The organism is Citrobacter sp. TBCP-5362, from assembly GCF_005406305.1.
Taxonomy (GTDB): domain Bacteria; phylum Pseudomonadota; class Gammaproteobacteria; order Enterobacterales; family Enterobacteriaceae; genus Citrobacter_B; species Citrobacter_B koseri.
The window spans coordinates 4,323,098-4,553,783 of record NZ_CP040234.1 but is presented as its reverse complement, the minus strand read 5'-3'; the positions used below and the strand labels follow the sequence as shown (position 1 = coordinate 4,553,783).

201 protein-coding genes, 9 tRNA genes, 6 rRNA genes and 2 pseudogenes (2 of these 218 cut by a window edge) are annotated in these 230,686 nt (G+C 54.1%); 129 read left to right on the top strand and 89 right to left on the bottom strand.

Annotated features, from left to right (window positions below; genetic code table 11):
• The 15 genes from glmS to asnC form a co-directional block, all read right to left on the bottom strand.
• Positions 1 to 1,390 carry the 5' portion of a glutamine--fructose-6-phosphate transaminase (isomerizing) gene (gene glmS, locus FD428_RS21605; protein WP_012000825.1) on the bottom strand. 440 nt of this gene lie to the left of the window's left edge, so the window shows 1,390 of its 1,830 coding nt (coding positions 1–1,390); it begins with the start codon at positions 1,388 to 1,390; its stop codon lies beyond the left edge, outside the window.
• 240 nt (positions 1,391 to 1,630) lie between these two features.
• Positions 1,631 to 3,001, bottom strand: coding sequence for a bifunctional UDP-N-acetylglucosamine diphosphorylase/glucosamine-1-phosphate N-acetyltransferase GlmU (gene glmU, locus FD428_RS21600; RefSeq protein ID WP_114848144.1), 1,371 nt, complete (start codon positions 2,999 to 3,001; stop codon positions 1,631 to 1,633).
• A gap of 312 nt (positions 3,002 to 3,313) precedes the next feature.
• The gene (locus tag FD428_RS21595) at positions 3,314 to 3,733 is read right to left on the bottom strand and encodes a F0F1 ATP synthase subunit epsilon (RefSeq protein WP_012000828.1); all 420 of its coding nucleotides are present in this window, start codon (positions 3,731 to 3,733) and stop codon (positions 3,314 to 3,316) included.
• Positions 3,734 to 3,753: 20 nt separating this feature from the next.
• Positions 3,754 to 5,136: a F0F1 ATP synthase subunit beta gene (gene atpD / locus FD428_RS21590; protein WP_012000829.1), complete on the bottom strand. Its 1,383-nt coding sequence runs from the start codon at positions 5,134 to 5,136 to the stop codon at positions 3,754 to 3,756.
• 26 nt (positions 5,137 to 5,162) lie between these two features.
• A complete protein-coding gene (gene atpG / locus FD428_RS21585) occupies positions 5,163 to 6,026 on the bottom strand; it encodes a F0F1 ATP synthase subunit gamma (RefSeq protein WP_047460091.1) in 864 nt (287 codons plus the stop codon).
• Positions 6,027 to 6,076: 50 nt separating this feature from the next.
• Positions 6,077 to 7,618: a F0F1 ATP synthase subunit alpha gene (gene atpA, locus FD428_RS21580; protein ID WP_012000831.1), complete on the bottom strand. Its 1,542-nt coding sequence runs from the start codon at positions 7,616 to 7,618 to the stop codon at positions 6,077 to 6,079.
• A gap of 12 nt (positions 7,619 to 7,630) precedes the next feature.
• A complete protein-coding gene (gene atpH, locus FD428_RS21575; RefSeq protein ID WP_012000833.1) occupies positions 7,631 to 8,164 on the bottom strand; it encodes a F0F1 ATP synthase subunit delta in 534 nt (177 codons plus the stop codon).
• A gap of 14 nt (positions 8,165 to 8,178) precedes the next feature.
• The gene (gene atpF / locus FD428_RS21570) at positions 8,179 to 8,649 is read right to left on the bottom strand and encodes a F0F1 ATP synthase subunit B (protein ID WP_003827022.1); all 471 of its coding nucleotides are present in this window, start codon (positions 8,647 to 8,649) and stop codon (positions 8,179 to 8,181) included.
• A 59-nt stretch (positions 8,650 to 8,708) separates the two neighbouring features.
• A complete protein-coding gene (gene atpE, locus FD428_RS21565) occupies positions 8,709 to 8,948 on the bottom strand; it encodes a F0F1 ATP synthase subunit C (RefSeq protein ID WP_000429386.1) in 240 nt (79 codons plus the stop codon).
• Between the two features lie 47 nt (positions 8,949 to 8,995).
• Positions 8,996 to 9,811: a F0F1 ATP synthase subunit A gene (gene atpB / locus FD428_RS21560; protein ID WP_047460083.1), complete on the bottom strand. Its 816-nt coding sequence runs from the start codon at positions 9,809 to 9,811 to the stop codon at positions 8,996 to 8,998.
• Positions 9,812 to 9,819: 8 nt separating this feature from the next.
• Positions 9,820 to 10,200, bottom strand: coding sequence for a F0F1 ATP synthase subunit I (atpI, locus tag FD428_RS21555; protein ID WP_012131096.1), 381 nt, complete (start codon positions 10,198 to 10,200; stop codon positions 9,820 to 9,822).
• Positions 10,201 to 10,815: 615 nt separating this feature from the next.
• Positions 10,816 to 11,439 (bottom strand): 16S rRNA (guanine(527)-N(7))-methyltransferase RsmG, encoded by a 624-nt coding sequence (rsmG, locus tag FD428_RS21550; protein ID WP_114848145.1) that lies wholly within the window; start codon positions 11,437 to 11,439, stop codon positions 10,816 to 10,818.
• Between the two features lie 102 nt (positions 11,440 to 11,541).
• Positions 11,542 to 13,431: a tRNA uridine-5-carboxymethylaminomethyl(34) synthesis enzyme MnmG gene (gene mnmG / locus FD428_RS21545; protein ID WP_114848146.1), complete on the bottom strand. Its 1,890-nt coding sequence runs from the start codon at positions 13,429 to 13,431 to the stop codon at positions 11,542 to 11,544.
• Between the two features lie 372 nt (positions 13,432 to 13,803).
• Positions 13,804 to 14,253 (bottom strand): FMN-binding protein MioC, encoded by a 450-nt coding sequence (gene mioC, locus FD428_RS21540; RefSeq protein WP_114848147.1) that lies wholly within the window; start codon positions 14,251 to 14,253, stop codon positions 13,804 to 13,806.
• 88 nt (positions 14,254 to 14,341) lie between these two features.
• Entirely contained in the window at positions 14,342 to 14,800 is a 459-nt protein-coding gene (gene asnC, locus FD428_RS21535) for a transcriptional regulator AsnC (RefSeq protein WP_012131100.1), read from the bottom strand.
• A 151-nt stretch (positions 14,801 to 14,951) separates the two neighbouring features.
• Here asnC and asnA point away from each other — a divergent pair, with 151 nt between their 5' ends.
• Complete coding sequence (gene asnA, locus FD428_RS21530) at positions 14,952 to 15,944, top strand: aspartate--ammonia ligase (protein ID WP_024130086.1); 993 nt, start codon at positions 14,952 to 14,954, stop codon at positions 15,942 to 15,944.
• 4 nt (positions 15,945 to 15,948) lie between these two features.
• Here asnA and viaA read toward each other — a convergent pair whose 3' ends face one another.
• Both viaA and ravA read right to left on the bottom strand, forming a co-directional pair.
• The gene (viaA, locus tag FD428_RS21525; RefSeq protein WP_114848148.1) at positions 15,949 to 17,400 is read right to left on the bottom strand and encodes an ATPase RavA stimulator ViaA; all 1,452 of its coding nucleotides are present in this window, start codon (positions 17,398 to 17,400) and stop codon (positions 15,949 to 15,951) included.
• Positions 17,394 to 18,890 carry an ATPase RavA gene (ravA, locus tag FD428_RS21520; protein ID WP_024130087.1) on the bottom strand — a complete coding sequence of 499 codons (1,497 nt, stop codon included), beginning with the start codon at positions 18,888 to 18,890 and terminating at the stop codon, positions 17,394 to 17,396. The genes viaA and ravA overlap by 7 nt, the downstream gene beginning before the upstream one ends.
• A 304-nt stretch (positions 18,891 to 19,194) precedes the next feature.
• Between ravA and kup the strand changes: the two genes are divergently transcribed.
• The 7 genes from kup to rbsR all read left to right on the top strand — a co-directional run bounded on the left by kup (position 19,195) and on the right by rbsR (position 27,126).
• Positions 19,195 to 21,063, top strand: a complete 1,869-nt coding sequence (gene kup, locus FD428_RS21515; RefSeq protein ID WP_012131104.1) for a low affinity potassium transporter Kup — start codon at positions 19,195 to 19,197, stop codon at positions 21,061 to 21,063.
• Between the two features lie 172 nt (positions 21,064 to 21,235).
• On the top strand, positions 21,236 to 21,655 hold the full coding sequence (rbsD, locus tag FD428_RS21510; RefSeq protein ID WP_047460068.1) for a D-ribose pyranase: 420 nt from the start codon (positions 21,236 to 21,238) through the stop codon (positions 21,653 to 21,655).
• A gap of 7 nt (positions 21,656 to 21,662) precedes the next feature.
• Positions 21,663 to 23,168: a ribose ABC transporter ATP-binding protein RbsA gene (gene rbsA / locus FD428_RS21505; RefSeq protein ID WP_012131106.1), complete on the top strand. Its 1,506-nt coding sequence runs from the start codon at positions 21,663 to 21,665 to the stop codon at positions 23,166 to 23,168.
• A gap of 5 nt (positions 23,169 to 23,173) precedes the next feature.
• Positions 23,174 to 24,139: a ribose ABC transporter permease gene (gene rbsC, locus FD428_RS21500; RefSeq protein WP_012131107.1), complete on the top strand. Its 966-nt coding sequence runs from the start codon at positions 23,174 to 23,176 to the stop codon at positions 24,137 to 24,139.
• Between the two features lie 24 nt (positions 24,140 to 24,163).
• Complete coding sequence (rbsB, locus tag FD428_RS21495) at positions 24,164 to 25,054, top strand: ribose ABC transporter substrate-binding protein RbsB (RefSeq protein ID WP_012131108.1); 891 nt, start codon at positions 24,164 to 24,166, stop codon at positions 25,052 to 25,054.
• A 140-nt stretch (positions 25,055 to 25,194) separates the two neighbouring features.
• Positions 25,195 to 26,124, top strand: coding sequence for a ribokinase (rbsK, locus tag FD428_RS21490; RefSeq protein WP_049010850.1), 930 nt, complete (start codon positions 25,195 to 25,197; stop codon positions 26,122 to 26,124).
• 3 nt (positions 26,125 to 26,127) lie between these two features.
• Positions 26,128 to 27,126 (top strand): ribose operon transcriptional repressor RbsR, encoded by a 999-nt coding sequence (rbsR, locus tag FD428_RS21485; RefSeq protein WP_114848149.1) that lies wholly within the window; start codon positions 26,128 to 26,130, stop codon positions 27,124 to 27,126.
• Here the strand turns inward: rbsR and mdtD are convergent.
• The gene (gene mdtD, locus FD428_RS21480; protein WP_114848150.1) at positions 27,092 to 28,519 is read right to left on the bottom strand and encodes a multidrug transporter subunit MdtD; all 1,428 of its coding nucleotides are present in this window, start codon (positions 28,517 to 28,519) and stop codon (positions 27,092 to 27,094) included. The genes rbsR and mdtD overlap by 35 nt on opposite strands.
• An 11-nt stretch (positions 28,520 to 28,530) precedes the next feature.
• Entirely contained in the window at positions 28,531 to 29,235 is a 705-nt protein-coding gene (locus FD428_RS21475; RefSeq protein ID WP_012131112.1) for a FadR/GntR family transcriptional regulator, read from the bottom strand.
• 481 nt (positions 29,236 to 29,716) lie between these two features.
• On the opposite strand from FD428_RS21475, the gene FD428_RS21470 reads away from it, so the two are divergent.
• The 7 genes from FD428_RS21470 (at position 29,717) to FD428_RS21440 (ending at position 35,094) form a co-directional block, all read left to right on the top strand.
• Positions 29,717 to 31,258, top strand: a 16S ribosomal RNA gene (locus FD428_RS21470).
• A 70-nt stretch (positions 31,259 to 31,328) separates the two neighbouring features.
• Positions 31,329 to 31,405, top strand: a tRNA-Ile gene (locus FD428_RS21465).
• A 108-nt stretch (positions 31,406 to 31,513) separates the two neighbouring features.
• Positions 31,514 to 31,589 (top strand) — tRNA-Ala (locus tag FD428_RS21460).
• 175 nt (positions 31,590 to 31,764) lie between these two features.
• Positions 31,765 to 34,670, top strand: a 23S ribosomal RNA gene (locus FD428_RS21455).
• 94 nt (positions 34,671 to 34,764) lie between these two features.
• Positions 34,765 to 34,880: ribosomal RNA gene (rrf, locus tag FD428_RS21450) — 5S ribosomal RNA — on the top strand.
• The 16S, 23S and 5S rRNA genes sit together here with 4 tRNA genes alongside, the layout of an rRNA operon.
• Before the next feature lie 53 nt (positions 34,881 to 34,933).
• A tRNA-Asp gene (locus FD428_RS21445) sits at positions 34,934 to 35,010 on the top strand.
• A gap of 8 nt (positions 35,011 to 35,018) precedes the next feature.
• Positions 35,019 to 35,094: transfer RNA gene (locus FD428_RS21440), tRNA-Trp, on the top strand.
• Positions 35,095 to 35,197: 103 nt separating this feature from the next.
• Here FD428_RS21440 and hdfR read toward each other — a convergent pair.
• Positions 35,198 to 36,043, bottom strand: coding sequence for an HTH-type transcriptional regulator HdfR (gene hdfR / locus FD428_RS21435; protein ID WP_012131114.1), 846 nt, complete (start codon positions 36,041 to 36,043; stop codon positions 35,198 to 35,200).
• Between the two features lie 106 nt (positions 36,044 to 36,149).
• Here hdfR and maoP point away from each other — a divergent pair, with 106 nt between their 5' ends.
• On the top strand, positions 36,150 to 36,488 hold the full coding sequence (gene maoP, locus FD428_RS21430) for a macrodomain Ori organization protein MaoP (RefSeq protein WP_012131115.1): 339 nt from the start codon (positions 36,150 to 36,152) through the stop codon (positions 36,486 to 36,488).
• A gap of 26 nt (positions 36,489 to 36,514) precedes the next feature.
• Here maoP and FD428_RS21425 read toward each other — a convergent pair whose 3' ends face one another.
• Positions 36,515 to 38,035 (bottom strand): YifB family Mg chelatase-like AAA ATPase, encoded by a 1,521-nt coding sequence (locus FD428_RS21425; RefSeq protein WP_049011333.1) that lies wholly within the window; start codon positions 38,033 to 38,035, stop codon positions 36,515 to 36,517.
• 351 nt (positions 38,036 to 38,386) lie between these two features.
• On the opposite strand from FD428_RS21425, the gene ilvL reads away from it, so the two are divergent.
• The 7 genes from ilvL (at position 38,387) to ilvA (ending at position 44,942) form a co-directional block, all read left to right on the top strand.
• Entirely contained in the window at positions 38,387 to 38,485 is a 99-nt protein-coding gene (ilvL, locus tag FD428_RS21420) for an ilv operon leader peptide (protein ID WP_001311244.1), read from the top strand.
• A gap of 86 nt (positions 38,486 to 38,571) precedes the next feature.
• Positions 38,572 to 38,622 carry a peptide IlvX gene (gene ilvX / locus FD428_RS21975; protein ID WP_202401504.1) on the top strand — a complete coding sequence of 17 codons (51 nt, stop codon included), beginning with the start codon at positions 38,572 to 38,574 and terminating at the stop codon, positions 38,620 to 38,622.
• 2 nt (positions 38,623 to 38,624) lie between these two features.
• Positions 38,625 to 40,271, top strand: a complete 1,647-nt coding sequence (gene ilvG / locus FD428_RS21415) for an acetolactate synthase 2 catalytic subunit (RefSeq protein WP_049011329.1) — start codon at positions 38,625 to 38,627, stop codon at positions 40,269 to 40,271.
• Positions 40,268 to 40,531 carry an acetolactate synthase 2 small subunit gene (gene ilvM / locus FD428_RS21410; protein ID WP_012131119.1) on the top strand — a complete coding sequence of 88 codons (264 nt, stop codon included), beginning with the start codon at positions 40,268 to 40,270 and terminating at the stop codon, positions 40,529 to 40,531. Before ilvG ends, ilvM begins: the two co-directional genes overlap by 4 nt.
• Before the next feature lie 17 nt (positions 40,532 to 40,548).
• Complete coding sequence (gene ilvE / locus FD428_RS21405) at positions 40,549 to 41,478, top strand: branched-chain-amino-acid transaminase (protein WP_012131120.1); 930 nt, start codon at positions 40,549 to 40,551, stop codon at positions 41,476 to 41,478.
• Positions 41,479 to 41,544: 66 nt separating this feature from the next.
• Positions 41,545 to 43,395 (top strand): dihydroxy-acid dehydratase, encoded by a 1,851-nt coding sequence (ilvD, locus tag FD428_RS21400; RefSeq protein ID WP_024130091.1) that lies wholly within the window; start codon positions 41,545 to 41,547, stop codon positions 43,393 to 43,395.
• A 2-nt stretch (positions 43,396 to 43,397) separates the two neighbouring features.
• The gene (gene ilvA, locus FD428_RS21395) at positions 43,398 to 44,942 is read left to right on the top strand and encodes a threonine ammonia-lyase, biosynthetic (RefSeq protein ID WP_024130092.1); all 1,545 of its coding nucleotides are present in this window, start codon (positions 43,398 to 43,400) and stop codon (positions 44,940 to 44,942) included.
• 94 nt (positions 44,943 to 45,036) lie between these two features.
• Here the strand turns inward: ilvA and ilvY are convergent, their stop codons facing one another.
• On the bottom strand, positions 45,037 to 45,927 hold the full coding sequence (gene ilvY, locus FD428_RS21390) for an HTH-type transcriptional activator IlvY (protein WP_049009056.1): 891 nt from the start codon (positions 45,925 to 45,927) through the stop codon (positions 45,037 to 45,039).
• A 165-nt stretch (positions 45,928 to 46,092) separates the two neighbouring features.
• Between ilvY and ilvC the strand changes: the two genes are divergently transcribed.
• On the top strand, positions 46,093 to 47,568 hold the full coding sequence (gene ilvC, locus FD428_RS21385; protein ID WP_012131124.1) for a ketol-acid reductoisomerase: 1,476 nt from the start codon (positions 46,093 to 46,095) through the stop codon (positions 47,566 to 47,568).
• 121 nt (positions 47,569 to 47,689) lie between these two features.
• Here the strand turns inward: ilvC and ppiC are convergent, their stop codons facing one another.
• A complete protein-coding gene (gene ppiC, locus FD428_RS21380) occupies positions 47,690 to 47,971 on the bottom strand; it encodes a peptidylprolyl isomerase PpiC (RefSeq protein WP_001140251.1) in 282 nt (93 codons plus the stop codon).
• A 194-nt stretch (positions 47,972 to 48,165) separates the two neighbouring features.
• On the opposite strand from ppiC, the gene FD428_RS21375 reads away from it, so the two are divergent.
• The 4 genes from FD428_RS21375 to rep all read left to right on the top strand — a co-directional run bounded on the left by FD428_RS21375 (position 48,166) and on the right by rep (position 52,488).
• Positions 48,166 to 48,867: a Crp/Fnr family transcriptional regulator gene (locus tag FD428_RS21375; protein WP_114848765.1), complete on the top strand. Its 702-nt coding sequence runs from the start codon at positions 48,166 to 48,168 to the stop codon at positions 48,865 to 48,867.
• A gap of 28 nt (positions 48,868 to 48,895) precedes the next feature.
• On the top strand, positions 48,896 to 49,639 hold the full coding sequence (locus tag FD428_RS21370) for a nucleoside phosphorylase (RefSeq protein ID WP_114848764.1): 744 nt from the start codon (positions 48,896 to 48,898) through the stop codon (positions 49,637 to 49,639).
• A complete protein-coding gene (pnuC, locus tag FD428_RS21365) occupies positions 49,639 to 50,367 on the top strand; it encodes a nicotinamide riboside transporter PnuC (protein ID WP_114848763.1) in 729 nt (242 codons plus the stop codon). The genes FD428_RS21370 and pnuC overlap by 1 nt, the downstream gene beginning before the upstream one ends.
• A 99-nt stretch (positions 50,368 to 50,466) precedes the next feature.
• Positions 50,467 to 52,488: a DNA helicase Rep gene (rep, locus tag FD428_RS21360; RefSeq protein ID WP_104867967.1), complete on the top strand. Its 2,022-nt coding sequence runs from the start codon at positions 50,467 to 50,469 to the stop codon at positions 52,486 to 52,488.
• 47 nt (positions 52,489 to 52,535) lie between these two features.
• On the opposite strand, the gene gppA is transcribed toward rep, so the two are convergent.
• Both gppA and rhlB read right to left on the bottom strand, forming a co-directional pair.
• A complete protein-coding gene (gene gppA / locus FD428_RS21355; RefSeq protein WP_012131131.1) occupies positions 52,536 to 54,020 on the bottom strand; it encodes a guanosine-5'-triphosphate,3'-diphosphate diphosphatase in 1,485 nt (494 codons plus the stop codon).
• 8 nt (positions 54,021 to 54,028) lie between these two features.
• Positions 54,029 to 55,294, bottom strand: a complete 1,266-nt coding sequence (gene rhlB / locus FD428_RS21350) for an ATP-dependent RNA helicase RhlB (protein WP_114848762.1) — start codon at positions 55,292 to 55,294, stop codon at positions 54,029 to 54,031.
• Positions 55,295 to 55,437: 143 nt separating this feature from the next.
• Here rhlB and trxA point away from each other — a divergent pair, with 143 nt between their 5' ends.
• The 20 genes from trxA to FD428_RS21255 all read left to right on the top strand — a co-directional run bounded on the left by trxA (position 55,438) and on the right by FD428_RS21255 (position 72,507).
• The gene (gene trxA / locus FD428_RS21345) at positions 55,438 to 55,767 is read left to right on the top strand and encodes a thioredoxin TrxA (RefSeq protein ID WP_001280776.1); all 330 of its coding nucleotides are present in this window, start codon (positions 55,438 to 55,440) and stop codon (positions 55,765 to 55,767) included.
• A 169-nt stretch (positions 55,768 to 55,936) separates the two neighbouring features.
• Positions 55,937 to 56,029, top strand: a complete 93-nt coding sequence (locus FD428_RS21895; RefSeq protein WP_223849128.1) for a rho operon leader peptide — start codon at positions 55,937 to 55,939, stop codon at positions 56,027 to 56,029.
• A gap of 78 nt (positions 56,030 to 56,107) precedes the next feature.
• Entirely contained in the window at positions 56,108 to 57,367 is a 1,260-nt protein-coding gene (gene rho, locus FD428_RS21340) for a transcription termination factor Rho (protein WP_002437993.1), read from the top strand.
• 229 nt (positions 57,368 to 57,596) lie between these two features.
• Positions 57,597 to 58,700: a UDP-N-acetylglucosamine--undecaprenyl-phosphate N-acetylglucosaminephosphotransferase gene (gene wecA / locus FD428_RS21335; RefSeq protein WP_024130098.1), complete on the top strand. Its 1,104-nt coding sequence runs from the start codon at positions 57,597 to 57,599 to the stop codon at positions 58,698 to 58,700.
• Between the two features lie 12 nt (positions 58,701 to 58,712).
• Positions 58,713 to 59,759: an ECA polysaccharide chain length modulation protein gene (wzzE, locus tag FD428_RS21330; RefSeq protein ID WP_049009048.1), complete on the top strand. Its 1,047-nt coding sequence runs from the start codon at positions 58,713 to 58,715 to the stop codon at positions 59,757 to 59,759.
• 55 nt (positions 59,760 to 59,814) lie between these two features.
• Positions 59,815 to 60,945 carry a non-hydrolyzing UDP-N-acetylglucosamine 2-epimerase gene (wecB, locus tag FD428_RS21325; protein WP_012131136.1) on the top strand — a complete coding sequence of 377 codons (1,131 nt, stop codon included), beginning with the start codon at positions 59,815 to 59,817 and terminating at the stop codon, positions 60,943 to 60,945.
• Positions 60,942 to 62,204 (top strand): UDP-N-acetyl-D-mannosamine dehydrogenase, encoded by a 1,263-nt coding sequence (wecC, locus tag FD428_RS21320; RefSeq protein WP_114848761.1) that lies wholly within the window; start codon positions 60,942 to 60,944, stop codon positions 62,202 to 62,204. Before wecB ends, wecC begins: the two co-directional genes overlap by 4 nt.
• Entirely contained in the window at positions 62,204 to 63,271 is a 1,068-nt protein-coding gene (rffG, locus tag FD428_RS21315) for a dTDP-glucose 4,6-dehydratase (RefSeq protein WP_047460017.1), read from the top strand. Before wecC ends, rffG begins: the two co-directional genes overlap by 1 nt.
• Before the next feature lie 17 nt (positions 63,272 to 63,288).
• Entirely contained in the window at positions 63,289 to 64,170 is an 882-nt protein-coding gene (rfbA, locus tag FD428_RS21310) for a glucose-1-phosphate thymidylyltransferase RfbA (protein ID WP_012131139.1), read from the top strand.
• Complete coding sequence (gene rffC / locus FD428_RS21305; protein ID WP_114848760.1) at positions 64,148 to 64,825, top strand: dTDP-4-amino-4,6-dideoxy-D-galactose acyltransferase; 678 nt, start codon at positions 64,148 to 64,150, stop codon at positions 64,823 to 64,825. Before rfbA ends, rffC begins: the two co-directional genes overlap by 23 nt.
• A gap of 4 nt (positions 64,826 to 64,829) precedes the next feature.
• Positions 64,830 to 65,960, top strand: a complete 1,131-nt coding sequence (gene rffA, locus FD428_RS21300) for a dTDP-4-amino-4,6-dideoxygalactose transaminase (RefSeq protein WP_049009039.1) — start codon at positions 64,830 to 64,832, stop codon at positions 65,958 to 65,960.
• 1 nt (position 65,961) lies between these two features.
• Entirely contained in the window at positions 65,962 to 67,212 is a 1,251-nt protein-coding gene (gene wzxE / locus FD428_RS21295; RefSeq protein ID WP_114848759.1) for a lipid III flippase WzxE, read from the top strand.
• Positions 67,209 to 68,288, top strand: a complete 1,080-nt coding sequence (locus FD428_RS21290) for a TDP-N-acetylfucosamine:lipid II N-acetylfucosaminyltransferase (protein WP_114848758.1) — start codon at positions 67,209 to 67,211, stop codon at positions 68,286 to 68,288. Before wzxE ends, FD428_RS21290 begins: the two co-directional genes overlap by 4 nt.
• The gene (gene wzyE / locus FD428_RS21285) at positions 68,285 to 69,637 is read left to right on the top strand and encodes an ECA oligosaccharide polymerase (protein ID WP_012131144.1); all 1,353 of its coding nucleotides are present in this window, start codon (positions 68,285 to 68,287) and stop codon (positions 69,635 to 69,637) included. The genes FD428_RS21290 and wzyE overlap by 4 nt, the downstream gene beginning before the upstream one ends.
• A gap of 2 nt (positions 69,638 to 69,639) precedes the next feature.
• On the top strand, positions 69,640 to 70,380 hold the full coding sequence (gene wecG / locus FD428_RS21280) for a lipopolysaccharide N-acetylmannosaminouronosyltransferase (protein WP_012131145.1): 741 nt from the start codon (positions 69,640 to 69,642) through the stop codon (positions 70,378 to 70,380).
• A gap of 206 nt (positions 70,381 to 70,586) precedes the next feature.
• Positions 70,587 to 71,972: an amino acid permease gene (locus FD428_RS21275; RefSeq protein ID WP_114848757.1), complete on the top strand. Its 1,386-nt coding sequence runs from the start codon at positions 70,587 to 70,589 to the stop codon at positions 71,970 to 71,972.
• Between the two features lie 102 nt (positions 71,973 to 72,074).
• Positions 72,075 to 72,151 (top strand) — tRNA-Arg (locus FD428_RS21270).
• Between the two features lie 54 nt (positions 72,152 to 72,205).
• A tRNA-His gene (locus tag FD428_RS21265) sits at positions 72,206 to 72,281 on the top strand.
• A gap of 19 nt (positions 72,282 to 72,300) precedes the next feature.
• Positions 72,301 to 72,387: transfer RNA gene (locus tag FD428_RS21260), tRNA-Leu, on the top strand.
• A gap of 43 nt (positions 72,388 to 72,430) precedes the next feature.
• Positions 72,431 to 72,507 (top strand) — tRNA-Pro (locus FD428_RS21255).
• 625 nt (positions 72,508 to 73,132) lie between these two features.
• On the opposite strand, the gene hemY is transcribed toward FD428_RS21255, so the two are convergent.
• The 4 genes from hemY to hemC are packed head-to-tail and all read right to left on the bottom strand — an operon-like array spanning position 73,133 to position 77,213.
• Positions 73,133 to 74,329: a protoheme IX biogenesis protein HemY gene (hemY, locus tag FD428_RS21250; RefSeq protein ID WP_114848756.1), complete on the bottom strand. Its 1,197-nt coding sequence runs from the start codon at positions 74,327 to 74,329 to the stop codon at positions 73,133 to 73,135.
• A gap of 2 nt (positions 74,330 to 74,331) precedes the next feature.
• Complete coding sequence (gene hemX, locus FD428_RS21245) at positions 74,332 to 75,513, bottom strand: uroporphyrinogen-III C-methyltransferase (protein ID WP_012131148.1); 1,182 nt, start codon at positions 75,511 to 75,513, stop codon at positions 74,332 to 74,334.
• 21 nt (positions 75,514 to 75,534) lie between these two features.
• A complete protein-coding gene (gene hemD / locus FD428_RS21240) occupies positions 75,535 to 76,275 on the bottom strand; it encodes a uroporphyrinogen-III synthase (protein WP_114848755.1) in 741 nt (246 codons plus the stop codon).
• Positions 76,272 to 77,213 (bottom strand): hydroxymethylbilane synthase, encoded by a 942-nt coding sequence (hemC, locus tag FD428_RS21235; protein ID WP_058669135.1) that lies wholly within the window; start codon positions 77,211 to 77,213, stop codon positions 76,272 to 76,274. Before hemC ends, hemD begins: the two co-directional genes overlap by 4 nt.
• A gap of 387 nt (positions 77,214 to 77,600) precedes the next feature.
• On the opposite strand from hemC, the gene cyaA reads away from it, so the two are divergent.
• On the top strand, positions 77,601 to 80,147 hold the full coding sequence (gene cyaA, locus FD428_RS21230; RefSeq protein WP_114848754.1) for a class I adenylate cyclase: 2,547 nt from the start codon (positions 77,601 to 77,603) through the stop codon (positions 80,145 to 80,147).
• Positions 80,148 to 80,226: 79 nt separating this feature from the next.
• Here cyaA and cyaY read toward each other — a convergent pair whose 3' ends face one another.
• Entirely contained in the window at positions 80,227 to 80,547 is a 321-nt protein-coding gene (gene cyaY / locus FD428_RS21225; RefSeq protein WP_012131152.1) for an iron donor protein CyaY, read from the bottom strand.
• Between the two features lie 138 nt (positions 80,548 to 80,685).
• On the opposite strand from cyaY, the gene FD428_RS21220 reads away from it, so the two are divergent.
• The 8 genes from FD428_RS21220 to corA all read left to right on the top strand — a co-directional run bounded on the left by FD428_RS21220 (position 80,686) and on the right by corA (position 87,746).
• Complete coding sequence (locus tag FD428_RS21220) at positions 80,686 to 80,889, top strand: lipoprotein (protein WP_012131153.1); 204 nt, start codon at positions 80,686 to 80,688, stop codon at positions 80,887 to 80,889.
• A gap of 36 nt (positions 80,890 to 80,925) precedes the next feature.
• A complete protein-coding gene (dapF, locus tag FD428_RS21215; protein ID WP_024130100.1) occupies positions 80,926 to 81,750 on the top strand; it encodes a diaminopimelate epimerase in 825 nt (274 codons plus the stop codon).
• Positions 81,747 to 82,454, top strand: coding sequence for a DUF484 domain-containing protein (locus tag FD428_RS21210; protein ID WP_012131155.1), 708 nt, complete (start codon positions 81,747 to 81,749; stop codon positions 82,452 to 82,454). Before dapF ends, FD428_RS21210 begins: the two co-directional genes overlap by 4 nt.
• Complete coding sequence (xerC, locus tag FD428_RS21205; protein WP_114848753.1) at positions 82,451 to 83,353, top strand: tyrosine recombinase XerC; 903 nt, start codon at positions 82,451 to 82,453, stop codon at positions 83,351 to 83,353. Before FD428_RS21210 ends, xerC begins: the two co-directional genes overlap by 4 nt.
• A complete protein-coding gene (yigB, locus tag FD428_RS21200) occupies positions 83,353 to 84,069 on the top strand; it encodes a 5-amino-6-(5-phospho-D-ribitylamino)uracil phosphatase YigB (protein ID WP_110494857.1) in 717 nt (238 codons plus the stop codon). The genes xerC and yigB overlap by 1 nt, the downstream gene beginning before the upstream one ends.
• Positions 84,070 to 84,155: 86 nt before the next feature.
• On the top strand, positions 84,156 to 86,318 hold the full coding sequence (uvrD, locus tag FD428_RS21195) for a DNA helicase II (protein ID WP_110494856.1): 2,163 nt from the start codon (positions 84,156 to 84,158) through the stop codon (positions 86,316 to 86,318).
• 266 nt (positions 86,319 to 86,584) lie between these two features.
• Positions 86,585 to 86,641: a YsgD/CorL family protein gene (ysgD, locus tag FD428_RS21890; protein WP_213164972.1), complete on the top strand. Its 57-nt coding sequence runs from the start codon at positions 86,585 to 86,587 to the stop codon at positions 86,639 to 86,641.
• 154 nt (positions 86,642 to 86,795) lie between these two features.
• Positions 86,796 to 87,746, top strand: coding sequence for a magnesium/cobalt transporter CorA (corA, locus tag FD428_RS21190; RefSeq protein WP_012131160.1), 951 nt, complete (start codon positions 86,796 to 86,798; stop codon positions 87,744 to 87,746).
• 78 nt (positions 87,747 to 87,824) lie between these two features.
• Here corA and rarD read toward each other — a convergent pair whose 3' ends face one another.
• Together rarD and yigI are read right to left on the bottom strand one after the other, a co-directional pair.
• Positions 87,825 to 88,718 carry an EamA family transporter RarD gene (rarD, locus tag FD428_RS21185; RefSeq protein WP_012131161.1) on the bottom strand — a complete coding sequence of 298 codons (894 nt, stop codon included), beginning with the start codon at positions 88,716 to 88,718 and terminating at the stop codon, positions 87,825 to 87,827.
• A gap of 43 nt (positions 88,719 to 88,761) precedes the next feature.
• Positions 88,762 to 89,229, bottom strand: a complete 468-nt coding sequence (gene yigI, locus FD428_RS21180) for an acyl-CoA thioesterase YigI (protein ID WP_024130101.1) — start codon at positions 89,227 to 89,229, stop codon at positions 88,762 to 88,764.
• A 165-nt stretch (positions 89,230 to 89,394) separates the two neighbouring features.
• On the opposite strand from yigI, the gene pldA reads away from it, so the two are divergent.
• The 3 genes from pldA (at position 89,395) to rhtC (ending at position 92,868) form a co-directional block, all read left to right on the top strand.
• On the top strand, positions 89,395 to 90,264 hold the full coding sequence (pldA, locus tag FD428_RS21175; RefSeq protein WP_047459983.1) for a phospholipase A: 870 nt from the start codon (positions 89,395 to 89,397) through the stop codon (positions 90,262 to 90,264).
• A 90-nt stretch (positions 90,265 to 90,354) separates the two neighbouring features.
• Positions 90,355 to 92,184: an ATP-dependent DNA helicase RecQ gene (gene recQ / locus FD428_RS21170; protein WP_012131164.1), complete on the top strand. Its 1,830-nt coding sequence runs from the start codon at positions 90,355 to 90,357 to the stop codon at positions 92,182 to 92,184.
• A gap of 63 nt (positions 92,185 to 92,247) precedes the next feature.
• The gene (rhtC, locus tag FD428_RS21165) at positions 92,248 to 92,868 is read left to right on the top strand and encodes a threonine export protein RhtC (protein WP_012131165.1); all 621 of its coding nucleotides are present in this window, start codon (positions 92,248 to 92,250) and stop codon (positions 92,866 to 92,868) included.
• A gap of 40 nt (positions 92,869 to 92,908) precedes the next feature.
• On the opposite strand, the gene FD428_RS21160 is transcribed toward rhtC, so the two are convergent.
• Together FD428_RS21160 and rhtB are read right to left on the bottom strand one after the other, a co-directional pair.
• The gene (locus FD428_RS21160; RefSeq protein ID WP_047459979.1) at positions 92,909 to 93,781 is read right to left on the bottom strand and encodes an Rpn family recombination-promoting nuclease/putative transposase; all 873 of its coding nucleotides are present in this window, start codon (positions 93,779 to 93,781) and stop codon (positions 92,909 to 92,911) included.
• A gap of 163 nt (positions 93,782 to 93,944) precedes the next feature.
• Positions 93,945 to 94,565, bottom strand: a complete 621-nt coding sequence (gene rhtB, locus FD428_RS21155; RefSeq protein ID WP_114848752.1) for a homoserine/homoserine lactone efflux protein — start codon at positions 94,563 to 94,565, stop codon at positions 93,945 to 93,947.
• Between the two features lie 111 nt (positions 94,566 to 94,676).
• Here rhtB and pldB point away from each other — a divergent pair.
• The 3 genes and pseudogenes from pldB to FD428_RS21140 form a co-directional block, all read left to right on the top strand.
• Positions 94,677 to 95,666 (top strand): annotated as a pseudogene (gene pldB, locus FD428_RS21150) (lysophospholipase L2); the annotation flags it as partial.
• Between the two features lie 46 nt (positions 95,667 to 95,712).
• Positions 95,713 to 96,513 carry a sugar/pyridoxal phosphate phosphatase YigL gene (gene yigL, locus FD428_RS21145; RefSeq protein ID WP_114848751.1) on the top strand — a complete coding sequence of 267 codons (801 nt, stop codon included), beginning with the start codon at positions 95,713 to 95,715 and terminating at the stop codon, positions 96,511 to 96,513.
• An 80-nt stretch (positions 96,514 to 96,593) separates the two neighbouring features.
• Positions 96,594 to 97,493 carry a carboxylate/amino acid/amine transporter gene (locus FD428_RS21140; RefSeq protein WP_012131171.1) on the top strand — a complete coding sequence of 300 codons (900 nt, stop codon included), beginning with the start codon at positions 96,594 to 96,596 and terminating at the stop codon, positions 97,491 to 97,493.
• Here FD428_RS21140 and metR read toward each other — a convergent pair.
• Positions 97,381 to 98,334: an HTH-type transcriptional regulator MetR gene (metR, locus tag FD428_RS21135; protein ID WP_071258139.1), complete on the bottom strand. Its 954-nt coding sequence runs from the start codon at positions 98,332 to 98,334 to the stop codon at positions 97,381 to 97,383. The two genes, FD428_RS21140 and metR, sit on opposite strands and share 113 nt — an antisense overlap.
• A 248-nt stretch (positions 98,335 to 98,582) precedes the next feature.
• Here metR and metE point away from each other — a divergent pair, with 248 nt between their 5' ends.
• Entirely contained in the window at positions 98,583 to 100,844 is a 2,262-nt protein-coding gene (gene metE, locus FD428_RS21130) for a 5-methyltetrahydropteroyltriglutamate--homocysteine S-methyltransferase (RefSeq protein ID WP_012131174.1), read from the top strand.
• 96 nt (positions 100,845 to 100,940) lie between these two features.
• Here metE and FD428_RS21125 read toward each other — a convergent pair whose 3' ends face one another.
• A complete protein-coding gene (locus tag FD428_RS21125) occupies positions 100,941 to 101,750 on the bottom strand; it encodes a dienelactone hydrolase family protein (RefSeq protein ID WP_049009834.1) in 810 nt (269 codons plus the stop codon).
• A gap of 258 nt (positions 101,751 to 102,008) precedes the next feature.
• Between FD428_RS21125 and udp the strand changes: the two genes are divergently transcribed.
• The 9 genes from udp to tatD all read left to right on the top strand — a co-directional run bounded on the left by udp (position 102,009) and on the right by tatD (position 109,941).
• Positions 102,009 to 102,770 carry a uridine phosphorylase gene (udp, locus tag FD428_RS21120; RefSeq protein ID WP_012131176.1) on the top strand — a complete coding sequence of 254 codons (762 nt, stop codon included), beginning with the start codon at positions 102,009 to 102,011 and terminating at the stop codon, positions 102,768 to 102,770.
• A 139-nt stretch (positions 102,771 to 102,909) separates the two neighbouring features.
• Positions 102,910 to 104,337, top strand: a complete 1,428-nt coding sequence (rmuC, locus tag FD428_RS21115; RefSeq protein ID WP_024130102.1) for a DNA recombination protein RmuC — start codon at positions 102,910 to 102,912, stop codon at positions 104,335 to 104,337.
• A gap of 94 nt (positions 104,338 to 104,431) precedes the next feature.
• Positions 104,432 to 105,187, top strand: a complete 756-nt coding sequence (ubiE, locus tag FD428_RS21110) for a bifunctional demethylmenaquinone methyltransferase/2-methoxy-6-polyprenyl-1,4-benzoquinol methylase UbiE (protein ID WP_012131179.1) — start codon at positions 104,432 to 104,434, stop codon at positions 105,185 to 105,187.
• A 13-nt stretch (positions 105,188 to 105,200) separates the two neighbouring features.
• Positions 105,201 to 105,806, top strand: a complete 606-nt coding sequence (gene ubiJ / locus FD428_RS21105; protein WP_047459960.1) for a ubiquinone biosynthesis protein UbiJ — start codon at positions 105,201 to 105,203, stop codon at positions 105,804 to 105,806.
• On the top strand, positions 105,803 to 107,443 hold the full coding sequence (gene ubiB, locus FD428_RS21100) for a ubiquinone biosynthesis regulatory protein kinase UbiB (protein WP_012131181.1): 1,641 nt from the start codon (positions 105,803 to 105,805) through the stop codon (positions 107,441 to 107,443). The genes ubiJ and ubiB overlap by 4 nt, the downstream gene beginning before the upstream one ends.
• A 73-nt stretch (positions 107,444 to 107,516) precedes the next feature.
• Entirely contained in the window at positions 107,517 to 107,783 is a 267-nt protein-coding gene (gene tatA, locus FD428_RS21095) for a Sec-independent protein translocase subunit TatA (protein ID WP_012131182.1), read from the top strand.
• A gap of 3 nt (positions 107,784 to 107,786) precedes the next feature.
• A complete protein-coding gene (gene tatB / locus FD428_RS21090) occupies positions 107,787 to 108,335 on the top strand; it encodes a Sec-independent protein translocase protein TatB (RefSeq protein ID WP_012131183.1) in 549 nt (182 codons plus the stop codon).
• 2 nt (positions 108,336 to 108,337) lie between these two features.
• Positions 108,338 to 109,117, top strand: a complete 780-nt coding sequence (gene tatC, locus FD428_RS21085) for a Sec-independent protein translocase subunit TatC (protein ID WP_012131184.1) — start codon at positions 108,338 to 108,340, stop codon at positions 109,115 to 109,117.
• A gap of 41 nt (positions 109,118 to 109,158) precedes the next feature.
• Complete coding sequence (gene tatD / locus FD428_RS21080) at positions 109,159 to 109,941, top strand: 3'-5' ssDNA/RNA exonuclease TatD (RefSeq protein WP_104867954.1); 783 nt, start codon at positions 109,159 to 109,161, stop codon at positions 109,939 to 109,941.
• Positions 109,942 to 109,948: 7 nt separating this feature from the next.
• Here tatD and rfaH read toward each other — a convergent pair whose 3' ends face one another.
• Positions 109,949 to 110,437 (bottom strand): transcription/translation regulatory transformer protein RfaH, encoded by a 489-nt coding sequence (gene rfaH / locus FD428_RS21075; protein WP_104867953.1) that lies wholly within the window; start codon positions 110,435 to 110,437, stop codon positions 109,949 to 109,951.
• Positions 110,438 to 110,680: 243 nt separating this feature from the next.
• Between rfaH and ubiD the strand changes: the two genes are divergently transcribed.
• A complete protein-coding gene (gene ubiD, locus FD428_RS21070; protein ID WP_114848750.1) occupies positions 110,681 to 112,165 on the top strand; it encodes a 4-hydroxy-3-polyprenylbenzoate decarboxylase in 1,485 nt (494 codons plus the stop codon).
• Between the two features lie 41 nt (positions 112,166 to 112,206).
• On the top strand, positions 112,207 to 112,908 hold the full coding sequence (gene fre / locus FD428_RS21065) for an NAD(P)H-flavin reductase (RefSeq protein ID WP_012131188.1): 702 nt from the start codon (positions 112,207 to 112,209) through the stop codon (positions 112,906 to 112,908).
• Between the two features lie 155 nt (positions 112,909 to 113,063).
• Here fre and fadA read toward each other — a convergent pair whose 3' ends face one another.
• Together fadA and fadB are read right to left on the bottom strand one after the other, a co-directional pair.
• Positions 113,064 to 114,233, bottom strand: a complete 1,170-nt coding sequence (gene fadA / locus FD428_RS21060) for an acetyl-CoA C-acyltransferase FadA (protein ID WP_071258147.1) — start codon at positions 114,231 to 114,233, stop codon at positions 113,064 to 113,066.
• 9 nt (positions 114,234 to 114,242) lie between these two features.
• Positions 114,243 to 116,432 (bottom strand): fatty acid oxidation complex subunit alpha FadB, encoded by a 2,190-nt coding sequence (fadB, locus tag FD428_RS21055; protein WP_071258148.1) that lies wholly within the window; start codon positions 116,430 to 116,432, stop codon positions 114,243 to 114,245.
• 187 nt (positions 116,433 to 116,619) lie between these two features.
• Between fadB and pepQ the strand changes: the two genes are divergently transcribed.
• From pepQ to rrf (FD428_RS21015), 8 genes are all read left to right on the top strand, one after another.
• Positions 116,620 to 117,951, top strand: coding sequence for a Xaa-Pro dipeptidase (gene pepQ, locus FD428_RS21050; protein ID WP_049009825.1), 1,332 nt, complete (start codon positions 116,620 to 116,622; stop codon positions 117,949 to 117,951).
• Positions 117,951 to 118,565 carry an IMPACT family protein gene (locus tag FD428_RS21045; protein ID WP_012131194.1) on the top strand — a complete coding sequence of 205 codons (615 nt, stop codon included), beginning with the start codon at positions 117,951 to 117,953 and terminating at the stop codon, positions 118,563 to 118,565. Before pepQ ends, FD428_RS21045 begins: the two co-directional genes overlap by 1 nt.
• A 37-nt stretch (positions 118,566 to 118,602) precedes the next feature.
• Positions 118,603 to 120,054, top strand: a complete 1,452-nt coding sequence (gene trkH, locus FD428_RS21040) for a Trk system potassium transporter TrkH (RefSeq protein ID WP_012131195.1) — start codon at positions 118,603 to 118,605, stop codon at positions 120,052 to 120,054.
• A gap of 11 nt (positions 120,055 to 120,065) precedes the next feature.
• Positions 120,066 to 120,611 carry a menaquinone-dependent protoporphyrinogen IX dehydrogenase gene (hemG, locus tag FD428_RS21035; RefSeq protein WP_047459942.1) on the top strand — a complete coding sequence of 182 codons (546 nt, stop codon included), beginning with the start codon at positions 120,066 to 120,068 and terminating at the stop codon, positions 120,609 to 120,611.
• Between the two features lie 379 nt (positions 120,612 to 120,990).
• Positions 120,991 to 122,532: ribosomal RNA gene (locus FD428_RS21030) — 16S ribosomal RNA — on the top strand.
• 85 nt (positions 122,533 to 122,617) lie between these two features.
• Positions 122,618 to 122,693, top strand: a tRNA-Glu gene (locus FD428_RS21025).
• Between the two features lie 189 nt (positions 122,694 to 122,882).
• Positions 122,883 to 125,788: ribosomal RNA gene (locus tag FD428_RS21020) — 23S ribosomal RNA — on the top strand.
• A gap of 95 nt (positions 125,789 to 125,883) precedes the next feature.
• Positions 125,884 to 125,999 (top strand): 5S ribosomal RNA (gene rrf, locus FD428_RS21015).
• Positions 126,000 to 126,114: 115 nt separating this feature from the next.
• Here the strand turns inward: rrf (FD428_RS21015) and mobB are convergent.
• A complete protein-coding gene (gene mobB / locus FD428_RS21010) occupies positions 126,115 to 126,618 on the bottom strand; it encodes a molybdopterin-guanine dinucleotide biosynthesis protein MobB (RefSeq protein WP_012133954.1) in 504 nt (167 codons plus the stop codon).
• Positions 126,615 to 127,199: a molybdenum cofactor guanylyltransferase MobA gene (gene mobA, locus FD428_RS21005; protein ID WP_114848720.1), complete on the bottom strand. Its 585-nt coding sequence runs from the start codon at positions 127,197 to 127,199 to the stop codon at positions 126,615 to 126,617. Before mobA ends, mobB begins: the two co-directional genes overlap by 4 nt.
• Positions 127,200 to 127,267: 68 nt before the next feature.
• Here mobA and FD428_RS21000 point away from each other — a divergent pair, with 68 nt between their 5' ends.
• The 3 genes from FD428_RS21000 (at position 127,268) to dsbA (ending at position 129,250) form a co-directional block, all read left to right on the top strand.
• Positions 127,268 to 127,537, top strand: coding sequence for a YihD family protein (locus tag FD428_RS21000; RefSeq protein ID WP_012133952.1), 270 nt, complete (start codon positions 127,268 to 127,270; stop codon positions 127,535 to 127,537).
• 76 nt (positions 127,538 to 127,613) lie between these two features.
• Positions 127,614 to 128,600 (top strand): serine/threonine protein kinase, encoded by a 987-nt coding sequence (locus FD428_RS20995; RefSeq protein WP_114848721.1) that lies wholly within the window; start codon positions 127,614 to 127,616, stop codon positions 128,598 to 128,600.
• A 26-nt stretch (positions 128,601 to 128,626) separates the two neighbouring features.
• On the top strand, positions 128,627 to 129,250 hold the full coding sequence (dsbA, locus tag FD428_RS20990) for a thiol:disulfide interchange protein DsbA (RefSeq protein ID WP_012133950.1): 624 nt from the start codon (positions 128,627 to 128,629) through the stop codon (positions 129,248 to 129,250).
• Between the two features lie 12 nt (positions 129,251 to 129,262).
• Here the strand turns inward: dsbA and FD428_RS20985 are convergent, their stop codons facing one another.
• Positions 129,263 to 130,198, bottom strand: coding sequence for an acyltransferase (locus FD428_RS20985; protein WP_047459928.1), 936 nt, complete (start codon positions 130,196 to 130,198; stop codon positions 129,263 to 129,265).
• A 363-nt stretch (positions 130,199 to 130,561) separates the two neighbouring features.
• Between FD428_RS20985 and polA the strand changes: the two genes are divergently transcribed.
• Positions 130,562 to 133,348, top strand: a complete 2,787-nt coding sequence (gene polA, locus FD428_RS20980; protein ID WP_114848722.1) for a DNA polymerase I — start codon at positions 130,562 to 130,564, stop codon at positions 133,346 to 133,348.
• A gap of 501 nt (positions 133,349 to 133,849) precedes the next feature.
• Here polA and yihA read toward each other — a convergent pair.
• Positions 133,850 to 134,482: a ribosome biogenesis GTP-binding protein YihA/YsxC gene (yihA, locus tag FD428_RS20975; RefSeq protein ID WP_110494846.1), complete on the bottom strand. Its 633-nt coding sequence runs from the start codon at positions 134,480 to 134,482 to the stop codon at positions 133,850 to 133,852.
• A 240-nt stretch (positions 134,483 to 134,722) separates the two neighbouring features.
• Between yihA and FD428_RS20970 the strand changes: the two are divergent.
• From FD428_RS20970 to hemN, 3 genes and pseudogenes are all read left to right on the top strand, one after another.
• A pseudogene (locus FD428_RS20970) lies at positions 134,723 to 134,947 on the top strand (hypothetical protein).
• 178 nt (positions 134,948 to 135,125) lie between these two features.
• Positions 135,126 to 135,635: a Der GTPase-activating protein YihI gene (yihI, locus tag FD428_RS20965; RefSeq protein ID WP_114848723.1), complete on the top strand. Its 510-nt coding sequence runs from the start codon at positions 135,126 to 135,128 to the stop codon at positions 135,633 to 135,635.
• A 188-nt stretch (positions 135,636 to 135,823) separates the two neighbouring features.
• A complete protein-coding gene (gene hemN, locus FD428_RS20960) occupies positions 135,824 to 137,197 on the top strand; it encodes an oxygen-independent coproporphyrinogen III oxidase (protein ID WP_114848724.1) in 1,374 nt (457 codons plus the stop codon).
• Positions 137,198 to 137,287: 90 nt separating this feature from the next.
• Here hemN and FD428_RS20955 read toward each other — a convergent pair whose 3' ends face one another.
• From FD428_RS20955 to glnA, 4 genes are all read right to left on the bottom strand, one after another.
• Entirely contained in the window at positions 137,288 to 137,398 is a 111-nt protein-coding gene (locus FD428_RS20955) for a YshB family small membrane protein (RefSeq protein ID WP_096753919.1), read from the bottom strand.
• A gap of 111 nt (positions 137,399 to 137,509) precedes the next feature.
• The gene (gene glnG, locus FD428_RS20950; RefSeq protein ID WP_012133942.1) at positions 137,510 to 138,919 is read right to left on the bottom strand and encodes a nitrogen regulation protein NR(I); all 1,410 of its coding nucleotides are present in this window, start codon (positions 138,917 to 138,919) and stop codon (positions 137,510 to 137,512) included.
• Between the two features lie 11 nt (positions 138,920 to 138,930).
• Positions 138,931 to 139,980, bottom strand: coding sequence for a nitrogen regulation protein NR(II) (gene glnL, locus FD428_RS20945; protein ID WP_047459914.1), 1,050 nt, complete (start codon positions 139,978 to 139,980; stop codon positions 138,931 to 138,933).
• Positions 139,981 to 140,259: 279 nt separating this feature from the next.
• On the bottom strand, positions 140,260 to 141,669 hold the full coding sequence (gene glnA / locus FD428_RS20940) for a glutamate--ammonia ligase (RefSeq protein ID WP_024130676.1): 1,410 nt from the start codon (positions 141,667 to 141,669) through the stop codon (positions 140,260 to 140,262).
• A 377-nt stretch (positions 141,670 to 142,046) separates the two neighbouring features.
• On the opposite strand from glnA, the gene typA reads away from it, so the two are divergent.
• On the top strand, positions 142,047 to 143,870 hold the full coding sequence (gene typA / locus FD428_RS20935; protein ID WP_012133937.1) for a ribosome-dependent GTPase TypA: 1,824 nt from the start codon (positions 142,047 to 142,049) through the stop codon (positions 143,868 to 143,870).
• A gap of 153 nt (positions 143,871 to 144,023) precedes the next feature.
• Here typA and FD428_RS20930 read toward each other — a convergent pair whose 3' ends face one another.
• The 9 genes from FD428_RS20930 to yihU all read right to left on the bottom strand — a co-directional run bounded on the left by FD428_RS20930 (position 144,024) and on the right by yihU (position 153,941).
• A complete protein-coding gene (locus tag FD428_RS20930) occupies positions 144,024 to 144,485 on the bottom strand; it encodes a DUF3828 domain-containing protein (RefSeq protein ID WP_110494844.1) in 462 nt (153 codons plus the stop codon).
• 1 nt (position 144,486) lies between these two features.
• Positions 144,487 to 144,849: a CHAP domain-containing protein gene (locus tag FD428_RS20925; RefSeq protein WP_071259439.1), complete on the bottom strand. Its 363-nt coding sequence runs from the start codon at positions 144,847 to 144,849 to the stop codon at positions 144,487 to 144,489.
• Between the two features lie 253 nt (positions 144,850 to 145,102).
• Entirely contained in the window at positions 145,103 to 145,795 is a 693-nt protein-coding gene (ompL, locus tag FD428_RS20920; protein ID WP_024130675.1) for a porin OmpL, read from the bottom strand.
• 88 nt (positions 145,796 to 145,883) lie between these two features.
• Positions 145,884 to 147,278 (bottom strand): MFS transporter, encoded by a 1,395-nt coding sequence (locus FD428_RS20915; RefSeq protein WP_114848725.1) that lies wholly within the window; start codon positions 147,276 to 147,278, stop codon positions 145,884 to 145,886.
• 45 nt (positions 147,279 to 147,323) lie between these two features.
• Positions 147,324 to 148,706 (bottom strand): MFS transporter, encoded by a 1,383-nt coding sequence (locus FD428_RS20910; protein ID WP_012133934.1) that lies wholly within the window; start codon positions 148,704 to 148,706, stop codon positions 147,324 to 147,326.
• Positions 148,707 to 148,751: 45 nt separating this feature from the next.
• The gene (locus FD428_RS20905; RefSeq protein ID WP_114848726.1) at positions 148,752 to 150,776 is read right to left on the bottom strand and encodes an alpha-glucosidase; all 2,025 of its coding nucleotides are present in this window, start codon (positions 150,774 to 150,776) and stop codon (positions 148,752 to 148,754) included.
• 110 nt (positions 150,777 to 150,886) lie between these two features.
• A complete protein-coding gene (yihS, locus tag FD428_RS20900; RefSeq protein ID WP_047459905.1) occupies positions 150,887 to 152,128 on the bottom strand; it encodes a sulfoquinovose isomerase in 1,242 nt (413 codons plus the stop codon).
• A gap of 15 nt (positions 152,129 to 152,143) precedes the next feature.
• A complete protein-coding gene (gene yihT, locus FD428_RS20895) occupies positions 152,144 to 153,022 on the bottom strand; it encodes a sulfofructosephosphate aldolase (RefSeq protein WP_114848727.1) in 879 nt (292 codons plus the stop codon).
• A 22-nt stretch (positions 153,023 to 153,044) separates the two neighbouring features.
• On the bottom strand, positions 153,045 to 153,941 hold the full coding sequence (gene yihU, locus FD428_RS20890; RefSeq protein WP_024130674.1) for a sulfolactaldehyde 3-reductase: 897 nt from the start codon (positions 153,939 to 153,941) through the stop codon (positions 153,045 to 153,047).
• Between the two features lie 166 nt (positions 153,942 to 154,107).
• Between yihU and FD428_RS20885 the strand changes: the two genes are divergently transcribed.
• From FD428_RS20885 to FD428_RS20845, 9 genes are all read left to right on the top strand, one after another.
• Positions 154,108 to 155,004: a sugar kinase gene (locus FD428_RS20885; protein WP_114848728.1), complete on the top strand. Its 897-nt coding sequence runs from the start codon at positions 154,108 to 154,110 to the stop codon at positions 155,002 to 155,004.
• A 32-nt stretch (positions 155,005 to 155,036) separates the two neighbouring features.
• Positions 155,037 to 155,840, top strand: coding sequence for a DeoR/GlpR family DNA-binding transcription regulator (locus FD428_RS20880; protein ID WP_012133927.1), 804 nt, complete (start codon positions 155,037 to 155,039; stop codon positions 155,838 to 155,840).
• 436 nt (positions 155,841 to 156,276) lie between these two features.
• Positions 156,277 to 158,991 (top strand): autotransporter outer membrane beta-barrel domain-containing protein, encoded by a 2,715-nt coding sequence (locus FD428_RS20875; RefSeq protein WP_114848729.1) that lies wholly within the window; start codon positions 156,277 to 156,279, stop codon positions 158,989 to 158,991.
• Between the two features lie 206 nt (positions 158,992 to 159,197).
• Positions 159,198 to 159,797 (top strand): glucose-1-phosphatase, encoded by a 600-nt coding sequence (gene yihX / locus FD428_RS20870; RefSeq protein ID WP_047459890.1) that lies wholly within the window; start codon positions 159,198 to 159,200, stop codon positions 159,795 to 159,797.
• Complete coding sequence (locus tag FD428_RS20865; protein ID WP_012133924.1) at positions 159,791 to 160,663, top strand: virulence factor BrkB family protein; 873 nt, start codon at positions 159,791 to 159,793, stop codon at positions 160,661 to 160,663. Before yihX ends, FD428_RS20865 begins: the two co-directional genes overlap by 7 nt.
• Positions 160,660 to 161,097: a D-aminoacyl-tRNA deacylase gene (gene dtd / locus FD428_RS20860; protein ID WP_047459887.1), complete on the top strand. Its 438-nt coding sequence runs from the start codon at positions 160,660 to 160,662 to the stop codon at positions 161,095 to 161,097. The genes FD428_RS20865 and dtd overlap by 4 nt, the downstream gene beginning before the upstream one ends.
• Before the next feature lie 44 nt (positions 161,098 to 161,141).
• Entirely contained in the window at positions 161,142 to 162,083 is a 942-nt protein-coding gene (gene fabY / locus FD428_RS20855; protein WP_024130670.1) for a fatty acid biosynthesis protein FabY, read from the top strand.
• Between the two features lie 235 nt (positions 162,084 to 162,318).
• Positions 162,319 to 162,564: a CopG family transcriptional regulator gene (locus FD428_RS20850; protein ID WP_162790489.1), complete on the top strand. Its 246-nt coding sequence runs from the start codon at positions 162,319 to 162,321 to the stop codon at positions 162,562 to 162,564.
• Positions 162,561 to 162,935, top strand: coding sequence for a type II toxin-antitoxin system VapC family toxin (locus FD428_RS20845; protein ID WP_012133919.1), 375 nt, complete (start codon positions 162,561 to 162,563; stop codon positions 162,933 to 162,935). The genes FD428_RS20850 and FD428_RS20845 overlap by 4 nt, the downstream gene beginning before the upstream one ends.
• A gap of 36 nt (positions 162,936 to 162,971) precedes the next feature.
• Here the strand turns inward: FD428_RS20845 and fdhE are convergent, their stop codons facing one another.
• From fdhE to fdnG, 4 genes are read right to left on the bottom strand one after another with little or no spacing between them, the layout of a single operon-like run.
• Complete coding sequence (fdhE, locus tag FD428_RS20840; RefSeq protein ID WP_047459875.1) at positions 162,972 to 163,901, bottom strand: formate dehydrogenase accessory protein FdhE; 930 nt, start codon at positions 163,899 to 163,901, stop codon at positions 162,972 to 162,974.
• A complete protein-coding gene (gene fdoI / locus FD428_RS20835) occupies positions 163,898 to 164,533 on the bottom strand; it encodes a formate dehydrogenase cytochrome b556 subunit (protein ID WP_049011887.1) in 636 nt (211 codons plus the stop codon). Before fdoI ends, fdhE begins: the two co-directional genes overlap by 4 nt.
• Positions 164,530 to 165,432 (bottom strand): formate dehydrogenase O subunit beta, encoded by a 903-nt coding sequence (gene fdoH, locus FD428_RS20830; RefSeq protein ID WP_071259455.1) that lies wholly within the window; start codon positions 165,430 to 165,432, stop codon positions 164,530 to 164,532. The genes fdoI and fdoH overlap by 4 nt, the downstream gene beginning before the upstream one ends.
• Before the next feature lie 12 nt (positions 165,433 to 165,444).
• Entirely contained in the window at positions 165,445 to 168,495 is a 3,051-nt protein-coding gene (gene fdnG / locus FD428_RS20825; protein ID WP_114848730.1) for a formate dehydrogenase-N subunit alpha, read from the bottom strand.
• A 642-nt stretch (positions 168,496 to 169,137) separates the two neighbouring features.
• Here fdnG and FD428_RS20820 point away from each other — a divergent pair.
• The 6 genes from FD428_RS20820 (at position 169,138) to FD428_RS20795 (ending at position 174,983) form a co-directional block, all read left to right on the top strand.
• Positions 169,138 to 169,845, top strand: coding sequence for a DUF1120 domain-containing protein (locus FD428_RS20820; RefSeq protein ID WP_047459869.1), 708 nt, complete (start codon positions 169,138 to 169,140; stop codon positions 169,843 to 169,845).
• A gap of 73 nt (positions 169,846 to 169,918) precedes the next feature.
• Entirely contained in the window at positions 169,919 to 170,602 is a 684-nt protein-coding gene (locus FD428_RS20815) for a fimbria/pilus chaperone family protein (RefSeq protein ID WP_114848731.1), read from the top strand.
• A gap of 36 nt (positions 170,603 to 170,638) precedes the next feature.
• Positions 170,639 to 173,062, top strand: coding sequence for a fimbrial biogenesis outer membrane usher protein (locus FD428_RS20810; RefSeq protein ID WP_112001480.1), 2,424 nt, complete (start codon positions 170,639 to 170,641; stop codon positions 173,060 to 173,062).
• On the top strand, positions 173,062 to 173,673 hold the full coding sequence (locus FD428_RS20805) for a hypothetical protein (RefSeq protein WP_114848732.1): 612 nt from the start codon (positions 173,062 to 173,064) through the stop codon (positions 173,671 to 173,673). The genes FD428_RS20810 and FD428_RS20805 overlap by 1 nt, the downstream gene beginning before the upstream one ends.
• A gap of 216 nt (positions 173,674 to 173,889) precedes the next feature.
• Complete coding sequence (gene fdhD, locus FD428_RS20800; RefSeq protein WP_313851955.1) at positions 173,890 to 174,642, top strand: formate dehydrogenase accessory sulfurtransferase FdhD; 753 nt, start codon at positions 173,890 to 173,892, stop codon at positions 174,640 to 174,642.
• 128 nt (positions 174,643 to 174,770) lie between these two features.
• Positions 174,771 to 174,983: a YdgH/BhsA/McbA-like domain containing protein gene (locus tag FD428_RS20795; RefSeq protein WP_012133908.1), complete on the top strand. Its 213-nt coding sequence runs from the start codon at positions 174,771 to 174,773 to the stop codon at positions 174,981 to 174,983.
• Positions 174,984 to 175,071: 88 nt separating this feature from the next.
• On the opposite strand, the gene FD428_RS20790 is transcribed toward FD428_RS20795, so the two are convergent.
• The gene (locus FD428_RS20790) at positions 175,072 to 175,395 is read right to left on the bottom strand and encodes an AzlD domain-containing protein (RefSeq protein WP_012133907.1); all 324 of its coding nucleotides are present in this window, start codon (positions 175,393 to 175,395) and stop codon (positions 175,072 to 175,074) included.
• Positions 175,395 to 176,054 (bottom strand): AzlC family ABC transporter permease, encoded by a 660-nt coding sequence (locus tag FD428_RS20785; protein WP_047459858.1) that lies wholly within the window; start codon positions 176,052 to 176,054, stop codon positions 175,395 to 175,397. Before FD428_RS20785 ends, FD428_RS20790 begins: the two co-directional genes overlap by 1 nt.
• A 101-nt stretch (positions 176,055 to 176,155) precedes the next feature.
• Here FD428_RS20785 and FD428_RS20780 point away from each other — a divergent pair, with 101 nt between their 5' ends.
• Positions 176,156 to 176,704 carry a helix-turn-helix domain-containing protein gene (locus tag FD428_RS20780; protein WP_012133905.1) on the top strand — a complete coding sequence of 183 codons (549 nt, stop codon included), beginning with the start codon at positions 176,156 to 176,158 and terminating at the stop codon, positions 176,702 to 176,704.
• 138 nt (positions 176,705 to 176,842) lie between these two features.
• Here FD428_RS20780 and rhaM read toward each other — a convergent pair whose 3' ends face one another.
• The 5 genes from rhaM to rhaB all read right to left on the bottom strand — a co-directional run bounded on the left by rhaM (position 176,843) and on the right by rhaB (position 182,119).
• Positions 176,843 to 177,157 carry an L-rhamnose mutarotase gene (gene rhaM / locus FD428_RS20775; RefSeq protein WP_012133904.1) on the bottom strand — a complete coding sequence of 105 codons (315 nt, stop codon included), beginning with the start codon at positions 177,155 to 177,157 and terminating at the stop codon, positions 176,843 to 176,845.
• Positions 177,154 to 178,302, bottom strand: coding sequence for a lactaldehyde reductase (fucO, locus tag FD428_RS20770; RefSeq protein WP_114848734.1), 1,149 nt, complete (start codon positions 178,300 to 178,302; stop codon positions 177,154 to 177,156). Before fucO ends, rhaM begins: the two co-directional genes overlap by 4 nt.
• A 120-nt stretch (positions 178,303 to 178,422) precedes the next feature.
• Positions 178,423 to 179,250 carry a rhamnulose-1-phosphate aldolase gene (rhaD, locus tag FD428_RS20760; RefSeq protein WP_012133901.1) on the bottom strand — a complete coding sequence of 276 codons (828 nt, stop codon included), beginning with the start codon at positions 179,248 to 179,250 and terminating at the stop codon, positions 178,423 to 178,425.
• Between the two features lie 143 nt (positions 179,251 to 179,393).
• Entirely contained in the window at positions 179,394 to 180,653 is a 1,260-nt protein-coding gene (gene rhaA, locus FD428_RS20755; RefSeq protein WP_012133900.1) for an L-rhamnose isomerase, read from the bottom strand.
• The gene (gene rhaB / locus FD428_RS20750) at positions 180,650 to 182,119 is read right to left on the bottom strand and encodes a rhamnulokinase (RefSeq protein WP_060815951.1); all 1,470 of its coding nucleotides are present in this window, start codon (positions 182,117 to 182,119) and stop codon (positions 180,650 to 180,652) included. Before rhaB ends, rhaA begins: the two co-directional genes overlap by 4 nt.
• Positions 182,120 to 182,419: 300 nt before the next feature.
• On the opposite strand from rhaB, the gene rhaS reads away from it, so the two are divergent.
• The gene (rhaS, locus tag FD428_RS20745) at positions 182,420 to 183,256 is read left to right on the top strand and encodes an HTH-type transcriptional activator RhaS (protein ID WP_012133897.1); all 837 of its coding nucleotides are present in this window, start codon (positions 182,420 to 182,422) and stop codon (positions 183,254 to 183,256) included.
• Positions 183,257 to 183,409: 153 nt separating this feature from the next.
• Entirely contained in the window at positions 183,410 to 184,258 is an 849-nt protein-coding gene (gene rhaR / locus FD428_RS20740; RefSeq protein WP_047459845.1) for an HTH-type transcriptional activator RhaR, read from the top strand.
• Here the strand turns inward: rhaR and rhaT are convergent.
• The gene (gene rhaT / locus FD428_RS20735; RefSeq protein ID WP_049009553.1) at positions 184,255 to 185,289 is read right to left on the bottom strand and encodes an L-rhamnose/proton symporter RhaT; all 1,035 of its coding nucleotides are present in this window, start codon (positions 185,287 to 185,289) and stop codon (positions 184,255 to 184,257) included. The two genes, rhaR and rhaT, sit on opposite strands and share 4 nt — an antisense overlap.
• Before the next feature lie 288 nt (positions 185,290 to 185,577).
• On the opposite strand from rhaT, the gene sodA reads away from it, so the two are divergent.
• Both sodA and kdgT read left to right on the top strand, forming a co-directional pair.
• A complete protein-coding gene (gene sodA / locus FD428_RS20730; RefSeq protein ID WP_024130664.1) occupies positions 185,578 to 186,198 on the top strand; it encodes a superoxide dismutase [Mn] in 621 nt (206 codons plus the stop codon).
• Between the two features lie 341 nt (positions 186,199 to 186,539).
• A complete protein-coding gene (kdgT, locus tag FD428_RS20725; protein ID WP_012133890.1) occupies positions 186,540 to 187,523 on the top strand; it encodes a 2-keto-3-deoxygluconate transporter in 984 nt (327 codons plus the stop codon).
• Positions 187,524 to 187,575: 52 nt separating this feature from the next.
• Here kdgT and FD428_RS20720 read toward each other — a convergent pair whose 3' ends face one another.
• A complete protein-coding gene (locus FD428_RS20720) occupies positions 187,576 to 188,466 on the bottom strand; it encodes a dihydrodipicolinate synthase family protein (RefSeq protein WP_024130663.1) in 891 nt (296 codons plus the stop codon).
• Between the two features lie 153 nt (positions 188,467 to 188,619).
• Between FD428_RS20720 and yiiM the strand changes: the two genes are divergently transcribed.
• Positions 188,620 to 189,291 carry a 6-hydroxyaminopurine reductase gene (gene yiiM, locus FD428_RS20715; protein WP_058668378.1) on the top strand — a complete coding sequence of 224 codons (672 nt, stop codon included), beginning with the start codon at positions 188,620 to 188,622 and terminating at the stop codon, positions 189,289 to 189,291.
• Positions 189,292 to 189,389: 98 nt separating this feature from the next.
• Here the strand turns inward: yiiM and cpxA are convergent, their stop codons facing one another.
• Entirely contained in the window at positions 189,390 to 190,763 is a 1,374-nt protein-coding gene (gene cpxA / locus FD428_RS20710) for an envelope stress sensor histidine kinase CpxA (RefSeq protein ID WP_012133887.1), read from the bottom strand.
• A complete protein-coding gene (cpxR, locus tag FD428_RS20705; RefSeq protein ID WP_012133886.1) occupies positions 190,760 to 191,458 on the bottom strand; it encodes an envelope stress response regulator transcription factor CpxR in 699 nt (232 codons plus the stop codon). Before cpxR ends, cpxA begins: the two co-directional genes overlap by 4 nt.
• A 150-nt stretch (positions 191,459 to 191,608) precedes the next feature.
• Between cpxR and cpxP the strand changes: the two genes are divergently transcribed.
• From cpxP to FD428_RS20675, 6 genes are all read left to right on the top strand, one after another.
• On the top strand, positions 191,609 to 192,109 hold the full coding sequence (gene cpxP / locus FD428_RS20700; RefSeq protein WP_012133885.1) for a cell-envelope stress modulator CpxP: 501 nt from the start codon (positions 191,609 to 191,611) through the stop codon (positions 192,107 to 192,109).
• A gap of 148 nt (positions 192,110 to 192,257) precedes the next feature.
• Positions 192,258 to 193,160 carry a CDF family cation-efflux transporter FieF gene (fieF, locus tag FD428_RS20695; protein WP_049011792.1) on the top strand — a complete coding sequence of 301 codons (903 nt, stop codon included), beginning with the start codon at positions 192,258 to 192,260 and terminating at the stop codon, positions 193,158 to 193,160.
• A gap of 190 nt (positions 193,161 to 193,350) precedes the next feature.
• The gene (pfkA, locus tag FD428_RS20690; protein WP_012133883.1) at positions 193,351 to 194,313 is read left to right on the top strand and encodes a 6-phosphofructokinase; all 963 of its coding nucleotides are present in this window, start codon (positions 193,351 to 193,353) and stop codon (positions 194,311 to 194,313) included.
• Between the two features lie 207 nt (positions 194,314 to 194,520).
• Positions 194,521 to 195,510 (top strand): sulfate/thiosulfate ABC transporter substrate-binding protein Sbp, encoded by a 990-nt coding sequence (sbp, locus tag FD428_RS20685; RefSeq protein ID WP_012133881.1) that lies wholly within the window; start codon positions 194,521 to 194,523, stop codon positions 195,508 to 195,510.
• A gap of 103 nt (positions 195,511 to 195,613) precedes the next feature.
• On the top strand, positions 195,614 to 196,363 hold the full coding sequence (locus tag FD428_RS20680; RefSeq protein ID WP_012133879.1) for a CDP-diacylglycerol diphosphatase: 750 nt from the start codon (positions 195,614 to 195,616) through the stop codon (positions 196,361 to 196,363).
• Positions 196,364 to 196,436: 73 nt separating this feature from the next.
• Positions 196,437 to 197,741 carry an SLC13 family permease gene (locus FD428_RS20675; protein ID WP_012133878.1) on the top strand — a complete coding sequence of 435 codons (1,305 nt, stop codon included), beginning with the start codon at positions 196,437 to 196,439 and terminating at the stop codon, positions 197,739 to 197,741.
• Positions 197,742 to 197,823: 82 nt separating this feature from the next.
• Here FD428_RS20675 and tpiA read toward each other — a convergent pair whose 3' ends face one another.
• Together tpiA and FD428_RS20665 are read right to left on the bottom strand one after the other, a co-directional pair.
• Positions 197,824 to 198,591: a triose-phosphate isomerase gene (gene tpiA, locus FD428_RS20670; protein WP_024130662.1), complete on the bottom strand. Its 768-nt coding sequence runs from the start codon at positions 198,589 to 198,591 to the stop codon at positions 197,824 to 197,826.
• 114 nt (positions 198,592 to 198,705) lie between these two features.
• Positions 198,706 to 199,302 (bottom strand): YiiQ family protein, encoded by a 597-nt coding sequence (locus FD428_RS20665; RefSeq protein ID WP_115182253.1) that lies wholly within the window; start codon positions 199,300 to 199,302, stop codon positions 198,706 to 198,708.
• A gap of 100 nt (positions 199,303 to 199,402) precedes the next feature.
• On the opposite strand from FD428_RS20665, the gene FD428_RS20660 reads away from it, so the two are divergent.
• Positions 199,403 to 199,849 (top strand): DUF805 domain-containing protein, encoded by a 447-nt coding sequence (locus FD428_RS20660; RefSeq protein WP_104867937.1) that lies wholly within the window; start codon positions 199,403 to 199,405, stop codon positions 199,847 to 199,849.
• Positions 199,850 to 199,924: 75 nt separating this feature from the next.
• On the opposite strand, the gene fpr is transcribed toward FD428_RS20660, so the two are convergent.
• The 4 genes from fpr to FD428_RS20640 all read right to left on the bottom strand — a co-directional run bounded on the left by fpr (position 199,925) and on the right by FD428_RS20640 (position 204,338).
• Positions 199,925 to 200,671 carry a ferredoxin--NADP(+) reductase gene (fpr, locus tag FD428_RS20655; RefSeq protein ID WP_012133874.1) on the bottom strand — a complete coding sequence of 249 codons (747 nt, stop codon included), beginning with the start codon at positions 200,669 to 200,671 and terminating at the stop codon, positions 199,925 to 199,927.
• Positions 200,672 to 200,766: 95 nt separating this feature from the next.
• A complete protein-coding gene (glpX, locus tag FD428_RS20650) occupies positions 200,767 to 201,777 on the bottom strand; it encodes a class II fructose-bisphosphatase (RefSeq protein ID WP_114848735.1) in 1,011 nt (336 codons plus the stop codon).
• 183 nt (positions 201,778 to 201,960) lie between these two features.
• Positions 201,961 to 203,469 carry a glycerol kinase GlpK gene (glpK, locus tag FD428_RS20645; protein WP_012133870.1) on the bottom strand — a complete coding sequence of 503 codons (1,509 nt, stop codon included), beginning with the start codon at positions 203,467 to 203,469 and terminating at the stop codon, positions 201,961 to 201,963.
• Between the two features lie 23 nt (positions 203,470 to 203,492).
• Positions 203,493 to 204,338: an MIP/aquaporin family protein gene (locus FD428_RS20640; protein WP_012133869.1), complete on the bottom strand. Its 846-nt coding sequence runs from the start codon at positions 204,336 to 204,338 to the stop codon at positions 203,493 to 203,495.
• Between the two features lie 390 nt (positions 204,339 to 204,728).
• On the opposite strand from FD428_RS20640, the gene zapB reads away from it, so the two are divergent.
• The gene (gene zapB / locus FD428_RS20635) at positions 204,729 to 204,974 is read left to right on the top strand and encodes a septal ring assembly protein ZapB (protein ID WP_104867935.1); all 246 of its coding nucleotides are present in this window, start codon (positions 204,729 to 204,731) and stop codon (positions 204,972 to 204,974) included.
• A gap of 165 nt (positions 204,975 to 205,139) precedes the next feature.
• Here the strand turns inward: zapB and rraA are convergent, their stop codons facing one another.
• From rraA to priA, 7 genes are all read right to left on the bottom strand, one after another.
• On the bottom strand, positions 205,140 to 205,625 hold the full coding sequence (rraA, locus tag FD428_RS20630) for a ribonuclease E activity regulator RraA (protein ID WP_012133864.1): 486 nt from the start codon (positions 205,623 to 205,625) through the stop codon (positions 205,140 to 205,142).
• 92 nt (positions 205,626 to 205,717) lie between these two features.
• Positions 205,718 to 206,647, bottom strand: a complete 930-nt coding sequence (menA, locus tag FD428_RS20625; protein WP_047459819.1) for a 1,4-dihydroxy-2-naphthoate polyprenyltransferase — start codon at positions 206,645 to 206,647, stop codon at positions 205,718 to 205,720.
• A gap of 66 nt (positions 206,648 to 206,713) precedes the next feature.
• Positions 206,714 to 208,045, bottom strand: coding sequence for an HslU--HslV peptidase ATPase subunit (hslU, locus tag FD428_RS20620; RefSeq protein ID WP_012133861.1), 1,332 nt, complete (start codon positions 208,043 to 208,045; stop codon positions 206,714 to 206,716).
• Positions 208,046 to 208,054: 9 nt separating this feature from the next.
• Complete coding sequence (gene hslV / locus FD428_RS20615; RefSeq protein WP_012133860.1) at positions 208,055 to 208,585, bottom strand: ATP-dependent protease subunit HslV; 531 nt, start codon at positions 208,583 to 208,585, stop codon at positions 208,055 to 208,057.
• A gap of 91 nt (positions 208,586 to 208,676) precedes the next feature.
• On the bottom strand, positions 208,677 to 209,681 hold the full coding sequence (ftsN, locus tag FD428_RS20610) for a cell division protein FtsN (RefSeq protein ID WP_114848736.1): 1,005 nt from the start codon (positions 209,679 to 209,681) through the stop codon (positions 208,677 to 208,679).
• Between the two features lie 86 nt (positions 209,682 to 209,767).
• Entirely contained in the window at positions 209,768 to 210,793 is a 1,026-nt protein-coding gene (gene cytR / locus FD428_RS20605; RefSeq protein ID WP_012133858.1) for a DNA-binding transcriptional regulator CytR, read from the bottom strand.
• Between the two features lie 155 nt (positions 210,794 to 210,948).
• A complete protein-coding gene (priA, locus tag FD428_RS20600) occupies positions 210,949 to 213,147 on the bottom strand; it encodes a primosomal protein N' (protein WP_012133857.1) in 2,199 nt (732 codons plus the stop codon).
• Positions 213,148 to 213,353: 206 nt separating this feature from the next.
• Here priA and rpmE point away from each other — a divergent pair, with 206 nt between their 5' ends.
• On the top strand, positions 213,354 to 213,566 hold the full coding sequence (rpmE, locus tag FD428_RS20595; RefSeq protein ID WP_024130659.1) for a 50S ribosomal protein L31: 213 nt from the start codon (positions 213,354 to 213,356) through the stop codon (positions 213,564 to 213,566).
• 117 nt (positions 213,567 to 213,683) lie between these two features.
• Here the strand turns inward: rpmE and metJ are convergent, their stop codons facing one another.
• A complete protein-coding gene (metJ, locus tag FD428_RS20590) occupies positions 213,684 to 214,001 on the bottom strand; it encodes a met regulon transcriptional regulator MetJ (protein WP_012133855.1) in 318 nt (105 codons plus the stop codon).
• A 267-nt stretch (positions 214,002 to 214,268) separates the two neighbouring features.
• On the opposite strand from metJ, the gene metB reads away from it, so the two are divergent.
• Together metB and metL are read left to right on the top strand one after the other, a co-directional pair.
• On the top strand, positions 214,269 to 215,429 hold the full coding sequence (gene metB, locus FD428_RS20585) for a cystathionine gamma-synthase (RefSeq protein WP_047459810.1): 1,161 nt from the start codon (positions 214,269 to 214,271) through the stop codon (positions 215,427 to 215,429).
• A gap of 2 nt (positions 215,430 to 215,431) precedes the next feature.
• Positions 215,432 to 217,864 (top strand): bifunctional aspartate kinase/homoserine dehydrogenase II, encoded by a 2,433-nt coding sequence (gene metL, locus FD428_RS20580; RefSeq protein ID WP_047459806.1) that lies wholly within the window; start codon positions 215,432 to 215,434, stop codon positions 217,862 to 217,864.
• A gap of 80 nt (positions 217,865 to 217,944) precedes the next feature.
• Here metL and FD428_RS20575 read toward each other — a convergent pair whose 3' ends face one another.
• Positions 217,945 to 218,316, bottom strand: coding sequence for a carboxymuconolactone decarboxylase family protein (locus tag FD428_RS20575; RefSeq protein ID WP_012133851.1), 372 nt, complete (start codon positions 218,314 to 218,316; stop codon positions 217,945 to 217,947).
• Between the two features lie 91 nt (positions 218,317 to 218,407).
• Between FD428_RS20575 and FD428_RS20570 the strand changes: the two genes are divergently transcribed.
• The 3 genes from FD428_RS20570 (at position 218,408) to katG (ending at position 222,707) form a co-directional block, all read left to right on the top strand.
• Positions 218,408 to 219,316: a LysR family transcriptional regulator gene (locus FD428_RS20570; protein WP_058668383.1), complete on the top strand. Its 909-nt coding sequence runs from the start codon at positions 218,408 to 218,410 to the stop codon at positions 219,314 to 219,316.
• 157 nt (positions 219,317 to 219,473) lie between these two features.
• Positions 219,474 to 220,364: a methylenetetrahydrofolate reductase gene (metF, locus tag FD428_RS20565; RefSeq protein WP_012133849.1), complete on the top strand. Its 891-nt coding sequence runs from the start codon at positions 219,474 to 219,476 to the stop codon at positions 220,362 to 220,364.
• 162 nt (positions 220,365 to 220,526) lie between these two features.
• Positions 220,527 to 222,707, top strand: coding sequence for a catalase/peroxidase HPI (katG, locus tag FD428_RS20560; protein ID WP_114848737.1), 2,181 nt, complete (start codon positions 220,527 to 220,529; stop codon positions 222,705 to 222,707).
• Positions 222,708 to 222,805: 98 nt separating this feature from the next.
• Here the strand turns inward: katG and FD428_RS20555 are convergent, their stop codons facing one another.
• From FD428_RS20555 to ptsP, 3 genes are read right to left on the bottom strand one after another with little or no spacing between them, the layout of a single operon-like run.
• Positions 222,806 to 223,909 carry a glycerol dehydrogenase gene (locus tag FD428_RS20555; RefSeq protein ID WP_012133847.1) on the bottom strand — a complete coding sequence of 368 codons (1,104 nt, stop codon included), beginning with the start codon at positions 223,907 to 223,909 and terminating at the stop codon, positions 222,806 to 222,808.
• A 12-nt stretch (positions 223,910 to 223,921) separates the two neighbouring features.
• Positions 223,922 to 224,584 carry a fructose-6-phosphate aldolase gene (gene fsa, locus FD428_RS20550; protein WP_114848738.1) on the bottom strand — a complete coding sequence of 221 codons (663 nt, stop codon included), beginning with the start codon at positions 224,582 to 224,584 and terminating at the stop codon, positions 223,922 to 223,924.
• Between the two features lie 11 nt (positions 224,585 to 224,595).
• Entirely contained in the window at positions 224,596 to 227,097 is a 2,502-nt protein-coding gene (gene ptsP, locus FD428_RS20545; RefSeq protein ID WP_114848739.1) for a phosphoenolpyruvate--protein phosphotransferase, read from the bottom strand.
• A gap of 308 nt (positions 227,098 to 227,405) precedes the next feature.
• Between ptsP and FD428_RS20540 the strand changes: the two genes are divergently transcribed.
• From FD428_RS20540 to FD428_RS20530, 3 genes are all read left to right on the top strand, one after another.
• The gene (locus FD428_RS20540; protein WP_012133843.1) at positions 227,406 to 228,485 is read left to right on the top strand and encodes a PTS fructose transporter subunit EIIC; all 1,080 of its coding nucleotides are present in this window, start codon (positions 227,406 to 227,408) and stop codon (positions 228,483 to 228,485) included.
• A gap of 14 nt (positions 228,486 to 228,499) precedes the next feature.
• Positions 228,500 to 228,820: a PTS fructose-like transporter subunit IIB gene (locus tag FD428_RS20535; protein ID WP_024130658.1), complete on the top strand. Its 321-nt coding sequence runs from the start codon at positions 228,500 to 228,502 to the stop codon at positions 228,818 to 228,820.
• 112 nt (positions 228,821 to 228,932) lie between these two features.
• Positions 228,933 to 230,686, top strand: the 5' portion of a protein-coding gene (locus FD428_RS20530; protein ID WP_114848740.1) for a formate C-acetyltransferase. The gene runs 544 nt beyond the window's last position; the window shows 1,754 of its 2,298 coding nt (coding positions 1–1,754); it begins with the start codon at positions 228,933 to 228,935; its stop codon lies off the right edge, out of view.

Here is a 230,686-nt window from a genome sequence, read left to right as displayed (position 1 = left end):
CAGAGAAATCTTCCGCCAGCGCTTCGATACGCTTGTCCTGAGACAGCATCTGTTCGATACGGCTCGGCAGCGCCTGCAAACCGTGAACAATATCGTGCTCGATAGACGCATCCAGACCTTTCAGACGCGCCAGCTTCGCCACCAGCATCAGCAGAACGGTCAGCTGAGTGGTAAACGCTTTGGTGGAGGCCACGCCGATTTCCGTCCCGGCGTTGGTCATCATCGCCAGATCGGATTCACGCACCAGGGAAGAACCCGGAACGTTACAGATGGCGAGAGAACCCAGATAGCCCAGCTCTTTCGACAGGCGCAGACCGGCAAGGGTATCCGCCGTTTCGCCAGACTGAGACAGGGTGATCATCAGGCTGTTACGACGCACGGCGGATTTGCGATAGCGGAATTCAGAGGCGATTTCGACGTCGCACGGAATACCGGCCAGCGATTCAAACCAGTAGCGAGAGACCATACCGGAGTTATACGACGTGCCACAGGCGATAATCTGAATATGTTCAACCTGAGACAGCAGTTCGTTCGCTTTTGGCCCCAGCTCGCTTAAATCCACTTCTCCGTGGCTGATACGCCCGGTCAGCGTATTTTTAATCGCATTCGGCTGTTCGTAGATCTCTTTCTGCATGTAGTGGCGGTAAATACCTTTATCGCCCGCGTCATATTGCAGACTGGATTCGATATCCTGACGTTTCACTTCCGCGCCGGATTTATCGAAAATGGAGACCGAACGACGGGTCACTTCCGCAATATCGCCTTCTTCCAGGAAGATGAAGCGACGGGTTACCGGCAGCAGCGCCAGCTGGTCGGAAGCGATAAAGTTTTCGCCCATACCCAGACCGATAACCAGCGGGCTGCCAGAGCGCGCCGCCAGCAGCGTATCCGGGTGACGGGTATCCATGATTACCGTGCCGTACGCGCCGCGCAGTTGCGGAATCGCACGCATAACCGCTTCACGCAGCGTCCCGCCCTGTTCCAGCTCCCAGTGCACTAAGTGAGCAATCACTTCGGTGTCGGTCTCAGAAACGAAGGTATAACCACGCGCTTTCAGTTCTTCACGCAGTGGTTCATGGTTTTCGATGATGCCGTTATGCACCACCACAATGTGGTCAGAAACATGCGGATGCGCGTTTGCTTCCGAAGGTTCACCGTGGGTCGCCCAGCGGGTGTGAGCAATACCGGTGCCGCCAGACAGAGGATGGTCTTCCGCTGCCTGGGCCAGCATCTGTACTTTACCAAGGCGACGCAGACGGGTCATGTGACCTTCCGCATCAACCACGGCCAGACCGGCAGAGTCATAACCACGGTATTCCAGACGACGTAAACCTTCGAGAAGGATTTCAGCTACATCACGTTGCGCGATAGCGCCAACAATTCCACACATAGTATTTAATTCCGATTTTGGCATTATGCCTGTCGTTGTCGCCGACCTGTATACCCGTATTTTCGGGCGCCCCGAGCCTTGTAGAGAGTGGGGTTATTTTTATAGGTACTGCTTTTGGGCGAGCGATATATCTTTATCGCCTCATCCCTCATCTGCCGGATGGCGCTTACGCTTATCCGGCCTACAGAACGTCATCGAACGTAGGCCGGATAAGGCAAAGCCGCCATCCGGCAAAAAGACTTACTTCTTCTTCATCGGACGCTGCCAGCCCTGCTTATGCACCTGCGGCACGCGGCTTAACACCAGTTCGTTATCCGCGACATTGCGGGTAACGGTTGTGCCGGCAGCGATGGTCGCACCTTTACCCACGGTAACTGGCGCCACCAGCTGAGTATCAGAACCGACAAACACATCATCGCCAATAATCGTTTTGAATTTATTTGCGCCATCGTAGTTGCAGGTAATGGTGCCCGCGCCAATATTCACGTTGTCGCCAATTTCCGCATCACCCAGATAGCTCAGGTGGCCCGCTTTCGAACCTTTCCCCAGACGCGCTTTTTTCATTTCAACGAAGTTGCCGACATGAGCGCCTTCCCGCAGCTCCGCGCCGGGGCGCAGACGGGCAAACGGACCAATAGTACAGGCCGCTTCCAGGTGCGCATCTTCCACCACGCTGTACGGGCTGATGTCACAGTCATCGCCAATTACGCTGTTTTTAATAACGCAACCCGCGCCAATCTTCACGCGGTGACCCAGCGTGACGTTGCCTTCGATGATAACGTTAGTATCAATTTCAACATCGCGCCCGTGGGTGAGAGCGCCGCGCAGGTCAAAACGCGCGGGATCGCGCAGCATCACACCGGCCAGCAGCAGCTTTTCGGCCTGCTCGGACTGATAAACGCGTTCCAGACGAGAGAGTTGCAGACGGTTGTTTACGCCTTCCACTTCGCTTAAACGATCCGGGTGTACAGCAGCGATTTCGCGGCCTTCCTGATACGCCAGCGCAATGATGTCGGTAATGTAATATTCACCCTGAGCATTATTGTTGGTCAGTTTCGCCAGCCAGCGCTTCATGTCCGCACCATTAGCGATCAGGATACCGGTATTGATTTCCTGGATCTGACGCTGTTCGTCGGTGGCATCTTTATGCTCAACGATGCCGGTCACTTTACCGTTCTCACGCGTAATACGACCGTAACCGCTCGGATCGTCCAGCTTCACGGTTAACAAACCAATGCCGCCCTGCGGTTTGGCGTCACGCAGACGCTGTAAGGTTTCCACAGAGATCAGCGGCACATCGCCATAGAGCATTAAAATGTCTTCGTCATCGCTAAAGAACGGCGCCGCCTGCTGCATCGCATGACCCGTCCCCAGTTGTTCTGCCTGCAAAACCCAGTTCAGGTTGTCATTTTTAAGGGTGTTTTTAAGCAGATCGCCGCCGTGGCCATAGACCAGATGCACCTGAGATGCGCCTAATTCATTAGCGGCATCAATGACATGCTGAACCATCGCTTTTCCCGCAAGGGTATGCAGCACTTTAGGAAGATCGGAATACATACGCGTGCCTTTGCCTGCGGCAAGGATCACTACGCTCATAGCACTATTCAACATACGCGTCCTGACTGTAATTTGAGAACGAATTTATACCGTTTCACATTGAAAATACTACATTTTTTTCATCGTGAAATGGGCAGAAGAGAAAACGCTCAACGCGGGGTTTTCACCGCTTGTTAATGGGATATTTTCGTTCATCACCCTGCCTTTTGTCTTCAGAAAAGTCAGACTTACCTTTCATTAAAGGCTTAGGTTAATGTTTTTGCTATTTTTTTGACCCATGAATAAAGATGAGACAGCACGGAATAACATTCAGGCAAAAAAAAACCAGCCTGATTTCAGACTGGTTTTTATGCTTTCAAGCCGGTGTTACATCGCTTTTTTGGTCAACTCGATAACGCGCAGTTTGGCGATCGCTTTGGCCAGTTCCGCAGATGCCTGAGCGTAATCCACGTCACCATGAGAGCTCTTAATGCGCTCTTCAGCCTTACGTTTCGCTTCCAGAGCTCGCGCTTCGTCGAGATCCTGGCCGCGAATCGCGGTATCAGCCAGTACGGTCACGCTGCCAGGCTGCACTTCAAGAATGCCGCCAGACAGGTAGATAAACTCTTCATGACCGAACTGTTTAACGATGCGGATCATACCAGGCTTAATGGCGGTGAGCAGCGGCGCGTGGCCCGGGTAAATACCCAGTTCACCTTCACTACCCGTTACCTGGATTTTTTCGACCAGACCAGAGAACATTTGTTGCTCTGCGCTGACGACGTCCAGGTGGTAAGTCATTGCCATATCACCCTCCGATTAAGGCGTTAAAGTTTTTTGGCTTTTTCCACGGCTTCGTCGATGGAACCGACCATGTAGAACGCCTGCTCCGGCAGGTGATCGTATTCGCCTTCCATGATGCCTTTAAAGCCACGGATGGTGTCTTTCAGGGAGACGTATTTACCCGGAGAACCGGTAAATACTTCTGCCACGAAGAACGGCTGGGACAGGAAGCGCTGGATCTTACGTGCGCGAGCTACCACCAGTTTGTCTTCTTCAGACAGTTCATCCATACCCAGGATGGCGATGATGTCTTTCAGTTCCTGGTAACGTTGCAGGATAGACTGTACGCCACGCGCGGTGTCGTAGTGCTCCTGACCAACAACCAGCGGGTCCAGCTGACGGCTGGTGGAATCCAGCGGGTCAACGGCCGGGTAGATACCCAGAGACGCAATCTGACGGCTCAGTACCACGGTTGCGTCAAGGTGCGCAAAGGTGGTGGCTGGAGACGGGTCAGTCAGGTCATCCGCAGGTACGTATACCGCCTGTACGGAAGTGATAGAACCGGTTTTGGTGGAGGTGATACGTTCTTGCAGAACACCCATCTCTTCCGCCAGGGTCGGCTGGTAGCCTACCGCTGAAGGCATACGACCCAGCAGTGCGGATACTTCCGTACCGGCCAGGGTGTAACGGTAGATGTTGTCGACGAACAGCAGAACGTCACGACCTTCGTCACGGAATTTCTCCGCCATGGTCAGGCCGGTCAGCGCAACGCGCAGACGGTTTCCCGGCGGCTCGTTCATCTGGCCGTAAACCAGGGATACTTTGTCGATAACGTTGGAGTCGGTCATTTCGTGGTAGAAGTCGTTACCCTCACGAGTACGTTCACCTACGCCCGCAAACACGGAGTAACCGGAATGTTCGATCGCGATGTTACGGATCAGCTCCATCATGTTTACGGTTTTACCTACACCCGCACCACCGAACAGACCCACTTTACCGCCCTTCGCGAACGGACACATCAGGTCGATAACTTTGATACCGGTTTCCAGCAGTTCCTGAGAGTTTGACAACTCTTCGTAGGACGGTGCCGCACGGTGGATAGCCCAACGCTCTTCTTCACCGATCTCGCCTTTCATGTCTACTGGTTCGCCCAGTACGTTCATGATACGACCCAGCGTTGCTTTACCTACCGGGACTTCGATCGGGTGCTCAAGGTCTTTCACATCCAGACCACGACGCAGGCCGTCGGAAGAACCCATGGCGATGGTACGTACGATACCGCCACCGAGCTGCTGCTGAACTTCCAGCACCAGATGTTCATTACCATTCTGCACCTCAAGGGCGTCGTACACGCGCGGTACGGCATCCTGAGGGAACTCGACGTCAACTACGGCGCCGATTACCTGGACAATTTTTCCAGTAGCCATCTTGAATCCTCTACGAATTAACCTGGTTATACCGCGGATGCACCACCGACGATTTCGGTGAGTTCCTGAGTAATGCTGGCCTGACGAGCTTTGTTGTATACCAACTGCAACTCTTTAATCAGGCTGCCGCCATTGTCGGTCGCGGCTTTCATCGCCACCATACGTGCGGCCTGCTCGCTGGCCAGGTTTTCTACCACGCCCTGATAAACCTGAGATTCCACATAGCGACGCAGGAGGGTATCCAGCAGCGCTTTCGGATCGGGTTCGTACAGGTAATCCCAGGTTTTACGTTTCAGTTCATCATCTTCTGAAGCCGGTAACGGCAGCAGCTGAGTGATAGTCGGAACCTGAGACATGGTGTTAATAAATTTGTTGCTGACAATGTAAAGCTTGTCCAGACGGCCTTCATCATAGGCCTGCAACATCACTTTTACCGGGCCGATCAGTTCGGACAGGGATGGGTTATCCCCCATACCCGTCACCTGGGCGACAACATTGCCACCTACGGAACTAAAGAAAGACACGCCTTTAGAGCCGATCATTGCGAGGTCGCACTGAACGCCTTTATCGGACCATGCTTTCATATCCGCCAGCAGTTTCTTGAACAGGTTAATGTTCAAGCCACCGCACAGACCACGGTCGGTCGACACCACCAGGTAGCCCACGCGCTTAACGTCGCGTTCTTCCAGATAGGGGTGCTTATATTCCAGATTACCGTTCGCAAGGTGACCAATCACTTTGCGCATGGTATCTGCATAAGGACGGCTGGCCGCCATGCGATCCTGCGATTTACGCATTTTGGAAGCGGCGACCATCTCCATCGCTTTAGTGATCTTTTGCGTGTTCTGGACGCTTGCGATCTTACTACGTATCTCTTTTGCGCCGGCCATGAGCTTCTCCTCAATGCCTTGCGGCCTGCCTTAAGGCAGGCCACCAGACGTTACCAGGACTGGGTTGCTTTGAAGGAATCGAGGATGCCTTTCAGCTTGCCTTCGATTTCGTCGTTATAGCCACCGGACTGGTTGATCTCTTGCATCAACGGAGCGTGATCACGGTCGACGTAAGCCAGCAGAGCGGCTTCGAAGCTACCGATTTTCGCCAGTTCTACATCCGCCAGATAACCACGTTCTGCCGCGAACAGAACCAGAGACTGCTGCGCAACGGACATCGGCGCATACTGTTTCTGTTTCAGCAGTTCAGTCACTTTCTGACCGTGGTCAAGCTGTTTACGGGTTGCATCGTCAAGGTCAGATGCAAACTGGGAGAACGCCGCCAGTTCACGATACTGCGCCAGCGCGGTACGGATACCACCGGACAGTTTCTTCATGATCTTGGTCTGCGCTGCACCACCAACACGGGATACGGAGATACCCGGGTTAACCGCAGGACGAATACCAGAGTTAAACAGGTTGGTTTCCAGGAAGATCTGACCATCGGTAATAGAAATTACGTTGGTCGGAACGAACGCAGAAACGTCACCCGCCTGGGTTTCGATAATCGGCAGCGCAGTCAGAGAACCGGTTTTCCCTTTCACTTCACCTTTCGTGAAGGCTTCAACGTATTCAACGTTAACACGCGCAGCACGCTCCAGCAGACGAGAGTGGAGGTAGAATACGTCGCCCGGGAATGCTTCACGTCCTGGCGGACGACGGAGCAGCAGGGAGATCTGACGATAAGCAACAGCCTGTTTGGACAGGTCATCGTAGATGATCAGCGCATCTTCGCCGCGGTCGCGGAAGTATTCGCCCATTGCGCAACCGGCATACGGCGCCAGGTATTGCAGTGCGGCAGATTCAGATGCGGTAGCAACCACAACGATGGTATTTTGCAGTGCGCCGTGTTCTTCCAGCTTGCGAACCACGTTAGAGATGGTGGACGCTTTCTGGCCGATAGCCACGTAGACGCACTTGATGCCGGAATCACGCTGGTTGATGATGGCGTCGATTGCCAGAGCGGTTTTACCGGTCTGACGGTCACCGATGATCAATTCACGCTGGCCACGACCGATTGGGATCATGGAGTCAACGGCTTTATAACCCGTCTGAACAGGCTGATCAACGGACTGACGTTCGATTACGCCCGGCGCGATAGCTTCAACAGCAGAGAAGCCATCATGCTCAACCGGACCTTTACCGTCGATTGGCGCGCCCAGGGTGTTAACCACACGGCCCAGCAGGCCACGGCCAACCGGAACTTCCAGGATACGGCCAGTACATTTAACCTTCATGCCTTCGGCAAGGTCAGCGTACGGACCCATCACAACCGCACCTACAGAGTCGCGCTCCAGGTTCAGTGCGATAGCGTAACGGTTACCCGGCAGGGAGATCATTTCACCCTGCATACAATCGGCCAGGCCGTGAATGCGGATAACACCGTCACTTACAGAAACAATAGTACCTTCGTTGTGAGCTTCACTCACAACATTGAACTGAGCAATGCGCTGCTTGATCAGTTCGCTGATTTCGGTGGAATTCAGTTGCATGCTCCAGTCCCCTTAAGACTGCAAGACGTCTGCAAGGCGTTCAAGACGGCCGCGTACGCTGCCATCAATGACCATATCACCCGCTCGGATGATAACGCCTGCCATTACAGACTTATCGATTTTGCAATTCAGCTTAACTTTGCGTGACAGACGTTTTTCCATCGCAGCGCTAATTTTCGCAAGCTGTTCTTCACTCAATGCGGTGGCGGAAGTTACCTCAACTTCAGAGGTGGACTCACTCGCGGCGCGCAGGTGAATAAACTGCTCCAGAACATCCGGGAGCGCGTTCAGACGATTATTTTCAGCCATCACCCGAATCAGGTTCTGACCGTTTTCGTCCAGCTGCTCACCGCAGACTGCGATAAACGACTCAGCGAGCGTTTCCGGCGCCAGCGCGCCAGAGAGAAGCTCTGCCATTTGTTCGTTCTTGGTTACCTCGGCGGCAAACGCCAGCATGTCCTGCCAGCGCTCTACACTTTGGTGTTCGACGGCAAAGTCAAAAGCTGCTTTGGCGTAGGGGCGAGCTACCGTAACAAATTCAGACATCAGCCCCTCCCTCCTTACAGTTCAGCGACAAGTTTGTCCACGATGTCGCTGTTAGCAGCTTCATCCACGGAACGTTCGATGATCTTCTCGGCGCCAGCAACAGCCAGGATAGCAACTTGCTTACGCAGCTCTTCACGGGCACGTTTACGCTCGGCGTCAATTTCCGCCTGCGCCTGGGCCACGATTTTAGTACGTTCCTGCTCTGCTTCAGTTTTGGCTTCATCCAGGATCTGAGCGCGACGTTTGTTCGCCTGCTCAATGATTACCTGAGCTTCCGCCTTCGCTTTTTTCAGCTGGTCGGTCGCGCTGGCCTTTGCAAGGTCAAGGTCCTTATGTGCTCGTTCTGCGGAAGCAAGACCGTCAGCAATTTCTTTTTGACGTTTTTCGATGGCAGCCATTAACGGCGGCCATACGTACTTCATGCAGAACAGAACGAACAGGACAAACGCGATGGCCTGGCCGAGGATTGTTGCGTTAAGATTCACAGCACAATGCCTCTATCTAGTTAACGTTCTGATATTGCTCTTAATTCAAGCAACGCTTACTACGCGACAGCGAACATCACGTACAGACCCAGACCTACAGCGATCATCGGGATAGCATCCACCAGACCCATAACGATAAAGAACTGAGTACGCAGCAGAGGAATCAGATCAGGTTGACGCGCTGCGCCTTCCAGGAATTTACCCCCGAGGATGCCGATACCGATCGCAGCACCGATTGCCGCCAGACCCATCATCACAGCGGCAGCCATGTACAGCAGATCCATATTCAGGTTTTCCATGACAGTCTCCAGTTTGTTTCAGTTAAAACGTAGTAGTGTTGGTAAAATTAATGCTCTTCAGACGCCATCGACAGATAGACAATCGTCAGAACCATGAAGATGAAGGCTTGCAGCGTAATGATCAGGATGTGGAAAATGGCCCACGGCACATTCAGAATCCACTGTGACCACCACGGCAACAGACCAGCAATCAGAATGAAAATCAGCTCACCGGCATACATGTTGCCGAACAGTCGCAGACCGAGTGATACCGGTTTGGACAGCAGACTTACCCCTTCAAGGATTAAGTTGACAGGGATGAACGCCCAGTGATTGAACGGCTGTAGCGTCAACTCTTTCGTGAAGCCGCCGATGCCTTTCATTTTGATGCTGTAGAACAGAATGAGGATAAATACGCCCAGCGCCATCGACAGGGTGATGTTCACGTCAGCGGACGGAACGACACGCAGTGCCGGCAGACCGAAGATATGCTCGCCGATATACGGCAGCAGATCGATAGGCAGTAAGTCCATCAGGTTCATCAGGAATACCCAGACGAAGATCGTCAGGGCCAGCGGCGCAATCAGCTTGCTTTTGCCATGGTACATGTCTTTCACGCTACCATGCACAAAGCCGATGACCAGCTCAATCGCGGTCTGAAATTTACCTGGTACGCCGCTGGTCGCCTTTTTGGCTACGCTGCGGAACATAAGCAGGAACAACAGACCCAGCACCACCGAGAAGAACATGGAGTCAATATTGAGCGTCCAGAAGGTGGCTGGGGGGTTATGCGGATCCACCAGCGAGAATGTACGCAGGTCCAACTGAAGGTTGTTCAGATGGTGTCCTATGTAATCCTGCGGCGTCATATTTTCTGAAGCCATGATGCCTTTTACCCTTTGTTGTTAATTACAGCCGGCGCCAGTATCTGAACCACCAGCACCAAAACCCACGTAACGATCAGCGGCAAAAATACCGCCTTAAAAACCGCCAACGCCACCACCAGTAAAACCAGCATCGCTAACACCTTGAAGGCTTCGCCGAAAGCGAATGACCAGGCCACGCGGCCTTTCGCAGGTGTATGCGCCTGGTGACGCCAGGCAAATATCATAAACAACATGTTAGGCAGCAACACTGCCAGGCCTCCGCATAAGGCGGAAGCGCCCCAGAAGGGGTCTTTGAGGCTAAACAGCAATCCACTTGCTATTACCGCCAGAAGCTGAATGAACAGAAGCTTACGAGCAACGTTTCGACTCAAGAGCGACACAGACATCACGTTTTTACTCCTGCTCCCTTCGAGGTATGCCGCGTGTCGTATAAAACGTTCTTTAAGGCTTAGAGTCAAGCATCAAAAAGCGGTCAAATTATACGGTGCGCCCTCGTGATTTCAAACAATAAGTAGCTAAAAGGTGAATAAATGTTTAAATATTTTTCCCTGGTGCACATTTATCACTTTTCATCAAACTGTGAACGATCATGCAAAACTGCAAATGGCGCGTAAATACTGGTGATAAAGCGTGCTTCGGATCACATATTGAGCATATTCGCCCCGGCAGTATTTATTTACTTGGCAAATGATGCCTTTTCATCTTTCTGATATTTAAGCCTAAAATCACTCACTATTTAAAAAACACCCGGTTACAAGCTAAAAACCATTCATTGACATTTATAATAAAAATTCAACATACCTGAGTGATTCTTAGGTTCAATTTTTAGCAACCTGATATTTTCAATGTTGATTAATTCATTTTTTAATAAAAAGAGCTACGTTGTAGCAATGATACAAAACGGTGAACTCATGGTTAACGGTAACAAGGTATAACTATTCGTTACCTCGCGATTGTTAACACGCGAGCGCCCGTTTTTTTTCTATTTTTTTTGATAAAAATTAAATTTTGTTTGGCTTAATGACCACCAAATGACGTTCGCCTTCCAGCTGCGGGACACACAGTTTAACCACGGACTCGACGCTGAACGCCGCAGACAGCGAGGCGATTTCCTCTTCCGGCAGTTGACCCTTTAACGCATAAAAGCGGCCATTTTCCCCCGGCAGGTGGCGACACCAGCTCAACATGTCATCGAGAGAGGCGAATGCACGGCTGATCACGCCATCAAACGGCGGCTCAGAAGGGAACTCTTCGACGCGACTCTGCACTGGCGTAATATTTTCCAGCTTGAGTTCGTGCTGAACCTGGCGCAGAAAGCGTACCCGCTTGCCCAGGCTATCCAGCAGCGTGAAATGCGATTCAGGACGGACAATGGAGAGCGGGATCCCCGGCAGCCCCGGTCCCGTACCGACGTCAATAAAACGCTCCCCTTGCAGGTGCGGCGCCACAACGATGCTGTCCAGAATATGGCGTACCAGCATCTCGTTAGGATCCCGCACTGACGTCAGGTTGTAGGCTTTGTTCCATTTGTGCAGCATATCGACATACGCAATCAGCTGATTTTTCTGGTGATCGGTAAGCGAAATGCCTGCTTCATCCAGCAGACGGGAGAGTTTGTTAAGCACGGTCGTTACCTGTTAATAATCAAATGCCCGATGCGCTTTCGCTTATCGGGCCTACAAATTTGTAGGGCGGGCAAGCGAAGCGCCCCCGCCAAATTAGTGTTATCAAGCGCTGCGACGCAGCATTCCCTGTTTCTTCAGCCACACCAGCAAAATTGAAATCGCCGCGGGCGTAACGCCGGAAATGCGCGACGCCTGACCGATAGAGACCGGTTTGTGATCGTTCAGCTTGGCGATAACTTCATTTGACAGACCAGAAACCTGGCGATAATCCAGCGTTGCAGGCAGCAATGCGTTCTCGTTACGCAGCTGTTTTTCGATCTCATCCTGCTGACGGGCGATATAGCCTTCGTATTTTACCTGAATCTCAACCTGTTCAGCGGCCTGCGCATCATCAAGACCCGGAGCGAACGGCGTCAGCGAAGTCAGCTGCGCGTAGGTCATTTCCGGGCGACGCAGCAGGTCTTCACCGCTGGCTTCACGCGACAGCGGCGCAGTCAGGTGAGCGTTCACTTCACCGGCCGATTCCGCCGACGGCGTTACCCAGGTGGATTTCAGACGCTGACGTTCGCGTTCGATATTCTCCAGTTTCTCGTTGAAGCGCGCCCAGCGCTCATCATCCACCAGACCCAGCTCGCGGCCCATTTCGGTCAGACGCAGGTCGGCGTTATCTTCACGCAACATCAGGCGGTATTCCGCGCGGGAGGTAAACATGCGGTACGGTTCTTTGGTGCCCAGCGTGCAAAGATCGTCCACCAGCACGCCGAGGTAAGCCTGAGAACGCGCAGGCGCCCAGCCTTCTTTGTCCGCAGACAGACGGGCGGCGTTCAGACCGGCGAGCAAACCTTGCGCGGCCGCTTCTTCGTAACCTGTCGTCCCGTTGATTTGCCCGGCGAAGAACAATCCCTGGATAAATTTGCTCTCCAGCGTTGGTTTCAGGTCGCGCGGATCGAAGAAATCGTACTCAATGGCATAACCAGGACGCACGATTTTCGCGTTTTCCATCCCCTGCATTGAGCGGACGATCTGCATCTGCACATCGAACGGCAGGCTGGTGGAGATACCGTTCGGGTAAATTTCGTTAGAGGTCAGTCCTTCCGGTTCCAGGAAGATCTGATGTTGGTTGCGATCGGCAAAGCGCATGACTTTATCTTCGATCGACGGGCAGTAACGCGGGCCGATCCCTTCGATCACACCGGCATACATTGGGCTGCGATCGAGGTTGTTGCGGATCACATCATGGGTTTTTTCGTTGGTATGCGTGATGTAGCACGGCACCTGCTGCGGATGCTGGGACGCGTTGCCCATGAACGAGAACACTGGCATCGGGTTATCGCCGTGCTGCTGCGCCAGTACGCTGAAATCAATGGTGCGCGCATCAATACGCGGCGGCGTACCGGTTTTCAGGCGGCTGACGCGCAGCGGAAGTTCACGCAGGCGACGAGACAGTGGAATGGATGGCGGATCGCCAGCACGGCCGCCGCTGTAGTTATCCAGACCAATATGAATTTTGCCGTCAAGGAAAGTCCCGACGGTGAGAACCACCGCTTTAGCCCGGAATTTCAGGCCCATCTGGGTAACTGCGCCCACGACGCGATCGTTTTCAACAATCAGATCTTCAACCGCCTGCTGGAAGATCATCAGGTTCGGCTGATTCTCCAGCGCAGTACGCACCGCCTGGCGATATAGCACGCGATCCGCCTGTGCGCGAGTCGCACGAACGGCCGGACCTTTGCTTGCGTTTAGTATCCTAAACTGGATACCCGCCTGGTCGATCGCTTTCGCCATCAGCCCGCCGAGCGCATCCACTTCTTTTACCAGGTGTCCCTTCCCAATACCGCCAATGGCCGGGTTGCAGCTCATTTGCCCCAGCGTGTCGATATTGTGTGTCAAAAGCAGGGTCTGTTGCCCCATACGCGCTGCGGCCATTGCGGCCTCAGTGCCTGCATGACCCCCGCCAATGATGATGACGTCAAAAGGATCCGGATAAAACATGGTAATTGCCTCGCATACGGCGGTGTGAAAGTGGATTGAAGCCCGGGTCGTGGATTCTACTCAACTTTAGCCGCTGGAGAAAGTCCCGGGATCCTGGGTATTAAAAAGAAGATCTTTTTATTTAGAGATCTGTTTTATTGTGATCTCTTATTAGGATCGCGATTGTCTGTGGATAACCAGGATCCGCTGAATAAGATCAACAAGTTGTTGAGGATCATTAGCTGTGAATGATCGGTGATCCTGGCCCGTATAAGCTGGGATCAGAATGAAGGGTTATGCACAACTCAAAAACTGAACACCGGTTGTTCTTTGGATAACTACTGGTTGATCCAAGCTTCTTACCAGAGTTATCCACACTCGATCGCACGATCTTTACACTATTTTGAGTAAATTAATCCAGGATCCCAGCCAAACCTCTGCCGGATCTTCAGGAATATCGTGTTCAAGGATGTTGATCTTGAGGGTTTCCCCGAGCGATTTTGCGCCTGATGTCTTGAGCGCGGCCTCTATTTTATCGATGGCGCCGCAGAATGTGTCATATTCACGACTTCCGATGCCGATGGCGCCGAAACGAACCTGAGAAAGATCGGGGTTCTGCGACTGAAGCGCTTCATAGAAAGGAGCAAGGTTATCCGGGATATCGCCCGCGCCATGCGTGGAGCTGATAATCAGCCAGGTTCCTGACGCTGACAGATCCTCTAATAGCGGACCGTGCAAGGTTTCGGTTGAAAAACCTGCATCTTCCAGCTTTTCAGCCAGATGTTCTGCAACATATTCGGCACCGCCAAGGGTGCTGCCGCTGATAAGAGTAATGTCTGCCATACGAGCCCATCCTTATAAAGAGGGGCTATTGTACGCTGTGAGCGAGCTGGGATCTACCTGTGGAAAAATGTGGGATTAAAAAAGCCGATCACGGCCGGATAGTACGCATGATCGGGTTTTGCAGGGAGATCAATGTCTCGGTGGACTGAATTTCATCAATTGTTTGGATCTTGTTGATAAGTACCTGTTGCAGGGCGTCGATGGATCGACACATAACCTTAATAAAGATGCTGTAGTGGCCGGTGGTGTAATACGCTTCGGTCACTTCGTCCAGGCTTTCGAGCTTCGCCAGCGCGGATGGGTAGTCTTTCGCGCTTTTTAAAATAATGCCGATAAAGCAGCAGACGTCGTATCCGAGCTGTTTTGGACTGACGTCAATCCGCGCGCCGGTAATGATCCCCGCCTGCTTCATTTTTTCTACGCGAACGTGAATCGTCCCCGGGCTGACGCTAAATTGTTTGGCCAGTTCAGCGTATGCCGTACGCGCATTTGCCATTAACGCTTCCAGGATGCCGCGATCCAGATTGTCGATCTGATAATTTTCCATAGGTTTTTCTTATGTAGATTAGTGATTCACTCTATTTTAGCGTCTTATTTTATCGAATCAAAAGTGAAGTCGGCTTTTTGTTTGTGGATTATTGAATATCACCCTCAATCTGTTGCTTAATCATAGGCAACAGGACGCAGGAGTATACAAAATGAAAACCGCTTACATCGCCAAACAACGTCAAATTAGCTTCGTGAAATCTCACTTCTCTCGTCAACTGGAGGAGCGTCTGGGTCTGATTGAAGTTCAGGCGCCGATCCTTAGCCGCGTAGGAGATGGCACGCAGGATAACTTGTCGGGCTGTGAAAAAGCGGTACAGGTAAAAGTGAAAGCGTTGCCGGATGCCCAGTTTGAAGTGGTGCATTCACTGGCAAAGTGGAAACGCCAGACGCTGGGACAACACGACTTCAGCGCGGGTGAAGGGCTGTACACGCACATGAAAGCCCTTCGCCCTGACGAAGACCGCCTCTCCCCGCTCCACTCCGTCTATGTCGACCAGTGGGACTGGGAACGCGTTATGGGCGACGGTGAGCGTCAATTCGCCACCCTGAAAAGCACGGTAGAGGCTATCTGGGAAGGCATTAAGGCAACCGAAGCCGCGGTAAGCAAAGAATTTGGTCTGGCGCCGTTCCTGCCGGAGCAGATCCACTTTGTTCACAGCCAGGAGCTGCTGGCACGTTACCCGGATCTGGATGCGAAAGGGCGCGAACGCGCGATCGCGAAAGAGCTTGGCGCCGTTTTCCTGGTCGGTATCGGCGGGAAACTGAGTGACGGTAAACGTCACGACGTGCGTGCGCCGGATTATGATGACTGGAGCTCTGCTTCTGATCTGGGCCATGCTGGTCTGAACGGCGATATCCTGGTCTGGAACCCGGTACTGGAAGATGCGTTTGAGCTTTCCTCAATGGGGATCCGTGTCGACGCCGATGCGCTGAAACGCCAGCTTGCTCTGACCGGAGATGAAGATCGCCTGAGTCTGGAGTGGCACCAGGCGCTGCTGCGCGGCGAGATGCCGCAAACGATCGGCGGCGGTATTGGTCAGTCTCGCCTGACGATGCTGTTGCTGCAACTGCCGCACATTGGTCAGGTTCAGTGCGGCGTGTGGCCTGCGCAGGTTCGTGAAAGCGTCGCTTCCCTGCTGTAATTATCTAACGCCGCCAGCGTCGTAGCAGGCGGCTTCGCATCCCGGTATCAAAGCGCCAGATATGGTCGAAAATGCGCATGATGCCGGGTTTGCCATGTGCCGACATCGCCACTGCATGAAAACGGTGCTGGTGTACCCGCTGTAACTCCCCTACTTTATTCACAACATCGTCAGGTAAGCGCTGGGCGATAAAATCTGAAATGACTACCGCATCCGCATCAAACCACTCTCGCCCCTGCATCCGTTCAATAATGGCGCGAAAACAGCTGGCGATATCCGTGCCGCCGCGAAAGCGCTGGCTCAAAAAGCGGATGGCCTGCTCGATGCCTTCTGGGCCAGACAGTTCATAGCGTACGACCTCTGTGGAAAACAGCATGATGAAGCAGCGACGGTTATCCGCCAGCGCGACGCGCATCAGCGCCAGGCAAAAGGCTTTCGCGCACTGCTCGTTAAATCCGCCCATTGAGCCGGAGGTGTCCACGCAAACAATGAATGGCCCGCGCGGCTGTTCGTCAAAATCCTGATGAACGACCGGGCGCTCAGTCACTTTCTCACGCCACGCTTCGCCGTGCAGACGGTACGTGAGCAGCTGTTTTTCCACCAGCCGTCGGTAGAATTCATATTCCAGTTCGGTAATGCCGAGCGTTGCCAGTTCAGGCGGCAGCAGGCGCAGAATGTCGTCGCTTTGCTGAATGCCGTCAACCTGTTCTGGAACGGTCGCCGGTTCGCGCACCAGCGTACGAAACGTCTCCATCGGCGCATCTTTGCGCGGCACCGATTTGGCTTCCCGGGAGCGGCCTAACTGTTCCGCCAGGCGTTTCAGTTCGGGTTGTTCTGCCAGGAAGTCGCCATATTTTACGATCAGCTGATAATCGCCGCGTTTGAGCTGCCCTGCGCTCATGTCCCACAGGCGGCCGGCTGCATGGTCATTTTCCGCCAGGACCGGCTCCAGTTGCCCGCTGAGCGTCATGCGTTCCTGCACTTCACTCAGCAATTGCTCGCGCTCCTCTTCCAGCAACTGGTGATTTAAGGCCGTGGTTTGCACGATCAGGCTTAAACGCCAGCGTTGCAGAAAAAGCGTGTGCAGCGCTGGCGTAAAAGTGGCGTTACTGTCCACCAGTTGCTGGGCTTGCCCGGCATAGGGCGAATGTAGCCGGTGCAGCAACGCTAATATCTGCGGCAATTGCACAATAAACTGCGTTGTTCCAAGAAGCTGGCTTTGTTGATAGCACATCACCTCTTCCGTGAGTTCCGGCGGCACGCGCGCGTCTTTAAGACGGCTGCGCAGCGCTTCGCGCCAGCGGGGAAGATCGTCGGAAATGGCTCTCTTTAATCGGGGGAATTTCTCGAAGAAGATAGCCAGCTGCGGGGAGGCCAGCAAAGTGAGGATAATCTCTTCGATAATCCTCTCTTCACTGACCGCCAGCATGACATTCAGCGTGTCCAGTGTCAGCATTGCTGCGCCTGGCGGATCTGCGCACCAACATCCTGTAGGCTGGCTTCAATACGACCTAACCAGTCGCTATGGATAAACAGACATTTTTGCTGTTCGCTGAACCGGCTGTGCTGCTGGTGCCATTCGCTGTCCAGCGCCTCAAGCTGCTGTTTGATTTCGCCGGGCATTCCCTCTTCTGAACTGCCCGGTAGCGCCAGACGGCTGCCCTGTAGGCTGACGTCGCGCACCACCAGATGCTGAGCGCTATCAACTTCCATATTCAGCGTCTGGGCAAAACCGATCCCGTTGAGTTTGCCGCGGATCTCTCCGCCTTTTGCCAGCCACTGCTCAAGGGCGCTGCGTTCAAAAGCGATATGAATGACTTCCATATCATGCAGTTTAAGCGGTTGTTGCAAAAGCAAGGTTAGCACTGGCGCGCTCGCCTCTGGCGGCAGATCGTAATGGGGACGGCGGCTGAACATTCCTCCCTGACGAACAACGGTAAAGGCTGTTTTATCGCTTTGCTGTTGTTGCAACTGAAGGCGACGTTGCACAATGCCGCCGAGGCGCGTCAGCATTGCCTGTTGCTGCCAGGCGTGCCCGGTCATCAATATTTCAAGCTGTTGCTGCATCAGATTCAGGCTTTGCGCGTCATACCACAGGCAATCTTTCAGCAGGATAAGATCGATTGGCGCAACGGCGTCGCGTCCGCTAAAGAACGCGCTGGCCTGTAACAGACGAATGGCTTTTTTCCAGCGACGGTCGGAAACATAGGGGGCGTCCGGCAGCGCATCAAGCTGCTGGCGCAGCGTGAAAATCAGTTCAAATACATGATCGGGCAGCGTAATGGCGGAAATATCCTTCTGCCACTGATAATACTCTTCATCAGTCACCTGTAATGAGGCTGGCACCGGGTTGTCGCTTTCGTCCTGCTGGCTTACCAGCATGGAGCGGAAATTCGCCTTATCCTGTACTTTATCCAGCCACAGACGAATGAGCATACGGTCGTATAACGCCTCCAGACTGCTGTCTGCTTCGGGAAGCTCGTTTGAGGCCGCCACCAGCAGGCGCATCGGAATTTTTTCTTCGTGCGCGCCGTTACGGAAATGGCGTTCGTTAATGGCGGTCAGCAGAGTGTTCAGGATTGCCGGGCCCGCTTTCCAGATCTCATCCAGAAAGACGATTTCCGCTTCAGGAAGATAACCCGTGGTCAGACGCTCATAGCGACCTTCATCTTTTAGCGCCTGAATGGAGAGAGGACCAAAAACCTCCTCGGGCGTGGAAAAACGCGTCATCAGATACTCAAAGGCGCGGGCGTGCTGAAAGGCGAACTTCAGACGACGGGCTATCAGGCTTTTGGCAATGCCTGGCGGGCCAAGTAAAAAGACGCTCTCACCGCTCAACGCTGCCAGCAGGCAAAGGCGAATGGCGTGGCTACGTTCATAAAGTCCCTTTTCCAGGGCGCTGCTCAGACGGGAAATTCTTTCCGCTAATAAATGTGGGTGAGCCATAATAAGGTGGCGTCCTTCCGCCAGATGTATCATGTTAACAGCGAGTATAGACGTTTCGCCACGAAGCAATAATAGACTGAAGCATCGTTTCTTTTTCTTTGCGCCAGGTTAATCTGACGTCGATTAGGGGTACGATTTTGCGATTAATCGTGCATACTGTGCGCCTTTTTTGTGGGCCAAGGGACTACGCACACATTTCATATATATACACTAAATCATTCAAACTGCATCAAGGTGGCAAAGGAGTGGATCCCCGGGAGCCTTGTCGTTTGAAAGATGCCATGTATAAACGAAAGACGAGTCTATGAGCACTGATAATAAACAATCATTGTCTGCGATCACTCTCGCAGCGATTGGGGTTGTCTATGGTGATATTGGTACCAGCCCACTTTATACACTTCGTGAATGCTTGTCCGGTCAGTTTGGTTTTGGTGTTGAACGTGATGCCGTATTTGGCTTTCTGTCGCTGATTTTCTGGCTGCTGATCTTTGTTGTTTCCATCAAGTATCTGACTTTTGTCATGCGCGCAGATAACGCCGGCGAGGGCGGGATTCTGACCTTAATGTCGCTAGCCGGGCGTAATACATCGGCGAGAATGACGTCCACGCTGGTCATTATGGGGTTAATTGGCGGTAGCTTCTTCTACGGCGAAGTGGTGATTACACCCGCGATCTCAGTCATGTCGGCTATTGAAGGTCTGGAAATTGTGGCGCCGGAACTGGATACCTGGGTCGTCCCGCTTTCTATTATTGTGCTTACTCTGCTGTTTATGATTCAGAAACACGGGACGGGGATGGTCGGTAAGCTGTTTGCGCCGATTATGCTGACGTGGTTTTTGATTCTGGCCGGACTCGGCCTGCGCAGTATCATCGCTAACCCGGATGTGCTTCATGCCCTCAATCCCATGTGGGCGGCGAAATTCTTCCTTGAGTACAAAACGGTGTCGTTTATTGCGCTGGGCGCCGTGGTGCTTTCGATTACCGGGGTTGAGGCGCTGTATGCGGATATGGGGCATTTCGGCAAGCTGCCGATTCGTCTGGCCTGGTTCTCGGTTGTTCTTCCTTCATTAACGTTAAACTACTTTGGTCAGGGCGCATTGCTGCTCAAACACCCGGAAGCGATTAAGAACCCGTTCTTCCTGCTGGCGCCGGAGTGGGCGCTGATCCCGCTACTGATTCTTGCCGCGCTGGCGACGGTTATCGCCTCTCAGGCGGTGATTTCCGGCGTCTTCTCGCTGACGCGCCAGGCGGTGCGGCTGGGATATTTATCGCCCATGCGCATTATCCACACCTCCGAAATGGAGTCCGGGCAGATCTATATTCCGTTCGTGAACTGGATGCTCTATTTTGCGGTGGTTATTGTTATTGTCAGCTTTGAGCGTTCCAGCAACCTGGCGGCGGCATACGGTATTGCCGTTACCGGTACGATGGTGCTGACCTCGATTCTTTCTACCACCGTGGCGCGTAAAAACTGGCACTGGAATAAGTATTTTGTCGCGCTGATTCTGGTGGCGTTCTTGTGCGTTGATGTTCCGCTGTTCTCGGCAAACCTCGACAAGCTGCTGTCGGGCGGCTGGTTGCCGCTGACGCTGGGGATCGTGATGTTCATCATTATGACGACCTGGAAGAGCGAGCGTTTCCGTCTGCTGCGTCGTATGCATGAGCACGGTAACTCCCTGGAAGCCCTGATCGCCTCGCTGGAGAAATCGCCTCCGGTACGCGTCCCCGGTACGGCGGTGTATATGTCCCGCGCGCTGAACGTCATTCCGTTTGCGTTGCTGCATAACCTCAAGCACAACAAGGTGCTGCATGAACGCGTGATTCTGCTGACGCTACGCACGGAAGACGCGCCATACGTACACAATGTTCGCCGGGTGCAGATTGAGCAACTGTCGCCAACCTTCTGGCGCGTGGTGGCCAGCTACGGTTGGCGCGAAACGCCGAACGTTGAGGAAGTGTTCCACCGCTGCGGGCTGGAAGGGCTGAGCTGCCGGATGATGGAAACCTCTTTCTTTATGTCGCATGAATCGCTGATCCTCGGCAAACGTCCGTGGTATTTGCGTCTGCGCGGCAAACTCTATCTGCTGTTGCAGCGTAATGCGCTGCGTGCGCCGGATCAGTTTGAAATCCCGCCAAACCGGGTTATCGAACTGGGAACGCAGGTCGAGATTTAAGCCTTTTAAAATGCCGGGCGGCGTAGCGCCGCCGGGCAATTATCCCCCGCCGCATTTCACTTAGCGAAACGTTTCGACCCCGATCACAATTCCGTTACGTCATGATGGTTTTCTGCTCACTTCCGGGAGTAAACTTATTACCAGCGAAACGTTTCGCTAGTGGGGAAAGAAAATGAAGAAAGGCGCGGTACTTAATTCTGATATTTCATCGGTCATCTCCCGTCTGGGGCATACTGATACGCTGGTAGTGTGTGACGCAGGTTTACCTGTTCCATCCAGTACAACGCGTATCGATATGGCGTTAACCCAGGGCGTACCTTCTTTTATGCAGGTACTGGATGTCGTGACCCATGAAATGCAGGTTGAGGCGGCTATTCTCGCGACGGAAATCAAAGAACATAATCCGCAACTCCACGAAACGTTGCTCAGCCATATTGAGCAACTGCAACAACACCAGGGAAACACCATAGAAATTCGTTACACCACGCATGAACATTTTAAAAAACTAACCGCAGACAGTCAGGCGGTGATTCGCAGCGGGGAGTGCTCCCCGTATGCGAATATTATTCTCTGTGCCGGCGTCACGTTCTGAGGCCATCATGGACGCATTACTGCAACTCAAAGGGATCGATAAAGCGTTCCCGGGCGTGAAAGCGCTATCTGGCGCCGCGTTAAATGTCTATCCAGGCCGCGTAATGGCGCTGGTGGGCGAAAATGGCGCGGGCAAATCCACCATGATGAAAGTCCTGACCGGTATCTATACCCGTGATGCGGGATCGTTATTGTGGCTGGGTAAAGAAACGACCTTCAATGGCCCAAAATCCTCGCAGGAAGCCGGGATCGGCATCATTCACCAGGAACTGAACCTGATCCCGCAGCTCACGATTGCCGAGAATATCTTTCTGGGGCGTGAGTTTGTAAATCGCTTTGGCAAAATCGACTGGAAAAAGATGTATGCCGAAGCGGATGTTCTGCTTGCCAGACTCAATCTGCGCTTCAAAAGCGACAGGCTGGTGGGCGAACTCTCTATCGGCGATCAGCAGATGGTCGAAATCGCCAAGGTACTGAGCTTCGAATCCCGAGTCATCATTATGGATGAACCCACGGATGCGCTCACTGATACCGAAACGGAATCGCTGTTCCGCGTCATCCGCGAGTTGAAATCGCAGGGACGCGGCATTGTCTATATCTCCCACCGCATGAAAGAGATCTTCGAAATTTGCGATGACGTGACGGTTTTCCGCGACGGGCAGTTTATTGCCGAGCGTGAAGTGGCATCGCTGACCGAAGATTCGCTGATTGAAATGATGGTCGGACGTAAGCTTGAAGATCAGTACCCGCGTCTGGATAAAGCGCCAGGCGAGGTACGCCTGAAAGTCGATAACCTGTGCGGTCCCGGGGTTAATAATGTCTCCTTTACTCTGCGCAAAGGGGAAATTCTGGGGATCTCCGGTTTGATGGGCGCCGGGCGTACGGAACTGATGAAAGTGCTGTACGGCGCGCTGCCGCGCACCAGCGGTTACGTCACGCTCGACGGGCATGAAGTGATTACCCGTTCACCGCAGGATGGCCTGGCTAACGGTATTGTTTATATCTCTGAAGACCGTAAACGCGACGGCTTAGTGCTCGGCATGTCGGTAAAAGAGAATATGTCGCTCACCGCGCTGCGTTATTTCAGCCGCGCTGGCGGCAACCTGAAACATAAAGATGAACAGCAGGCGGTGAGTGACTTTATCCGTCTGTTCAATGTGAAAACGCCGTCGATGGAGCAGGCTATCGGGTTGCTCTCTGGCGGCAATCAGCAGAAAGTCGCCATTGCGCGTGGACTGATGACCCGCCCCAAAGTGCTGATCCTCGATGAGCCAACCCGCGGTGTGGACGTTGGCGCGAAAAAAGAAATTTATCAGCTTATCAACCAGTTTAAGGCCGATGGTCTGAGCATCATTCTGGTCTCATCTGAGATGCCAGAAGTATTGGGTATGAGCGATCGCATTATCGTCATGCATGAAGGGCATCTCGGCGGTGAATTCACTCGCGAGCAGGCCACCCAGGAAGTGTTAATGGCTGCCGCTGTGGGCAAGCTTAATCGCGTGAATCAGGAGTAAAAAAGATGACTATCCAGGCTGTTTCTGGTCGCCGTTATTTCACTAAAGCGTGGCTGATGGAGCAGAAATCGCTCATCGCTCTGCTGGTGCTGATCGCGATTGTTTCTACCATGAGTCCCAACTTTTTTACCGTTAATAACCTGTTTAACATTCTCCAGCAAACGTCCGTCAACGCCATCATGGCCGTTGGGATGACGCTGGTTATCCTGACGTCAGGCATCGATCTGTCCGTTGGTTCCCTGCTGGCGCTTACCGGCGCGGTTGCCGCTTCAATTGTAGGGATTGAAGTGAATGCGCTGGTGGCCGTTGCGGCGGCGCTGGCGTTAGGCGCCGCCATTGGCGCGGTGACCGGCGTGATCGTGGCAAAAGGTCGCGTGCAGGCGTTTATCGCCACGCTGGTGATGATGCTTCTGCTGCGCGGCGTCACGATGGTGTACACCAACGGAAGCCCGGTGAATACCGGCTTTACGGATAACGCCGATCTCTTCGGCTGGTTCGGGATTGGCCGCCCGCTGGGCGTTCCGACGCCGGTCTGGATTATGGGCATCGTCTTCCTGGCGGCGTGGTACATGCTGCATCATACTCGCCTGGGTCGCTATATCTATGCGCTGGGCGGCAACGAAGCGGCAACGCGTCTGTCGGGTATCAGCGTCAGTAAAGTCAAAATCATCGTCTATTCGCTTTGTGGTCTGCTGGCCTCGCTGGCGGGCATCATCGAAGTGGCTCGTCTTTCCTCCGCGCAGCCAACGGCGGGTACGGGTTATGAGCTGGATGCCATCGCAGCGGTTGTGTTAGGCGGCACCAGCCTGGCGGGCGGTAAAGGGCGCATTGTTGGGACATTGATCGGCGCATTGATTCTCGGTTTCCTTAATAATGGTTTGAATTTGTTAGGTGTTTCCTCCTATTACCAGATGATCGTCAAAGCGGTGGTGATTTTGCTGGCGGTACTGGTAGACAACAAAAAGCAGTAACAACGACTACAGGACATCTTAAATATGAACATGAAAAAACTGGCTACCCTGGTTTCTGCTGTTGCGCTGAGCGCCACCGTGAGCGCGAATGCGATGGCGAAAGACACCATTGCTCTGGTGATCTCCACGCTCAACAACCCGTTCTTTGTCACCCTGAAAGAGGGGGCGCAGAAAGAAGCGGATAAACTGGGCTATAACCTGGTCGTGCTGGACTCCCAGAACAACCCGGCGAAAGAGCTGGCTAACGTTCAGGATTTAACCGTTCGCGGCACTAAAATTCTGCTGATCAACCCAACCGATTCCGACGCGGTAGGCAACGCGGTTAAGATGGCTAACCAGGCGAAGATTCCGGTTATCACCCTTGATCGCCAGGCAACCAAAGGCGACGTTGTCAGCCACATTGCTTCCGATAACGTGCTGGGCGGCAAAATCGCCGGTGATTACATCGCGAAGAAAGCAGGTGAAGGCGCGAAAGTGATTGAACTGCAAGGCATCGCCGGAACATCCGCAGCGCGTGAGCGTGGCGAAGGCTTCCAGCAGGCCGTTGCGGCACACAAATTTAATGTACTGGCCAGCCAGCCTGCTGACTTTGACCGCACCAAAGGTCTGAACGTCATGCAGAACCTGCTGACTGCGCATCCTGATGTGCAGGCGGTATTCGCACAGAACGACGAAATGGCGCTGGGTGCGCTGCGCGCTCTGCAAACCGCAGGTAAATCTGATGTGATGGTGGTTGGATTTGATGGTACGCCGGATGGCGAGAAGGCGGTAAATGATGGCAAACTGGCTGCGACTATCGCTCAGTTGCCGGATCAGATTGGCGCTAAAGGCGTTGAAACCGCTGATAAAGTACTGAAAGGCGAGAAAGTTCAGGCCAAATATCCGGTTGACCTGAAACTTGTCATCAAGCAGTAATAACGGCTCAGGCCGTTCGCGGTCTGATGGCGACATAAATACGCCATCCTCAGAGAGTTGTTTGAAGATGAAAGCGTAAAAAGAAAAGCAGGGCACGCGCCACCCTAACCCGGTGGCGCACTTTACTGGACATCCCGAACATGAAAACCGCAGGCAACCTTGTCGTCCTTGGCAGTATTAATGCCGATCACATCCTCAACCTCGAATCTTTTCCTGCGCCAGGCGAAACCGTAACGGGCACCCAATATCAGGTGGCATTCGGCGGTAAAGGCGCGAATCAGGCGGTGGCCGCAGGGCGCAGCGGCGCAAATATCGCGTTTATTGCCTGTACTGGCGATGACGATATTGGCGAGAGCGTGCGTAAACAGTTAGCTAGCGATAACATTGATATTGCTCCGGTCAGCGTGATTAACGGGGAATCTACCGGAGTCGCGCTGATTTTTGTTAATGGCGAAGGGGAAAATGTCATCGGCATTCATGCTGGCGCCAATGCCGCATTGTCGCCAGCGCTGGTGGAAGCGCAACGCGAGCGTATCGCCGGGGCTTCTGCGCTATTGATGCAGCTCGAGTCGCCGATTGAAAGCGTGCTGGCGGCGGCAAAAATTGCGCATCAGAACAACACTACCGTTGCGCTTAACCCGGCTCCGGCGCGTGAACTGTCTGATGAGCTGCTGGCGCTGGTGGACATCATTACGCCAAATGAAACCGAAGCGGAAAAGCTCACGGGAATTCGCGTCGAAAGTGATGAAGATGCCGCTAAAGCAGCGCAGGTGCTGCATGATAAAGGCATTCATACCGTACTGATTACGTTAGGCAGCCGCGGCGTGTGGGCCAGCGTGAAGGGCGAAGGCCGTCGTGTGCCGGGGTTTAAAGTGAACGCCGTTGATACGATAGCCGCCGGGGATACTTTTAATGGTGCGTTAGTTACCGCCTTACTGGAAGAGACGCCGCTGCCGGAGGCCATTCGCTTTGCCCATGCCGCTGCTGCGATTGCGGTGACACGCAAAGGTGCGCAACCTTCTGTTCCGTGGCGTGAAGAGATAGAGGCGTTTTTAGGTCAGCAGAGGTAACGTTTGGCTACAATGAAGGATGTTGCCCGTCTGGCGGGCGTTTCCACTTCAACTGTTTCGCACGTTATTAATAAAGATCGCTTTGTCAGTGAAGCTATCACCGGGAAAGTGGAAGCGGCGATTAAAGAGTTAAACTACGCGCCTTCAGCGTTGGCGCGTAGCCTGAAATTAAATCAGACCCGCACAATCGGCATGCTGATCACCGCCAGTACCAATCCTTTTTATTCAGAACTGGTGCGCGGCGTTGAACGTAGCTGCTTCGAGCGGGGCTACAGCCTGGTATTGTGTAATACCGAAGGCGATGAGCAGCGAATGAACCGCAATCTGGAAACGCTGATGCAAAAGCGGGTCGATGGCCTATTGCTGCTCTGTACGGAGACGCATCAACCCTCCCGGGAGATCATGCAGCGTTATCCCTCTATTCCTACCGTGATGATGGACTGGTCGCCCTTTGATGACGAAGGGGATTGCGATCTGATCCAGGACAACTCCCTTCTGGGCGGCGATTTAGCGACGCAATACCTGATTGATAAAGGTTTTACCCGAATAGCCTGCATTACCGGCCCACTGGATAAAACGCCCGCGCGTTTGCGGCTGGAAGGGTATAGGGAGGCCATGAAACGCGCGGGGCTGGAAATTCCTGAAGGGTATGAGATCACAGGAGATTTCGAGTTTGGCGGCGGATTTGAAACCATGCAAATGCTGCTGTCCCATAAACAACGCCCACAGGCGGTATTTGCCGGCAATGATGCAATGGCCGTTGGCGCGTATCAGGCGCTTTATCAGGCAGGGTTGCGCATCCCGCAGGATATGGCGGTGATTGGCTATGATGATATTGAACTGGCGCGCTACATGACGCCGCCGCTGACGACGATTCATCAACCGAAAGATGAACTGGGTGAGTTGGCCATCGACGTGTTGATTCACCGTATGGCACAACCCACGCTACAACAGCAGCGTCTGCAACTTACTCCTGTTCTGATGGCGCGGGGGGCGGTTTAGGTTTGTGCCGTTCTTTGATCAGATTGCGGCCATCTTTGGCTTTCAGCAACATGAACATCAGCGCGGATACCACCGTAATAGCGCCCATCGTAATAAAGGTATAGTGGAACTGTTCAACCGTATTGGTTCCCTCAATCCCTTCATAGAGACGCAATACGGCAGCGCTGATTGCTACCCCTAAACTGATGGAAAGCTGCTGCGTGACGGCCAGCAGGCTGTTGCCGCTGCTGGCGTTATCATCGGTCAGATCTGCAAGGGTGATGGTGTTCATGGCGGTAAACTGCGTGGACATCGCCATCCCCAGAACAAACAGCGGCAGAATCAACATCCATACCGGCATGGCGGGGGATTGCAAAGAGAACTGCGCAATCATCAGGCCAATAAATACCGTAATGCCGACCAGCGTCGTCTTGTACCCCAGTTTACGCAGCACCTGAGTGACCGCTGATTTCGCCAGAATAGAACCCAGCGCCGTCGGGGCCATCATGCAGCCGGCTATCAGCGCCGGGTATCCAAATCCTACCTGTATCATCAGCGGCATCAGGAAGGGAACGCATCCCGTTCCCAGACGCGTGGCGAGGTTTCCAGCTATCCCAACGGAGAACGTGCGCGTTCTGAACAGCGAAAGTGAAATCAACGGCATTGGGTGTCGACGCGCATGGCGAATATAGGCCAGCAGCAGCACGATACTGCTCAGAATAATGGTTAATGCTATCCAGGTTGCGACGATCTTCTCGCCGAAAAGCTCCATTCCGCTGGAGAACAGCACCAGACTCAAACCAAAGAGGAAGAAGCCGGTCATGTCGAAACGGCGTCGCGGCGTGGTGAAGTTTGGCATGTACTTACGGGCATACAGGATACCGACAATGCCAATGGGAATATTAATCAGGAAGATCCAGTGCCAGCTTGCCCATGTCACCAGTATGCCCCCCAATACCGGGCCGAGGATGGGGCCGACCAGGCCTGGCATCGTCACGAAATTCAGAACCGGAAGCAGTTCACTTCGGGGGTAAGCACGTAATAATGCCAGACGGGCGACCGGCATCATCATTGCGCCGCCGATCCCCTGCACCACGCGGAAGACAACCAATTCAGCTAATGAGCCAGAAAGCGCGCATGCCAGCGAGCCGAGCGTAAACAGACTGACGGCAATAATAAAGACGCGACGGGTGCCAAAGCGATCGGCCAGCCATCCGCTTACCGGAATCAGCATCGCGACCGTCAGGGTATAACTGATAATAGCGGACTGCATGGCAAGAGGAGAACGGTTGAGGCTGTGCGCGATAGCGGGTAGAGCGGTATTAAGAATGGTGGCATCCAGCGCCTGCATAAAAAAAGCCATAGCCGCTATCCACGGCAACCCGGCCATACTGCGCGCTTTTTTCTCTGACATTCGGTATCCCGTTACTTGTCCGGTTGTTCGTTCGGCGCTATCAACAATGCCTGGCACGCTTTAAAGGCGCGATCGCCATCACTGTCGGCTATGGCATCTACAATAGCCTGGTGTAAATCCAGCTTCACCACATCGTTATAGGTAATAGAGGTGAAGTAGGTGTGATAGACCGAATGGAACAGCGAGGCAAAAGAGATTAAGAACGGATTCGCGCTCATTTCATAAATATGCTCATGCCACGCCATATCGACTTCAATCCAGCGTTCGCGTCTGAAGTTCTTCTTCAACGCCACCATCTCTTCCATTAAGGTATTCAGATGCGCTTTCTGTTCCGCTGATCCGATCGTCGCTGCCAGTGAACATGCCTGCGGTTCGAGACTGATACGCATCACCAGAAAATGATTAATAACCTGATGGAAGTTTTCTTCTGTCATCCACCAGGTGAGCAGTTCCTGATCGAGGAAGTTCCAGTTTGCCTGCGGCATAACCCGCGTACCAATACGAGGGCGGGGCAACACCATGCCTTTTGCTGTTAGCGTCTTCACTGCCTCACGTACCGCCGTGCGACTCACGCCAAATTGCTCGCCCAGTTCGATTTCTCCGGGAAGAATGGTGCCGGGCGCGTATTCACCCTTTAAGATTCGCTGCGCCAGCTTCTCAGCCAGAACGTAGGAAAGATTTTTCTGTGCAGCTAACTGTTGTGCGCTTAAAGGCATAAATGTTTGTCCTTTTTCTTTTCTTATTCATTAGTATGCCATCAGGAAGTGTGATTAAGGTTGTAAAAACGGCAAATTGCTTATTTTATGGCATGTTAATAGTGGTTTTGCTTAAAAAGAAAGCAGTCGGAAAATAATTTTAAATTTCCCCTTGTCAGGCCGGAATAACTCCCTATAATGCGCCTCCACTGACACGGAACAACGGCACACAGGCCGCCGGGTCAGCGGGGTTCAGCGATGAACGCCGGCAGAGAAAAGTGAAAATAAGCACTTGACTCTGAATGAGGAAAACGTATTATACGTCACCTCGCAACGGTGAGCTGAAAGCCGCGTTGCAACTGCTCTTTAACAATTTATCAGACAATCTGTGTGGGCACTCAAAGTGACATGGATTCTTGACGTCGCAAGACGAAAAATGAATACCAAGTCTCTGAGTGAACACGTAATTCATTACGAAGTTTAATTCACGAGCATCAAACTTAAATTGAAGAGTTTGATCATGGCTCAGATTGAACGCTGGCGGCAGGCCTAACACATGCAAGTCGAACGGTAACAGGAAGCAGCTTGCTGCTTCGCTGACGAGTGGCGGACGGGTGAGTAATGTCTGGGAAACTGCCTGATGGAGGGGGATAACTACTGGAAACGGTAGCTAATACCGCATAACGTCGCAAGACCAAAGAGGGGGACCTTCGGGTCTCTTGCCATCAGATGTGCCCAGATGGGATTAGCTTGTTGGTGGGGTAACGGCTCACCAAGGCGACGATCCCTAGCTGGTCTGAGAGGATGACCAGCCACACTGGAACTGAGACACGGTCCAGACTCCTACGGGAGGCAGCAGTGGGGAATATTGCACAATGGGCGCAAGCCTGATGCAGCCATGCCGCGTGTATGAAGAAGGCCTTCGGGTTGTAAAGTACTTTCAGCGGGGAGGAAGGTGTTGTGGTTAATAACCGCAGCAATTGACGTTACCCGCAGAAGAAGCACCGGCTAACTCCGTGCCAGCAGCCGCGGTAATACGGAGGGTGCAAGCGTTAATCGGAATTACTGGGCGTAAAGCGCACGCAGGCGGTCTGTTAAGTCAGATGTGAAATCCCCGGGCTCAACCTGGGAACTGCATCTGATACTGGCAGGCTTGAGTCTCGTAGAGGGGGGTAGAATTCCAGGTGTAGCGGTGAAATGCGTAGAGATCTGGAGGAATACCGGTGGCGAAGGCGGCCCCCTGGACGAAGACTGACGCTCAGGTGCGAAAGCGTGGGGAGCAAACAGGATTAGATACCCTGGTAGTCCACGCCGTAAACGATGTCGACTTGGAGGTTGTGCCCTTGAGGCGTGGCTTCCGGAGCTAACGCGTTAAGTCGACCGCCTGGGGAGTACGGCCGCAAGGTTAAAACTCAAATGAATTGACGGGGGCCCGCACAAGCGGTGGAGCATGTGGTTTAATTCGATGCAACGCGAAGAACCTTACCTGGTCTTGACATCCACGGAAGGTCTCAGAGATGAGACTGTGCCTTCGGGAGCCGTGAGACAGGTGCTGCATGGCTGTCGTCAGCTCGTGTTGTGAAATGTTGGGTTAAGTCCCGCAACGAGCGCAACCCTTATCCTTTGTTGCCAGCGGTCCGGCCGGGAACTCAAAGGAGACTGCCAGTGATAAACTGGAGGAAGGTGGGGATGACGTCAAGTCATCATGGCCCTTACGACCAGGGCTACACACGTGCTACAATGGCATATACAAAGAGAAGCGACCTCGCGAGAGCAAGCGGACCTCATAAAGTATGTCGTAGTCCGGATTGGAGTCTGCAACTCGACTCCATGAAGTCGGAATCGCTAGTAATCGTGGATCAGAATGCCACGGTGAATACGTTCCCGGGCCTTGTACACACCGCCCGTCACACCATGGGAGTGGGTTGCAAAAGAAGTAGGTAGCTTAACCTTCGGGAGGGCGCTTACCACTTTGTGATTCATGACTGGGGTGAAGTCGTAACAAGGTAACCGTAGGGGAACCTGCGGTTGGATCACCTCCTTACCTTAAAGAACCTGCCTTTGTAGTGTCCACACAGATTGTCTGATGAAAAACGAGCAGTAAAAACCTCTACAGGCTTGTAGCTCAGGTGGTTAGAGCGCACCCCTGATAAGGGTGAGGTCGGTGGTTCAAGTCCACTCAGGCCTACCAAATTCGCTCCCGTGCTTTGTTGTGGCAAAGCTCGCATACCTCAGTATGCTTCGCTTCACCACGCCGCGCCCGGAAACGAATTGGGGATGAGGTTTAACTACATCATATGGGGCTATAGCTCAGCTGGGAGAGCGCCTGCTTTGCACGCAGGAGGTCTGCGGTTCGATCCCGCATAGCTCCACCATATTTTACTGCTCATATAAGAAAACTTCAGAGTGTGCCTGAAAAGGTTCACTGCGAAGTTTTGCTCTTTAAAAATCTGGATCAAGCTGAAAATTGAAACGACACACGTAAAGTGTGTATGAGTCTCTCAAATTTTCGCAACACGAAATGTTTCACGAAACATCTTCGGGTTGTGAGGTTAAGCGACCAAGCGTACACGGTGGATGCCCTGGCAGTCAGAGGCGATGAAGGACGTGCTAATCTGCGAAAAGCGCCGGCGAGGTGATATGAACCCTTGACCCGGCGATGTCCGAATGGGGAAACCCAGTGTGACCTGTCACACTATCGTTAGCTGAATACATAGGCTAACGAGGCGAACCGGGGGAACTGAAACATCTAAGTACCCCGAGGAAAAGAAATCAACCGAGATTCCCCCAGTAGCGGCGAGCGAACGGGGAGGAGCCCAGAGCCTGAATCAGCTTGTGTGTTAGTGGAAGCGTCTGGAAAGTCGCACGGTACAGGGTGATAGTCCCGTACACGAAAACGCACAGGCTGTGAGCTCGATGAGTAGGGCGGGACACGTGGTATCCTGTCTGAATATGGGGGGACCATCCTCCAAGGCTAAATACTCCTGACTGACCGATAGTGAACCAGTACCGTGAGGGAAAGGCGAAAAGAACCCCGGCGAGGGGAGTGAAAAAGAACCTGAAACCGTGTACGTACAAGCAGTGGGAGCCTCTTTTATGGGGTGACTGCGTACCTTTTGTATAATGGGTCAGCGACTTATATTCTGTAGCAAGGTTAACCGCATAGGGGAGCCGAAGGGAAACCGAGTCTTAACTGGGCGTTAAGTTGCAGGGTATAGACCCGAAACCCGGTGATCTAGCCATGGGCAGGTTGAAGGTTGGGTAACACTAACTGGAGGACCGAACCGACTAATGTTGAAAAATTAGCGGATGACCTGTGGCTGGGGGTGAAAGGCCAATCAAACCGGGAGATAGCTGGTTCTCCCCGAAAGCTATTTAGGTAGCGCCTCGTGAATTCATCTCCGGGGGTAGAGCACTGTTTCGGCTAGGGGGCCATCCCGGCTTACCAACCCGATGCAAACTGCGAATACCGGAGAATGTTATCACGGGAGACACACGGCGGGTGCTAACGTCCGTCGTGAAGAGGGAAACAACCCAGACCGCCAGCTAAGGTCCCAAAGTCATGGTTAAGTGGGAAACGATGTGGGAAGGCCCAGACAGCCAGGATGTTGGCTTAGAAGCAGCCATCATTTAAAGAAAGCGTAATAGCTCACTGGTCGAGTCGGCCTGCGCGGAAGATGTAACGGGGCTAAACCATGCACCGAAGCTGCGGCAGCGACACTATGTGTTGTTGGGTAGGGGAGCGTTCTGTAAGCCGTTGAAGGTGGCCTGTGAGGGTTGCTGGAGGTATCAGAAGTGCGAATGCTGACATAAGTAACGATAAAGCGGGTGAAAAGCCCGCTCGCCGGAAGACCAAGGGTTCCTGTCCAACGTTAATCGGGGCAGGGTGAGTCGACCCCTAAGGCGAGGCCGAAAGGCGTAGTCGATGGGAAACAGGTTAATATTCCTGTACTTGGTGTTACTGCGAAGGGGGGACGGAGAAGGCTATGTCGGCCGGGCGACGGTTGTCCCGGTTTAAGCGTGTAGGTGTGTGCTCCAGGCAAATCCGGTGCACTTTAACACTGAGGCGTGATGACGAGGCACTACGGTGCTGAAGTGACAAATGCCCTGCTTCCAGGAAAAGCCTCTAAGCATCAGGTAACATCAAATCGTACCCCAAACCGACACAGGTGGTCAGGTAGAGAATACCAAGGCGCTTGAGAGAACTCGGGTGAAGGAACTAGGCAAAATGGTGCCGTAACTTCGGGAGAAGGCACGCTGATATGTAGGTGAAGTGACTTGCTCATGGAGCTGAAATCAGTCGAAGATACCAGCTGGCTGCAACTGTTTATTAAAAACACAGCACTGTGCAAACACGAAAGTGGACGTATACGGTGTGACGCCTGCCCGGTGCCGGAAGGTTAATTGATGGGGTTATCCCTCGGGAGAAGCTCTTGATCGAAGCCCCGGTAAACGGCGGCCGTAACTATAACGGTCCTAAGGTAGCGAAATTCCTTGTCGGGTAAGTTCCGACCTGCACGAATGGCGTAATGATGGCCAGGCTGTCTCCACCCGAGACTCAGTGAAATTGAACTCGCTGTGAAGATGCAGTGTACCCGCGGCAAGACGGAAAGACCCCGTGAACCTTTACTATAGCTTGACACTGAACACTGGTCCTTGATGTGTAGGATAGGTGGGAGGCTTTGAAGTGTGGACGCCAGTCTGCATGGAGCCGCCCTTGAAATACCACCCTTTAATGGCTGGTGTTCTAACGTGGGCCCGTGATCCGGGTTGCGGACAGTGTCTGGTGGGTAGTTTGACTGGGGCGGTCTCCTCCTAAAGAGTAACGGAGGAGCACGAAGGTCAGCTAATCCTGGTCGGACATCAGGAGGTTAGTGCAATGGCATAAGCTGGCTTGACTGCGAGCGTGACGGCGCGAGCAGGTGCGAAAGCAGGTCATAGTGATCCGGTGGTTCTGAATGGAAGGGCCATCGCTCAACGGATAAAAGGTACTCCGGGGATAACAGGCTGATACCGCCCAAGAGTTCATATCGACGGCGGTGTTTGGCACCTCGATGTCGGCTCATCACATCCTGGGGCTGAAGTAGGTCCCAAGGGTATGGCTGTTCGCCATTTAAAGTGGTACGCGAGCTGGGTTTAGAACGTCGTGAGACAGTTCGGTCCCTATCTGCCGTGGGCGCTGGAGAACTGAGGGGGGCTGCTCCTAGTACGAGAGGACCGGAGTGGACGCATCACTGGTGTTCGGGTTGTCATGCCAATGGCACTGCCCGGTAGCTAAATGCGGAAGAGATAAGTGCTGAAAGCATCTAAGCACGAAACTTGCCCCGAGATGAGTTCTCCCTGACTCCTTGAGAGTCCTGAAGGAACGTTGAAGACGACGACGTTGATAGGCCGGGTGTGTAAGCGCAGCGATGCGTTGAGCTAACCGGTACTAATGAACCGTGAGGCTTAACCTTACAACGCCGAAGATGTTTTGGCGATTTGAGAGACGATTTTCAGCCTGATACAGATTAGTGTTTAATGCGAGAGGCATTAGACGAACAGAATTTGCCTGGCGGCCGTAGCGCGGTGGTCCCACCTGACCCCATGCCGAACTCAGAAGTGAAACGCCGTAGCGCCGATGGTAGTGTGGGGTCTCCCCATGCGAGAGTAGGGAACTGCCAGGCATCAAATTAAGCAGTAAGCTGATGTGAAATCAGTGGATGTAGAAAAATTCGGTGGAGCGGTAGTTCAGTTGGTTAGAATACCTGCCTGTCACGCAGGGGGTCGCGGGTTCGAGTCCCGTCCGTTCCGCCACCCTAATTAGGGGCGTAGTTCAATTGGTAGAGCACCGGTCTCCAAAACCGGGTGTTGGGAGTTCGAGTCTCTCCGCCCCTGCCAGAAAATTATCCTTAGCATTTGCTAAGGATTTTTTTTGCCTGAAAAACGGCCCCCGGCATATCCATTCAACTCCTTTCCCGGCATCCTTGCCATTGCTGTCCCTTTAATCTTCCAGGACGTTTGTTTTTAACAGATCGCGGATCAACGTATGTTTATCGCTATTTTGTAGCCATATTGCATATAACGGGCGTGAAAGCGTAGCGCTGTCGGCAACGGTATGAAGCCCGCCTTTTTCTTTGGCCCAGCCAACTGGAAGCCAACTGCATCCATTAAGAGCAGACAGTTGCTGTCTCGCCAGTTCAGCTGAACTGGTGGTAAGAACGGGAACCTCATCGCTCGCAATCAAACCCACTTCATGCTGTTGAAAATCAGGCCCCCACTCAAGACGCAGATAATTTAATTCATCTTTCATCTGTGATGGGCTGCTGCAATACAATGCGAGTGTGAAATGTCCCAGCAATTGGCTGCTAAACTCATCCATTTTTGGTGCTTCGGTGGTAATGAGCAGATCAAGCTGGCGTTCATGGAGTTGCTTTACTAACGACTGGCGTTGAGCGATCCTGGCTTCAAATTGCAGACTGGCTTGCGGCTCCAGAGACTGATATAAGCGTGCCAGCCAGCCATTGAGCATGCACTCCCACAGAGAAGCGCTGGCACCGATAGAAAACTCATTATGCCGCGATGTATGCGCCACTTCCTTACGTGCCGCCTGCCACGTATTCATCAGCGTTTCTGCATAGGGTAGTAGCTTCTCACCTGCTGCGGTTAAGCGGATATTGTTTCTGTGCCGGGTGAACAGGTTCACACCAAGCTGATTTTCCAGTTGTCTTATCCGAAAACTGACCGCCGATTGGGTCAGGTAGAGCGCTTCTGCCGCTCGTCCAAAGTGGCGTGTCCGGCTAACTTCCAGGAAAGTTTTTAACAATTCCGTATCCACAACGCTCTCCACAAAATTATTTGTCGTAATGATTTAAATCTTTTGTTTTACACTCTGTCAAGCGTAACTAATACTCCGCGCCATAAATAGCTCGGCCAAAGAATTAGGAGCGTGCAGGATGGCGGAAAGCTTTACGACGACTAATCGATATTTCGACAACAAATATTATCCACGCGGATTCTCTCGTCATGGTGATTTCACCATCAAAGAGGCACAACTGCTTGAACGTCATGGTTATGCCTTCAATGAGCTGGATCTGGGGAAACGTGAGCCAGTAACCGAAGAAGAGAGACTGTTTGTCGCGGTATGCCGTGGCGAACGTGAGCCGGTGACAGAAGCAGAACGCGTCTGGTCTAAATATATGACGCGTATTAAGCGTCCAAAACGTTTCCACACTCTGTCTGGCGGTAAACCGCAGATGGAAGGTGCGGAAGACTACACCGAATCTGACGATTAATAAAAAAAGGGCGAAATGCCCTTTTTTTACGTCAGTAGTTTTTGTAAATGAATCAGTAGTCTGTCTATTGCCCGATAGCCCACAGCCTCCTGCAAATGCAGGCGCGTAATATTCTCCGTTTGTTCCAGATCGGCAATGGTACGGGCAACCTTCAGTAAGCGCTGCCAGGCTCGTATAGACAATCCCAGATGTATCAGCGTCTCCTCCAGCCAGTGCGCATCATCACTGTGTAGAGAGCAGTACTTTCGTATACCCTGGCTGTCCAGATGGGCGTTTAGCTTCCCCTGTCGTTCGTACTGGCGTTTCCGTGCGGATATCACCCGTACTTTCACTGTAGCGCTGTCCTCGCCTTTCACCGCTGCCTGGCTGAGTATACCGGGCGGTGGCAGGGGAATTTCGAGCGAGAGATCGAATCGATCGAGAAAGGGGCCGGATAAACGGCTGAGGTAGCGCAACGTCTGTTCCGGGCTACAGCGATTATGGTTCCCCTGATAGTGACCGGTCGGGCTGGGATTCATTGCTGCAATCAGTTGGAAGCGCGCAGGATAGGTGATCTTTGCCCGGGTGCGCGAAAGGTGTATCTGACCAGACTCAATAGGTTCACGTAGCGCATCCAGCGTGCGTCGTTCAAACTCAGGCAGTTCATCCAGAAACAAAATACCGTTGTGCGCCAGCGATATTTCTCCTGGCGCGGGTATTGAACCTCCCCCCACCATTGCCGTTAATGACGCGCTGTGATGAGGCGAGCGGAAAGGACGCCGTTTCCACTGCCTTTGTACCGTATCGGCGTTCACCAGGCTGAGAATCGCCGCACTTTCCAGCGCTTCTTTGTCGCTTAATGATGGCAGTAGCCCATTAATGCGGCTGGCCAGCATGGTTTTTCCCGTACCTGGTGGGCCTATCAGCAGCAGGTTGTGCCCTCCTGCGGCCGTGATTTCCAGGCCTCGTTTCCCCTGTTCCTGACCGATAACATCACTGAGATCGTCATGCAGTAAACAGGCGTCAGAATCGGTAGAGACTGGTTTCTCAAGATCACGTTTCCCTTCCAGAAATGCGCATACCGTTTGCAGATGATCTGCAATCAGGCATCCCTCCCCGCTGATTAGCCCAACTTCCGCCGTATTCTCTTTTGCAACAATGATATGTCTGCCTGCCCGAATCGCCTCGGTTGCACTGGATATCGCGCCTGGAACGCCACGTAACGCACCTGTAAGGGCCAGTTCGCCTACCAGTTCATATTCATTAAGCTTATTTGTTGTAAGTTGCTCTGACGCCGCCAGAAGCGCAATTGCGATAGGTAAATCATATCTTCCGCCCTCTTTGGGTAAATCTGCCGGGGCCAGATTAATGGTGATTTTCTTCGCCGGAAATTCATACCCGCTATTGATGATTGCGCTGCGAACCCGATCCCGGGCCTCCTTTACCGTCGTTTCAGGTAGCCCAACCATTGTTAAACCCGGCAGGCCATTACTGATATGCACCTCGATGGTTATTGGCGGCGCATTAACGCCAAGTGCGGCGCGTGTGTGAACAATCGACAGTGACATAACTCCTCCCGTTGAGAGAATTATGCTGCATTAAAAACCAGAAATATCCTGCATGATTGTTAATTTTCGGCGCATATTCAGGTAATTTTATCGCGTTTTCAAAATATGCTTTGCTGTTCGGAAGCGTGCTCGCAAAAAATAACAGATGCGAAAAAAAGATGGGGGTTGCTGTTGTTTATGAGGCAAAAAGTGAAAATTTTTCATTTCCTGTTTTTTGTATAAAAAACAATGATTTTTTGCTAAACCGTTAGCTGCGTCAGAAAAATGAAAATAAAAATATCTTGTGCTATTGGCGAAAGCTATGGTAACTCTTTAGGCATTCCTTCGAACAAGATGCAAGAATAGACAAAAATGACAGCCCTTCTACGAGTGATTAGCCTGGTCGTGATTAGCGTGGTGGTGATTATTATCCCACCGTGCGGGGCTGCACTTGGACGAGGAAAGGCTTAGAAATCAAGCCTTAACGAACTAAGACCCCCGCACCGAAAGGTCCGGGGGTTTTTTTTGACCTTAAAAACATAAACGAGGAGCAGACAATGACTAATAGCATAAAATTCTGTTTCTCCAGATTTACGGCGGGGATGTAACTATGAATGGGGCACAGTGGGTGGTACATGCTTTGCGAGCACAGGGTGTTGAAACCGTTTTTGGTTATCCCGGTGGCGCAATTATGCCGGTTTACGATGCGTTGTATGACGGCGGCGTGGAACATCTGTTGTGTCGTCACGAGCAGGGTGCGGCGATGGCGGCAATCGGCTATGCGCGTTCAACGGGCAAAACGGGCGTCTGTATCGCCACGTCTGGCCCTGGCGCTACCAATTTGATAACCGGTCTGGCTGACGCACTGTTAGATTCCGTGCCGGTTGTGGCCATCACGGGTCAGGTTTCCGCTCCGTTCATCGGAACGGACGCTTTTCAGGAGGTTGATGTGCTGGGGCTGTCGTTGGCATGTACTAAGCACAGCTTCCTCGTGCAGTCGCTGGAAGAGCTGCCGCGCATCATGGCTGAGGCTTTCCGGGTTGCGAACTCGGGTCGTCCTGGCCCTGTTCTGGTTGATATCCCCAAAGATATCCAGTTAGCCAATGGTTCACTGGAGCCGTATTTCACCACCGTTGAAAACGAAACGGCTTTCCCGCACGCGGACGTTGAGCAGGCGCGTCGGATGATGGCGCAGGCGCAAAAACCGATGCTGTACGTGGGCGGCGGCGTAGGCATGGCGCAGGCCGTACCCGCGCTGCGCGCATTTATCGCTGCGACGCAAATGCCGGTGACCTGCACGTTAAAAGGCCTGGGCGCGGTGGATGCCGACTATCCGTATTATCTCGGTATGTTGGGGATGCATGGCACTAAAGCGGCAAACTTCGCTGTTCAGGAGTGCGATCTGCTGATTGCCGTAGGGGCACGTTTTGATGACCGGGTGACGGGCAAGCTGAATACCTTTGCGCCGAACGCCAGCGTGATCCACATGGATATCGATCCGGCGGAAATGAACAAACTGCGTCAGGCGCATGTCGCGTTGCAGGGCGATCTGAACGCATTATTGCCTGCGCTACAGCAACCGTTAAATATTGACGCCTGGCGTCAGCACAATGCTGAACTGCGTACTGAGCACGCCTGGCGTTACGATCATCCCGGTGAAGCCATCTATGCGCCGCTGCTGTTGAAACAGCTGTCGGAACGTAAACCCGCAGACAGCGTGGTGACGACGGATGTGGGCCAGCATCAGATGTGGTCTGCGCAGCATATGACGTACACTCGCCCGGAGAATTTCATCACCTCCAGCGGCTTAGGTACGATGGGTTTTGGCCTGCCTGCGGCGGTTGGCGCGCAGGTTGCGAGGCCGAATGATACCGTTATCTGTATCTCCGGTGACGGCTCTTTCATGATGAATGTACAAGAGTTGGGCACCGTAAAACGCAAGCAGTTGCCGTTGAAGATTGTCTTACTCGATAACCAGCGGTTAGGTATGGTTCGACAATGGCAACAACTGTTTTTCCAGGAACGATATAGCGAAACCACCCTTACCGATAACCCCGATTTCCTCATGTTAGCCAGCGCCTTCGGCATTCCTGGCCAACACATCACCCGTAAAGACCAGGTTGAAGCGGCGCTCGACACCATGCTGAACAGTGATGGGCCATACCTGCTTCATGTCTCAATCGACGAACTTGAGAATGTCTGGCCCCTGGTGCCGCCTGGCGCCAGTAACTCAGAAATGCTGGAGAAATTATCATGATGCAACATCAGGTCAATGTGGCAGCTCGCTTCAACCCGGAAACGTTAGAACGTGTTTTACGCGTGGTTCGCCACCGTGGTTTTCAGGTGTGCTCCATGAATATGGAAGCCGCCACCGATGCGCAAAATATAAATATCGAATTGACCGTTGCCAGCCCCCGGTCGGTCGACTTACTGTTTAGTCAGTTAAGTAAACTGGTAGATGTTGCACATGTTGCTATCTGCCAGAGCACAACCACATCACAACAAATCCGCGCCTGAGCGCAAAAGGAAGAAAAATGACGACGAAAAAAGCTGATTACATCTGGTTCAATGGTGAGATGATTCGTTGGGAAGATGCGAAGGTTCATGTGATGTCCCACGCACTGCACTACGGTACTTCCGTGTTTGAAGGGATCCGTTGCTACGACTCTCACAAAGGTCCAGTGGTGTTCCGCCATCGTGAACACATGCAGCGTTTGCATGATTCAGCCAAAATCTATCGTTTTCCCGTCTCCCAGAGCGTTGATGAGCTAATGGAAGCCTGCCGCGACGTTATCCGTAAAAACAACCTGACCAGCGCGTATATTCGTCCGCTGGTGTTTGTGGGCGATGTAGGGATGGGCGTTAACCCGCCTCCGGGGTACAGCACTGACGTCATCATCGCGGCGTTCCCGTGGGGCGCATACCTGGGCGCAGAAGCGCTGGATCAGGGGATCGATGCGATGGTTTCTTCCTGGAACCGCGCAGCGCCAAACACCATTCCGACAGCGGCAAAAGCGGGCGGTAACTACCTTTCTTCACTGCTGGTAGGGAGTGAAGCGCGTCGTCATGGCTACCAGGAAGGTATCGCGTTGGATGTGAATGGTTATATTTCCGAAGGCGCAGGCGAAAACCTGTTTGAAGTGAAAGATGGCGTGTTGTTTACCCCGCCGTTTACCTCCTCCGCGCTGCCAGGTATTACCCGTGATGCGATCATCAAGCTGGCGAAAGAGCTGGATATCGAAGTGCGTGAGCAGGTGCTGTCTCGCGAATCTCTGTATCTGGCGGACGAAGTGTTTATGTCCGGTACTGCGGCAGAGATCACGCCGGTTCGCAGCGTGGACGGTATCCAGGTAGGCGAAGGCCGCTGCGGTCCGGTCACCAAACGTATTCAGCAAGCATTCTTTGGCCTCTTCACCGGTGAAACCGAAGATAAATGGGGCTGGTTGGATCAGGTAAATCCATAAATTAAAAATAAATGGGACGGCACGCACCGTCCCATTTAACAGACAGACACTGGGAGTAAATTACGCATGCCTAAGTATCGTTCCGCCACAACCACACATGGTCGCAATATGGCGGGTGCCCGCGCGCTGTGGCGCGCCACCGGGATGACCGATGCCGATTTTGGCAAACCGATCATCGCCGTCGTGAACTCATTCACCCAGTTTGTGCCGGGTCACGTTCATCTGCGCGATCTCGGTAAGCTGGTCGCCGAACAGATTGAAGCCGCTGGCGGCGTCGCCAAAGAGTTCAACACCATTGCCGTGGATGATGGCATCGCTATGGGTCACGGGGGCATGCTGTATTCACTGCCGTCTCGCGAACTGATCGCCGACTCGGTGGAGTACATGGTGAACGCCCACTGTGCGGATGCGATGGTCTGTATCTCCAACTGCGACAAAATCACCCCAGGGATGCTGATGGCCTCGCTGCGCCTGAACATTCCGGTAATTTTTGTCTCCGGCGGCCCGATGGAAGCCGGGAAAACCAAACTTTCCGATCAGATCATCAAGCTCGATCTGGTTGATGCGATGATTCAGGGTGCGGACCCGAAAGTTTCTGACGATCAGAGCAATCAGGTCGAACGCTCCGCTTGCCCGACCTGTGGGTCGTGTTCCGGGATGTTCACCGCTAACTCAATGAACTGCCTGACGGAAGCGCTGGGCCTGTCGCAGCCGGGCAACGGCTCGTTGCTGGCAACCCACGCCGATCGCAAGCAGCTGTTCCTCAATGCCGGTAAGCGCATTGTTGAGCTGACTAAACGTTACTACGAGCAGGATGACGCTTCCGCACTGCCGCGTAATATCGCCAGTAAAGCGGCGTTTGAAAACGCCATGACGCTGGATATCGCCATGGGCGGTTCGACCAACACCGTTTTACACCTGCTGGCGGCGGCGCAGGAAGCGGAAATCGACTTCACTATGAGCGATATCGACAAGCTTTCCCGCAAGGTTCCACAGTTGTGTAAAGTCGCGCCAAGTACGCAGAAATACCACATGGAAGACGTCCACCGCGCAGGCGGCGTACTGGGTATTCTGGGCGAGCTGGATCGCGCCGGGTTGATGAATCGCGATGTAAAAAACGTGCTGGGTCTGACGCTGCCGCAAACGCTGGAGCAGTACGACGTTATGGTCAGCCAGAATGAAGCGGTAAAACAGATGTTCCGTGCAGGCCCGGCGGGTATCCGCACGACGCAGGCGTTCTCGCAGGATTGCCGCTGGGATTCGCTGGATACCGACCGCGCCGAAGGCTGCATTCGCTCGCTGGAACATGCCTACAGCAAAGATGGCGGTCTGGCGGTGCTCTACGGTAACTTTGCTGAAAACGGCTGTATCGTAAAAACCGCAGGCGTGGATGACAGCATCCTGAAATTTACCGGCCCGGCGAAAGTCTATGAAAGCCAGGACGATGCGGTTGAGGCGATTCTTGGCGGTAAGGTGGTTGCTGGTGATGTGGTGGTTATTCGCTACGAAGGGCCGAAGGGGGGGCCTGGTATGCAGGAAATGCTCTACCCGACCACCTTTCTGAAATCGATGGGGCTGGGTAAAGCCTGTGCGCTGATCACCGATGGCCGTTTTTCCGGCGGCACGTCTGGCCTCTCTATCGGTCACGTCTCACCGGAAGCGGCCAGCGGCGGTAATATCGCCATCATCGAAGATGGCGACATGATTGCTATTGATATTCCAAACCGTGGTATTCAACTGCAACTGAGCGATGCGGAAATCGCCGCGCGCCGCGAAGCGCAGGAAGCCCGAGGTGATAAAGCCTGGACGCCGAAAGATCGTCAGCGCCCGGTCTCCTTTGCGTTGCGTGCTTATGCCAGCCTGGCGACCAGCGCCGATAAAGGCGCAGTACGCGATAAATCGAAGCTGGGAGGTTGATGATGGCCGAGTCGCAACCCCTGTCAGCCGCCCCGGAAGGGGCGGAGTATCTGCGTGCGGTACTCCGCGCGCCGGTATATGAAGCAGCGCAGGTGACGCCGCTGCAAAAAATGGAAAAACTCTCTTCGCGCCTCGACAACGTTATTCTCGTGAAGCGTGAAGACAGGCAGCCTGTACACAGCTTCAAGCTGCGCGGAGCTTACGCGATGATGGCGGGGCTCACCGAAGAACAAAAAGCCCACGGCGTTATCACCGCATCGGCGGGTAACCATGCTCAGGGCGTGGCGTTCTCCTCCGCGCGTTTGGGTGTGAAAGCATTGATTGTGATGCCGCTGGCGACCGCCGATATCAAAGTGGACGCGGTGCGCGGGTTTGGCGGGGAAGTGCTGCTGCACGGCGCGAACTTTGATGAAGCGAAAGCGAAAGCTATCGAGCTGGCGCAACAGCAGGGCTTCACCTGGGTTCCGCCGTTCGATCATCCGATGGTGATTGCCGGGCAGGGCACGCTGGCGCTGGAACTGCTCCAGCAGGATGCGCATCTCGACCGCGTATTCGTGCCGGTTGGCGGTGGTGGACTGGCGGCAGGCGTAGCGGTGCTCATCAAACAACTGATGCCGCAAATCAAAGTGATCGCCGTTGAAGCGGAAGATTCGGCCTGCCTGAAAGCGGCGCTGGATGCCGGTCATCCGGTGGATCTCCCGCGTGTGGGACTGTTTGCCGAAGGCGTGGCGGTTAAACGTATCGGCGATGAAACCTTCCGTCTGTGCCAGGAATATCTCGACGACATTATCACCGTTGACAGCGATGCGATTTGCGCAGCGATGAAAGATCTGTTCGAGGATGTGCGTGCGGTGGCGGAACCTTCCGGTGCGCTGGCGCTGGCGGGGATGAAAAAATACATCGCCCAACACAATATTCGCGGCGAACGCCTGGCGCATGTGCTTTCTGGCGCGAATGTGAACTTTCATGGTCTGCGCTATGTGTCTGAACGCTGCGAGCTGGGTGAACAGCGCGAAGCGCTGCTGGCGGTGACTATCCCGGAAGAGAAAGGCAGCTTCCTGAAGTTTTGTCAGTTGCTGGGCGGCCGTTCCGTTACCGAATTTAACTACCGTTTTGCCGACGCTCAAGATGCCTGCATTTTTGTCGGCGTCCGTCTGAGCCGTGGACTGGAAGAGCGCAAAGAGATCCTCGCGCTGCTGCATGAAGGCGGCTACAGCGTGGTGGATCTCTCCGACGACGAAATGGCGAAACTGCATGTGCGCTATATGGTTGGCGGACGCCCATCGAAACCGTTGCAGGAACGTCTGTACAGTTTCGAATTTCCAGAGTCGCCCGGCGCGCTGCTGAAGTTTCTGCACACGCTGGGAACGCACTGGAATATTTCGCTGTTCCACTATCGCAGCCACGGCACCGACTATGGTCGTGTGCTGGCGGCGTTCGAACTGGGCGAAAACGAGCCAGATTTCGAAACCCGGCTGAACGAGCTGGGCTACGAGTGCCACAACGAAAGCGACAACCCGGCGTTCCGCTTTTTCCTGGCGGGTTAGGGTGTTCGGGAAAATGCCTGATGGCGCTGCGCTTATCAGGCCTACGTTCTTTTGAGCCGTAGGCCGGATAAGGCGCTTGCGCCGCCATCCGGCATTAGTGGCCAGGCAGTAAATTCCAGAACGCATCAATAAGCGGCTCATGCAGCCGCTTTTTTTGTGCGCAAACGCCCAGCTCAAACGGCGTTTTCTCGTCGCTGCGCTCCAGGATCATCACGCGGTTACGCACGGGTTCAGGGCTATTTTCCAATACCACTTCCGGCAGCAGCGCCACGCCGCAGCCGAGCGCGACCATCGACACCATCGCTTCATGTCCACCGACCGTCGCGTATATCGACGGATTGCTGATTTTCTGACGGCGGAACCACAGCTCAATACGGCGACGCACCGGGCCTTGATCGGCCATGATAAACGGCACCGTTGACCAGTCGGGTTTATCCACTGAGACCTGATTTCGCACCGGGCAAGGCAATGCGGGAGCTATCAGCACCACCGCCAGATTCTCCAGCATTGAAAACGCAACCGCCCCGGGCAGGGTTTCCGGTTTACCGGCAATCGCCAGATCCGCCTCGCCCGTCACTACTTTTTCCATCGCATCGGCGGCATCGCCGGTGGTGAGTTTGATTTCCACAGAGGGATGCTCCGCCCGGAAACGGTCAAGAATGGGCGGCAGATGGCTATAAGCGGCAGTGACCGAGCAGAAGATATGCAGCTCGCCCGACAGCGACGGGCCTTGTTGGTCGATGGTGTGACGTAACTGCTGATACTGCAACAGCGTTTGCTGGGCGAACGTTCGCAGCTCTTCTCCCGCTTCGGTGAGCGTAACGGTACGGTTATCGCGAATGAACAGCGGCTGGCCGAGATCCTCTTCGAGGCGTTGAATCTGCCGGGAGAGCGTGGAAGGGCTAACGTGCATTGCCCGCGCGCTGCGGCCAAAATGGCGACTTTCCGCCAGATGCAGGAAGGTTTTCAGATCGCGTAAATCCACTGGCTTTACTCCCGATGTCTACGTTGCAGAAATTGCAATGTGATGTTGTGAATATATCAATTTCCGCAATAAATTTCCTGTCATATAGTGAGTTCATTCTCTCTTGCACAGACACGGCAAGCGAACCGAACAATAAGCACGACACAACATCACGGAGTTACAGATATGGCTAACTACTTTAATACACTGAATCTGCGCCAGCAGTTGGCGCAACTGGGTAAATGTCGCTTTATGGGCCGCGATGAATTTGCCGATGGCGCGAGCTACCTTCAGGGTAAAAAAGTGGTCATCGTCGGCTGTGGCGCTCAGGGGCTAAACCAGGGCCTGAACATGCGTGACTCCGGTCTGGATATCGCCTACGCCCTGCGTAAAGAGGCGATTGCCGAGAAACGTGCTTCCTGGCGTAAAGCGACCGAAAACGGCTTCAAAGTGGGGACTTACGAAGAGCTGATCCCGCAGGCTGATCTGGTGGTTAACCTGACGCCGGACAAACAGCACTCCGACGTGGTGCGTTCCGTGCAGCCGCTGATGAAAGACGGCGCGGCGCTGGGTTACTCCCACGGTTTCAACATTGTGGAAGTGGGCGAGCAGATCCGCAAAGACATCACCGTGGTGATGGTGGCGCCGAAGTGCCCGGGTACTGAAGTCCGTGAAGAGTACAAACGTGGTTTCGGTGTACCGACGCTGATCGCCGTTCACCCGGAAAACGATCCGAAAGGCGAAGGGATGGCTATTGCCAAAGCATGGGCGGCGGCAACTGGCGGTCATCGTGCGGGTGTGCTGGAGTCCTCCTTCGTGGCGGAAGTGAAATCTGACCTGATGGGCGAGCAGACCATCCTGTGCGGTATGCTGCAAGCGGGTTCTCTGCTGTGCTTCGATAAGCTGGTGGAAGAAGGTACTGACCCGGCATATGCGGAAAAACTGATTCAGTACGGCTGGGAAACTATCACCGAAGCGCTGAAGCAGGGCGGCATTACGCTGATGATGGATCGTCTGTCCAATCCGGCAAAACTGCGTGCTTATGCGCTGTCTGAACAGCTGAAAACCATCATGGCGCCGCTGTTCCAGAAACACATGGACGACATCATCTCCGGTGAATTCTCCTCCGGCATGATGGCGGACTGGGCGAACGATGATAAGAAACTGCTGACCTGGCGCGAAGAGACCGGTAAAACCGCATTCGAAACCGCGCCGCAGTATGAAGGTAAAATCGGTGAGCAGGAGTACTTCGATAAAGGCGTACTGATGATCGCGATGGTGAAAGCGGGCGTTGAGCTGGCATTCGAAACTATGGTGGATTCCGGCATCATCGAAGAGTCTGCGTACTATGAGTCACTGCACGAACTGCCGCTGATCGCCAACACCATCGCCCGTAAGCGTCTGTATGAAATGAACGTGGTTATCTCTGATACCGCCGAGTACGGCAACTACCTGTTCTCTTACGCTTGCGTACCGTTGCTGAAAGCGTTCATGACTGAAATTCAACCGGGCGATCTGGGTAAAGCGATTGCTGAAGGCGCGGTTGACAACGCACAGCTGCGTGATGTGAACGAAGCGATTCGTGGCCACGCTATTGAGAAAGTGGGCCAGAAACTGCGTGGCTATATGACTGATATGAAACGCATTGCGGTAGCTGGTTAAACAGGTTGTCGGGTGGCGCTAACGCTTACCCGACCTACAAAAAGCCATTATTTCGTAGGCCGGGTAAGCGTTAGCGCCATCCGGCAAAAAAGCCCGGTGTTTATACTCACCGGGCTTTTTATTAGTTGCGATACAGCACCTTAATGATGTGGTATCCGAACTGGGTGTGCAGTGGGCCGGTTGGCTCCAGCACCGGGCAGGAGAAGACCACTTTGTCGAACGCCGGAACCATCTGGCCCTGACGAAACTCACCTAAGTCACCGCCTCTTTTGCCTGACGGGCAGATAGAGTGCTTTTTCGCCAGTTTGCCAAAGTCGGCGCCATTCTTGATTTGTTCCAGAAGATCCAGCGCCAGCTTCTCTTCTTTTACCAGGATATGCAGTGCTGCTGCGGTTTTCGCCATTATTTCGCTCTCATGTCTCAAAGGTTGCCCGCCACTTTATCATTCCTTAGGGCGTCGGACATATACTCTTCGCCATCGCAGGACAGATGTCCCGCCGGGTTTAATGAACCGGGAGATGAACGACACTTTTATCAGACATATTCCCTCTGCAACAGGACAGCCGTCCTGTCTTTCCATCTCAGGAGAGAGATAACATGAGCTCAATGAAAAACGCAGAATTTTCAGGTGACTGGCTGACAGGGCTAACCCAAATCGTACGCGATCCGCAGCTGTATGAGCTGCTCAAATATTGCCCGCTGGACATCATGCAGCGCTGGCGCGTTGAGGAAATACCTCGCGGAGCGCTGATTTGCCGTCAGGGCGACATTTGTCGGCAATTCTCGCTGATTGTTTCCGGTGAGGTGGATGTCTTTTACGAAGCTGAAGACGGGCGCCGTTATCGGCAGGCACATTACCGCAAAGGAGACATGCTGGGCGAGCTGGAGATTTTTGAGTCGCGGCATTACATCTGTTCGGTGATGGCGGTTGGCAGCGTTCAGTTGTTAAGCCTGCCGCAGGCGGATTTTCATCGCTGGCTGGCGCTGGATAACCATTTTAACCAGCGGATGCTGCGCTTTTTCAGCCAGCAATATTATCAGTTGTCGAAAAAGGCCAGCAGCGACAATTTGTACTCGCTGTATCAACGGGTTTGCCAGGCATTATGGCAGCGATATCAACATGATGAATCGACCACGATTTTGCTGGATAAACAAAATCTCAGTCAGGAATTTGCGGCGACGACGCGCAGTATCAACCGTATTTTGCACGATCTGAAATTGCTGAAAATTATTGATACCGACGGTGAGCGGATCGTCTTATTAGCCCCTGAAAAACTGAAACAGGAGGCGGAGATCTGAGTCCCTCAGCACAGTAAGGAGACAGAAGATGCAACCCCATATTCGATTAAGCAATAGCATGACCGGTGCGCGGTATGCGCTATTGCCCGGCGATCCTGAGCGGGTGGACAGGATCGCCCACTTTCTTGATAACCCTGAGATACTGGGGCAAAACCGGGAATTTCGGGCGGCGCGCGGCACATATAAAGGGATTGAGATTCTGGTGCTGTCGACGGGAATCGGCGGGCCATCAACGGCCATTGCCATTGAAGAGTTACGGCAGATTGGCGTAGACACGCTGATTCGCATCGGTAGCTGTGGGGCATTGCAGGATACGCTGGCGCTGGGCGATCTGATTATCGCCAACGGTGCGGTCGCCGATGACGGCACCAGCAAAACCTACGCGCCAGCCTGCTATCCGGCCTGCGCAGACCCGCAGCTTATCGCCACGTTGATCCAGCAGGCGAAGCAGATGAACATTTCTGCGATTTGCGGACTGGTGCGCAGCCACGACAGCTTTTATACCGATCGTGAAGCTGAACTGGATGCGGAATGGTCAGCGCGCGGTATTCTCGGGGCGGATATGGAAACGGCGGCGCTGATGGTGGTCGGCGCACTACGTGGGCTGCGTACGGCGTCGTTGCTGAACGTGGTCGTTGCCCACAACGGCTGTCTGGACAGCAGTATTAATGATTATGTTCAACAGGAAACGCTGTGTCTGCGGGGTGAAGAACGTCAGATTTCCCTGGCGCTACAGGCCATTTATTTCGATAGCCAGCAAGGAGAGCAGTGATGGACTTTTTCAGTATTAATAACGTGATGGTCAACATTCCTCTCGGCGAAGGCGGGTATGCGCTGTCGTGGATTGAGGCTATCGGCACGGTCTTTGGTTTATTGTGCATCTGGTGCGCCAGCCGGGAAAAAATCATCAATTACCTGTTTGGTCTGATTAACGTCACCCTGTTTGCCGCGATCTTTTTCCAGATTCAGCTATATGCCAGCCTGTTGCTTCAGGTGTTCTTCTTTGCCGCCAATATCTATGGCTGGTATGCGTGGAGCCGTCAGAATGAGGCGCAAGAGGCGGCGCTGAAGGTGCGCTGGCTCTCCCGCCAGCAAACGCTGGTGCTGAGCGGTGTGTGTATTGTCGCCATCCTGCTGATGACGCGGTTTATCGACCCGGTGTTCGCCATGCTGACCCATATTATGCTCGGGTTGCTGCAAACGGTAGGGGTTCAGGTGGCGATGCCAGAGCTACAGCCGGACGCGTTCCCGTTCTGGGATTCCACCATGCTGGTGCTGTCGATCGCGGCGATGGTGCTGATGACTCGCAAATATGTGGAAAACTGGCTGCTGTGGGTGCTTATTGACGTCATTAGCGTGGTGATTTACGCGGTACAGGGCGTCTATGCGATGTCGCTGGAGTATGTCCTGCTAACGGCGATTGCGATTATGGGATCGTACAGCTGGATCCTGAGCGCAAAACGCAACGGCTATGCGCCGCTTGCCGCCAGCGCCACCTGATTAACGCTTTCCAGGCTGTCTGAAAGGGCAGCCTGTTACTCCCTCGGCCCTGCTTTCTGCTACAATCCTTCCCCCGTTCGAAGATTGAGCAATATTCCCATGCGTTTAAACCCCGGCCAACAACACGCTGTCGAATTCGTCACCGGCCCCTGCCTGGTGCTGGCGGGCGCGGGTTCTGGTAAGACTCGCGTTATTACCAATAAAATCGCCCATCTGATTCGTGGTTGCGGCTATCAGGCGCGCCATATTGCGGCAGTGACCTTTACCAATAAAGCGGCGCGTGAAATGAAAGAGCGTGTCGGGCAAACGCTGGGGCGTAAAGAGGCGCGCGGGCTGATGATCTCCACTTTCCATACGCTGGGGCTGGATATCATCAAACGTGAATATGCGGCGTTGGGGATGAAATCGAACTTTTCGCTGTTTGACGATACCGATCAGGTCGCATTGCTGAAAGAGCTAACTGACGGTCTGATTGAGGATGACAAAGTTATCTTGCAACAGCTGATCTCGACGATCTCTAACTGGAAAAACGATCTGATGACGCCCACTCAGGCGGCGGCAAGCGCAAAAGGGGAACGCGACCGCATCTTTGCTCACTGTTATGGTCTGTACGATGCGCATCTGAAGGCCTGCAATGTGCTCGATTTTGATGACCTGATTCTATTGCCGACGCTGCTGCTACAGCGTAATGAAGAGGTGCGTGAGCGCTGGCAGAACAGGATTCGCTATCTGCTGGTGGATGAATACCAGGATACCAACACCAGTCAGTATGAACTGGTGAAGCTGCTGGTGGGAAGCCGCGCGCGCTTTACGGTGGTGGGTGATGACGACCAGTCGATCTACTCCTGGCGCGGCGCGCGTCCGCAAAACCTGGTGTTGTTGAGTAAGGATTTCCCGGCGCTACAGGTGATCAAGCTGGAGCAGAACTATCGTTCCTCCGGGCGCATTCTGAAAGCGGCGAATATCCTGATTGCCAATAACCCTCACGTCTTTGAAAAACGCCTCTTTTCTGAACTGGGCTATGGCGCGGAACTCAAGGTGCTGAGCGCGAACAATGAAGAGCACGAGGCCGAACGCGTTACCGGCGAGCTGATTGCCCATCACTTTGTGAATAAGACTGAATACAAGGATTATGCCATTCTGTATCGCGGGAACCACCAGTCGCGGGTGTTTGAAAAATTCCTTATGCAGAACCGTATTCCCTACAAAATTTCTGGCGGCACGTCGTTCTTCTCCCGCCCGGAGATTAAAGACCTGCTGGCCTATCTGCGCGTATTGACCAACCCGGATGATGACAGCGCTTTCCTGCGGATTGTGAATACGCCAAAACGAGAAATCGGCCCGGCCACGCTGCAAAAGCTGGGCGAATGGGCGATGACGCGCAACAAGAGTCTGTTTACCGCCAGTTTTGATGTGGGGCTGAACCAGACGCTGACCGGGCGCGGCTATGATTCACTGACCCGCTTCACCCATTGGCTGGGGGAAATTCAGCGTCTGGCGGAGCGTGAACCGATTGCCGCCGTGCGCGATCTCATCCACGGTATTGATTACGAATCCTGGTTGTATGAGACCTCGCCGAGCCCAAAAGCGGCGGAAATGCGCATGAAGAACGTCAACCAGTTGTTTAGCTGGATGACCGAAATGCTTGAAGGTAACGAACTTGACGAACCCATGACGCTCACCCAGGTGGTGACGCGCTTTACGCTGCGCGACATGATGGAGCGTGGTGAAAGTGAAGAAGAGTTGGATCAGGTACAGCTCATGACGCTGCATGCCTCGAAAGGACTGGAGTTCCCGTACGTGTTTATGGTGGGAATGGAAGAAGGATTCCTGCCGCACCAGAGCAGCATTGACGAAGACAATATCGATGAGGAGCGCCGTCTGGCCTATGTGGGGATCACCCGCGCGCAGAAAGAGCTGATCTTCACGCTGTGCAAAGAGCGTCGTCAGTACGGCGAACTGGTACGCCCGGAACCAAGCCGCTTTTTGCTGGAACTGCCGCAGGACGATCTTATCTGGGAGCAGGAGCGTAAAGTGGTAACGGCCGAGGAGCGGATGCAGAAAGGGCAGGCCAGCATAGCCAATATCCGCGCCATGATGGCGAAAGCAAAAGCGAAGTAGGTATTTTCCAGGCCGGATAAGCGTAAGCGCCATCCGGCAGCCAGCATCTAATGAACGTCCAAAGGCCAGTGGACATAGCTTTGCCACTGGCTTTCCTGATCGATCAACTCTTTACCCAGCGGGTGATGCTCCAGCCACCCTTGCGGCAAGGTTAACGTCAGATTCTCATCCTGCGCCTGCAACGTAATCTGTGGCACCAGATCGTCACGGCGACGGCTGGCAAAAATGATCGCCAGACGCAACAGGCGACAAAGATGTTCAGCGACGCGCGGCGGCACCGCATTCTGCTGGTGGAGGGAAGAGAGGTCGATCGGGTTGGTCTGATTTAACAACAGGGTGGCTAACAGCTTCTTTTGCGCAGGAGTGAATCCCGGTAAATCCAGATTACGCACCAGATAAGCCGCGTGCTGCGGCGCCTGTTTAAAATCAACGCTCAGGCCGATTTCATGCAGCTGACAGGCACTGGTCAGGAGTTCGCGACTGATCGGCTCAAGATGCCACTTATCTTCCACCTGATCGAGAAAGTTTACCGCCAGATCCGCTACGCGATGCGCCTGTTCGGTATCGACCATAAATCGACGCTGAATGTTACGCAGCGTGCGGCTGCGAATATCCTGATCCACCGCCAGATGCAGCATGCCATACACCAACCCTTCGCGCAGCGCTCCGCCTGCAAGCGTCATACACTGGATGTCCAGTTCGGTGAAAATCGCGATCAGAATGGCCAGACCGCTGGGGAATACCAGCGCGCGTTCCAGCGTTAACCCTTCAATTTCCAACTCTTCCAGACGGCCGCAATGAATTGCGCGTTGCTTCAGCTGTTGAAGTTTCGCCAATGTGATGCGCTCATCCATGCCCTGCGCCATCATGATTTCCTGCAACGCCTGGACGGTGCCAGACGCGCCTACGCAGACTTTCCAGCCATGCTTGCGTAGCTCATCGGCGACCGGACGCAGCACTTCACGCGCGGCTTTTTCCGCTTCATCGAAGTTTTCTTGCGCCAGATTGCGATCGGTAAAGTAGCGTTCAAGCCAGGTGACGCAGCCCATTGACAGGCTAAACAGAGAGGTGGTTTGTGCGCCGGTTCCGGTGACCAGTTCGGTGCTGGCGCCGCCAATATCGACCACCAGACGCTGATCGGCGCCGCCGGTGGTATGGGCAACACCCTGATAAATCAGCCGCGCTTCTTCTTCGCCGCTAATGACCTGGACAGGACAACCGAGGATCTCCTGCGCTTTGGCGATAAACTCGCCCGCATTGACGGCGAGACGCAGCGTTGCCGTGGCGACGACGCAGATTTGCGGTTGAGGAATATCCTGTAGGCGTTCAGCGAAAAGGCGCAGACATTGCCAGCCGCGCTCCATCGCTTCAGCGGAAAGCGAATTATCACTGTTCAGGCCCGCAGCCAGACGCACCTTGCGCTTAATTCGCGTGAGCGTCTGGATGCTTCCAGCCACCTCGCGTACAACCAGCATATGAAAACTATTGGAACCGAGATCAATTGCGGCATACAGCGAAGTGGAAGTGAGCATATATTACGTTAACCTGAACGACGACGATTACGCGGCGCGCCGGTGCGACGCGATCCATTGCCTGGGCGCGAGCGCGTCAGGCGCAACGGCTTCGGCAAATTGGTCATCAGCGCTTCCGGGTTATATTTGCTGACCGGGATAGAGTGACCAATATAAGCCTCAATGGCAGGCAGGTTCAGCGCGTACTCTTCACAGGCCAGGCTGATAGAGTGACCGCTCGCTCCTGCGCGACCCGTACGTCCGATACGGTGAACGTAGTCTTCGCAGTCATCCGGCAGGTCATAGTTAAAGACGTGCGTTACGGCCGGAATGTGCAGACCGCGCGCGGCAACGTCGGTTGCGACGAGGATATCGAGATCGCCACGGGTAAACTCGTCGAGAATACGCAGACGTTTTTTCTGGGCAACGTCGCCGGTCAACAGGCCGACACGATGACCGTCAGCTGCCAGATGCCCCCAGATGTCTTCGCAGCGGTGCTTGGTATTGGCGAAAACAATGGCGCGATCCGGCCACTCTTCTTCGATCAGCGTTTGCAGCAAACGCATCTTCTCTTCGTTAGAAGGGTAGAAGAGCTCTTCTTTAATACGGTGGCCTGTCTTTTGTTCCGGTTCCACTTCAACATATTCGGCGTTGTTCATCTGCTCGAACGCCAGTTCGCGAACACGGTAAGAGAGGGTTGCGGAGAACAGCATGTTCAGACGCTGATTGGCCGGCGGCATGCGGCGGAACAGCCAGCGGATGTCTTTAATAAAGCCCAGATCGTACATGCGATCGGCTTCATCCAATACGACGACCTGAATGGCGCCGAGGTTAATGTGGTTTTGTTTCGCGTAGTCGATCAGACGACCCGTGGTGCCGATCAGAATATCGACGCCGCTTTCCAGCACTTTCAGCTGTTTGTCGTAGCCGTCACCGCCGTAGGCCAGGCCTAATTTCAGGCCGGTGGTCTGCGCCAGCGGTTCCGCATCGGCGTGGATCTGCACGGCCAACTCACGCGTCGGCGCCATAATTAAGGCGCGCGGCTGGTTCACCTTGCGATCGTCAATCGCGGGATGAGAGAGAAGATAATGAAACGAAGACGTCAGGAACGCCATCGTTTTTCCGGTTCCGGTTTGCGCCTGCCCTGCGACATCACGACCCGCCAGCGTTAGCGGGAGGGCCAATGCCTGAATGGGCGTACAATTATGAAACCCTTTATTTTCAAGGGCTTCTATCACCTTTGGGTGCAGGGCGAAGTCGGAAAACTTCTGTTCTGTTAAATGTGTTTTGCTCATAGTGTGGTAGAATATCAGCTTACTATTGCTTTACGAAAGCGTATCCGGTGAAATAAAGTCAACCTTTAGTTGGTTAATGCGACATCAACACGTCGTTGATGAAGGCGAAACCAACACACCAGGCTTATTCCTGTGGAGTTATTATGAGCGATAAAATTATTCACCTGACTGACGACAGTTTTGACACGGATGTACTCAAAGCGGACGGGGCTATCCTCGTTGATTTCTGGGCAGAGTGGTGCGGACCGTGCAAAATGATCGCCCCGATTCTGGATGAAATCGCTGACGAATATCAGGGCAAATTGACGGTTGCTAAACTGAACATCGACCAAAACCCAGGCACCGCGCCGAAGTATGGTATCCGTGGCATCCCGACCCTGCTGTTGTTCAAAAACGGTGAAGTCGCAGCAACCAAAGTGGGCGCACTGTCCAAAGGTCAGCTGAAAGAGTTCCTCGACGCCAACCTGGCGTAAGACGGAAGTTTCATGTTCGGGTGACCAGCATCCTAAATTATTCGGATGACTGGACGCCCGGCTTGAGTCGTGCTAACTTAGTGTTGACTTCGTATTAAACATACCTTATTAAGTTTGAGTCTTGTTTTTTCCAACGCTTCCCGTTTTTTCTCGCGCGAGAAGTGAACAGATTCCTGGCTTGTCACTCAATCCGTCTTGTCGTTTCAGTTCTGTGTACTTTCCTGTGACCAGACAGCGAACAGACATGAGTTGGTGGCCGTAAACAGGCATGGATGATCCTGCCATACCATTCACAACATTAAGTTCGAGATTTACCCCAAGTTTAAGAACTCACACCATTATGAATCTTACCGAATTAAAGAATACGCCGGTTTCTGAGCTGATCACTCTCGGCGAAAATATGGGGCTGGAAAACCTGGCTCGTATGCGCAAGCAGGACATTATTTTTGCCATCCTGAAGCAGCACGCAAAGAGTGGCGAAGATATCTTTGGTGACGGTGTGCTGGAGATATTGCAGGATGGATTTGGTTTCCTCCGCTCTGCAGACAGCTCCTACCTCGCCGGTCCTGATGACATCTACGTTTCTCCCAGCCAAATCCGCCGTTTCAACCTCCGCACTGGTGACACCATTTCTGGTAAGATTCGCCCGCCAAAAGAAGGCGAACGTTACTTTGCGCTGTTGAAAGTTAACGAAGTTAACTACGACAAACCTGAAAACGCCCGTAATAAAATCCTCTTTGAGAACTTAACGCCGCTGCACGCGAACTCACGTCTGCGTATGGAACGTGGTAACGGTTCTACTGAAGATTTAACGGCTCGCGTACTGGATCTGGCTTCCCCGATTGGCCGTGGTCAGCGTGGTCTGATCGTCGCACCGCCGAAAGCGGGTAAAACTATGCTGTTGCAGAACATCGCGCAGAGCATTGCTTACAACCATCCTGACTGCGTACTGATGGTGCTGCTGATCGACGAGCGTCCAGAAGAAGTGACCGAAATGCAGCGTCTGGTAAAAGGTGAAGTGGTTGCTTCCACCTTCGACGAACCGGCATCCCGTCACGTTCAGGTTGCTGAAATGGTAATCGAGAAGGCGAAGCGTCTGGTTGAACACAAAAAAGACGTCATCATTCTGCTCGACTCCATCACTCGTCTGGCTCGCGCCTACAACACCGTGGTTCCGGCTTCCGGTAAAGTCCTGACCGGTGGTGTGGACGCCAACGCCCTGCACCGTCCGAAGCGTTTCTTCGGCGCGGCGCGTAACGTGGAAGAGGGCGGCAGCCTGACCATCATCGCAACGGCGCTGATCGACACCGGTTCTAAGATGGATGAAGTGATCTACGAAGAGTTTAAAGGCACCGGTAACATGGAGCTGCACCTCTCCCGTAAGATCGCTGAAAAACGCGTCTTCCCGGCTATCGACTACAACCGTTCCGGTACGCGTAAAGAAGAGCTGCTCACCACTCAGGAAGAGCTACAGAAAATGTGGATCCTGCGCAAAATCATCCATCCGATGGGTGAAATCGACGCGATGGAATTCCTCATTAACAAGCTGGCAATGACCAAGACCAACGACGACTTCTTCGACATGATGAAGCGCTCGTAAGTCCGGCTGATACCGAAAACGCCACGTTTTTACGTGGCGTTTTTCTTTTGCGATTTATCTGATCTGTTAGTCAAATAAACAAGTCATCATCACATTCATTATGTGGAATTGCTGTGGGCTGTATAAACTACGAGTGGTCGAAAGTGTAATGTTCTGAATGCTCTCTTCTAGAGACAGACGTAACGCATTATACTTTAAGGAAATGATATATGCTGAGAGCACATACACTGTGAATTTACTCGCTGCTTTATCTGAGCTAATCAGTATTTTTTTATTCACAACCATTTTTATTTTTCTTGCGCGAAAAGTAGCCATCAAGATAGGTTTAGTGGATAAACCCAATTTTCGTAAACGGCACCAGGGGGTGGTTCCTTTGGTTGGCGGGATTTCTGTGTTCGCAGGAATCAGCTTTATGTTTGCTCTCTCGGATTACTATATTCCGCACGCATCGTTATACCTTTTTTCTGCTGGTGTGCTGGTTTTGGTCGGCGCATTGGATGATCGTTTTGACATTAGCGTGAAAATTCGCGCTGTGGTACAGGCCGCTATTGCTGTTGTCATGATGGTGATAGGGAAACTCCATCTCAGTAGCCTGGGGTATATTTTCGGTCCCTGGGAATTGGTGCTCGGCCCCTTTGGCTATTTCCTCACGCTCTTTGCCGTCTGGGCGGCGATCAATGCTTTCAATATGGTTGATGGTATTGATGGCTTACTTGGCGGGCTGTCCAGCGTCTCATTTGCCGCAATGGGACTGATTCTGTGGTTTGATGGGCAGACGAGTCTGGCGGTATGGTGTTTCGCCATGATCGCCGCGATTCTGCCCTATATCATGTTAAACCTTGGTGTTCTGGGGCGTCGTTATAAAGTCTTTATGGGCGATGCGGGCAGTACGCTGATTGGCTTCACGGTCATCTGGATCCTGCTGGAAACCACGCAGGGTAAAACGCATCCTATCAGCCCGGTTACTGCGCTGTGGATTATTGCGATTCCATTAATGGACATGGTGGCGATTATGTATCGTCGCCTGCGTAAGGGCATGAGCCCCTTTTCTCCCGATCGCCAACATATTCATCATTTGATCATGCGTGCAGGGTTTACTTCCCGACAGGCATTTGTTCTCATTACGCTCGCCGCTGCGATTCTGGCTTCCATTGGCGTTGCCGCAGAATATTCCCATTTTGTTCCAGAATGGGTCATGTTGGTGCTCTTTTTGCTAGCATTCTTCCTTTACGGTTACTGCATTAAGCGTGCCTGGAAGGTGGCGAGATTTATTAAGCGCGTGAAGCGCAGACTACGCAGAAACCGTGATAACAATCCAACGATAACCAAGTAAATTGAGGATGCGATGACACAACCATTACCGGGGGCACACGCCGTGAGCGCTGAAAATGAACTGGATATTCGTGGGTTGTTTCGTACCTTGTGGGCTGGGAAGCTATGGATTGTGGGAACAGGGCTGGCTTTTGCGCTGATTGCGTTAGCGTATACGTTTTTTGCCCGTCAGGAGTGGAGCGCAACGGCGATTTCCGACCGCCCCACCGTCAATATGCTGGGCGGCTATTACTCCCAACAGCAGTTTTTGCGCAACCTTGATATCAAAGCCAGCCTCGCGCCGGCCGATCAGCCTTCGGTAATGGATGAAGCGTATAAAGAGTTCGTCATGCAACTGGCGTCCTGGGATACGCGTCGCGATTTCTGGCTACAGACCGATTATTACAAGCAGCGCATGGTCGGCAACAGCAAAGCCGATGCCGCGATGCTGGATGAAATGATCAATAACATTCAGTTCACGCCAGGCGATTTCACTCGCAACACCAATGATAGCGTGAAGCTGATTGCGGAAACGGCGCCCGATGCCAACAACCTGCTTCGCCAGTATGTGGCGTTTGCCAGCCAGCGTGCGGCGAGCCATCTGAATGATGAGTTAAAGGGTGCATGGGCCGCGCGGACTATCCAGATGAAAGCGCAGGTTAAACGCCAGGAAGAGGTGGCGAAAAGCATTTTCTCTCGTCGTGTTCATAGCATTGAACAGGCGCTCAAAATTGCCGAGCAGCATAATATTTCTCGTACGGCGACCGATGTTCCTGCCGATGAATTACCCGACTCTGAGCTGTTTTTGCTTGGCCGCCCTATGCTACAAGCGCGTCTTGAAAACCTTCAGGCTGTCGGTCCAGCATTCGATCTGGACTATGATCAAAACCGGGCCATGTTGAACACGCTGAACGTGGGGCCGACGCTGGACCCGCGTTTCCAGACCTATCGTTATTTGCGCACGCCGGAAGAACCGGTAAAACGCGATAGCCCGCGCCGTGCTTTCCTGATGGTTATGTGGGGCATTGTTGGGGCGCTGATCGGGGCTGGCGTCGCATTAACCCGCCGTCGCGCGATTTAGCAACATCTCAGCAGTGAGGGGTTAGGCCCTCACTGCCTATTCGAAGAGAATCGATGTGAAAGTACTGACTGTATTTGGCACGCGACCGGAGGCCATCAAGATGGCGCCTCTGGTTCATGCGCTGGCAAAGGACCCTCATTTTGAGGCAAAAGTCTGCGTTACTGCGCAGCATCGGGAGATGCTCGATCAGGTTTTGAATCTCTTTTCTATTGTGCCTGACTACGATCTCAATATTATGCAGCCGGGTCAGGGGCTGACAGAGATTACCTGTCGAATCCTGGAAGGATTAAAACCGATTCTTGCCGATTTTAAACCTGATGTCGTATTGGTGCATGGCGATACGACAACCACTCTCGCCACCAGTCTGGCGGCTTTCTACCAGCGTATTCCTGTCGGTCATGTAGAGGCCGGGCTGCGAACCGGCGATCTCTACTCCCCCTGGCCTGAAGAGGCGAACCGCACCCTGACCGGTCGCCTGGCGATGTACCATTTTGCGCCGACGGAAAATTCACGGCAGAATTTACTGCGGGAACAGATCCCTGATAACCACATCTTTGTCACCGGCAATACCGTGATTGATGCGCTGATCTGGGTGCGCGATCGCGTACTGGCCAGCGATACGCTACGCGCCGAACTGGCAAAGCGGTATCCTTTCCTGTGTGACGATAAAAAAATGATCCTGGTGACCGGACATCGCCGTGAGAGCTTTGGCCGGGGGTTTGAGCAAATCTGTCATGCGCTGGCGGAGATAGCCGCTACCAATCAGGATGTACAAATTGTGTATCCGGTACACCTGAATCCCAACGTCAGCGAACCGGTTAACCGCATCCTGGGTCATGTTGAAAATGTGATACTGATTGAGCCGCAGGATTACCTGCCGTTTGTCTGGCTGATGAACCACGCCTGGCTGATCCTTACCGATTCCGGCGGGATTCAGGAAGAGGCGCCGTCATTAGGCAAACCGGTGTTGGTTATGCGCGAAATGACGGAACGGCCAGAAGCCGTTACCGCTGGCACGGTGCGTCTGGTGGGAACCGATTCACACCGTATTGTGGAAGAAGTCACACGTTTGCTGCACGACGAAAATGAATATCAAACCATGAGCCGCGCCCATAATCCTTATGGCGACGGGCAGGCGTGCGGCCGCATTTTACACGCGTTAAAAAATAATCGGGTATCGCTATGAGTTTTACGACCATTTCTGTTATTGGGCTGGGATACATCGGGTTGCCGACGGCTGCGGCCTTTGCTTCTCGCCAAAAGCACGTTATTGGCGTGGATATCAATCAGCAGGCGGTGGACACCATCAACCGTGGAGCCATCCATATTGTTGAGCCGGATCTGGATAGCGTCGTGAAAACTGCGGTTGAAGGCGGATTCCTCCGGGCCACGACAACGCCGGTAGCAGCCGACGCGTACTTGATCGCCGTGCCGACGCCGTTCAAGGGCGATCACGACCCCGATATGGTTTATGTCGAAGCGGCCGCGAAATCTATTGCTCCCGTACTGAAAAAAGGCGCGCTGGTCATCCTCGAATCCACCTCGCCGGTGGGTGCGACAGAACAAATGGCCGAATGGCTGGCGGAAATACGCCCGGATCTGACTTTCCCGCAGCAGGCGGGGGAACAGGCTGATGTGAACATTGCCTACTGCCCGGAGCGCGTATTACCAGGTCAGGTCATGGTGGAGCTCATCAAGAATGATCGCGTGATTGGCGGCATGACGCCGGTATGTTCCGCGCGTGCCAGCGAGTTGTACAAGATTTTCCTTGAAGGCGAGTGTGTGGTGACTAATTCCCGCACCGCCGAAATGTGTAAGCTCACGGAAAACAGCTTCCGTGACGTCAATATCGCCTTTGCGAACGAGCTGTCGCTGATTTGCGCCGATCAGGGGATTAACGTCTGGGAACTGATTCGTCTGGCGAATCGTCATCCACGCGTGAATATTCTCCAGCCTGGGCCGGGCGTGGGCGGCCACTGCATCGCCGTCGATCCGTGGTTTATCGTGGCGCAAAACTCGCAGCAGGCGCGACTGATCCGTACCGCGCGTGAAGTGAACGACGGTAAACCACACTGGGTGGTGGCGCAGGTGAAAGCCGCAGTGGCGGATTGCCTGACGGCAACGAATAAGCGCGCCAGCGACATCAAAATCGCCTGCTTTGGTCTGGCGTTTAAACCGAATATTGACGATCTGCGTGAAAGCCCGGCGATGGGCATTGCGCAGGAGATTGCGCAATGGCATGCCGGTGAAACGCTGGTGGTAGAGCCTAATATTCATCAGTTGCCGAAAAAACTGGAAGGTCGCTGCACGTTAGCCACGCTGGAAAATGCGCTGGCGGAAGCGGATGTGCTGGTCATGCTGGTTGACCATCATCCGTTTAAAGCGATTAACGGCGACGCCGTGCGGCAACGCTACATTGTGGATACAAAAGGAGTCTGGCGCTGATGAAACGGATTCTGGTCACTGGCGGCGCGGGATTTATCGGCTCTGCCGTTGTACGCCACATCATTGATGAAACCCCCGACGCCGTGGTGGTGGTGGATAAGCTCACCTACGCCGGAAACCTGATGTCGCTGGCGCCAGTTGCACAGCATGAGCGCTTTGCCTTTGAGAGAGTGGATATCTGCGATCGGGCATCGCTGGATCGCGTTTTTCAGCAGTACCAGCCGGATTACGTGATGCATCTGGCGGCGGAAAGCCACGTTGACCGGTCTATCGACGGCCCGGCTGCGTTTATTGAAACCAATATCGTGGGAACCTACACGCTGCTGGAAGCGGCCCGGACTTACTGGGCGACGCTCAATGATGAGAAAAAATCGGCGTTTCGTTTCCACCATATCTCCACTGACGAGGTGTATGGCGATCTGCATTCCACGGATGATTTCTTTACTGAGACCACGCCGTATGCGCCGAGCAGTCCTTATTCCGCCTCGAAAGCCAGCAGCGATCACCTGGTGCGCGCGTGGTTGCGCACCTATGGTCTGCCGACGCTGGTCACTAACTGTTCCAATAATTACGGCCCTTACCACTTCCCGGAAAAGCTGATCCCATTGATGATCCTGAACGCGCTGGCGGGTAAACCGCTGCCGGTGTATGGCAATGGACAACAGATCCGCGACTGGCTGTACGTTGAAGATCACGCCAGGGCGCTGTATCGCGTGCTGACGGCGGGCGAAGTGGGGGAGACATATAACATTGGCGGCCATAATGAGCGCAAGAATCTGGAGGTTGTGGAAACGATTTGCGATCTGCTGGAAGAGCTTGCGCCACAAAAACCGCAGGGCGTGGCGCATTATCGCTCCCTGATCGCTTTTGTGGATGACCGTCCAGGCCATGATTTACGCTATGCCATCGACGCAGCGAAAATTGCGCGTGAACTCGGCTGGACGCCGCAGGAAACCTTTGAAAGCGGAATGCGGAAAACCGTGCAGTGGTATCTGGCGAATGAGGCCTGGTGGAAGCCCGTGCAGGATGGCAGCTATCAGGGTGAACGTTTAGGTCTGAAGGGCTAAATCCGGAGGAGGAACGCATGAAAGGTATCATTCTGGCGGGCGGCTCTGGCACCCGCCTGCATCCGATTACGCGCGGCGTGTCGAAGCAGCTTCTGCCGATTTATGACAAGCCGATGATCTACTATCCGCTGTCGGTACTGATGCTGGCGGGTATCCGGGAAATCCTGATTATCACTACACCGGAAGATAAGCACTATTTTCAGCGTCTGCTGGGCGATGGTTCGGAGTTTGGCATTGAGTTGCAGTATGCCGAACAACCCAGCCCGGATGGGCTGGCGCAGGCCTTTATCATTGGTGAAACATTCCTTAACGGCGAGCCGTCCTGTCTTGTACTGGGCGACAATATCTTCTTTGGTCAGGGTTTCAGCCCGAAATTGCGTCATGTGGCGGCGCGAACCGAAGGGGCGACCGTTTTTGGTTATCAGGTTATGGACCCGGAACGTTTTGGCGTCGTGGAGTTCGACGACAATTTTCGCGCGGTCTCGCTGGAAGAGAAGCCGAAACAGCCGAAATCAAACTGGGCGGTGACCGGTCTCTATTTTTACGACAGCAAGGTAGTAGAGTACGCGAAGCGCGTGAAGCCTTCCGAGCGCGGTGAGCTGGAGATTACGTCCATTAATCAGATGTACCTTAATGACGGCAAGCTGACGGTTGAGTTGCTCGGTCGCGGCTTTGCGTGGCTGGATACCGGCACCCATGACAGCCTGATTGAAGCGAGCACGTTTGTGCAGACGGTTGAAAAACGCCAGGGCTTCAAAATTGCCTGTCTGGAAGAGATCGCCTGGCGTAACGGCTGGCTGGATGACGAGGGCGTAAAACGCGCCGCCAGTTCTTTAGCGAAAACCGGCTATGGCCAATATTTACTGGAGCTACTCCGTGCCCGTCCGCGCCAGTATTGAACCATTAACGTGGGAAAATACGTTCTTTGGCGTCAATAGCGCTATTGTTCGCGTGAACCCTGCCGCGCCGGTGTTAACGCCAGAGGCATTGCAACCCTGGTCGCGCGTGCAGGCGAAAATTTCTGCTGCGCGCACGGATGAATTAGATGCGCTGCAACAGTTGGGGTTTTCTCTGGTAGAAGGCGAAGTCGACTTCAGCCTGCCGGTCGCTGGCGTTGAACGTATTTCTGGCGTGGAAATTGCACAAATTGCCGATATTCCCGCGTTACGTCAACAGGCGTCCGCTGCGTTTGCGCAAAGCCGTTTCCGCGCACCGTGGTATGCGGCGGACGCCAGCGCCCGTTTTTATGCTCAGTGGATTGAAAATGCCGTGCACGGCACCTTCGATCACCAGTGTCTGGTTATCCGGGCGGCGAATAACGATATTCGCGGGTTTGTCTCGCTGCGCGAACTGAACGACACCGATGTGCGCATCGGCCTGCTGGCCGGGCGTGGCGCAGGAGCAGAATTAATGCAGGCGGCGCTCGCGTGGGCGCAGTCTCGCGGGAAGACAACATTGCGGGTGGCGACCCAGATGGGCAACACCGCCGCGCTTAAACGTTATATACAGAGCGGTGGCAACGTAGAAAGCACCGCGTACTGGTTATACAGGTGACAAAATGATTCCATTTAACGCGCCGCCGGTGGTGGGAACCGAACTCGATTACATGCAGTCAGCGCTGGGAAGCGGCAAACTTTGCGGAGATGGCGGCTTTACGCGCCGTTGCCAGCAGTGGCTGGAGCAACGTTTTGGCAGCGCTAAAGTGTTGCTGACGCCATCCTGTACGGCGTCACTTGAAATGGCGGCATTGCTGCTGGACATCCAGCCGGGCGATGAAGTCATTATGCCAAGCTACACCTTCGTTTCTACCGCCAACGCCTTTGTGCTGCGCGGGGCGAAAATCATTTTCGTCGATATCCGCCCGGATACCATGAACATTGATGAAACGCTGATTGAAGCGGCGATTACCGACAAGACGCGCGTCATTGTCCCGGTGCATTACGCGGGCGTCGCCTGCGAAATGGACACCATTATGGCGATTGCGAAGCGTCATAATCTGTTTGTGGTGGAAGATGCCGCGCAGGGCGTGATGTCGACCTGGAAAGGCCGTGCGCTGGGGACGATTGGTCATATCGGTTGCTTCAGTTTTCACGAAACCAAAAACTACACGGCAGGTGGTGAAGGCGGCGCGACGCTGATTAACGACCGTTCCCTGATTGAACGGGCGGAAATCATCCGTGAAAAAGGCACCAATCGCAGCCAGTTCTTCCGGGGACAGGTGGATAAATACACCTGGCGGGATATCGGCTCCAGCTATCTGATGTCCGATCTCCAGGCGGCGTATCTGTGGGCGCAGCTGGAAGCGGCCGATCGCATCAATCAACAGCGTCTGGCGCTGTGGCAGACCTACTATGACGCACTGGCGCCGCTGGCGCGCGCGGGACGTATTGACCTGCCCTCTATCCCGGACGACTGTAGGCACAACGCGCATATGTTTTATATCAAGTTGCGGGATATTACCGATCGCAGCGCGCTGATCAACTTCCTGAAAGAAGCGGAAATCATGGCGGTGTTCCATTACATCCCGCTACATGATTGTCCGGCAGGCGACAAGTTTGGTGAGTTCCGTGGCGAAGATCGGTACACCACCAAAGAGAGCGAGCGCCTGCTGCGCTTGCCGCTGTTTTATAATCTGTCTCCCGTTAATCAGCGAACGGTGATTTCGACCTTGCTGAACTATTTCTCCTGATATGTCGCTTGCGAAAGCGTCCCTGTGGACGGGCGCCAGTACGCTGGTGAAAATTGGCGCAGGCTTACTGGTCGTAAAACTGCTGGCGGTGTCGTTTGGCCCTGCGGGCGTCGGCCAGGCGGGTAACTTCCGCCAGATGGTGACCGTGCTCGGCGTGCTGGCCGGGGCCGGGATATTTAACGGGGTGACGAAGTATGTCGCTCAGCATCATGATAACCCTGCCCGGTTGCGTAACGTGGTGGGCACTTCATCCGCAATGGTGCTGGGGTTCTCCACGCTACTGGCGCTGGTCTTCGTGCTGGCGGCGGCCCCCATTAGCCAGGGGCTGTTTGGGCACAGCCACTACCAGGGGCTGGTGCGTTTAGTGGCGCTGGTGCAGATGGGGATCGCCTGGGCGAACCTGCTGCTGGCGCTGATGAAAGGGTTTCGTGACGCTGCCGGGAATGCGCTGTCGCTGATTGTGGGGAGCCTGGTGGGAGTTGTTGCCTACTATGGCTGCTACCGTCTGGGCGGCTATGAAGGTGCGCTGCTGGGTCTGGCGCTGGTGCCTGCGCTGGTGGTGATCCCGGCGGCGATTATGCTGGTTAAACGCGGCGCGATCCCGCTTAGCTACCTGAAACCGTCGTGGGATAAAGGGCTTGCCGGACAGCTCAGCAAATTTACGCTGATGGCGCTGATTACGTCCGTCACGCTACCGGTGGCTTATGTGATGATGCGAAACCTGCTGGCGGCGCATTACAGCTGGGATGATGTTGGTATCTGGCAGGGCGTAAGCAGTATTTCCGATGCCTATCTACAATTTATTACCGCCTCGTTTAGCGTGTACTTATTGCCAACGCTGTCGCGTCTGACCGAAAAGCAGGCGATTACGCGCGAAGTGGTGAAATCGCTGAAATTTGTTCTGCCTGCGGTGGCGGTGGCGAGTTTTACGGTCTGGCTGCTGCGTGATTTCGCCATCTGGCTGCTCTTTTCCGCCAAATTCACCGCCATGCGCGATCTGTTCGCCTGGCAACTGGTGGGCGATGTGCTGAAAGTGGGCGCGTACGTTTTTGGCTATCTGGTGATCGCAAAAGCGTCGCTGCGGTTTTATATTCTGGCTGAGATTAGCCAGTTCATTTTGTTGACGGCATTCGCTCACTGGCTGATCCCCGCGCATGGCGCGCTGGGGGCGGCACAGGCGTATATGGCCACCTATGTGGTCTATTTCTCTCTCTGTTGTGGCGTGTTTTTACTCTGGCGTAGGCGGGCATGACTGTACTGATTCACGTACTGGGATCGGATATCCCTCACCATAATCAAACCGTGCTGCGGTTTTTCAATGATGCGCTGGCCGCGACAAGCGAGCATGCGCGCGTGTTTATGGTTGCAGGTCAGGATGCGGGGCTCAGGGAAAGCTGCCCGGCTCTGTCGCTGAGTTTCTACGCCGGGAAAAAAACGCTGGCTGAGGCGGTCATCGCCAAAGCGAAAGCCAATCGCCAGCAACGTTTCTTCTTCCACGGTCAGTTCAATACCAGCCTGTGGCTGGCGCTGCTAAGTGGCGGAATCAAACCTGAGCAGTTTTACTGGCACATCTGGGGCGCGGATCTGTATGAAGTTTCCCGTGGGCTGAAATTCCGTCTGTTTTACCCCGTTCGTCGCATGGCGCAAAATCGAGTGGGCTGTGTGTTCGCTACTCGTGGCGATTTGAGCTATTTCGCCCGTCAGCACCCGCGCGCGCGTGGTGAACTGCTCTATTTCCCGACGCGAATGGACTCTTCGCTTAATAACATGGCAAACGATCGTCCGCGTGAAGGGAAAATGACGGTTCTGGTGGGTAACTCCGGCGATCGCAGTAACGAACATATTGCGGCGTTACGCGCGGTGTATCAGCAGTTCGGCGACACAGTAAATGTGATCGTGCCGATGGGCTATCCGGCCAATAACGACGCGTACATTGATGAAGTCCGTCAGGCGGGGCTGGCGCTGTTCAGTGCGGAAAATTTACACATCCTCAGCGAAAAACTAGAATTCGATGCTTATCTGACGCTGCTTCGCCAGTGCGACCTCGGGTATTTCATCTTTGCCCGTCAGCAGGGAATCGGCACGTTGTGCCTGCTTATCCAGACAGGTGTCCCGTGCGTGCTTAACCGTGAGAACCCGTTCTGGCAGGATATGGCGGAGCAGCATCTGCCCGTGTTGTTCACGACGGACGCGCTTAATGAGGGCGTGGTTCGTGAGGCGCAGCGGCAGCTGGCGTCCGTGGATAAAAGCGGGATCACCTTCTTTAGCCCAAATTACCTTGAACCGTGGCATAACGCGTTACGCATTGCCGCAGGAGACGCCGCATGAGCCTGATGCAATTTAGCGGGTTACTGGTCGTCTGGCTGCTCTCTACGCTGTTTATCGCCACGTTGACCTGGTTTGAGTTTCGCCGCGTGCGCTTTAACTTCAACGTATTCTTTTCATTGCTGTTTTTGCTGACCTTTTTCTTCGGCTTCCCGTTGACCAGCGTGCTGGTGTTCCGCTTTGACGTCGGCGTGGCGCCGCCGGAAATCCTGTTGCAGGCGTTATTGTCCGCCGCGTGTTTTTATGCCGTTTATTACGTGACCTATAAAACCCGCTTACGTAAACGCGTGACGGATGTGCCGCGTAAGCCGCTATTTACCATGAACCGGGTGGAGACTCACCTTACCTGGGTCATGCTGATGGGGATTGCATTGGTGAGCGTTGGCATCTTCTTTATGCACAATGGGTTCCTGCTGTTCCGGCTGCACTCTTACAGCCAGATCTTCTCCAGCGAAGTCTCCGGCGTGGCATTGAAACGCTTCTTCTACTTCTTTATTCCGGCGATGCTGGTGATCTACTTCCTGCGCCAGGACAGTAAAGCGTGGCTGTTTTTCCTGGTGAGTACCGTTGCGTTTGGCCTGCTGACCTACATGATTGTTGGCGGCACGCGCGCTAACATCATCATCGCGTTTGCCATCTTCCTGTTTATCGGCATTATTCGTGGCTGGATCTCGCTGTGGATGCTGGTGGCGGCGGGGGTGCTGGGAATTGTCGGGATGTTCTGGCTGGCGCTGAAGCGCTATGGGCTGAACGTGAGCGGCGATGAGGCGTTTTACACTTTCCTGTATCTGACCCGTGATACCTTTTCGCCGTGGGAGAACCTGGCGCTGCTGTTGCAAAACTACGACAACATCGATTTCCAGGGACTGGCGCCGATCGTCCGTGATTTTTATGTCTTTATTCCTTCGTGGCTGTGGCCTGGACGTCCGGGCATTGTGCTGAATTCAGCCAACTACTTTACCTGGGAAGTGCTGAACAACCACTCTGGCCTCGCCATTTCCCCCACGCTGATTGGTTCGCTGGTGGTGATGGGCGGCGCGCTGTTTATCCCTCTGGGGGCGGTCGCGGTTGGGCTGATTATCAAATGGTTTGACTGGCTGTATGAGCTTGGCAACCGCGAGACGAATCGCTATAAGGCGGCGATTTTGCACAGTTTCTGCTTTGGCGCCATCTTCAATATGATTGTTCTGGCGCGAGAAGGGCTGGATTCTTTTGTCTCGCGAGTGGTCTTTTTCCTCGTGATTTTTGGTGCCTGCCTGCTGGTGGCAAAACTCTTGTTCTGGCTTTTCGATTGTGCCGGGTTGGTCCATCAACGGGCGAAACCGCAGCCGCAGACTCAGGTTGAAGGATAATAATGACGGATAACACGACAGCGCCGCTCTATTCACTTCGTGGATTGCAGCTGATTGGCTGGCGCGATATGCAACATGCGCTGAATTACCTGTTTGCCGATGGGCAAATGAAGCAGGGTACGCTGGTGGCGATCAATGCTGAGAAAATGCTGACCGCAGAAGATGACCCGGAAGTCAGGGCGTTGATTGATGCCGCCGAGTTTAAATATGCGGATGGCATTAGCGTCGTGCGCTCAGTGCGTAAGAAATTCCCCCAGGCGCAGGTTTCACGGGTGGCCGGGGCCGATCTCTGGGAAGAACTGATGGCGCGCGCCGGTAAAGAAGGGACGCCTGTTTTTCTGGTCGGCGGTAAGCCGGAGGTGCTGGCGCAGACGGAAGCAAAACTGCGGGCGCAGTGGAACGTCAATATTGTCGGTAGCCAGGACGGTTATTTTAAACCTGAGCAGCGCCAGGCGCTGTTTGAGCGCATCCATGCCAGCGGGGCGAAGATTGTGACCGTGGCAATGGGATCGCCGAAACAAGAAATCCTGATGCGCGACTGTCGGGTGATTCATCCTCAGGCCTTATATATGGGGGTGGGCGGCACCTACGATGTCTTTACCGGTCATGTGAAACGCGCGCCCAAAATGTGGCAGACGCTGGGGCTGGAGTGGCTGTATCGCCTGCTGTCTCAGCCGAGCCGTATCACCCGCCAGCTGCGTCTGTTGCGCTATCTCCGCTGGCATTACACCGGCAATCTCTGAACGCTGCTTTTCTTACGGGTAGCGCATTCTGCTTAATGCGTTGCCCGCCTCCCACATTTTTGTTCCTTTTTTACACAAAACATGCATTTTTTTAATGCTTCATTTGCCATTTTGCCAAATTTAAGAAACCATTCGCATCGCTTGATGTACCCATAACAATAACCGGCAACAACGCCGGAACGAGTGCAAACACGACAAGAGGATTTATGGCAGAGAAAAAACCGGAGCTACAGCGTGGGCTGGAAGCTCGTCATATCGAATTGATCGCCCTTGGGGGCACGATTGGCGTTGGGCTGTTTATGGGTGCCGCCAGTACGCTGAAATGGGCGGGGCCCTCCGTGCTGCTGGCGTATATCGTCGCCGGGCTGTTCGTCTTTTTCATCATGCGCTCAATGGGCGAAATGCTGTTCCTGGAGCCGGTTACTGGCTCATTCGCCGTTTATGCGCACCGTTACATGAGCCCCTTCTTTGGCTATCTCACCGCGTGGTCATACTGGTTTATGTGGATGGCGGTGGGGATATCGGAAATAACCGCTATCGGGGTATACGTGCAGTTCTGGTTCCCGGACATGGCGCAATGGATACCCGCCCTGATCGCCGTTGGGCTGGTGGCGCTGGCTAATCTGGCCGCCGTCCGTCTGTATGGCGAAATCGAGTTCTGGTTTGCGATGATCAAAGTCACCACCATCATTGTGATGATTGTGGTCGGACTGGGGGTGATTTTCTTTGGCTTTGGCAATGGCGGCCAGGCGATCGGTTTTGGCAACCTGACGGAACACGGCGGCTTCTTTGCCGGTGGCTGGAAAGGGTTCCTGACGGCGTTGTGTATTGTGGTCGCCTCCTATCAGGGCGTGGAGCTGATCGGCATTACCGCAGGTGAAGCGAAGAATCCGCAGGTTACGCTGCGCAGCGCGGTAGGCAAGGTACTGTGGCGTATCCTGATTTTCTATGTAGGGGCGATTTTCGTTATCGTGACAATCTTCCCGTGGAACGAAATCGGCAGTAACGGCAGCCCGTTTGTACTCACTTTTGCCAAAATCGGGATTACCGCTGCGGCGGGCATTATTAACTTCGTGGTGCTGACCGCCGCGCTTTCCGGCTGTAACAGCGGCATGTATAGCTGCGGACGTATGCTGTATGCCCTGGCGAAAAACCGCCAGCTTCCGGCGGCGATGGCGAAAGTCTCCCGTCATGGCGTACCGGTCGCCGGGGTGGCGCTGTCGATCGCGATTCTGCTGATTGGCTCATGCCTGAACTACATTATTCCGAACCCGCAGCGGGTATTTGTGTATGTCTACAGCGCCAGCGTATTGCCGGGTATGGTGCCGTGGTTCGTGATCCTGATTAGCCAGGTGCGTTTCCGTCGTGCTCATAAAGACGCGATGATCAGCCATCCTTTCCGTTCTATTATGTTCCCGTGGGCGAATTATTTGACGATGGCGTTCCTGGTTTGCGTTTTAATTGGCATGTACTTGAATGAAGATACTCGTATGTCGCTGTTTGTCGGCATCATCTTCCTGCTTGCCGTCACGCTCGTCTACAAGGTTTTCGGCCTGAATCGCGCCGGAACTGCCCATAAGGTGGGGGAATAAGCAGCAAAACGCGCAAAGCGTAACCAAACGCGCATTTTATTTAAAAAGGCACTAGACAGAGGGGTGGGAAGTCCGTATTATCCACCCCCGCAACGGCGCTAAGCGCCCGTAGCTCAGCTGGATAGAGCGCTGCCCTCCGGAGGCAGAGGTCTCAGGTTCGAATCCTGTCGGGCGCACCATTTACCCGGTGCTGGAGCTGCGGTGGTTTTAATACCGCGTAAAAGATTTCAGTGGTGGCTATAGCTCAGTTGGTAGAGCCCTGGATTGTGATTCCAGTTGTCGTGGGTTCGAATCCCATTAGCCACCCCATTATTAAAAGTTGTGAAATGCGAAGGTGGCGGAATTGGTAGACGCGCTAGCTTCAGGTGTTAGTGTCCTTACGGACGTGGGGGTTCAAGTCCCCCCCCTCGCACCACGACTTAAAGAGTTGAACTAAAAATTCAAAAAAAGCAGTACATCGGCGAGTAGCGCAGCTTGGTAGCGCAACTGGTTTGGGACCAGTGGGTCGGAGGTTCGAATCCTCTCTCGCCGACCAATTTTGAACCCCGCTTCGGCGGGGTTTTTTGTTTTCACCTCTTCTTCCTCTTCTTTCCCGATCCCCTGTATCGCTGTCGCAATGTTGAGACATTCCAGGCTTCTGTTGTCGCTATCTGGTGACGTCTAACATTATGATTTATAAATAATTATTGGTATTGCGTGTTATTTGTCTCCGTTCAGAGACAAAGAGGGGATTTTTATGGCGAAGAAGGCTGGCAGAAACCGCCGCAGAGCCGCGAATGGCCTGATACGTTAAAAAGTCTGAATCCTTATTTTTGGCGGTGCAATCCTGGCATGCAATGTGCAATAATATCCCTGTAGATGCTCATTCCATCTCTTATGTTCGCCTTGGTGCCTCATAAACTCAGGAATGATGCAGAGCCGTTTACGGTGCTTATCGTCCACAGACAGATGTCGCTTACGCCTCATCAAACACCATGGACATAACGTTGAGTGAAGCACCTATTTATGTTGTCATACAGACCTGTTTTGACGCCTGCTCATTTGAGCAGGCGTTTTTTTATGGGGAAGCGGAAGAGAACTGCCGGATGGCGGTTTCGCTTTATCCGGCCTACGGTGACCTGGCAGGCCCGGTAAGCGTAGCGCCACCGGGCAATGGGGAATTACTGCGGAGGATTGTTCTGCAAGGTCAGCATAAGACCGTCGCGGCGCATGGTGGCCGCTTCTTCCGGCTGATGCAACCGGTCCAGCGCATCGGCGAGCCAGGCGTAGTCGTAGGCGTCAGGGCGTTGCTTGAGCGCGGCGCGGAAGGCGAACGTTGCCTCCTGCCATTCGCCATGCTTCATCAACGACTGACCCAGCGTGCTCCACAGTAGCGGGCGATCGCCAACGGTTTTAATCTGCTGGCGCAGGACTTTTTCCAGCTGCTCCGGGTTGTTGGTTTTCAGGCGCGGGATCGGCAGAACCAGGCGGTCGTCATACTGGCGCTTCAGGCCGTCGATGATGATCTGCTGCGCCATATCGTGATCGTCGCATTCAATCAGATGCTCTGCCATTGCCACTTGCAGCGGAACCTGGTGGCGAGTTTTACGGCTCTGGTTCTTCCACCATTCGCGTAATCCTTCGCTGCCCTGATCGGCTCGCGCCTGATCCATCAGCCCAATCCAGGCCTGCTGTTCCAGCATGGCGCGATGTTCTTCATCGCCGACGTTGGCCTTCGCCATTGATGGGATGATGTCCAGCAGTGAACTCCATGCTCCGGTGCGGATGTAAGCCTGTTCCGCCAGGCGCAGCACTTCTGGATGACGCGGGGTAACTTCCAGCAGTTTATCCACGCCGTGACGCGCCGCATGATTCTCGTTGCGCGCCAGTTGCAGACGTACGAGGGCGATCTCCACCGGAATCGTGTCATTGCCCGCCAGTTCAGCGGCACGTTCCAGATGCTGATTAGCGCGCGCTTCGTCACCACGCTGTTGCGCGGCTTCGGCGGCCAGCAGATAGTTCACCACCGGCTGTTCAGCGTGATCGGCATTCTTCGCCATCAGCTTCTCAACCTGCTGGTAATCGCCTTCCGCTAGCTTAAGCAGCGCCTGTTCGGTCTGCTTACGTGCGCGGCGGCGTTTACGCCCGACAAACCAGCCGCGAGTGTGCGCGCCGGTGCGGAAAACGCGTCGCAGCAGCCACTCAATGGCGAACAGAATGACCATCATAACGATCAGGATGATCACCAGCCCCGTCACGCTGGTCTCAATGTTGTAATTATCGGTCTGGATCAGAACATAGCCCTGATGACCGGCGATCATTGGGCCTATGACGATACCGGCGATCAACAACACAAAGAGCAATAATACTTTCAGCATCATTATTCTCCTTGCGGCGCGGCTGCCGGTGCTTCTGCCTGCGGAGCAGGGGCCTGAGCCGCTTCAGTCGTGGCCGCCGCCGGCTGCGCCAGCAGGTTACGCACGCGAGTCTGCATCAGTTTCTCAAGAATCGGCTGGCTCTGTAACGTCTCCGGCACGTCCATCGTGATGCTCTGTTGACTCAGTTTATCCACGTCATCAAGAAACGCTTTGGTCGTTGCATCGTCGGTGTCGTAGTACGCGCGTACCCAGGTGGAGACATTATCCAGTGCCTGACGGTAAGTCTCTTCCTGATGACGCGGCACGGCTTGCGCCGCCACTAACAGGCGGGAACGGATGTTTTCACGTAAGTAAACGTCCTGGTTCGGCGCCAGCAGCGGGACGGCGGTGTCATCACGACGGCGAATAGTAATAAAGCTGTCCATAAAGTTCTGCCAGCTTTTTTGCAGGTTAACGCGCCATTCGCTGATCGAGCTGGACAGCTCGCTGCTGTCGGAGTCCATCGGCGAATCGTCGGTGTCGTTATCGGCCAGACGCAGGTTATCAATCTGGTTAGAGAGCTGGTTCACTTTGAGGATAATGCCGTCGTAGTCCACCTGCGCCACCGCCGACAGGCTGGCAATATCATCGGTAATGGCGCGGCGCGCGGCGATCAGACTGGGGTCGTTCATATCCGCCAGGCTGGCATCCGCGCTTTTGAGCAGCGCCGCAGCGGTGGTGACATCCTGATCGCTCCACAATTTACGTCCGGCGAGTTTGACCAGAAAATCAGATTGCGCCAGCAGCCAGGTTTTGGCATCGCTGCCGGAGATCGTCGCGACTTTCTGTTGCACTTCATCCAGCTGTTTCGCCAGCGCGGCCTGTTGGCGATTTGCATCATCCAGTTGCGTCGCCTGCTGTTTGATAATGCCTTCCAGCTCCGCTTTTTGGCTTTCCTGGGCTTTTTGCAGCGCCGTAAGTTGGTTAACCAGCGCATCGCTGGTGGCCGTTTGTTTAACGGCCTGCTGCTTTCCCCAGCCATACAGACCAACGCCCGCCGCCAGGGCAATGGCGATTGCCACCGCACTCAATACCAGCGCGGCGCCGTTCTTACTCTTCTTTTCTGCATTGACTGGCTGCGGCGTGGTTTCCACGGCCTCCCTGGTCTCTTCAACCACGGCGGAGGATTTTTCTTGTTCCGTCATTATGGCATCCCATTATGAGAGTTATTGTAATGCGCGCAGTAGCGCATCGTTGTCGGCGTTATCAGCGACCTTAATATCTTGCCAGCCCAGTTCCTGGGCGAGGTGCGCCAGACGCTCACTGACGACCAGCAGCCGACAGCGTAGTAACCAGTGCTCACGATACCACTGCGGGATCAGCGACCAGAGCTGTTGCAGCATTTCGCCGCTGGTGACAACAATCGTCGTCACGCCGCGAGAGTGCCAGCGCATCGCCTCTTCCGCGCCATCGTAATGTTTTGCACTGCGTTGATAACATTCACAAAAGGTGACTTCAGCGCCGCGTTCTGTGAGGGTTTTGCCTAACAGTTCACGCCCGCCGTTGCCCCGTAAAATAAGCGCTCGTTTTCCCGCAATATTTTGTAATTCAGGTAATTGTAGCAAGACTTCGCTGATTTCCCGATCCAGAGGATAGCGAATATCGCATCCGCTAACGGTATGCAGCGCCAGCGCCGTTGTGCGCCCGATGGCGAAGTAGCATGGCTGCACAGGCCAGCCCAGCCCCTGCTGTTGTAGTTGGGCGTGGGCAAAGGTGACGGCGTGTTGCGAGAGGGCGAACACCAGATCGTTGTCCGTGAGCGCCGCCAGGCGATCGGCAAGCGTTGCCAGTTCCCGGCCCGGCGTAAACTCAATAAGCGGAAAACTCCAGGCCACCTGCCCCAGTGTGCGCAGACGGCTCACTAACTCTTCCCCGGAGGGAGACGGGCGGGTGACCAGAATACTCATGCGGGCGCTTCTCCGTTATAAACCTCGGTCAGAATCGCGCGGGCGCCGTTTTCCAACAGTTCTTCCGCCAGGGAAATGCCCATTTGCGCGGCGTCCTGCGGCAATCCGCGACGTTCTCCACGAATCATCAGCGAACCATCAGGCGCGCCAACCAGCGCACGCAGCCAGACTTCACCATCAATGATTTCAGCATAGCTGCCAATCGGCACCTGACAGCCCCCTTCCAGGCGGGTGTTCATGGCGCGTTCGGCTTTTACACGTAGCGCGGTTTCTTCATGATTCAGCGGCGCTAACAGCGCCTGAGTACGTGCGTCATCCAGTCGGCATTCAATGCCCACTGCGCCTTGCCCTACGGCAGGGAGAGAGATTTCGGGAGGCAGCGCGGTGCGAATACGCGACGTCAGACCTAACCGTTTTAACCCGGCAACCGCCAGGATAATTGCATCATAATCGCCGTTATCGAGCTTGCTCAGGCGTGTGCCGACGTTGCCGCGCAGCGAGCGGATGACGAGATCCGGGCGACGCTCGGCCAACTGGCACTGGCGACGCAAACTTGATGTGCCGACGATGCTGCCTGCGGGCAGTTCATCCAGATTGTTGTATTGGTTCGAGACGAAAGCATCGCGTGGATCTTCGCGTTCGCAAATCGTGACCAGGCCAAGCCCTTGCGGGAATTCTACCGGCACATCTTTCATCGAATGCACGGCGATATCGGCGCGCTTTTCCAGCAGCGCGACTTCCAGCTCTTTTACAAACAAGCCCTTACCGCCCACTTTTGCCAGAGGGGTGTCCAGAATCACGTCGCCGCGCGTCACCATCGGCACCAGTTCCACGACCAGTCCCGGATGCTGTGCTATCAACGCGTCTTTGACATAATGTGCCTGCCAGAGCGCAAGGGGGCTTTGGCGTGTGGCAATTCTTAAAACATTGTCTAACATGCTTGTTACCGTCATTATCGTCCGTGGACCATCCTAACATCCTTACAAGTGGGATGTCAGTGTTACGGTCAAAGGTGAGTAAGAGGATCAGGCGCGGCGTCGCGACTGGCAGTGAATAATGACGAGAAACCGCCTGACCGTATTAAGGAATTTACACGCAGCTAACGGTGCTACACTTGTATGTAGTGCATCTTTCTTTACGGTCAATGAGCAAGGTGTTAAATTGATCACGTTTTAGACCATTTTTTCGTCTTTACCCCTTAATGGGGAGAAGGATGAAAAAGGTAACGGTTATTTTTGACATACGGTTTATCCCGAATGGTTTGGTTGTCCGCACTCGCGATGGCAATCAGACGCATGACGGGTAGCAACATCAGGCGATACGTCTTGTACCTCTATATTGAGACTTTGAAACAGAGACTGGATGCCATCAATCAATTGCGTGTGGATCGCGCGCTTGCTGCCATGGGCCCTGCCTTCCAGCAGGTATACAGTCTGCTGCCGACATTATTGCACTACCATAATCCGCTGATGCCGGGTTACCTCGACGGTAACGTTCCCAAGGGCATATGCTTTTACACGCCTGATGAAACCCAACGCCACTACCTGAATGAACTTGAACTGTACCGGGGTATGTCCACGCAGGACCCGCCGAAAGGCGAGCTGCCGATCACCGGCGTGTACTCAATGGGCAGTACATCTTCAGTAGGGCAAAGCTGTTCTTCTGACCTGGATATCTGGGTCTGCCACCAGTCCTGGCTTGATAGCGAAGAGCGCCAGTTGCTGCAACGTAAATGCAGCCTGCTGGAAAGCTGGGCCGCTTCGCTGGGCGTGGAAGTCAGCTTCTTCCTGATCGACGAAAACCGTTTCCGCCATAATGAAAGCGGCAGTCTGGGTGGTGAAGACTGCGGCTCGACGCAGCACATCCTGCTGCTCGACGAATTTTATCGCACCGCTGTGCGTCTGGCCGGTAAGCGTATTCTGTGGAATATGGTGCCGTGCGACGAAGAAGAGCATTACGACGACTACGTCATGACGCTTTACGCGCAGGGTGTCCTCACGCCAAACGAATGGCTGGATCTGGGCGGATTAAGCTCGCTCTCCGCCGAAGAGTACTTTGGCGCCAGCCTCTGGCAGTTGTACAAGAGTATCGATTCCCCGTACAAAGCGGTGCTGAAAACGCTGCTGCTGGAAGCCTACTCCTGGGAATATCCCAATCCGCGCCTGTTGGCGAAAGACATTAAACAGCGCCTGCATGACGGCGAGATCGTTTCGTTTGGTCTCGACCCGTATTGCATGATGCTGGAACGCGTGACCGAATACCTCACGGCTATCGAAGATCCGACGCGTCTTGATTTAGTCCGTCGATGTTTCTACTTAAAAGTGTGTGAGAAACTGAGCCGCGAACGCGCCTGCGTTGGCTGGCGTCGTGAAGTGTTAAGTCAGTTAGTGAACGAGTGGGGATGGGACGACGCTCGTCTGACAATGCTCGACAACCGGGCGAACTGGAAGATCGATCAGGTACGCGAAGCGCATAACGAACTGCTCGACGCCATGATGCAGAGCTATCGTAATCTGATCCGTTTTGCCCGCCGTAACAATCTCAGCGTTAGCGCCAGCCCGCAGGATATTGGCGTGCTGACGCGTAAACTGTATGCCGCATTTGAAGCCCTGCCGGGCAAAGTGACGCTGGTGAACCCGCAGATTTCACCGGATCTCTCCGAACCGAACCTGACCTTTATCCATGTGCCGCCGGGCCGGGCCAACCGTTCTGGCTGGTATCTCTACAACCGTGCGCCGAACATGGATTCGATCATCAGCCATCAGCCGCTGGAATATAACCGCTATCTGAACAAACTGGTGGCGTGGGCCTGGTTTAACGGTTTGCTGACGTCGCGTACCCACCTGTTTATTAAGGGCAACGGCATTGTGGACCTGCCTAAGTTGCAGGAGATGGTGGCCGATGTGTCGCACCATTTCCCGCTGCGTTTGCCTGCGCCAACGCCGAAAGCGCTCTACAGTCCGTGTGAAATTCGCCATCTGGCGATCATCGTTAACCTTGAATATGACCCGACGGCGGCGTTCCGCAATCAGGTGGTGCATTTTGATTTCCGTAAGCTGGATGTCTTCAGCTTTGGCGAAGAGCAAAACTGCCTGGTCGGCAGTGTCGACCTGTTGTATCGCAACTCGTGGAACGAAGTGCGTACCCTGCACTTCAACGGCGAACAGGCGATGATTGAAGCGCTGAAAACGATTCTCGGCAAAATGCACCAGGATGCCGCGCCGCCGGACAGCGTGGAAGTGTTCTGCTATAGCCAGCATCTGCGCGGCTTGATCCGCACCCGCGTACAGCAACTGGTCTCCGAGTGCATTGAACTGCGTCTCTCCAGCACCCGCCAGGAAACCGGACGTTTTAAAGCGCTGCGCGTTTCGGGCCAAACCTGGGGGCTGTTCTTCGAGCGCCTGAATGTTTCGGTGCAGAAACTGGAAAACGCCATTGAGTTTTACGGCGCGATTTCGCACAACAAACTTCACGGACTTTCCGTTCAGGTTGAGACCAACCATGTGAAATTACCGTCGGTGGTGGATGGGTTCGCCAGCGAAGGGATCATCCAGTTCTTCTTTGAAGAAACCGGCGATGAGAAAGGCTTTAATATTTATATTCTGGACGAGAGTAACCGGGCGGAAGTGTATCACCACTGCGAAGGCAGCAAAGAAGAGCTGGTACGCGACGTGAGCCGCTTTTATTCGTCGTCGCACGATCGCTTCACCTACGGCTCCAGCTTCATCAACTTCAACCTGCCGCAGTTCTACCAGATTGTGAATACCGACGGTCGCGAGCAGGTCATTCCGTTCCGTACCCAGCCCATAAGCGCCGTGCCACTGGCAAACCAGGACAACGACGCGCCGCTGTTACAGCAGTATTTCTCGTGAACATGATGCCGGATGGCGGTGTTACAAATGACGCGAGATACGTAGGCCGGATAAGCGCAGCGCCATCCGGCAATAAAACTTAGCGGAAGCTCACCGCTTCTCCAGCCTGTTGTGTCGCGGCCTGCTCCAGCAGATCCCAGAAGGTTTCGCCGCTGCGATCGCAAATCCATTCGTCGCCTTTCAGGTCAAAATGGTAGCCGCCCTGTTTGGTCGCCAGCCATACCTGGTGCAGTGGCTCCTGACGGTTGATGATGATTTTGCTGCCGTTTTCAAAGGTAATGGTTAGCACGCCGCCGTTGATTTCGCAGTCGATATCGCTGTCGCCGTCCCAGTCGTCCAGACGTTCTTCAATGGTCATCCACAGGGTGTCTGTGAGGCGATGAAATTCACTGTCGTTCATTGTTGTTTCCCGTTTTTTACGTGATGGCGGCAGTATAACCTGGAAGAATTCATGATGCAGTTTTCAGCCAACTCTTGCTTTTACGTCTTCTCCTGCGATGATAGAAAACAGAAAGCATGAACTTACAGGCAATCCATAATGAAAAATGTGTTTCAGGCACTCGCTGTACTTCTCACTCTGTTCAGCCTGACCGGCTGCGGTCTGAAAGGCCCGCTCTATTTTCCACCTGCTGACAAAAACGCGCCGCCGCCGACGCATGAGGTTGATTCGCAAATCCAATCGACGACGCCCGATCAAAACGATCGCGCTACGGGAGACGGCCCTTCTCAGGTGAACTATTGACGGTACGTTTCTGTCCCCGCGTAAATGGAGTGAATGATGCAATTCTCTAAAATGCATGGCCTTGGCAACGATTTTATGGTCGTCGACGCGGTAACGCAGAATGTCTTTTTCTCGCCGGAGTTGATCCGCCGCCTGTCAGACAGGCATCTGGGCGTGGGGTTCGACCAGCTTCTGGTTGTCGAGCCTCCTTACGATCCTGAACTGGATTTTCATTACCGCATCTTCAACGCCGATGGCAGCGAAGTGTCGCAGTGCGGTAACGGCGCCCGCTGCTTTGCGCGATTTGTGCGTCTGAAAGGACTGACCAATAAGCGCGATATCCGCGTCAGCACGGCCAATGGCCGGATGGTGCTGAGTGTCACTGATGATGAACTGGTGCGGGTGAACATGGGTGAGCCAAACTTTGAACCCGCGCAGGTTCCTTTTCGCGCCAACAAAGCGGAAAAGACCTATATTATGCGAGCGGCCGAGCAGACAATATTGTGCGGCGTGGTTTCAATGGGGAACCCGCACTGCGTGATTCAGGTCGATAATATCGACACGGCGGCAGTCGAAACGCTGGGACCGGTTCTGGAAAGCCATGAACGTTTTCCAGAACGAGCGAATATTGGGTTTATGCAGGTTGTGAAGCGCGAGCATATCCGATTACGCGTTTATGAACGTGGGGCAGGAGAAACTCAGGCCTGCGGCAGCGGCGCATGCGCCGCCGTTGCGGTGGGCATTCAGCAGGGTTTGCTGGCAGAAGAAGTACGCGTGGAATTACCTGGCGGTCGCCTTGATATCGCCTGGAAAGGCCCGGGTCATCCGTTGTATATGACTGGCCCGGCGGCACATGTCTACGACGGATTTATTCATCTATGAAGCAACCAGGGGAAGAACTACAGGAAACACAGATGGAACTGGACGACCGGGCGGTCGTCGATTATCTACTGCGTAACCCTGAGTTTTTTATCCGTAATGCGCGCGCCGTTGAGGCGATGCGCGTTCCGCATCCCGTGCGGGGTACGGTGTCGCTTGTTGAGTGGCACATGGCCCGCGCACGGAATCATATCCATGTTCTTGAAGAGAATATGACGCTGCTAATGGAACAGGCGAATGCCAACGAAAGCCTGTTCTACCGTCTGCTGCATTTGCAGGGACGGCTGGTTTCCGCCAGTAGCCTGGATGAAATGCTGATGCGTTTTCATCGCTGGGCGCGGGAGCTGGGGCTGGCGGGCGCGACCATCCGGCTGTTTCCCGATCGCTGGCGACTCGGCGCGCCGTCGAATCATACCCATCTGGCGTTAAGCCGTCAGGCCTTTGAACCGCTGCGTATCCAGCGTCTGGGGCAGGCGCAACACTATCTTGGCCCATTGAATGGCCCGGAACTGCTGGTGGTGCTGCCTGAAGCCAAAGCGATTGGCTCGGTGGCGATGTCGATGCTGGGGCGCGATGGCGATCTGGGGGTCATACTCTTCAGTAGCCGTGATGTGCATCATTACCAGCAGGGGCAGGGGACACAGTTACTGCAAGAAATCGCCTTGATGTTGCCGGAACTGCTGGAGCGCTGGATTGAACGTGTATGACCGAATTATCGCTTTCTCAGGACGTTGCGCGCTTCTTGCGTTACCTGGGCGTAGAACGGCAACTTAGCCCCATCACGCTACTGAACTATCAGCGTCAGCTTGATGCCATTATCGTTTTAGCCGGAGAAACCGGTCTGCAAAGCTGGCAACAATGTGACGCTGCGATGGTGCGCGCTTTCGCGGTACGCAGCCGCCGTAAAGGGTTAGGGCCCGCCAGCCTGGCGTTGCGCCTCTCTGCTTTACGCAGTTTCTTTGACTGGCTGGTGAGCCAGGGTGAACTCAACGCTAATCCGGCGAAAGGCGTCTCTGCGCCGAAAGCGCCTCGTCACCTGCCGAAAAATATCGACGTGGATGATATCAACCGCCTGCTGGATATCGACCTTAACGATCCGCTTGCCGTGCGCGATCGGGCGATGCTGGAGGTGATGTATGGCTCGGGGTTGCGTTTGTCTGAACTGGTGGGGTTAGACATCAAACACCTCGATCTCGATACGGGCGAAGTGTGGGTGATGGGGAAGGGCAACAAAGAACGGCGTCTGCCCATTGGCCGCAATGCGGTGGCGTGGATTGAGCATTGGCTGGATCTGCGCGGCCTGTTCGGCAGCGATGACGATGCGCTGTTTCTCTCGAAGCTCGGGAAACGGATCTCCGCGCGCAATGTACAAAAACGGTTTGCGGAGTGGGGCATTAAGCAAGGGCTGAACAGCCATGTCCATCCGCATAAACTGCGTCACTCGTTCGCGACCCATATGCTGGAGTCGAGCGGCGACCTGCGCGGCGTGCAGGAGCTGTTAGGCCATGCCAATTTGTCTACCACGCAAATCTATACTCATCTTGATTTTCAACACCTGGCCTCGGTGTACGATGCGGCGCATCCACGCGCCAAACGGGGGAAATAATGCGTTTTTACCGGCCTTTGGGACACATCTCAGCACTCACGTTCGATCTGGATGACACCCTTTATGATAACCGTCCGGTTATCCTGCGCACCGAGCAGGAAGCGCTCACCTTTGTGCAAAACTACCATCCTGCGCTGCGTACATTGCAGAATGCCGACCTGTATCGCCTGCGTCAGGCGGTACGCGAAGCAGAGCCGGAAATTTATCATGATGTGACGCGATGGCGTCATCGCGCCGTGGAGCGCGCCATGCTGGAAGCAGGCCTGTCAGCGGAAGAGGCAATGGCGGGGGCGAACGCCGCGATGATCAATTTCGCAAAGTGGCGCAGCTGTATCGATGTTCCGCAAGTGACGCATGACACGCTGAAGCGGCTTGCAAAAAAATGGCCGCTGGTGGCCATTACTAACGGCAATGCGCAGCCGGAACTGTTTGGGCTGGGCGATTACTTCGAATTTGTGCTGCGCGCAGGCCCGGACGGGCGCTCTAAACCGTTCAGCGACATGTACTCTCTGGCGGCGGAGAAGCTCAACATGCCGATCGGCGAGATCCTCCACGTCGGCGACGATCTGACGACCGATGTCGCCGGGGCGATCCGCTGTGGAATGCAGGCCTGCTGGATCAAACCGGAAAATGCCGACCTGATGCAGACCACTGACAGCCGTTTACTGCCGCATATCGAAATTTCACGGTTGGCATCTTTGACCTCGCTGATATAATCACCAGCAGTATTGTATATATACCCAGCTTTTTGGCGGATGGCGCTGCGCTTATCCGCCCAACACACTTTTACGCGGCGGTGCCAATGGACGTTTCTTACCTGCTCGAAAGCCTTAATGATAAACAGCGCGAAGCGGTGGCTGCGCCACGTAGCAACATGCTGGTGCTGGCGGGAGCGGGGAGCGGCAAAACCCGCGTGCTGGTGCACCGTATCGCCTGGCTGCTGAGCGTAGAGAATAATTCACCCTATTCCATTATGGCCGTTACCTTCACCAATAAGGCGGCGGCGGAAATGCGCCACCGTATCGGTCAGTTAATGGGAACCACGCAGGGCGGGATGTGGGTCGGCACCTTCCACGGTCTGGCGCACCGTCTGCTGCGCGCGCACCATATGGACGCCAACCTGCCGCAGGATTTCCAGATCCTCGACAGCGAAGATCAGCTGCGCCTGCTCAAGCGCCTTATTAAAGCGATGAACCTTGACGAGAAGCAGTGGCCGCCGCGTCAGGCAATGTGGTACATCAACAGCCAGAAAGACGAAGGGCTGCGTCCGCACCATATTCAGAGCTACGGCAACCCGGTGGAGCAGACCTGGCAGAAGGTTTACCAGGCCTATCAGGAAGCGTGCGATCGCGCAGGGCTGGTGGACTTTGCCGAACTGCTGCTGCGCGCGCATGAACTGTGGCTCAACAAGCCGCATATCCTTCAGCACTACCGCGAACGTTTTACCAATATCCTGGTGGACGAATTCCAGGATACCAACAACATCCAGTACGCGTGGATCCGTCTGCTGGCAGGCGATACCGGCAAAGTGATGATCGTCGGCGATGATGACCAGTCTATTTACGGCTGGCGTGGAGCGCAGGTAGAGAACATCCAGCGTTTCCTCAAGGATTTCCCGGGCGCGGAAACCATTCGTCTGGAGCAGAATTACCGCTCGACCAGCAACATCCTCAGCGCGGCGAACACCCTGATTGAAAACAACAATGGCCGTCTGGGGAAAAAGCTGTGGACCGATGGTATTGATGGCGAGCCGATTTCACTGTATTGCGCGTTTAATGAGCTGGATGAGGCGCGTTTTGTTGTTAACCGCATCAAAACCTGGCAGGACAACGGCGGGGCGCTGGAACAGTGCGCCATTCTCTATCGCAGCAACGCCCAGTCGCGCGTACTGGAAGAGGCGCTGTTGCAGGCCAGTATGCCGTACCGTATTTATGGCGGTATGCGCTTCTTCGAACGTCAGGAAATTAAAGATGCGCTCTCCTATCTGCGCCTGATCGCCAATCGTAATGATGATGCGGCGTTTGAGCGCGTGGTGAACACCCCGACGCGCGGTATTGGCGATCGCACGCTGGACGTTGTGCGCCAGACCTCGCGCGACCGTCAGTTAACCTTGTGGCAGGCGTGCCGCGAGCTGTTGCAGGAGAAAGCGCTGGCTGGCCGCGCCGCAAGCGCCCTGCAACGCTTTATCGAGCTAATTGACGCGCTGGCGCAGGAGACGGCAGATATGCCGCTGCATGTTCAGACCGATCGGGTGATTAAAGACTCGGGTCTGCGCATGATGTACGAGCAGGAAAAAGGCGAGAAAGGCCAGACGCGTATTGAGAACTTAGAAGAACTGGTGACGGCGACGCGCCAGTTCAGCTACAACGAAGAAGATGAAGACCTGATGCCGTTGCAGGCGTTTCTCTCTCACGCCGCGCTGGAAGCGGGCGAAGGGCAGGCGGATACGTGGCAGGATGCGGTTCAACTGATGACCTTGCACTCGGCGAAAGGGCTGGAGTTTCCGCAGGTGTTCATCGTCGGCATGGAAGAGGGGATGTTCCCCAGCCAGATGTCGCTGGATGAAGGCGGGCGTCTTGAAGAAGAGCGTCGCCTGGCCTACGTCGGCGTAACCCGCGCGATGCAGAAGCTGACGTTGACCTATGCGGAAACCCGCCGTCTGTATGGCAAAGAGGTCTACCACCGCCCGTCGCGCTTTATCGGCGAATTGCCGGAAGACTGTGTGGAAGAAGTGCGGCTGCGTGCCACGGTCAGTCGTCCGGTGAGTCACCAGCGGATGGGAACCCCGATGGCGGAAAACGACACCGGGTACAAGCTGGGACAGCGCGTGCGTCACCCGAAATTCGGTGAGGGCACGATCGTCAATCTGGAAGGCAGCGGCGAGCACAGCCGGTTACAGGTCGCGTTCCAGGGGCAGGGGATCAAATGGCTGGTAGCGGCCTATGCCAGACTGGAAACGGTTTAATCGGTTTGGCTTTGCCGGATGGCGACGCTGGCGCGTCTTATCCGGCCTACAGACCGGGTAACATTTTGATTTGTAGGCCGGATAAGGCGAAGCCGCCATCCGGCTATCTGTCGGTTAATATTCTGAATATCATAGATAAATAACTCCCCTCTGCTAACATTTTTGCATAAGGGGAAATTATTACTTTTTCGTGTTTCGTTGCGTGTTGACGTCAAATTTTTGCTGGCGTAACATGCGCGCACGATTACGCTAAGAGGACATTCGCCTTGGACACACCCAGTAGATGCTGGCTCATTATCCTGTCATTCAGGATCAACTCCTAAGGCTATCCCTTTTTGCTGATAGCCTTAGCGGTTGTCAGCGACCTTCTCTTTTTCCCGTCGCGCTGAGTCAGGCTGTTTAATGGTCTGAAACCCAATTTGTTTCTGTGTGCCCACCCGAACTGTCCGATATTTTTAAGCATTGGGAGTCCCGGTCATGCTGAGCGCATTTCAACTGGAAAATAATCGACTGACCCGGCTGGAAGTCGAAGAGTCACAAACCCTGATTGATGCCGTATGGGTCGATTTGGTCGAACCGGACGACGACGAGCGACTGCGCGTACAATCTGAGCTGGGCCAAAGCCTGGCGACACGTCCTGAACTGGAAGACATCGAAGCATCCGCGCGTTTCTTTGAAGACGAAGACGGGCTGCACATCCACTCCTTTTTCTTTTTCGAAGATGCGGAAGACCACGCCGGTAACTCCACGGTGGCATTCACCATTCGCGATGGCCGCCTGTTTACGCTGCGTGAACGCGAACTGCCCGCTTTCCGCTTGTACCGTATGCGCGCCCGTAACCAGGCGATGGTGGACGGCAATGCCTATGAATTACTGCTCGACCTGTTTGAAACCAAAATCGAACAGCTGGCGGATGAAATTGAAAACATCTATAGCGATCTGGAAGAGCTGAGCCGCGTGATCATGGAAGGGCATCAGGGCGATGAATATGACGAAGCGCTCTCCACGCTGGCAGAGCTGGAAGATATCGGCTGGAAAGTTCGCTTATGTCTGATGGATACCCAGCGCGCGCTTAACTTCCTGGTACGCAAGGCGCGTCTTCCGGGGGGGCAACTGGAGCAGGCGCGTGAGATCCTGCGCGATATCGAGTCCCTGCTGCCGCACAACGAATCCCTGTTCCAGAAGGTGAACTTCCTGATGCAGGCGGCGATGGGCTTCATCAACATCGAGCAGAACCGCATTATCAAGATCTTCTCGGTGGTATCCGTGGTATTCCTGCCGCCGACGCTGGTGGCGTCCAGCTATGGGATGAACTTTGAGTTTATGCCGGAGCTGAAGTGGAGCTTTGGTTACCCTGGCGCGATTATCTTTATGATCCTTGCGGGTCTGGCGCCGTATTTGTACTTCAAGCGTAAGAACTGGCTGTAATATTGCGCCCGGTGGCGCGTCGCTTACCGGGCCTACCGATCCCGTAGGCCGGATAAGCGACGCGCCACCGGCACGCTTTTATCCTCGAACTTTGCGTCTTTGTGTATAAATCGCATCCATCACAAAAATCGCCAGCGCCACCCAAATAAAGGCGAACGTCACCATCTTATCGGCGCCCGGTATTTCTCCATAGAACGTCACGGCCAGCAGGAACATCAGGGTTGGGCCAATGTACTGGAAAAAACCCAGCGTGGAGAGGCGCAGGCGCGTCGCCGCCCCAGTAAAGCACAGCAGCGGTACCGTGGTGACGATACCTGCCGCAATCAGCAACAGATTCAGCGACAGCGGATTCTGCCCCATATGGCTGGTTGGGCTATCCGCGATGCCAAACAGATAAATCGCGGCGACCGGCAATAGCCACAGCGTTTCGATCAGCATCCCCGTTTGTGCTTCAACCGCAATCTTCTTACGTACCAGGCCGTAAAACGCAAAGCTAAACGCCAGCCCCAGAGCGATGATCGGCAGAGAGCCGAAGGTCCAGAGCTGCACCAGTACGCCGCAGGCCGCCAGAATCACCGCCAGCCACTGCATACGACGGAAGCGCTCGCCGAGGAACAGCATTCCCAGCAGAATGTTAACCAGCGGGTTAATAAAATACCCGAGGCTGGCTTCCAGCATATGGTGGTTATTGACCGCCCAGATAAAGAGCAGCCAGTTTCCACCGATCAGCACGGCTGACAGCGCCAGCATGAAAATTTTCTTCGGCGTTTGCAGCAGCGTTTTAACGCCGGACCACTGGCGGCTGATGCTCATCAGCGCGATCATAAAGAAAAATGACCAGATCACGCGGTGCGTCAGGATCTCGTCTGCGGGCACGTAGTAAATCAGTTTGAAGTACGCGGGTGCGATGCCCCAAATAAAATAGGCGGCAAGAGCGAGTAACACGCCCTGCCGCGTTTGCTTAGCATCCATCGGGAAAACTCATATCAGAAATGTAACAACAGTTTACCTGTTTTTATCCCACCATATAAGTTGCGGTCGCACTGGCAATGTAAAGCTGTTCTTCGTTGTGCAGTTCCACACGCGCCACAGCAACTTTATTGCCCGCGCGCAACAGGCTGCTGGTGGCGGTAAAGCGGTTGCCTCTGCCCGGGCGCAGGTAGTCAACGCGCAGATCGATAGTTCCCATACGCGACATGCGCTGGCGTAGCTCGTCTTCGCTGATGGTCTCATGGCGGGTCAGCGTGCTGCCCACGCACACCAGTCCGGCGGCGACGTCCAGCGCGGAGGCGATCACTCCGCCGTGTAAAATACTTTGCGCCCAGTTGCCTACCATCATCGGCTGATTGTTAAAGGCCAGTTGGGCAAACTCCTTTTCATAGCGTTCCAGCTCCAGTCCTAATGCCCGGTTAAAAGGCATATGGTAAACAAACATCTCGCCCACCAGTTTCAGGGCCTGCTCAGCGGTAAGTACGGAAGACATACGATCCAGACACTCCATTGGTTAATGAAATGTTGATATTATGCTTCTTATTTGTTGTTTTCTACTTTAAGAGAGGATAACTAAACAGGGATTAAGTAAGTATGTAGAATGGCTGGCAGATAATTATACCATTCAACACTTATTGCGTTCAGGAGAACACGACCGATGCGGGCGATTTTGGGTTGGTTATTACCAGCAGCAATGATGCCATTGGCTGTATATGCGCAGGAAGCGACAGTGAAAGAAATTCATGACGCGCCTGCGGTACAGGGCAGTATTATCGCAAACATGTTGCAGGTGCATGATAATCCCTTCACGCTTTATCCTTATGATACGAACTACCTGATCTACACCAATACCAGCGATCTGAACAAAGAAGCGATCAGCTCTTATAACTGGTCTGAAAACGCGCGCAAAGACGAAGTGAAGTTTCAGCTGAGCCTGGCCTTCCCGTTCTGGCGTGGGATTGTTGGGCCAAACTCGGTGCTGGGGGCGTCGTACACGCAGAAATCCTGGTGGCAGTTGTCCAACAGCGAAGAGTCCTCGCCGTTTCGTGAGACTAACTACGAACCGCAGTTGTTCCTCGGCTTTGCCACGGATTACCACTTTGCAGGCTGGACGCTGCGCGATGTGGAGATGGGGTATAACCATAACTCCAACGGGCGTTCCGATCCGACTTCGCGGAGCTGGAACCGCCTGTATACGCGTCTGATGGCGCAAAACGGTAACTGGCTGATGGAAGTGAAACCGTGGTACGTCGTTGGCGGCACCGGCGATAACCCCGATATCACTAAATATATGGGCTACTATCAGCTTAAAATCGGCTATCACCTGGGAGATGCGGTGCTGAGTGCGAAGGGCCAGTACAACTGGAATACCGGTTACGGCGGGGCGGAAGTGGGGTTAAGTTACCCGATGACGAAACATGTGCGTCTCTATACCCAGGTATACAGTGGCTATGGCGAATCGTTAATCGACTATAACTTTAATCAGACGCGTGTCGGCGTGGGTGTTATGCTGAATGACATATTCTGATCTGCGCAATGATTGTGTTTAAAACATTGCAGTTTCTTTCGCAGGCGCTGAAAATAGCGCCTGTTTTTATTTCAGGCAAACGGGGTTAATGTGGCGCAGGCGGAAGTGTTGAATCTGGAATTGGGGGCTAAACAGGTTTTACAGGAAACCTTTGGCTACCAACAGTTTCGCCCAGGCCAGGAAGAGATCATTGAGACGGTCGTCTCGGGTCGTGATTGCCTGGTCGTCATGCCGACCGGCGGCGGCAAATCCCTGTGTTACCAGATTCCAGCCTTACTGCTTAACGGACTCACCGTTGTCGTTTCGCCGCTTATCTCCCTGATGAAAGATCAGGTTGACCAGCTGCTGGCAAACGGCGTGGCGGCGGCGTGCCTGAACTCGACGCAGAGCCGTGAACAGCAGCATGAGGTGATGGCCGGTTGCCGAACCGGGCAGGTTCGCCTGCTGTATATTGCACCGGAGCGCCTGATGCTGGATAACTTCCTTGAGCATCTGGCGCACTGGAACCCGGTCTTACTGGCCGTCGATGAAGCGCACTGTATCTCGCAGTGGGGGCATGACTTCCGCCCGGAATACGCCGCGCTCGGTCAGCTCCGCCAGCGTTTTCCTTCCCTGCCGTTTATGGCGTTGACCGCCACCGCAGATGACACCACCCGACTGGATATTGTTCGCCTGCTGGGGCTGAACGATCCGTTAATCCAGATCAGCAGCTTTGACCGTCCGAACATTCGCTACATGCTGATGGAGAAATTTAAGCCGCTCGATCAGCTGATGCGCTATGTGCAGGAACAGCGCGGCAAGTCCGGTATCATCTACTGTAACAGCCGGGCGAAGGTGGAGGACACCGCCGCACGTCTGCAAAGTCGCGGCATCAGCGCGGCGGCGTATCATGCCGGTCTGGAAAATAACGTGCGCGCCGATGTGCAGGAGAAGTTCCAGCGCGACGATCTGCAAATCGTCGTGGCGACCGTCGCATTTGGTATGGGCATTAACAAACCTAACGTGCGTTTTGTGGTGCATTTTGATATTCCCCGCAATATTGAATCCTACTATCAGGAAACCGGCCGCGCCGGGCGTGACGGCCTGCCCGCAGAGGCGATGCTGTTCTACGATCCGGCTGATATGGCGTGGCTGCGCCGCTGTCTGGAGGAGAAACCCGCCGGGCAGCTACAGGATATTGAACGGCATAAGCTGAACGCGATGGGGGCGTTTGCCGAAGCGCAGACCTGTCGTCGTCTGGTGCTGCTGAACTACTTTGGCGAAGGTCGGCAGGAACCCTGCGGCAACTGCGATATTTGCCTCGACCCGCCAAAACAGTACGACGGCCTGATGGATGCGCGTAAAGCCCTGTCGACGATTTATCGCGTTAATCAGCGTTTTGGTATGGGCTATGTGGTGGAAGTATTGCGCGGCGCGAACAATCAGCGTATCCGCGATTTAGCTCATGACAAATTGCCGGTGTACGGCATTGGTCGCGATCAGAGCCATGAGCACTGGGTCAGCGTGATTCGTCAGCTTATTCATCTGGGTATGGTTACGCAGAATATTGCCCAACATTCGGCGTTGCAGTTAACCGAAGCGGCGCGTCCGGTGCTGCGTGGCGAAGTGCCGTTGCAGCTTGCCGTGCCGCGTATCGTCGCGTTGAAGCCGCGAGTGATGCAGAAATCCTTCGGCGGCAATTACGATCGCAAACTGTTCGCCAAACTGCGCAAATTGCGTAAGGCCATTGCCGATGAAGAGAATATCCCGCCGTATGTCGTCTTTAACGATGCGACGCTGATTGAAATGGCCGAACAGATGCCGGTTTCGCCGAGCGAAATGCTGAGCGTTAACGGCGTCGGCATGCGCAAGCTGGAGCGTTTCGGTAAAGAGTTTATGGCGCTGATCCGCGCGCATGTCGATGGTGACGACGAAGAGTAGTCAGCCAGGTAAAAAAGTGCCAGGATGGTGACTCGGTAAACTATTCCCCCGCGAGTCATTTTTATGTTGATGCTATTTCTCACCGTAGCGATGGTGCATATCGTTGCGTTAATGAGTCCTGGACCGGACTTTTTCTTTGTCTCTCAAACCGCCGTGAGCCGCTCGCGCAAGGAAGCAATGATGGGCGTGCTGGGTATTACCTGCGGTGTCATGGTTTGGGCGGGCGTTGCGTTGCTCGGCCTGCATCTGATTATCGAGAAAATGGCCTGGCTGCATACCATCATTATGGTGGGTGGTGGTTTGTACCTGTGCTGGATGGGCTATCAGATGCTGCGTGGCGCGCTAAAAAAACAGGACGTCGCCGCGCCTGCGCCGCAGATTGAACTGGCGCAAAGCGGTCGTAGCTTTGTGAAAGGTTTGCTGACGAACCTGGCGAACCCGAAAGCGATCATCTATTTCGGATCGGTCTTTTCACTGTTCGTTGGCGATAACGTCGGCGTAGCCGCGCGCTGGGGTATTTTCGCGTTGATTATCGTGGAAACGCTGGCCTGGTTTACCGTGGTTGCCAGCCTGTTCGCGCTACCGAAAATGCGTCGCGGTTATCAGCGTCTGGCGAAGTGGATCGACGGTTTTGCCGGTGCGTTGTTTGCCGGTTTCGGCATTCACCTGATTATTTCGCGTTAAGCCTGTTACCCGCCGGAGGCCTCCGCGCGGGTAATGCTCTTTAATTCTGGAGTTGCCGCAATTCATCCTGTGAAAGACCGGTCATTTCCATAATTGCTTCGATTTCAAAACCTCGCTTTAGCATTGCTTTTGCGACATCTAACAGGGCAATGTGTTTGCCCTCTTCCCGAAGTTGCTCCGCTATTGTCATCAGTTTTTCTCCATGCTGCGGCACGCGCTGTGCCAGCTCATACAGTAATGTTCGAACATCTTGCGTATTCCCTGCCTGCACCATGTAGTTTACCAGCACGGTTATTTGTTGTCCGCTCATCTCCTTTAGCATAAACAGATGAGTCAGTTTATCCAGCAACAACACCATATCACGCTGGCGGATGTGTTTTTGCACCAGCGTCAGCGCGGCCATACTACGATGCTGCATAATCTCATCATCAGGTATGACCGTAATATCTACCAGTGGAAACGCATTGCTGTACAGCTTCCGGGCAGCATCCGCATCGTCAAAGTGATCCAGCCAGTTCATGGCGCCTTTATAGGGACTTTGTTGTCCATGATAAAAGAGCACTGGGATAACCAGCGGTAGAGTTTTGTAGCCAGCTTGCAGGTGTTGGTGCATTGCCGCCACGGCATAGCGCATCAAGCGAAACGACATAAGTTTGTCAGGTGAGCTTTGATGTTCAATCAGGACATGTACATAGCCACGACCGCTGGTGGTTTCCAGAGAATACAGAATGTCGCTGAAATAAGGGCGAAGATCATCTTCTACAAAGTTACCGGGTTCCAGGCGAAGCGTATCCAGTTTGCAAATCTCAAGTAATGAGGGCGGCAGGTGGATTTTAATAAAATCCCGCGCGGTCTCCACGCAGGAGAGGAAAGTTTTAAAAACCGCATCATGTGGAGTTGTCGCTTCCGCCATCGTTATCATCCATGAATAAGAGAGTCCGGCGGTATTCTGGCACTGGCGTCAGCAACGCAATAGCATGATAAAAAATAATTTTCTTTGTTTGCGACCCTTCCCGAAAGGCCAGGTTCAGGCGCTCATATGATTAACATTATGTTGCGAGCGCTATTCCAGTTTCTCAGGCATGCCTTGCGGACGCCAGCAGCGCACCCACCAGCATAAACAGCGAACCAAATACCTTATTCAACGCCTTCATTTGCTTCGGCCCTTTAATCCAGCCTGCGATACGTGTCGCCAGCGTCGCGTAACCGATCATCACAATGATATCAACGACAATGGTTGTGATGCCGAGCACAACGTACTGCATCAGCTGCGGCTCCTGCGGCTTGATAAACTGCGGAAATAGCGCGGCGAGAAAAACAATGCTCTTTGGGTTGGTCAGGTTTACAAATACCGCGCGCCTGAACAGACGGCTTCGGGACTGCGCGTGCGCCAGCGTGTTGAGATCGATAGCGCCTGCGGCACGCCATTGCTGGATACCCAGCCAGATCAGATAAGCGGCGCCCGCCCATTTCAGGACTTCGAATGCGACGACGGAACGTGAAAACAGCGTCCCCAGGCCCACGCCAACCAGTACGATGTGAATGCCAAGCCCGGTCTGCAAACCCGCAATAGACGCCGTTGCGCCGCGATAGCCGTGGCTGATTGCCGTGGTCATGGTATTGATGGCGCCGGAGCCGGGAGAAAGGCTCAAAATAATGGATGTCAGCAGATAAGTGAACCACCATTCGAAGGTCATGAGGAACTCCCTGATTGTCTGTTTTTATGCCACAATACCCTACTGTCGCTGTATTGTGTCAGGCATCATAAAGAAAACGATTTTTACCTGGTAAACGAGGCTGGATACCCGATGTTTCAGCAGCAAAAGGACTGGGAAACGAGAGAAAACGCGTTCGCTGCTTTTTCTATGGGGCCACTGACAGATTTCTGGCGTCAGCGGGAAGAAGCAGAATTCACGGGCGTGGACGACGTTCCCGTACACTTTGTCCGCTTTCACGCAAAGAAAAACGATCGTGTCATCGTCATCTGTCCAGGTCGCATTGAAAGCTACGTAAAGTATGCCGAACTGGCGTATGACCTGTTCCATCTTGGTTTTGATGTCCTCATCATCGACCACCGCGGGCAAGGGCGCTCCGGGCGTTTGCTGTCGGATACGCACCGTGGTCATGTGGTCAATTTTAACGATTATGTCGATGACTTAACCGCATTCTGGCAGCAGGAAGTGCAATCGGGGCCGTGGCGGAAACGCTATATTCTGGCGCACTCTATGGGGGGCGCTATTGCCACGCTGTTCCTGCAACGCAACGCCGTCCAGTGTGATGCCATCGCGCTTTGCGCGCCGATGTTTGGTATCGTGATGCGCTTACCGGAATGGATGGTGCGCCACATTCTTGACTGGGCCGAGGGGCATCAGCGAATCCGTGAAGGGTATGCCATTGGCACCGGGCGCTGGCGAGCGCTGCCTTTTAGTATGAATGTGCTAACGCACAGTCGGCAGCGCTATCGGCGCAATTTACGTTTCTATGCCGATGAACCCCGGCTGCGCGTCGGGGGGCCGACTTACCACTGGGTGCGTGAAGGTATTCTGGCCGGTGAGCAGGCTCTGGCGGGGGCGGGTGATGACGCAACCCCTGTGCTACTCGTTCAGGCTGAAGAAGAGCGTGTGGTGGATAACCGCGCGCATGACCGTTTTTGTGAAATCCGCGCCGCAGCGGGCCATCCCGTAGAGGGAGAGCGACCGCTTGTCATAAAAGGCGCGTACCATGAGATCCTTTTTGAAAAGGACGCAATGCGCTCAGTCGCGCTTAACGCCATTGTCGAATTTTTCGACAGGCATAACTAATTCATCCAGCGGAAACCGCTTTGCCTTGAGGTTTAATTTTCTTATGTATCAGGTTGTTGCGTCTGATTTAGATGGTACGCTGCTCTCTCCCGATCACACGTTGTCCCCTTACGCGAAAGAGACGCTGAAATTATTGACCGCCTGTGGCGTGAATTTTGTGTTCGCGACTGGCCGCCACCACGTCGATGTGGGGCAAATCCGCGATAATCTTGAGATTAAGTCTTACATGATTACCTCCAACGGCGCGCGCGTGCATGACACCGACGGGAAGCTGGTGTTCACTCACAACCTTGACCGCGACATCGCCAGCGATCTGTTTGGCGTAGTGAATGCAAGCTCGGATATCGTGACTAACGTCTATCGCGATGACGAGTGGTTTATGAACCGCCACCGCCCGGATGAAATGCGTTTCTTCAAAGAAGCGGTATTTCACTATTCGCTGTTCGAACCTGCGATGCTGGAGCCCGAAGGGGTCAGCAAAGTGTTCTTCACCAGCGATGCGCATGAAAAACTACTGCCGCTGGAGCAGGCGATTAACGCACGCTGGGGCGATCGCGTGAACGTCAGTTTCTCTACGCTGACCTGTCTGGAAGTGATGGCGGGAGGCGTGTCGAAAGGGCATGCGCTGGAAGCCGTCTCGAAAGCGATGGGCTACAAATTGCAGGATTGCATTGCGTTTGGCGATGGCATGAACGACGCGGAAATGCTCTCGATGGCGGGGAAAGGCTGCATTATGGGCAATGCCCATCAGCGCCTGAAAGATCTGCATCCGGGCCTGGAAATCATTGGCATCAATGCCGACGATGCCGTACCGCATTATCTGCGTAAGCTCTTTTTGCGGTAATGCGATTGCTCTTTAGTTGACCAGTTGTCAACTAAACTCTCCGCTACAATGGGTGCCCTTTATTCAAAGAGACATCCATTGTGGCGCTACTCATCATTACCACTATCCTGTGGGCCTTCTCCTTTAGCCTGTTCGGCGAGTATCTCGCGGGTCATGTTGATAGCTATTTTGCGGTGCTGGTGCGTGTTGGGCTGGCAGCGCTGGTGTTCCTCCCGTTTCTGCGTACCCGTGGGCATAGCGTAAAAACCATTGGCCTGTATATGCTGGTGGGAGCGATGCAGCTTGGCATTATGTATATGCTGAGTTTCCGCGCCTATCTCTATCTGACGGTCTCCGAACTGCTGCTGTTTACCGTCCTCACGCCGCTTTATATCACGCTGATTTATGATTTGATGAGCAAGCGTCGCCTGCGCTGGGGTTATGCCTTCAGCGCGTTGCTGGCGGTCATCGGCGCTGGGATTATTCGTTACGACCAGGTTACCGATCATTTCTGGACGGGGTTACTGCTGGTACAGCTTTCCAATATCAGTTTTGCCATCGGGATGGTGGGCTACAAGCGTCTGATGGAAACCCGGCCTATGCCGCAGCATAACGCGTTCGCCTGGTTTTACGTTGGGGCGTTTCTGGTGGCCGTTGTCGCCTGGTCTATGCTGGGGAACGCGCAGAATATGCCGGAAACGACGCTACAGTGGAGCATTCTGATCTTCCTGGGCGTGGCGGCGTCGGGTATCGGCTACTTCATGTGGAACTATGGCGCGACCCAGGTGGATGCCGGTACGTTAGGCATCATGAACAATATGCATGTGCCTGCGGGACTGTTGGTTAATCTGGCGATCTGGCATCAACAGCCCCACTGGCCGAGTTTTATTACAGGCGCGCTTGTGATACTGGCTTCCCTGTGGGTACATCGGAAGTGGGTCGCTCCGCGCTCCGTACAAACGGCAGATGGTCGCATGCGTGGTTCCGCGCCGAGCGAATAAACGCTTCAGTCACCGCCTGACGCTGCTCGCCATCGCGCACCGCAGCGTAGAGGCGGCTCCATAAACCGTCGCCCAGGGTTTTGGTGACGACCAGCCCCTGGCGTTCGAAACTCTCCACTACCCAGTGCGGCAGGGCGGCAATGCCCATTCTGGCGGCGACCATCTGAATCAGCAGTAGGGTGTTATCCACGTTTTTCAGTGACGGGCTGATGCCGGCGGGTTGCAGGAAATGCCGCCAGACATCCAGTCGGCTGCGCTGTACCGGATAGATCAACAGCGTCTCGCTGGCTAAATCTTCCGGCGTAATCTGCGCCTTACTGGCCAGCGGATGATCGGGCGCCAGCACCAGTCGTACTTCAAAATCGAACATCGGCGAATAGTGCAGCCCGCTGCGCGGCAGGATGTCTGATGTCATCACCAGATCCAGCTCCCCCTGTTGCAGCGCGGGCTGGGGATCAAACGTCACGCCGGATTTGAAATCCATCTCAACCTGCGGCCACCTGGCGTGGAAGTTTTCCAGCGCCGGGGTCAGCCACTGAATACAGCTATGACATTCAATCGCAATGCGTAATCGGGTCTGCTGTGGTTCGTTACAGGCCTGTAGGGCGCGGCTAATCTGTGGCAGTACCTGGTTTGCCAGTTGCAGGAGAATTTCCCCCTGTGGCGTAAAACGCAGCGGCTGACTCTTACGGACAAATAACCGGAAGCCAAGGCGCTGTTCCAGATCGCTGAACTGGTGAGACAAGGCGGATTGGGTCTGGTGCAGCGTAGCCGCCGCAGCCGCCAGCGAACCGCTATTCCGCAACGCCTGGAGCGTTTTCAGGTGTTTAATCTCGATCATGAAAGTCCTTCACTTCGGCATGAGTAAATTGCGCTTGAGGAATATACAGTACCTGCCAATTATAGATGTGTAAACATCTGGACGTCTAAAACTCGTCATATTTCGACTTGCAGATGCGTTGGCTTCCTCGCTTACCCCAGTCACTTACTTCAGTAAGCTCCTGGGGATGCGCATCGTTGCCGCCTTCCTGCAAGCCGAACTATTTAGAGTTTTTTATTCAGATTCAATGAAATAAGAGAGGAATAAACATGACAATCCGCAATCACACCCTCGGTTTTCCTCGCGTTGGCCTGCGTCGTGAGTTAAAAAAAGCGCAAGAGAGCTACTGGGCGGGCAACGCCACCCGTGAAGACCTGCTGGCAACCGGACGTGAACTGCGTGCGCGCCACTGGGATCAACAAAAGCAGGCGGGCATCGACCTGCTGCCGGTGGGCGATTTCGCCTGGTACGACCATGTTCTGACCACCAGCCTGTTGCTGGGCAATGTACCGGCTCGTCATCAGAACAGCGACGGCTCGGTGGATATCGACACTCTGTTCCGCATTGGCCGCGGTCGCGCGCCGACCGGTGAACCGGCTGCGGCGGCGGAAATGACCAAATGGTTTAACACCAACTATCACTATATGGTGCCGGAGTTTGTGAAGGGCCAGCAGTTTAAACTGACCTGGACTCAGCTTCTGGATGAAGTGGACGAAGCGCTGGCGCTGGGTCACAAGGTGAAACCGGTACTGTTGGGGCCGGTAACCTACCTGTGGCTGGGTAAAGTGAAAGGGGAGTCGTTCGACCGTCTGAGCTTGCTGAACGACATTCTGCCGGTCTACAAACAGGTACTGACCGAGCTGGCGAAACGCGGCGTTGAATGGGTACAGATTGATGAACCTGCGCTGGTGCTGGAACTGCCGCAGGAATGGCTGGATGCTTACAAGCCTGCGTATGATGCGCTGCAAGGCCAGGTGAAGCTGCTGCTGACGACCTATTTTGAAGGCGTCACGCCGAATCTGGATACCATCGCCGCGCTGCCGGTGCAGGGTCTGCACGTTGATCTGGTACACGGTAAAGATGACGTTGCCGAACTGCACAAGCGTCTGCCGTCTGACTGGCTGCTGTCTGCGGGTCTGGTTAACGGTCGCAACGTCTGGCGCGCCGATCTTACGGAAAAATATGCGCAAATTAAGGACATTGTCGGCAAACGCGACCTGTGGGTGGCCTCGTCCTGCTCTCTGCTGCACAGCCCGATCGACCTGAGCGTCGAAACTCGTCTGGATGCGGAAGTGAAAAGCTGGTTTGCTTTCGCGCTGCAAAAATGCGGTGAACTGGCGCTGCTGCGCGATGCGCTGAACAGCGGCGACACGGCAAAACTTGAAGCGTGGAGCGCGCCGATTCAGGCTCGTCGCCACTCCACCCGCGTGCACAACGCGGCGGTGGAGAAACGTCTGGCGGCGATTACCGCCCAGGACAGCCAGCGTGCCAGCCCTTATGCCGCACGTGCCCAGGCGCAGCGTAACCGTTTTAACCTGCCGTCATGGCCGACCACCACGATCGGCTCATTCCCGCAGACGACGGAAATCCGCGGCCTGCGTCTGGACTTCAAAAAGGGCAACCTTGATGCGAATCACTACCGTACCGGCATCGCTGAACACATCAAACAGGCGATCGTTGAGCAGGAGCGTTTAGGTTTAGACGTACTGGTACACGGTGAAGCTGAGCGTAACGACATGGTGGAGTACTTCGGTGAACATCTGGATGGTTTTGTCTTCACCCAGAATGGCTGGGTGCAGAGCTATGGCTCTCGCTGCGTGAAACCGCCGGTCGTCATTGGTGATGTCAGCCGCCCGGAACCGATCACCGTGGAGTGGGCGAAATACGCGCAGTCCCTGACTGATAAACCGGTGAAAGGGATGCTGACCGGCCCGGTGACGATCCTCTGCTGGTCATTCCCGCGTGAAGATGTGAGCCGTGAAACCATCGCTAAACAGATTGCGCTGGCGCTGCGTGATGAGGTTGCCGATCTGGAAGCGGCGGGAATCGGCATCATTCAGATTGATGAACCAGCACTGCGTGAAGGGTTGCCGCTGCGTCGTAGCGACTGGGATGCTTACCTGCAATGGGGTGTGGAAGCCTTCCGCATCAACGCTGCGGTGGCGAAGGATGATACCCAGATCCATACCCACATGTGTTACTGCGAGTTCAATGACATCATGGATTCTATCGCGGCGCTGGATGCGGACGTGATTACCATTGAAACGTCGCGCTCTGATATGGAGCTGCTGGAGTCGTTCGAAGAATTTGAATACCCGAACGAAATCGGGCCGGGCGTCTACGACATTCACTCGCCGAACGTACCGAGCGTAGAGTGGATTGAAGCCCTGCTGAATAAAGCCGCTCAGCGTATTCCGGCGGAACGTCTGTGGGTGAACCCGGACTGCGGCCTGAAAACCCGCGGCTGGCCGGAAACCCGCGCCGCGCTGGCGAACATGGTCAAAGCCGCGCAGAATCTGCGTCAGGCATAATTCGCTGCTCGGGAAGCGCTAGCGCTTACCCGGGTTACAGGAAATCGCAACTGTTGTAGGCCCGGTAAGGCGTAGCCGCCACCGGGCAATTAACGTTTATTTCTTCCCGCCGTACTGCGCAAACCACTCAAGCATTCTTTGCCAGCCATCTTTCGCCGACTCTTCATGATAGCTCGGACGATAATCCGCATTAAAAGCATGTCCTGCATCCGGGTAAACGACGATCTCCGCTTTGGCGTTTGCTGCGCGCAGCGCCTGCCGCATGGTTTCGACGGTATCCACGGGAATGCCAGTGTCCTGCCCGCCATACAGCCCCAGAACCGGCGCGTTCAGATCGGTCGCGATATCCACCGGGTGTCTGGGCGAGTTCAGGGTTTTGTCCCCGACCAGCTTTCCATACCATGCTACCGCAGCTTTTAACTGTGGATTGTGTGCAGCATACAGCCAGGTAATACGCCCGCCCCAACAAAAGCCGGTTATCATCAGACGATGCACATCGCCGCCGTTGCGGGAGGCCCAACTGGCGACGTGGTCCAGATCCGCCAGTACCTGAGAGTCCGGTACTTTGGCCACCAGACCGCTTAACAGCGTTGGGATATCGGCAAAATCATTCGGATCGCCTTCGCGGAAATAGAGTTCTGGTGCGATAGCCAGATACCCTTCCAGCGCCAGGCGGCGGCAAACGTCGCGAATATGTTCATGAACACCAAAGATCTCCTGCACCACAATGACAACGGGTAACGCGCCATCGTTCACTTTTGGCCGTGCGTGCCAGGCGGGCATCTCATCACCCTGAGTAGGAATAGATGTTACGCCTGCGATAATGGCGTCATCCGGGGTGTGAACCGTTGTGGTAGCAAGGGGGGAAGCAGCAGGTGCAAAGCCAGATTGTTGTGTCGTTGTCATGGTATTCTCCGTACCCTTAAGGAAATAGCGCAATGTTAAATATAGACAGCATGCAACAAATCACATTGCCTGAAACAGGCTATCTTTTGTGCAATGGTGCGCGGTATTGATATGTTTATGTGATTAACATCACTATTTTATGGTAATTCAATGCAATTTATTTACTTCATGGTGATGAGCGTCACGAAACTATTTTTAGCTCTTCGGTAAAGTGTCTTTTTGCTTCTTCTGACAAACCCGATTCACAGAGGAGTTTTTATGTCCAAGTCTGATGTTTTTCATCTCGGCCTCACCAAAAATGATTTACAAGGGGCTACGCTGGCTATCGTCCCTGGCGACCCGGAGCGTGTGGAAAAGATCGCCGCGCTGATGGAAAAGCCGGTTAAGCTGGCATCTCATCGCGAATTCACCACCTGGCGTGCTGAGCTGGATGGTAAAGCTATCATCGTCTGCTCTACCGGTATTGGCGGCCCGTCCACCTCTATTGCGGTAGAGGAACTGGCGCAACTGGGTATTCGTACTTTCCTGCGTATCGGCACCACTGGCGCTATTCAGCCGCATATCAACGTGGGCGATGTGCTGGTCACAACCGCGTCTGTACGTCTGGACGGAGCGAGCCTGCACTTTGCGCCGATGGAGTTCCCGGCCGTCGCCGATTTTGAATGTACGACTGCGCTGGTTGAAGCGGCGAAATCCGTGGGCGCGACCACTCACGTTGGCGTTACCGCCTCTTCTGACACCTTCTATCCGGGTCAGGAACGTTACGACACCTTCTCTGGCCGCGTCGTTCGTCGTTTTAAAGGTTCTATGGAAGAGTGGCAATCGATGGGCGTCATGAACTACGAAATGGAATCCGCCACGCTGCTGACCATGTGCGCGAGCCAGGGTCTGCGTGCCGGTATGGTGGCGGGCGTTATCGTTAACCGCACTCAGCAAGAGATCCCGAATGCGGAAACGATGAAACAGACCGAAAGCCATGCGGTGAAAATTGTCGTGGAAGCAGCGCGTCGTCTGCTGTAATTCTTCCCTTCCCCACGAAAGGCCGACGCGTTCGGCCTTTTCTTTTTGCGTAGCGCCTCGCAGGAAAACCCTTTCAAACTGGACGTTTATACAGCACAATTCTATTTTGTGCGGGTAATTCCTTGATGCAGGGGGCGTGGTGGATATCACAATCATTTTGTATGCCGTGTTGGCGCTGGCGGGTGTGGGGGTAGGCTGGCTGATCGCCAGTTATCAACAGGCGCAGCATAAGGCCGAACAGCTGGCGGAACGTGAAGAGATTGTGGCGTCGCTCAGCGCTGCAAGACAGCAGGTTGCGCTAAGCGAACACTGGCGCGAGGAGTGTGAACTGCTCAATAACGAACTGCGCAATCTGCGGGACATCAACACCTCGCTGGAAGCGGATCTGCGTGAAGTCACCACGCGGCTGGAGGCCACTCAGCTGCATGCGGAAGATAAAATCCGCCAGATGATCAACAGCGAACAGCGCTTAAGCGAGCAGTTTGAGAACCTTGCCAACCGCATCTTCGAGCAGAGCAACCGCCGGGTTGATGAGCAAAACCGCCAGAGTCTGAATAGCCTGTTAACGCCGCTTCGCGAACAACTGGATGGCTTCCGTCGCCAGGTGCAGGACAGCTTTGGTCAGGAGGCGCGTGAACGCCACACCCTGGCGCATGAGATCCGCAATCTACAACAGCTGAATGCGCAAATGACGCAGGAAGCGGTGAACCTGACGCGCGCGTTGAAAGGCGATAATAAAACCCAGGGTAACTGGGGAGAAGTAGTGCTGACGCGCGTACTTGAAGCCTCGGGTCTGCGTGAAGGTTATGAGTATGAAACCCAGGTGAGTATTGAAAATGACGCCCGCTCGCGTATGCAGCCGGATGTCATTGTGCGTCTGCCGCAAGGGAAGGATGTCGTCATCGACGCCAAAATGACGCTGGTTGCCTATGAGCGCTATTTTAACGCTGAAGATGAGTACACGCGCGAAAGCGCGTTGCAGGAGCACATCGCGTCAGTACGTAACCATATTCGCTTGCTGGGGCGCAAGGATTACCAGCAGTTGCCGGGGTTACGCACGCTCGACTATGTGCTGATGTTCATTCCTGTCGAGCCTGCGTTTTTACTGGCGCTGGACAGACAGCCCGAACTGATTACCGAAGCGCTTAAAAATAATATTATGCTGGTCAGCCCGACGACGTTGCTGGTGGCGTTGCGTACGATTGCCAACTTATGGCGCTATGAGCATCAAAGCCGTAACGCGCAGCACATCGCAGACAGAGCCAGCAAACTCTACGACAAGATGCGCTTATTTATCGATGACATGTCGTCCATCGGCCAGAGTCTGGACAAAGCGCAGGACAACTACCGGCAAGCCATGAAAAAACTCTCCTCAGGGCGTGGAAATGTGCTGGCGCAGGCGGAGGCTTTTCGTGAACTGGGGGTAGAAATCAAACGCGAGATAAATCCAGATCTGGTTGAACGTGCGACCTCGCAGGATGAAGAGTATCGTTTACGCGCGGTTCCTGAAGATCAACAGGATACGCCTTGTGCTGATGATGAGCGGGTAAATCAGCAATCGCACTAGTTCCTTCGGGGTAGCGGAGCCCGGTTGAAGGGTAGGGCAAATTGGCCCAATCTGTTACACTTCTCGAACATTTTATTGATGAGCAGGCACTGAGATGGTGGAAGATTCACAAGAAACGACGCACTTTGGCTTTCAGACCGTCGCTAAAGAGCAGAAAGCTGACATGGTGGCCCACGTTTTTCATTCTGTGGCGTCAAAGTACGATGTCATGAATGACTTGATGTCATTTGGCATTCACCGCTTGTGGAAGCGCTTCACCATCGACTGTAGCGGCGTACGTCGTGGTCAGACTGTTCTTGACCTGGCGGGCGGTACAGGCGACCTGACAGCCAAATTCTCGCGTCTGGTTGGCGAAACCGGCAACGTTATCCTGGCGGATATCAATGACTCGATGCTCAAAATGGGCCGCGAGAAGCTACGTAACATTGGCGTGATTGGCAATGTTAAGTACGTGCAGGCCAACGCCGAAGCGCTACCTTTCCCGGATAACACATTCGATTGCATCACCATTTCGTTTGGTCTGCGTAATGTGACGGAAAAAGAGAAAGCGCTGCGCTCCATGTACCGTGTGCTGAAACCGGGCGGGCGTTTGCTGGTGCTTGAGTTTTCTAAACCAATTATCGAGCCGCTGAGCAAAGCGTATGACGCATATTCATTCCACATTTTGCCGCGTATTGGCTCAGTCGTGGCGAATGATGCGGACAGTTACCGCTATCTGGCGGAATCTATCCGTATGCATCCGGATCAGGACACCTTAAAAGCGATGATGCAGGACGCCGGGTTTGAAAGCGTCGATTACTACAACCTGACGGCGGGCGTTGTTGCGCTGCATCGTGGCTATAAGTTCTGACAGGAGACCGGGGATGCCTTTTACACCCTTCGTGACCGCAGGAATCGAAAATCTGCTCAATACCTTTCTGTACCGTTCACCGGCGCTGAAATCCGCCAGAGCGCGTTTGCAGGACAAGGTGCTGCGTGTGGAGCTCAAAGGATTTTCGACGCCGCTCGTATTGGTGTTCAGTGAACGCCAGGTCGATGTGCTGGGGGCATGGGAAGGCGAGGCTGATTGCACGGTCATCACGCATGCCAGCGTGTTGCCTGAATTGCGCGATCGCCAGCGGCTTACCGCGCTTATTCGCAGCGGCGAGCTGGAGGTTCAGGGCGATATTCAGGTGGTACAGAATTTTGTGGCGCTGGCCGATCTGGCGGAATTCGATCCCGCAGAGCTTTTGGCGCCTTATACCGGCGATATCGCGGCGGAAGGGATCAGCAAAGTCCTGCGTGGCGGCGCTAAGTTTTTACGTCATAACATTCAGCGTCAGCAGCGTTATATCGCTGAGGCGATAACTGAAGAGTGGCGTATGGCGCCTGGGCCGCTGGAAGTGGCATGGTTTGCAGAAGAAACGGCAGCCGTTGAGCGTGCAGTAGACGCGCTGACTAAACGGCTGGAAAAACTGGAGGCCAAATGACGCCAGGTGAAGTACGGCGCCTTTATTTCATCATTCGCACCTTTTTAAGTTACGGCCTTGATGAGCTGATCCCCAAAATGCGTATCACGCTGCCGCTTCGGTTATGGCGTTACTCATTATTCTGGATGCCGAACCGGCATAAAGACAAACCGCTGGGTGAACGATTAAGGCTGGCTTTGCAGGAGCTGGGGCCGGTGTGGATCAAATTTGGTCAAATGCTTTCCACCCGTCGTGACCTTTTCCCGCCTCAGATTGCCGATCAGCTTGCGCTATTGCAGGATAAAGTTGCCCCTTTTGATGGCGCGCTGGCGAAAGCACAAATTGAAGAAGCAATGGGCGGCCTGCCTGTTGAAGAGTGGTTTGATGACTTTGACATCCAGCCATTAGCCTCTGCGTCGATTGCCCAGGTACATACCGCGCGGCTGAAGTCGAACGGTAAAGAGGTGGTGATTAAGGTTATCCGCCCGGATATTCTGCCGGTTATTAAAGCCGATTTAAAACTGATCTACCGTCTTGCCCGTTGGGTGCCGCGCCTGCTGCCGGACGGACGACGCCTGCGCCCGACCGAAGTCGTTCGCGAGTATGAAAAAACGCTGATCGATGAGCTGAATTTGCTGCGTGAATCGGCAAACGCCATCCAGCTACGGCGTAATTTCGAAAACAGCCCCATGCTGTATGTTCCCGAAGTCTATTCCGACTACTGTAGTCAGGACATGATGGTCATGGAGCGGATTTACGGCATTCCCGTTTCGGATGTGGCGACGCTGGAAAAGAACGGCACCAACATGAAGCTGCTGGCTGAGCGTGGCGTACAGGTCTTCTTTACCCAGGTGTTCCGCGACAGTTTTTTCCATGCGGATATGCACCCTGGCAATATCTTCGTCAGCTATGAGCATCCTGAAAATCCGAAATACATTGGGATTGATTGCGGCATTGTGGGGTCGCTGAACAAAGAGGATAAACGCTATCTGGCGGAGAATTTCATCGCGTTCTTTAACCGTGACTACCGCAAAGTAGCGGAACTGCATGTGGATTCAGGGTGGGTGCCACCGGATACCAATGTTGAAGAGTTTGAGTTCGCTATCCGCACCGTGTGCGAGCCTATTTTCGAAAAACCGCTGGCGGAAATCTCGTTTGGTCACGTTTTATTAAACCTTTTCAATACGGCGCGTCGATTTAACATGGAAGTCCAGCCACAGCTGGTATTGTTACAAAAGACATTGCTGTATGTTGAAGGGGTTGGACGCCAGCTCTATCCACAGTTGGATCTGTGGAAAACGGCGAAGCCGTTTCTTGAATCCTGGATTAAAGATCAGGTTGGTATTCCTGCGCTCACCAGAGCACTTAAGGAAAAAGCGCCGTTCTGGGTCGAAAAAATGCCAGAAATACCTGAACTGGTGTATGACAGTTTGCGCCAGGGCAAATATTTACAGCACAGTGTTGATAAGATTGCGCGCGAGCTTCAGGAGAATCATGTGCGTCAGGGACAATCCCGCTATTTACTGGGCATTGGCGCGACGTTGTTGTTAAGTGGGACATTCCTGCTTGTCAGCCGCCCGGAATGGGGGCTGATGCCTTGCTGGTTAATGGCCGGAGGCCTGGTCGCCTGGCTGATTGGCTGGCGTAAAACTCGCTGATTTTTTCATCGCTCAAGGCAAGTCGTGTATAATGCGACCTTAATAATTCATCATCTATCACAGAGGAACTCGTATGGGTGGTATCAGTATTTGGCAGTTGTTGATCATTGCCGTCATCGTTGTACTGCTATTTGGCACCAAAAAGCTCGGCTCCATCGGTTCCGATCTTGGCGCGTCCATTAAAGGCTTCAAAAAAGCGATGAGCGATGATGATGCAAAGCAGGATAAAACCAGTCAGGACGCTGATTTTACCGCTAAATCTATCGCTGATAAGCAAGGTGAAGCGCAAGGCGAAGCGAAGAAAGAAGACGCCAAAAGTCACGATAAAGAGCAGGTATAATTCGTGTTTGACATCGGTTTTAGCGAACTGCTGTTGGTATTCGTGATCGGCCTCATCGTTCTGGGGCCTCAACGATTGCCGGTAGCGGTAAAAACGGTAGCGGGCTGGGTACGCGCGTTGCGATCCCTTGCGACCACGGTTCAGAATGAACTGACCCAGGAGCTGAAGCTCCAGGAGTTCCAGGACAGTCTGAAGAAGGTCGAAAAAGCGAGCCTCCAGAACCTGACTCCAGAACTGAAAGCCTCGATGGATGAACTTCGTCAGGCCGCGGAGTCGATGAAGCGTTCCTACAGCGCCAACGATCCTGAAAAAGCGAGCGATGAAGCGCATACCATCCATAATCCGGTGGTGAAGGATAACGAAGCGCAGCATGAAGGGGTTACACCTGCCGCCGCTGAAACCCAGGCCAACTCTCCTGAGCAAACACCGGAAACGGCTGATGCCGGGCAGCCTGAACAGACGGAAGCCGCTTCCGTAAACGAGATGGACGCAGAAAAGAAATCCGCCGCGACTGTTGTCGAATCCTCCCCCTCGTCGAGTGATAAATCGTAAACATGGCTGTAGATGATACCCAACCTCTTATTACGCATCTGATTGAACTGCGTAAGCGTCTGTTGAACTGCATTATTGCGGTTATTGTGATTTTTCTGGCGTTGGTCTATTTCGCCAATGACATTTATCACATGGTTGCCGCGCCGCTGATCGAACAGATGCCGCAGGGTGCGACGATGATCGCCACCGACGTGGCCTCGCCGTTTTTCACCCCTATCAAACTGACTTTCATGGTGTCGCTGATCCTGTCTGCGCCCGTGATTTTGTACCAGGTATGGGCGTTTATTGCCCCTGCGCTGTATAAGCATGAACGTCGTCTTGTCGTGCCGCTGCTGGTGTCCAGCTCGCTGCTGTTCTATATCGGCATGGCGTTCGCCTACTTTGTGGTCTTCCCGCTCGCGTTTGGTTTCCTTGCCAATACCGCGCCGCAGGGCGTACAGGTTTCTACCGATATCGCCAGTTACCTCAGCTTTGTGATGGCGTTATTTATGGCATTCGGCGTCTCTTTCGAGGTGCCCGTCGCGATTGTCCTGCTCTGCTGGATGGGGGTAACTACCCCTGAGGACTTGCGTAAGAAGCGTCCTTACGTCGTGGTTGGCGCGTTTGTCGTGGGGATGCTGTTGACGCCGCCAGATGTCTTCTCACAAACATTGCTGGCGATACCGATGTACTGCCTGTTTGAGGTTGGCGTGTTCTTCTCTCGCTTCTATGTCGGTAAACGACGTCCACGAGAAGAAGATGACGAGGCCGAGACTGAGCAGGCCGGGAAAACTGAAGAATAAACGCAACCGCCCGTCAGGGCGGTTGTTATATGGGAGGAAGCATGTTTGATATCGGCGTTAATTTAACCAGTTCGCAATTTGCGAAAGATCGCGATGACGTGGTGACGCGCGCGCTGGCTGCCGGGGTGTCGGGTATGCTTCTGACCGGAACCAATCTTCACGAAAGCCAGCAGGCGCAAAAACTGGCGCAGCGTTATGCCTGCTGCTGGTCGACGGCTGGCGTACATCCGCATGACAGCAGCCAGTGGCAATCAGAAACTGAAGACGCGATCGTTGCTCTGGCGAGCCAGCCGGATGTGGTGGCGATTGGCGAATGTGGTCTGGACTTCAATCGTAATTTTTCCACGCCGCAAGAACAGGAACGCGCCTTCCAGGCGCAGTTGCGCATTGCTGCTGAGTTGCAGATGCCCGTTTTTATGCACTGTCGGGATGCGCATGCGCGTTTTCTGGCGCTGCTTGAGCCGTGGCTGGATAAACTCCCGGGCGCGGTGTTGCATTGCTTTACCGGTACGCGTGAGGAGATGCAGGAGTGCATAGACAGAGGGCTTTATATCGGTATCACGGGTTGGGTCTGCGATGAACGTCGCGGTCTTGAATTGCGTGAGTTGCTGCCCTTCATCCCTGCGGAAAAACTGTTGATTGAGACCGACGCCCCCTACCTGTTGCCGCGCGATCTCACGCCTAAACCGGCTTCGCGGCGTAACGAACCGGCGCATCTGGCGCACATTCTTGCGCGCGTTGCCCACTGGCGCGGGGAAGACCCGCAATGGCTGGCGGCCACAACGGATGCCAATGTTAAAACGCTGTTTGGGATTGCTTTCTAAAGCGCGCTTAAACTTTACGAAACGCGGTGTTTTTCACGCTCTGCTTCACCTCTTTATTTAGCAGGTTAAGCAGCAGCATGGAGCGCGCTTCGCCATCCGGTTCGGTAAAAATCGCCTTCAGACCTTCAAATGCGCCTTCAGTGATAATCACGCTGTCCCCCGGGTAGGGCGTTTCGGGATCAACAATGCCTTCCGGTTTGTAGACAGAAAGCTGATGAATCACGTTGGACGGAACGGTGGCAGGGTGCGCGCCAAACCGCACGAAGTGGCTGACGCCGCGCGTGGCGTTGATCGTGGTGGTATGAATCACTTCCGGGTCGAATTCAACAAACAGATAGTTAGGAAAGAGCGGTTCGCTAACGGCGGTACGTTTGCCGCGCACCATTTTTTCCAGCGTGATCATCGGCGTCAGGCAATTTACCGCCTGTCTTTCGAGGTGTTCCTGGGCACGCTGAAGTTGCCCGCGCTTGCAGTACAGTAAATACCAGGATTGCATAATAACTCTTATCCGCTTGTCCGGGGCGCAAGCATAACAAAAGCCATGCGCTAAGTTAATTATACCCGTTGTATTTCAGGCTGCTTCTTTGTTGGCTACCTCGCCGCAACCTGAAATTTATTGGGTAGATAACCCCCGGGTTCCCCTGTACCGTCAGAGTTCACGCTAATTTAACAAAAATACAGCATCACGATGATGAACGCCGTATAATGAGGCGCTTACAAAGAGGCCACAACTGACGCCATGAAATATCACGACTTACGCGACTTCCTGACGCTGCTGGAACAGCAGGGTGAACTCAAACGCATTACGCTTGCGGTAGATCCTCATCTGGAAATGACTGAAATTGCTGACCGTACGCTGCGTGCGGGCGGGCCTGCTCTGTTGTTTGAAAATCCCAAAGGCTATGCGATGCCGGTGCTGTGCAACCTGTTTGGCACGCCCAGACGCGTCGCAATGGGCATGGGCCAGGAAGATGTCACCGCGTTGCGCGAAGTCGGCAAGCTGCTGGCGTTTCTGAAAGAGCCGGAGCCGCCGAAAGGGTTCCGCGACCTGTTTGATAAGCTGCCGCAGTTTAAGCAAGTGCTGAACATGCCGACCAAACGGCTACGCGGCGCGCCGTGCCAGCAGAAAGTGTTCTCTGGCGACGACGTTGATTTACAGCGTATTCCCATCATGACCTGCTGGTCGGAAGATGCCGCGCCGCTTATTACCTGGGGGCTGACCGTGACGCGCGGCCCTCACAAAGAGCGGCAAAATCTGGGGATCTACCGTCAGCAACTGATCGGCAAAAACAAGTTGATCATGCGTTGGTTGTCGCATCGTGGCGGCGCGCTGGATTTCCAGGAGTGGTGCGCGGCGCATCCTGGTGAGCGTTTCCCGATTGCCGTGGCGCTGGGCGCCGATCCGGCCACTATTCTCGGCGCAGTGACTCCCGTACCGGATACACTGTCGGAATACGCGTTTGCAGGGCTGCTGCGTGGCACAAAGACGGAAGTGGTTAAATGTCTCTCCAGCGATCTTGAAGTACCTGCAAGTGCGGAAATCGTCCTGGAAGGTTATATTGAACCGGGCGAAATGGCGGCGGAAGGGCCGTATGGCGACCACACCGGTTATTACAATGAAGTGGATAACTTCCCGGTTTTCACCGTTACGCACATTACGCAGCGTGAAGACGCCATTTATCACTCGACTTATACCGGCCGACCGCCTGATGAACCTGCTGTGCTCGGTGTGGCGTTGAATGAAGTCTTCGTCCCGATTTTGCAAAAGCAGTTCCCGGAAATTGTTGATTTCTATCTTCCGCCGGAAGGGTGTTCTTATCGACTGGCCGTTGTAACGATGAAAAAGCAGTACGCGGGTCATGCGAAACGCGTCATGATGGGCGTTTGGTCATTTTTACGCCAGTTTATGTATACCAAATTTGTTATCGTCTGCGATGACGACGTCAACGCACGCGACTGGAATGATGTGATTTGGGCGATCACCACCCGTATGGACCCGGCGCGGGATACGGTGCTGGTAGAGAACACCCCCATTGATTATCTGGATTTTGCCTCGCCGATCTCCGGGCTAGGTTCAAAAATGGGACTGGATGCCACAAACAAATGGCCGGGCGAAACCCAACGTGAGTGGGGGCGTCCTATCAAGAAAGATCCTGAAGTGACTGCGCGTATTGACGCGATTTGGGATGAGTTGGCCATCTTTAACGACGGTAAAGGCGCCTGAGGCGCGATCGTTTTGCCCTATAGACCCGACAGAGGGAGCGCATGACAACCTTAAGCTGTAAAGTGACCTCGGTAGAAGCTATCACCGATACCGTATATCGCGTTCGTTTAGTGCCAGACGCGGCGTTTTCCTTTCGCGCTGGTCAGTATCTGATGGTCGTAATGGATGAGAGGGATAAGCGTCCGTTCTCTATGGCCTCCACGCCGGATGAGCACGGATTCATTGAGCTGCACATTGGCGCTTCGGAGCTTAATCTGTATGCGATGGCGGTGATGGATCGCATTCTGAAAGACAGAGAAATTGTCGTCGATATTCCGCATGGCGAAGCCTGGCTGCGTGATGATGAAGAACGCCCGCTGATTCTGATTGCGGGGGGAACGGGTTTCTCCTATGTCCGTTCAATTTTGCTGACGGCGCTTGCGCGTAATCCGAATCGCGACGTGACGATCTACTGGGGCGGACGTGAAGAGAAGCATCTCTACGATCTCGCTGAGCTGGAGGCGCTTTCGGTTCAACATCCGAATCTGCGCGTTGAGCCGGTGGTTGAACAACCGGAAGAAGGCTGGCGTGGCCGCACGGGTACGGTATTAACTGCGGTATTGCAGGATCACGGTACGCTGGCGGGGCATGATATCTACATTGCCGGTCGTTTTGAGATGGCGAAAATCGCTCGTGACCTGTTCTGCAATGAGCGTAACGCGCGGGAAGATCGCCTGTTTGGCGATGCGTTTGCCTTTATCTAAGCAATAAAAAACCCGCCCCTGACAGGCGGGAAGAACGGCAACTAAATTGTTATAGAGTGGCATTTGCGTTGTAGGCCGGATAAGACGCCTGAGCGTCGTCATCCGGCATGGTCGCCGGGGGCGCTTCGCTTGCCCGGCCTGCAATAAATAACGCTCTATGATTGAACTCGCTCAAATACTGTCGCGATACCCTGACCTAATCCGATACACATCGTCGCCAGGCCAAACTGGGCGTCTTTGCGCTCCATCAGATTCAACAGCGTGGTGCTGATGCGCGCCCCGGAACAACCCAGCGGGTGACCCAGTGCGATCGCGCCGCCGTTGAGGTTGATCTTCTCGTCAATCTGCTCCATCAGTCCCAGATCTTTTATACACGGCAGGATCTGCGCGGCGAACGCTTCGTTCATTTCAAACAAATCGATATCGCTGGCGGCAAGCCCTGCTTTTTTCAGCGCCAGTTTTGACGCCGGAACCGGGCCGTAACCCATAATTGAGGGATCGCAACCGACAACCGCCATTGAACGAATGCGAGCGCGTGGTTGCAGACCCAGTTCACGCGCACGGCTTTCGCTCATTACCAGCATGGCGGCTGCGCCATCGGAGAGGGCGGAAGAGGTGCCTGCGGTCACGGTGCCGCTGACCGGATCAAACGCGGGGCGCAGAGTCGACAGCGCTTCGACGGTGGTCTCCGGGCGGATGACTTCGTCGTAGTTAAACTGCTTCAGCACGCCGTCGGCGTCATGGCCGCCGGTCGGAATGATCTCGTTTTTAAACGCGCCGGACTGCGTGGCTGCCCAGGCGCGGGCGTGTGAACGTGCGGCAAACGCATCCTGCATTTCACGGCTGATGCCGTGCATACGGGAAAGCATTTCTGCCGTCAGCCCCATCATCCCGGCGGCTTTGGCTACGTTGCGGCTCAGGCCGGGATGGAAATCGACGCCATGACTCATTGGTACATGGCCCATATGCTCCACGCCGCCAATCAGGCACGCCTGCGCGTCGCCGGTCATGATCATCCGTGCGGCATCGTGCAGCGCCTGCATGGAGGAACCACACAGACGGTTAACGGTGACCGCCGGAACGGAGTGGGGGATTTCAGCCAGTAGCGCGGCGTTGCGGGCGATGTTAAAACCTTGCTCCAGCGTTTGTTGCACGCAGCCCCAGTAAATGTCGTCGATAGCGGTTGCTTCCAGCGCGGGATTACGCGCCAGCAGACTGCGCATTAAGTGTGCGGAGAGATCTTCTGCCCGCACGTTACGAAATGCGCCGCCCTTTGAACGGCCCATCGGGGTGCGAATTGCATCGACAATGACAACCTGTTCCATTGTGACTCCTTAAGCCGTTTTCAGGTCGCCAACCGGGCGGGCTGGCTCAACCGGGGGATAGTATGGTTCGTTATGGCGCGCTTTGTTACGCAGACCTTCCGGCACTTCATAGAGTGGGCCGAGGTGCTGATACTGCTGCGCCATATCGAGATATTTTGCGCTGCCGAGCGTATCCAGCCAGCGGAACGCGCCGCCGTGGAACGGAGGGAAGCCCAGACCGTAAACCAGCGCCATATCCGCTTCTGCCGGACTGGCGATGATGCCTTCTTCCAGACAGCGCACCACTTCGTTGACCATCGGAATCATCATGCGGGCGATAATCTCTTCGTCGCTGAAGTCGCGCTTCGGCTGGCTGACCTCTGCCAGCAGGCTGTCTACGGCCGCATCTTCTTCTTTCTTCGGCTTGCCTTTGCTGTCTTCTTTATAGCGCCAGAAGCCGAGACCGTTTTTCTGACCATAGCGGCTGGCGTCAAACAGCGCGTCGATGGCATCACGATAATCTTTCTGCATACGCTGTGGGAAACCGGCCGCCATGACTGCCTGCGCATGATGCGCGGTATCAATCCCGACCACATCCAGCAGATAAGCCGGGCCCATCGGCCAGCCAAACTGTTTCTCCATCACTTTGTCGACTTTGCGGAAATCGGCGCCGTCGCGCAGTAGCTGGCTGAAACCGGCAAAATACGGGAACAGTACGCGGTTAACAAAGAAGCCGGGGCAGTCGTTGACCACAATCGGCGTTTTGCCCATTTTGCTGGCCCAGGCGACGACTTTAGCGATGGTTTCATCCGAGCTTTTCTCGCCGCGAATGATTTCAACCAGCGGCATCCGGTGTACCGGGTTAAAGAAGTGCATGCCGCAGAAGTTTTCCGGGCGCTTCAGCGCGCTTGCCAGTTCACTAATTGGAATGGTGGACGTATTTGACGCCAGCACGGTATCCGGGCGGACGTTGTCTTCGGTCTCCGCCAGTACCGCTTTCTTCACTTTCGGGTTTTCCACTACCGCTTCGACCACTACATCAACGCGATCAAAACCGGCGTAGTTCAGCGTTGGGTGAATCGTTGAAATCACGCCCGCCAGTTTCAGGCCGTCGATCCTGCCGCGTTCCAGCTGCTTATTCAGCAGTTTCGCCGCTTCGGTCATGCCCAGCGTCAGGGATTTGTCGTTGATATCTTTCATGATCACCGGCACGCCTTTCCAGGCTGACTGGTAAGCGATGCCGCCGCCCATAATACCTGCGCCCAGTACGGCTGCCTGCTTCGGTGTTTCAACGTCTTTGGTCAGCTTTTTCGCTTTACCTTTCACGAACTGATCGTTGAGGAAGATACCGACCAGCGCGCGGGCTTCATTGGTATGCGCCAGCGGGACAAAGCTTTTATTTTCCAGATTCAGCGCTTCTTCACGGCCAAAGCGTGCGGCGGCTTCGATCGTTTTCACGGCGGTCATCGGGGCGGGGTAATGCTTCCCGGCCGTCTGCGCCACCATGCCTTTGGCGATGGTAAAGCTCATCGCCGCTTCAATTTTACTGAGCTTCAACGGTTCCAGCTTCGGCTGGCGTTTAGCTTTCCAGTCCAGTGAGCCGTCAATCGCCTGACGTAATACCGCTATTGCGCCATCAAGCAGTTTTTCCGGTTTCACGACACCGTCAACCAGGCCGATTTTCAGCGCCTGCTCAGCGCCGATGTCTTTCCCGGCAGCAATAATTTCCAGCGCGCTGTCAGCGCCCAGCATACGCGGCATACGGACAGAACCGCCAAAGCCCGGCATGATGCCCAGCTTCGTTTCCGGCAGGCCAATGCGCAGATCCGGCGTCACCAGACGATAATCGGTTGCCAGTACGCACTCGCAGCCGCCGCCCAGCGCATAGCCGTTGATGGCGGAAAGCGTTGGCACCGGTAAATCTTCGAGGCGATTAAAGACGCTATTGGCAAAGTGCAGCCACTGGCTTAACTGTTCTTCAGGAACAAGGAACAGCGAAAGGAATTCGGTGATATCAGCACCGACAATAAAGGCTGCTTTGTTAGAGCGCAGCAGCAGCCCTTTTAAATCTGTTTGCTTTTCCAGCACGTCCAGCGCCTGGCCGAGGCTGGCGACGGTCGCAGTGTCGAGTTTATTGACCGATCCTGGGGCATCGAACACCAGTTCGGCGATGCCATCTTCCAGCCAGTCGAGGTACAGGGTGTCGCCTTTGTAAAGCATGTCAGTCTCCTGAATCCGCAAGGTGATCTGGTCATACCAGATGAAGCGAGTGTGTATTTTGTGTTAAAAAAATGCAAATGAGAGATTAAAAAAATGCCGATGCGATCACGCTCGGCAGAAATCACGCTCTCCCGGAGCGATGTGCTAAGATGCGGAGACTCGAGGTCAAAAAACAGAAGGGTAGAAAATGGAATCACTGGCCGCACTCTATAAAAATCATATCGTTACCTTACAAGAACGGACGCGTGACGCACTGGCGCGTTTTAAGCTGGATGCGCTACTTATTCACTCCGGCGAGCTTATCAACGTCTTCCTCGACGACCATCCCTATCCGTTTAAAGTTAACCCGCAGTTTAAAGCCTGGGTACCGGTCACACAGGTTCCAAATTGCTGGTTGCTGGTCGATGGCGTGAATAAACCCAAACTGTGGTTCTACCTGCCGGTGGATTACTGGCACAACGTTGAGCCGCTGCCCACGTCGTTCTGGACCGAAGAGGTAGAGGTGATTGCCCTGCCGAAAGCCGACGGTATTGGCAGCCAGCTCCCTGCCGCGCGCGGTAATATCGGTTACATCGGTCCGGTGCCGGAGCGTGCGCTGCAACTGGATATCGCCGCCAGCAACATCAACCCGAAAGGGGTGATCGATTACCTGCATTACTACCGTGCGTACAAAACGGATTACGAACTGGCCTGTATGCGTGAAGCGCAGAAAACGGCGGTGAACGGCCATCGCGCGGCAGAAGAAGCGTTCCGTTCCGGTATGAGCGAGTTCGACATTAACCTGGCTTACCTGACTGCGACCGGCCACCGTGACACCGATGTGCCTTATAGCAATATCGTGGCGCTCAACGAGCACGCTTCGGTTCTTCATTACACCAAACTGGATCATCGCGCGCCGTCTGAAATGCGCAGCTTCCTGCTGGATGCCGGGGCGGAATATAACGGTTATGCCGCAGACCTGACGCGTACCTGGGCGGCAAACAATGACACCGATTACGCTCAGTTAATCAAAGATGTGAATGACGAACAGCTGGCGCTGATTGCGACCATGAAAGCGGGCGTCAGCTACGTGGATTATCACATTCAGTTCCATCAACGCATCGCGAAATTGCTGCGTAAGCATCATATCGTCACCGATATCAGCGAAGAAGCGATGGTCGAGAACAATCTCACCGGGCCGTTTATGCCGCACGGTATTGGTCATCAGCTGGGTCTTCAGGTTCATGATGTTGCAGGCTTTATGCAGGACGATACCGGGACGCATCTGGCCGCGCCGTCGAAATACCCTTATCTGCGCTGCACCCGCGTGCTGCAACCGCGCATGGTGTTGACCATTGAGCCGGGGATCTACTTTATCGAATCGCTGTTGGCGCCGTGGCGCGAGGGGCAATTCAGCAAGCACTTCAACTGGCAGAAAATTGAAGCGCTGAAACCGTTCGGCGGCATTCGTATTGAAGACAACGTGGTGATTCACGAAAACGGTGTTGAAAATATGACGCGGGATTTGAAACTGGCGTGATGGACAGCTGGTTAATCCCTGCGGCGCCGGTCACTGTCGAGGAAGAGATCAAAAAAAGCCGCTTCATTACGCTGCTCGCCCACACGGACGGCGTTGAAGCGGCGAAAGCCTTTGTTGATGCTGTCAGAGCGGCGCATCCAGATGCGCGTCATCATTGCGTGGCATGGGTGGCGGGCGCGCCGGATGATTCACAACAGCTGGGATTTTCTGATGATGGCGAACCGGCGGGAACGGCAGGCAAACCGATGCTTGCCCAGCTAATGGGCAGCGGCGTTGGCGAGATCACCGCTGTCGTGGTGCGTTACTATGGCGGTATTCTGCTCGGCACCGGTGGGCTGGTAAAAGCCTACGGCGGCGGCGTGAATCAGGCGTTGCGTCAGTTAACGACGCAGCGCAAGACGCCGTTAACCGAATATACTTTGCAGTGTGAGTACGGCCAACTGGCCGGAATAGAAGCATTATTAGGGCAGTTTGCCGGTCAAATCGTTACCAGCGATTATCAGGCATTCGTTCGGCTCAGGGTGGCGCTTCCTTATGCGAATGTGGATGAATTTTCAGCAAGGCTGGCGGATTTTAGCCGTGGTTCATTGCAATTGTTAGCGATTGAAGAATAATCCCACCTCATTTTGAAGAACAAAGGAAGCGGCAGAGATGCATTTTCGCGCCATTACCCGAATCGTTGGACTGCTGGTCATTTTATTTTCGGGAACAATGATCCTCCCTGGACTGGTTGCGTTGATCTACCGTGATGGGGCGGGGCGGGCATTCACGCAGACATTCTTTGTCGCACTGGTGATCGGCTCTCTGCTGTGGTGGCCCAACCGCCGGGAGAAAGGCGAGCTTAAATCCCGCGAAGGGTTTCTCATTGTGGTGCTGTTCTGGACCGTACTGGGAAGCGTGGGGGCGTTGCCGTTTATCTTCTCTGAAAGCCCGAACCTCACCATTACCGATGCTTTTTTTGAATCATTCTCCGGCTTAACGACAACGGGCGCGACGACGCTGGTGGGGCTGGACTCTTTACCGCACGCGATTCTCTTTTACCGCCAGATGCTGCAATGGTTTGGCGGGATGGGGATCATTGTGCTGGCGGTGGCGATTCTTCCTATCCTCGGCGTTGGGGGGATGCAGCTCTACCGCGCAGAAATGCCGGGGCCGCTGAAAGACAATAAAATGCGCCCGCGTATTGCGGAAACGGCAAAGACGCTATGGCTGATTTATGTGTTACTGACGGTGGCCTGCGCGCTGGCGCTATGGTTCGCCGGAATGCCCGCGTTTGACGCCATTGGGCACAGTTTTTCTACTATCGCGATCGGCGGTTTCTCTACGCACGATGCCAGCGTCGGTTATTTCGATAGCCCGACCATTAACAGCATCATGGCTATCTTCTTGCTGATCTCTGGCTGTAACTACGGTCTGCACTTCTCTTTATTAAGCGGGCGCAGCCTGAAAGTTTACTGGCGTGACCCTGAATTTCGCATGTTCATTGGCGTTCAGTTGACGCTGGTGGTGATCTGTACGCTGGTGCTGTGGTTCCACGATATCTATAACTCGGCGCTGACCACGCTCAACCAGGCGTTCTTTCAGGTCGTATCAATGGCGACAACCGCCGGGTTTACCACTGACAGCATCGCCCGCTGGCCGCTCTTTCTGCCGGTGCTGCTGTTATGCTCTGCGTTTATCGGCGGTTGTGCGGGGTCAACGGGCGGCGGGCTGAAGGTGATCCGCATCCTGTTGCTGTTCAAACAGGGGAACCGTGAACTGAAGCGTCTGGTCCATCCGAATGCGGTTTACAGTATAAAACTGGGGCACCGTGCGCTGCCGGAACGTATCCTCGAAGCGGTATGGGGATTTTTTTCTGCTTATGCCTTAGTCTTTATTGTCAGTATGCTGGCCATTATCGCGACTGGCGTGGATGACTTTTCCGCGTTTGCCTCCGTTGTGGCGACCCTTAACAACCTGGGGCCAGGGTTAGGTGTGGTTGCGGACAACTTTGCCAGCATGAACCCTGTTGCGAAATGGATTCTGATCGCCAATATGTTATTTGGTCGTCTTGAAGTCTTTACTTTGCTGGTACTTTTTACCCCTACCTTCTGGCGTGAATAATGGAGTAACACGTGAAAACATTGATTCTTTTTTCTACCCGGGACGGACAAACGCGCGAGATAGCTTCTTATCTGGCCTCGGAATTAAAGGAGCTGGGGATCTGGGCGGATGTGATTAATCTCCATCGTACTGAAGAGCTGGACTGGCAAAGTTACGATCGCGTGGTGATTGGCGCCTCTATTCGTTATGGTCATTACCATGCCGCTTTCCAGGAGTTTGTGAAGAAGCACGCTACGCGCCTGAACGCGATGCCGAGTGCGTTTTATTCCGTTAACCTTGTCGCGCGTAAACCTGAAAAGCGCACACCGCAGACCAACAGCTACGCGCGCAAGTTTCTGATGAGTTCGCAGTGGCGACCCGATCTTTGCGCCGTTATTGCTGGCGCGCTTCGTTACCCTCGTTACCGCTGGTATGACCGTCTGATGATTAAACTCATTATGAAGATGTCTGGCGGTGAAACGGATACGAGTAAAGAAGTGGTCTATACCGACTGGGAACAAGTGGCGAATTTTGCCCGCGACATCGCCCAATTAACCAACAAATCGTTGGCAAAATAAACGTAAAGAATAAAAAACACGCAGTCGGAAAATAATTTTAAATTTCCCCTTGTCAGGCCGGAATAACTCCCTATAATGCGCCTCCACTGACACGGAACAACGGCACACAGGCCGCCGGGTCAGCGGGGTTCAGCGATGAACGCCGGCAGAGAAAAGTGAAAATAAGCACTTGACTCTGAATGAGGAAAACGTATTATACGTCACCTCGCAACGGTGAGCTGAAAGCCGCGTTGCAACTGCTCTTTAACAATTTATCAGACAATCTGTGTGGGCACTCAAAGTGACATGGATTCTTGACGTCGCAAGACGAAAAATGAATACCAAGTCTCTGAGTGAACACGTAATTCATTACGAAGTTTAATTCACGAGCATCAAACTTAAATTGAAGAGTTTGATCATGGCTCAGATTGAACGCTGGCGGCAGGCCTAACACATGCAAGTCGAACGGTAACAGGAAGCAGCTTGCTGCTTCGCTGACGAGTGGCGGACGGGTGAGTAATGTCTGGGAAACTGCCTGATGGAGGGGGATAACTACTGGAAACGGTAGCTAATACCGCATAACGTCGCAAGACCAAAGAGGGGGACCTTCGGGCCTCTTGCCATCAGATGTGCCCAGATGGGATTAGCTTGTTGGTGGGGTAACGGCTCACCAAGGCGACGATCCCTAGCTGGTCTGAGAGGATGACCAGCCACACTGGAACTGAGACACGGTCCAGACTCCTACGGGAGGCAGCAGTGGGGAATATTGCACAATGGGCGCAAGCCTGATGCAGCCATGCCGCGTGTATGAAGAAGGCCTTCGGGTTGTAAAGTACTTTCAGCGGGGAGGAAGGTGTTGTGGTTAATAACCGCAGCAATTGACGTTACCCGCAGAAGAAGCACCGGCTAACTCCGTGCCAGCAGCCGCGGTAATACGGAGGGTGCAAGCGTTAATCGGAATTACTGGGCGTAAAGCGCACGCAGGCGGTCTGTTAAGTCAGATGTGAAATCCCCGGGCTCAACCTGGGAACTGCATCTGATACTGGCAGGCTTGAGTCTCGTAGAGGGGGGTAGAATTCCAGGTGTAGCGGTGAAATGCGTAGAGATCTGGAGGAATACCGGTGGCGAAGGCGGCCCCCTGGACGAAGACTGACGCTCAGGTGCGAAAGCGTGGGGAGCAAACAGGATTAGATACCCTGGTAGTCCACGCCGTAAACGATGTCGACTTGGAGGTTGTGCCCTTGAGGCGTGGCTTCCGGAGCTAACGCGTTAAGTCGACCGCCTGGGGAGTACGGCCGCAAGGTTAAAACTCAAATGAATTGACGGGGGCCCGCACAAGCGGTGGAGCATGTGGTTTAATTCGATGCAACGCGAAGAACCTTACCTGGTCTTGACATCCACAGAACTTGGCAGAGATGCCTTGGTGCCTTCGGGAACTGTGAGACAGGTGCTGCATGGCTGTCGTCAGCTCGTGTTGTGAAATGTTGGGTTAAGTCCCGCAACGAGCGCAACCCTTATCCTTTGTTGCCAGCGGTTAGGCCGGGAACTCAAAGGAGACTGCCAGTGATAAACTGGAGGAAGGTGGGGATGACGTCAAGTCATCATGGCCCTTACGACCAGGGCTACACACGTGCTACAATGGCATATACAAAGAGAAGCGACCTCGCGAGAGCAAGCGGACCTCATAAAGTATGTCGTAGTCCGGATTGGAGTCTGCAACTCGACTCCATGAAGTCGGAATCGCTAGTAATCGTGGATCAGAATGCCACGGTGAATACGTTCCCGGGCCTTGTACACACCGCCCGTCACACCATGGGAGTGGGTTGCAAAAGAAGTAGGTAGCTTAACCTTCGGGAGGGCGCTTACCACTTTGTGATTCATGACTGGGGTGAAGTCGTAACAAGGTAACCGTAGGGGAACCTGCGGTTGGATCACCTCCTTACCTTAAAGAACCTGCCTTTGCAGTGCCCACACAGATTGTCTGATGAAAAGAAAGAAGCAAGGCGTCTTGCGATTGAGACTTCAGTGTCCCCTTCGTCTAGAGGCCCAGGACACCGCCCTTTCACGGCGGTAACAGGGGTTCGAATCCCCTAGGGGACGCCACTTGCTGGTTTGTGTGAGTGAAAGTCGCCGGCCCCCGTATCTCAAAACTGACTTGCGAGTCATGTTTGAGATATTTGCTCTTTAAAAATCTGGATCAAGCTGAAAATTGAAACGACACACGTAAAGTGTGTATGAGTCTCTCAAATTTTCGCAACACGAAGTGTTTCACGAAACATCTTCGGGTTGTGAGGTTAAGCGACCAAGCGTACACGGTGGATGCCCTGGCAGTCAGAGGCGATGAAGGACGTGCTAATCTGCGAAAAGCGCCGGCGAGGTGATATGAACCCTTGACCCGGCGATGTCCGAATGGGGAAACCCAGTGTGATTCGTCACACTATCGTTAGCTGAATACATAGGCTAACGAGGCGAACCGGGGGAACTGAAACATCTAAGTACCCCGAGGAAAAGAAATCAACCGAGATTCCCCCAGTAGCGGCGAGCGAACGGGGAGGAGCCCAGAGCCTGAATCAGCTTGTGTGTTAGTGGAAGCGTCTGGAAAGTCGCACGGTACAGGGTGATAGTCCCGTACACGAAAACGCACAGGCTGTGAGCTCGATGAGTAGGGCGGGACACGTGGTATCCTGTCTGAATATGGGGGGACCATCCTCCAAGGCTAAATACTCCTGACTGACCGATAGTGAACCAGTACCGTGAGGGAAAGGCGAAAAGAACCCCGGCGAGGGGAGTGAAAAAGAACCTGAAACCGTGTACGTACAAGCAGTGGGAGCCTCTTTATGGGGTGACTGCGTACCTTTTGTATAATGGGTCAGCGACTTATATTCTGTAGCAAGGTTAACCGTATAGGGGAGCCGAAGGGAAACCGAGTCTTAACTGGGCGTTAAGTTGCAGGGTATAGACCCGAAACCCGGTGATCTAGCCATGGGCAGGTTGAAGGTTGGGTAACACTAACTGGAGGACCGAACCGACTAATGTTGAAAAATTAGCGGATGACCTGTGGCTGGGGGTGAAAGGCCAATCAAACCGGGAGATAGCTGGTTCTCCCCGAAAGCTATTTAGGTAGCGCCTCGTGAATTCATCTCCGGGGGTAGAGCACTGTTTCGGCTAGGGGGCCATCCCGGCTTACCAACCCGATGCAAACTGCGAATACCGGAGAATGTTATCACGGGAGACACACGGCGGGTGCTAACGTCCGTCGTGAAGAGGGAAACAACCCAGACCGCCAGCTAAGGTCCCAAAGTCATGGTTAAGTGGGAAACGATGTGGGAAGGCCCAGACAGCCAGGATGTTGGCTTAGAAGCAGCCATCATTTAAAGAAAGCGTAATAGCTCACTGGTCGAGTCGGCCTGCGCGGAAGATGTAACGGGGCTAAACCATGCACCGAAGCTGCGGCAGCGACGCTTATGCGTTGTTGGGTAGGGGAGCGTTCTGTAAGCCGTTGAAGGTGTGCTGTGAGGCATGCTGGAGGTATCAGAAGTGCGAATGCTGACATAAGTAACGATAAAGCGGGTGAAAAGCCCGCTCGCCGGAAGACCAAGGGTTCCTGTCCAACGTTAATCGGGGCAGGGTGAGTCGACCCCTAAGGCGAGGCCGAAAGGCGTAGTCGATGGGAAACAGGTTAATATTCCTGTACTTGGTGTTACTGCGAAGGGGGGACGGAGAAGGCTATGTCGGCCGGGCGACGGTTGTCCCGGTTTAAGCGTGTAGGTGTGTGCTCCAGGCAAATCCGGTGCACTTTAACACTGAGGCGTGATGACGAGGCACTACGGTGCTGAAGTGACAAATGCCCTGCTTCCAGGAAAAGCCTCTAAGCATCAGGTAACACGAAATCGTACCCCAAACCGACACAGGTGGTCAGGTAGAGAATACCAAGGCGCTTGAGAGAACTCGGGTGAAGGAACTAGGCAAAATGGTGCCGTAACTTCGGGAGAAGGCACGCTGATATGTAGGTGAAGTGGTTTACCCATGGAGCTGAAATCAGTCGAAGATACCAGCTGGCTGCAACTGTTTATTAAAAACACAGCACTGTGCAAACACGAAAGTGGACGTATACGGTGTGACGCCTGCCCGGTGCCGGAAGGTTAATTGATGGGGTTATCCCTCGGGAGAAGCTCTTGATCGAAGCCCCGGTAAACGGCGGCCGTAACTATAACGGTCCTAAGGTAGCGAAATTCCTTGTCGGGTAAGTTCCGACCTGCACGAATGGCGTAATGATGGCCAGGCTGTCTCCACCCGAGACTCAGTGAAATTGAACTCGCTGTGAAGATGCAGTGTACCCGCGGCAAGACGGAAAGACCCCGTGAACCTTTACTATAGCTTGACACTGAACACTGGTCCTTGATGTGTAGGATAGGTGGGAGGCTTTGAAGTGCGGACGCCAGTCTGCATGGAGCCGCCCTTGAAATACCACCCTTTAATGGCTGGTGTTCTAACGTGGGCCCGTAATCCGGGTTGCGGACAGTGTCTGGTGGGTAGTTTGACTGGGGCGGTCTCCTCCTAAAGAGTAACGGAGGAGCACGAAGGTCAGCTAATCCTGGTCGGACATCAGGAGGTTAGTGCAATGGCATAAGCTGGCTTGACTGCGAGCGTGACGGCGCGAGCAGGTGCGAAAGCAGGTCATAGTGATCCGGTGGTTCTGAATGGAAGGGCCATCGCTCAACGGATAAAAGGTACTCCGGGGATAACAGGCTGATACCGCCCAAGAGTTCATATCGACGGCGGTGTTTGGCACCTCGATGTCGGCTCATCACATCCTGGGGCTGAAGTAGGTCCCAAGGGTATGGCTGTTCGCCATTTAAAGTGGTACGCGAGCTGGGTTTAGAACGTCGTGAGACAGTTCGGTCCCTATCTGCCGTGGGCGCTGGAGAACTGAGGGGGGCTGCTCCTAGTACGAGAGGACCGGAGTGGACGCATCACTGGTGTTCGGGTTGTCATGCCAATGGCACTGCCCGGTAGCTAAATGCGGAAGAGATAAGTGCTGAAAGCATCTAAGCACGAAACTTGCCCCGAGATGAGTTCTCCCTGACTCCTTGAGAGTCCTGAAGGAACGTTGAAGACGACGACGTTGATAGGCCGGGTGTGTAAGCGCAGCGATGCGTTGAGCTAACCGGTACTAATGAACCGTGAGGCTTAACCTTACAACGCCGAAGATGTTTTGGCGATTTGAGAGACGATTTTCAGCCTGATTACAGATTAGTGTTTAATGCGAGAGGCATTAGACGAACAGAATTTGCCTGGCGGCCGTAGCGCGGTGGTCCCACCTGACCCCATGCCGAACTCAGAAGTGAAACGCCGTAGCGCCGATGGTAGTGTGGGGTCTCCCCATGCGAGAGTAGGGAACTGCCAGGCATTAATTAAGTGAAGAGGCCATCCTGAGGGATGGCCTTTTTGCGTTCATGCACCCGGGTGCAGCCGGATGACGCTGCGCTTATCCTGCCTGCAAAAAACCTGTGCCGCCCGCGTACTATCGTCCCAGCCAACGCAAAACAAATGTAGCGATCTGTGGTATATCATTGATATCTAATAGCGGGACATCCAGGGAAAGCGGAATGTCGCTGGCGACGGCGATCACATGTTCATCAATGGTCAGCTCATCCACTTCATGCCCACACCCCTGTCGGAATAATAAGATCTTCGCCACCGCTTCGTGTTTAAAACCTTCAACAAGCACTATATCCAGCTTAGAAACATCCATTCGACTCACCAGATACGTTAAATCCAGCTCAGGTTCTTCCGGTGTTTCTGTCATCAGCGCCCAACGTTGCCGACTGGCGACAAGCGTTTGTGCTGCGCCTGCCTTGCGTAACTCGTAACTGTCTTTGCCGGGCTTATCTACGTCCATATTGTGATGGGTATGCTTAATTAATCCTGGGCGAACCCCTCTGGCGCATAACGCTGGAATCAATTTCTTGAGCAGCGTAGTCTTACCGGTGCCGCTCCATGCGGCTATGCCGAGTAGTGGGATCATGATTTCTCCTGCCATCTGGCGAGTTCTTCCGGCGTATTCACATTCACAAATGCCTGCTTAAAATCACTGAAATCAACAGCATGACCACCGGCCTGGCGCATAAAGACCATGACCCGCCGTTCACCTGACCGGAGATACTCCTGTAAGAAAGGTGCTACGGATCGATTAACCAGTGCAATTGTCGGGTGGTCCCGCTCGCCGTCGTGAACCCATACGACAGGCGCGCTATTACGCTGAGCTTTTAAACGCGCAACCAGATTGCGGGGAATGTAAGGCGTGTCACAAGGGCAAAACAGAAACCAGTCTCCCTTCTCTTGCTGTAAAACAGACAACATACCCGCCAGAGGCCCCGGAAAATCGGCCAGTGAATCGGGGATCACTTTCAGACCGCTTTGTTGATAAATCTCCTGATGGCGATTCGCGTTAATCACGACGGTTTCAAGCTGAGACGCCAGCGTATCAGCAACATGCTTCCAGAGTGGTTTGCCATCCAGCTCAAGCAGACCCTTATCTGCCCCCCCCATTCTCCTGGCCTTACCGCCTGCCAGCACAACCCCCGTTATTGCACTCTCCAGATTCACTGATATCGCCTCTTTTATTGTGGGATTGACCCTGCTAACGTATCTACATCAAATTAAGGAGCACAGCCATGAAATGTAAACGCCTGAATGAAGTCATTGAACTCCTGCAACCAGCCTGGCAGAAAGAGCCCGATCTTAATCTGCTGCAATTTTTACAGAAACTGGCGAAAGAGTCAGGTTTTGACGGCGAACTGGCGGATTTAACCGACGACATTCTGATCTATCACCTGAAAATGCGTGACTCCGCAAAAGATGCGGTGATTCCTGGTATTCAGAAAGATTATGAAGAAGATTTCAAAACGGCGCTATTACGCGCACGCGGCGTGATTAAAGAGTAAAACCTTGTAAGCGGCGCCACCGAAATCGCCACAAAATGATATCCTGAATCATTCGTAGTATTTTCCGGATGATGGGATGAACGATAACGCTTTTACTTTCCAGACATTACACCCGGATACCATCATGGATGCGCTGTTTGAACAGGGAATCCGGGTGGATTCCGGTCTTACCCCGCTCAATAGCTATGAAAACCGCGTCTATCAGTTTCAGGACGAAGACCGTCGACGCTTTGTCGTTAAGTTTTATCGCCCTGAGCGTTGGTCTGCCGATCAAATACGGGAAGAGCATCAGTTTGCACTGGAACTGGTAAAAGATGAGGTGCCGGTTGCGGCGCCGCTTGTCCTCAATGGCCAGACACTACTGAACCACCAGGGATTCCACTACGCGATTTTCCCAAGCGTCGGCGGGCGACAGTTCGAAGCGGATAATATCGATCAGATGGAGGCGGTAGGGCGCTATCTGGGTCGCCTGCATCAGACCGGGCGTAAACACCCTTTTGCCTTCCGGCCGACAATGGGCCTGGAAGAGTATCTCATTGAACCTCGCAAACTTTTCGAAGGCGCATCACTGATTCCCGCAGGGCAAAAAGCGGCTTTCCTGAACGCGACGGACACTCTTATTGCCGCCGTTACCGAACGTTGGCATACCCGTTTTGAGACGCTGCGTTTACACGGGGATTGTCATGCCGGAAATATCCTCTGGCGTGATGGCCCTCTGTTTGTTGATTTAGATGATGCCCGCAATGGCCCTGCCGTTCAGGATCTGTGGATGCTGCTGAATGGCGATAAAGCCGAGCAGCGGATGCAGCTTGAAACGATTATCGAGGCTTATGAAGAAGTTAGCGAGTTTGATATTGCTGAAATAGAACTTATTGAGCCTTTACGCGCGATGCGTTTGGTTTATTATCTTGCCTGGCTGATGCGTCGCTGGGCTGATCCTGCGTTTCCTAAAAATTTCCCGTGGTTAACCGGGGATGATTACTGGCAACGGCAGACTGCGACATTTCTTGAGCAGGCAAAAGTGCTGCAAGAACCCCCTTTACAATTAACGCCAATGTATTAAACGGACACATCAGGAGAGAGTTGATCATGAAAAAGATTTGGCTGGCGCTGGCTGGTATGATTTTAGCTTTTAGCGCATCGGCAGCGCAGTTCAGTGATGGTAAGCAATACATCACACTGGATAAGCCCGTTGCTGGCGAGCCTCAGGTTCTGGAGTTTTTCTCCTTCTACTGCCCGCACTGCTATCAGTTTGAAGAAGTGCTGCACGTTTCTGATAACGTGAAGAAAAAGCTGCCTGAAGGCACCAAAATGACCAAATACCACGTTGAGTTTCTGGGCCCATTGGGTAAGGACCTGACGCAGGCATGGGCTGTGGCGATGGCACTGGGCGTAGAAGATAAAATCACTGCGCCGATGTTTGAAGCAGTACAGAAAAACCAGACCGTTCAGTCTGCTGCCGATATTCGCAAAGTATTCGTTGATGCGGGTGTGAAAGGTGAAGACTACGATGCGGCATGGAACAGCTTCGTGGTGAAATCACTGGTTGCGCAGCAAGAAAAAGCGGCCGCTGATCTCCAGCTTCAGGGTGTACCGGCGATGTTTGTAAACGGCAAATATCAGGTTAACCCGCAAGGGATGGATACCAGCAGCATGGATATCTTCGTACAACAGTACGCCGATACCGTGAAACATCTGGTTGAAAAGAAATAAAAAAATCGCCGGTCATTGACCGGCGTTTTTGTTTTCCGCTTTAATCTTTTCTATCTGTTCGTCTTTTTCATTCCAGAGTGCATTCAACCAAAGCTGGAAACGGCGTTTGAATCCTTTGTCGTTCACATAGTCACCGTGCAGCTCTTCTTTAATCGGCTCCAGATCGATACGTACCACGATGCGCGTCAGTTTACCGCTCAACATATCGTAGAATGGTTTCCGATCGTTTTCCGGGTAGCAGAGGGTAACGTTGAGCAGCTTATCGAACTGAGACCCTAATACGTTTAGCGCCATCGCGATCCCCGCCGCTTTTGGTGGGAGAAGGTTTTTATATGGCGAGCGAGTTTGCCGACGTTTCTCTTCGGTAAAACGCGAACCTTCGACAAAATTTACGATCGTTGTGGGATGCGCGCGAAATTTCTCGCAAGAACGGCGGGTTGTTTCTACATCTTTACCGCGTTGTTCGGGATGACGGAGCAAATAAGCGCGCGAGTAGCGTTTCATAAACGGCATATCCAGCGCCCAGCAGGCCAGGCCGATAAACGGCACCCAGGCCAGCTGCTGCTTAAGAAAGTATTTGTTCATTGGAATGTGCTTACGGAACAGAACGCAAAGCACCACGATATCGGCCCAGCTGTGATGGTTACAAATAAGCAGATACCAGTTTTTCTTGTTCAGGCCTTCCAGCCCTTCCACGTCCCATTTAAGCCACGGATTGAGATGCAGCAGCAGCGCCAACCCTTCACACCAGCAGTACATCATGAAATTACAAAAAACGGATACCTTGCGCCAGACGACAGGAATGGGCAAAAGGAGCTTCACGATCCCGGCAAGGATGATCGGCACAGAACAAAAAATAGTGACCAAAATGGTCAATACGATACTCAGCAACAGCGTTATCGCAGCGAGTATTCTTGTCATAATTAAATTATTCAACGGGTTAGCCATAAATAGTGCGCGAAAGAGACGCAAGGGGCTGATTTTATCAGAAAACGCATCAAATGACGGGTCTTAGCGAAACAGAAAAAATATTGATATCTATCCACACACTGAGATAACGCTGAATAATGGGATAAAGTTCTGGTGATTTAATTAACATATTGAAAAATATGATTAAGTTTAATGAAAATTAAATCATCAGGATGAAATTAAATGAAATGTAATAATTTATGCACAAAGTTATCCACAGCGCGCTTTGCGAGCGATCCAGAAGATCTACAAAACTTTTTCGACAAATGCGGCGAAAAACTCATGTTTTCATCCTGTCTGTGGCATCCTTTACTCATAATCTGATAAACAGGCACGGACATTATGGTTCAGATCCCAGAAAACCCACTTATCCTTGTAGATGGCTCATCTTATCTCTATCGCGCGTATCACGCCTTTCCTCCTCTGACGAACAGCGCAGGGGAGCCTACAGGGGCGATGTACGGTGTTCTCAACATGCTGCGCAGCCTGATTATGCAGTATCAGCCGACGCATGCCGCAGTGGTATTTGATGCCAAGGGTAAAACCTTCCGTGATGAGTTATTCGAACATTACAAATCGCATCGCCCGCCGATGCCTGATGACCTGCGTGCGCAGATTGAACCGCTGCATGCGATGGTAAAAGCGATGGGCCTGCCGCTGCTGGCCGTTTCGGGCGTGGAAGCGGACGACGTTATCGGTACGCTGGCGCGTGAAGCCGAGAAGGTGGGCCGTCCGGTGCTGATCAGCACCGGCGACAAAGATATGGCTCAGCTGGTGACGCCAAATATCACGCTGATTAACACCATGACCAATACGATTCTGGGCCCGGATGAGGTCGTGAACAAGTACGGTGTTCCACCCGAATTGATCATCGATTTCCTGGCGCTGATGGGCGACTCTTCCGATAACATTCCTGGCGTGCCGGGCGTGGGTGAAAAAACCGCCCAGGCGCTCCTTCAGGGGTTAGGTGGGCTGGATACCCTGTATGCCGAATCAGATAAAATTGCGGGCTTAACCTTCCGTGGCGCGAAAACCATGGCCGGGAAGCTTGAGCAGAATAAAGAGGTGGCTTACCTCTCTTATCAACTGGCTACCATCAAAACGGATGTCGAACTGGAGCTAAGCTGCGATCAGCTTGAAGTACAACAACCAGCGGCTGAAGAGTTGCTTGGCCTGTTTAAGAAATATGAATTTAAGCGCTGGACCACCGATGTGGAAGCGGGTAAATGGCTACAGGCGAAAGGTGCGAAGCCCGCAGCAAAACCGCAGGAAACCATAGTTATTGATGAAACGCCAGACGTGCCTGCGACCGCGCTTTCTTACGATAACTACGTCACTATCCTGGATGAAGCGACGCTGGAAAGCTGGATTGAGACGCTGAAAAAGGCGCCCGTTTTTGCATTTGATACCGAAACGGACAGCCTGGATAACCATGCGGCGAATCTGGTCGGTCTCTCTTTTGCTATTGAACCGGGCGTGGCGGCCTACGTTCCCGTGGCGCATGACTACCTGGATGCACCCGATCAGATTTCCCGCGAGCGAGCGCTTGAGCTATTGAAGCCGCTGCTGGAAGATGAGAAGGCGCGTAAGGTTGGGCAAAACCTGAAGTACGATCGCGGCGTATTGCAAAACTATGGCATTGAGCTGCGCGGTATTGCTTTTGACACTATGCTCGAATCCTACATCCTGAACAGCGTTGCTGGCCGCCACGACATGGACAGCCTGTCCGAACGCTGGTTGAAGCATAAGACCATCACTTTTGAAGAGATTGCCGGTAAAGGCAAAAATCAGCTGACCTTTAACCAGATTGCCCTGGAAGAGGCCGGACGTTATGCCGCAGAAGATGCGGACGTTACGTTACAGCTGCATTTGAAAATGTGGCCAGAGCTACAGCAGTACAAAGGGCCGCTGAATGTCTTCGAGAATATCGAAATGCCGCTGGTGCCGGTGCTTTCCCGCGTAGAGCGTAACGGTGTAAAAATCGACCCTGCCGTGCTGCACAAGCATTCAGAGGAGATCACGCTGCGTCTGGCGGAGCTGGAGAAGAAGGCGCATGAGATCGCCGGAGAAGAATTTAACCTCTCTTCTACCAAACAGTTGCAAACCATTCTGTTTGAAAAACAGGGTATTAAGCCACTGAAGAAAACGCCGGGCGGTGCGCCGTCCACCTCGGAAGAGGTGCTGGAAGAGTTGGCGCTGGACTATCCGCTGCCGAAGGTGATTCTGGAATATCGCGGGCTGGCGAAGCTGAAATCGACCTACACCGATAAACTCCCGCTGATGATCAACCCGAAAACCGGGCGAGTGCATACCTCTTATCATCAGGCGGTGACCGCGACGGGGCGTTTATCGTCTACCGATCCTAACCTGCAAAATATTCCGGTACGTAACGAGGAAGGACGCCGTATTCGTCAGGCGTTTATCGCTCCGCAAGATTACGTCATCGCATCAGCGGACTACTCGCAGATTGAGCTGCGTATTATGGCGCACCTTTCCCGTGATAAAGGTCTGTTAACCGCCTTTGCCGAAGGAAAAGATATCCACCGGGCGACGGCTGCTGAAGTGTTTGGACTGCCGCTGGAGAGCGTTACGGCTGAACAGCGCCGCAGCGCCAAAGCGATTAACTTTGGTCTGATCTACGGCATGAGCGCATTCGGTCTGGCGCGTCAGCTCAATATTCCGCGCAAAGAGGCGCAGAAGTACATGGATCTCTACTTCGAACGCTACCCTGGCGTACTGGAATATATGGAACGCACGCGCGCTCAGGCAAAAGAGCGAGGCTATGTTGAAACGCTGGAAGGGCGTCGTCTCTACTTGCCGGATATTAAATCCAGCAATGCTGCGCGTCGTGCCGGTGCGGAACGTGCCGCCATCAACGCTCCGATGCAGGGGACGGCAGCAGACATCATCAAGCGCGCTATGATTGCCGTCGATAAATGGCTGCAAGATGAACAGCCGCGCGTGCGTATGATCATGCAGGTACACGATGAACTGGTGTTCGAAGTGCATAAAGATGATCTCGACGTGGTATCGAAAAAGATCCATCAACTGATGGAAAACTGCACGCGTATTGATGTGCCGTTGCTGGTGGAAGTGGGTAGCGGCGAAAACTGGGATCAGGCGCACTAAGGCTTTACTGAATAACGCGCTTTTTTCGTAACTAAGCAACATAAGATAGAACGTTTTGTGATGATCATTAGAATTCCCTATGTAAAGAATGAAAAAAAATTACAAAAAGTGCTTTCTGAGCTGCTCAAAAAAGAGTAAAGTTATTCGCGTAGGGTACAGAGGTAAGATGTTCTATCTTTCAGACCTTTTACTTCACGTAATCGGATTTGGCTGAATATTTTAGCCGCCCCAGTCAGTAATGACTGGGGCGTTTTTTATTTTGCTCGTCATACTTCAAGCTGCATACGCGTTGGCTTCGAATTATTCGGCTCATCCATGAGCCTCACCCTTACGGGCCGCCGCTTCGCGGCGTTCAAATCTGTTCCAGACAGATTTGTCGCTCACCCCAGTCACTTACTTATGTAAGCTCTTGGGGATTTGCTGTGTTGCCGCCTTAGAGCAAGAATAAAGAACTGTAGGCCGGATAAGACGCGCAGCGGCGCCATCCGGCATATCGGTGGGTTATTCCCCGTCCTGCGTCTCTTCCACGGGAGCCAGATCGTTAAACCAGCTATCCAGTTTCTGACGTAATTTATCCACGCCTTGCTTCTTCAGGGAAGAAAACGTTTCTACCTGCACATCGCCGTTAAAGGCCAGTACCGCTTCACGCACCATATTCAGCTGCGCTTTACGTGCGCCGCTGGCCAGTTTGTCCGCTTTGGTGAGTAAAACCAGAACCTGAATGTTGCTCTCTACGGCCCACTGGATCATCTGCTGGTCGAGATCTTTTAACGGGTGACGGATATCCATCAGTATCACCAGGCCTTGCAGGCTCTGACGTTTTTCCAGGTATTCGCCCAGCGCGCGTTGCCACTTACGCTTCATCTCTTCCGGGACTTCTGCATAGCCATAGCCGGGCAGGTCAACCAGACGTTTGCCTTCAACCACCTCAAACAGGTTGATGAGCTGAGTACGGCCCGGTGTTTTGGATGTACGCGCCAGACTCTTCTGATTCGTAAGCGTGTTCAGCGCGCTGGATTTGCCTGCATTGGAACGGCCAGCAAAAGCCACTTCGATTCCGGTATCGGAAGGTAAATGGCGAATATCAGGCGCACTCATCACAAAGTGCGTCTGTTGATAATTCAAATTAGTCAAAGCGGTCGTCTCCGTCAGTCAAAGCTTTGCAGCGATTATACCTGAACAGCGGCAAAAGACGGATTTTTCAGCATGGGGATGTGTGTAAGCTAAAACCATGCTCTTTGTGAGACATTGCCGATTGTTCTTATGCGAAATTTCAGAGTAAGCGCAGGTCGAAAATTAAGATAAAATAATAAAATCATAACGTTATGTTTCAGGCAATATTCTGAAAAGTGGACATTCGCGTTTCGATTACTTGTGCGTTTATGCCAGAAGAGTAAAGTAGCATCCATAGCGAGGAAGCTGTCAGGATTACGACTCAGGATGAGGGTCAGGAGCGCCAGGAGGCGAAGACGCAGGATTTGTCAGGAAGACAAACGTTCGGAGACGTTAGTAAAAGGAAATGGAAACAACACGGAATGTTTCAGGCTAAGGGAAAAACAGGGCGTGTTGGTAGCCAACAGGGATCGTAGAGCCCGTTAGGGTTGTTAGACAGCAAAAAAGGCGACAGATTACTCTGTCGCCTTTTTTCTTTATAGGGTTTCTGCTAGATTCCGCGGCAAATGAAACTCGTCATACTTCAGGTTGCATGTGCGTTGACTTCCTGCAACTCGAATTATTTAGAGTATATACTGACTAAAACAGCCAAAGACGAATCACTATGAAATCAACTTCTACACCACGCGGTAAAGGTCCCGCAAAAGCGCGTCGTAAAACACGCGAAGAGCTGAATCAGGAAGCGCGCGACCGTAAGCGTCAGAAAAAACACCGTGGTCATGCGGCGGGGAGCCGTGCGACAGGTGACAACGCGGCTTCAGGCGGTAAAAACCAGAACAAGCAGAAAGATCCACGAATTGGCAGTAAAACCCCCATTCCCCTGGGTGTGACCGAAAAAGTCACCAAACAGCACAAACCGAAGAGTGAGAAACCTATGCTTTCACCGCAGGCTGAGTTGGATTTACTGGAAACGGATGAGCGCCTGGATGCGCTGCTGGAACGTCTGGAAGCAGGCGAAACCCTGAGTGCGGAAGACCAAACCTGGGTAGATGCCAAACTGGATCGTATTGATGAGCTGATGCAGAGGTTGGGCCTCTCTTATGATGACGATGAAGAAGAGGAAGAGGACGAAAAGCAGGAAGATATGATGCGCCTGCTCCGGGGCGGCAACTAACGGGTTTACACCGTGGGCCTTCCCGTCCTGCTTATAACCCTTCCGGTTGTATGTTATCTGGTGTGGTTATTCGTTAAACTACAGCGGTTGTCGCGGCGACAGAAGTGGCTGCGCAACCGGTTTATTACCCGTAGTGGGGTAAAGCCGGTACGCCGTACCCGCCAGCGACGCCATCGGAAGGAGTGAGCATGTCTGAACAGTTGATAGACTGGGATCTGGCCCTGATCCAGAAATATAACTATTCCGGGCCACGATATACCTCGTATCCCACAGCGCTGGAGTTTTCGGAAGACTACGGCGAAGAGGCATTTCAGCACGCTGTGGCGCGTTACCCTGAACGTCCGCTGTCTCTGTACGTTCATATCCCGTTTTGCCATAAATTGTGCTATTTCTGCGGTTGCAACAAGATTGTGACCCGCCAGCAGCATAAGGCCGACCAATATCTCGATGCGCTTGAACAAGAAATTATTCATCGCGCGCCGCTGTTTGCCGGACGTCGCGTTAGTCAACTGCACTGGGGCGGCGGAACGCCAACGTACCTGAATAAAGCGCAAATCAGTCGGTTAATGACGCTTCTGCGTGGAAACTTTCATTTTAACGACGACGTCGAAATCTCGATCGAAGTCGATCCCCGTGAAATTGAGCTGGATGTGCTCGATCATTTACGCGCGCAAGGGTTTAACCGCCTGAGTATGGGGGTGCAGGACTTCAATAAAGACGTTCAGCGTCTGGTTAACCGCGAGCAGGATGAAGAGTTTATCTTCTCGCTGCTCAATCATGCGCGCGAGATAGGCTTCACCTCGACGAATATCGATCTGATTTACGGGCTGCCAAAGCAAACGCCGGAAAGCTTCGCCTTTACGCTCAGACGCGTGGCAGAGCTGAGCCCCGATCGCCTGAGTGTCTTTAACTACGCTCATTTGCCCACGTTATTCGCCGCTCAGCGCAAAATCAAAGAGGCTGACCTGCCCAGCGCGCAGCAAAAACTCGATATCCTGCAAGAGACCGTCTCGTCGCTGACGGAGACGGGCTATCAGTTCATCGGGATGGATCACTTTGCCCGCCCGGATGACGAACTGGCCGTTGCCCAGCGTGAGGGCGTTCTGCATCGTAACTTCCAGGGCTATACCACTCAGGGCGATACGGACCTGCTGGGGTTGGGCGTTTCCGCCATCAGTATGATTGGCGACAGCTACGCGCAGAACCAAAAAGAGCTGAAGCGCTACTATCAGCAGGTGGATGAGCTGGGGAATGCGTTATGGCGCGGCATTGTGCTGACCCGCGATGACTGCATTCGTCGGGATATTATTAAGTCGCTGATCTGCAACTTCCGTCTCGATTACGCAGCGGTTGAACAGCAGTGGGATCTCAACTTCGCGGCGTACTTTGCGGAAGATTTAGCGCTGCTGGCGCCGCTGGCGAAAGATGGGCTGGTGGATGTGGATGATAAGGGGATTCAGGTTACGCCGAAAGGCCGTCTGCTGATCCGTAACATCTGTATGTGCTTTGATGCTTATCTGCGCCAGAAAGCGCGGATGCAGCAGTTCTCACGGGTGATTTAGTGGCGTTGCCCGGTGGCGCTACCGCTTACCGGGCCTACAAGTTAACATCAACCGTAGGTCGGATAAGCGGTAGCGCCATCCGGCACGCATTTAGCTAAACAGCCCAACCAGCGCTGCACACAGCACTGCGGCAACCGCAGTTTGTGGCGTGTGGCTGTCGACCGCTCCGCTCGATACCAGATTGATTAATGATTCCAGCATGATGATTCCCCCTGTTTGCCGGGCATGATCATACTCAACTCATCGGAACAGTAAAGCGCAAAATAACGGCAATTTGCGCTTAAATATTAATCTTTACACAACGACGAATCGTCACTCCATACCCAGCTCTTTTAGCTTGCGAGTCAGGGTGTTACGACCCCATCCCAGCAGCCGTGCCGCTTCCTGTTTGTGCCCCTGGGTATGACGCAGCGCGGTGGTTAACAGCGTACGCTCCAGCTCAGGCTGCGCTTCAGAAAGCAGGTTTTGATGACCGGAACGCAACGCGCGATCCGCCCACTGCGCCAGCAATGTGGCCCAACTGTCTGACTGTATGTGCGACTGGCTGTCTGGCACCGTGGCTTCAAACAGCTCGCCGGGTAAGTCCTGAATCAGAACCTCCTGTCCGGCGGCCATCACCGTTAACCAACGGCAGGTATTCTCCAGTTGACGCACGTTGCCAGGCCAGGCCAGACGCGTCAGCGCCGCTTCTGTTTCCGGGTGGAGCAATTTGGCTTCGACGCCCAGCTCGCGGGCAGCCACTTGCAGGAAATGCCGCGCCAGGCGTGGAATATCTTCCCGACGCTCGCGCAGCGGTGGCAAATGTACGCGAATCACGTTCAGGCGGTGGAACAGATCTTCACGGAACTTACCTTCCTGTACGCGTAATTCCAGGTTCTGATGGGTGGCGGCGATAATCCGCACATCAACCTTCACCGGCGCATAGCCACCAACGCGGTAAAACTGCCCATCGGCTAAGACGCGTAGCAAACGCGTCTGCACATCCAGCGGCATATCGCCGATCTCATCGAGAAACAGCGTGCCGCCGTCGGCCTGCTCAAAGCGCCCCTGACGAATGGTATTCGCCCCGGTGAACGCCCCTTTTTCATGACCAAACAGTTCGGACTCGATCAAATCCTTCGGAATAGCCGCCATATTCAGGGCGATAAAGGGAGCTTTTACGCGTGGGCTATGGCGATGCAGCGCATGGGCGACCAGCTCTTTACCGGTCCCGGACTCGCCGTTGATCAGCACGCTGATAGACGAGCGTGAGAGGCGGCCAATAATGCGAAAGACATCCTGCATCGCGGGCGCTTCGCCGATGATATCGGTTGTCGGGCCGTTGATCTGGACATTGCGCGGCTGTTGCTGCTCCTGATAATGGCTGATCGCGCGTTCAACCAGCGCGACCGCTTCGTCAATATCAAAAGGCTTTGGCAGATAATCAAACGCGCCTTGTTGATAAGCGCTGACGGCGGCATCGAGATCGGAATGCGCCGTCATTATGATGACCGGAAGCATGGGGTGACGCTGTTTGATCTGTTTTAACAGCGCCAGTCCGTCCATTCCCGGCATACGGATATCCGACAGCAGGACATCCGGCGTTTTACTCGCCAGCGCGTCCAGCACTTCGTTGCCGCTTTCAAATGTGGTGCAATGTAATCCCGCCCCGGCGAGCGCACGTTCAAGCACCCAACGGATGGAACTATCGTCATCGACTACCCAGACTATCCCTCGTTGCATAAACGTCACCTTTATTTCCTGATAGGCAGGTAAACCGAGAACTCGGTATGACCCGGCCAACTGGTAAATTCAATTTTGCCGGAATGCTGATCAATCAAATTACGGGCAATGGATAAGCCCAGCCCGGTGCCGCCTTCGCGACCGCTGACCATCGGGTAAAACAGCGTGTCCTGTAAATGGGACGGAATACCCGGCCCGTTGTCCTCAACGTCGATGCGCGCCGCCAGGCGATAACGCACGCCATGCAGCGTCAGCTGGAATGCGGTACGGGTACGCAGAATGATTTCACCGCCTTCCGGCCCTAACGCCTGTAAAGCGTTACGCACGATGTTCAGCAGGACCTGTTCAATCTGATCCGGGTCGTGAGGCAGTTCCGGCAGACTGGGGTCATAATCACGAATCAGCGTGACGTTCTCCGGCAGCTCCATCGACACCAGTGCGACGACGCGTTCTGCGACTTTGTGGATACTCTCCGTGACGTGCATACCCGGCTGTTGCGGTCCCAGCAGTCGGTCAACCAGATTACGCAACCTGTCGGCCTGCTCAATAATGACTTTGGTGTACTCCAGCAACGCCGGGTCAGGCAGGGCTTTACTGAGCAGTTGGGCCGCGCCGCGTAAACCACCAAGCGGGTTTTTGATCTCATGCGCCAGACCGCGCACCAGGTCGCGGGCGGCGATTTGCTGGGCATGCTGAAGCTGTTCCTGGCTCAGGCGACGCTGGTTATCCATCGGCGCCATTTCCAGCAGGATGAAGTTATCCGGCAGGCGCTGGGCGGTTAGCGAGAGAATATGGGAGCGTCCGTCGATCACCAGCGTGACTTCGTTGTCCGTAAATCCCTGACCTGCTTCCAGGCTTTCGCGCATCAGCCCAATATTTAATGAAAAATAGCTCAACAGCTCAGGCAGCGGCGTACCAAACAGCTTGCGGGCGCTTTGGGCGAGCAGCTGTTGTGCGGCCGGGTTGGCGTAATGCACCGCCAGCTCGTCGTCGACCAGTAAAATGCTGTTGATTAAAGAATTGAGGATCTGCCCAGCATCGGGCTGCGTGCCTGTTGCCATTTAGCAGTCTCCTGGAATAGTTTGCACCAATTTAGTGCATTATAGCTTTTTACGTGTAAAAAGCGCGTGGGATCAGAACGTTGGTGGAGAAAAAAGCCCATCGTGTGATGGGCTACAGATGAGTGGCAAACGTTGTGCCGGATGGCGGCTTTGCCTTATCCGGCCTACAAGGTGATGTTACCGGTAGGCCTGATAAGCTTGCGCCATCAGGCGTCTTATCATTCGCCATCAATCTCAAACCTGCCTGAACAGGCTAAAAGTTCCACGGCAACTCAACGATTAAACGCTGTAGTACAGCTCAAACTCTACCGGGTGCGGCGTCATGCGCACGCGGTCATTTTCTTCAATGCGCAGGGCGATGTACGCGTCGATCGCTTCATCAGTGAACACGCCGCCTGCTTTCAGGAATTCACGGTCAATATCCAGCTCGTTGAGCGCTTCTTCCAGAGAGCCTGCAACCTGTGGGATCTCTTTCGCTTCTTCCGGCGGCAGGTCATACAGGTTTTTGTCCATCGCTTCGCCTGGGTGGATCTTGTTCTTAATACCGTCAAGACCCGCCATCAGCAGAGCGGCAAAGCACAGGTACGGGTTCGCAGCCGGGTCCGGGAAGCGCACTTCGATACGACGCGCTTTCGGAGAGGCAACAACCGGAATACGGATAGAGGCAGAACGGTTACGGGCGGAGTAGGCCAGCATGACCGGTGCTTCATAACCCGGAACCAGACGTTTGTAGGAGTTAGTGGTCGGGTTCGCCAGGGCGTTGATCGCTTTTGCGTGTTTGATTACGCCGCCGATGTAGTACAGCGCCTGCTCAGACAGACCCGCATATTTGTCGCCGGAGAACAGGTTAGTCCCGTTTTTGGACAGGGACATGTGGCAGTGCATACCGGAACCGTTATCGCCGAACATCGGTTTTGGCATAAAGGTCGCAGTTTTACCGAAACGGTGAGCGACGTTGTGCACAACGTATTTGTAGATCTGAATTTCGTCCGCTTTTTTGGTCATGGTGTTGAAGCGGGTTGCCACTTCGTTCTGACCTGCAGTTGCCACTTCGTGGTGGTGTGCTTCTACAACCAGACCCATTTGCTCCATAACGGAACACATTTCAGAACGGATGTCCTGAGAAGAGTCTACCGGCGGAACCGGGAAGTAACCGCCTTTTACTGCCGGACGGTGACCTTTGTTGCCACCTTCGTACTGGGTGGAGGAGTTCCATGCGCCTTCGATATCGTCGATAGCGACGTGGGAACCGGAGATAGAAGAACCGAAGCGGATATCGTCAAACAGGAAGAACTCTGGCTCTGGCCCGAACAGAACGGTGTCTGCGATGCCGGTAGAGCGCAGGTACTCTTCCGCGCGCTTGGCGATGGAACGCGGGTCGCGATCGTAGCCTTGCAGGGTGCCTGGCTCCAGGATGTCGCAACGAATAATCAGCGTAGAATCAGCGTAGAACGGGTCAATGACCGCAGTGGATGCGTCCGGCATCAGAACCATGTCGGATTCGTTGATACCTTTCCAGCCACCGATCGAGGAGCCGTCAAACATTTTGCCTTCTTCAAAGAATTCGGCATTCACCTGATGAGCAGGAATCGTGACGTGCTGTTCTTTACCTTTGGTATCGGTGAAGCGCAAATCAACAAACTTCACTTCATGCTCATTCAGCATCGTCAAAACGTGTTCAGCGGACATACTTAACTCTCCCGGATTGGTCATTGTCGTCGTGGTAACGAAGTCTTCAATTCTGCAAAAATTGGCCGTGTCGCCGTAAAAAATACAAAGCGAAATCTGTGCCAACTTTTAAATTGCCCCTAAAAGGCGTTATCATGCGCACCATCGTGCAAAAGGGCCGCACCATAGTGGATATGTTGCACCAATATAGTGCTTTAATGTGAACATTAAGCACCATGTTGGTGCAATGGACAGTGAGTGACCCTTTTAACGCTCCGTGAAAGCGATCACAAAGAAACTCTGCAATACTTGTTTGCGGAGGATCTCTGTGATCCTGTTTTGTAGTGCGATTAATCCGTGTACAATAACGCGCTATTTCTAATGCCTGAGGCAAAGTTGTGATCGAAAATTTGCGTAACATCGCCATCATCGCGCACGTTGACCACGGTAAAACTACCCTGGTCGATAAGCTGCTACAGCAATCCGGTACGTTTGATGCGCGTGCCGAAACTCAAGAGCGTGTGATGGACTCCAACGATTTGGAGAAAGAGCGTGGGATTACCATCCTCGCTAAAAACACTGCTATTAAATGGAATGATTACCGTATCAACATCGTTGATACCCCAGGACACGCCGACTTCGGTGGTGAAGTTGAACGTGTAATGTCCATGGTAGACTCCGTGCTGCTGGTGGTTGACGCATTTGACGGCCCGATGCCGCAGACGCGCTTCGTGACCAAAAAAGCCTTTGCTCATGGCCTGAAGCCGATTGTTGTTATCAACAAAGTTGACCGTCCTGGCGCGCGCCCTGACTGGGTTGTAGACCAGGTATTCGACCTGTTCGTTAACCTCGACGCGACCGACGAACAGCTGGACTTCCCGATCATCTACGCTTCGGCGCTGAACGGTATCGCAGGTCTGGATCACGAAGATATGGCGGAAGACATGACCCCGCTGTATCAGGCGATCGTTGACCACGTACCGGCACCGGACGTTGACCTGGACGGCCCGCTCCAGATGCAGATCTCTCAGCTGGACTACAACAACTATGTTGGCGTTATCGGCATTGGTCGTATCAAGCGCGGTAAAGTGAAGCCGAACCAGCAGATCACTATCATCGATAGCGAAGGCAAAACCCGTAACGGTAAAGTGGGCAAAGTGCTGACTCACCTGGGTCTGGAACGTATTGATAGCGACCTGGCGGAAGCGGGCGATATCATTGCAATCACCGGTCTGGGCGAGCTGAACATCTCCGACACCATCTGCGATCCGCAGAATGTTGAAGCGCTGCCAGCGCTGTCTGTTGATGAGCCGACCGTTTCTATGTTCTTCTGCGTAAACACCTCTCCGTTCTGCGGTAAAGAAGGTAAATACGTGACCTCTCGTCAGATCCTTGAGCGTCTGAACAAAGAACTGGTACACAACGTTGCGCTGCGCGTTGAAGAAACCGAAGATGCGGACGCGTTCCGTGTATCCGGTCGTGGTGAACTGCACCTGTCCGTTCTGATTGAAAACATGCGTCGTGAAGGTTTCGAGATGGCGGTTTCCCGTCCGAAAGTTATCTTCCGCGAAATCGACGGCCGTAAACAGGAGCCGTACGAAAACGTCACGCTGGACGTCGAAGAGCAGCACCAGGGTTCTGTGATGCAGGCGCTGGGCGAGCGTAAAGGCGACCTGAAAAACATGAATCCAGATGGCAAAGGCCGCGTACGTCTCGACTACGTGATCCCAAGCCGAGGTCTGATCGGTTTCCGTTCAGAGTTCATGACCATGACCTCCGGTACGGGTCTGCTGTACTCCACCTTCAGCCACTACGACGATATCCGTCCGGGCGAAGTGGGCCAGCGTCAGAACGGCGTACTGATCTCCAACGGTCAGGGTAAAGCGGTTGCGTTCGCACTGTTTGGTTTGCAGGATCGCGGTAAGCTGTTCCTGGGTCACGGCGCGGAAGTTTACGAAGGCCAGATCATCGGTATTCACAGCCGTTCTAACGACCTGACCGTAAACTGCCTGACCGGTAAGAAACTGACCAACATGCGTGCGTCTGGTACTGACGAAGCAACGGTTCTGGTTCCGCCGATCAAGATGACCCTGGAGCAGGCTCTGGAGTTCATCGATGACGACGAACTGGTAGAAGTGACTCCAACCTCTATCCGTATTCGTAAACGTCACCTGACGGAAAACGATCGTCGTCGTGCAATGCGCGGCGCGAAAGAAGAGTAATACGGGCTTACCGTGAAATGCCCGATGGCGCTTCGCTTATCGGGCCTACAAAATCGGCCTGATAACTCCGATTCGTAGGCCGGATAAGGCGTTAGCCGCCATCCGGCAACAAAAAGCCGCTGATTTCAGCGGCTTTTTTTGACTCTCGATTTATTACTGTAAGCTGCTATTGTGGTAAATCTCATGTCCGACGACTGACTGAACTCTCCACCTCCCTCCCTCCCGGACCATACAATCAACGACAATGTGATCGCGTTTTTTGCCAAATGACACATATACATTCACACAAACCGGATCATAATCGGATGAAACTACGGTTACGTTGGTTGGCCAGTCATCGCCGATGTATTGCGCCTTGATAAAGAAGTCAGCGTCATAAAATTCATCGTCCGCGTATTTAGGATCTTGCGCATGACGCAGCTTTTTCATCGTGTCTGACGTAACAAAGTTATCAATTTCATGACCGACGCTGATAGGATAAATATCTTTATTTATCTGATTAATATACCATTTATTGAATTCAAGCGCCCGAGATATGGGGGTTTTATCATCAATTGCGCCAAATGTTGCGAAACTGATGGAAAGTAATATCAATAATTTCAATAATTCTTTCATATTAATTGTGCCTGTAAAGTTTAAAAGCAGGATGTAGCTCCCTGTAATGTGGGCCAGGGTACATACTGCGTTGAATGAAATCGGAATACCATGTTCCCATCCCATCGTAAATACAGGTATGACCATATTGATGCGGGCCAGGTAATGCGCTTATCACTGCGACATCTCCTTCCATCGGTTCACCATAAACTTGCCTGAATCCGGCACGCTCAAGTGAACGATCAAAATTCATGGCATTGGCTCCCTCAATCTGAATACCGCCAGCTCGTATCGCGGCTGCAACGGCACGGGCACAAAAATGAGTACTTTGTTGGTGTGCATGCTGGCGTGCAAAGGTTACTGCGGAATGTTTATTCCATGACATTATAATAACTCCTTTATTGTTAATATATACCAATGTATTTCGCATTACATCAAGGTGGCGACGTAGCTGTGTCGCTACCGTCCTGCTACTTGAATTATGTAAGGTATAAAAAAGAAGTTATTACATTATTTATATAGGATGTGTATTATTAAATGTTTTCTATATATTAATGAAAATAAATTATTATTATAATTTAAATGTTTTCATAAAAATTAAAAATGCGATCTTTCAGTTGAAGATCGCATAATTAAAATCAGAAGAAATATTTTACCCCGACACGAATCTGGTTTTGCTCTCGATGGTAGGGCTCCACATTGCGATCCAACCAACGTAACTCTAAGTACGGCAGCCAGTTCTGGTTAATCCGATATCTGAAAGTATTGGTAATTTCCCAGTGGTGTTTGGTTCCGTTGCTGCTGTTAAAATCATTCACATTATAAAAATAGTGTGGCTCAAAGGTATAAGAAAATTTATCAGTAATGATGAAATTCCAGTAGTTGCCGATTTCATAGCTATCGTTATTATCTAATTCACCATTTAAATCAGTAGAACTGTAGTTATTATGGTTGTAACGGTTACGAACCGTCAGGTTAAACCACGGCGTGAATTTATAATTGACGTCCAGATAAACAGCGCCGCCAGAACCGATGCTTTTATCGTTTATCAGACCACCGGGTTGAATGGTTAACCGGTCCGTCGGTTTAAATAACGGATACCAACCCTCAATTTCATTATAGCCATGCTTTAATTCATCATCACGCTGTAGCGTATAGGTGTTGGTTAACATAATTCCAGCCCCCATATCGGAGTTGTAGCCAACGCGCAGCATGAATTCCATTTGATCGGATGCCAGATTATAGGCCTCGCGGTTTTCCACATAAGCGCCCGCAAAAACAGAAGTGGAGATAACAGAGGATAACAGCATTATTGTGTTCAACGTTTTCATAGTAAATCCATTTTTTAAGCGTAGGGAGCCGCTATCCATCGAAATGGATAGAGCGGCAATTATTTTATTTAATTAGAACAGAGGTTTTTTAATGGCTTACAACGCCTGTTTGTATCGATTGTTTCTTTCGTTGGCTAATTTCCTCAATAATAAAAGCAAAACGTTTTTCATTGAGCTTATAAAAAAAGCCCATTGTGAGAGCGGCGATAATCGCCAGGCCGCATGGCCAGAGAAATATCAACTGACGCAGGCCAAGTAACGTCTCCGCGCTTTGCGCTATGTTCGGCACGTAGCCAATTTGCGTCAGCATAATGCCGGGCAAGAAACCCGCCAGCGCCGCAGAAATTTTTCGTGAGAAGGTATAACCGGTATAAACCGACCCTTCCGCACGAATGCCTGTTTTCCATTCGCCGTAATCGACCGTATCAGGAACCAGCGCCCAGTTCAGGCTGTTAACGAACGCGGTGCCGAAAAACGCCATGCAGGAGAAGATCACGAACAGGAAAGAGGTTCCGCCCCAGAGAAAGTTCAGCACATCGCCGATAGCCCACAGCGTCAGGCCGCCGAGATAGACCTGCTTTTTCCCAAACCGTTTTACGGTTACGGGCACCAGCAGTACGCCGACCAGAATGCACCCCATACTGAAAAATCCCATCCATGACAGCAAATGGATGTCGTTCAGCACGTACTGGGTGTAATAGACCTGAATCGCCAGTTTGATGTTAAACGCGGCCAGCGTACATAAGTTGGCCACGCAGAGCACCAGCAGCGGCGGATTGCGGAAAATCGCACAGAAGGATTTAAGAATGCTGGGCTTATGGTGAGCCGGAACGATATCGATATACCGTTCTTTCACCCCGCTGAAACACCACCACATACTGAACAGGCCGCAAACGGAGAAAATCAACGCGGCTACCAGATAACCCAGAGAAGATGACTGGGTAAAGAGCGCCTGAATCGGCATAAAGCCAACGGTACACAGCAACAGACCGAGCGTTGCGCCGCCCTGACGCCATGCTGCGAGTTGGGCGCGCTCATGCGGGTTTCTGGTGATAGCGGGCACCATCGCCCCGTATGAGCAATTCATCAGGCTGTAAAACAGGCCAAACAGCATGAACAGTACGGTTGCCAGCGCTGTTTTGACCGTCAGCGTAAAATCGGTGGCGAGAAACTGCGCGCTGGCAACCAGCGCGACAGGAAATGATGCATACAGAATGAAAGGGCGAAACTTACCTTTAGCGCCAATATGACGACGGGAATCCAGCAGCACCCCCGTCAACATATCGGTGAACGCGGTAAAGAACTTCGCCACCAGAAAGGTAATCCCACCGTAATATGCGGGCATCCCCAGTTCATCGGTATAAAACTTAAGCAGATACAGCGTACCGATACACAGCATCAAATTTGAGCCGAAGTCACCCATGCCATAGGCATATTTTTCCCGTAGGCTCAGTTTTAGCGTCAGCGGATCATGGTCAGACATAATCGCTCCTCAATAACGCCCCGAAGGGCGCCTTTATTATCATTGTTAAGCCGTTTGTTTACGGGCTTCTATCTCTTCAACGATGCGGACATACATCTTCTCGTTGAGGTTGTAGAAACACCCCATTGCGATGATGGTTATCACCGCCAGCGCGCACGGATAAATAAAGATCAGCTGCCGCAAACCTTCGACAGTGCCTGCCGATTGCACCACATTGGGCACGTAGCCGATTTGGGTCAGCATCCAGCCGGGGAAGAAGCCCGCCAGCGCCTGAGACACCTTACGGAAGAAGGTAAAACCGGTGTATACCGTTCCTTCTGAACGCACGCCGGTGCGCCATTCACCGTATTCCACCGTGTCGGAGACCAGCGCCCAGTTCAGGCTGTTCACAAACGCTGAACCGAAAAATGCCAGGCAGGAAAACGCGACAAAACTGACCGAGCCGCCGCCAAAGAAGTAGTTGAGAAGATCGCCGATAACCCAAACCAGCAGGCCGCCGATGTAGACCTTTTTCTTGCCGAAGCGTCTTACCGCGCCGGGCATTAAAAAGACGCCGATAAAAATGCAGCCCATGCTGAAAAAGCCCATCCAGGAGAGGAGGATCGGGTCATTCAGTACGTACTGGGTGTAATACACCTGGATCGCCAGCTTAACGTTGAAAGCGCCCAGGGTGCAGAGATTCGCGATACATAAAATGAACAGCGGACGGTTCCCGGCAATGGCGCGAAACGACTGGAGCAGCCCCGGTTTTTCGGTCGCTTCAACCGGTTTTACCTCCACATAGCGCTCTTTGACGCCTGCGTAGCAGAGCCACATAAACAGCAGGCCAAACAGTGAGAACAGCGTGGCGGCGAAAATATAGCTTAGCTGTGCGTTCCCTTCGATCAGATTCATCACCGGAACAAAACCGACGGTGCACAGCAGCAGGCCGAGCGTGGCGCCGCCCTGACGCCAGGCGGCAAGCGAGGCGCGCTCATCCGGGTTTTTGGTAATGGCGGGCACCATCGCGCCATACGAACAGTTCATCATGCTGAAGAACAGGCCGTACAGCATAAACAGCACCGTCGCCATCACCGTCTTACCGGTGATTTCAAACGGCGTGCCAACAAAGTTGGCGATGGCCAGCAGGGTCACAGGAAACGCGGCATAGAGCACGAACGGACGGAACTTGCCTTTCGGGCCGATTTTACGCCGCGAGTCGAGCATAATCCCGGTGCCCATATCGGTGAAGGCGGTAAAGAATTTGGCGATCAGGAAAATAATACCGCCATACGTGCCCGGTAGACCCAGCACATCGGTATAAAACTTAAGTAAATAAAGCGTACCAATATCCAGCAGGATATTGGAGCCTAAATCACCCATCCCATAGGCAAGTTTTTCTTTAAACGGCAAGCGTAGGGTCGCCGGATTTGATGACGTTTGACTCATTATTTTTCTCCATATGCCCGTGAGTTTCCCCACGGGCGAGCCGTATTAGATAGTGCGTAAAGAGGCAAACAGTGATGCCCACTCGCTCTCTGCACGGTAAAAGACCGGAGGCTTGCCGAGCGGCGCGTCCACGGTAATCTCGCCGCCGCGAAGCGTTTCGCCCGTCCACGCGTTGATCCAGTTATCCTCAGGCAGATATAGCGTCCAGTCGCGGCGTCCTTGTTCGTGGACCGGCGCAACCAGCAGGTCGCGACCCAGCAGATACTGGTACTTCAGGGTGTAGGTCTGCGCATCGTCCTCGTAGTGCAGGAACAGCGGGCGCATGACCGGCAGACCGGTTCTGGCGTTCTGCGCCACCGCCTGTTTGAGATACGGTTTCAGGGTGGTAAAGACGGTTGTCATACGGGCAAAGTGGGCGATAGTTTCCGCGTCGCCATCAAACTGCCAGTTATCGCCGGGGCGGTTCCCTTCGTGGGTACGCATCATCGGGGTGAAGGCGCTGAAGTCACACCAGCGCAGCAGCAGCTCTTTGCTGCGCTTCATGTCGAACAGGGTGGTATAACCGCCAATATCGCTGTGATGCAGACCGTGACCCGTCATCGCCAGCGACAATGCGGCAGGCACCACGGAGGCAAGACCGTCGTCCAGACTCCAGTCGACGTTCTGATCGCCCGCCCACATCATGGTGGAGTATTTCTGGCTGCCGGTATAACCCGCACGCATAAAGAACAGGATCTCGCCCAGCTTGCCGGTCTCTTGTAGCGCTTCGTAGTTACATTTCGCCCACAGCGCCGGCCAGGCGTTATGCATAATTTCCGCGCTGACGCCGTTATGCAGGTAAGTGTCGGTTGGCAGGTATTCCCCGAAATCCGCCATCCAGCCGCCGCAACCCAGCTCAATCATGTTTTTCTTGATGACATTCTTGAACCAGTCATAGGCTTCAGGATTGGTCAAATCCACGACGCCGCCATAAAACTCGCCGAACTCAACCAGATAGTCATCGCCCGCAGCGTCTTTTGCCAGATAACCGTGTCTGGCCGCTTCGGCGCAAAGATCTTTATCGCTGGCGACGTAAGGATTGATATAGGAGAGGAACTGCACGCCTTCTTCTTGCCATTGTTTGATACGGGTATCCAGCTGCGGATAGTTGTCGCTGTTCCACTTCCAGTTCCACATCACGCGTTTGCCGAAAGAGGTCATGCGGATGCCGGACCAGTCCTGCGCCCAGATGCCATTCACCTTCACGCCTGCGTTGCGCATGGTGTCCAGCTTCTGCTGGCAGACGTCGGTGCCGCCCTGAATGCCGAGCGTCACGCCGTCGTAAACCCAGTCTGGCAACACTGGCTGGCGGCCTAACAGCGCCGTCAATTTTTCCAGCAGGGCGATGTAGCTGTCGGCGCATTCAAAACGCAGGGTGGCGTTGTCTTCCCATAGCGCCAGTTCATGGTATTCCGGCGCGCTAAAGTCGAAATTCATGTAGCAGCTGTTATCGACGTGGCAGTAGTACTTTTGCGTGCTGACAAAAGTGGGCTGTGGGAAAAAGGTCCAGTAGTAATCCCCGCCCGCGTTTTCTTTGCAGTCCGCCTGCCAGGTGACATAGCTGTTTTTGTTGCGCCCGACGCCTTGTTCGCTGGTCCAGAGCGGGAAAGGCTTGCCGCGCAAATCGAAATAAGAGAACTGTTCGCCGCAGCCATAGATGTGATCTTCTGGCTGGGCGGCCAGGCGTAACCAGATGCGGTTATGGGTAAGATCGCTGTTTTGCAGTTTTAGCGTCAGGCGGCCCGCCTCATCGGTGGCGATGTGTAACGCCGCGCTGATGGCATCGCCGCGATTGAAATGGATCAACCAGCCATCCGGGGACTGGCTTGTCGTTGCGTCAGTCAGCGCGATTTTCTCATTCAGCTTATCTTTTATGCTGAAATTACCGCGAAACATGTCGATATCGGCGACGCCGGCGCCAATCCACAGGCAGGGATTTTCTGCGCTGTGGGATAGCAGCAGACGATCTTGCCAGCTCAGGGTGAAGCCGTCATCGGTTGTTGTCAGGGTGATATTGTGTAGGGTATGCATAAGTTTTCTATCCTCAATGTTGCCGGACGGCAGCGCTCTTGCCTACGGTTAGCACGGCGCTCGTCGGCCGGATAAGACGCCTTAACGTCGCCATCCGGCATGTCATATTGTTATTTCGCGTTGCTATCCAGCAGGCCCGCAGCAACGGCGGGAGCCAGCCCCGGCGCCAGCGGCAGGCGCGGGATCACCAGGCAATGCAGCAGGTGGTAAATATCCTGCTTGCCGTCCCACACTTTGGTGGTCACCTGGTTATTGGTATCCAGCTCCTGCCACCACGAACCGTTCTCGTAGTCCATCAGATAAGTGATGCAGTAATCCCACCACTTCTGATACCAGGCTTCGTATTGGCTATCGCCGGTGAGGGTATACAGGGCGTAAGCGGTGCCCATTGCTTCCACAATCGGCCAGCGCACTCTTTCACGTACAATCGGTTTGCCGTCCCAGTCCACGGAGTAGACGAAGCCGTCTGCGCCATCGGGCGCCCAGGCGTCGCGAAGGGTGGCGTGGAATAACCCTTTGGCATCTTCCAGCAGCCAGGCGGGAGGAGTTTCAAAACGCGCTTCCAGGGCCGCATGCAGGTGCAGCATCAGGCGACCCCACTCGATCCAATGCCCCGGCGTGCCGCCGTAAGCGCGGAAACGGTGGGCAGGGTTATCTTTGTTGTAATCGCGAATGGGGTTCCACTGCGCATCGAAGTGCTCGTTGACGCGGTAGTCGCCGTTGCGGGCCACATCGTGAATAATGACAGAGGCGATGCGCAGCGCGCGGTCGAGCCATTTACGATCGTGGGTCACGTCGTACACGATCAAAAAAGCCTCTACGGCATGCATGTTGGCGTTGCCGCCACGGTAATCTTCGGTCTGGCTGAAGGCTTCGTCCCAGGACTCCAGGCACATCTGCTCCTCTTCGCTCCAGAAGTATTTTTCGATGACCTCGATCGCGTCATCCAGCAGTTTTCTGGCCTGTGGATGGCCCGTGGTGACGGCGCTTGCCGCCCCTAACAGGACGAAGAAATGCTGATATCCCTGTTTGGAGGCGTCCATCACGCCTTCATCGTTCACACAGGCATACCAGCCGCCGTAGCGCCGATCGCGTAACGCGCCGTTCAGCGCGTTAATACCATGGTCGACTAACTGATATGCGCCCGGACGGCCCATTGATGCAGCAACGGAATAAACGTGCAGCATACGGGCGGTAATCCACAGGTGCGTACCCATCTCCGCTCTGATCTGCCCCTGGTTTCCCAGCCAGCCGAAACCGGTAGGTACTGCGGATTTTTTCCCAAAGTCAAAAATGCGATCGGTTTCTTGCTCCAGCCAGCGGTTGTGGCTCAACGTGTTAAACCATTTCATGCTTTCATCCTCACATTAACGACGGCGGGCCATCATTTCGTCGACGATCTCACCCAAACGCTGCAACTTAGGCACAGAAATATCACGCAGCATCAGTTCGGTATCCGGCAGGCCAATCACCGATGACCAGACGGCGCGACCCGCCAGAAAACCAGATGCGCCCGCAGTCATTGCGACTCTGACCGCCCGAGGGAACAATTTTTCATCAATACCGGAGGAGAGGATGACCCACGGCATATTGATATGCTCGTTCAGGCGCTGTGACGCGGCGAGAAGGTCGTGCTGTGCGCCTTTTCCGTACAGCGGCATTTCAACTTTGTAGAGATCCGCGCCGCTGTCGCCCAACTCTTTTGCGGCATCAATGATGGCCTGTTCGCGGTCGAACTTATCGCCACGGCGAGGTGGGCGCACAACCGGTTCGATAATGCTCACCAGACCATTGCTGTGGCACATCTCATTAAATTCTTTGACCATATCAAGACGCTGTTGGGCGTCTTCATCGCTGCGCCAGAGCACCAGCAGTTTTAGCGCTTTACCGCCATCTTGCTTTATCGCTTGTGGATTGATTTTTTTATCAATGACGACGCTATCGACAGGAATGCCATTGCCGGGGATGAACGCATCGGCGGCGACGATCATGGCGCAGTTTTTCGCAATCGCGTTTTGCTCCATCACCTGGCGGTAACAGAACTGTTGGTCAATCAGAATGGCGGAGGCATAAGGAGACAGCACTTTTGCGGCATTCACTTTGAAATCCGTCAGTACGCTGTCGGCAACAGGAGACTTCGCACCAGCAGCTGCAAACATTAAGCGCATCGCTTCACGCTGATCGACCGCCAGCATGGCAAAGCCGCCGGATGCGCGCGTAATGTCTTTGATGGTGTAGTTGTTCATTCAGTTTTCCTTTATTCAGTCGTTACATTTTGAATTTGTTCGGTAATCCGGCGCTGTTACGCACCTGTTCGAGAATGGCTGTCCAGTCTTCCCGGCCACGACCGGCGGCGCGAGCCTGGTTATAAACTTCACGGGATGCGGCGCCGAGCGGCATCGGCACATGCAGTTGGTTGGCAACATCCAGCGCAATCCCCAGGTCTTTGTGCGCCAGATCGATCATGAAGGAGGGAGAAAGGTCGCCTTTCAGCACTTTGTTGGGCCAGGAGGTGGTGAAGTGGCCTTTGCCTGCCGGGGTTCCGCTCATCACTTTTAACGCGACGTCGAAGGAGAGGCCCAGCGCTTCGCATAACGCGGCGGCTTCGGCAGAAAGCGCATTCAGCGCGATGCTCATATAGTTATTGATAAGCTTTACGCGAATCCCCATGCCGGGGCCGCCAGCGTTAATCAATTCATTGCCCATCGCCATCAGTACCGGCGTTGCGCGCTCCACCTGTTCTGCGCTGCCGCCTGCCAGTAATAGCAACGTCCCCGCAATGGCGTGATCGGACGTTCGACCGACCGGGACATCCATCATGCTGAACCCTCTGGCGCGCATATCTGCGATAAGTTTGTCCGTCTGTAGCGGATGGATGGTGGACATATCGATCACCAGCGCGTCCTGTGACAAGCCTTCGCAAACGCCTTGATCGCCGAATAACACGCTGCGAACGAGATCGCCATTAGGCAGCATTGTGATGACAAACTCGGCCTCTTTCGCCGCCTGCGCCGGGCTGCTGGCAGGACGAGCGCCTTTTTCCACCAGGGTCTGTATGGCGTCGGGGTTCACATCAAAGACGCTGAGCTGATGGCCCTGCTTGAGCAAATTACTCGCCATGGGCGAACCCATCTGGCCTAATCCGACAAATGCAATCACTGCCATATCGTTCTCCTGAAACGTGGATGTCATTTTTTGTCACTTGTGTGACGCTGATTTTGTCTGTTTTTGATCGTATTTGTAATTTATGGTTAAAAAATTGACAGCCGTCACTTTTTAAACATTTTGCGAAATTAAAATAATCGCATCCCGAAATGCTTAAGGAATGACCATGATTCGTGTTGCTTGTGTGGGTATCACCGTGATGGATCGCATCTATTACGTTGAAGGTTTACCGACTGAAGGAGGTAAATATGTGGCGAAACGTTATACGGAAGTGGGCGGCGGGCCTGCTGCAACTGCCGCAGTGGCTGCGGCGAAACTGGGGGCGCAGGTGGACTTTATTGGGCGTGTGGGAGATGACGACACCGGAAACAGCCTGCTGGCGGAGCTGGAATCCCTGGGGGTAAATACCCGCTATACCCGGCGTTACGCGGGGGCGAAGTCCTCACAGTCTGCGGTCATCGTCGATGCGAAAGGGGAGCGGATTATCGTCAATTATCCCAGCCCGGATTTATTGCATGACGCTGACTGGCTTAATGAGATCGACTTTTCTCAATGGGATGTGGTGCTGGCGGATGTTCGCTGGCATGAAGGGGCGAAACGGGCGTTCACGCTGGCGCGCCGGGCCGGAGTCATGACGGTTCTGGATGGAGATGTGACGCCACAGGACATCAGCGAGCTGGTGGCGTTAAGCGATCATGCCGCCTTCTCTGAACCGGGTCTGACGCGCCTGACGGGAATACAGGATACCGTAAGCGCGTTAAAAAAATCACAAATGCTCACAAATGGACATGTCTATGTCACGCGCGGCAGTGAAGGATGCGACTGGTTAGACGATAATGTCTTTCGGCATCAACCCGGATTCCCGGTAGAGGTGGTTGACACCACCGGCGCGGGGGATGTTTTTCACGGTGCGCTCGCCTTTAGCCTGGCGGGCGGAGCGCCAGTCGAAGAGGCCGTCAGGTTTGCCAGCGGCGTGGCCGCATTGAAATGCACCCGACCAGGCGGGCGTGCTGGAATCCCTGACTGTGATCAAACCCGATCTTTTCTGTCACTTTTTGTATAAAATGTAAGGCAATGGTTTTTCGAGGAATTTGCATGAGTCTTACTGAACTGACCGGTAACCCACGGCATGATCAGTTGCTGGCGCTGATTGGCGAGCGCGGTTACATGAATATTGACGAACTGGCTGGCCTGCTGGATGTGTCCACGCAGACCGTGCGTCGCGATATCCGCAAACTGAGCGATCAGGGATTGATTACGCGTCATCACGGTGGCGCGGGACGGGCTTCCAGCGTTGTGAATACCGCCTTTGAGCAGCGAGAAGTCTCCTGGACGGAAGAGAAAAAAGCCATCGCGGAAGCGGTGGCGGACTATATTCCAGACGGCTCCACGGTCTTTATCACCATTGGTACGACCGTTGAGCAGGTAGCGCGGGCGCTGTTAAACCACAATCATCTGCGAATTATCACTAACAGCCTGCGTGTGGCGCATATTCTGTACAATAATCCGCGTTTTGAAGTGATGGTGCCTGGCGGAACGCTTCGCCCGCATAACAGCGGCATTATCGGCCCTTCTGCGACGGCGTTTGTGGCGGGGTTTCGTGCGGACTATCTTGTCACCAGCGTCGGTGCGATAGAAAGCGATGGCGCGTTGCTGGAGTTTGACGTCAATGAAGCCAGCGTGGTGAAAACCATGATGGCTCACTCCCGGCATATTCTCCTTGCTGCCGATCATACGAAATACCATGCTTCCGCAGCGGTAGAGATTGGCAACGTGTCGCAGGTAACGGCGCTGTTTACTGATGAGTATCCTGGCCCGGCATTGCATAACCTGCTTCAGTCACAGCAGGTTGAGATCGTCCAGGTTAGCCCAGGCCAGGATGACGCAACGTCAGTCTGAAGGGGTTATAAAAAGAACCGTCTTTTTAGACGGTTCTTTTTCACCTTTTTGCTAAATATATAATCATCCTGGTGGTGATATAAAAATCTTAAAATAAAAACCGCCTGCTTATTGTTACCCTGATAGCTGTTGTTTTATAAGGCGTTTATTTTCCTGCCGGGAATGCTTTTATTCTATAAAAATAGTTATTAAGAATAATGCAAATAAATAAGGTGCATTTTATTTACTGTTATCTCATGAGCCCCTGCCGTACATTGACAGATTAAATGAATACTTGTATTTATTCTGCTAAGGTGACAATTCATTACGCCTTTGAACTCTGACTCTTTAATTATTTAAAGATGAGCGGATGGATTTCGCCTTTTATAAATATCTTATGCACGCGTCTTTGATGCTTTTATCCGAATAAAAAAGCCTTACGGAAAAGGTGGCTCTCATGAAATCTTCTCGTCTTATTCAAAAAACGCCGATCCCGGCAAAGCTCGCGCTCTGTATTGCCAGTGCGCTGGCGTTGAGCGGGCAGGCTGTAGCAGGATGTAGTTACACGTCTACCGCACAACTATTTTGTGACAATACAACTATATATCACTATGGTAATCCGCTCGGAGGAGCTGCAAGGGATTACAGTGGATTTGATGAAGTCCGTATTGATACTACCTCAGAAGGAACTACTTCAGGATTAACTGGCTGGGGTGTCTATATTGATAACATTGGCTATAAATTTAAAAATCTGGTTATCAATACAACAGGCACCGCAGCAGATGGAATCCACTCTAAAAATGCAGGCGGTAAACTGGTCGCAGATAATATCTATATTACCGCAACAGGAAGTAGTGCTGATGGAATAAATATTGGTCGCGAATTACAGGCTGATTATTCAATTGTTGAAGTCAATGGTGATGTAACGGTTGATGCTGAAAATGGAATGGGGCTACGCGCCAACGCGTCTGCGAATAAAGACAACGCCCAGTCATCAATAATTATCCATGGTGATACTGATATTGTTACCCGTGGTCCTGGTGGCGCGAATACGGGATACGGGATCTATGCAGGTAGAGATCCCGCGCAATTTACAGGTACAGCAAAAGGCGATGCGAGTATTACGGTTAATGGCACCGCATCAGTCGCGACGTCAGGGCGTAGTGCTCATGCGGTATATGTGGCCCGTAAGGGGTTAATAAACCTTAATAATGTGGATTTGAAAACCTCCGGCGTGGGCGCACATGGCGTTTATGCGTATTCATCTACTGATTCTGCAACGGTGAACCTTAGCGGTGATAGTAAAATTCAGGTTACTGATAGCGGCGCTTATGCCATTTACGCCTATGGTTCACAGGCGTTGGTTCGCTCGTGGGATTATGTTACCGATAGTGCTGGCTCTGGCGTATACGACATTGAAGGAAATTTACGCGCATATTACGGCGGTACGATGGATCTGCGGATGGAAGAGGGGAGCCGTTTTGTGGGGCAAACGGATTCTTCACAACAAAATAGTAACGCGAACTACCATGGTACGCTGGATCTGGATATAAACGGTGCAAACAGCGAATGGACGATGACCGGGAACTCTGTGGTCTCTACTCTGACGCTGAACCAGGCCACATTGCGTTATAGCGCAGATGGCGTGTCCCGCGATGACGAAAGTACCTTTAAAACCCTGACCGTGATGGGCAACTACACCGGCACAGATGCGTTACTGGTGTTGAACACCGTGCTTGAAGGCGATGACTCTTTTACCGATAAACTGATCGTCAAAGGGGATACCTCCGGCAATACCAACGTAGGCATCAATAACATCGGCGGTGTGGGCGATCTGACCCTTAACGGTATTGAGATTGTGGACGTTGAGGGCGTTTCCGACGGAACGTTCACCAAAGCCGGACGTATTGTGGCGGGTGGCTATGACTATGACGTGGTGAAAAATGCCAGTAACTGGTATCTCACCAGCCAGCTAAGCCCGGTGGAGCCAGAACCGGAACCAGAACCTGAGCCGGAACCAGAAAACCCGGACCCGGTCGATCCACCAACACCGCCGGGACCGGTTGACCCGGTGGATCCGCCAGCACCACCAGGGCCGGTTGATCCCGTGGAACCACCAACGCCGCCAGGACCGGTCGATCCTGTTGATCCCCCCGCGCCACCAGAGCCACCGCTGCCGCCAGCGCCTGAACCTGGTGAACATCAATACCGCCCTGAATTTGGTAGCTATCTGGCGAACAACTATGCCGCCAATACGCTGTTTATCACCCGTCTGCACGATCGCCTGGGTGAAACCCAGTACACCGACATATTAACGGGCGAGCAGAAAGTGACCAGCATGTGGATGCGTAACGTAGGTGGTCATATGCGCTTTACTGATGGCAGCAAGCAACTGAAAACGCAGGCTAATCGCTATGTATTGCAGATTGGCGGCGACCTGGCGCAGTGGAGCAGCGATAGTCTCGACCGCTGGCATCTGGGTGTGATGGCAGGTTATGCCAATCAGAAAAGTAAAACGCATAACACCCATAATGGCTACGCTTCACGCGGTCATGTGAACGGCTACAGCGCGGGGTTGTATGCGACGTGGTATGCGAATGAAGCGGATAAAACCGGGACGTATCTGGATAGCTGGGTGCTCTATAACTGGTTTGATAACACCGTGCAGGGTGACCATCTTGCCAGTGAAAAATACAAATCTGACGGTATCACGGCGTCTATCGAAGGGGGATACACCTTCCTGATAGGCGAAAGCGAGCGTACGAGTTACTGGCTCCAGCCAAAAGCCCAGGTGATCTGGATGGACGTGCAGGCCGACTCGCACCGTGAAAGCAACGGCACTCAGGTGAAAGACAAAACTGACGGCAACCTGATGACCCGACTCGGTGTGCGTGCATACCTGAAAGGCCATAACGCCATTGATGATGGCAAAGACCGCGAGTTTCAGCCGTTTGTTGAAGCAAACTGGCTCCACAATACCCACAACCAGAGCGTCCAGATGGGGGCGATCCGGGATGAAATCAGCGGCACCAAAAATATTGGTGAGCTGAAAGTTGGTGTGGAAGGGCAAATTAACCCGCGTTTGCAGGTGTGGGGGAATGTAGCTCAGCAGGTAGGCGACAACAGTTACAGCGATACCGCAGCGATGTTGGGGGTGAAATACAGCTTCTGAACCATAATGGCAGATAGCTTACCGGGCCTACGGACTATTTTGTAGGCCGGATAAGGCAAAGCCGCCATCCGGCAAAAAGTGTTAAGGCGATGCATTGCATCGCCTTTTTTCCGGTTGCGTTAGTCGATTTTTTCCCTGTCCGGCGCATAGTCAAACTCCTGCTTTCCCGCTACAGTTATTCATCCACGGCTTGCAAGGAGAGGATCATGCTCTATATCTTTGATTTAGGTAATGTGATTGTCGATATCGACTTCAACCGCGTGTTAGGTGCATGGAGTGACCTGAGCCGTGTCCCGCTGGCTTCGTTGAAGCAAAGTTTTACGATGGGAGAGGCGTTTCATCAGCATGAGCGGGGGGAGATCACTGATGAAGCCTTCGCAGAAGCGCTGTGCCATGAGATGGCGTTACCGCTGAGCTATGAGCAATTTTCCCACGGCTGGCAGGCGGTATTTGTCGCATTACGGCCCGAGGTTATCGACATCATGCATAAGCTTCGTGAGCAGGGGCATCGTGTTGTCGTATTGTCTAATACCAACCGTCTGCATACGACCTTCTGGCCGGATGAATACCCTGAAGTTCGCCAGGCTGCCGATCATATTTATCTGTCTCAGGAATTGGGCATGCGTAAACCTGAGGTGCGGATTTACCAGCATGTTTTGCAGACAGAAGGTTTTTCTGCCGCCGATACGGTCTTTTTTGACGACAACGCCGATAATATAGAAGGGGCTAACCAGTTGGGGATCACCAGTATTCTGGTGACGGATAAAACGACCATCCCGGATTATTTCGCGAAGTTGTTATGCTAAAAAACGTGCATCAAAAAGCCAGGCATCATACGCGTCCAGTCAGGGCCTGGCTTAAACTGTTGTGGCAGCGCATTGACGAGGACAATATGACCACCCTGGCGGGGAACCTGGCCTATGTCTCGTTGCTCTCGTTAGTGCCGTTGATCGCCGTCGTTTTTGCGCTTTTCGCCGCCTTTCCCATGTTTTCCGATGTCAGCCTCCAGTTACGCCATTTTATTTTTGCTAACTTCATCCCGGCGACGGGAGATGTTATTCAGCGTTATATTGAGCAGTTCGTCGCAAATTCCAACAAAATGACGGCGGTAGGCGCTTGTGGACTGATCGTCACGGCGCTGTTGCTGATGTATGCCATCGACAGCGCCCTGAACACTATCTGGCGTAGCAAACGCACGCGTCCAAAGGTGTATTCTTTCGCCGTTTACTGGATGATCCTGACCCTGGGGCCACTGCTGGCGGGCGCCAGCCTGGCGATCAGCTCCTATCTGCTTTCTCTGCGCTGGGCCAGCGAGCTCAACACGGTTATTGATAACGTCCTGAGGGTATTCCCTCTGATTCTCTCCTGGATTTCGTTCTGGCTGCTGTACAGCATTGTGCCGACCACGCGCGTACCAAACCGCGATGCCGTCGTCGGCGCTTTTGTCGCAGCGGTACTGTTCGAAGCAGGAAAGAAAGGATTCGCGCTTTATATCACCATGTTCCCGTCATATCAGTTGATTTACGGCGTGCTGGCGGTTATCCCCATTTTGTTTGTCTGGGTGTACTGGACATGGTGTATCGTCTTGCTTGGTGCCGAAATAACTGTCACTCTCGGGGAATACCGCAAACTCAAACAAGCCGCAGAACAAGAAGAAGCAGACCAATCATGATTGCATTAATTCAGCGCGTAACCCGTGCCAGCGTCACCGTGGAGGGCGAGGTGACGGGTGAAATCGGCCAAGGACTTTTAGTGTTATTAGGTGTCGAAAGGGATGATGACGAACAGAAAGCGAATCGCCTGTGCGAGCGCGTGCTCGGTTATCGAATTTTTAGCGATGCCGAAGGCAAAATGAATCTCAACGTGCAACAGGCGGGGGGAAGCGTGCTGGTGGTGTCGCAATTTACGCTGGCTGCCGATACCGAACGCGGTATGCGACCGGGCTTCTCAAGAGGCGCCGCGCCGGATCGCGCTGAAGCGCTATATGAATACTTTGTTGAGCGCTGCCGCCAACAGGAAATGAACACGCAAACCGGACGTTTCGCTGCCGATATGCAGGTCTCGCTGGTCAATGATGGCCCCGTAACGTTCTGGCTACAGGTATGAGCCAGCTTCCGGCGTGGCCGCGGGTAACAAGAGAGAGTACAGCTATGTATCACCTTCGAGTACCGCAAACAGAAGAAGAATTAGCGCGTTACTACCAGTTTCGCTGGGAAATGCTGCGCAAACCGCTCCACCAGCCGAAAGGCTCCGAACGCGATGCCTGGGATGCGATGGCGCATCATCAAATGGTGGTGGATGAAGAGGGGAACCTGGTTGCGGTAGGGCGTTTGTATATCAATGCGGATAACGAAGCCTCTATTCGTTTCATGGCCGTTGAACCGTCAGTTCAGGATAAAGGGCTGGGAACGTTGATGGCGATGACCCTGGAGTCCGTGGCGCGCCAGGAAGGGGTAAAACGCGTCACCTGTAGCGCCCGTGAAGATGCGGTAGCGTTCTTCGCCAAACTTGGCTTTGTGAATCAAGGGGAAATCACGACCCCGCAAACCACGCCGGTTCGCCATTTTCTGATGATTAAACCGGTCGCGACGCTGGATGACATTCTGCACCGTGGCGACTGGTGTGGGCAGCTTCAGCAGGCCTGGTATGAGCACATCCCGTTAAGTGAAAAAATGGGGGTGCGCATTCAGCAGTACACTGGTCAGAAATTTATTACGACCATGCCTGAAACGGGCAATCAGAATCCGCACCACACGTTGTTTGCCGGGAGTTTGTTTTCACTGGCGACACTTACCGGCTGGGGGCTGATCTGGCTCATGCTGCGCGAGCGTCATCTGGGCGGTACGATTATTCTCGCCGATGCGCATATTCGCTACAGCAGGCCCATCAGCGGCAAACCCAGCGCAATTGCCGATCTGGGGTCGTTGAGCGGCGATCTGGACAGGCTGGCGCGAGGCCGTAAAGCACGCGTGCAACTGCAAGTGGAGTTGTTTGGCGACGAGACGTCAGGCGCAGTTTTTGAAGGTATTTATATCGTATTGCCGGCAAAACCGTTTGGCCCTTATGAAGAGGGCGGCAACGAGGAAGAGTAGGATAAAGGGGGTAATCCTCCTTTATTCGATATTTTGCTCCCTTAATCTGTATGGATATACAGCGTTATAACCTGGTTTTTAGCGAAAAGAAACGGGGAGTTCTGACGAGGTTGCAATTCTGGAAAGCGGCTCGTAAAAGCAAAAATCGCGCTCATAAAGTCTTTTTTCTGGTCTTTCATCGGTGTATGTTGTTTGAAAATTAATCGCCAATGATATACTGGAGGTATATATGAGTATGATGGCTGGAATGGAAATGGGCAGAATATTACTTGATTTATCAGATGAGGTTATCAAGCGGCTTGATGACCTCAAACAACAGCGTAATCTTCCGCGAGCAGAGCTATTACGCGAAGCAGTTGAACAATACCTGGAAAGGCAGGGACAAGCCGAAACCACTATTTCCGATGCGCTGGGGCTCTGGCAAGGTTGCGAAGAAGATGGCGTTGAATACGAAAGGAAGCTCCGCGAGGAGTGGCAATGATTAAAGGTCCGGTGTTGTTTGACACCAATATTCTCATTGATTTATTTAGCGGGCGTGGTGAAGCGAAGAAGGCGCTCGAAGCTTACTCACCCCAGAATGCCATTAGTCTCATTACCTGGATGGAAGTGATGGTAGGGGCAAAAAAGTACCATCAGGAATCCCGCACACGTATAGCATTGAGCGCTTTTAACGTTATTGGCGTTTCACAGGATATTGCCGAAAGAAGTGTCAGTCTCAGGCAGGAATACGGGATGAAGTTGCCGGATGCGGTTATTCTGGCTACAGCGCACATTCATCGTTTTGCGCTCGTGACGCGCAATACAAAGGACTTTGCGGGGATTCCGGGAGTCATTACGCCTTACCATTTATAAGCCGGGCGGCACGCGCCACCCGACCTGACGTCAGAATTACTCCCCTTCGCCCGGGAACAGGAACGGGTTGATGGAGCTGCGGGCAAAGCCCTCTTGCTCCATGCGCGCGTCGAGCACCAGTGAGGCGAGATCGTCGGCGACGGCTTCCACTTTCGGGTCTTTTTCCTGATACAGAATTTTCAGGTAAGTACCGCAGTCACCACAGCTTTCTGCTTTAATCGACGCCTGTTCGTTATCCAGCGACCAGTAGTGCAGATCGCGACTCTGCTCGCAGTTGCTGCATTTGACGCGCACCACATGCCACTCGGTTTCGCACAGGTTGCAGTGCAGGTAACGCAGACCCTGCGTGGTGCCGATTTGCACCATGCTGGAAACCGGCATTGAGCCGCACACCGGGCAATACTGACGCTGCTCGCCGTACTCCGCACGGGCTTTACCGGGGATCAGGCTGGCCATTTGCGCCCAATAGAGCGACAGCGCCGCCCAGATAAACGGGGCCTTATCACTGCTGACGGAGGCAAAATCGGATTCAAACAGCGCGCTCGCCATTTGCTCCAGTTCCTGTTCCGAAGCCTTCTCCAGATTTTCGATTACCGCCAGCGCGGGGCCGCTCATCTCCGGTTTCAGCTCAGCAATCAGCGAATGCAGCAGTTTCTGCCAGTGCTTATCGCGCGGTAAAACGTGAATGTCCAGCGGCGGTTTGCCCTGCGCGTTCGCTTCTTTGATGCGCGCGGTCAGATCCATCTCCAGCGGATGGTCGTACAGCACCACTTCCTGGGCATGTGCGATCAGCGCGGCAAAGCGCAGGTAATCGCCCAGCGGGTTGTTTTCGGCCAGCTCGCGCAGACGCTCGGCGCGGCGGTTATACAAATTTTTGAGCCGGGGGAACAATAACGGCGGAATCATATCCGCCGTACGTTTCTCGCTCTTCTCCAGCTCATCTTGCGGGATTATGCGAATACTCATTCAGATGACTTTTCCTGTTTCTGGCGGACTTCACGGTACCAGCGCGGGTGATGTTTCTTCGCCCATGACCGGGTTACCCATCCCTCCACCATCGCGGTAATGGTGCCTTTCACCCAGAGGGCGGCGTAAATGTGCACCATGATAACCACAATTAACGCTACTGCGGCAAATGAATGCAGCATTAACGCGAATCGGATCACCGGGATTGAGAAAGCAGGCGCAAAATACGGACGCCAGATGATCACTCCGCTGACCAGCAACAGGACCAGGAAAATAATCGCCGCCCAGAATACGCATTTCTGGCCGAAGTTATAACGTCCGGTGTCGCCGACTTCCTCGTTGACGACGATCTTACGAATATTCTTCGCCCAAAAGATATCATCCCGATTGATTAGATTGTGGTGCCAGTAACGGAAAAACATGATGATGAATGAGGCGAACATGATCACGCCCACGAACGGGTGCACAATGCGCGCCAGCTGTGGGGTGCCCATGATATGCATCAGCCAGTTGAAGGACGGGAACAAAAAGCCCAGTCCGCTCACCGCCGCCAGTACGAAACAGAAGGCGGTTACCCAGTGGTTGATGCGTTCCGGCGCCGTATAGCGCACGATGGTGTCACGTCGTTTCATTTGCGCACCTCGTCTTTCTCTTCATGCAGATTGTCTTCTTCCTCATCTGCACGGTTCGGGCCGACACCGACATAGTGGAAGATGCTGGCCGCAAAGGTCGCAGCAAAGCCGACCGCTGCGAGAGGTTTCCAGATGCCTTTCCAGAATTTCACCGTCGCGCTGATTTCCGGGTTTTCCGGCAGACCGTGGTACAGATTCGGTTTGTCGGCATGGTGCAGCACGTACATGACGTGAGTACCGCCGACGCCTGCCGGATCGTACAGACCTGCATTGTCGTAACCACGGGTTTTCAGCTCAGCCACACGTTCGCCTGCCAGCGTTTTCATCGCCTCTTTGGAACCAAAGTGGATAGCGCCAGTCGGGCAGGTCTTCACGCAGGCCGGTTCTTGCCCCACCACCACGCGGTCAACGCACAGCGTACATTTATAAACGCGGTTGTCGTCCGGGTTGAGGCGCGGCACATCGAACGGACAACCGGCGATGCAGTAGCCGCAGCCGATGCACTGTTCAGACTGGAAGTCGACAATGCCGTTGGCATACTGAATAATAGCCCCTTCTGCCGGACATGCCTTCAGGCAGCCCGGATCGGCGCAGTGCATACAGCCATCCTTACGGATAAGCCATTCCAGTTTGTCGTCTTGCTCCACTTCCGAGAAGCGCATCACCGTCCAGGATTTTGCGGTCAGATCAGCCGGGTTGTCGTACACCCCGATGTTGCTGCCCACTTCATCACGGATGTCGTTCCATTCCGAACAGGCCACCTGACAGGCTTTACAGCCAATACAGGTGGTGACGTCGATAAGCTTCGCCACCTCTTGCTGGTGATCCCGCGCCTGTGGCGCGGGAGTGAAACCGTTAGTCGCGGAACGGCGAACGATGTCTTGCGATTGATAAGCCATAGGTCGTCTCCGTTACACCTTTTCCACATTCACCAGGAAGGACTTGAACTCCGGCGTCTGCGTGTTCGCATCACCGACGAATGGCGTAAGCGTATTGGCGATAAAGCCTTTTTTCGCCACCCCTTCGTAGCCCCAATGAATAGGAATACCGATGGTATCGATATCCTTGCCGTCTGCTTTCAGCGTGCGAATGCGCTTGGTCACTACCGCCTTGGCTTTGATATAGCCACGGTTGGAGGAGACTTTTACGGTATCGCCATGCGCGATGCCGAGCTTGTTCGCCAGCTTCTCGCCGATCTCCACAAACTGTTCCGGCTGCGCGATAGCGTTAAGCAGCGCGTGTTTGGTCCAGTAGTGGAAGTGCTCGGTCAGACGGTAAGTTGTTCCGACGTAAGGGAACTTATCGGCTTTACCCAACGCCTCTGCGTCGCCTTTAAAGATACGGGCGGCAGGGTTGGAGATAACGTTCGGGTGCAGCGGGTTCGTCCCCAGCGGCGTTTCAAACGGCTCGTAGTGTTCCGGGAACGGCCCTTCCGCCATCTTGTCGAGCGCGAACAGGCGACCCATCCCTTCCGGCTGCATGATGAACGGCCCGACGTTGCTACCCGGCGCAGCGGCGCTGTAGTCCGGGATATCCATCCCGCCCCATTTCGCGCCGTCCCATTTCAGGATTTGGCGCTTCGGATCCCACGGGTTGCCCTGTGGGTCTGCGGAAGCGCGGTTATACAGAATGCGGCGGTTCAGCGGCCATGCCCATGCCCACCCCAGCGTATTGCCGAGGCCTGACGGATCGGAGTTATCGCGGCGCGCCATCTGGTTGCCTTCCGGCGTCCAGCTACCGGCGAAAATCCAGCATCCGCTGGAGGTGGTGCCATCGTCACGCAACTGGGCGAACGAGCTGAGCTGTTGGCCTTTCTTCACGATCACCGCCCCCGTTGCCGGGTCGATAAGATCGGCCAGCGCCTTACCGTTACTTTCCATCGCCACTTCTTCCGAAGACGGCTCATGCGGCGCGGAGTAGTTCCAGGTCATATTCAGCACCTGTTCCGGGTTCGCGCCGCCTTGCTCGGCGTACATCTTACGCAGGCGTAAGAAGATACCGGCCAGGATCTCGCCGTCGGTTACGGCGTCGCCGGGGGCGTCCGCGCCTTTCCAGTGCCATTGCAGCCAGCGGCCGGAGTTGACGATAGAGCCGTTCTCTTCGGCGAAGCAGGTTGACGGCAGACGGAACACTTCGGTCTGGATTTTCGACGGATCAACATCGTTCGACTCACCGTGGTTTTGCCAGAAGGTGGACGTTTCGGTGTTGAGCGGGTCGATAGTCACCAGGAACTTCAGTTTAGAGAGTGACGCAACCACTTTGTTTTTGTTCGGGAATGAGGCGACCGGGTTAAAGCCCTGGCAGAGATAGCCATTGACCTTGCCTTCGTTCATCATCTCGAAGTATTGCAGGACGTCGTACCCTTTGTCCCACTTCGGCAACCAGTCGAAGCCCCAGTCGTTTTCCTTCGTTGCGTTATCGCCAAAGAAGGCTTTCATCATAGAAACGAAGAATTTCGGGTAGTTGCTCCAGTAGTTGACCTGACCTTCCAGCAGCGGTTTTGGCGTGTTGGCGGCAAGGTAGGTTTGCAGGTCGGTCTGTTTTTCGCTGGGCAGCGTCATGTAACCCGTCAGGCTTTGCGACAGCAACCCTAAGTCAGTCAGCCCCTGAATGTTGGAGTGACCGCGCAGCGCGTTGACGCCGCCGCCAGCCATCCCCATGTTGCCGAGCAACAGTTGGATCATCGCCATTGTGCGGATGTTTTGCGCGCCGATGGAGTGCTGCGTCCAGCCGAGGGCATACAGGAACGACGCGGTTTTATCTTTGACGCTGGTTTCCGCAATGTATTCGCATACTTTTAGGAAATCGGCTTTCGGCGTGCCGCAGATATTTTCCACCACCTCCGGCGTATAGCGGGAAACGTGCTGCTTGAGCAGGTTCCACACGCAGCGAGGATGTTGCAGCGTGGTATCGCGTTTAGCGAAGCCATTTTCATCCAGTTCGTAGGCCCAACTGGTTTTGTCGTACTTGCGTTTATCCGCGTCATAGCCCGTAAACAGGCCATCTTCGAAGCCAAAATCTTCACGCACGATCAGGCTGGCGTTGGTATAGGCTTCGGTGTATTCGCGGTTGTATTTTTCGTTGTTCAGCAGGTACAGCAGTACGCCTGACAGGAAGGCAATGTCAGTACCGGAACGGATAGGGGCATAGAAATCGGCCACCGACGCCGTACGCGTGAAGCGAGGATCAATCACAATCAGCTTCGCGCCGTTGTGAATTTTAGCTTCCATCGCCCAACGGAACCCTACCGGGTGGGCTTCAGCGGCGTTACCGCCCATCACCACGATGAGGTTGGCGTTCTTCATGTCGACCCAGTGGTTGGTCATCGCACCGCGACCAAATGTTGGAGCAAGACTTGCTACCGTTGGTCCGTGTCAGACACGCGCCTGGTTGTCGACCGCGAGCATACCGAGCGCGCGGGAGAATTTTTGCGTTAAATAGCCGGTTTCGTTACTGGATGCGGAAGCGCACAGCATCCCGGTGGAGAGCCAGCGGTTAACGGTCACGCCTTCGGCGTTCTGCGCAACGTAGTTGGCGTCGCGGTCTTCTTTCATCAGTTTAGCGATGCGGTCGAATGCCTCATCCCAACTGATTTTCTGCCATTTATCTGAACCTGGCGCGCGGTATTCCGGGTATTTCAGGCGGCTTTCGGAGTGAATGAAGTCCACCAGACCGGCCCCTTTCGGGCAAAGCGCGCCACGGCTGACCGGATGATCCGGATCGCCCTCGATGTGGAAGATAGATGCTTTGGCGTTTTTTGCACCGTCGCCGAGGCTGTACATTAACAGCCCGCAACCAACGGAACAGTAAGTGCAGGTGTTACGGGTTTCGCGGGTGCGCAGCAATTTATATTGCCGTGTTTCCGCTAGCGCTACGCTGGGTGCGAAACCCAGTGCCGCCGCCGTGGTGCCTGCCATACCGCCAGCGCAGATCTTAAAGAACTGCCTTCTGCTGACCTGCATGGTTTGCTCCTTGTTTCGACATTGCTATGTAGTTTTACTTTGCGGACCACAATGAAACCGGCCGCAAAGGGAAGAATTTGCGCATTCCCTCAGTTCCGGGAGGGATATAACTCAGGATACCATAATGTTGGTAGGTGTGTTCTGTTGCGGTTAAATAAAAGTGAATGAGTTTTCATGATGGCAATATGAAAATGTGATGTTTATCACATTGATGCATAATGACTGACGAGCTTTGCAACCGAAAAAGCAGGAACTAATACTTTGGAGTTAATAAATTTCGCTGCGTAATCATCACTATGTTAAATAATTGTGTTGTTGTTCGAAAAGAGATGAGGTATCAGCATTCTTTATCGGTAGTTCTGGATGGATCGACTTTTCTGGCGGTAGATAATATTTATTATTTATACAATAACGGGATTTAATCTTTTATATGAATCTTTATATATGTTTGGTGAATGTATATAAGGATTTCCTTTGAGGATTTGCCTGGAATAAATTCTTAAAAATAATCTTTCGATTGTATGGTTTTTTGACAAATGATAAATTTCGCCAACCAATATTGTATGTTGGTGTCATGTCAATTTTTTGAAATATGCAGAGGTCATCATTATATAAAGTGGCTTCTTTTATAAGGAAATAAAAATGAATGTTTTTTTTAAAAAAAGCCTGATGGTGTCTGTGCTGGCGCTGACGGCTTCTTCCGTTATGGCGGCACCGAGCGTTGATATTAAAGTATCAGGGAAAATTGTTCCTGCTTCCTGTATTCCGTCATTCCCAAGCGGCGGCGGTATCGCTGATTTTGGCACCATCAAAGTGGCGTCATTAAATTCAACTGCGCCAACCGCACTGCCTGACATTAAAACCGTGCCAGTCGCCATTACCTGTGAAGAAGATACGCGTGTCGGCGTTTCTTTTACTGATATGCATAGCGCTTCTGTACCGACCACCGGTTATGCCATTAATTTCGCATCGACTGATTTCATTTCTTCTGCTAATTATCTTTTTGGCCTGGGGCTGTACGGTAGCCAGAAAATTGGGGCATATGCGCTGGGTATTCAGATTGATTCAGGAACGCTGACTAACGGCAATGGCGATAACCTGATTGCCTATTTCTCAGCAAATGACGGCACTACCTGGGGAACAAAAGCAGGCAACAGCTATATGCAGATTATAAATAATAACAGCGAGGTTTACAGCTTTGGTAAAAGCTCGGCTGATGCGCCAGAACCGCAAACAAAAGTCAACTTTAACGTCGGTGTGTCCGCGATTATCAACCCGACAGACGATCTGCAAATTACCGATGAAGCGACGCTTGACGGCTTAACCACCGTAGAGCTGGTATATCTGTAATTACACTGCACGTATCGTAGATGCTCCCCATATTACTATGGGGAGCAGTTATGAATATTAATGGACTAATATTATGCTTTCCTTCAAGAAAACATTAATCTGCGCCTGTTTATTGGCGTCATTTAACTGTCTGGCTGCCGGGATGGTGCCCGACACGTCGCTGCTGCTGATTAATGAAGAAGAGCAAGGCGGCAGTATGGATGTCAAAAACACCGATGCTGATGCCCAGCTCTTGTATACCAAAATCGTCAATCTTCCAGACGATCCGCAGCCTGGTCTGATTGTCACGCAACCCGTTACGCGTGTTGATGCCGGTAAGACGCAACGTGTGCGATTCGTTCTTAAAAATAGCGCGGAGCCGTTAAAAGTAGAGCATTTGAAGCGCGTTATTTTTACGACCATCCCGCAACGGGATAAAAACAAAGTTAAAGTGGTCTTTAGCCAAAACCTTCCCGTCATTATTCATCCTTCGGGTTTAGACGTGAATATGGAGCCGAGGAAAGATCTCCAGTGGCATATGCGCGGCGGAAAACTCAGCGTGGAAAATAAAACGCCTTATGTTATCCGTCTGGAGCAGAAAGTAAAATTATTGCCATCAGGCGCGCACGCTGATTTACCAAAGGCTTATATTCTGCCGGGTGAAACAATAAATGCCCATGCCTCGACCACATTATCCGCACTGGATAAAAATATCGAAATGTATCCTGCTACGCGCTATGGCTATAAGGCGAAGAGTTTTGTTGCAGAAATAAAATAATTAATCTCAGTTTATTGTAAAACACATGGAGTGGTTATGATTCGCGGTTCCGCTAAAAAAGGAATTATTGTGTTTTGTCTGACGGCAATCGCTTTCAGTATACGGGCGGAAATAATGCCGACCTCTACTGGAACGATGGAGTTGGCGAGAGCGGTATTTGATACTGATGCATTAGAATCTAATGGTCTCGATCCTGTGATTGCTGATTATTATTCCTTAGCGTCCCGGTTCACTCCTGGTGTCCATAATGTGACCGTTATTATTAATGGCAAAAAACACAGTGTCATGTCGGTTAAGTTTAATGAGGAAGGGCAGCCCTGTATTGATAAGGCATTTCTGGAAAGCGCAGGACTCGTCACGAAAATAAAAAGAGAAACCTGCCCGCTGATCCATCAATACTGGTCTACGGCAACCGTTAGCGCTACGCCTGAAACAGAAGAAATGTCGCTGGTTGTTCCGCAGGAAGCGATTGATCCAGATAATAACCGACAGGTCGCGGACGTTCGCGGTGGTCATGCCGCAATGCTGAATTACTCCATGTTTGGCACGCATTATAAATATGACGGCGATAATTCAGACCGCTTTCAGTCAACGTTTGAACTTGGTTTTAATGCGGGTGACTGGATTGTGCGCAGCACACAATTCGTCAGCGACGGCAGCGACCAGGAATTAGAAACCGACTCGTATTATACCTACGCGCAACGCACTTTTGCCGACTATGGCGTGATGGTGCAGGGCGGGCAAATCAACATTGCCAACAGCCGCTTTAGTATTCCATCGGTCTACGGTGTGCAAGTCATGCCGGATAATACCCTGCTGCCGAACGAGGGGAGCGGCGTCGAGGTGACGGGGATCGCCAGATATTCTCAGGCGCGCGTGGATATTCGCCAGGGTGGGCAGATCATCTATTCAACGCTTGTTCCCGCTGGCCCCTTTACCTTAACCGATGTGCCCATTGCTAACCTCAACACCGACCTGAATGTCACGGTGACGGAGACCGATGGAAGCGAGAGCCATTTTACCGTATCGGCGAGCACGTTTCGTAGTAACCATGTCGGCAGGGCGCCGGGTTTTTCTCTGGCCGTGGGGCGTGCGGAAGATATGGACACGAATTTTGAGCAGCCCTGGATTGTGTCGGCGTCTGATGGCTGGTCAGTGAATAATCGTATGAATCTCATGGCCGGAATGGTGATGGCGGATAACCACTATTACGGTTTCTCTGCCAATGTGGATACCGTTCCCGTACAGAATTTATATGCCTCGCTCGGGTTTCTTGGGTCGATCGATAACCGTAGCCAGACTGATGGGCACAAAACCACGCTGGATCTTGGGTATTCCTTACCCTGGGGGATGGGGATTTCGCTGGGCGGCAGCTACGGCACGGCGGACTATCGCGAAATGCAGGAACTGTATAGCGACGACGATGATTACTCCCCAACGAAATACGATACGAACGTCGCGGTCAGTTGGTCGGATACGCTTCTGGGGCGTTTTTCGCTCGGCTACTACCGTAATGAGGCCTGGGACAGCGACTATAATAGCCGCCGCATTATCTCTTCCTGGTCGCAAACCTATAAATATTTCAGCGTCAGCGTGAACTGGGAATCGGATATCAGTCGTGGGGATGAGAGCGATCGCGATATGTTCTACGTGAACGTTTCTGTTCCGTTAGGCCGTACCGGTGTTTCAACGAACTCGTGGTATCGCGAGAGTGAAGGAAGAAGCTCTTATGGCACGCGGGCGATGGGGTCGCTGAATGACGACAACCAATACACGGTCGGCGTGTCTCGCGATCAGGACGAAAGTGTTACCGACTGGGATAGCTCGCTCAACAGCAATCTTCATTATACCACGCTGTCCGTGGCGGCTGGCGGCGATAACGACAGCAATACGAACTACTCTGCCGCATTGAGTGGCGGCATTGTGGCGCATGACGATGGCGTGACCTTCTCACCGTATCCGGTCGCGGACACGTATGCCATTACCCAACTGGACAAGCCTGTTGCCGGTATCGAAATTGTGACGTCGCGCGGGCCCGTCTGGACCGATAAATGGGGCCAGGCCGTCGTCCCGTCATTGACGCCGTTCCATGAAAGTACGCTGGAACTTAATACCCAAAGTCTTCCGGGCAATCTTGACGTCAATAATGGCCGGACGGCGATTAAAGCATCGCACGGGGCGGTCGCGAAATGGCAATTCACCACGCTGAGTCAGCGGCGCGTGCTGCTCTCTGTCATGCGTGCAGACGGTACTCCGTTGCCGAAAGGCGTCTCCATTGTCAACGACGCCGGGGAATACATCACTTCCGCGCCAGAGGACGGTTTGATCTTCCTGAATGATATATCAGCAAGCCATCAGCTGTATGCGAAGGTGGACGGTGGACGATGCAAACTGAACTACACCCTGCCGGAAGCCGATCCGCAGAAATTCTACGAGGAGATAAAAGGGAAATGTCTCTAATGAAACAGGGAGCTGGCTCCATGAAACACCTTAGCGTTTTTATGCCTGTATTACTGGCGGGTTTCTTGTGTGGGAATGCGCCATCCGCACTGGCGGAAGAAGGCGACTGTCAGATTTTATCTTCGACAAAACAGGTCGACTATGGGCGGTTCCGCAGGGAGGATATGAGGGAGGGGAGCACCGAATACGCCGGGAATATGTATCACGGTTATGCCTCCGTCACCCGGGAGTTACAGGTCTCCGTCATCTGTACTGATGAACATAAAATTCGGCTCTTTGTGGATGGCCCCGCCCGGCAGGGGCAGGCCTGGCGGTTTTCTGACAACGGCGCGATGTCGATTAAAATGAAAAATGCCAGAGTCGATAACGCTCCCGTTCAGTTGGCTTCGGTTCCCCGGGGCGCGGCGCAGGTATCGGGCGGCGCTGCGGAAATGACGCTGTTGCCGGATATGTCCGCTGCTGCGGTAAACGGTCAGGAAGTGGCAGGAAAACAGTGGGTTGCAACACTGATGATCACCACTTATCTTGCCGATAAAGCTTTCCAGACCAGCAATACGCAGGATCTGGAAGAAACCTACACCGTGTCGTTTGACGCTCTCGCGGCTAACTAGCGTTCTCATCCTGCCGACCGGGGCGGTTTTGCCCCGGTTTTGACCTCACAAAAATAATGGAGGACAATAACCGCAGTTAAATGCGCAAAGGCGCTCTCATCCTGCCTGAACGCAATCTCTCTTATCGTGAGTCCATACCAGGAAGCTGCTTTGTCTGACCATCAAAATTCATCCCCGGAGGGCGCTGTTTCTCATGCCGTCTGGACGCGCGGGTGCCTGACGCAATCAAAACCGGATATGCTGGCGACGGAAGTTCCTGTCGCGCTGGTCTATAACGGCATTTCCCATGTGGTGATGATGACCACGCCGAAAGATCTGGAGCAATTCGCGATCGGTTTTTCACTGTCGGAAGGCATTATTGAATGTCCGCAGGATATTTATGGCATGGACGTCGTTCCTTCCTGCAACGGCCTTGAAGTGCAGATTGAGCTTTCCAGCCGCCGCTTTATGGGGCTGAAAGAACGTCGTCGCGCCCTGGCCGGGCGTACCGGCTGCGGCGTTTGCGGCGTGGAGCAACTGAATGACATCGGCAAACCCATTACGCCGCTCCCGTTTACCCAAACCTTTGACCTGGCGAATCTTGATCGCGCGTTGAAGCATCTGTCTGATTTTCAACCGGTTGGTCAGCTTACCGGCTGTACTCACGCGGCGGCGTGGGCGATGCCGTCCGGTGAATTAGCCGGCGGGCATGAAGATGTTGGTCGCCATGTCGCGCTGGATAAACTGCTGGGGCGCCGGGCGACGGAAGGCGAAAGCTGGCAGCAGGGCGCGGTGCTGGTCTCCAGTCGCGCCAGCTATGAAATGGTGCAGAAATCGGCGATGTGCGGCGTTGAAATCCTGTTTGCCGTCTCCGCAGCCACCACGTTAGCGGTTGACGTGGCTGAGCGCTGTAACCTGACGCTGGTGGGCTTTTGCAAGCCGGGCAAGGCGACAATTTATACGCATCCACGGCGTTTGATGACAGGTTGAATTTTATTCAGTAAATTTGAAAAAGAATAGCAAATCCTTCCGCTTTTAGTTGTTCGAATACCGGCCTATTATTTATCACATCAAGGCACGGTGCCTTACTTAAACAACTAAGTTAAAGGGTTTATATCATGAAAAGCATCAAAACTTTTGTCGCAGTTATCGCTCTCGCTACTTCTTTCGGTTCTTTCGCCGCTCAGTCTGTTACCGCGACGGGCTCTACTCTGGAAAGCGCAGAAGCAAAAATTGCCGCTCAGGCTCAGCAGGCTGGCGCCAGTGATTACAAAATCACTTCCGCATACTCCGGTAACCGCGTGCATATGACCGCTGAACTGCTGAAATAAGTGATCCAAAACTGTCGAAAGAGCGCCTTCAGGGCGCTTTTTTCGTTTCTGCGTTTACTGTTTTACTATTCCGATAAATGCCTCATATTTAGTGCATACCCGCCAGCCTTAGCAGCGCTGTCACCACCGCCGCAGCGATAATCACCACAATCAGCGGCATTTTGCGCCACGCCAGGAAAACAGCGAACGCGACGCCCAGTACCCTCGCCATTCCGGCAAAATGTTCGCCTTCATAAAACGTGGTTGCCAGCGCCACTGAAAACAGCAATACCGTTGCCGCATCCGACAATAGCGCCTGAGAACGTTCGGAGAGCGCCAGCCGGTTGCCGAGCTTTGCTCCGCCAAGACGCATCAGATAGGTGCCTGCCGATAACACAGCAATACCGACGATAAACAGCGTCATGTTGCCCATTATTTTTTCCTCGTCAGTAAGCCAAGCAGAGAGAGCAGTACCGGCAACCCGACCGGTGCGAAGGGGACGGCGGCAAGCGACAGCCCGGCGCCGCTACAGGCGCGGATCAGCGTGGTGCGATTCCTGAACGCCGGGATCACTAACGCCAATAAAATGGCGGGAAATACCGCGTCCAGACCGATGGTTTCCGGTGCCGGGAGCAGTTTGCCGACCATCGCGCCAAGCAGTGCGCCCAGCGGCCAAAAAATTGCGACGCCCGCGCCGCACAGCCAGTAGGCGGCTTTGCGCTGTTGCCGTGTTTTTTGCGACAGACCAAAGACGACGCTTTCATCATTCATGATATGGCAGCCCAGAAAGCTGGCGGCGCGGGTGCCTACCAGTTCACGTACCGTTACGCCGAATGGAATATGGCGGGCATTCACCAGCAAACCGGCAGCGGCGGCGGCCAGTGGGTTCCCGCCGCTGGCGACAATGCCGATAAACATAAATTCGGACGCCCCCGCCAGGACAAAAATGGAGAGTACAAACGGCACCCAAATCGGGAAGCCGTAGGCCATCGCCAGCGATCCGTAGGACATCCCGACGACGCCAACGGCCAGACACACTAAAAATATCGCTTTTATCGTGTCTCCGCTGAGACATGAGAGGTGATGTTTCATACTATCTTAGCCATATCGAACGAATTTCCATTATAATGAACGCAACAGAATTGATTTACAAGTCGAACGATTCGTTCGATATAAAGAACGCGGAGTCGTGAATGACACAGCCCATTAGCGTGATCGCGAAAAGCCTGGTGCGCGAACGTCAGCGTACCGGCCTGTCGCTGGCGGAAATCGCCCGGCGTGCGGGGATTGCGAAATCTACCCTGTCGCAACTGGAAGCGGGCAATGGAAATCCTAGCCTGGAAACGCTCTGGGCGCTTTGCGTGGCCCTGGATATTCCCTTTGCACGTCTGCTGGAGCCGCAGGCGCAAAAAACGCAGGTGATTCGTCGCGGAGAAGGGACAAAAGTGGTGGCGGAACAGGCCCACTATCAGGCTATTTTACTGGCTGCCTGTCCACCAGGGGCGCGGCGCGATATCTACCTGCTGCTGACGCAGCCGGGGGCGGATCGTATTTCACATCCACATCCGCCGGGATCGGTGGAGCATATTATTGTGACGCAGGGGAAAGCGCTTGTCGGGCTGACAGAGGCGCCGGAAGAGTTAGGCGAGGGCGATTATATTTGTTATCCCGCCGATCAGGAGCACATTTTTAAAGCGCTGGAAGCGGATACGCAGGCGATCCTGGTGGCCGAGCAAAATTAATTCCGCGCGATGAGGTTTATGACGCCGGATGGCACTGGCGCTTATCCGGCCTACAATTTTGTGCCGTTTGCTACCTGTAGGCCGGATAAGACGCGTTAGCGTCGCCATCCGGCGTTGAGCCATCTGGCTTCAGACAGCCTACGCCAGGTAAAACACTTCTTTTAACTCTGCGCTCACCGGGCTGTTATCCGGGTTGGCAGGCATCACGTCGCGCATATGCTTCCACCAACGCTGGCACACGTCGGTACTGGCGATGGCATTCCAGCGCTCTTCCGATTCAATCTCGACGGTCGCGAACAACAGGTTGCGTTCTTTATCGAGGTAAATCGCATAGTGATGCGCGCCATGCGCTTTCAATACGCTTTCCAGCTCCGGCCAGATGGGATTATGGCGACGCTGATACTCCTCGTGTGCGTCGGCATTCACCTGCATCACAAACGCTTTGCGGATCATAGCGCCTCCAGATACAACTCGCGGACGTCATCGCGGCTGGCGGTGCGTGGATTGCACGGCGCACACGGATCTGCCAGCGCTTTGTCCAGCCAGCCTTCAATATCGTCTTTCGTGACGCCCAGTGTGCTGAAACCTTCAGGAATGCCGACGCGTTTGCTCAATGCGCGGATTGCATTGATCGCTTCCATACTCGCCGCCTCAATGCTCATACCTTGAATATCGACGCCCATCGCCTGGGCGACGCGGGCAAAACGCGCGACCGCGTTCGGGCGGTTAAAGTTCTCAATGATCGGCAGCAGGATGGCGTTACAGACGCCGTGCGGCAGGTTGTGCGTGGCGCCCGGCTGATGCGCCAGCGCGTGTACCAGACCAAGGCCAGCGCTGTTGAACGCCATACCTGCCAGATACTGGCCAAACGCCATCTGCTCACGCGCTTCGAGGTTGTGGCCGTCATCAACCGCTTTCGGCAGCCACAGGTTAATCAGCCGAATGGCTTCCAGCGCATTGGCGTCGGTAAGCGGATGCGCGCCAACCGAGACATAGGCCTCAATGGCGTGGGTCAGCGCATCCATGCCGGTGGCGGCAGTGACGGATGGCGGGATGTCCAGCATAACGCTGGCGTCGTCCACCGCGATATCAGGGATGATATTCGGGTCGATGATGACCTCTTTGACCTGGCGCGCGGAGTCGATAATGACGGCATTGCTGGTCATTTCCGCTGCCGTACCGGCGGTGGTATTAATCGCCACCAGTGGAACGCCCGCGTTTTTGACTTTGCCGACGCCAGAATAGGCGGTAGAGGGGCCAGGGTTCGCCGTCAGAATTTTGACCGCTTTGGCGGTATCGATCGGGCTGCCGCCGCCGAAGGCGATGATGTAATCACACTGCGCGTCCTGATATGCCGAATACCCTTTTTGCACCAGTTCTTCAGTGGGGTTCGGGAAAACCTCGTCGAAAAGATGGTATGACATCTGATGCGCGTCAAGCGCGGCAAACAGGCTGTCCAGCAGGCCCAGTTTTACCAGTTGCCCATCAGTGACGACCAGCGCTTTACCCCATTGCTTGTTCGCGACGAGGTTAACCATATCGCCGATTGCGCCTGCGCCATGCAGGCTAATTTTGGGAAGTGCCAACATGAAGCTCATGAATATTCTCCTTAAGATTGACCGTTACCCTATTGCCCGATGACGCTGCGCTTATCGGGCCTACGGCTTCGTAGGCCCGATAAGGCGAAGCCGCCATCCGGCATTGGATTGCGGGAAGAATCAGTACAACGCTAATGCGCTGGCAAGCGGGGTTACGCCAAAGCGTTTGCCAAGCGCTACCAGTTCTTCACGCGTGATGGTTTGCTTCATACCGCCCATCGAATAGATTTTGACCAGCACCTCCGCAGACTTCTCGGCGGTATCGATCAGGCCGAATGTTTCATCCAGCGTCGGGCCGCTGCCGAACACGCCGTGGAAGGGCCACAGCACCAGCGAGTGCTTCTGCATTTCCTGCGCGGTGGCCTGACCGATCTCATCGGTGCCCGGCACCATCCACGGCAGAATGCCGACGCCGTCCGGGAACACCACCAGGCACTCGGTGCTGCCTTCCCACAGTTTGCGGGTGAAAAGCGGCGTGTTGTTTTCCAGCACGTAGGTCAGCGCGATCAGGTTGGTGGCGTGGCAATGCATAATCACGCGGTCTTTACCGTCGGTGGCGTTAATGCGCTCGCAGTGGGAGAGGAAGTGAGCCGGCAGCTCGGAGGTTGGAACCGCCTCATGATTCAGCCCCCACAGAATGTGGTAGCCCGCGCCGTCGCTGTCCACTTTCACCACGCCTAAATTCGCTGCCGGATCGAGCTGCACGTTGCGGAAGAATTTGCCGGAGCCGGTGACGATAAACGGCGTGTTCGCCAGCAGCGGCATTGGCTGACTCAGCGCGATATAGCGTGGTTCCTGGTGGAAATCGTCGGTAAACGGCGCGATATCCGCCTCATCCAGACGCAGCGTCAGGTTGCCGCCGTTGCGTTCGTCCCAGCCCTTCAGCCAGGCGTCGGAGGTGGCTTTGATCATTCCCTGGACAAACCAGGAGTGGGTAATGTTCTGCATGTTCGGTGTTCCCATTTATTGCCCGAACGTTATCGGGTCTTACGTAGGCCGGATAAGCGCAGCGCCATCCGGCAATCGTGTTTCATTTATTGCCGGATGGCGACGCGGAACGTCTTATCCGGCCTACAAGTCAGGCGTCGCGGTTAGCTACGTTTGCTCAGAATCTCTTTTTCATAGGCACGGACGCTTTCCAGCCACTGGCTGCCGGCTGGCGTGTCGTGACGCTGGCAATACATTTCCCAGACGGCTTGCCACGGCAGGGATTTCTGCTCTTCCAGCAGCGCCAGGCGGGCGGTGTAATCGCCGCTGGCTTCTAACTGACGCAGTTGCCCGGTTGGTTCCAGCAGCGCGCGCAGCAGCGCTTTCTTCATATTGCGCGTGCCGATAACCCACGCGGCGATACGGTTGATGGAGGCATCGAAGAAATCGAGGCCGATATGCACGCGGTCAAACAGGTTGTGACGCACGATTTCGCTGGCAATTGCCTGGGTTTCATCATCCAGCAGCACGACGTGGTCGCTGTCCCAGCGCACCGGGCGGCTGACGTGCAGCAGCAGGCGCGGCACATACAGCATGGCGGCGGAAATCTTGTCGGAAATCACTTCGGTCGGATGGAAGTGGCCCGCGTCGAGGCACAGAGCGGTCTGGCGGCTGGTGGCGTAGCCCATGTAGAACTCGTTGGAGCCGACGGTATAGCTTTCCGCGCCAATACCGAACAGTTTGCTTTCCACGGCGTCGATGTGATGCGCCGGATTCAGTTTTTCGCTGATCACCTCGTCCAGCGCCTCCAGCAGGCGTTGGCGCGGCGCTAAGCGGTCAACGGTGATGTCTTTCATGCCATCCGGGACCCAGATGTTCATCACCGACGGCGTGCCCAGTTGCTCACCGAAGTACGCGGATACGCGGCGGCTGGCCTTGCAGTGGTCAATCCAGAACTGGCGAATGTTGTCGTCCGCGTGCGCCAGGGTAAAGCCGTCAGCGCTCAGCGGGTGAGAAAAGCAGGAGGGGTTGAAGTCCAGCCCTAACTGGTTCGCTTTTGCCCATTCCACCCAGTTTTTGAAGTGCTCCGGCTTGATCTGGTCGCGGGACACCGGCGTGTCAGACTCCAGATAGATTGCGTGTAAGTTCAGGCGTTTTGGCCCCGGGATCAGGCTTAGCGCCTGTTCCAGGTCGGCACGCAGCTCGCTGGCGCTACGTGCTTTACCGGGATAGTTACCGGTGGCCTGAATACCGCCGGTGAGCGATCCTTCCGGGTTTTCGAATCCGGCGACGTCATCGCCCTGCCAGCAGTGCATCGATACCGGCAGACGATCGAGCTGGCGTAACGCCTCCTCGACATCAATACCTACCGCAGCAAAACGTTGTTTCGCCAGTTCCCAGGCTTGTTCAAGTTGAGTGGTCATGCGCAAAGCTCCTTTGTCTGTCGTTTTGATTGAAACTGCGCAACGTGGCGGGCAATTTCACTGTCAGGATTTGGGGTAAAGGTCGTCAGGTCGTAGTTGGTTCTCACCACCTGACGGAAGTCGTCAACGTTGTTCAGTTCGTCCAGCGTCATGAGCTGGATGCCGATATTGCCGAGGGTGGAAGCCTCAATCGGCCCGGCCATCACGCGAATGCCGCAGGCATCAGCGCACAGCTGGTTCAGCAGGGCGTTCTGGCAACCTCCGCCGACGATGTGCAGCTGGCTAAAGGCTTCACCACGCAGGTTCGCCAGCTCCTGCAACACATCGGCATACAGCAGCGCCAGACTGTCGAAAATGCAGCGTGCCAGTTCGGCGTTACGGGTGGGTTCCGGCTGGCCGGATTCACGGCAGGCCGCCTGAATCTCCGCGCTCATATCGGCGGGGTTGATAAAGCGATCGTCATTCGGGTTTATCAGGAAACGGCAGGCCGGAAGCGACTGGGTCTCGGCGATCAGCGTGGGCAGGTCGGTAATCTGGCGCTCTTTCAGTACGCGCTGAAGCAGCCAGAGTCCCATGATGTTTTTCAGCACCCGGTAGCGGCCTTCTGCGCCGCCTTCATTGGTGATGTTCGCCGCCAGCGCCGCGTCATCGGTGTAAGGCGTTCTGCTCTCGAAGCCCATCAACGACCAGGTGCCGGAAGAGAGATAAGCGCTGTTTTTATCGGCCAGCGGAGAGGCGATCACCGCGCTGGCGGTGTCGTGACTGGCGACAGCGACCACCGGAATCTGATTTTTCTGTGGGCAGATCCAGTAGCCGATCACGTTGCCCGGATGGGTAGGTCTGCCAAACCAGGCTTTGTTGGCGCCGGTCCAGTCCAGCAGGGCATCGTCCCAGTCATCGCTGTTGATATTGACGAGCTGCGTGGTGGTGGCGTTGGTGTATTCCCAGTTCATTTCGCCCGTCAGGCGGAAACTGAAATAGTCGGGGATCAGCAGGGCATGCGCCACCTGCGGGATAAGTTCAGGCTGTTGTTCAACCAGCGCGCGGAGCTGATACAGCGTATTGAACGGCAGAAACTGAATGCCGCTGCGGCGATAGATATCATGCTTACCGAGCTGCGCCAGCGCCTGCTGCATCACCCCCGTGGTACGGTTGTCGCGATAAGATACGGGCAGACCGACGCGCTGGCCGTGCTTGTCGAGCAGCACATAGTCCACGCCCCAGGTATCAATGCCGATGCTGTCAATACGGATACCTTCATCGCAGACTTTCTCCAGTCCAAGGCGAATTTCATTTTCCAGGCTGTCGATATCCCAGGCGTCGAACCCGTCTGTTTTTTGCAAACAGTTCGCGAAACGGTGGATTTCACGCAGCGTCAGGGCGTGTTGTTCACTGTCGTAACGCGCCAGCATTACGCGCCCGCTGGATGCCCCGAGATCGACAGCGACACAATGGCGAAAAGTCATGGTGAAGTCCTTCTGAGTTTCATTGCACTCAGTCTAAGAACCCCCAGGAAGGCGTACCTTCCTGTTACTGACAGGTTAAATTGGCCGCTGGCAAGGAGGCAAAGGTGAACGTGATAGCGTTCACAATTTCCGTTTATCAGCGTGAATTGGCCGGATGTGACGGCGTCCGCATTTCCTGATCTTTCCCGTCCTTTCTTGAAAAAACGACCGGGTTTGCGCGCTTTGGCGTTAAAAATTTAAGGTGAGGGTAGTAACCCTTAATTACTATTTCTGACATGTTTCTCATATCAGGAAGCCATCATGACCGTACTGCATAGCGTGGATTTTTTTCCGTCAGGTAAAGCGCCCGTGGCCATTGAACCCCGGCTTCCTCAGTCCGCTTTTCCTGAACATCATCATGATTTTCATGAGATTGTGATTGTTGAACATGGCACTGGCATTCATGTGTTCAATGGGCAGCCCTACACCATTAGCGGCGGTACGGTCTGCTTTGTTCGCGATCATGACAGACATCTGTATGAACACACCGACAACCTGTGTCTGACGAATGTGCTCTATCGCTCGCCGGACGCGTTTCAGTTTCTGGCGGGGCTGAACCAGCTCTTGCCGCAGGAACAGGATGGGCAGTACCCGTCACACTGGCGCGTGAATCAGAGCGCGTTGCAGCAGGTGCGGCAACTGGTGGCGCAGATGGAAAACGCCGGAGACGAGATGGACACGCCTGCGGTCGCCAACCGTGAAATTCTGTTTATGCAGTTGCTGGTGCTGCTGCGTAAAAGCAGTCTGATGGAAGGGGCGGCCAATAACGATGCGCGGCTGAATCAGTTGCTGGCCTGGCTGGAGGATCATTTTGCTGAAGAGGTGTGCTGGGAATCGATAGCCGACAAGTTTTCGCTCTCGCTGCGCACGCTGCACCGTCAGCTCAAACAACAGACCGGCCTGACGCCGCAGCGCTATCTTAACCGTCTGCGGCTTATCAAGGCTCGCCACCTGCTGCGTCACAGTGATGAAAGTGTCACAGATATCGCGTATCGCTGCGGTTTTGGCGACAGTAACCATTTTTCGACGCTGTTTCGCCGGGAATTTGACTGGTCGCCCAGGGATATTCGCCAGGGGCGGGACGCATTGCTACAGTAACGCGAAAGCTATCACCGTTTTTTGTCGCCAATTTGCTGATAATCGTCCCCTTCAATGCCGGATGGCGGCTTCGTCTTATCCGGCCTACGGCGGCGATCTGTAGGCCAGATAAGCGTAGCGCCATCCGGCAAGCATTCAACGTGAGGTGCTGCGGTGGCAAATCAGTTAGTCCTTCTGAAAAAAGACTTTTTTGCGAATGACGGCCAGGCTGTCGCGGTTGCCGATCGCTATCCGCAAAATGTGTTCGCGGAACATACACACGAGTTTTGTGAACTGGTGCTGGTCTGGCGCGGCAACGGTTTGCATGTGCTCAACGATCGCCCTTACCGCATCACGCGTGGCGATCTGTTTTATATTCGCGCCGAGGACAGACACTCCTACACTTCCGTTAACGATTTGGTTTTGCAGAATATTATTTACTGCCCGGAGCGGTTGACCCTGAATCTTGGCTGGGAAAGCGCCATTCCGGGCTTTAACGGCAGTGAACGGCGCCCGCACTGGCGGCTGGGCAGCGTGGGGATGAATCAGGCGCGGCAGGTTATCAGCCAGCTTGAACATGAGAGCAATCAGGGCGATCCGCTGGCGAATGAGATGGCGGAGCTGCTATTTGGTCAGCTGGTGATGACGCTGAAAAGACATCGCTATGCCACCGATGATCTCCCGACCAGAGCGAGCGAAACGTTGCTGGATAAATTGATTACCGCGCTGGCCGGAAGCCTGGAGCGCCCCTTTGCGCTGGACGCGTTTTGCGACCAGGAGCAGTGCAGCGAGCGGGTGCTGCGACAGCAGTTTCGCTCACAGACCGGGATGACCATCAACCAGTATCTTCGCCAGATCCGCATCTGCCATGCGCAGTATTTGCTTCAGCACAGCCGCCTGATGATCAGTGAGATTTCAATGCAGTGCGGCTTTGAGGACAGTAACTACTTTTCGGTGGTGTTTACGCGGGAAACCGGGATGACGCCCAGCCAGTGGCGTCATCACAGTACGCAAAACGATTAGCTTGCCATTCCCATGCCGACGATGTTGGCGGCGATAATAATGACCACGCAACCCAGACTGAGAACGCTGACAGGACGACGACCCGCGTTTTTCCACTCTTTCAGCACCAGACCCACAATCCCACCGCACAGCACGTAGAAGCTCATGTGCAGCATCCAGCTGATGTAGTCATACTGCGGCGGAATGCGAGCGTGGCCCCAGGCGTAGAAAAAGAACTGCAAATACCACATCAGGCCACCCAGCGCGGACAGCAGGATATTGGTGATGATCATCGATTTTGCCAGCGAGAAGTCGGCTTTTATCGACAAGTTTTTCACTTTTGCCAGACGAATGAAACAGAAGCCCAGGTTGATCAGCGCGCCGCCGCCCATGATGACCACGTAGCTTGGCAGAGCGACATACAGCGGATCGACGCCGAGCGCGGCGGCGGCTTCATGCATCGGTTTGGCGGCGTTCATCGCAAAGGACATCCCGGCGGAGAAAATACCGCACATCACCGCCAGCAGCAGACCTTTTTTCAGGTTGAACTCCTCGGCGGTGATCCCCATTTTGCGCTCTTTTAACTGCCCGGCGCGGGTGACGATGCCAACGCCGATCAGCGCCACCAGGACGCCCAGCAGCGTCATTCGTCCGCCTTCGGTATTGATCAGCACATCAAAGTTTCCATTGATGATGGGGGTCATCAGGGTGCCGACGATCAGCGTAATACCAATCGCGATGCCGATCCCCATCGACATGCCGAGATAGCGCATGGTCAGGCCGTAGTTAATATTACCGATGCCCCACATTGCGCCGAACAGAAATACGGGCAACAGGGTGGAGAGGTTGAAGGAACTGTAATAGGCCCAGAAATCCGGGAGCAGCAGGGCGCTGATGGTCCAGGGCAGGATAAGCCAGGAGACAATCCCACCGATTGACCACATGGTTTCCCAGGACCATTGTTTAACTTGTTTGAACGGGGCATAAAAACAGGCTGCACTGGCCGCACCTATCAAATGCCAAAAGATACCCATCGTAATCGCGTTACTCATGACTTAATCCTCATCGTTTTTATTGCCGGTGTGACCCTCCCGACCTGATGAGTGTAAAAATTGCGCAGTTGATTAACCTTTTGAGGATTGCCGACATTTCTTCCTTCCTGGCAACCAGCACGTTATACGGGTGATTTGGCTCACATATTCAAGAACATAATGAAAAGTTATATCCTTATTAAAACTACGGCATTGATAAGCATTTTCAATATCATTTAATTAACTATAATGAACCAACTGCTTACGCGGCATTAACACTTCAGCCGCTCGACAATAATGGAGATGATTATGAGTTATACACTGCCATCCCTGCCGTACGCTTATGATGCGCTGGAACCGCACTTCGATAAGCAGACGATGGAAATCCACCATACCAAACACCATCAAACTTATGTCAACAACGCTAACGCGGCGCTGGAAAACCTGCCTGAATTCGCGAACCTGCCGGTTGAAGAACTGATCACCAAACTGGATCAGCTTCCGGCGGACAAAAAAACCGTACTGCGCAACAACGCGGGCGGCCACGCTAACCACAGCCTGTTCTGGAAAGGCCTGAAAAAAGGCACCGCTTTGCAGGGCGACCTGAAAGCGGCTATCGAACGTGATTTCGGTTCCGTTGATAACTTCAAAGCGGAGTTTGAAAAAGCGGCGGCAACGCGTTTCGGTTCCGGTTGGGCCTGGCTGGTGTTGCAGGGCGACAAACTGGCGGTTGTCTCTACCGCTAACCAGGACTCCCCGCTGATGGGCGAGGCCATTTCCGGCGTTTCCGGTTTCCCAATCCTGGGTCTGGACGTATGGGAACACGCTTACTACCTGAAATTCCAGAACCGTCGCCCGGACTACATCAAAGAGTTCTGGAACGTGGTGAACTGGGACGAAGCTGCTGCGCGTTTCGCGGCGAAAAAATAAGTCTTTTTGCCTGATGGCGCTGCGCTTATCAGGCCTACGAAGAGGATTTGTCGATTTGTAGGCTGGATAAGGCGTTAGCCGCCATCCGGCATTAGATTCAGCCCCCGCAGGCATAACCTGCGGGGGCTTTCTTTTAGGCGCTTTTGGGCTTGCCTGGTGTGACTTACGTCAAATTAAAAACATCAATCCATAAAAAATGAAACATAGTTTTGTTATGTGGTTGGGATCACTTTTATTGTTCGAATGAATGTCTATCGTTTCTTCATCAACGCGGGTGTGCCTCAAAGTAAGGTGCATTCGCCCATAAAAATTGCCCGTTTTTATGTCTACAGGTGAAGGAAATGCAGATTAAACGCACGATAGAAAAAGTCCCGGGTGGCATGATGCTCGTTCCGTTGTTCCTCGGCGCGCTATGCCACACCTTCGCGCCAGGTGCAGGGAAATACTTCGGCTCATTCACAAACGGTATGATCACCGGTACGGTGCCGATTCTGGCGGTCTGGTTCTTTTGTATGGGCGCGTCGATCAAACTGAGCGCCACAGGCACCGTGCTGCGTAAATCCGGGACGCTGGTGGTGACCAAAATTGCGGTTGCCTGGGTGGTGGCCGCTATTGCGTCACGCGTTATCCCGGAACATGGGGTGGAAGCGGGCTTCTTCGCCGGGCTGTCGACGCTGGCGCTGGTGGCCTCTATGGACATGACCAACGGTGGGCTGTACGCCTCCATCATGCAGCAGTACGGCACCAAAGAAGAGGCCGGGGCATTTGTCCTGATGTCGCTGGAGTCAGGGCCGCTGATGACGATGGTTATTCTGGGAACCGCCGGGATTGCCTCGTTTGAACCGCATGTATTTGTGGGGGCGGTATTGCCGTTCCTGATTGGTTTCGCGCTGGGGAATCTCGACCCGGAACTGCGGGAATTCTTCAGCAAAGCGGTACAGACGCTGATTCCGTTCTTCGCCTTCGCGCTGGGCAACACCATTGATTTGAGCGTGATTGCACAGACGGGCGTGCTGGGGATTCTACTGGGTGTGGCGGTCATTATTATCACCGGCATCCCGTTAATCATCGCTGACAAGTTTATCGGCGGCGGTGACGGTACGGCAGGTATTGCCGCCTCAAGTTCTGCGGGCGCCGCAGTAGCCACGCCCGTGCTGATCGCAGAGATGGTTCCGGCGTTTAAACCAATGGCGCCCGCCGCGACCTCGCTGGTTGCCACATCGGTTATCGTGACTTCGATTCTGGTGCCGATCATTACCTCAGTCTGGTCGCGGAAGGTGAAGGCCAGAGCGGCGGAAATCGATATTCGCGGTACGGTGAAATAAACCCGTTTTGCCGGATGACGGCTTATGCCTCATCCGGCGCTTCCGGTCAGAATTAACGGCCAAACACCTCATCAATTGTGCGACGCTCGTGCTCGTTCAGTTCTCCTCCCGCATTACGCGACACGCCGGTACAATAGCCGAACTTACGCGATACCACGGTTTTAATCGTGGTTACAAAATCCTCGCCAATCGCGTAAATGGACATAAACGTGCCGATTTTCTCCTGGATATCGCGCAACGTTTGCAAATCACCCTGCTTAAACGCCTCCCGCGCGCTGACAAACAGCTCCGGCATCACGTTGTTTAAGCCGGAAATAATGCCTGCGCCGCCCGCCAGCAGGTTGGGGATGTAATACTCGTCATAGCCGGAGAGCACGGCAAAATCGTCGCGTACCGCGCGGGTGGTCTGAATCATGCTGCGGGTATGGGACTGGCAGTCGACGGTATCTTTAATCCCGGCAAAATTCGGGAATTCGGCGGCAAGGGTCGCCACCAGATCCGGCGTTAAATCGCAGCCGGTGCGTGCCGGGAAATTGTAGGCGAACCATTTGCCGCTCAGGGCGTTGCCAAGCTGGCGGAAGTAGCTCAGAAGCTGCTTCGACGTCTGCCCGTAGTAATACGGTGGCAGAATCATCACCGCATCGTACCCGACGCGGTACGCTTCCTGCGCCATAAGCAGGATGTCGCCGGTGCAGGTGGAGGAGACATTGGCAACCATCTTCAGCGAACTCATCGCGCGGGCCTCGCGGATCAGCATCAGCCGCTCTTCCAGCGTGAAAGACGCAAATTCGCCAATGCTGCCCATCAGCAAAATAACATCAATGTTGGCTTCGGTAAGGCGTTTGAGATGCTGGCTCAGGCCGTTAAGATCGACTTTTCCGTCATTGTCCATCGGCGTAATGGAAGGACACCAGACGCCAGCAAACTGCGATTGTACTGTCACGTTGTTGACTCCTTATTATGAAATGGCGTTTCAAAATCACTTTAATTGATAGCACGTCTGCTGGCGCATCATGTGAACCCGGCTCTCATTTTGAGCGGCTGAGACAAAATAAATATGCTCTAATGAGGATTATTTGTCGGGAGAGGGAAGCTGATGCGATATCCGGTCGAGGTGTTTACGGGCAAAATTCGGGACTATGCGGGAAGTCGTCCCAGCGCCATTGCGAAAATCCAGGTTGATGGCGAGCTGATGCTTAGCGATCTGGGCCTTGCCGGTGATGAGCAGGCAGAGACAAAAATTCACGGTGGGCCCGATCGCGCGCTGTGCCATTATCCCCGTGAACACTATCTGCACTGGGCGCGTCAATTCCCGGCGCAGGCGGATCTGTTTGTCGCGCCCGCGTTTGGCGAAAACCTTTCGACCGACGGTCTGACCGAGCAAAATGTTTTTATCGGCGATATTTTTCAGTGGGGAGAGGCGCTGATTCAGGTGACTCAGCCACGTTCGCCGTGCTTTAAGCTCAACTTCCATTTCGGCATTAGCGATATGGCGACGCAGATGCAGAACGCCGGGAAAACCGGCTGGCTGTACAGCGTTATCGCGCCGGGGCAGGTATCGGCGGATGCGCCGTTAATTCTGGCGTCGCGCGTCAGTGATGTGAGCGTACAGGAGGCGATTGCGATAGCCTGGCATATGCCGTTCGACGACGGCCAGTATCATCGTTTGCTGTCGGCGGCGGGGTTATCGAAAAGCTGGACCAGAACGATGCAGAAGCGCCGTTTGAGCGGCAAAATTGAAGATCAGTCACGACGTTTACGTGGATGATGTAACGCCCGATGGCGCTACGCTTATCGGTCCTACAACGTACGGTTCCGTAGGCCGGATAAGGGCGTTCACGCCGCCATCCGGCACCACAGCGAGACTTAAGAACGCTTATACAACGGCAGCCAGATCACCAGCCGTAAGCCGCCCAGCGGGCTGTCTTCGGCTTTCACCCAACCGCGATGCTGCTGGATCGCGGTCTCAACGATGGCCAGCCCCAACCCTGTTCCGCCGGACTCCCGATCGCGCGCTTCATCGGTACGATAAAACGGGCGGAAGATCTGTTCGCGGTCTTCAGGGCTAACGCCCGGGCCATCGTCATCAACCGTTATCGTAATGCCGTCTTTATCCACCGCGAAGCCGACTTCAATCTTCGTGTGCGAATAGCGCAGGGCGTTACGGACAATGTTCTCCAGCGCGCTTTCCAGGGTGCTAGGATTGCCGTATAACGGCCACGGCCCCGGCGGGAAGTTCACCGTTAACGATTTGCCCATCTGCTCGGCTTCGAAGGCGGCGTTATCCAGCACGTCTCCCCACAGATGATTGGCTTTCATCGTTTCGCTGACCAGCGCGTTTTTCTGTTGATTACGCGACATCACCAGCAGGTCGTTGATCATGCTGTCCAGCCGCTGCGCTTCGGTCTCAATGCGCTCCAGCTCTTTACTCTCGCCGCTACGGCGACGCAGCAGCGCGGTGCCCAGTTGTAGACGCGTAAGCGGAGTGCGTAGCTCGTGCGAGATATCCGACAGCAGACGCTGCTGCGTGGTCATCATACGTTCCAGCGCAGTTACCATCTGGTTAAAGCTGGCACCAGCCGCAAGAAATTCCTGCGGGCCTGCTTCCAGTTCTGGATGTTGTCGCAGATTACCCTGAGCCACTTCGTCCGCCGCGTTTTTCAACTTACGCGCCGGTTTCGCCAGGCTCCAGGCCAGCCAAAGCAACAGCGGCGAACTGACCAGCATGGTGACGATCAGCAACAAGAGCGGGCGGTCAAACAGCAGATTAATAAAATCGGATTGGGAACTGCTGGCCGGTCGAATCAGATAAAGCTGGTAGTTATCTTCCCCGTCTCTGACAGAGAACGGGCCTACCATCTCAACGCGGCCATATTTCTTCTTCTGCGGATGATCGGCGTTATCCGCCTGACCAATAAAGTTACGAATGATCTGCATTTCGCTGCGTTCTGCGCCGATCACGCGTCCTTCAGTGGTCACAAGCAATAACCGCTGTCCTGGCGGCGCCCACTTGTCGATCGCACGGAACAGGCGACGCCACCACATTAAATCGTTGGGTGGATCGTTCGCGAGTTCAGCTTCTACATGTTGCTCAATCATCAACCCCTGGCGCTGTTCGCTGTCCAGTAGCTCGGTCATCTGGCGTGAGTCGAGCTTGGGTAACATCAATACCAACATCAGCACCAGCGCCAGCGTCAACCAGAAGATGGCAAAGATGCGCGCGGTTAAACTGCCTATCATGAAGCGGAAACCATCAAATAACCGCGACCACGCAGGGTTTTAAACCACGGGTGCCCGTCTTTACGCTCCGGCAGCTTACGACGCAGGTTGGAGATATGCATGTCGATTGCGCGGTCGAACGGCGTCAGGCGTTTACCCAGCACTTCCTGGCTCAAATGTTCACGCGAAACCACCTGGCCGAGATGCTGCGCCAGTAAATAGAGCAGGGTAAATTCGGTGCCGGTTAACTCCAGGGTTTGACCATCGAAGCTGGCCTCCTGGCGACCCGGATTGAGGCTTAACGCATCCACTTCCAGCGTCGGCGAGCCGTTGTCGTTATTCTGCTGCTGTTCGCTCCAGTGCGAGCGGCGCAGAATCGCACGGATACGCGCGACCAGTTCGCGGTCGTTAAACGGTTTAGGTAAATAATCATCCGCGCCCAGCTCAAGGCCGAGTACGCGATCCAGTTCGCTGCCGCGCGCGGTCAGCATAATGACAGGGGTCTGGTGTGTCTGGCGAAGCGCTTTCAACGTATCAATACCGTTTTTCTTCGGCATCATGACATCGAGCAAAAGTAAATCAATGCTGTCGTCCAGAAGCTCAAGCGCCTGCTCCCCGTCATGGGCAACCAGCACATTGAAGCCTTCCATTTCGAGCAGCTCCTTTAACAGGGAAGTTAGCTCTCGGTCATCATCAACTAACAGGATTTTATTCATTGTTTAAGTACCTCCGAGGCAGAAATTACGTCATCAGGCGTCGCTAATCCATGACTTTACGTTGTTTTACACCCCCTGACGCATGTTTGCAGCCCGAATCGTAAACTGTCTCTCGTTGAATCGCGACAGAAAAGATTTTGGGAGCAAGTGATGCGCAAAGTTACCGCTGCCGTCATGGCCTCAACGCTGGCACTCAGTCCTTTAAGCCACGCTGCTGAAGTCGTTACAGGCGATAACTGGCATCAAGGTGAAGGACTTACGCAGCGCAGTACGCAGAGCCATATGTTCGACGGCATAAGTTTAACCGAACATCAGCGTCAACAGATGCGAGATCTGATGCAGCAGGCAAGACACGAACAGCCTCCTGTTAATGTTAGCGAAATGGAGACAATGCATCGCCTTGTCATCGCAGAAAAATTTGATGAAAACGCTGTGCGCGCTCAGGCAGAAAAAATGGCGCAAGAACAGGTTGCCCGTCAGGTCGAAATGGCCAGGGTTCGCAACCAGATGTATCGCCTGTTAACGCCAGAGCAGCAAGCGGTTTTAAATGAGAAGCATCAACAACGAATGGAGCAACTGCGCGATGTGGCGCAATGGCAAAACGGCTCCTCGTTGAAGTTATTGAGTAGTAGCAACTCACGTTCCCAGTAACAAACCCTGTTTTCCTTGCCATAGACACCATCCCTGTCTTCCCCTCCATGATGGAGGGGTTTTTTTTGTCCAAAATTTGTCATCCGGTTATTGCCTTACTGTTTTACTCCATCCGTTATACTACCGGCATGGAAAGGCAGGAGTGTTTATGAATCAAACCTATGGGCGACTGGTCAGCCGGGCGGCAATTGCCGCGACAGTGATGGCGTCACTGTTACTTTTGATCAAAATTTTTGCGTGGTGGTACACCGGGTCGGTGAGTATTCTGGCTGCGTTGGTTGACTCGCTGGTGGATATTGCCGCGTCGCTGACTAACCTGTTAGTGGTGCGCTATTCGCTGCAACCGGCGGATGATGAACACACCTTTGGACACGGCAAAGCAGAGTCGCTGGCGGCGCTGGCGCAGAGCATGTTTATTTCCGGCTCGGCGCTGTTTCTGTTTTTGACCGGTATTCAGCATCTGATTACCCCTACGCCAATGAACGAACCGGGCGTCGGGGTCGTGGTGACGCTTATCGCCCTGGTTTGTACGATCATTCTGGTCACGTTTCAGCGTTGGGTTGTGCGCAAGACGCAAAGTCAGGCAGTACGGGCAGATATGCTTCATTATCAGTCTGATGTTATGATGAACGGAGCGATTCTCGTTGCGCTTGGGCTGGCCTGGTATGGCTGGCATCGCGCGGACGCCTTGTTTGCGTTGGGAATCGGCATCTATATTCTATACAGCGCACTACGTATGGGGTATGAGGCAGTGCAGTCGTTACTGGATCGCGCGCTGCCCGATGAGGAACGTCAGGAAATTATTGATATCGTGACATCGTGGCCGGGCGTCAACGGTGCTCACGATCTTCGCACGCGGCAGTCAGGGCCGACCCGCTTTATTCAGATTCATTTGGAAATGGAAGATAATCTGCCGCTCGTTCAGGCGCATCTGGTGGCTGAACAGGTAGAGCAGGCGATTTTGCGGCGTTTTCCGGGTTCGGATGTCATTATCCACCAGGACCCCTGTTCAGTCGTACCCAGGGAAGGCAAGAGGTTTGAGCTTTCGTAATTCGTTGTAAAAAAGTGAGCAAGGCCAGCATTTTGTGTATAAATTACCGCCGTTTGGCCTGACCTGAATCAATTCAGCAGGAAGCGGTTGTTATACTATCTGCATATTCGTTGGATCGTCCCGATGTGCAGTAACAGTATCGGCTTCCGGCAACAGATTTCATTTTGCATTCCAAAGTTCAGAGGTAGTCATGATTAAGAAAATCGGTGTGTTGACAAGCGGCGGTGATGCGCCTGGCATGAACGCAGCAATCCGTGGTGTTGTACGCGCAGCGTTGACGGAAGGACTGGAAGTAATGGGTATTTATGATGGCTACCTGGGTCTGTATGAAGACCGTATGGTTCAGCTCGACCGTTACAGCGTGTCCGACATGATCAACCGTGGCGGTACTTTCCTCGGTTCCGCGCGCTTCCCGGAATTCCGCGATGAAAATGTTCGCGCAGTGGCTATCGAAAACCTGAAAAAACGTGGCATCGACGCGCTGGTTGTTATCGGCGGTGACGGTTCCTATATGGGTGCAAAACGTCTGACTGAAATGGGCTTCCCGTGCATCGGTCTGCCAGGCACGATCGACAACGACATCAAAGGCACTGACTACACCATCGGTTATTTCACCGCGCTGGGTACGGTAGTGGAAGCGATTGACCGTCTGCGTGACACCTCTTCCTCTCACCAGCGTATCTCCATCGTTGAAGTGATGGGGCGTTACTGCGGCGACCTGACCCTGGCGGCGGCTATCGCTGGGGGCTGTGAGTTTGTTGTGGTGCCGGAAGTGGAATTCAGCCGTGACGATCTGGTTGCGGAAATCAAAGCGGGCATCGCGAAAGGTAAAAAACACGCGATTGTCGCGATCACCGAACATATGTGTGACGTTGATGAACTGGCGCACTACATCGAGAAAGAGACTGGCCGTGAAACGCGTGCGACCGTACTGGGTCACATCCAGCGTGGCGGCTCTCCGGTGCCTTACGACCGTATTCTGGCTTCCCGTATGGGCTCATATGCCATTGAACTGCTGCTGGAAGGCTTTGGCGGACGTTGTGTGGGCATCCAGAACGAACAACTGGTTCACCATGACATCATCGACGCTATCGAAAACATGAAGCGTCCGTTCAAAGGTGACTGGCTGGATTGCGCTAAAAAGCTGTACTGATCGTTGTGTGTATTGTGCCGGGTGGCGGCTTCGCCTTACCCGGCCTACAACAGTACGGCCTGTAGGCCGGATAAGGCGCTAGCCAGCATCCGGCAATATCCTTCATTTATTCCCTCAAGTTATAGCCAATCTTTTTTTATTCTTTAATGTTTGGATTCCTTTCTGGCACGCTTTACTCATCACAACACTACATAAGAGAGCTGGGCGATGAATAAATGGGGCGTGGGGTTAACATTATTGCTGGCATCGACCAGCGTTCTGGCGAAGGATATTCAGTTACTTAACGTGTCTTACGATCCAACGCGCGAGCTGTACGATCAGTACAACAAAGCGTTTAGCGCGCACTGGAAACAAGAAACGGGCGACAACGTGGTGATCCGTCAGTCGCATGGCGGTTCCGGTAAGCAGGCGACGTCAGTCATTAACGGTATTGAGGCCGATGTGGTGACGCTGGCGCTGGCTTATGACGTTGATGCCATTGCAGAGCGCGGCCGTATCGACAAAAACTGGATCAAACGTCTGCCGGACAACTCCGCGCCGTACACGTCCACCATCGTCTTCCTGGTGCGTAAAGGCAATCCGAAGCAAATCCATGACTGGAACGACCTGGTAAAACCGGGCGTGTCGGTGATTACGCCGAACCCGAAAAGCTCTGGCGGCGCACGCTGGAACTATCTGGCTGCGTGGGGATACGCCCTGCACCACAACAACAACGATCAGGCCAAAGCGCAGGACTTCGTAAAAGCGTTATTTAAGAACGTGGAAGTGCTGGATTCTGGCGCGCGCGGTTCAACCAACACCTTTGTTGAGCGTGGGATTGGCGACGTGCTGATCGCCTGGGAGAACGAAGCGCTGTTGGCGACGAACGAACTGGGCAAAGATAAATTCGAAATCGTGACGCCGAGCGAATCAATTCTCGCAGAACCGACCGTCTCCGTGGTGGATAAAGTCGTGGAGAAAAAAGGGACGCAAGCCGTGGCGGAAGCCTATCTGAAGTATCTCTACTCGCCGGAAGGGCAGGAAATTGCGGCGAAAAACTTCTATCGCCCACGCGACCCTGAAGTGGCGAAGAAATATGAAAATGCATTTCCGAAGCTGAAACTCTTCACCATTGACGAGGAGTTTGGCGGGTGGACGAAAGCGCAGAAAGAGCATTTCTCTAATGGCGGTACGTTCGACCAAATCAGCAAACGCTAATGTAAATTGCTTTTCCAGCCCGGTGGCATCGTGCGACCGGGCTTTTTTATTTGTCATCATTTTGCGTTACTCTTGCACGTCAATAAGAGACAGGGAATGAGTAATGAAAAAAACAGGTTATTTTTTGCTGGCGGTTGTGATTGTTGCCGCCGTCGCGGGCATTGGCTACTGGAAGCTGGCCGCTAATCCGAACGCATTGCGGGATATTGTTCTGCAACAATGTGTACCGAACCAACTGCAACAGCAAAATCCTGCGCCATGCGCTGAAGTGAAACCGGATGCCGGGTATGTCGTGTTTAAAGATCGTAATGGCCCGTTGCAGTATCTGTTGATGCCGACGTACCGCATCAACGGTACGGAAAGCCCGCTGCTGGTGGAGCCCTACACGCCGAACTTCTTCTGGCTAGCCTGGCAGGCGCGCAGCTTTATGAGCCAAAAGTACGGCAAAGATATTCCAGACAGCGCCATTTCGCTGGCGATTAACTCACGCTCCGGGCGGACGCAAAACCACTTTCATATCCACATCTCCTGCCTGCGCCCTGATGTGCGAGCGCAACTGGATGATAATCTGGCGAAAGTGAGTACCCGCTGGCTGCCGCTGCCGGGCGGATTGCGCGGGAATGAATATCTGGCGCGTCGGGTGACGGAAAGCGAGCTGGCGCAACGCAGCCCGTTCATGATGCTGGCGGAAGAGGTGCCGGATGCGCGTGAGCACATGGGCAGCTATGCACTGGCGGTGGTGCGCCAGAGCGACGACTCTTTTGTTTTGCTGGCGACGCAGCGCAACCTGCTGGCGTTTAACCTCGCTTCCGCTGAGGAAATTCAGGATCATCAATGTGAGATTTTGCAGTAACCCCACCTAATCTGGCGTTTACTCCACCTGCCTGTCTCCGTATTCTTGTTGAAAAAAACAACAGGAGACAGGCATGTCGCTCTGGCTTACACACCCTCTGTTCATTCCTTCGCTGGTGGTCGGCGTGACCATTCTGCTCTGGGCAACCTCGCTGTTGCCGGAGTTTATTACCGCGCTGCTGTTCTTTACCGTGGCGATGGTGGCGAAGATCGCGCCACCGGACGTCATTTTTGGCGGTTTTGCCTCGTCGGCTTTCTGGCTGGTCTTTAGCGGTTTTGTGCTGGGGGTGGCGATTCGCAAAACAGGGCTGGCAGACAGGGCGGCGCGCGCCTTATCCGCCAGACTGACCGACTCATGGCCGCTGATGGTGGCGAGCGTGGTGCTGCTCAGCTATGCGCTGGCGTTTGTGATGCCGTCCAATATGGGGCGTATCGCGCTGCTGATGCCCATTGTCGCGGCGATGGCGAAACGTGCCGGGATTGCCGATGGCACGCGCGCCTGGTACGGACTGGCGCTTGCGGTGGGCTTTGGAACCTTCCAGCTCTCCGCGACCATCCTGCCTGCTAATGTACCTAACCTGGTGATGAGCGGGGCGGCGGAAGGTTCGTATGGCATCCACCTGAACTATCTGCCGTATCTTCTGCTGCATACGCCTGTTCTGGGCTGGTTGAAAGGTGCGCTGTTAATCGTCCTTATTTGTTGGCTGTTTCCCGGTAAACCGCATGCGCCTCGCGACCTGACGCCGCCTGCGCCGATGAGCCGTGCGGAGAAACGGCTGGCGTGGATGCTGGCGGTGGTGCTGGCGATGTGGGTCAGCGAAAGCTGGCACGGTATTGGCCCGGCGTGGACCGGGCTGGCGGCGGCGGTGATCACGCTGTTGCCGCGCGTGGGGTTTATCAACGGGGAAGAGTTTTCCAGCGGCGTGAATATCCGCACCTGTATTTATGTGGCAGGCATTCTGGGGCTGGCGATCACCGTGACGCAAACCGGCATTGGCAATGCGGTGGGCGAGGCGCTGCTGCATGTCATGCCGCTGGACCCGGAAAAGCCCTTCACCAGTTTCCTGGCGCTGACCGGCATTACCACCGCGCTGAATTTTATTATGACGGCGAACGGCGTTCCGGCGCTGTATACCACGCTGGCGCAGAGTTTTTCCGACGCAACCGGTTTTCCGCTGCTGTCGGTGATTATGATTCAGGTATTGGGGTACTCCACGCCGCTGTTGCCGTATCAGGCGTCGCCGATTGTGGTGGCGATGGCATTAGGGAAAGTCCCGGCAAAACCAGGTATGACGCTGTGTCTGGCACTGGCGCTGGCAACGTATTTGGTGCTGTTGCCGCTGGATTACGTGTGGTTTAGTTTACTGGGGCGTTTGTAAAAAAAGCCCGGTGGCGTTAACGCTTACCGGGCCTGTGATTTTGTGTGGCGGGTAAGCGCACGCGCCACCCGCCACAACAGCATTAAGCTTGTTTAGCCGCTTCCGCTGCTTTAACGATCACCGCGAACGCGTCAGCTTTCAGGGAAGCACCGCCAACCAGCGCGCCGTCGATGTCCGGCTGAGCGAACAGTTCTGCCGCGTTAGCTGCGTTTACGGAACCGCCGTACTGGATGATCACTTGCTCAGCGATTTTCGCGTCAGCTTTGGCGATGTGGTCACGGATGAATTTGTGAACAGCTTGCGCCTGCGCCGGAGTGGCGGATTTGCCAGTACCGATCGCCCATACAGGTTCGTAAGCGATAACCACGCCTTCAAACGCCGCAGCGCCCTGAGTTTTCAGTACCGCATCGATCTGACGAGCACAGACTTCTTCAGTTTTGCCGGCTTCGTTTTCTGCTTCGGTTTCACCGATGCACAGAACCGGAGTCAGACCCTGCTCTTTCAGCACGGCGAATTTCTTCGCGATCAGCTCGTCAGACTCTTTGTGGTAAGTACGACGCTCAGAGTGGCCGATGATGATGTACTGCGCGCCGATATCCTTCAGCATTTCAGCAGAAGTTTCACCGGTGAATGCGCCAGACAGGTTCAGGTCAACGTTCTGCGCGCCCAGAATGATGTGGCTACCAGCAGCGGCGTGTTTCGCCATGTCGATATACATTTCCGGCGGTGCAATCGCAACTGCACAGCCAGCAACGCCAGCCAGTTCTTTACGCAGGTTAGCCACCAGCTCGTTTACCATGTGGCGGCTGCCGTTCAGTTTCCAGTTACCCATCACTAAAGGATGTCGCATTTCATTTCTCCACGCTTTGTCAGCGAATTAAGGAAGATGGCCGCCCTTCAGGGGCGGCATGGTCTGTGAAACAGTATAGAGATCCCTCCCTCGAAAGGCTTTGCTTTTTGTCACTTAATTCAGCCCTTCCAGATTCTCCGATAGCGCTAGCTTAATCGGTTCAACAGCGAAGGTCAGCCCTTTTTCCCCGTTGTCTGCGACAACATAGCGAATCGCGCCTTCCGTTTCGGCGTAGTAGTGCTTATTCTTGCCCGCTGTGAGTAATTTTTGCAGTTTTTGCTGGCTTTGCTCTTTTGTCAGAAGCGGGGCGACGGTGCGGATCACCGCCGCCATGTATTCCTGCGCTTTGGCTTTGGCGGTTTTTTGCTCGGGCCCCTGAATGGGAAGCCAGGTAATCTGCATGCTTTTGATTTTTAACGTACCGCGCTCCAGCGCCGTTGAGGCGTACAGATTTTCATTGATCTTGCTGGCGGCGCGGGTCAGGTTCGCCCTGTCGCGGCTGCTGTCGATAGCACGAAATTCGTTCAGTGGAAGCCGGGGATTTTGCTGATTAAAGTTTTCGCGAAACTGGCTGATGGAGAGATCAAACGTCGGCGCGCCAGCCAGCAGGTAGGGCGCGGTCGTCGCAGACGGCGATGCCTCCGCCAGCACCGTTGTGCTCGCAGTTATGGCGGAAAACAATAATAAAAACAGTGTACACCCTGGCTTCATCAATCTTACCTTTCGTTAGGACTGCTCACGATTAAAACGATAACTGTCGGGCTTGTCAAAAGGGTAAACTGACAGCGAAGGCAATAATAAAGGAACTTACATGACCATACAGCAGTGGTTATTCTCATTTAAAGGGCGTATTGGACGCCGTGATTTCTGGATCTGGCTCGGTTTCTGGTTTGTCGGCATGCTGGTGCTGTTTTCGCTGGCGAGCAAGAACTTACTCGATATCCAGACGGCGGCATTTTGTCTGGTGTGTTTGCTCTGGCCCACGGCGGCGGTCATGGTTAAGCGTTTGCATGACCGGGGGCGCTCCGGCCTGTGGGCGTTATTGATGATTCTGGCGTGGATGCTGCTGGCCGGAAATTGGGTGATGTTGCCGGGAATGTGGCAGTGGGTCGTGGGGCGCTTTGTCCCGACGCTCATTCTGGTCATGATGTTTATCGATCTGGGGGCGTTTGTCGGCACTCAGGGCGAGAATAAGTTCGGCAAAGAAACGCAGGATGTGAAATTTAAAGCAGAGCCTCAGGCAGGCGATAAACCGTAGGCCGGATAAGGCATTTATGCCGCTATCCGGCAGAGCGCCCGGTGGCGCTGGCGCTTACCGGGCCTGCAACCGTGCTTACCAGTAGTGCTCAGCGGTCATGTGCCCAGGACGACGACGCAGGTGTTTGGTCATGTGCCGGGTCTCCTTCAGCAGCTGTTGCGTATCACGCACCATCTGCGGATTTCCGCACAGCATCACATGGCTGGTCTCGGTGTCCATCGGTAAACCGACCGCCGCTTCCAGCGCGCCGCTTTCAATCAGCGCGGGGACGCGCCCGGTAAGCGAGCCTGCGATGGTTTCCCGACTGACGACCGTTTGAATGCGCAGCTTGCCTTCGTAGCGCTTTTGCAATTCCAGCATTAACGGCAGGTAACTTAAATCAGCGGCGTAACGCGCGGCATGCACCAGTACCAGGTTGTTAAAGCGCTCCAGGTCTTTACCGAGTTGCAGAATTGACAAATAAGGGCCAATGGCCGTTCCGGTCGCCAGCATCCACAGGGTGTCGCAGTCAGGCACTTCATCCAGAACAAAGAACCCCGCCGCTTCACTCACCACCTGTACTTCATCGCCAGGTTTAAGCGCCGCCAGACGTGGGCTGAGTTTGCCTTCGGGAACCGTCACCAGGTAAAACTCTAAATCGGGATTATCGGGCGCATTCACATAGGAATAGGCGCGTTGTACGCGTTCGCCATCGATCTCCAGTCCGAGTTTGGTAAACTGGCCTGCGGTGAAGGGATGAACGGGGGCGTGAACGGTCAGACTAAACAGGGCGTCGGTCCAGTACTGTACCTTCGTGACTTTTCCTGTTACCCAATCTGCCATGATCTTCTCCTGTCTGCTGCAATACCCTTATCTTCGTTCGTTGAACGAAAGATTTCCAGCCCCGAAGGGCCGGAAGGCTCAATCGAACAAATCAGTTACAGGATATGCGCCTGCACATCCGGGTCTTTGCGATCCAGATAGTGGATGGACTGAATACGGCGGATAGTGCGCGATTTGCCGCGAATCAGCAGCGTTTCGGTGGTAGCGATATTGCCTTTGCGGCTAATCCCCTCCAGCAGATCGCCTTTGGTGATCCCGGTGGCGGAGAAGATGACGTTATCGCTGCGCGCCATTGCGTCCAGACGCAGCGCTTTACCGGCGTCAATGCCCATAGCTTTACAGCGTGCCAGCTCCTGCTCGCCAATGCGGCGGTTCTCTTCGCTGTCGCCTTTGACGTTGTGACGCGCCAGCAGACGGCCCTGCATGTCGCCATCCAGCGCACGAATCACCGCTGCGGAGACAACGCCTTCCGGCGCGCCGCCAATGCCGTACAGCACGTCCACTTCACTGTCCGGCATACAGGTCAGAATAGAGGCCGCCACGTCGCCATCAGGAATGGCGAATACGCGCACGCCAAGCTGCTGCATCTCTGCAATCACCGCGTCATGACGCGGTTTGGCCAGAATCGTAACCGTCAGTTCGCTGAGTGGTTTGCTGAGGGCGGCTGCGATGTTGCGCAGGTTGTCCGCCAGCGGCAGATTCAGGTCGATAGATCCTTTAGCGCCCGGCCCGACGATCAGTTTTTCCATGTACATATCCGGCGCGTTGAGGAAACAGCCTTTGTCGCCGACCGCCAGAACTGCCAGCGCGTTCGCCTGGCCCATCGCCGTCATACGGGTGCCTTCGATAGGGTCGACGGCGATATCTACCGCATCGCCACGGCCGGTGCCGACTTTCTCACCGATAAACAGCATGGGCGCTTCATCAATCTCGCCTTCGCCGATGACAATGGTGCCGTCAATATTGACCTGGTTGAGCATAATACGCATGGCGTTTACCGCCGCGCCGTCAGCGGTATTTTTGTCGCCGCGTCCCAGCCATTTATAGCCAGCCAGCGCTGCCGCTTCCGTTACGCGGGAAAATTCGATGGCAAGTTCTCGTCTCATAGCAAACTCGTAGCAGAAAGGAATGGCGCGAAGTGTAGCACAGGGGAGGGTGGGAATAATTGATATGCTCGGGGGTTACTTTCGCACAGATTACTTGCCGGGTGGCGGCGTTGCCTTACCCGGCCTACACAAGCATGTAGCCTGTAGGCCGGATAAGCGAAGCTGCCATCCGGCAGGTCAGTATTACTCTTCGTGGTCTTCCCACGCCAGGGCGCGTTTGACCGCTTTTTTCCAGCCGCTGTAACGGAAGTTACGCTCGGTGGTTTCGATGCCAGGACGGAATTCACGCTCAATGACCGCTTTTTCCTGCAACTCATCCAGGTTCTGCCAGTAACCCACCGCCAGACCTGCCAGATACGCCGCACCCAGCGCCGTTACTTCGCGCACTTCCGGGCGCTCAACGCGCGTACCAAGAATGTCTGACTGGAACTGCATCAGGAAGTTGTTGGCAACCGCGCCGCCGTCAACGCGCAGGGCGTGCAGGCGAATACCGGAGTCCGCCTGCATCGCTTCCAGCACGTCGCGCGTCTGGTAAGCGATCGATTCCAGCGTTGCACGGATGATGTGGTTGGAGTTTACGCCACGGGTCAGACCGAAGATGGCGCCGCGCGCATACGGGTCCCAGTACGGCGCGCCCAGACCGGTAAAGGCCGGAACAACATATACGCCGTTGGTATCTTTCACTTTGGTGGCGAAATATTCAGAGTCGAATGCGTCGCTAATGAGTTTCATCTCATCACGCAGCCACTGAATGGATGCGCCAGCCATAAACACCGCCCCTTCCAGCGCGTAGTTCACTTCGCCGGTCGGGCCGCAGGCGATGGTGGTCAAAAGTCCGTTTTCGGACTTAACCGCTTTCTCGCCGGTGTTCATCAGCATAAAGCAGCCGGTGCCGTAAGTGTTTTTCGCCATCCCCTCTTTGACGCACAGCTGGCCGAACAGCGCCGCCTGCTGGTCACCGGCGATCCCGGCGATTGGAATACGCGTGCCGCCTTTACCCCCGATGTTCGTCTGGCCGTACACTTCTGAAGAACGACGCACTTCCGGCAGCATGGCGCGCGGGATATCCAGCGCATCCAGCATTTTGTCATCCCAGTCCAGGGTATGGATGTTGAACAGCATGGTACGTGAAGCGTTGGTGTAATCCGTGACGTGTACGCGTCCCTGCGTCATTTTCCAGATAAGCCAGGTATCCACTGTACCGAACAGCAGTTCACCGCGACGTGCGCGCTCACGGGAGCCTTCTACGTGATCGAGAATCCACTTCACTTTGGTGCCGGAGAAGTACGGGTCAATCACCAGACCGGTGTTGTTGCGGATGTAATCTTCCATGCCGTCACGCTTCAGGCGTTCGCAGATTTCGGCGGTACGGCGGCACTGCCAGACAATCGCGTTATAAATCGGTTTGCCGGTTTCACGTTCCCAGACGATGGTGGTTTCACGCTGGTTAGTAATACCGATTGCTGCGATCTGATCGGAACTGATGTCTGCTTTCGCCAGCACTTCAACCAGCGTTGAGCTTTGGGTGGCCCAGATTTCCATTGGGTCGTGTTCTACCCAGCCTGCTTTCGGGTAGATTTGCTCAAATTCACGTTGCGACACGCTAACGATATTCGCATCGTGATCCATCACGACGGCGCGGGAGCTGGTGGTGCCCTGGTCGAGCGCAACGATATATTTTTTCTCAGTCATAATTTTTTTGTCCCGTAGTCACATTACAGCGAAGCTTTTTGTTGTGCGGTAGTGGTGGTGTCCTTCTCTTCAACCACGCAAGTATCACACGGCAAATGGCGGCCAATCAGTTTACGATAGGCGAATGCGCCCAGAATGGCGCCCGCAATCGGGCCGAACATCGGCACCAGGAAGTAAGGAATATCCTTACCGCCAGTCAAGGCAACGTTCCCCCAGCCAGCGAGCCAGGCGAACAGTTTCGGGCCGAAGTCACGCGCCGGGTTCATCGCAAACCCGGTCAGTGGCCCCATAGAGGCGCCAATTACTGCGATCAGTAAACCAATGAGCAGAGGAGCCAGTGGGCCGCGCGGCACGCCGTTACCATCATCGGTCAGCGCCAGAATAAGCCCCATCAGAATAGCGGTAATTACCATCTCAACCGCGAAGGCTTGCACAAAATTGATATGTGGATTTGGATATGTTGAGAAAGTGCCAGCCAGATCAACACTTTCGATACTGCCACGGACGATGTGGTGCGTTTGTTCAAAATCAGCGAAAAGATTGTAGTAAAGCCCGTAAACTAATGCCGCTGCGCAAAACGCGCCGGCAACTTGAGAAATGATAAAAGGAACAACTTTGCGTTTGTCGAAACAGGCAAACAGCCACAGTGCGATTGTTACGGCTGGATTTAAATGTGCGCCGGAGACACCTGCTGTCAGGTAGATAGCCATCGCCACCCCCAGACCCCAGATGATACTGATTTCCCACTGACCGAAAGTAGCACCTGCTACTTTAAGAGCAGCGACACAACCCACACCGAAGAAAATCAACAACCCAGTACCGAGAAATTCAGCAATGCACTGGCCTTTTAAGGTTGATGTTTGACTCATAATCGGATCCTGAAGAGAGTTTAATGTTTATTGTTTGCGAAGAGGTCACTGACGCCTTCGATGCCTGTAGGCATACTGTTAATTTATCGTTAACGAGCAAAAACGAGAAATATCGAAATCAAAATGTGTGTACTGCGTCAATAAAATGAGCGTTATCGCGCCATGAAGCGCGTTTTACGACAAACCAGGAGTGTGAGCTGAATCATTTCATTAACCAATATGTTAACACTTTAGAGTTATGTGAGTTATGTCACCAGGACAAGGATGAAAAGTGTTGCAAACCGCAATCTACGCGGTATGTCGCTGGACAGGGATGGCGCGGCTTCATACAATCGGCACTATATATTGTGCGCGTTTACGTGAAGCGTCGCCTTGCAATTCAGGAGAGGTATGGCCATGTCATTAGAAGTGTTTGAGAAACTGGAAGCAAAAGTACAGCAGGCGATTGATACCATTACGCTTTTGCAGATGGAAATCGAAGAGCTGAAAGAAAAGAACAACAGCCTGGCGCAGGATGTACAGTCTGCTCAGCATCAGCGTGAAGAGCTGGAGCGTGAGAACAGCCATCTGAAAGAACAGCAGAGCGGGTGGCAGGATCGTTTGCAGGCGCTGCTGGGTCGTATGGAAGAAGTCTGAGCCGTAGCGGTGTTGGCTGCGCTCAGCGTTGTAGGCCGGATAAGGCGTAAGCCGCCATCCGGCACTGCAATATCGCCTGATGGCGCTACGCTTATCAGGCCTACAGTCGGCATCGTTTATGAGCGGCAACGCAATAAAAAAGGCACCTTACGGTGCCTTTTTTGATCACTCGATATCAAGCGGGTCTTCGGAGAGGATTATCCCGGTATTGTCGGCGTAGAGATGATCGCCGGAGAAGAAGGTCACGCCGCCAAAATTGACGCGGACGTCGCTTTCCCCGATTCCTTCACCTGCGGCACCTACCGGAATCGCGGCAAGCGCCTGGATGCCGATATCCAGCTCTTCCAGATCGTCTACCTGACGCACCGCGCCGTAGATGACCAGCCCTTCCCATTCATTCTGCGTAGCCAGACGCGCCAGTTCGGCGTCGACCAGCGCGCGACGGACAGAACCACCGCCATCGACCAGCAGAATGCGACCACGGCCATTCTGTTCGAGCAGATCGTAGAGCAACCCGTTGTCCTCGAAACATTTTACCGTGATGATTTGTCCGCCAAACGACGACCGCCCTCCAAAGTTAGAGAACAGTGGTTCCACGACGTTGACATCTTCCTGGTAGATGTCACAAAGCTCGGAAGTATCGTATTTCATAGGATTAACGTTCAGTTGCTGCGAGAATTTTTAGTATATCGCGCTATGCGTACTGTTTGCAAAATCATCAATTGTTCATTGATATTTGTCAGTTAAACCGCCCACTGGCTTAAGAAAATCCCGACGACAAACAGCAGGTTAGTCAACAGCGCGGCTTTAACGGTACGTTCCAGCATCGGGCGCATCGCAGCGGGTTCCATTTCACGCATCACATAACGCGCCTGTTTAATCAGTAACGGTGCGGCCAGGATGAACAGCCATCCCCACAGGCTTTGCAGTGAAATCAGGTTAAACAGCGCCAGGCAGACCAGTGAACCCATCAACAGGCAGGCGTGATAACGACGTGCGTTAACCGCGCCTAAACGTACCACCAGCGTGTTTTTACCGTTTTCTTTATCGCTGTTGATATCGCGCAGATTGTTGATGTTGAGCACGGCGGTCGCCAGCAGTCCGCAGGCGGTAGCAGGTAAGATAAGCGCAGGAATGAGCGTATGCGCCTGTAGATACCAACTGCCCATTACGCTGAGCCAGCCGAAGAACACCAGCACGGAAATGTCGCCCAGACCAATATAGCCGTAAGGACGGTTCCCGACGGTGTAGGTAATCGCGGCGATAATCGACAGGCCGCCCAGCACCAGGAATCCGACAAAATCCGCCAGCGTATGACATGCGACAGCCACCAGCGCCAGACCGGAGAGGCAAATCAGCGCCACGGTAATGATCAGCGCCCGCTTCATCTCCTGCCGGGTGATCACCCCTTTTTGCATCCCGCGCAGCGGCCCGATGCGGTCAGGCTTATCACTGCCTTTGACGGCGTCGCCATAATCGTTGGCAAGGTTCGATAAGATTTGCAGCAGCCCGGCGGTGATCAACGCCAGCAGCGCAACCAAGGGATCGAAGTACCCTTGCCACCATGCCAGCGCTGTACCGACGATGATTGCCGCAAACGCGAGCGGCAGCGTTTTCGGTCGTAAACTTTCCAGCCAGGCCTGGGAGCGGCTAATTTGTTGTTGTTCAGTCATATTTAGCGCCAATAAAAATGGGGCTTTTCAGCCCCATCAACAGTGATGAAAATGCATTGAACGCGATTATAGGATAAAACGACTCAGATCTTCATCTGCGACCAGCGCATCCAGATGTTTGCTCACATATTCCGCATCAATTGTTATGCTCTGACCATTCAGATCGCTGGCGTCATAGGAGATATCTTCCATCAGACGTTCCAGAACGGTATGCAGACGACGCGCACCGATGTTTTCGGTGGTTTCGTTTACCTGCCATGCCGCTTCGGCAATGCGTTTGATGCCGGACTCGGTAAACTCGATGTCCACGCCTTCGGTCGCCATCAGCGCTTTGTACTGAACGGTAACGGACGCGTTCGGCTCGGTGAGAATGCGTTCGAAATCTTCCGTCGTCAGCGCTTTCAGCTCAACGCGAATCGGCAGACGCCCCTGCAACTCGGGGATCAGATCAGACGGTTTCGCCACCTGGAACGCGCCGGAGGCGATAAACAGGATGTGGTCGGTTTTCACCATACCGTGCTTGGTAGAGACGGTGCAGCCTTCTACCAGCGGCAGCAGGTCGCGCTGTACGCCTTCGCGGGAAACGTCCGGGCCAGAGGATTCGCCGCGTTTACAGATTTTGTCGATTTCGTCGATAAACACGATCCCGTGCTGTTCAACGGCGTCGATGGCTTCCTGTTTCAGCTCTTCCGGGTTCACCAGTTTGGCCGCTTCTTCTTCAATCAACAGCTTCATCGCGTCTTTGATTTTCAGCTTACGCGGTTTTTGTTTCTGGCCGCCCAGGTTCTGGAACATGGACTGCAACTGGCTGGTCATCTCTTCCATTCCCGGAGGCGCCATAATTTCAACGCCCATCGGTGCGGCTGCGAGATTGATCTCAATTTCTTTATCGTCGAGCTGGCCTTCACGCAGTTTTTTGCGGAATGCCTGGCGCGCGGCGGACGGCTCTTGCTGTTGCTCAGCCTGACCCCAGTTATTTTTCGCCGGAGGGATCAGCGCGTCGAGAATACGCTCTTCCGCCATTTCTTCTGCGCGGTAGCGGTTTTTCTCAATAGACTGAACGCGCACCATTTTGATCGCGGAGTCGGTCAGGTCGCGGATAATGGAATCCACTTCTTTACCCACATAACCGACTTCGGTGAATTTTGTCGCTTCAACTTTGATGAACGGCGCGTTGGCCAGTTTTGCCAGGCGACGCGCGATTTCGGTTTTACCTACGCCGGTCGGGCCGATCATCAGAATATTTTTTGGCGTCACTTCATGGCGCAGCTCTTCGTTGAGCTGCATGCGGCGCCAGCGGTTACGCAGTGCAATCGCCACGGAACGCTTGGCGTTGTCCTGGCCAATGATGTGCTTGTTCAGTTCGCTGACGATTTCGCGTGGGGTCATTTCAGACATGGGAGATCCTTACGCTTTAGACGGTAATTCTTCAATGGTGTGGAAGTGGTTGGTGTAAATGCAGATATCGCCTGCAATATCCAACGCCTTTTCAGCAATTTCGCGGGCGCCCAGTTCGGTATTTTCTAACAGTGCGCGTGCCGCAGCCTGGGCGTAGGGACCACCGGAGCCGATAGCAATCAGATCATTTTCCGGCTGTATGACATCGCCATTACCCGTGATGATCAGTGAAGCGGTTTCATCTGCGACGGCCAGCAGCGCTTCGAGCTTGCGTAGCATACGGTCGGTACGCCAGTCTTTCGCCAGTTCAACGGCGGCTTTGACCAGGTGGCCCTGATGCATTTCCAGTTTACGCTCAAACAGTTCGAACAGCGTGAATGCGTCTGCCGTTCCCCCTGCAAATCCCGCAATGACTTTATCGTTGTACAGACGGCGAACTTTCTTCACGTTGCCTTTCATTACGGTATTGCCCAGTGTGGCCTGACCATCACCGGCGATTACCACATGGCCGTTACGGCGTACGCTTACTATTGTTGTCACGAGCAGACCCCTTGGTTACAAATGCAGAATACAGGCCCCGCACGCGGTACGGGGCATAATGCAAATATAAATGGGGGGGATTTTGGGGGTTTCAACCCCCGGAGGCGAGTCGAATGCAGTTTGTGTGGCCTGCCATCTTCAGGCGGTTAAGGGTGCTGTCTGCATTCTCTTTGCCTTTGACTGGGCCGATGACCACACGATTCCACCCGTTGTTGGTGGTGATTTTGGAGTCAAAGCCTTCAAAAGCCAACTGGGCGCGCACGGTTTCCGCTTGCTCGGCGCCTTTGAAGGAGCCGCATTGCACCATCCAGCGACGTTCATCTTTTTTCTCTGCCGTCTGTTTTGGCGCTTCAGGTTCACGCGCGATCGGCACGGCCTGCTGCGTTTTAGGCTGAGAAGTCGTGGTGTGCGCAGGCGTCTGCAACAGGTCCTGATAAGGCTGCTGGGATGTCGTCTGCTTCGGCTGCTGCGTCTGGCGTGGCTGCTGTGCAGGTGCAGTCTGCGCCGTACGCGGTTGCTGCTGTGGCTGTTGGTACGGTTGCTCCGTCACGCGTGGCTGCGTACGCGGCTGTTGAACCGGCTGGGTGTTAGCCCACTGCTGCTGTTGTACCTGCTGCTGTGCCTGACGCTGGCGCTGCAATGTCTGCTGACGCTGTTCAGGCGTCTGTTCGTTCCACGGCACTTCGTTAAGCTGGGTCGGCTGCTGGCGCATATCCGCCTGCATTTGCGCCAGTAGCTGACGCTGCTCGCTGGTGAGCTGCTCCGGGTTCATCACTTCGCCGCCCGCAGAAGGCTCGGTTGGCGCACGCACGCCCGGCTGGCGGCTTTCCAGCTCTTTAATGTAGCGCCAGCGCTCTTCCGGCTTCGGCGGCAGCCCGTTGCCGGTCACTTTCTGGCTTTGCAGCGTTTCGGACTCTTCTTTTTTGTGATGAGTAATGAAGTACAGACCCCCGATAAAGGCCACAAGGACAGCCGCCGCAATAGCGACCATTGCGGGTGAAACCGCAGGCGTGTTGCGTTGCTTTTTCCGTGAGGTGCTCTTTTTGCGCCGCGAAGGTGCCGGTTGACCGCGACGTACATAATCTCGTTGTGCCACTATCGTTTCGCTGTATTTATTCGTTCGTCAGCCCGCCATGTTACTTAAGCGGCGGGCTTTTGACCAGATAGGTGAGTCTTAAAGGTTTAAGTTAAGGCTCGCGTCGAACCACGAATAATTAACTCGCAGTCCAGCAAGCGCGAGCCGCTGCTGACATTTTGCCCCTGTAACTGGTCGAGCAAGAGCAGCATTGCTTCGCGCCCGATATCGAAGCGCGGCTGTGAAACCGTCGTCAGAGGCGGGTCGCAAAATTCCGCCAGCGCAATGTTATCAAAGCCAATGATGGACAGATCGTCAGGGACTTTCAGACCATGACGCTTGGCCCAGGAGAGCGCGCCGAGCGCCATAACGTCGCTGTGACAGAACACGGCGGTCGGAGGCTGCGGAAGCGCAAGTAGCTGTTGCAGCGCGTGGCCGCCCGCCTCGTAGGTGAAATCGCCCCGGGCGATATAATGCGGGTCGACGGTAATGCCGCAGCGACGCAGCGCCTGCACATAGCCTTGCAGACGGTAGTGGCACAGCGGCATCTCCTCCGGCCCGGCAATGCATCCGATACGCTGGTGCCCCTGTTCATGCAGATAATTCACGGCGTTAAAGGCCGCAGTCAGGTTATCAATATGAACGGTAGGCAGCTCCAGCTCCGGCGCGAATTCGTTGGCCATCACCATCGGCGGCAGATTCCGTTGCTCTTCAATGCTGGCGTCGAACGGCAGACGTGAACCGAGCAATAACATGCCATCAATTTGTTTGGTGATGATCAAATTGATAAAGGTCTTTTCTTGCTGATTCTGGTGCGCGCAGTCACCAATCAACACCAGATATCCGTGGCTTGCGGCGGTAACCTCAATGCCCCGGATGATTTCACTGAAAAAGGGATCACAAATATCCGGGACGATCACCAGGATGGTGCGTGATTCATTCCGTTTGCTATTTCGCCCCATTGATTGCGGTAAATATCCCACCTCCATCGCCGCCTGTTCAACCCGGTTACGGGTCGACTGGGAGACTTTATCCGGGTTCATTAACGCACGGGACACGGTTGCTGTTGAGACTTTCGCCTTCATAGCAACATCTTTCATTGTAGCGGCAGCAACCTGTTTCTTCGGTTTCACACTCTCTCCTCGCCTGGGAAATCAGGCGCAGAACTATCCTTGTTTAACTCACATCGAAAACATTTTTATCAGATAGTTAATGGAAGCGGTTACAGAATTTTCATAAAAAGTGTGATGGATATTTAATTTTACGATCCGCCTCGCATCGTGACCCGTTATCCCTCAATGGGATCGACATCCAGCACCCATTTAACCTTGCGGGAATCGGGTAGCGTATTGATGAGCGCCAGCGTGCCGCTGACGATATGTTGCAGACGAATTCGCGACGGATGCTGCAACAAAATTTGCCAACGGTAGCGGCCGCCGCGTTTTGGCGCGAGCGCAGGCACCGGGCCTAATACCCAGAGCTTGTCATCCGCAAGCGGGCTGGCCTGAATCAGATTACGCAGCTGTTGCAGGAACACTGGCGCCTGCTGGTTGTTATGATCTTCCGCCCGTACAATCACATGGCTGGTCCACGGCGGAAGTTGCAGCGTTTGCCGCTCGGCCAGCGCCTGTTCAGCAAAAGCGTCATAGCCTTTGTGCAGCAAGGTTTGCAGCAAAGGGTGCTCTGGATGGTGGGTCTGCAATACCACCTCGCCCTGTTTTCCGGCGCGTCCGGCGCGGCCGGAAACCTGAGTGTAAAGCTGGGCAAAACGTTCCGCCGAACGGAAATCCGCCGAGAACAGCGCGCCGTCAACGTCCAGCAGCGCTACCAGGGTGACGTCCGGGAAATGGTGCCCTTTCGCCAGCATTTGCGTGCCGATCAAAATGCGCGCGCCGCCGCGATGGACTTCCGCCAGATGCTGCTCCAGCGCGCCTTTACGGCTGGTGGTGTCGCGGTCGATGCGCGAGACCGGCACGCCGGGAAAGAAGGGCGCCAACGCCTGCTCAAGCTGTTCTGTCCCTAACCCAACCGGCACCATATGCGTGGAGCCGCAGGAAGGGCACTGACGCGGTATCGGGCGCTGGCTGTCGCAATGGTGACAGCGCAGGTGGTGTTGCGCCTGGTGCAACGTGTAATAGTGATCGCAGCGCGGACATTCGGCAATCCAGCCGCAGTCGTGGCATAACAGCGCAGGAGCAAATCCCCGGCGGTTAAGGAAGAGAATGACCTGGTTATCTGCCTGCAGGTGCTGATGCATACGGGCGATAAGCGCGGGAGCCAGCCCGGCCTGGATCTTCTGGCCTTTTAAATCCAGCACATGCTGGAGGGCAGGGCGTGCGTTGCCTGCCCGGCGCGTCAGGCGCAGCATGCGGTACTTTTTTTGTCGCACGTTGCATAACGTCTCCAGCGCCGGTGTTGCCGAGCCGAGAATAATCGGGATTTGTTCGCTGTGAGCGCGGTATACCGCCAGGTCGCGGGCGTGGTAACGCCAGCCTTCCTGCTGCTTATAGGAGCTATCATGCTCTTCGTCGATCACAATGACGCCGAGGTTTTTAAACGGCGTAAACAACGATGAGCGGGTGCCGATGACAATCGCCGCCTCGCCGTTTTTGGCTTTCAGCCAGGCTGAGAGACGTTCGCTGTCATTTAACCCGGAGTGCAGAACTTCGACGGGGGCGTTGAAGCGCTCGCGAAAGCGGGCGATGGTTTGCGGCGTCAGGCCAATTTCCGGCACCATCACCAGCGCCTGTTTGCCCTGAGCGAGGACGTTTTCCAGTACGCTGAGATAGACCTCTGTTTTACCGGAACCCGTAACGCCTGCCAGCAGCCAGGCAGAAAAGCTGTCCGACGCGCTGTGGATGGCGCCAACGGCGGTGGCCTGTTCGGTATTGAGACGCAGCCGATCGCCACAGACGGCGTAATGGGTGCGCCAGTCGCTAAAGCCGGGCGTTTCGCTCGCCAGCTCGCACAGTCCTTTTTTACGCAGCGCCTGGAGCGCCGCGTCATTAAATTCAAGATCCGCCACCTGGTCGCGCCAGATTTTCCCCTGCCGCAGCGCGGCCAGCGCCTGTTGCTGTTTAGGCGAACGCTTCAGGCTATTGAGATCGATAGCGTGGCCGTCTTCGGTGGCAAACCAGTACCACATCGGCGCGTTGCTGGCGGGTTTCCCCTGGCGCAGCAAAATCGGCAGAGCGTGAAACAGAACGTCACCCATTGGATGGTGGTAGTAATCCGCCGCCCAAAGCAGCAAACGCCAGACGGAGGGTGAAAAGACCGGCTCGCTGTCCAGTACCTCAACGACCGCTTTCAGTTCGTTAAGCGGCAGTTCGCTTTGCTCGCTGACCGACACCACAATCCCGACGCGTTCCTGCTGTTTGCCAAACGGCACGCGCACCCGACACCCGGCTTTGACGGTCATGCCTTCTGGCAAGAGATAGTCAAAGGTGCGGGGTAGCGGAACGGGCAAGGCAACGTGCGCGACGGGCATGTAATCATCCTGGCTGACTTGAATTCTGGCGGGTTAGTATACACATTGTGATGAGGGAGCGCGGATCAGTTTGCATACGCTGGTCAAATTCTGTATGATTCGCCGCCTTTGATACACATTTGTATCATCGACCTATACTATCAACATCGCGTGGTGTCTGGCGTTAGGGCTGGAAGAGCGACGCGGCCTTAAACCGAGGTTTCCCCATGAAAAAAGATATTCACCCGAAATACGAAGAAATTACTGCAAACTGCTCTTGCGGTAATGTCATCAAAATCCGCTCTACTGCAGGTCACGACCTGAACCTGGACGTGTGCGGTAAATGCCACCCGTTCTACACTGGCAAACAGCGTGATGTTGCTACCGGTGGCCGTGTTGACCGCTTCAACAAGCGTTTCAGCATCCCGGGCAGCAAATAAGTTATTGCTGCCAAAGAAAAAAGCGCCGAAAGGCGCTTTTTTTGTCTTTGCCTGATGGCGTTGACGCTTATCAGTACCTGCGGTACTGAATCCTTCCGCCGCTATCCGGCAAAAAAATCAATACTCCCACGTATCCGGGTCGATCCCCAGTTCACGCATGATGATTTTGGCCTCTTCCGGTATTTCATCACTGCGCTCTTTACGCAAGTCTTCATCGTTCGGCAATGGTTGCCCGGTAAAGGCATGCAGAAACGCTTCACACAGCAGTTCGCTGTTGGTGGCGTGACGCAGGTTGTTCACCTGACGACGCGTGCGTTCATCGGTGAGGATTTTTAACACCTTCAGAGGAATGGAAACCGTAATCTTTTTGACTTGCTCACTCTTCTTACCGTGCTCAGCGTATGGGCTGATATATTCGCCGCTCCATTCAGCCATGAGATACCTTTAATCTTCTCGTCATTAGTTAAGGGCCAGAATCGTCGTGCCTGGCCGTAATCCCGCATAGTTTACCGTACAGGCGATATCGTGACACGGGTTAAGCGTCTGTAGATGTGCGCTAATGCATATAATTTTAACGGCTATTTCCAGTTTGCTCAATCTATACGCAAAGAAGTTTAGATGTCCAGATGTATTGACGTCTATTGTAACAATGTTTACTCTGGTGCCTGACTTTTCACCGATTCAGCCCAGGAACTTCTCAACATGACGCGTAAACAGGCCACCATCGCAGTGCGTAGCGGGTTAAATGACGACGAGCAGTACGGTTGCGTTGTCCCGCCGATTCACCTTTCCAGCACCTATAACTTCACCGGTTTTAATGAACCTCGCGCCCATGACTATTCGCGACGTGGAAATCCGACGCGTGATGTGGTTCAGCGCGCGCTGGCGGAGCTGGAGGGCGGTACGGGCGCGGTGCTGACCAATACCGGGATGTCGGCCATTCTGCTGGTGACGACCGTGTTCCTGAAGCCGGGCGATCTGCTGGTGGCGCCGCACGACTGCTACGGCGGTAGCTATCGCCTGTTTGACAGCCTGGCGAAGCGGGGCTGTTATCGCGTGCTGTTTGTCGATCAAGGTGATGAGCAGGCGCTGAAAGCGGCGCTGGCGGAAAAACCGAAGCTGGTGCTGGTGGAAAGCCCCAGTAATCCGTTGTTACGCGTGGTGGATATTGCGAAAATCTGCCAGCTGTCGCGAGAAGCGGGCGCGGTGAGCGTTGTGGACAACACGTTTTTAAGCCCTGCGCTGCAAAATCCGCTGGCGTTGGGCGCCGATCTGGTGTTGCATTCATGCACGAAATATTTAAACGGCCATTCGGATGTGGTGGCTGGCGTGGTGATTGCGAAAGATCCAGAGATTGTCACCGAACTGGCATGGTGGGCCAATAATATTGGCGTCACCGGCGGCGCGTTTGATAGCTATCTGCTGCTACGTGGGCTGCGTACTCTGGCGCCGCGAATGGACGTGGCTCAGCGCAATGCCCAGGCCATTGTGGACTATCTGCAAACCCAGCCGCTGGTGAAAAAACTGTATCATCCGTCGCTGCCGGATAATCAAGGGCACGAGATTGCCGCGCGCCAGCAAAAAGGCTTTGGCGCAATGTTGAGTTTTGAACTGGATGGCGATGAGCAGACGCTGCGTCGTTTCCTGGGCGGGCTGTCGTTGTTTACGCTGGCGGAATCCTTAGGGGGTGTTGAAAGCCTGATCTCCCACGCCGCAACGATGACACATGCAGGCATGGCGCCAGAAGCGCGTGCTGCCGCCGGAATTTCAGAGACGCTGCTGCGTATCTCCACCGGTATTGAAGATGGCGAAGATTTAATTGCCGACCTGGAAAATGGCTTCCGGGCTGCAAACAAGGGGTAAACATGAGTGTGATTGCGCAGGCAGGGGCGAAGGGTCGTCAACTGCATAAATTTGGTGGCAGTAGTCTGGCAGACGTGAAATGTTATCTGCGTGTCGCAGGCATTATGGCGGAGTACTCGCAGCCTGACGATATGATGGTTGTTTCCGCCGCCGGTAGTACCACCAACCAGTTGATTAGCTGGCTGAAGTTAAGCCAGACCGACCGCCTCTCCGCGCATCAGGTGCAACAGACGTTACGCCGCTATCAGAGCGATCTGATCAGCGGGCTGCTTCCCGCCGACGTTGCGGATGGTCTGATCAGCGCTTTCATTAGCGATCTGGAGCGTCTTGCCGCGCTGCTCGACAGCGGCGTGACCGATGCCGTTTATGCCGAAGTCGTCGGGCACGGCGAGATCTGGTCTGCGCGTCTGATGTCCGCAGTGCTGAATGAGCAAGGACTGGCGTCGGCATGGCTGGACGCGCGTGAGTTTTTACGCGCTGAACGCGCCGCGCAGCCGCAGGTAGATGAAGGTCTCTCTTACCCGTTACTGCAACAGTTGCTGGTGCAGCATCCGGGCAAGCGTCTGGTCGTTACCGGTTTTATCAGTCGCAGCAATGCGGGCGAGACGGTGCTGCTGGGCCGTAACGGTTCTGACTATTCCGCCACGCAAATTGGCGCGCTGGCGGGGGTTTCCCGCGTCACCATCTGGAGCGATGTGGCCGGGGTTTACAGCGCCGACCCGCGTAAAGTGAAAGATGCCTGCCTGCTGCCGCTGTTGCGTCTGGATGAAGCCAGCGAGCTGGCGCGTCTGGCCGCGCCGGTTCTGCACGCCCGTACCCTACAGCCGGTTTCCGGCAGCGATATCGATTTGCAGTTGCGCTGTAGCTACACGCCGGATCAGGGGTCCACGCGCATTGAACGCGTGCTGGCGTCCGGCACCGGGGCGCGTATCGTCACCAGTCATGATGACGTTTGCCTGATTGAGTTTCAGGTGCCCGCCAGCCAGGACTTTAAACTGGCCTGGAGAGACGTCGACCAGATTCTGAAACGGGCGCAGGTGCGTCCGCTGGCGGTTGGCGTGCATAACGATCGCCATCTGCTGCAATTCTGCTACACCTCTGAAGTCGCTGATAGCGCATTAAAAATTCTTGATGAAGCGGGCCTGCCGGGCGAATTGCGCCTGCGTCAGGGGCTGGCGCTGGTCGCTATGGTTGGCGCTGGCGTCACCCGTAACCCGCTGCACTGCCACCGCTTCTGGCAACAGCTGAAAGGCCAGCCGGTTGAATTTACCTGGCAGTCGGAAGAGGGGATCAGCCTGGTGGCCGTACTGCGCACCGGCCCGACCGAAAGCCTGATTCAGGGGCTGCACCAGTCTATTTTCCGCGCGGAAAAACGCATCGGCCTGGTGCTGTTCGGCAAAGGCAACATCGGTTCCCGCTGGCTGGAACTGTTTGCCCGCGAGCAGAGCACGCTCTCCGCGCGTACCGGGTTTGAATTTGTCCTGGCGGGCGTGGTGGATAGCCGTCGCAGCCTGCTGAACTACGAAGGGCTGGATGCCAGCCGTGCGCTGGCGTTCTTCAACGACGAAGCGATTGAGCAGGATGAAGAGTCGCTGTTCCTGTGGATGCGCGCCCACCCGTATGACGATCTGGTGGTGCTGGATGTCACCGCCAGCGAGCAACTGGCCGATCAGTATCTTGATTTCGCCAGCCACGGCTTCCACGTTATCAGCGCCAATAAACTGGCGGGGGCGAGCACCAGCGATAAATATCGCCAGATCCACGACGCGTTCGAAAAAACCGGGCGTCACTGGCTGTATAACGCGACCGTCGGCGCGGGCCTGCCGATCAACTATACGGTGCGCGATCTGATTGACAGCGGCGATGCCATTCTGTCGATCAGCGGGATCTTCTCCGGCACGCTGTCGTGGCTGTTCCTGCAATTTGACGGTTCCATACCGTTTACCGATCTGGTGGATCAGGCCTGGCAGCAGGGGCTGACCGAGCCGGACCCGCGTGTTGACCTTTCTGGTAAAGATGTGATGCGCAAGCTGGTGATTCTGGCGCGTGAAGCGGGTTACGACATCGAACCGGACCAGGTGCGCGTTGAATCGCTGGTGCCCACACACTGCGAAGAGGGATCTGTCGATCACTTCTTTGAAAATGGCGATGAGCTGAATGAGCAGATGGTACAGCGTCTGGAAGCCGCTCGTGAAATGGGGCTGGTGCTGCGCTACGTGGCGCGTTTCGACGCCAACGGTAAAGCGCGCGTTGGCGTTGAAGCGGTGCGCCCGGAACATCCGCTGGCGGCGCTGCTGCCGTGCGATAACGTCTTTGCCATCGAAAGCCGTTGGTATCGCGACAATCCGCTGGTGATCCGCGGGCCGGGGGCCGGTCGTGACGTCACCGCCGGGGCGATTCAGTCGGATATCAACCGCCTGGCGCAGCTGCTGTAGTGTTTGTTGCCGGATGGCGCTGCGCTTATCCGGCCTACGGAACATGTAGGCCAGATAAGGCAACGCCGCCACCCGGCGATTCACCGAGTCGCAAACACCTCTTTTGCGGCGAACAGACCGTTAAGCGCAGCCGGAAAACCGGCATAAACCGCCATCTGCATTATCACTTCGATAATTTCCTCCTGCGTTAACCCCACATGTCGCGCGGCGGCAATGTGTACCTTCAACTGCGGCGTGGCGTTGCCCAGCGCGGTTAACGCGGCGACGGTTGCGATTTCCCGACTGCGTAAATCCAGCCCTGGCCGGGAATAGATATCGCCAAACGGAAATTCGATCAGATAACGGGCAAAATCTGGCGCAATGTCTTGCAAACTTTCGATCACCGCATCGCCACCCTTGCCATCCACCTGTTGCAGCATTTTCTGACCGGTAATAAAGCGTTCTGAATGCATAGTGTATTCCTCGTTTGTCTGGAGTCTGTGGCGTGAGGATAGGGGGCGCGGAATGATTTGGATAATACCGTTTCCGTGATACCTTTTCGGTATGACAACATCCCCTCTGCACTCTCTGGATATCCGCCTGCTACGCTACTTTGCCGTGGTGGCGGAAGAGAACAATATGAGCCGCGCGGCACAGCGACTGTTTATGTCGCAACCGCCGCTGAGCCGCCATATTCGCCAGCTTGAAGAACGTCTGGGGGTGACGCTTTTTGTCCGTCATACTCGTGGACTCACGCTGACGGATGAGGGTCTGCGCGCGCTGGAAATCGTCCGCCCGCTGCTGGCGCAGCAGGACAAAACGTATGCTGCGCTGAATCAACTGGCGCAAACCGGCGCGCAATCGCTGCGTTTAGGGCTGAGCACCGCGTTTGAGCAGGGGATTTTTGCCCCCCTGGAGGCGCAGCTGAATACGCGTGTGGAGAGGCTGCATATTGTGCGTCATGGTTCGCCTGAACTGGTACGCCAGGTACGTCGGGGGAAACTGGATGCGGCGCTGGTGGCGCTGCCGCTTGAGGCCACAGGGTTAACCGTCACGCCGCTCGACTGGCAAGAACCGTTGATTGCCGCATTACCCTCCGTCTGGCCGGAAGCGAGCCTGACGTCGCTCTCCTTAGCTGCGCTTAACCACCGCCCGCTGTTCTGGTTCAAACGGGAACGTAATCCGGCCTTTTTTGACTACACCCGACACATTTTCCGTCGCGCTGGCTACGCCCCCTCCTGCCTTGAAGAACCGCTGGAACATGATGTGCTGCTCGCGCGAATCGCCCACGGCGATGGCCTGAGTTTGCTCCCGGGCTCGTTTGCCGCTATTCAGCGCCAGGGCGTGATATTCCGCGTACTTAGCGACACTGAATTACGTATTCGTGCCGGGCTGGTGATGCTGCCTGAGAACGCTGTACGGTTGCGGTGGTTAAATACGCTTGCGATGCAATCCTTCATTATTTCGGACTGATTTGAATTTTTTTCACGTTGTCTGAGTATTCCTCACCTTTAACAGTGATTTTTCTGTTGACGGCATCCCACTTTTCGGTCATTTTTACATCCAGACGTCTAAACGGATAGATGTTCACAACACAACATATAATGACATGCGATTGATGAGGTAAGGTATGAGCTTTTTTCACGCCAACCAGCGGGAAGCCCTGAATCAGAGCCTGGCGGAAGTTCAGGGTCAGATTAATGTTTCGTTCGAGTTTTTCCCGCCGCGCACCAGTGAAATGGAGCAAACCTTGTGGAACTCTATCGATCGACTGAGCAGCCTGAAACCGAAGTTTGTCTCCGTGACCTACGGCGCCAACTCCGGTGAGCGCGACCGTACGCACAGCATCATCAAAGGCATTAAAGAGCGTACGGGCCTGGAAGCCGCGCCGCACCTGACCTGCATCGACGCCACCCGCGATGAACTGCGTACCATTGCCCAGGATTACTGGAATAACGGTATCCGTCATATTGTTGCCCTGCGCGGCGACCTGCCGCCGGGGAGCGGCAAGCCGGATATGTATGCCGCTGACCTGGTCAGCTTACTGAAAGAGGTTGCCGATTTTGATATCTCCGTCGCCGCTTACCCGGAAGTCCACCCGGAAGCGAAAAGCGCGCAGGCGGATTTGCTCAACCTGAAACGCAAAGTCGATGCTGGCGCTAACCGCGCAATTACCCAGTTTTTCTTCGATGTGGAAAGCTACCTGCGTTTTCGCGATCGCTGCGTCTCTGCGGGTATTGATGTCGAAATTATTCCGGGCATTCTGCCGGTCTCCAACTTTAAGCAGGCGAAGAAATTCGCTGATATGACTAACGTGCGCATTCCGGCATGGATGTCACAGATGTTTGACGGCCTGGATGACGATGCGGAAACCCGCAAGCTGGTCGGGGCGAATATCGCGATGGACATGGTGAAGATCTTAAGCCGTGAAGGCGTGAAAGATTTCCACTTCTACACCCTGAACCGCGCTGAAATGAGTTACGCCATTTGCCACACGTTGGGCGTGCGGCCCGGCCTGTAACATGATTAGCCCTCTTCGGAGGGCTTTTTTATGCACATTTTGATCTGACGCCTGATACATAAATTTAAAAGATATTAGCTATCGAATCTGTGGGTTATTTCAACTATATCTTATCGTTGGTGATGTATATCGTAACGATAACACTGTAGAGGGAGCATATAGATGAGCATGTCTGACGATACCCATAATTCATTGTCTACCGGGAAGTGCCCTTTCCATCAGGGCAGCCACGACCGTAGCGCGGGTGCTGGCACCAGCAGCCACGACTGGTGGCCTAACCAACTCCGTGTAGATCTTTTGAATCAGCACTCCAACCGTTCTAACCCGCTGGGTGAGGACTTCGACTACCGCAAAGAATTTAGCAAACTCGACTATTCCGCCCTGAAAGGGGACCTTAAAGCTCTCCTGTCCGATTCTCAGCCGTGGTGGCCTGCGGACTGGGGCAGCTATGCCGGTCTGTTTATTCGTATGGCATGGCATGGCGCGGGCACTTATCGTTCCGTCGACGGGCGCGGTGGCGCCGGACGCGGGCAGCAGCGTTTTGCACCGCTGAACTCTTGGCCGGACAACGTCAGCCTGGATAAGGCGCGTCGTCTGCTGTGGCCTGTCAAGCAGAAATATGGCCAGAAAATCTCCTGGGCCGACCTGTTTATTCTGGCGGGTAACGTGGCGCTGGAGAACTCCGGTTTCCGTACGTTCGGTTTTGGCGCCGGGCGTGAAGATGTGTGGGAACCGGATCTTGATGTGAACTGGGGGGATGAGAAAGCCTGGCTGACGCACCGTCATCCCGAAGCGCTGGCGAAAGCGCCGTTAGGCGCTACCGAAATGGGGCTTATCTACGTTAACCCGGAAGGGCCGGATCACAGCGGTGAACCGCTTTCCGCCGCTGCGGCTATCCGCGCGACGTTCGGCAATATGGGCATGAACGACGAAGAAACCGTGGCGCTGATTGGCGGCGGTCACACGCTGGGTAAAACCCACGGTGCGGCGGCGGCGTCCCATGTTGGCGTTGATCCAGAAGCCGCGCCGATTGAATTGCAGGGGCTGGGCTGGAGCAGTGACTACGGCAGCGGCGCAGGCGGCGATGCGATTACCTCGGGTCTGGAAGTGGTCTGGTCGCAGACGCCGACCCAGTGGAGTAATTACTTCTTCGAAAACCTGTTCAAATACGAGTGGGTGCAGACGCGCAGCCCGGCGGGCGCGATCCAGTTCGAAGCGGTTGATGCGCCAGAAATCATTCCCGATCCGTTCGATCCATCGAAGAAACGTAAACCCACCATGCTGGTGACTGACCTGACGCTGCGTTTCGATCCAGAATTCGAGAAAATTTCCCGCCGTTTCCTCAACGATCCGCAGGCGTTTAACGAAGCATTCGCCCGCGCATGGTTCAAACTGACGCACAGGGATATGGGGCCAAAAGCGCGCTATATCGGACCGGAAGTACCGAAAGAAGATCTGATTTGGCAGGACCCGCTGCCGCAGCCGGTATTTAATCCGAGCCAGGAAGACATCGTCAACCTGAAGGCCGCGATTGCCGCGTCCGGGCTTTCCGTCAGCGAACTGGTGTCGGTTGCATGGGCATCTGCGTCAACCTTCCGTGGCGGCGATAAACGTGGCGGCGCTAACGGCGCTCGCCTGGCTTTAGCGCCGCAGCGAGACTGGGATGTGAACGCCGCTGCGGCGCGCGTTCTGCCGGTTCTGGAAGAGATTCAGAAATCGTCCGGGAAGGCGTCTCTGGCCGATATCATCGTCCTTGCGGGCGTCGTTGGTGTGGAGCAGGCAGCAAGTGCGGCGGGCGTCAGCATCAGCGTGCCGTTCGCGCCGGGCCGTGTGGATGCACGTCAGGATCAGACGGATATCGAGATGTTTGAGCTTCTCGAACCGATCGCAGACGGCTTCCGTAACTATCGCGCACGGCTTGATGTGTCGACCACCGAGTCACTGCTGATTGATAAAGCGCAGCAACTGACGCTGACCGCGCCGGAGATGACGGCGCTGGTGGGTGGGATGCGCGTTCTGGGCGCTAACTTTGATGGCAGCCAGAATGGCGTGTTTACCGACCGCCCGGGCGTACTCAGCAATGATTTCTTTGTGAATCTGCTGGATATGCGTAACGAGTGGAAAGCGGCGGACGAATCGAAAGAGCTGTTCGAAGGCCGCGATCGCCTGAGCGGTGAGGTGAAATTCACGGCGACCCGCGCAGACCTGGTATTCGGTTCTAACTCGGTACTGCGTGCCCTGGCGGAAGTTTACGCCAGCAGCGATGCGCGTGAGAAATTCGTGAAGGATTTCGTCGCGGCATGGGTGAAAGTGATGAACCTGGATCGTTTCGATCTGCTGTAAGCCATCTCAGTAAAATGTGTAGGCCGGATAAGCGTCAGCGCCATCCGGCAAATAAAAAAAGCCCGCACGATCTGCGGGCTTTTTGTCTCTCCTGACCGTTATTCCCACTCTTGCAGGAAACGCTGACCGTACTGGTCGGCAACCAGCAGGGCGGCGTAAACCTGATCCGGCGTGGCGCCGCCAGGCATGTTGTGAATGGTTTCACCTTCCGCGCAGGAGGCTTCTGCCACCGTGCGCATCTTCGCCGGAATGTCCTGCTTAATATCCAGTTGCGCCAGCGTGATCGGCAGGCCAACGGAATGGCACAACGCCGCAGCGGTTTCGATCTCTTCAACCGGCGCGTTTTCCAGTACCAGTTGCGTCAGCGTGCCGAACGCCACTTTCTCACCGTGATAGTAGTGATGCGCGTCTGGAATCGCCGTCAGGCCGTTATGTATGGCATGCGCCGCCGCCAGACCGCCGCTTTCAAAACCGACGCCGCTCAGGTAAGTGTTGGCTTCAATCACGCGTTCCAGCGCCGGCGTGACGACATGCTGCTCAGCCGCCAGCATGGCCTTTTCGCCCTCTTCGATCAGCGTGTTATAGCACAACTCCGCCAGCGCGAGCGCCGCCTGTGTACACTTGCCGCCCGCCATCGTGGTCGCGCCGCTGCGTGAACAGGCGCGCGCTTCAAACCAGGTCGCCAGCGCATCGCCAATACCGGCAGCCAGCAGACGTGCGGGCGCGCCCGCAACGATTTTGGTATCAACAATCACCATATTCGGATTACGCGGCAGCATCAGATAGCGTTCAAACTCGCCTGCATCGGTGTAGATCACGGAAAGCGCGCTACAGGGGGCATCGGTAGAGGCGATGGTCGGCGCGATAGCGACCGGGACATCCATAAAGTGGGCCAGCGCTTTCGCGGTATCCAGCGTTTTGCCGCCGCCGATGCCGAGAACGGCGCCGCACTGCGCTTTATCTGCGACGATACGCAGACGATCGATTTCATTTTGCGAACATTCGCCGCCAAATGGCGCGATTTCCAGAGCCAGCCCGGCATCCTGGAAGCTTTTCTCCAGCGCGGACTGGGCAAAATTTAAGACAAACTTGTCTCCGACCACCAGCCAGCGTTCGGCCAGGGGTTTGAGATATTCTCCAAGACGTGTGATGACATCTGCACCCTGGATGTATTTACCAGGAGATTGAATAATGTGGTCCATACTTTATTTCCCTCACAGGTTGATGTGGCCAAATGCGTTATTCCAGTCTTGCTCAAACTTCCCTATAGCTGACTCTACCGCAGGGGTATTGAGCATTTGTTGAGCTACATCTAAAGGAAGGGTGATTGCTTCGCATCCTGCGAGTAAGCAATCCAGCGCCTGACGCGGCGTTTTAAAGCTGGCGGCCAGTACCATGCTGCCCGGCGCATGCATCTCCAGCAAGGTTTGCAGTTCCTGCACCATACGGATGCCGTCGCCGCCCTGGGCATCAACCCGATTGACATACGGGGCGACGTATTTTGCGCCTGCCAGCGCCGCCAGCAAGCCCTGCGCTGCGCTGTAGACAGCCGTTCCCAGCGTCGTAATACCTTCTTTTTTGAGCTGTTTGATCGCCGCCAGACCTTCGGCAGTGACCGGAATCTTCACCACAATACCAGGAATGGCATTGCTCAGGCGTTTGGCTTCTTCCACCATTCCTTGCGCATCGCGGCTCATCGTCTGGGCAAATAGCGTTCCCTCTTCGCCGATGGCTTTTTGCAGGCGAGGCAGTACATCCCAGATGGATTTTTTACTCGCCGCCACAATGCTTGGGTTGGTGGTGACGCCAGCAACAGGGAAGATGCGCGCCAGACGTTCGACTTCCGCGACGTTCGCGGTATCCAGATAGAGTTCCATTTTGCTCCCTCTTAGAGTTCAAGTTCATGTTGCAACAGGCTGGCAATTGCCTCGGCAGATGCGGCGTTGACCAGCGCGTTGCGGAATTCTTCGTGCATAATGCGGCGGGCCAGGCGTGAGAAAATGCGCATATGCTGGTCGCCTGCGGCGTGTTTGTTGAGTGTCAGCATGATGATGAACTGCGCATCGTCATCGCCCCAGCGTACCGGCGCTTTCAGACGCGCCACGCTGATGGTGGACTGCTCAATGTGTTCAGATTTGCTGTGCGGAATGGCGAAGCTAAACCCTAACCCGGTGGAGAACACGGCTTCACGCGCCCACAGGTCGGCCTCCAGCTTGCGCGGGTAGCGACAGCGGTTTGCCAGCAGCAGGTTGTCGGTCATCCCCTTGATCACCTCTTCTTTGCTGCGCCAGTCGCTATCAAGCGTGATGCACTGGGCGGTGACCAGCGGCGCGTCCTGTTGGGCCATGCGGAATTGCGCCAGCAGATGTTCCACTTCCAGCGAGGTGCGACAGGCCATCGCTTGGTTCAGCAACTGGCGGCAGGCACGACTGTCGAACTGGGCCATCCGCGCTTTAGCGGCAGGAATTGACGGCGCGCTCATGCTGATCTCGTCCAGCCCCAGTCCGACCAGCAGCGGCAACACTGACCCCTTCGCGCCGAGTTCGCCGCACAGGCCAATCCATTTCCCCTGACGATGTACCGCCTGTACGGCGAAATCCAGCGCGCGCAGGAAGGCCGGATTCAGGCTGTTGTAGTGACGAGTGACTTTGGCGTTGTCGCGATCGACCGCCAGCAGATATTGCGTCAGGTCATTGCTGCCAATACTGAAGAAATCAATCTCTTCACAGCACTGGTCGATGATGAACATCACCGATGGCACTTCCAGCATGATGCCGAGGGGGATCTTCTCATCAAACGGGACGTGCTCATTGCGTAACTGCTGTTTAGCCTCCGCCAGCTTCTCTTTGACCCACAGGATCTCTTCCATTGAGGAGATCATCGGGATCATGATTTTCAGGCTGCCGTGTGCGGAAGCGCGGAGGATCGATCGCAACTGCGTGGTAAACAGCGTGGCGTACTCTTCATAAATGCGTACGGCGCGATAGCCGAGGAACGGGTTGGCTTCCGCAGGAATGTTCAGATAATCAACGGGCTTGTCACCGCCGATATCCATCGTGCGCACAATAATGCTACGGCCCTGTGCGGATTCCAGCGCCTGGCAAAAAATGTTGTACAGCTCGTTCTCGCAAGGTGCGCTGGTTCTGTCCATATACAGCATTTCTGTACGGAACAGACCAACCGCTTCCGCGCCGTTGCCGAATGCCGCTTGCGCTTCGACGGAGTGCGCAATGTTGGCGGCCACTTCCATACGGATACCGTCGGCAGTGCGCGCTTGTTGGGTCAGCCAGATACGCTGTTGCTCGCGTAAAGCGTCCTGCACACGGGCTTCCTGTTGGTAGTAACGGATGACGGGTTCATCTGGCGCAACGACAATCGCACCGGCGTTGCCGTCGATATAGACCGTCTGGTGCAGCCACGGCGTTAGCGCCTCAATATCCACGCCAACCAGCGTGGGAATGTTGAATGAGCGGGCAAGAATAACCGTGTGCGAAGTTGTACCGCCGCTTTTTAACAACAAGCCTTTGAGGAACGTTTTGTCCAGTTCGAGGAACTGGCTTGGGGTGAGTTCATCGGCCATACAGACGGTGGGTTGGGTCAGTTTGCCTGGCGCCGGGAAGCGTTGTTCGCCATAAATTTGTTGCAGGAGCTGGAAGCAGACGTCGCGTACGTCCAGCGCGCGTTCCTGTAAATAGCGGCTGCTGGAACGGGCAAACTCATCACAAAAGTGCCCGGCGCTTTCGACTATCGCCTGCGCGCAGCTTAAACCGCGCGCAACGCCTGCCAGCAAATGTTGGCGCAGGGAAGTGTCGCCTGCCAGCGAACGGTGGGCTTCCAGAATAGCGCTGGTGGCGCCGTCGCTGTCGAGCTGGCGGAACGCAATATTCTTTATCAGCAGCGTTAAGCCGTTATCCAGCGCAGATTGCTCGGTCTCTATATCACTGGCAGCAGGGAGTTCGCCGAGCGTATTGAGATCCAGCGAGGAGAGCTGCGTCAGAACGCCGCCCGCGCTGCCGGTGCAGACGGCGCGGGCGCGAAAAAACAGCGGGTTCAGGTTTGTCAGCGATGCCGGAAGCGGCTCCAGTTCACTGTTTTTGATCTCCGCCAGAGGCGCATCGCAAAGGGGGAATTCATCGCGCAGCCATTGGCTCAGGCGCTGGTGGGCATCCTGTTCGTCCGTACCCGAAATCAATAACTGACAGGTGTCGCCTGCCAGCGTGTCGGTGCCAATCAGCGCCAGCGCGCTTTTGGCGTTGCCTTTACGGTCGGTGCACAGGTTATGCCACTCAATGTGTGAGGTAAAGGTATTGCACAGCGTCTCAACGTGGCTTGCCGGGCGGGCGTGTACGCCATTGGGCAGCTCACAGGTAAATTCCACAATCAGGGCCATTGCCTTTCTCCCATAACGATTTTCTGGCTACAGGATAAAAGGGCGTTGCCGCATAGTGCCATGTGACAAAACTGCCAAACGCTGGACAAATGTAACATACACGTCAAATTGCGAGACACTTCACAAGTCGGAATGCGGCATCTTATTTCTGAGGTTTGATAAGTTATGAGGCGGATCGCATTTTTGTACTGATATTACAAAAATCCAGTAAATGGCCTTTTTATCCACTGTCTGCGCCGCGTTGGATTGCCTATTGTTTGCCACAACAACGTTATGGATAGGGGCCTGAAGCGGCCCGGGAGCGACTTATGAAAGAGTTGGTGCAGATCCTGAAAAACACCCGTCAACATCTGATGACCGGTGTTTCGCATATGATCCCCTTCGTCGTAGCGGGTGGGATCTTGCTGGCGGTTTCCGTCATGCTGTATGGCAAAGGCGCTGTTCCCGATGCCGCGACCGATCCTAATCTCAAGAAGCTTTTTGATATTGGCGTCGCAGGGCTGACGCTGATGGTGCCTTTTCTCGCCGCCTATATCGGTTACTCCATTGCTGAACGTTCCGCGCTGGCGCCTTGCGCGATCGGCGCCTGGGTGGGCAACAGCTTTGGCGCCGGGTTCTTTGGCGCGCTCATCGCCGGGATTATCGGCGGTATCGTCGTGCATTATCTGAAGAAAATCCCGGTGCATAAGGTATTGCGCTCGGTGATGCCTATCTTCGTTATCCCTATCGTCGGCACCTTCATTACCGCAGGCATCATGATGTGGGGGCTGGGCGAACCGGTTGGCGCGTTAACCACCAGCCTGACCCAATGGCTGCAAGGAATGCAGCAGGGCAGCATCGTGCTGCTGGCGGTCATCATGGGGCTGATGCTGGCCTTCGATATGGGCGGCCCGATTAACAAAGTGGCCTACGCCTTCATGCTGATTTGCGTGGCGCAGGGCGTATACAGCGTGGTGGCGATTGCTGCGGTGGGTATCTGCGTTCCGCCGCTGGGTCTGGGCCTGGCAACGCTGGTTGGTCGTAAAAACTTCTCTTCTGAAGAACGTGAAGCCGGTAAAGCCGCGCTGGTAATGGGCTGCGTTGGGGTCACAGAAGGCGCGATTCCCTTCGCCGCCGCCGATCCGCTGCGCGTGATCCCGTCCATTATGGTTGGCTCTGCCTGTGGCGCGGTAACGGCTGCGCTGTTTGGCGCGCAGTGTTATGCCGGCTGGGGCGGGCTGATTGTTCTGCCGGTTGTGGAAGGCAAGCTGGGTTATATCGCGGCAGTCGCTGTCGGGGCGGTAGTGACGGCAATCTGCGTTAACGTGCTGAAAAGTCTGGCGCGTAAGAAAGTGTCTCAGGTTGATGAGAAAGAAGACGACCTGGATTTAGAGTTTGAGATGAATTAAGTGAGGAATGAGCCATGACGAAGATTATCGCAGTAACAGCATGTCCTTCTGGTGTCGCACACACCTATATGGCGGCCGAAGCGCTGGAAAGCGCGGCCAAAGCGAAAGGCTGGGAAGTCAAAGTCGAGACCCAGGGCTCGATTGGTCTGGAAAACGAACTGACTGCGGCGGATGTGGCGGATGCGGATATGGTGATTCTGACCAAAGATATCGGCATCAAGTTTGAGGAACGCTTTGCGGGTAAAACCATTGTCCGCGTCAACATCAGCGATGCGGTAAAACGCGCCGATGCCATTATGAACAAAATTGACGCGCATCTTTCGCAAATTGCTTAACGTTAGAATGCCCGATGGCGCAAGCTTATCCGGCCTACGATGTTAATCCCCGTAGGCCGGATAAGGCGCTCACGCCGCCATCCGGCAACAAGCTTGCCTACAGGAGTTCCTCATGACGAATCGTACCCAGCGCCTTAAAGCCGCACTTTTCCAGAATAACCGTGAAATTTCGCTTGAGCGCGCGCAGCTGTATACCGCCAGCTATCAGCAGACAGAGGGAGAGCCGGTCATATTGCGTCGCGCTAAAGCGACGGCGTATATCCTTGAGCATGTTGAAATTTCGATTCGTGATGAGGAGTTGATTGCCGGGAACCGTACGGTGAAACCGCGGGCGGGGATTATGTCGCCGGAAATGGACCCGTACTGGTTACTTAACGAGTTAGAACAGTTCCCGACGCGTCCGCAGGACCGTTTTGACATCAGCGAGGACGATAAGCGCCTCTACCGCGAGGTGCTGTTCCCGTACTGGGAAAAACGGTCGATGAAGGATTTCATCAACGGTCAGATGACCGATGACGTGAAAGCCGCCGTCAGCACGCAGATTTTTAGCGTTAACCAGACGGATAAAGGGCAGGGGCACATTATTATTGATTACCCGCGGCTGTTGAATCATGGTCTGGGTAAACTGGTGGCGCAAGTGCGGCAACACTGCCAGCAGCAGCCGGACAATCACTTTTACCAGGCGGCGTTGCTGCTGCTGGAGGCTTCGCAAGGCCACATTCTGCGTTACGCGACGCTGGCGGAGAAAATGGCGGAAAGCTGCCTGGATGCGCGTCGGCGTCAGGAGTTGCTCACCATTGCCGCGAACTCCCGACATAATATGCAGCACAAGCCGCAAACCTTCTGGCAGGCGTGCCAGCTGTTCTGGTACATGAACATCATTCTGCAATATGAGTCTAACGCCAGCTCGCTCTCGCTGGGGCGTTTTGACCAGTATATGCTGCCGTTTTATCAGGCATCGCTGACCCAAGGCGAAGACCCGGCATTTTTAAAAGAACTCCTCGAATCGCTGTGGGTAAAATGTAACGACATCGTGCTGTTACGTTCGACCAGCAGCGCACGCTATTTCGCCGGATTCCCGACCGGTTACACCGCATTGCTTGGGGGATTGACGGAGAACGGACGCAGTGCGGTGAACGTGCTCTCTTTTCTCTGTCTTGATGCGTACCAGAATGTGCAACTGCCGCAGCCGAACCTTGGCGTGCGTACCAATGCGCTGATTGACACGCCCTTCCTGATGAAAACGGCGGAGACGATTCGCCTCGGCACCGGTATTCCGCAGATCTTTAATGATGAAGTGGTTGTGCCTGCGTTCCTGAACCGGGGTGTTTCGCTGGAGGACGCCCGTGATTACGCGGTAGTGGGGTGTGTGGAGCTGTCGATTCCGGGCAGGACCTACGGTCTGCACGACATCGCCATGTTCAACCTGCTGAAAGTGATGGAAATCAGCCTGTATGAGAATGAAGGAAACCACGCGCTGACGTACGAAGATCTGTTGGCGCATATTCGCGCCAAAATCAGCCATTACATTACGCTGATGGTGGAAGGCAGTAATATTTGCGATATCGGCCACCGTGACTGGGCGCCGGTGCCGCTGCTTTCCTCGTTTATCAGCGACTGCCTGGATAAAGGCCGTGATATTACCGATGGCGGCGCGCGTTATAACTTCTCTGGCGTACAGGGGATTGGCATTGCTAATCTGAGCGACTCCCTGCACGCGTTAAAAGGGCTGGTATTTGATCAGCAACGTTTATGTTTCGATGAACTGCTGGCGGTGTTAAAGGCGAACTTTGCGACGCCGGAAGGTGAGCGAATTCGTGCCCGGCTGATTAACCGCTTCGAGAAATACGGTAATGATATTGATGA

Bases quoted from the DNA above. Each gene is read 5' to 3' on its own strand.
- glmU (WP_114848144.1), bottom strand. From the start codon at position 3,001: ATGTTGAATAGTGCTATGAGCGTAGTGATCCTTGCCGCAGGCAAAGGC.
- FD428_RS21595 (WP_012000828.1), bottom strand. From the start codon at position 3,733: ATGGCAATGACTTACCACCTGGACGTCGTCAGCGCAGAGCAACAAATG.
- atpD (WP_012000829.1), bottom strand. From the start codon at position 5,136: ATGGCTACTGGAAAAATTGTCCAGGTAATCGGCGCCGTAGTTGACGTC.
- atpG (WP_047460091.1), bottom strand. From the start codon at position 6,026: ATGGCCGGCGCAAAAGAGATACGTAGTAAGATCGCAAGCGTCCAGAAC.
- atpA (WP_012000831.1), bottom strand. From the start codon at position 7,618: ATGCAACTGAATTCCACCGAAATCAGCGAACTGATCAAGCAGCGCATT.
- atpH (WP_012000833.1), bottom strand. From the start codon at position 8,164: ATGTCTGAATTTGTTACGGTAGCTCGCCCCTACGCCAAAGCAGCTTTT.
- atpE (WP_000429386.1), bottom strand. From the start codon at position 8,948: ATGGAAAACCTGAATATGGATCTGCTGTACATGGCTGCCGCTGTGATG.
- atpB (WP_047460083.1), bottom strand. From the start codon at position 9,811: ATGGCTTCAGAAAATATGACGCCGCAGGATTACATAGGACACCATCTG.
- atpI (WP_012131096.1), bottom strand. From the start codon at position 10,200: ATGTCTGTGTCGCTCTTGAGTCGAAACGTTGCTCGTAAGCTTCTGTTC.
- mnmG (WP_114848146.1), bottom strand. From the start codon at position 13,431: ATGTTTTATCCGGATCCTTTTGACGTCATCATCATTGGCGGGGGTCAT.
- mioC (WP_114848147.1), bottom strand. From the start codon at position 14,253: ATGGCAGACATTACTCTTATCAGCGGCAGCACCCTTGGCGGTGCCGAA.
- asnC (WP_012131100.1), bottom strand. From the start codon at position 14,800: ATGGAAAATTATCAGATCGACAATCTGGATCGCGGCATCCTGGAAGCG.
- asnA (WP_024130086.1), top strand. From the start codon at position 14,952: ATGAAAACCGCTTACATCGCCAAACAACGTCAAATTAGCTTCGTGAAA.
- viaA (WP_114848148.1), bottom strand. From the start codon at position 17,400: ATGCTGACACTGGACACGCTGAATGTCATGCTGGCGGTCAGTGAAGAG.
- ravA (WP_024130087.1), bottom strand. From the start codon at position 18,890: ATGGCTCACCCACATTTATTAGCGGAAAGAATTTCCCGTCTGAGCAGC.
- kup (WP_012131104.1), top strand. From the start codon at position 19,195: ATGAGCACTGATAATAAACAATCATTGTCTGCGATCACTCTCGCAGCG.
- rbsD (WP_047460068.1), top strand. From the start codon at position 21,236: ATGAAGAAAGGCGCGGTACTTAATTCTGATATTTCATCGGTCATCTCC.
- rbsA (WP_012131106.1), top strand. From the start codon at position 21,663: ATGGACGCATTACTGCAACTCAAAGGGATCGATAAAGCGTTCCCGGGC.
- rbsC (WP_012131107.1), top strand. From the start codon at position 23,174: ATGACTATCCAGGCTGTTTCTGGTCGCCGTTATTTCACTAAAGCGTGG.
- rbsB (WP_012131108.1), top strand. From the start codon at position 24,164: ATGAACATGAAAAAACTGGCTACCCTGGTTTCTGCTGTTGCGCTGAGC.
- rbsK (WP_049010850.1), top strand. From the start codon at position 25,195: ATGAAAACCGCAGGCAACCTTGTCGTCCTTGGCAGTATTAATGCCGAT.
- mdtD (WP_114848150.1), bottom strand. From the start codon at position 28,519: ATGTCAGAGAAAAAAGCGCGCAGTATGGCCGGGTTGCCGTGGATAGCG.
- FD428_RS21475 (WP_012131112.1), bottom strand. From the start codon at position 29,235: ATGCCTTTAAGCGCACAACAGTTAGCTGCACAGAAAAATCTTTCCTAC.
- maoP (WP_012131115.1), top strand. From the start codon at position 36,150: ATGGCGGAAAGCTTTACGACGACTAATCGATATTTCGACAACAAATAT.
- FD428_RS21425 (WP_049011333.1), bottom strand. From the start codon at position 38,035: ATGTCACTGTCGATTGTTCACACACGCGCCGCACTTGGCGTTAATGCG.
- ilvL (WP_001311244.1), top strand. From the start codon at position 38,387: ATGACAGCCCTTCTACGAGTGATTAGCCTGGTCGTGATTAGCGTGGTG.
- ilvG (WP_049011329.1), top strand. From the start codon at position 38,625: ATGAATGGGGCACAGTGGGTGGTACATGCTTTGCGAGCACAGGGTGTT.
- ilvM (WP_012131119.1), top strand. From the start codon at position 40,268: ATGATGCAACATCAGGTCAATGTGGCAGCTCGCTTCAACCCGGAAACG.
- ilvE (WP_012131120.1), top strand. From the start codon at position 40,549: ATGACGACGAAAAAAGCTGATTACATCTGGTTCAATGGTGAGATGATT.
- ilvD (WP_024130091.1), top strand. From the start codon at position 41,545: ATGCCTAAGTATCGTTCCGCCACAACCACACATGGTCGCAATATGGCG.
- ilvA (WP_024130092.1), top strand. From the start codon at position 43,398: ATGGCCGAGTCGCAACCCCTGTCAGCCGCCCCGGAAGGGGCGGAGTAT.
- ilvC (WP_012131124.1), top strand. From the start codon at position 46,093: ATGGCTAACTACTTTAATACACTGAATCTGCGCCAGCAGTTGGCGCAA.
- ppiC (WP_001140251.1), bottom strand. From the start codon at position 47,971: ATGGCGAAAACCGCAGCAGCACTGCATATCCTGGTAAAAGAAGAGAAG.
- FD428_RS21375 (WP_114848765.1), top strand. From the start codon at position 48,166: ATGAGCTCAATGAAAAACGCAGAATTTTCAGGTGACTGGCTGACAGGG.
- FD428_RS21370 (WP_114848764.1), top strand. From the start codon at position 48,896: ATGCAACCCCATATTCGATTAAGCAATAGCATGACCGGTGCGCGGTAT.
- pnuC (WP_114848763.1), top strand. From the start codon at position 49,639: ATGGACTTTTTCAGTATTAATAACGTGATGGTCAACATTCCTCTCGGC.
- rep (WP_104867967.1), top strand. From the start codon at position 50,467: ATGCGTTTAAACCCCGGCCAACAACACGCTGTCGAATTCGTCACCGGC.
- gppA (WP_012131131.1), bottom strand. From the start codon at position 54,020: ATGCTCACTTCCACTTCGCTGTATGCCGCAATTGATCTCGGTTCCAAT.
- rhlB (WP_114848762.1), bottom strand. From the start codon at position 55,294: ATGAGCAAAACACATTTAACAGAACAGAAGTTTTCCGACTTCGCCCTG.
- trxA (WP_001280776.1), top strand. From the start codon at position 55,438: ATGAGCGATAAAATTATTCACCTGACTGACGACAGTTTTGACACGGAT.
- rho (WP_002437993.1), top strand. From the start codon at position 56,108: ATGAATCTTACCGAATTAAAGAATACGCCGGTTTCTGAGCTGATCACT.
- wzzE (WP_049009048.1), top strand. From the start codon at position 58,713: ATGACACAACCATTACCGGGGGCACACGCCGTGAGCGCTGAAAATGAA.
- wecC (WP_114848761.1), top strand. From the start codon at position 60,942: ATGAGTTTTACGACCATTTCTGTTATTGGGCTGGGATACATCGGGTTG.
- rffG (WP_047460017.1), top strand. From the start codon at position 62,204: ATGAAACGGATTCTGGTCACTGGCGGCGCGGGATTTATCGGCTCTGCC.
- rfbA (WP_012131139.1), top strand. From the start codon at position 63,289: ATGAAAGGTATCATTCTGGCGGGCGGCTCTGGCACCCGCCTGCATCCG.
- rffA (WP_049009039.1), top strand. From the start codon at position 64,830: ATGATTCCATTTAACGCGCCGCCGGTGGTGGGAACCGAACTCGATTAC.
- wzxE (WP_114848759.1), top strand. From the start codon at position 65,962: ATGTCGCTTGCGAAAGCGTCCCTGTGGACGGGCGCCAGTACGCTGGTG.
- FD428_RS21290 (WP_114848758.1), top strand. From the start codon at position 67,209: ATGACTGTACTGATTCACGTACTGGGATCGGATATCCCTCACCATAAT.
- wzyE (WP_012131144.1), top strand. From the start codon at position 68,285: ATGAGCCTGATGCAATTTAGCGGGTTACTGGTCGTCTGGCTGCTCTCT.
- wecG (WP_012131145.1), top strand. From the start codon at position 69,640: ATGACGGATAACACGACAGCGCCGCTCTATTCACTTCGTGGATTGCAG.
- FD428_RS21275 (WP_114848757.1), top strand. From the start codon at position 70,587: ATGGCAGAGAAAAAACCGGAGCTACAGCGTGGGCTGGAAGCTCGTCAT.
- hemY (WP_114848756.1), bottom strand. From the start codon at position 74,329: ATGCTGAAAGTATTATTGCTCTTTGTGTTGTTGATCGCCGGTATCGTC.
- hemX (WP_012131148.1), bottom strand. From the start codon at position 75,513: ATGACGGAACAAGAAAAATCCTCCGCCGTGGTTGAAGAGACCAGGGAG.
- hemD (WP_114848755.1), bottom strand. From the start codon at position 76,275: ATGAGTATTCTGGTCACCCGCCCGTCTCCCTCCGGGGAAGAGTTAGTG.
- hemC (WP_058669135.1), bottom strand. From the start codon at position 77,213: ATGTTAGACAATGTTTTAAGAATTGCCACACGCCAAAGCCCCCTTGCG.
- cyaY (WP_012131152.1), bottom strand. From the start codon at position 80,547: ATGAACGACAGTGAATTTCATCGCCTCACAGACACCCTGTGGATGACC.
- FD428_RS21220 (WP_012131153.1), top strand. From the start codon at position 80,686: ATGAAAAATGTGTTTCAGGCACTCGCTGTACTTCTCACTCTGTTCAGC.
- dapF (WP_024130100.1), top strand. From the start codon at position 80,926: ATGCAATTCTCTAAAATGCATGGCCTTGGCAACGATTTTATGGTCGTC.
- FD428_RS21210 (WP_012131155.1), top strand. From the start codon at position 81,747: ATGAAGCAACCAGGGGAAGAACTACAGGAAACACAGATGGAACTGGAC.
- xerC (WP_114848753.1), top strand. From the start codon at position 82,451: ATGACCGAATTATCGCTTTCTCAGGACGTTGCGCGCTTCTTGCGTTAC.
- yigB (WP_110494857.1), top strand. From the start codon at position 83,353: ATGCGTTTTTACCGGCCTTTGGGACACATCTCAGCACTCACGTTCGAT.
- uvrD (WP_110494856.1), top strand. From the start codon at position 84,156: ATGGACGTTTCTTACCTGCTCGAAAGCCTTAATGATAAACAGCGCGAA.
- corA (WP_012131160.1), top strand. From the start codon at position 86,796: ATGCTGAGCGCATTTCAACTGGAAAATAATCGACTGACCCGGCTGGAA.
- rarD (WP_012131161.1), bottom strand. From the start codon at position 88,718: ATGGATGCTAAGCAAACGCGGCAGGGCGTGTTACTCGCTCTTGCCGCC.
- yigI (WP_024130101.1), bottom strand. From the start codon at position 89,229: ATGTCTTCCGTACTTACCGCTGAGCAGGCCCTGAAACTGGTGGGCGAG.
- pldA (WP_047459983.1), top strand. From the start codon at position 89,395: ATGCGGGCGATTTTGGGTTGGTTATTACCAGCAGCAATGATGCCATTG.
- rhtC (WP_012131165.1), top strand. From the start codon at position 92,248: ATGTTGATGCTATTTCTCACCGTAGCGATGGTGCATATCGTTGCGTTA.
- FD428_RS21160 (WP_047459979.1), bottom strand. From the start codon at position 93,781: ATGGCGGAAGCGACAACTCCACATGATGCGGTTTTTAAAACTTTCCTC.
- rhtB (WP_114848752.1), bottom strand. From the start codon at position 94,565: ATGACCTTCGAATGGTGGTTCACTTATCTGCTGACATCCATTATTTTG.
- yigL (WP_114848751.1), top strand. From the start codon at position 95,713: ATGTATCAGGTTGTTGCGTCTGATTTAGATGGTACGCTGCTCTCTCCC.
- metR (WP_071258139.1), bottom strand. From the start codon at position 98,334: ATGATCGAGATTAAACACCTGAAAACGCTCCAGGCGTTGCGGAATAGC.
- metE (WP_012131174.1), top strand. From the start codon at position 98,583: ATGACAATCCGCAATCACACCCTCGGTTTTCCTCGCGTTGGCCTGCGT.
- FD428_RS21125 (WP_049009834.1), bottom strand. From the start codon at position 101,750: ATGACAACGACACAACAATCTGGCTTTGCACCTGCTGCTTCCCCCCTT.
- udp (WP_012131176.1), top strand. From the start codon at position 102,009: ATGTCCAAGTCTGATGTTTTTCATCTCGGCCTCACCAAAAATGATTTA.
- ubiE (WP_012131179.1), top strand. From the start codon at position 104,432: ATGGTGGAAGATTCACAAGAAACGACGCACTTTGGCTTTCAGACCGTC.
- ubiJ (WP_047459960.1), top strand. From the start codon at position 105,201: ATGCCTTTTACACCCTTCGTGACCGCAGGAATCGAAAATCTGCTCAAT.
- ubiB (WP_012131181.1), top strand. From the start codon at position 105,803: ATGACGCCAGGTGAAGTACGGCGCCTTTATTTCATCATTCGCACCTTT.
- tatA (WP_012131182.1), top strand. From the start codon at position 107,517: ATGGGTGGTATCAGTATTTGGCAGTTGTTGATCATTGCCGTCATCGTT.
- tatC (WP_012131184.1), top strand. From the start codon at position 108,338: ATGGCTGTAGATGATACCCAACCTCTTATTACGCATCTGATTGAACTG.
- tatD (WP_104867954.1), top strand. From the start codon at position 109,159: ATGTTTGATATCGGCGTTAATTTAACCAGTTCGCAATTTGCGAAAGAT.
- rfaH (WP_104867953.1), bottom strand. From the start codon at position 110,437: ATGCAATCCTGGTATTTACTGTACTGCAAGCGCGGGCAACTTCAGCGT.
- ubiD (WP_114848750.1), top strand. From the start codon at position 110,681: ATGAAATATCACGACTTACGCGACTTCCTGACGCTGCTGGAACAGCAG.
- fre (WP_012131188.1), top strand. From the start codon at position 112,207: ATGACAACCTTAAGCTGTAAAGTGACCTCGGTAGAAGCTATCACCGAT.
- fadA (WP_071258147.1), bottom strand. From the start codon at position 114,233: ATGGAACAGGTTGTCATTGTCGATGCAATTCGCACCCCGATGGGCCGT.
- fadB (WP_071258148.1), bottom strand. From the start codon at position 116,432: ATGCTTTACAAAGGCGACACCCTGTACCTCGACTGGCTGGAAGATGGC.
- pepQ (WP_049009825.1), top strand. From the start codon at position 116,620: ATGGAATCACTGGCCGCACTCTATAAAAATCATATCGTTACCTTACAA.
- FD428_RS21045 (WP_012131194.1), top strand. From the start codon at position 117,951: ATGGACAGCTGGTTAATCCCTGCGGCGCCGGTCACTGTCGAGGAAGAG.
- trkH (WP_012131195.1), top strand. From the start codon at position 118,603: ATGCATTTTCGCGCCATTACCCGAATCGTTGGACTGCTGGTCATTTTA.
- mobB (WP_012133954.1), bottom strand. From the start codon at position 126,618: ATGATCCCACTACTCGGCATAGCCGCATGGAGCGGCACCGGTAAGACT.
- FD428_RS21000 (WP_012133952.1), top strand. From the start codon at position 127,268: ATGAAATGTAAACGCCTGAATGAAGTCATTGAACTCCTGCAACCAGCC.
- FD428_RS20995 (WP_114848721.1), top strand. From the start codon at position 127,614: ATGAACGATAACGCTTTTACTTTCCAGACATTACACCCGGATACCATC.
- dsbA (WP_012133950.1), top strand. From the start codon at position 128,627: ATGAAAAAGATTTGGCTGGCGCTGGCTGGTATGATTTTAGCTTTTAGC.
- FD428_RS20985 (WP_047459928.1), bottom strand. From the start codon at position 130,198: ATGGCTAACCCGTTGAATAATTTAATTATGACAAGAATACTCGCTGCG.
- polA (WP_114848722.1), top strand. From the start codon at position 130,562: ATGGTTCAGATCCCAGAAAACCCACTTATCCTTGTAGATGGCTCATCT.
- yihI (WP_114848723.1), top strand. From the start codon at position 135,126: ATGAAATCAACTTCTACACCACGCGGTAAAGGTCCCGCAAAAGCGCGT.
- hemN (WP_114848724.1), top strand. From the start codon at position 135,824: ATGTCTGAACAGTTGATAGACTGGGATCTGGCCCTGATCCAGAAATAT.
- FD428_RS20955 (WP_096753919.1), bottom strand. From the start codon at position 137,398: ATGCTGGAATCATTAATCAATCTGGTATCGAGCGGAGCGGTCGACAGC.
- glnG (WP_012133942.1), bottom strand. From the start codon at position 138,919: ATGCAACGAGGGATAGTCTGGGTAGTCGATGACGATAGTTCCATCCGT.
- glnL (WP_047459914.1), bottom strand. From the start codon at position 139,980: ATGGCAACAGGCACGCAGCCCGATGCTGGGCAGATCCTCAATTCTTTA.
- glnA (WP_024130676.1), bottom strand. From the start codon at position 141,669: ATGTCCGCTGAACACGTTTTGACGATGCTGAATGAGCATGAAGTGAAG.
- FD428_RS20930 (WP_110494844.1), bottom strand. From the start codon at position 144,485: ATGAAAGAATTATTGAAATTATTGATATTACTTTCCATCAGTTTCGCA.
- FD428_RS20925 (WP_071259439.1), bottom strand. From the start codon at position 144,849: ATGTCATGGAATAAACATTCCGCAGTAACCTTTGCACGCCAGCATGCA.
- ompL (WP_024130675.1), bottom strand. From the start codon at position 145,795: ATGAAAACGTTGAACACAATAATGCTGTTATCCTCTGTTATCTCCACT.
- FD428_RS20915 (WP_114848725.1), bottom strand. From the start codon at position 147,278: ATGTCTGACCATGATCCGCTGACGCTAAAACTGAGCCTACGGGAAAAA.
- FD428_RS20910 (WP_012133934.1), bottom strand. From the start codon at position 148,706: ATGAGTCAAACGTCATCAAATCCGGCGACCCTACGCTTGCCGTTTAAA.
- FD428_RS20905 (WP_114848726.1), bottom strand. From the start codon at position 150,776: ATGCATACCCTACACAATATCACCCTGACAACAACCGATGACGGCTTC.
- yihS (WP_047459905.1), bottom strand. From the start codon at position 152,128: ATGAAATGGTTTAACACGTTGAGCCACAACCGCTGGCTGGAGCAAGAA.
- yihT (WP_114848727.1), bottom strand. From the start codon at position 153,022: ATGAACAACTACACCATCAAAGACATTACGCGCGCATCCGGCGGCTTT.
- yihU (WP_024130674.1), bottom strand. From the start codon at position 153,941: ATGGCAGTGATTGCATTTGTCGGATTAGGCCAGATGGGTTCGCCCATG.
- FD428_RS20885 (WP_114848728.1), top strand. From the start codon at position 154,108: ATGATTCGTGTTGCTTGTGTGGGTATCACCGTGATGGATCGCATCTAT.
- FD428_RS20880 (WP_012133927.1), top strand. From the start codon at position 155,037: ATGAGTCTTACTGAACTGACCGGTAACCCACGGCATGATCAGTTGCTG.
- FD428_RS20875 (WP_114848729.1), top strand. From the start codon at position 156,277: ATGAAATCTTCTCGTCTTATTCAAAAAACGCCGATCCCGGCAAAGCTC.
- yihX (WP_047459890.1), top strand. From the start codon at position 159,198: ATGCTCTATATCTTTGATTTAGGTAATGTGATTGTCGATATCGACTTC.
- FD428_RS20865 (WP_012133924.1), top strand. From the start codon at position 159,791: ATGCTAAAAAACGTGCATCAAAAAGCCAGGCATCATACGCGTCCAGTC.
- dtd (WP_047459887.1), top strand. From the start codon at position 160,660: ATGATTGCATTAATTCAGCGCGTAACCCGTGCCAGCGTCACCGTGGAG.
- fabY (WP_024130670.1), top strand. From the start codon at position 161,142: ATGTATCACCTTCGAGTACCGCAAACAGAAGAAGAATTAGCGCGTTAC.
- FD428_RS20850 (WP_162790489.1), top strand. From the start codon at position 162,319: ATGATGGCTGGAATGGAAATGGGCAGAATATTACTTGATTTATCAGAT.
- FD428_RS20845 (WP_012133919.1), top strand. From the start codon at position 162,561: ATGATTAAAGGTCCGGTGTTGTTTGACACCAATATTCTCATTGATTTA.
- fdhE (WP_047459875.1), bottom strand. From the start codon at position 163,901: ATGAGTATTCGCATAATCCCGCAAGATGAGCTGGAGAAGAGCGAGAAA.
- fdoI (WP_049011887.1), bottom strand. From the start codon at position 164,533: ATGAAACGACGTGACACCATCGTGCGCTATACGGCGCCGGAACGCATC.
- fdoH (WP_071259455.1), bottom strand. From the start codon at position 165,432: ATGGCTTATCAATCGCAAGACATCGTTCGCCGTTCCGCGACTAACGGT.
- FD428_RS20820 (WP_047459869.1), top strand. From the start codon at position 169,138: ATGAATGTTTTTTTTAAAAAAAGCCTGATGGTGTCTGTGCTGGCGCTG.
- FD428_RS20815 (WP_114848731.1), top strand. From the start codon at position 169,919: ATGCTTTCCTTCAAGAAAACATTAATCTGCGCCTGTTTATTGGCGTCA.
- FD428_RS20810 (WP_112001480.1), top strand. From the start codon at position 170,639: ATGATTCGCGGTTCCGCTAAAAAAGGAATTATTGTGTTTTGTCTGACG.
- FD428_RS20805 (WP_114848732.1), top strand. From the start codon at position 173,062: ATGAAACAGGGAGCTGGCTCCATGAAACACCTTAGCGTTTTTATGCCT.
- FD428_RS20795 (WP_012133908.1), top strand. From the start codon at position 174,771: ATGAAAAGCATCAAAACTTTTGTCGCAGTTATCGCTCTCGCTACTTCT.
- FD428_RS20790 (WP_012133907.1), bottom strand. From the start codon at position 175,395: ATGGGCAACATGACGCTGTTTATCGTCGGTATTGCTGTGTTATCGGCA.
- FD428_RS20785 (WP_047459858.1), bottom strand. From the start codon at position 176,054: ATGAAACATCACCTCTCATGTCTCAGCGGAGACACGATAAAAGCGATA.
- FD428_RS20780 (WP_012133905.1), top strand. From the start codon at position 176,156: ATGACACAGCCCATTAGCGTGATCGCGAAAAGCCTGGTGCGCGAACGT.
- rhaM (WP_012133904.1), bottom strand. From the start codon at position 177,157: ATGATCCGCAAAGCGTTTGTGATGCAGGTGAATGCCGACGCACACGAG.
- fucO (WP_114848734.1), bottom strand. From the start codon at position 178,302: ATGAGCTTCATGTTGGCACTTCCCAAAATTAGCCTGCATGGCGCAGGC.
- rhaD (WP_012133901.1), bottom strand. From the start codon at position 179,250: ATGCAGAACATTACCCACTCCTGGTTTGTCCAGGGAATGATCAAAGCC.
- rhaA (WP_012133900.1), bottom strand. From the start codon at position 180,653: ATGACCACTCAACTTGAACAAGCCTGGGAACTGGCGAAACAACGTTTT.
- rhaB (WP_060815951.1), bottom strand. From the start codon at position 182,119: ATGACTTTTCGCCATTGTGTCGCTGTCGATCTCGGGGCATCCAGCGGG.
- rhaS (WP_012133897.1), top strand. From the start codon at position 182,420: ATGACCGTACTGCATAGCGTGGATTTTTTTCCGTCAGGTAAAGCGCCC.
- rhaT (WP_049009553.1), bottom strand. From the start codon at position 185,289: ATGAGTAACGCGATTACGATGGGTATCTTTTGGCATTTGATAGGTGCG.
- sodA (WP_024130664.1), top strand. From the start codon at position 185,578: ATGAGTTATACACTGCCATCCCTGCCGTACGCTTATGATGCGCTGGAA.
- kdgT (WP_012133890.1), top strand. From the start codon at position 186,540: ATGCAGATTAAACGCACGATAGAAAAAGTCCCGGGTGGCATGATGCTC.
- yiiM (WP_058668378.1), top strand. From the start codon at position 188,620: ATGCGATATCCGGTCGAGGTGTTTACGGGCAAAATTCGGGACTATGCG.
- cpxA (WP_012133887.1), bottom strand. From the start codon at position 190,763: ATGATAGGCAGTTTAACCGCGCGCATCTTTGCCATCTTCTGGTTGACG.
- cpxR (WP_012133886.1), bottom strand. From the start codon at position 191,458: ATGAATAAAATCCTGTTAGTTGATGATGACCGAGAGCTAACTTCCCTG.
- cpxP (WP_012133885.1), top strand. From the start codon at position 191,609: ATGCGCAAAGTTACCGCTGCCGTCATGGCCTCAACGCTGGCACTCAGT.
- fieF (WP_049011792.1), top strand. From the start codon at position 192,258: ATGAATCAAACCTATGGGCGACTGGTCAGCCGGGCGGCAATTGCCGCG.
- pfkA (WP_012133883.1), top strand. From the start codon at position 193,351: ATGATTAAGAAAATCGGTGTGTTGACAAGCGGCGGTGATGCGCCTGGC.
- sbp (WP_012133881.1), top strand. From the start codon at position 194,521: ATGAATAAATGGGGCGTGGGGTTAACATTATTGCTGGCATCGACCAGC.
- FD428_RS20680 (WP_012133879.1), top strand. From the start codon at position 195,614: ATGAAAAAAACAGGTTATTTTTTGCTGGCGGTTGTGATTGTTGCCGCC.
- FD428_RS20675 (WP_012133878.1), top strand. From the start codon at position 196,437: ATGTCGCTCTGGCTTACACACCCTCTGTTCATTCCTTCGCTGGTGGTC.
- tpiA (WP_024130662.1), bottom strand. From the start codon at position 198,591: ATGCGACATCCTTTAGTGATGGGTAACTGGAAACTGAACGGCAGCCGC.
- FD428_RS20665 (WP_115182253.1), bottom strand. From the start codon at position 199,302: ATGAAGCCAGGGTGTACACTGTTTTTATTATTGTTTTCCGCCATAACT.
- FD428_RS20660 (WP_104867937.1), top strand. From the start codon at position 199,403: ATGACCATACAGCAGTGGTTATTCTCATTTAAAGGGCGTATTGGACGC.
- fpr (WP_012133874.1), bottom strand. From the start codon at position 200,671: ATGGCAGATTGGGTAACAGGAAAAGTCACGAAGGTACAGTACTGGACC.
- glpX (WP_114848735.1), bottom strand. From the start codon at position 201,777: ATGAGACGAGAACTTGCCATCGAATTTTCCCGCGTAACGGAAGCGGCA.
- glpK (WP_012133870.1), bottom strand. From the start codon at position 203,469: ATGACTGAGAAAAAATATATCGTTGCGCTCGACCAGGGCACCACCAGC.
- FD428_RS20640 (WP_012133869.1), bottom strand. From the start codon at position 204,338: ATGAGTCAAACATCAACCTTAAAAGGCCAGTGCATTGCTGAATTTCTC.
- zapB (WP_104867935.1), top strand. From the start codon at position 204,729: ATGGCCATGTCATTAGAAGTGTTTGAGAAACTGGAAGCAAAAGTACAG.
- rraA (WP_012133864.1), bottom strand. From the start codon at position 205,625: ATGAAATACGATACTTCCGAGCTTTGTGACATCTACCAGGAAGATGTC.
- menA (WP_047459819.1), bottom strand. From the start codon at position 206,647: ATGACTGAACAACAACAAATTAGCCGCTCCCAGGCCTGGCTGGAAAGT.
- hslU (WP_012133861.1), bottom strand. From the start codon at position 208,045: ATGTCTGAAATGACCCCACGCGAAATCGTCAGCGAACTGAACAAGCAC.
- priA (WP_012133857.1), bottom strand. From the start codon at position 213,147: ATGCCCGTCGCGCACGTTGCCTTGCCCGTTCCGCTACCCCGCACCTTT.
- rpmE (WP_024130659.1), top strand. From the start codon at position 213,354: ATGAAAAAAGATATTCACCCGAAATACGAAGAAATTACTGCAAACTGC.
- metJ (WP_012133855.1), bottom strand. From the start codon at position 214,001: ATGGCTGAATGGAGCGGCGAATATATCAGCCCATACGCTGAGCACGGT.
- metB (WP_047459810.1), top strand. From the start codon at position 214,269: ATGACGCGTAAACAGGCCACCATCGCAGTGCGTAGCGGGTTAAATGAC.
- metL (WP_047459806.1), top strand. From the start codon at position 215,432: ATGAGTGTGATTGCGCAGGCAGGGGCGAAGGGTCGTCAACTGCATAAA.
- FD428_RS20575 (WP_012133851.1), bottom strand. From the start codon at position 218,316: ATGCATTCAGAACGCTTTATTACCGGTCAGAAAATGCTGCAACAGGTG.
- FD428_RS20570 (WP_058668383.1), top strand. From the start codon at position 218,408: ATGACAACATCCCCTCTGCACTCTCTGGATATCCGCCTGCTACGCTAC.
- metF (WP_012133849.1), top strand. From the start codon at position 219,474: ATGAGCTTTTTTCACGCCAACCAGCGGGAAGCCCTGAATCAGAGCCTG.
- katG (WP_114848737.1), top strand. From the start codon at position 220,527: ATGAGCATGTCTGACGATACCCATAATTCATTGTCTACCGGGAAGTGC.
- FD428_RS20555 (WP_012133847.1), bottom strand. From the start codon at position 223,909: ATGGACCACATTATTCAATCTCCTGGTAAATACATCCAGGGTGCAGAT.
- fsa (WP_114848738.1), bottom strand. From the start codon at position 224,584: ATGGAACTCTATCTGGATACCGCGAACGTCGCGGAAGTCGAACGTCTG.
- ptsP (WP_114848739.1), bottom strand. From the start codon at position 227,097: ATGGCCCTGATTGTGGAATTTACCTGTGAGCTGCCCAATGGCGTACAC.
- FD428_RS20540 (WP_012133843.1), top strand. From the start codon at position 227,406: ATGAAAGAGTTGGTGCAGATCCTGAAAAACACCCGTCAACATCTGATG.
- FD428_RS20535 (WP_024130658.1), top strand. From the start codon at position 228,500: ATGACGAAGATTATCGCAGTAACAGCATGTCCTTCTGGTGTCGCACAC.